Source organism: Aminobacter sp. MET-1, from assembly GCF_026521175.1.
Taxonomy (GTDB): Bacteria; Pseudomonadota; Alphaproteobacteria; order Rhizobiales; family Rhizobiaceae; genus Aminobacter.
In genome coordinates this window covers 1-224,996 of record NZ_JAMSHL010000008.1, presented here as the reverse complement: position 1 = coordinate 224,996, position 224,996 = coordinate 1, and the positions used below count along the sequence as shown (strand labels likewise).

Genomic DNA, 224,996 nt, shown 5'->3' with positions numbered 1-224,996 from the left:
GAGAAGCTGCGCTTCGCTATCCGTGAAGGCGGCCGCACCGTCGGCGCCGGCATCGTCGCTTCGATCAAAGAATAATCCGAATTAACGATCTGTCGCGGGCGGGAATACGCCCGCGCCGCGCCAGAACAAGGAAGTGACCATGAACGGACAGAATATCCGCATTCGCCTCAAGGCGTTTGACCACCGGGTTCTCGACGCTTCGACGCGTGAGATCGTGTCGACCGCGAAGCGCACCGGCGCCAATGTTCGCGGCCCGATTCCGCTGCCGACGCGGATCGAGAAGTTCACGGTGAACCGCTCGCCGCACGTCGACAAGAAGAGCCGCGAGCAGTTCGAGATGCGCACCCACAAGCGTCTTCTCGACATCGTCGATCCGACCCCGCAGACCGTCGACGCTCTTATGAAGCTCGACCTCGCGGCGGGTGTCGACGTCGAAATCAAGCTCTAAGAGCTAACATGAGCCGGAAGGGTTAAACCGAACGGCTCCTCTGAAGGAAAACGAACCGATGCGTTCAGGTGTTATTGCACAGAAGGTGGGAATGACCCGCGTCTACAACGACGCTGGCGAACACGTTCCCGTCACCGTTCTCCGCATGGAGAGCTGCCAGGTCGTGGCCCAGCGCACGCAGGAGAAGAATGGCTACACCGCCGTTCAGCTCGGCGTCGGGCTTGCCAAGGTGAAGAATACGTCGAAGGCCATGCGCGGTCATTTTGCTGCCGCCTCGGTCGAGCCCAAGGCGAAGCTCGCGGAGTTCCGCGTTTCCGCCGACAACATGCTCGACATTGGCGCCGAGATCACCGTCGATCACTTCGTCGCCGGCCAGAAGGTCGACGTCACCGGTACTTCGACCGGTAAGGGTTTCCAGGGCGTCATGAAGCGGCACAACTTCGGTGGCGGCCGCGCTACCCACGGTAACTCGGTATCGCACCGTAGCCATGGTTCGACTGGTCAGCGCCAGGATCCGGGCAAGGTGTTCAAGGGCAAGAAGATGGCCGGCCACATGGGCGACGTTCGCGTCACCACCCAGAACGTCGAGATCGTCTCGACGGATGCCGACCGCGGCCTGATCCTGATCCGCGGTGCGGTTCCGGGCACGAAGGGCGCATGGATCCTGGTTCGCGATGCCGCCAAGGTTGCGCTGCCTGAGAACGCGCCGAAGCCGGCCGCGATCCGCGCAGCCAGCAAACAGGCTCCGGCCAACGAGGGAGCGGAATAATGGACCTCAAGATTACAACCCTCGCAGGCAAGGACGCCGGCAAGGTTGAGCTCTCGGAAGAGATCTTCGGCCTCGACCCGCGCGAAGACGTTCTCCAGCGCGTCGTGCGCTGGCAGCTCGCCAAGAAGCAGCAGGGCACGCACAAGGCCAAGGGTCGCGCGGAAATCGCGCGCACCGGCGCCAAGATGTACAAGCAGAAGGGTACGGGCCGCGCTCGTCACCACTCGGCACGCGCTCCGCAGTTCCGCGGCGGCGGCAAGGCCCATGGCCCGGTCGTTCGCAGCCACGAGCATGACCTTCCCAAGAAGGTCCGTGCTCTCGGCCTGAAGCACGCCCTGTCGGCCAAGCTGAAGGCATCGAACCTGATCATCGTCGACGAGCTGACGCTCGCCGAGGGCAAGACCAAGGCGCTGCTCGCGAACTTCGCGACGCTGGGCCTGACCAACGCCCTGGTGATCGGCGGCGCCGAGCTTGACGTCAACTTCAAGCGCGCAGCGACCAACATCCCGAACATCGATGTCCTGCCGATCCAGGGTATCAACGTTTACGACATTCTGCGCCGCGGCACGCTGGTCCTTTCGAAGGCCGCCGTCGAGGCTCTCGAGGAGCGCTTCAAATGACGGATCTCCGCCACTACGACGTGATCGTGAGCCCCGCGATCACCGAAAAGTCGACCATGGCTTCGGAGCAGAACCAGGTCGTCTTCAATGTCGCCAAGAAGGCGAGCAAGCCTGAGATCAAGGCTGCCGTCGAAGCGCTGTTCGGCGTGAAGGTGACTGCTGTGAACACCCTGGTCCGCAAGGGCAAGGTGAAGCGCTTCCGCGGCACGATCGGCCGCCAGAGCGACGTCAAGAAGGCGGTAGTGACGCTGGCCGACGGCCAGTCGATCGACGTCGCGACGGGTCTCTGAGCAAGGCCGCGAGGACAGGACAATGGCACTTAAGAAATTCAAGCCAGTAACGCCGAGCACCCGCCAGCTGGTCATCGTTGACCGCTCGGGCCTCTACAAGGGCAAGCCCGTCAAGGGTCTGACCGAAGGCCTGACCAAGTCGGGTGGCCGTAACAACTACGGTCGTATCACGGCTCGCTTCATCGGCGGCGGTCACAAGCGTTCGTACCGCATCATCGACTTCAAGCGTCGCAAGTTCGACGTGGTCGGTACGGTCGAGCGTCTGGAATACGATCCGAACCGCACCGCCTTCATCGCGCTGATCAAGTACGACGATGGCGAGCTGAGCTACATCATTGCTCCGCAGCGTCTGCAGGCTGGCGACAAGATCATCGCCGGCGAGCAGGTCGACGTGAAGCCCGGCAACGCGATGCCGCTCGGCTCGATGCCGGTCGGCACGATCGTCCACAACATCGAGCTGAAGCCCGGCAAGGGCGGCCAGGTCGCTCGTTCGGCTGGTGCTTACGCCCAGCTCGTCGGTCGCGACCAGGGCATGGCGATCCTTCGCCTCAACTCGGGTGAGCAGCGCATTGTTCACGGCTCGTGCATGGCCACCGTTGGCGCCGTTTCCAATCCGGATCACGGCAACATCAACGACGGCAAGGCCGGTCGTACCGTATGGCGTGGCAAGCGTCCGCATAACCGCGGCGTCACCATGAACCCGGTCGACCATCCGCACGGCGGTGGTGAAGGCCGCACCTCTGGTGGTCGCCATCCGGTGACCCCGTGGGGCAAGCCCACCAAGGGCAAGAAGACGCGGTCCAACAAGGCGACCGACAAGTTCATCGTTCGCTCGCGTCATCTGCGCAAGAGCTAATAAGAGGTAAGCCCAGTGACTCGTTCAATCTGGAAAGGCCCGTTCATCGACGGCTATCTGCTCAAGAAGGCAGACAAGGTGCGTGAAGGCGGCCGTAATGAGGTGATCAAGATGTGGAGCCGCCGCTCCACCATCCTGCCGCAGTTCGTCGGCCTCACCTTCGGTGTCTACAACGGCCAGAAGCACGTCCCGGTCTCCGTGAACGAGGACATGGTCGGCCACAAGTTCGGTGAGTTCGCGCCCACCAGGACCTATTACGGTCATGGCGCGGACAAGAAGGCGAAGAGGAAGTAACATGGGCAAGGCCAAAGCTCCGCGCAGGCTTGCTGACAACGAGGCACGTGCCGTTCTGCGCACGATCCGTGTCAGCCCGCAGAAGCTCAATCTGGTTGCGGCATTGATCCGCGGCAAGAAGGTTGCTACCGCGCTCTCCGATCTCGAATTTTCGCGCAAGCGTATCGCCGGCACGGTCAAGAAGACCCTCGAATCGGCTATTGCCAACGCGGAAAACAACCACGACCTCGATGTCGATGCGCTGGTGGTGGCGGAAGCCTACGTCGGCAAGTCGATCGTCATGAAGCGTTTCCACGCTCGTGGCCGTGGCCGCGCCAGCCGCATCGAGAAGCCGTTTTCGCACCTCACGATCGTCGTTCGTGAAGTCGAAGAGAAAGGGGAGGCCGCATAATGGGCCAGAAAATCAATCCGATCGGTCTCCGCCTCGGCATCAACCGCACCTGGGACTCGCGCTGGTACGCGAACACCGGTGAGTACGGCCAGCTGCTGCACGAAGACATCAAGATCCGTAAGTATCTTGAGGCCGAACTGAAGCAGGCTGCGATCTCGAAGATCGTGATCGAGCGCCCGCACAAGAAGTGCCGCGTGACCATTCACGCTGCTCGTCCGGGTCTGATCATCGGCAAGAAGGGCGCCGACATCGAGAAGCTTCGCAAGAAGCTCACCGAGATGACGAAGTCCGAGACGCACCTCAACATCGTCGAGGTTCGCAAGCCTGAGACCGACGCAACGCTCGTCGCTCAGTCGATCGCTCAGCAGCTCGAGCGCCGCATCGCCTTCCGCCGCGCCATGAAGCGCGCTGTGCAGTCGGCCATGCGTCTCGGCGCCGAAGGCATCCGCATCAACTGCGCGGGCCGTCTCGGTGGCGCCGAAATCGCTCGTATGGAGTGGTACCGCGAAGGTCGCGTGCCGCTGCACACGCTGCGCGCCGACGTCGACTACGGCACGGCCGAAGCCCAGACCGCCTACGGCATCTGCGGCGTCAAGGTGTGGGTGTTCAAGGGCGAAATCCTCGAGCACGACCCGATGGCCTCCGAGCGTCGCGCAACCGAAGGCGAGCATTCGCATGCTGGCGAGCGCCCTGAGCGCCGCCGTCGCGAAAACGCCTGACACGCATAGGAATTTGGAGTTAGAACGATGCTGCAGCCAAAGCGCACAAAGTTCCGTAAGCAGTTCAAGGGCCGCATCCACGGTACCGCGAAGGGTGGCACCAACCTGGATTTCGGCGGCTTCGGACTGAAGGCGCTTGAGCCGAACCGCGTCACCGCACGTGAGATCGAGGCGGCCCGCCGCGCGATCACTCGCGAAATGAAGCGTCAGGGTCGCGTCTGGATCCGTATTTTCCCGGACCTGCCTGTCACCTCGAAGCCGACCGAAGTCCGCATGGGTAAGGGTAAGGGCGCCGTCGATTACTGGGCGTGCCGTATCAAGCCGGGTCGCGTGATGTTCGAGATCGACGGTGTCTCCGAAGAAGTGGCGCGTGAAGCGCTGCGTCTCGGCGCCGCCAAGCTCTCGGTCAGGACGCGCTTCGTTCAGCGCATCGCAGAATAGGGAAGGGCTGATTATGAAAGCCTCGGACATCAGGACGAAGACCCAGGACCAGCTCACCGACGAGCTCGCCAGCCTCAAGAAGGAGCAGTTCAACCTGCGCTTCCAGAAGGCGACCGGTCAGCTGGAAAAGACGGCACGCGTGAAACAGGTTCGTAAGGACATCGCGCGTATCAAGACCATCGCCGCCGAAAAGTCGGCCGGCAAGAAGGCTTAAGGACGAAAACCATGCCAAAGCGCATCCTGCAGGGTACGGTCGTCAGCGACAAGAACGAGAAGACGGTCGTCGTCAAGGTCGAGCGTCGCTTCACGCACCCGGTGATGAAGAAGACCGTGCGTATGTCGAAGAACTACAAGGCGCACGACGAAAACAACGCCCACAAGGTCGGCGACACCGTGTTCATCCAGGAGTCGAAGCCGATCTCCAAGGACAAGCGCTGGGTCGTTGTGTCTTCGGACCAGGCGTAACAACGAACGAATTTTGGACAAGCCGGGGAGGGCGGTAGCCCATCCCGTTAGAAAAGAAGAAGGCGGCCAGTCATGATTCAGATGCAAACAAACCTCGACGTCGCGGACAATTCCGGCGCCCGTCGTGTCATGTGCATCAAGGTGCTGGGCGGCTCGAAGCGGAAGTATGCTTCTGTCGGCGACATCATCGTGGTGTCGATCAAGGAAGCCATTCCGCGCGGCCGCGTAAAGAAGGGTGACGTGATGAAGGCGGTCGTGGTTCGCACGGCCAAGGACATCCGTCGTCCCGACGGCAGCGTGATCCGTTTCGACAAGAACGCGGCCGTTCTTGTCGACAACAAGAAAGAACCGATCGGCACGCGTATCTTCGGGCCGGTTCCGCGCGAGCTTCGCGCCAAGAACCACATGAAGATCATCTCGCTCGCGCCCGAAGTGCTGTAAGGAGCCGGTAAAATGCAGAAGATCCGTAAAGGCGACAAGGTTGTCGTTCTGACCGGCAAGGACAAGGGCCGCACCGGTGAGGTGCTGGCTGTCCAGCCGAAGGAAGACACCGCTCTCGTCCGCGGCGTGAACATGATCCGCCGCCACCAGAAGCAGTCCCAGACCCAAGAGGGCGGGATTATCACCAAGGAAGCGCCGATCCACCTGTCGAACATCGCGCTCGCCGACCCCAAGGATGGCAAGCCGACCCGCGTCGGTTTCCAGATCCAGAAGGACGGCAAGAAGGTGCGTGTCGCCAAGCGTTCGGGAGAAGTCATCAATGGCTAAGGCAAGCAACGAGCCACGCCTGAAGAAGGTCTACAACGAGACCATTCGCCAGGCGATGCTGGAGCAGTTCAAGTACGACAACGAGATGCAGATCCCGCGCATCGACAAGATCGTGCTCAACATGGGTGTTGGCGAAGCCACCGCGGATTCGAAGAAGCCGTCGGTCGCCGCCGAAGACCTCGCCATGATCGCCGGCCAGAAGCCGGTGGTGACTCGCGCCCGCAAGTCGATCGCCGGCTTCAAGGTGCGCGAGCAGATGCCGATCGGCGCCAAGGTGACGCTCCGCAAGGAGCGTATGTACGAGTTCCTGGACCGTCTCGTGAACATCGCGCTGCCGCGCGTTCGCGACTTCCGCGGCCTGAACCCGAAAAGCTTTGACGGCCGCGGAAATTACGCTATGGGCCTGAAGGAGCATATCGTGTTCCCCGAGATCAACTACGACAAGGTTGATCAGATGTGGGGTATGGACATCATCGTTTGCACGACCGCCAAGACGGACGAAGAGGCTCGGGCTCTGCTCAAGGCCTTCAACTTCCCCTTCCGGCAGTAACGGCAGCGAGAAAAGGAAAAATCTGAAATGGCAAAGACCAGCTCAGTCGAGAAGAATAACAGGCGCCGTAAGCTTGTGGACCAGTACGCTGCCAAGCGTAAGGCCCTCAAGGACATCATCATGGATCAGTCCAAGCCGATCGAGGAACGCTTCCGTGCGCAGCTCAAGCTCGCCGCGCTGCCGCGCAACTCGGCCAAGATCCGTATCCGCAATCGCTGCGAAGTCACCGGCCGTCCGCGCGCCTACTATCGCAAGCTGAAGATGTCGCGTATCGCACTTCGCGACCTTGGCTCCACGGGCAAGATCCCGGGCCTGGTCAAGTCGAGCTGGTAAGGAGCATTTGATATGTCTTTGAGTGATCCTCTCGGCGATATGCTGACCCGCATCCGCAATGCCTATGGCCGCAAGAAGTCGTCTGTTTCGACTCCGGCCTCCAGGCTGCGCGCCCGCGTCCTGGACGTGCTGAAGTCGGAAGGCTATATCCGCGACTACAGCCAGACCGACTTCGAGAACGGCAAGTCCGAAATCGAGATCGAGCTGAAGTATTTCGACGGCCAGCCGGTTATCCGCGAGATCGCGCGTGTGTCCAAGCCGGGCCGCCGCGTCTATGTCTCGTCCAAGTCGATTCCGCCTGTCGCCAACGGCCTGGGCATCTCGATCCTTTCGACTCCGAAGGGCGTGATGGCCGACCACGAAGCGCGTGAACAGAATGTTGGCGGGGAAATCCTCTGCCAGGTCTTCTGATCTGCGTAGGCTGAAAAAAGAAAGGCACGAGGACTATGTCTCGTATTGGCAAGAAACCCGTTCAGCTTCCGCAGGGCGTTAACGCCACCGTCAACGGTCAGACCGTGGTGGCGAAGGGCCCTAAGGGCGAGCTGAAGTTCGTGGTCAACGACGAAGTCCTGGTCAAGATGGAGAACGGCGAGATTTCCGTTCAGCCTCGCGACCAGTCGAAGGACGCACGCTCCAAGTGGGGCATGTCGCGCACCCAGATCGTCAACATTCTGACCGGCGTGAAGGACGGCTTCGAAAAGAAGCTCGAGATCACCGGCGTCGGTTACCGTGCGGCCCTGCAGGGCAAGAACCTGCAGCTGGCACTTGGCTTCAGCCATGACGTCGTCTATCAGACGCCGGAAGGCATCACCATCACGGTGCCGAAGCCCACGGAAATCGTGATCAACGGTATCGACAAGCAGCAGGTCGGCCAGGTCGCTGCCGAGATCCGCGAATACCGCGGTCCCGAGCCTTACAAGGGTAAGGGCGTCCGCTATGCAGGCGAGAAGATCGTCCGCAAAGAAGGCAAGAAGAAGTAATAACAACGCCGCGGTGCGCGGTCGCGGGAGGCCCTTTGGCCTACCGCAGATGGCCGCGCCCGTTTCAGAAGGCAAGGAACTGCTACTATGGCTTCGAAAGAAACCACCCTGCGTCGCTCGGCACGCGTCCGCCGCCAGATCAAGAAGGTCGCAAATGGCCGTCCGCGTCTGTCGGTTCACCGTACGTCGAAGAACATCTATGTTCAGGTTATCGACGATGCCAACGGCCACACCATCGCGGCCGCTTCGACCCTCGAGAAGGATCTCAAGGGCTCGCTGAAGACCGGCGCCGATACCGCAGCCGCAACTGCCGTCGGCAAGCTGATCGCAGAGCGCGCTTCGAAGGCTGGCGTCAAGGACGTCGTTTTCGACCGCGGCGCCTACATCTATCACGGTCGCGTCAAGGCTCTTGCCGAGGCTGCCCGTGAAGGTGGTCTGAACTTCTGATTGAGTCTTACGACGCAGCGCGTGGCGCTGCGTCGCATCACTGAACAGTTGCATTAAATCCGGCGACGCTATAGACGCCGGATTTGGTTTTTAACCCCCGTGCTTCCGGAAAAAAATAAGGATAGGAAAATGGCACAAGAACGTAGGGAAGGTGGTCGCGAGCGTAGCCGTGACCGCGAAGAGCGCGACAGCGAATTCGTCGATAAGCTCGTTCACATCAACCGCGTTGCCAAGGTCGTCAAGGGCGGCCGGCGTTTCGGTTTTGCAGCACTCGTCGTTGTCGGCGACCAGAAGGGCCGCGTTGGCTTTGGTCACGGCAAGGCGCGCGAAGTGCCGGAAGCGATCCGCAAGGCAACCGAATCGGCCAAGCGCGACATGATTTTCGTGCCGCTGCGCTCGGGCCGCACGCTGCATCACGACGTTGAAGGCCGTTGGGGCGCTGGTCGCGTTCTGCTGCGCTCTGCCAAGCAGGGTACCGGCATCATCGCAGGCGGCCCTATGCGCGCTGTCTTCGAGACGCTCGGCATGCACGACGTCGTCGCCAAGTCCATGGGTTCGTCGAACCCCTACAACATGGTTCGTGCGACTTTCGATGCGCTGAAGAGCCAGATGCATCCGAAGGATGTGGCTGCGCAGCGCGGCATCAAGTACTCGACGCTTCAGGCCCGCCGCGGTTCCGCGGTTGCGGCGGAAGAATAGTCGCTGGGACCAGGGACAACGACCATGGCCAAGAAAGAAACCAAGACCATCACCGTCGAGCAGATCGGCAGCCCGATCCGTCGTCCGAAGGAACAGCGTGCTACGCTGGTCGGCCTCGGCCTCAACAAGATGCACCGCAAGCGCACCCTGGAGGATACTCCGTCCGTGCGCGGCATGATCGCGGCTGTGCAGCACCTCGTCCGCGTCGTGGACGAGGCGTAAGCCGAGCGCAGGAGACAGAACATGAAACTCAATGATCTGCGTGACAACGCCGGCGCGACCCACTCCAAGAAGCGTCTTGGCCGTGGCATCGGTTCGGGCTCCGGCAAGACCGGCGGCCGCGGCGTCAAGGGCCAGAAGGCTCGTTCGGGTGTCGCCATCAACGGCTTCGAGGGTGGCCAGATGCCGCTCTACCGCCGTCTGCCCAAGCGCGGCTTCACCAACATCTTCGCCAAGAGCTACAACACCGTTTCGCTGGCCCGTATCCAGGTCGCGATCGATGCCAAGAAGCTCGATGCGAAGGAGACCGTGACTGCGGAATCTCTCGTCAAGGCCGGCGTGATTCGCCGCGTCAAGGACGGCGTCCGCATCCTCGGCGACGGCGAACTGAAGGCCAAGGTGGCCTTCGATGTAGCCGGCGCTTCCAAGCCTGCGATCGAGAAGATCGAGAAGGCCGGAGGATCGGTGAAGTTGCCCGAAGCGGCAGCCGCCGAATAAAGGCTGATCAAGTGGGCGGCGGTAGAGATACCGCCGCTTGCATGTTTGCCGTCCGGAGCCTATCTCGTGGCTTCGGTGACACGCGCCGCGCCCATCTGCGGCTTAGCGGCGTGACCAAGCGGAGAATCCTGAATGGCATCGGCTGCTGAACAACTAGCATCCAATCTTAATTTCGCAGCCTTCGCTAAGGCTGAAGACCTCAAGAAGCGCATCTGGTTCACGCTGGGCGCACTGCTGGTCTATCGTCTCGGCACCTACATTCCGCTTCCGGGAATCAATCCCGACGCGTTTGCGCAGGCTTTCACCCAGCAGAGCCGCGGCGTGCTCGGCATTTTCAACATGTTTGCCGGCGGCGCCGTGCAGCGCATGGCGATCTTTGCCCTGGGCATCATGCCCTACATCTCCGCCTCCATCATCATGCAGCTCATGACGTCGGTCATCCCGTCGCTTGAAGCGCTGAAGAAGGAAGGCGAGCAGGGCCGCAAAGTCATCAACCAGTACACCCGCTACGGCACTGTGCTGCTGGCGCTCGTCCAGGCCTACGGCATCTCTGTCGGCCTCGAAGGCGGCAACGGCATCGTCACGGATCCAGGCATGTTCTTCCGTGCCTCGACCGTCATCACGCTGGTCGGCGGCACCATGTTCCTGATGTGGCTCGGCGAGCAGATCACCGCCCGCGGCATCGGCAACGGTATCTCGCTGATCATCTTCGCCGGCATCGTCGCCGGCCTGCCGAGCGCCATCAGCGGCACGCTCGAACTCGGTCGTACCGGCGCGCTTTCGACCGGCCTGATTCTGGCGATCATCGTCCTGGCCGTCGTCGTCATCGCGCTCATCGTCTTCTTCGAGCGCGCCCAGCGTCGCCTTCTGATCCAGTATCCGAAGCGCCAGGTCGGCAACCGCATGTTCCAGGGCGACACCTCGCATCTGCCGCTGAAGCTGAACACCGCCGGCGTCATTCCTCCGATCTTCGGCTCGTCGCTTCTGCTGCTGCCGGCGACCGTCGCAGGCTTCTCGAACACGACCAACCTGCCGGGCTGGGTCAGCACGATGATGGCGGCACTCGGCCACGGCCAGCCGCTCTACATGCTGCTCTACGCCGCAATGATCGTGTTCTTTGCCTTCTTCTACACGGCGATTGTCTTCAATCCGAAGGACACGGCCGACCAGCTGAAGAAGCATTCGGGCTTCATCCCGGGTTATCGCCCCGGCGAGCGCACGGCTGAGTACATCGACTACGTGCTGACCCGCATTACGGTCATCGGCGCGGCCTATCTCGTCGTAATCTGCTTGATGCCGGAGTTCCTGATTTCGGCGACCGGCGTGCCTTTCTACCTTGGTGGTACTTCGCTTCTGATCGTCGTCAATGTAACCCTTGATACGGTGGCGCAGATTCAGGGTCACCTGATCGCCCACCAGTACGAAGGGCTGATCAAGAAGTCGAAGCTCCGTGGAGGTAAGAGGGGAAGATGAGGCTGATATTGCTTGGACCGCCCGGGGCGGGCAAGGGGACGCAGGCGCAGAGGCTGGTCGAGAAGCACGGCATACCTCAGCTTTCCACCGGTGACATGCTGCGTGCGGCGGTCAAGGCGGAGACGGAAGTAGGTAAGCGCGCCAAGGCGGTGATGGACGCAGGCGAACTGGTCTCGGACGAGATCGTCAATGCAATCGTCGCCGAACGCATCGACCAGGACGACTGCGCCCGCGGGTTCATTCTCGATGGTTACCCGCGTACCCTGGTTCAGGCGGACGCCGTCGCCGACATGCTGGCTGAGCGCGGCATGCCGCTCGACGTGGTGATCGAGCTCGTCGTTGACGACAAGGCGCTTGTTGGCCGAATCGTCAAGCGCGCCGAGGAAGCCAAGGCTGCCGGCCTGCCTGTTCGCAAGGATGACACCCCCGAAGTGTTCCCCGAGCGCCTGCGCGAGTACTACAAGAAGACGGCGCCGCTGATCGGCTACTACTACGCCAACGATCTGCTCAAGCAGGTTGACGGCATGGCCGAGATCGACGACGTGACCGCCCAGATCGAGGCCGTTCTGGCCGATACGCTGCGCAATTAACGCGTGCGGGCTTGACGGACGGGCTAGGCTGGAGTATGGCGGCCCGTCTTCCATTCAGGCATGATGTTGTTTGCCCGTAAGGGCATGCATAGGCATTGATACGGAAAACCCGCATGGGCCGGCCTCCACCGGACGCGGGGCAACTTGAAGCGCCGGCATGGTCCGGCCCACATGGAGTGAAGAAATGGCTCGTATAGCCGGCGTAAATATTCCGACCAACAAGCGCGTCGTCATTGCGCTTCAGTACATCCACGGCATTGGCAAGAAGTTCGCCCAGGAGATCATCGAAAAGGTGGGTATCCCGGCTGAGCGTCGTGTCAACCAGCTGACGGATGCCGAAGTTCTGGCGATCCGCGAGACGATCGACCGCGACTATCAGGTCGAAGGCGATCTGCGTCGCGAAGTTTCGATCAACATCAAGCGTCTGATGGACCTCGGCTGCTACCGCGGCCTGCGTCACCGTCGTTCGCTTCCGGTCCGTGGCCAGCGCACGCACACCAATGCGCGCACCCGCAAGGGTCCGGCCAAGGCAATTGCCGGCAAGAAGAAGTAATAATGCTTTTCCGGCGGGTTTCGGCCCGCCGGTTTCGCCTTTTGGGCGGGTGTTCGGCCTGACACCTTAAACGCAGGCTGGTGTAGCCGCTGGTATTACGGCGGTGAAGAGATCAACTGAAAGGACTGCTATGGCTAAGGAAGCCGCTCGCGTTCGTCGTCGCGAACGCAAGAACATCTCGTCGGGCGTTGCCCACGTGAATTCGACCTTCAACAACACCATGATCACCATCTCCGATGCACAGGGCAACGCGATTGCCTGGTCGTCGGCTGGCGCCCAGGGCTTCAAGGGTTCGCGTAAGTCGACCCCGTTCGCTGCCCAGATGGCTGCAGAAGATGCTGCCAAGAAGGCACAGGAACACGGCATGCGCACCCTCGAGGTCGAGGTTTGCGGTCCCGGTTCGGGTCGTGAGTCGGCTCTGCGCGCGCTCCAGGCTGCGGGTTTCACCATCACGTCGATCCGTGACGTGACGCCGATCCCGCACAATGGTTGCCGCCCGCGCAAGAAGCGTCGCGTCTAATTTCACCGCCGCGCGGGCGCCATAGGCGCTCGACCGCGGCTTCCAGGTCGCCCGTCACGATTGGATGGTGGCGGGGCAACGGAAGGAAGCGAACATGATTCAGAAAAACTGGCAGGAACTGATCAAGCCAAACAAGATCGAGTTCTCGTCAAAGAAAAAGACGCTGACCACGCTGGTCGCGGAGCCGCTGGAACGCGGTTTCGGCCTGACGCTCGGCAACGCGCTTCGTCGCGTTCTGCTGTCGTCGCTGCGCGGCGCTGCCGTCACCGCCGTCCAGATCGACGGCGTGCTGCATGAGTTCTCGTCGATCCCGGGCGTCCGCGAAGACGTCACCGATATCGTGCTCAACATCAAGGAAATCGCCATCCGTATGGAAGGCGATGGTCCGAAGCGCATGGTCGTTCGCAAGCAGGGCCCTGGTGCGGTTCTTGCCGGCGACATCCAGACCGTGGGCGACGTCGAGATCCTGAACCCCGATCACGTGATCTGCACCCTCGACGAGGGCGCTGAGATCCGCATGGAGTTCACGGTCGACACCGGCAAGGGCTATGTGCCTGCCGAGCGTAACCGCGCCGAAGATGCTCCGATCGGTCTCATCCCGGTCGACAGCCTCTACTCGCCGGTCAAGAAGGTTTCGTACAAGGTCGAGAACACCCGCCACGGCGAGGAGCTCGACAAGGACAAGCTGACGATGACCATCGAGACCGACGGCTCGGTTACCGGCGAGGACGCGGTGGCATTTGCTGCTCGCATCCTGCAGGACCAGCTGGCGCTGTTCGTCAACTTCGAGGAACCCCAGAAGGAAGCCGCGGCCGAGCAGGTCACGGAACTCGCCTTCAACCCGGCGCTGCTCAAGAAGGTCGACGAACTCGAGCTTTCGGTGCGTTCGGCCAACTGTCTCAAGAACGACAACATCGTTTACATCGGCGACCTGATCCAGAAGACGGAAGCCGAGATGTTGCGCACCCCGAACTTTGGTCGCAAGTCGCTCAACGAGATCAAGGAAGTTCTGGCTGCAATGGGCCTGCACCTCGGTATGGAAGTGCAGGACTGGCCGCCGGAAAACATCGAAGACCTCGCCAAGCGTTACGAAGATCAATACTGAGGCCCAGGCCTCTAGAACCAGACCAAAAGGAGAAGAACCATGCGCCATGGATTTGCCGGCCGCCGGTTCAGCCGCAGTGCAAGCCACCGCAAGGCGATGTTGGCGAACCTCGCCGTTTCGCTGCTCGAACACGAGCAGATCGTCACCACCCTGCCGAAGGCGAAGGACCTGCGTCCGATCGTCGAGAAGCTCATCACCCTCGGCAAGCGCGGCGACCTGCACGCTCGCCGTCAGGTCATCGCCCAGATCGGCAACGAGCACATCGTCAAGCGTCTGTTTGACACGATCGCTCCGCGCTACGCACAGCGTCACGGCGGCTACCTGCGCATCATGAAGGCAGGCTTCCGTCACGGCGACAACGCCGCGATGGCAGTCATCGAGTTTGTCGATCGCGACACCTCGGCCAAGGGTGCTGGCGACCGTATCCGCCTCGAAGCCGAGGCGGCCAACGAAGCCGAAGCTGCATAAGCTTTTGCTTTCTTGGAACGAAACGAAGGGGCCCTCGCGGCCCCTTTTGTTTTTCTGGATGACAACTCGCGGCTTCGTGTTTTCCGCTGCGTCGGCCAAATGGGCCGAAATAAGCGCTTCCAGCGGCTGTTAAGCCTTTCAATTTGCACAATCGTCGGGACAATGGCGCCAACTATGCGTTGGAGGATTCGCCATGCGCGCGAAACGTTTGTCCCTGCTCGTGCTGTGCGCCTGGATGGCGCTATCAGGTGCAGCGGTCGCCCAGGAGGCGGCGAAGCCCAGTACCGATGAGCCCGGCCTGTCGGATGTTCTGACCGACCTGCTGAACGGCGGCAAGAAGGACGGGGCAGCGACCCCGGCCGCACCCGATCGCCGCGTTCCATTCGGTCGCGAGGAAATGCAGCTGTCCTTTGCACCGCTGGTCAAGGACACGGCGGCGTCCGTGGTCAACGTCTATGCCTCGCAGCAAGTGCGCGTCCGTTCGCCCTTCGAGGGTGACCCCTTCTTCGAGCAGTTCTTCGGCCGTTCTGGCCCGAGGCAGCGCTCGTCGCTTGGCTCCGGCGTGCTGGTTGATCCCAGCGGCATCGTTGTCACCAACAATCACGTCGTCCAGGATGCCGACCAGGTGAAGGTCGCGCTCTCCGACGGACGTGAGTTCACCAGCAAGGTGCTGCTGAAGGACGAGACGCTGGATCTCGCGGTCCTCAAGATCGAGTCCGACAAGCCGTTCCCGACGATTGCCATAGGCGATTCCGACGCGCTGCAGGTTGGTGATCTCGTGCTTGCCATCGGCAATCCGTTCGGCGTCGGCCAGACGACTACGAGCGGCATCGTCTCGGCGCTGGCGCGTACCCATATCGGCGTGTCGGATTCCGGTTTCTTCATCCAGACAGATGCTGCCATCAACCCTGGTAATTCGGGCGGCGCGCTGATCAATATGGGCGGCCAGCTGGTCGGCATCAACACGGCGATCTTCAGCCGCAGCGGCGGCTCGATCGGCATCGGCTTCGCCATTCCGTCCAACATGGTTCGGGCCTTCACCGAGGCTGCCAAGAGCGGCGCCGAGTTCTTCGAAAAGCCGTTCATCGGCGCGTCCTTCGAACCGGTGACAGCCCAGATCGCCGAATCCCTCGGCATGGACCACCCGTCCGGCGCGCTGATCTCTTCGGTTGACGACAACGGCCCCGCTGCACGCGCCGGCCTCAAGCCGGGCGATGTCGTGCTGGCCTTCAATGGCGCCGCAATCGAGCACATGGAGGCACTCGACTATCGCCTCGCTACCCAGCCTATCGGTGGCAAGGCAACGCTTTCCGTGCTGAGCAAGGGCGAGGAACGCCATGTCGAGGTGGCACTCGAGCGTGCACCCGAAGGCACCAGTTCCAATGAAGTTGTGCTGCGCGGGCGCAGCCCGTTCGCCGGCGCCAAGGTGGCAGAGCTGTCGCCGCGCCTGGCCCAGCGCCTGCGCGTTGCTACCGACGCCAAGGGTGTGGCGATCGTAGGCATCGACAGCGGCTCGCCGGCGGCCGGTTTCGGCTTCCAGCGCGGCGACATCGTCCGCGAGGTCAACGGCGAGGTGATCGACAGTGCTGCGAAGCTGAAGCAGCTTGTCGAGATCGACACGCGCTGGTGGCGTTTCACCGTCGAGCGCGACGGTCGCCTCATGCGGCAGATGCTGCGTTACTGACCGGTTCGGCAGTCATGCTGAAAGCGGCCGCAAGCCTGCACGACAGCCAACATTCGGAAAGGGTGGCCTTATGAGCTCCCTTTTCGACGAGGCCGTGCCGCGCCCGCTTGCCGAAACACTTCGTCCGCAGCGCCTGTCCGAGGTCATCGGGCAGGATCATCTGCTCGCGCCGGACGGACCGATCGGCCGGATGATCAAGACGAGGAAGGTTTCGTCCTTCATCCTGTGGGGCCCCCCCGGCGTCGGCAAGACGACGATTGCGCGCCTGGTGGCCAAGGAGGTGGGGCTCGACTTCGTCCAGCTCTCGGCGGTGCTGTCGGGTGTTGCCGACCTGCGCAAGGTCGTCGAAGCCGCCAGGCAGCTGCGCGGCGGAGCAGGGCGGCAGACGGTGGTTTTCGTCGACGAGCTGCACCGCTTCAACCGCACGACGCAGGACGCGCTGTTGCCGCATGTCGAGGACGGCACGATCGTGCTGATTGGCGCGACGACCGAGAACCCGAGCTTTAGCCTCGTCGCGGCACTTCTGTCGCGCGCCAAGGTCTACACGCTTCGCCGCTTCGAAAAGGAAGATCTGGCGATCCTGGCAGAGCGAGCCGAGGCGCATTCGGGCAAAAAGCTGCCGCTCGACGATGCCGCCCGCGACACCCTGTTCACCATGGCCGACGGCGACGGCCGCTATCTCATCGGGCTGTGCGAGGAACTTTTCGCCCTGCCTGCTGGCACCATGCTCGATGTCGCCGGGCTGGCCGAGGCCGTGCAGAAGCGCGCGCCGATCTACGACAAGGGCCAGGAGGAGCACTACAACCTCCTGAGCTGCTTCCATAAGAGCCTGCGCGGTTCGGATGTGCAGGCGGCGCTCTATTGGGGCGCGCGCATGATGGTCGGTGGCGAAGACCCCGGCACGATCTTCCGCCGGCTCGCCTGCGCTGCCTCGGAGGATGTCGGCATGGCCGACCCCCAGGCGCTTCAGCAGGTCATCGCCGCCTGGACGGCGTTCGAGCGGGTCGGCTGGCCCGAAGGGCGCCTGTTCATGGCGCAGGCCATCACCTATGTGGCCACTGCGCCCAAGTCGAACGCCTCCTATATGGGCTTCAACCAGGCCATCGCCCTTGCCCAGCAGACTGGCTCGCTTGCGCCGCCCAAGCATATCCTCAATGCGCCGACCAAGCTGATGAAGGAATTGGGCTACCACGAAGGCTACCGCTACGATCACGACTATCCCGACGCTTTCTCGGGCCAGGAGTTCATGCCGGACGAGCTTGCCGGCCCCAACCGGCGCGATTTCTATGTACCGAACGAGCGCGGCTTCGAGCGTGATATCAAGAAGCGCCTCGACTATTGGAACAAGCGACGTCACGAACGCGACGAGTAGGCGTAATCCTTTTAATTGCAAAAAAACTATTGCATAAAAATGCAATCATGCATATCTAGTCGTTGAGGCTGATGCCTGGAACGATTTTGAGAGGATGTGTGATGAAGCAGCTGACGGACAAGCTTTGGATTTCGGGGCAACCGACCGACGCGGACGTGATTGCGGCTGGAGAGGCTGGCATCCGCAGGATCATCAACAATCGCCCCGAGCATGAAGACCCGAGCCAGCCGAGCATGGCGGACGCCGCCGATCGGGCAGGGCAGTCGGGCATGGATTTCGTCAACATCCCGGTTGCGCCGGGCCGCTACACGCGGGAAGCCGTGCGCGCCTTCCAGAAGGCGGTTGCCGAGGCAGAGGGGCCAGTGCTTGCGCACTGCAAGGGCGGCACGCGCTCGGCCACGCTCTGGGCGATCGGCGAAGTGCTCGACGGCCGGCTGGCGCTGACCGATCTCGACGCACTCGGCCAGCGGTTGGACGTCAATTTCGCCGGCGCCAAGGACTGGCTGAGCAACAATTCCTGACGACCTTCGACATGACGATGGGGCTGACCATGACTTTGAAACCCGAAGTGACCGCATTTTACGATCCCCGGACGTTCTCGGTGCAGTATGTCGTCGCCGATCCGGCCACGAAGAAGTGCGCGATCGTCGACCCGGTGCTCGATTTCGATGAGAAGTCGGGGTCGACCGCAACTGTAAGCGCCGACCGCATTCTCGATTTCATCGAGGAGCAGGGGCTGACGGTCGAGTGGATCCTCGACACTCACCCCCATGCCGACCACTTCTCCGCGGCGCGCTATCTCAAATCGAAGACCGGTGCGTCCACCGCCATCGGCGAACGCGTGGTCGACGTCCAGAAACTCTGGAAGGCCATCTACAATTGGCCCAGCCTCGCCACCGACGGCTCGCAGTGGGACAAGCTCTTCGCCGAGGGCGAGACTTTTACGATCGGCGAACTCGAGGCAAAGGTGCTGTTTTCACCCGGACACACGCTGGCCTCGATCACCTATGTGGTCGGTGATGCAGCCTTCATCCACGACACCCTGTTCATGCCCGACAGTGGTACCGCTCGTGCCGACTTCCCCGGCGGCAGCGCCAAGCGGCTGTGGCAGTCGATCCAGGAGATCCTGGCTCTGCCGGCGGAAACCAGGTTGTTCACCGGCCACGATTATCAGCCGGGCGGTCGCGAGCCGAGATGGGAAAGCACCGTTGCCGAGCAGAAAGCCCGCAATACCCATATCTCGAAGCTACCGACCGAGGCCGAGTTCGTCGAGGTACGCGAAGCGCGTGACCGCACCTTGCCGATGCCGAAGCTGATCCTGCACGCGCTGCAGATCAACATCAATGGCGGCCGCCTGCCCGAGCCCGAAGCCGACGGCAAGCGCTATCTGAAGTTCCCGCTCGACGCGCTGCAGGGCGCAAACTGGGGGTAGAGGACCATGGCCCAGGAACCGAATATGCCGGTTTCCGATCTGCTCGAACGGGCAGGGGAGGCATCGGAATTCCTGAAGAAACTCGCCAATCCCAACCGGCTGATGATCGCCTGCGCGCTCGTCGACGGCGAGCGCTCCGTGCGTGAACTGGAGGATGGTCTCGGCATCAGGCAGCCGGGGCTGTCGCAGCAGATTGCCGAATTGCGCGATGCCGGACTGATCGTCGGACGCAAGGAATCGAAATCCGTCTTCTACCGGCTCGCCGATGATCGGGTGAGGGCGGTCGTCACCCTGCTCTACCAGATGTTCTGTGCCCCTGACGCGGGCGCCAGCAACGAAAGCTGAAAGAAATGACTGAGTTCACTCCGATCGCCTCCACTCTTGGCGGCGTGCTCATTGGCTTGTCCGCGGTTCTGCTGATGGCCTGGGAAGGGCGCATCGCCGGCATCAGTGGCATCGCCGGCCGCCTGTTGCCGCCCTATCTCGACGGCGCCTTCTTGTCCCGGCTCGGCTTCGTGCTCGGGCTGGTCGCGGCTCCCCTGATCTATTCCGTCGCCTCGGGCCAGGCTGTGTTGCAGTCGGTCTCATCCAACCTGCCGTTGATGGCAGTCGCCGGCCTGCTCGTCGGCTTCGGTTCGGTCTATGGCAATGGCTGTACCAGCGGTCATGGCGTCTGCGGACTATCGAGACTCTCGCTCCGCTCGCTCATGGCGACGCTGACCTTCATGGCGACTGCCTTCACCACCGTCTTCGTCGTCCGCCACCTCGTGGGAGCGTGACCATGTCATTCCTTGTCAATCTCGCGCTCGGCCTGCTGTTCGGCATCGGTCTTGTCGTCTCGGGCATGTCGGATCCGGCCAAGGTGCTGAATTTCCTCGACGTATTCGGTACATGGGATCCGTCGCTTGCTTTCGTCATGGGCGGCGCGGTCGTCACCGCCTTCTTCGGCTACCGCATCGTCCTCAAGCGCCCCAAACCCGTGGCCGCCAACAGTTTCCATCTGCCGGCGACGACCGGCATAGACCGAAAAGTGCTGGTCGGACCCGCCGTCTTCGGAATCGGCTGGGGTCTTGGCGGCTTTTGCCCGGGGCCGGCGCTCACGGCCACAACGCTCGGCGCCGCCGGCGCCTATGTGTTCCTGCCGATGATGTTCCTCGGCATGTGGTTGGCCCGCATGGCCGCCAGCAGGAAGCTCGCCGCCGCTACGGTATGATCTTCCCGGCCGGACTGCGGCAGCGGATCCGGCCATCCACTTCGACAATTCAGTTTGGAAAGGGCCGGGGCCATGTTGCTGGAACCCGTTCAATATTTGTTGGGCGCCCTCTCGGGCGGGGTCGTCGGCCTCACTCTCGGGCTGTTCGGTGGCGGAGGCTCGATCCTCGCCGTACCACTGATGGTCTATCTCGTGGGCGTACCCAACGCCCATCTCGCCATCGGCACCAGTGCGGTTTCAGTGGCGGCCAACGCTGTGACCGGCCTCGCTAGCCATGCCCGCAACGGCACGGTCAATTGGCGCTGCGCGGCCGTCTACAGCGCCTCAGGCGTGCTCGGCGCATTCTTCGGCTCGTCGCTCGGCAAGGCCATCGATGGCCGCCACCTGCTGCTTCTGTTTGCCGGCCTGATGCTGGTCGTCGGCGCGTTGATGTTCCGGAGCCGTAGTATCGTCGGTGACCCAGCTGCCGTCTGCACGCGTGAAAACGCGCCCAAGGTCATGGGCTTTGGCGGCGGCACAGGGCTGCTGTCGGGTTTCTTTGGCATTGGCGGCGGCTTCCTCATCGTGCCCGGCCTGGTCGCTTCGACCGGCATGCCGATGATCAACGCCATCGGCTCGTCGCTGGTGGCGGTTGCTGCCTTCGGCATGACGACAGCAATTTCCTACGCCCTGTCGGGCATGGTCGACTGGCCGCTGGCCCTGGTCTTCGTCGCCGGAGGTGTTGTCGGCGGGCTCGGTGGTTCGCGCGCAGCCATGATGCTGCAGACGCGCAAGGGCGCGCTCAACGTGTTGTTTGCACTGATGATTATGGTCGTTGCCGTCTACATGGCCTGGCGCAATCTGCTCGGCGGCTAACACGCGGGCAGGGCGTGCCTCAGTGCCTCCTGCGGAATGTGCTGAACTGAAATTGCTGGACGCTGTCCCATGGCGTGCGGTGGTCGTGTCGCCTGCTGTCGACCAGTTCGAAGCCGTCGCCCAAGATCTTGCCGATGCTGGAGGCATCGTGCCTGACGATCGGCAGGCCGCTGCATTTCTCCGGCCCATCGGGCGCAAACGTGCCAATGATGACGTGCCCGCCTATCGCCAGCCCTTGGACCAGCGCTGCGGAATAGAGCGCCTGATCGGCGGGGTCGGTCAGGAAATGAAATGCAGCGCGGTCATGCCAGACGTCGTAGCGTCGTCCAGGCCGCCATTCGGTCACATCGGCACAAATCCACTTGGCATCGCCGGCCGCAGCGCCCAGCCGGGCTTTGTCGGCGTCCAGTGCCGTCTGTGACAGGTCGAGCACGGTGACATCGACGAAACCAAGATCGAGCAGTGCGTCGACCAGATGCGAAGCGCCGCCGCCGATATCGATGATCGCTGAGGTCGGCATGGCGCCCACAAGCTTGAGCAGCGACAGCGACGGCTCCGGCGTGTCCTGAAACCAGCTGACGCTGTCCTCGGCCTTGGTGCCGTAGATGTTGTCCCAGTGGGCGGTGCGTTCGTCGCTCAACGCCGTGTCTCCGGTTGTTCAAAAGCGAGGCTAATGCCGGAACACGACGACAGCCAAGGTCTTGAATGGCAGAGGGCGCCGAGCACCGCCGATTTTTCAGGCGGCACGAAAGATACCAGGCATTAACCCTGTTGGCAGCCAGCTGAATTGCGGCCCAATCTGGACATCATCGCCAGGTACCGAGGATACGACTTCTCTGGGGACGGACCATGGACGACGGGCGCAGGAAAACCGAGCGGTGGAGCACGCTGCTGTGCCTCGCACATGTGGCGATGCTGTTTGCGCCCATCGCGCTCGGCCTGGGCATGTTGGTGGTATTGTCGACCGAGACCGAGCGCCGTGCATCTGCGCCGGATCCCTTTGTGACAAGCACAATCGGGCCGAGATAGCCAAGCCGACAGCCCGAAAACAAGACAACGGCGCCGGGTTCCCCCGACGCCGTGTTGGCAAATATGATGAAGGCTGATCAGGCAGCGCGGGCCTGGCCGATCACCTGTGCCTTTTCGGCCATCGCCTTGGTGGCGTCGACGGTGTCCTGGGCCGCATACCAGTAGCGCTGCTTGAGTTCGATGTTGAACAGCACGCCCTCGGGGAAGCTGCATTCGGCCATCAGCGCATCCCACGGAATGTCGCCCCAGCCGACCGGCAGGTGCAGGTCGCCATGGCCATAGGCCAGGCGCTCGCCGTCGGTGAACATCCAGATATCGTCCTGGCGGCCGAAGCTGTCGTGGATGTGCAGATGGCGGGCATAAGGCGCCAGCGCCTTGATCTCCTCGACGAAGTCGCCACGGCGGCCGTCGAAGTCGAGCTTCAGATAGGCGTGACTAAAGTCGATGGTAGCCACGACGTTGGGGTGGCCGATGGCTTCGAGTTCCCTGGCCAGGCGCGAAGGGGAGGCGGTGTGGATGCGGCCGTCATAACCCGCAAACAACGTCTCGACGCAGAGGAACTGGCCGTGCTGGAGGGCGATCTCGCCGGCCTTGGCCAGCCACTCGCGCTGGCGGCCATAGGCTGCCTCGAGACCGTTGCCCTGCTGAAGCGGCGCCAAGCCGGAATGGACGACATAGTTCTCGGCGCCGACTTCGGCGGCCACTTCGAGCGAGGCTTCGAGAATTTCGAGATGGCGCGGCAGGCGGAAGGCCTCGTCCATGAAGTTGATGGCGAGCGGGCCATGTACGGAGAAGCCGACGTCGCGGCCGGCGGTTGCGCGCTTCAACGCTTCGAGCTGTGGCTTGCGGATCTTGCCGCCGACCACGATGTCCATGTCGTAGGTGGGCAACTCGATCGATTCGACGCCCAACGCCTCGATCATGTCGAGTTCGTCAGCGAAATCGGAAAGGTCGTCGGCGCGCTTGTGCGCTGATATGCCGGTGCCGGCGGTGCCATTGGCAAGCATTGTCTGTTCCTCGTGGAGATTGGCGGGGCGTTCGGCCCCTCGGGTGAAAACCCCGGCCAGACTGATGCCGCTTCGTGTCAGCCGTTTTGCGCGTGCGTGACGCTTTGTTGACAGCGCACAGGCCGTGTCCGCCCATGGACATTGGCCGGCAAATGTCATTGAATCGTCATCGCAATGTCATGAACGGATTTGCGGCAATGGGACGCTTCCTGCAGGTGCTCTTGATCGGGTCGGCGAGCCTGGCCGCGCCTGCCGCCGCATATGCCGGCGAGATGAGTTCTGGCGAGATCCGCAACGAACTCGTCGGTCGCTCGATCTCCTGGTGGGAACAGGGCGGCTGGTTCAGCGGCCAGTTGATGCTTCTGCCCGACGGCCGCGCCGAGATATCGGTCGATGCGCCGAAACGTGCCGGCGACACCGGCCGCTGGTCTGTGCGCGGCGACCAACTCTGCACCGAATGGGGCGATTTCCGCTCCGGCGAGGAGAAATGCTATTCGCTCCAGCGCGGTGCTGCCGGCCGTTTCGAGACCAGCGGCGGCAATGTTTTCGAGATCAGAGAGACCGGCGTCTGATCGCTTGTCTTGTTGCAGAGAGCACCGTGCGGAGGCCTTGTCTGCGCGCCAGTTGATTGTCGTCGTTCTGTCACTGGATCAAAACGTGCCTGTCATCCCGGCGGGGTAGGGGCTGCTGCGAGCGTAGTGCTCACCAGCTTCCCGAGGGAGACGACGGATGAAACGATTGATCCTGCTTGCGACTGCGGCAAGCGCCATTGCAACGGCCGCGGGCGCGGCCGAGCGCACCAAGTTCGAATTCTGGTATGGCCTGACCGGCGACCTCGGAGAGGTCGTTGCCAAGCAGTGCCAGCTGTTCAATGAATCGCAGGACAAGTACGAGGCCGTCTGCACCGGCCAGGGCGGCTACGACAAGGCCGAGCAGAACACGATTGCCGCCTACCGCGCCAAGCAGCAGCCGACGATCGTCCAGATTTATGACGCCGGTACGGTCAACTTCATGCTGTCGGGCGCCATCTACCCGGCCAACAAGTTCGCCGAAGACCACAAGATGGACATCGACTGGAAGGGCTACTTCCCAGGCATCGCCAACTATTACGCCACCAACAGCGGCGACATGTGGTCGTTCCCCTACAACTCGTCGTCGGCCGTGTTCTACTGGAACAAGGATGCCTGGGCGAAGATCAACAAGACCAGCGCTCCCAAGACCTGGGCCGAGTTCGGCGAAGACCTGAAGGCCATGAAGGCCGCCGGCGTCGAATGCGGTTTCGCCTTCGATTTCGACACCTGGATGAACCTCGAGCAGTTCTCCGCCACCAACAACATTCCCGTCGCCTCGATGGACAATGGTTATGGTGGCCTCGGCGCCGAACTGGTCTTCAACAAGACCGCCTTCGTCGACCACATGAAGGACTTCAAGGGCTGGCTCGACGCCGGCTACGCCAAGATCCAGACCACCCAGGTCGGCAAGAACCTGATCCAGTCCTTCGCCGACGGCAGCTGCGCTTCGACGATCAGCTCGATCGCCAACCACGGCACTGTCAAGAACACCCAGGTCGCCGATCTCAAGTGGGACGTGGCGATGCTGCCGGTGATCGACGCCGCCAAGCGCACCAACTCGCTGGTCGGCGGCGCCTCGCTGTGGTTGATGCAGGGCAAGTCGGAGAAGGAATATGAGGCTGCGGCCGCGTTCCTGAAATACGTGACTGCCGCAGATACCGGCGAGAAGTACATCGCCGAAAACACTGGTTACATCCCGGTCACCACCAAGGGCTTCGACCTGCTCAAGCAGGAAGGCTTCTATGCCGACCCTAAGCATGCCGGCCGTGAGGTCGCCATCGCCTCGCTGACCGCCTCCGATGTCGGCCCGCTGTCGCGTGGCATCCGCCTCGGTAACTTCACCTCGATCCGCGCCGAAGTCCGCGCCGAACTCGAGGCGGCCTTCACCGGCCAGAAGGACATGCAGACGGCCCTCGATGCTGCCGTCGAACGCGGCAACCAGATCCTTCGTCGTTACGAGCAGACCTACAAGGGCGCTGCTCTGCCTTGAGCCTTCTGAAGCTCAGGAAGTAATCGGGCGCCGCCTTGTGCGGCGCCCATCTCAGCATGCGAAACCGGGAGACGTCGCTTGGAAAAGCGCTCCACTTTTTCCAATCTGTGGCTGGCGGCGGCATTCATTGCGCCGCAGATGCTGCTCATCTTCGTCTTCTTCTACTGGCCCTCGGGCGAGGCGCTCTATTGGGCACTGACCCTCGAGCCGCCCTTCGGCGGCAACAATGACTGGGTCGGGCTGCTCAATTTCCAGACTGTCTTCGCCGACCCAAAGTACTGGAGTTCAGTGCGGATCTCGCTGGCCTTCGCCGGCATGGCAACGATTTTGTCGCTGGTGATCGCGGTCATCCTTGCGCTGTTCGTCGACCGCCGGCTGCCTGGGCACCAGGTCTACAAATTCACCTTCTTCCTGCCTTATGCGCTGGCAGCCCCCGCCGTCGGCCTGGCCTTTCGCTTCATCTTTTCGCCGGATGCCGGCTTCGTCTCGGTCATCAACCGCGTATTCCCCGACATCTGGAACCCCGCGCTCGACGGCTATGACGCCTTTGCCCTGATCGTCTTCGCTCAGAGCTGGAAGATGGTTGGCTACAACTTCATCTTCTTCCTCGCAGCACTTCAGTCGATCCCGCGATCGGTGATCGAGGCCTGCGCCATGGATGGCGCCAGCGTGCTGCGGCGGATGCGCGACGTCCAGCTGCCGCTGATCGCACCGACGCTGTTCTTCCTCATCGTCATCAACATCACCGACAGCTTCGTCGATAGCTTCGGCATCGTCGACATCACCACCGGCGGCGGACCGGCGCGCGCGACCGACCTGATGGTCTACAAGATCTATGCCGACGGTTTCCAGGGCAAGGACTACTCGCTCGCCGCTGCCCAATCGATCGTGCTGATGCTCTTGGTCATCGCACTCACCGTCATCCAGTTCCGCTATGTCGAGCGGCGCATCCATTACAGCTGATCGGAGCGCCAGCCATGATCGAACGCACCCCCATCCTCGATTTCGCCACCCATGCGCTGCTGATCGTCAGCCTGATCGCGCTGCTCATTCCGCTCTGGATCGTGTTCGTGGCCGCCAGCCACGACTTCCACACCGTCAACCAGGTGCCGATGCCGCTATGGCCCGGCAGCCATCTGTTCGAGAACCTGTCCGCCGCCTGGGAACGGGGGAACTTCGACCGTGTGATGGTCAACTCGCTGATCGTCGCCGGCGGCGTTACCATCGGCAAGATCGGCATTTCGGCGATCTCGGCCTTCTCGATCGTCTACTTCAACTATCGCCTGCGCATGGTGATGTTCTGGCTGATCTTCATCACCCTGATGCTACCGCTGGAAGTGCGCATCGTGCCGACCTATGCGGTCGCAGCCGATGCGTTGAGGCCATTCCAGTCGATGCTCGATTTCGTTGGAATCAGCATCAACCTGCCGGAGTGGAACCTGCTCAATTCCTATTCGGGGCTGATCCTGCCGCTGATCGCGACCGCCACCGGCACCTTCCTCTACCGCCAGTTCTTTCTCACCGTGCCCGACGAGTTGACGGAAGCCGCCAAGATGGATGGGGCAGGGCCGGTACGCTTTTTCCTCGAGGTGCTGCTGCCGCTGTCCAAGACCAACATGGCCGCACTCGCCACCATCATGTTCGTGTGGTCGTGGAACCAGTATCTGTGGCCGCTGCTCGTCGTCACCGACCACCAGAACTACGCCACCGCCACCATGCAGCTGCAGAAGGTCGTTCCCGGACCGTTGTTCGGCGAGCCGCCGGTCTGGAACATCGCCATGGCGGCCAACCTGATCGTCCTGGCCCCGCCGGTGCTGGTGACCATGCTTCTGCAGCGCTGGTTCGTGCGCGGCCTCATCCAGACCGACAAGTAAGGAGTTCGAAAATGGCCGAAATCGCCATTCGCGCGGTGCGCAAGACCTACGGCAAGAGCGAGGTCGTCCATGGCATCGACCTCGATGTCACCAGCGGCGAGCTCGTCGTCATCCTGGGGCCTTCGGGTTGCGGGAAATCGACGCTGCTGCGCATGGTCGCCGGGCTTGAGACGATCTCCGACGGCGAGATCTCCATCGAAGGCAAGGTCGTCAACAAGCTCGAGCCGCGAGAGCGCGGCTGCGCCATGGTGTTCCAGAATTATGCGCTCTATCCGCATATGACGGTCGCCGACAATATCGGCTATGCGCTGAAGATCGCCGGCATATCGAAGGCCGAGCGTCGCGAGCGTGTGCAAGCCGTGGCGACGTCGCTCGGCCTCGCCGAGTTCCTCGACCGCAAGCCGGGCCAGCTGTCCGGCGGCCAGCGCCAACGTGTGGCGATGGGTCGGGCGATGATCCGCGAGCCCAAGGTGTTCCTCTATGACGAGCCGCTGTCCAACCTAGACGCCAGGCTGCGCGTGGCGATGCGCGTCGAAATCCGCAAACTGCACCAGCGGCTGGGTGCGACGACGCTGTTCGTCACACACGACCAGATTGAGGCGATGACGCTGGCCGACCGGATCGTGGTCATGAACAAGGGCGGTATCGAACAGGTCGGCTCGCCGGCCGAAATCTATCAACGCCCGGCGACGACCTATGTCGCGGGCTTCATCGGCACGCCGGGCCTGAACCTTCTGCCTGGCATCATCGATCCGGAGAAGGGCACGGTAACGCTCGAAGACGGGCAGGCAGTGGCCTATGACCGCAGCCGCTGGCCGGCCGCCGCTCCAGGGCCGATCACGATCGGCTTCCGTGCCGAGGCAGTGGAGCTCGGCTCGGGCGGCCTGTCCGGACAGTACGATTTCTCCGAAGAACTCGGCGCCGCACAGCTCGTTCATGGCACGGTGGCGAAGTCGAGCGTGATCGCTCATGTCGTCGGCAGTTCGGTGCGCAAGGCTGGCGAGCCGCTGTCGTTCCGCATTGCGCCCGAACATGTGCAACTGTTTGATCAAAGCGGACGTCGGCTGTCAGGTGAAAAGAGGCCGACCGTCTCGCTGGACGCTGCATCCGACATCGTTCAGGAGCGCCCGGTGCTGCTGCCGGCCTGAAACTGAAGACATTTCTGGTTGCAAGAACGTCGTCTCCAACCACGAACCGACGTGCAAAAGAAGCGCGCGCCGGTTCTTGCGGCCCGAACGCCGACAAATGGTGAGGTATAAGCGGCGATCAGCCTCGCCGTTTTCGGGCCATCAGAAGCACCGCCAGTACGCAACACAGCAGGCCCAGCGATAACGGCAGGCCATGATGCCCGATCAGTTGCATCGCGAGGCCCGTCGCAGGCGAGCCGACGATGCCGCCGATACCCCAAGCGAGGGCGAAGGCCGCATTGCCCGCGATCAAGGCCTGGCCGCCGAAACGCTCGCCGAGCTGGATCAGCGATATCGTGTAGATCCCGAACGAGACCCCACCCCAGACGAAGACGAGCGGCCAGATGAGCCAGGCGTTGAAGGCCAACGGCAGCAACAGGCAGCCGGCCAGCGAGGACAGGACGCAGAACACCATAGCCTGCGTCGAGCCAAATTGCTCGGCCATGCGCCCGAGTACGATCTGCAGCGTGGCATTGCCTGCGACGAAACAGGTGATGAGCGCAGCGATGCGTCCCTCGACGCTGCCGAGAGCTGCGCCATAGACCGCAAACAGCGAAAGCAAGGTCTGCTCGAAGGCGGCGGCCGTGAAAACCGCAAGCAACAGCAGCGGTGCCAGCGAAAAGAAGCCACCGACCGATATTGCTTGGCCTTCATGCGGCATGTCGGGCAGGCGGGATGCGACGGCAAGCACGACGAGGCCGCAGAGAAGGAAGGCCGCTATGCCGATCATGAAGGGCGGCCACCCTTGTGCGCCGAACAGGCCGAGCGACAGCGGGCCGATGGCAAAGCCACCCGAAACAACAGACGAATAGAGGCCCATGATGCGGCCCCGGCGTCGTGCGGGCGTGATCGAGATTAGCCAGGTTTCGCTGATCACGTAGAGCGGGTTGGCGAAGAATCCGAGCAGGAACCGCAACGGCATCCATCCCCAGGCGTCCTGCATCAGGGCGATCGTCACGAGAGTGGCTGCTGCGAGCGTCGAACACAGCATCGCAAGCCGTGCCGCGCCCACGCGCAGCGCCAGGGCAGGTATCAAGGGAGCGGATACGATGAATCCCAACGGCGTCATCGCCGCCGACAGGCCGATCAGGCTTGATGTCGTCCCTTGCCGTTCGAGGATGAAGCTGAGCAGCGGATAGGTCAGCCCCTGTGCCATGGCGAAAACCGAAACCGTCGCCATGATGCCTGTCATCGCGACCCATGGGAGACGATCCTCTCGCGATGGCTGGTGCGGGCGAACCGCTGCCGCCGCCGTAAACTCTCGATCCTGTGCCATTCGCCTCATGCCTGCCAGAAGTGCTTGGCGATTTCAGCCTCGACTTGCCGTCTCGTCAGGCCGATGTCGTCGATCAGATGAGGTTCGTCCCTCGACTTCTGTGCAAGGTCCCAGCGAAAGCGGGACCGCCAGCTCCAGGTCGCGACCATGTTTCGCAAAGTCGCCAGGCGCGGCATATCAGCCGCTGCAACAGGCACCCCAGGCCGCGTTGTCTTATGTCGGGTCGGCAAAAGGGTGAAAGCATCGTTCATCTCAACCTCCGTAGATCTGAAGGGGCGGGGCCTTCGACCTGAAAGAGGATGATTACTGAAGGATACGAGCAGCGCCGTCGTTAAGCTCGGCCAAATAGTTCCAAAAACTTCCAAACGAGCTATAGATGCGCCGCATGCAGGGATCGCGCTTTGCCTTTGGTCCGTTCGTGCTTGATCCGGATGCGGGAACGCTCCTCCGGAACGATGATCCTGTTGCTGTCAGCCATCGTGGAGTGAAGCTGCTTGCGGCGCTCGCCGGACGCCCGGGCGAAATCCTCCGCAAGGCCGAGCTGATGGACGCGGCGTGGCCGGGCAGGGCGGTCGAGGAGGGCAACCTCACCGTCCAGATCGCACAGCTCAGGAAGCTGCTTGGCCCGACCGGCGACGACGGCGAATGGATATCGACGGTTCCACGCGTCGGCTACCGCTTCACCGGTGCTGTCCAAAAGCTTGGTAACACCAAGCGAAAATCCTTGCCGCTGCCCGACAAGCCGTCGATCGCCGTGCTGCCCTTTGTAAATGTTGGCAACGATGTCGAGCAGGAAGCCTTCGCCGACGGATTGACCGAAGACCTGATCACCGACCTGTCCAGGCATGCCGGCCTGTTCGTCATCGCGCGCAACTCGGCCTTTGCATATAAGGGAAGGGCGATGGACGTGCGCATGATCGCCGAGGACCTCGGCGTACGCTACTTGCTGGAAGGCAGCGCCAGGCGTGCCGCTGGGCGCGTGCGCATCAATGCCCAGCTGGTCGACGCGGCAAGTGGCGAGCATCTGTGGGCGGAACGTTTCGACCGCAGCCTGGACAATATCTTTGCTGTCCAGGACGAAGTCACAGCCAAGATCGTCGATGCGTTGCTCGGCCGGCTGCGTACTTCGCTGCCACCACGCAATCGGCCCAGGAGCCTCGAAGCCTATGATCTCTGCGTGCGGGCGCGCAAACTGATGGATGATGAGCCGCGAACGGCGCGGCAAGCGCATCTGATGCTGACGCGCGCGGTCTCGCTCGATCCTGAATACGCCGAGGCCTATCGTTGGTTAGCCCTGAATCACTGGATGGGATCAGTTCACAGCGGCGGGCCGACCGAACATGCCCGCAAGGTCGCGCTGGATCTCGCTTGCAAGGCTGTTGCAATCGATCCCAACGACGCCGGCTGCCGCTGGGTGCTGGCTTATCTGCTGGCCTATGAGCGCAGATTTGCCGAGGCGGATGCCGAGTTCGCCAAGGCGATAGAGCTCGACCCGAACGAGGCGGACACCTGGGCGGCATTGTCCGACATCGCAGTGTTGGCTGGGCGGGTAGAGGAGGGCCTTGAGCACATTCGCAAGGCGTTCCGGCTCAACCCATATCCGGCGAACTGGTACTATCTGACGCTCGGCCAGGCGCAGTATGCTACCGGCGACTACGAAGCCGCCGTCGAGACGATGCGCCGGGACGAGACCTACTGGACAAGTTCGCGCCGTTTCCTGGCGGCCAGCCTTGCGCAGCTCGGCCGGCTTGATGAGGCGCGGGCGGAGGTCGAATTGTTCCTTGTCGGCAATCCTGACTTCACCACGAGCCACTGGGCAGCGACCGAACCGTTCCGAGACACCACCACGCTCGGGCATTTCGTCGACGGCTTCCGCAAGGCCGGCCTTCCGGAGTGAGACGCCGGCTTCGGCGCGACCTCGTTGCGAGCCATAGTCCTATCCTGGAGAGAGTCCGTCCAGCAGGAAACCAAGGCCTTTTTCGAAAGCACCGTCCCAATCATTGTCCAACAGCAGCCGGGAGCGTTCTATTGTCGGGTATGGTTCGCTGAGACCTGCAAGGCGCAGTTGCGCGGCTGCTCTGTCTTCCTCCGAGACATCGAAGCTCGCACGGGTGAGGGTGGCGCCCATCACATAGTTCCAGAGTGACCATATCGCCGCATTCATATCCGCGTCGGCGACCCCGGCTCTGGACAAGGTCCTGCCCAGTCGCTCCAGGCGACCGAGCATGTTCTGGCCGAGCACGCGGCGCGGCAGCAGCGATGCCGACCACGGATGGCGCAGCATGATGGCGCGCCATTCCTCGAGCATGAAGACGACTTCGCCACGCCAGTCCTGTGACGCGCAGACATGCGGCAATCCGCTTTTTTCGAGCACCTTGTCGAGGGCCAGGTCCAGGACGACCTCCTTGTTGTCGACGTGCCAGTACAGGCTCATCACACCCGAGCCGAGGCGTTCGGCGAGCCTGCGCATCGACAAGCCGTCGATCCCCTGGTCGTCGAGCAGTTGTACTGCGACCGCCACGATACGCTCCCTGGACAGCGGCGGTTCGCTACCCGGTTCCGGCGACGTCTGTTCGCCAGCCCTTCGGGATCGTTTGCGGCCACTGGCTTTGGCTGTCATGCGCATTTCCTTGCAGTTCGGTGCATCGGCACCAGCAATGCCATGAAAAGCGGCCTTGAACAATCATCTCGTACGCCATACCATGAATCGACTCGTACGGCGTATGAGCATTTGCGCAAGATAGGTTGAAACGGACAGAGAGGCATGCCGCCTGCAGTCCGCGAGCCCGAGAGAAATCATGTCACACCCAATTATGAAACTGCTTGTTGGAGGCTTGGTCACAATGGCCATCGGAGTTACCACCGCAACGACAGCCAACGCGAATGACCGCAAGCTGACCGTCGTCAACCCGAACAACCTCTACGACCCGACACCGAACGGCTACAGCACGGCCGTCATCGTGCCGGTTGGGGCACGAGTGGCCTACATCTCCGGACAAGGCGGCCAGGACGCCACGGGAGCCTTGTCGCCGGACTTTGCCGTTCAGGTCAAACAGGCTTACGCAAACCTCGGCGCTGCGCTCGACGGTATCGGCGCCAAACCGGATCAGGTCGCCAAGCTGACGGTCTTCGTTGTCGACCACGATATGTCCAAGCTTGGGGTGCTGACCCAGAACGTCAAGGAAATGTTCGGCGAGACGCTGCCGGCACAGACTCTGGTGCCGGTTCCCAAGCTCGCCGTTGATCCCATGCTGTTCGAGGTGGAGGCCGTGGTCGTGCTTGACTGACGGGGCGGGCGGAGCCGGACCGATTGTGCGAACCGAAAGAGGTATGCAATCGGGTCAGATGCTTCGCCCATCCGGCATTGCCGGAAGGTCGCATAAGATAGATTATGGAACTTATTGATGCGATTGCGGCAGCAGAGATGCGGGCTTTAAGCGCAGCACCTGGCTTTGTCTTCGCCTAGCTCAATCGCTGGGCCAACGCTCGCAGCGGACATTCACGCCAGCGGCTACGGTGCTGGAATCAAAGGCACATCGATGACCATGCCGTCATATGCCGGCACGACGTTGTCAGGCGTCTCTGCCAGAACCGTGTCGTAATCCAGCGGCACATGCATGTGCGTGAGCACCGCTTGCCTGGGCTTCAGGCGCTCGATCCAATCAAGCGCTTCCGACAGCGACAAATGGCTCACATGTGGCCTGTATTGCAGCGCATCGACCACCAGCAGTTCCAGGCCGTCCATCAGCGCAGCCGTAGTCTTCGGGAAGTCGCTGACGTCGGAGCAATAGGCAATCGGGCCGATGCGGAAGCCGAGCGAAATGATGTCGCCGTGGATCTGCGGCAGCGGCAAAAAGGTGAGGGGACCGCCCTCTCCTTCCACTGAAAACGCCTTGTCGTGCTCGATAATGCTCGGCCGCACGATCGGCGGATACGAGCTTCCGGGTGGCGTTTCGAGGCAATATCCGAACGCCTGTTTGAGCCGGCCGAGCGTGAAGTCGTCGGCCCAGATGTCGATCAGGCTGCCGCGCTCGAGCACATAGCCTCTGATGTCGTCGATGCCATGGATATGGTCGGCATGCGGATGCGTGTAGACCACCGCATCGATGTGCCTGACATCGGCAGCCAGCATCTGGGCGCGGAAATCCGGGCCGGTATCGATGACGACGCGTGTCGTGCCACTGGCCGAAATACGCTCGACCATGGCGGCCGCGCGCGTGCGCCTGTTCCTGGGATTGGCAGGGTCGCATGCGCCCCAGTCACCGGTGATGCGCGGCGTGCCCGGCGAAGAGCCGCAACCTAAAATCGTGAGGCGCAGCGTATCCGCCATGGCGTCAGGCCGGCCTTGGCATCTTGGTAAACAGCCGGAAGAAGTTGGCCGTGGTGATGTCGGCGATCTCTTGGGCGCTGACACCGATGGTTTCGCCCAGCACGGCGGCCGTGTTGGCGACATAGGCCGGCTCGTTGCGCTTTCCCCTGAACGGGATGGGCGCAAGGTAAGGCGCGTCCGTCTCGACCAGGAGACGATCGTGCGGAACCTGCCTGGCGATGTCGCGCAACTCGGCCGAGTTCTTGAAGGTCACGATGCCAGAGAAGGACACATAGCCTCCAAGCTCGACGCCGACACGCGCCAGATCCGCCCCCGAGGAGAAGCAGTGCAGGATGAAGGGGAAGGCGCCCTTCCCCGTCTCTTCGGTCAGGATCGCAGCCATGTCCTCGTCGGCGCTACGGGCATGGATCACCAGCGGCAATCCCGTCTCGCGGGCAGCCGCGATGTGCGTGCGCAGGCCCCTGGCCTGGGCCTCGCGAGGCGCCTTGTCGTAGAAATAGTCGAGCCCCGCCTCGCCGATCGCCACCACCTTCGGGTGCTGCGACAGACGAACGAGTTCGTCCGAAGTCACGTCGAGTTCTTCATCGGCATTGTGCGGATGGGTGCCGACCGAGCAAAAGACTTCGTCGAATTCTTCAGCGATAGCAATGATTTGCGCAAAGCGCTTCACCCGCGTCGAGATGGTGACCATGCGCTCGACACCTGCTGCCTTGGCGCGCGCGACAATGGCCGCGCGCTCCTCGGCGAAGTCGGGAAAATCGAGGTGGCAATGACTGTCGACAAGCATCTTTCGACTGCCTCAGCCTTCGGTAGCCTGTTCGACATAGCGCGGGAACACCGGCTGTGGCGCCGGCAGAGCCGCCCCCGGAACCAGCGCATGCTTCTCGTCGACATGGACGAAGTCGCGTTCGTTCACATCAAGCAGGTCGAGCAGCTTGGACGCCGATGCCGGGATGAAGGGCTGGCACATGATGCCGACGCGGCGGATCACCTCGGCGGTGGTCCACAACACTGTCTCCATGCGCGCCGGATCGGTCTTCTTCAGCGCCCACGGCTCCTGTGCCGCGAAGTAGCGGTTGGCCTCGGCCACCACGGCGAAGATCGCAGCGAGGGCATGATGGATCCCCTGCTCCGCCATCGCCTTGCGCGCCGTCGCCAGCGCCGCAGTGGCCTGGTCGAGGATCGCCTTGTCGGCGTCGGTCAGCTCGCCGCGCTGCGGCACCACGCCGTTGCAGTTCTTGCCGATCATCGACAGCGAGCGCTGCGCCAAATTGCCGAGATCGTTGGCGAGATCGGCATTGGTGCGGTTGACGATCGCCTCATGGCTGTAGCTGCCGTCCTGGCCGAACGGAACCTCGCGCAGCAGGAAGTAGCGCACCTGGTCGAGGCCGTAATGCTCGACCATGCTGAACGGATCGACGACATTGCCAAGCGACTTCGACATCTTCTCGCCGCGGTTGAACAGGAAGCCGTGGCCGAACACCCGCTTGGGCAACTCGATGCCCGCCGACATCAGGAAAGCCGGCCAGTAGACGGCATGGAAGCGCACGATGTCCTTGCCGATAATGTGCACGGCAGGCCAGTAGGCCCACTTCTCGGCGCTGGTGTCGGGATAGCCAAGAGCGGTGATGTAGTTGGTGAGCGCGTCGACCCAGACATACATGACATGCTTGTCGTCACCGGGCACCGGCACGCCCCAGTCGAATGTCGTGCGCGAGATCGACAGGTCCTTCAGGCCGGAGCGGACAAAGCTAGCCACCTCGTTACGGCGCTCGTTGGGGCCGATGAAGTCGGGCTGGCTGTCATAGAGCGCCAGCAGCTTGTCCTGGTAGGCCGACAAACGGAAAAAGTAGCTCTCCTCCTCGACCCATTCGACCGGCGTGCCCTGCGGCCCGTAGCGAACATTGTCGGGACGGAGTTCGGTCTCTTCCTCGCCGTAATAGGCTTCGTCGCGCACCGAGTACCAGCCGGCATAGCTGCTCTTGTAGATGTCGCCCCTGTCGGCCATCGCCTTCCAGATCGCCTGGGAGGCGGCGTAGTGGCGCTCTTCCGTGGTGCGGATGAAATCATCGTTCGACGCATTGAGAAGCGTCGCCATCTTCTTGAATTCATTCGAGTTACGATCAGCCAGTTCGCGAGCGGTGATGCCCTCGCGATTGGCCGTCTGCAGCATCTTGATGCCGTGCTCGTCGGTGCCCGTCAGGAAGAAGACGTCCTTGCCGTCATGGCGCTGGAAGCGGGCGAGTGCGTCGGTGGCGATCAACTCATAGGCATGGCCGATATGGGGCTTGCCGTTCGGATAAGAGATTGCGGTCGTGATGTAGAATTTTTCGCGGGACATGGGAGGCCGTCCTGAATGCAGAATGAAATGGTCGCGGGTCAGATAACGCATCGGGCGGCCGATTGCCACCCGGCGGACGAGCGTCACATTCGCATTGCGGCATTCAAGCGGTCGATCATGGCCAGTACGTGCTGCTTCTTGTCGAGATTGTAGGTCTCGGTCTCAGATATCGCGTTCTGCGCGTCCTGCCAAGCGTCAGCCAGAGCATTGGCCCGGGCCAACTCGGAGCTGCGCGCAGCATCCGCCGCGCTTTCGGCGAGCAGGTCCAGCGCCCGGCGGTTGAAGATCTCGAACTGGATGGCGCTGTCGCGTCCGGCAACCACGTCGGCGAGCTTGTGTGCGTCGGCTATCCCGGTGCGCCCGCCCGACACCGCCTTGTCGAGCGCATCGGCGATATCAAGGCCGCCATACTGGGTCAGCAGGATCGCGCCGCGCACGCTCCCCCCTGCCCGTTCGACAAGTGCTGCCCGCGCTTGCGGCTCGTCGGGCGCTGGCTGATCGGTGCCGGCCAAAGCCGACAAAAGGCTCGCATCGTCGAGCGGCGTCAGCCGGATCGTCTGGCAACGCGATCGGATGGTGGGCAAAAGGTTGCCCGGCGCATGCACGATCAGGATGAACAGCGTGCGCGCCGGCGGCTCTTCAAGGTTCTTCAGCAAGGCATTGGCGGCATTGACGTTCATGTCGTCGGCCGGGTCGACGATCACGACCCTGTAGCTGCCGTCATGCGAGGTCATCGACAGGAAACGCGAGACCTTGCGGATCTCATCGACGGTCACAACCGTCTTGAAACCCTTGGTCTTGTCGTTCTGCGGCCGCGTCAGGTGCAGCACACCAGGATGGGCGCCCGATGCGACCTGACGGAACTGCGCCGAGCCCGGATCCGGCGCGACGAACGCCTCGGGCGCGTTGCGATGGTCAGGATGGCGCAGCAGGTAGCTGGCGAGATGAAAGGCGAGCGTCGCCTTGCCGATGCCGACCGGTCCGGCGAAGATCAGCGCATGCGGCAGCTTGCCGGCGCGATAGGCTGCAGTCAGCATCGAGACAGCCTGTTCGTGACCATAGAGATGCGGGTTCTCTGCTGGCTCCGGTACGCCGTCGAGGGTGTCGTGCTGTTCGGGTGCGATGCGTTCGAACATCAGGCGTCCGCCCTCGCCCGGTCGCTGCTTGCCGCACGCTGCTCCAGTCCGGCAAACACCGCCGCTGTGATGGCGTTCTCCACATTCTCGGGCGTCTGCGCCGCATCGATCACCACGCAGCGCTCTGGTTCGCTTGCGGCGATGGCCAGATAGGCATCGCGCCGCCGTTGGTGGATTTCGAGTGTTTCCTTCTCGAACCGGTCGGCGATGTCTGCGCCGCGACGCGCCGTGGCCCGCCTCAGCCCTTCCGCCGGGTCGAGATCGAGGATCAGCGTCATGTCGGGCATCATGCCGTTGATCGCTACGCGCTCGACGGCCGCCATGAAATCGGGATCGAGATTGCCCGTTACGCCCTGGTAGACGCGCGAGGAATCGAGGAAGCGGTCGCACAGCACGATGGCGCCGCGTTCGACCGCAGGGCGGATGACCTGCTCGACATGATCAGAGCGGGCGGCGGCAAAAAGCAGCGCCTCCATTTCGGGGCCGAAGGGTTCGGCAGCGCCCGACAACAGCACATGACGCACAGCTTCGGCGCCGGGCGATCCACCGGGCTCGCGGGTGACGATGATGTCGTAGCGCTTGTCGCGCAGCTTGGCGGCCAGACGCTCGATCTGGGTCGACTTGCCTGCCCCCTCGCCGCCCTCGAATGTGATGAAGAAGCCGCGCGCCACTCCGATGCCTTTCCATCTGCGGCATCCGGTCGAAACGACCGGCTCGCCGCAGCTTATGTGTCTGCCGATGATCTAGCGTCGTGAGGTCTAAAGGTCCACCCGCACTATCGCAGCCAGCCTATGGCGAGTTCCTTGACCGCATCGAATGCCCTGCTCTGCAACGAACCGACGCCGACGGATTCGGCGGCGTAGAGCGGCGTCTCCTGGCTGAGCGTGTCGCCAATCCACACCTTCAGCTTGCCGACGGGCGTGCCCTTGTCGATCGGCGCCGATATCGGCCCGTCATAGACGACGCGCGCCACCAGCCGCTCCCTGTTGGTGATGGGCAGGAAGATGGCGATGGGCTTCTGCGCCACAAGCTGCACATGCGACTTGGTGCCGCCGAACACCTGCGCCTCGCCGACCGTCTCGTCCTGGGCAAAAATCTGGGTCTTCTCGAAGGCGCGCATGCCCCAGTCGAGCAGCTTGCGCGCTTCTTCCGAGCGTTCGCGGTCGCTGGCCATGCCCGACATCGCCGCAAACAGCCGTCGGCCGCCGCTGTTGGTCGAGCCGACGATGGCGAATCCCTCTCCCTCGGTGAAGCCGGTGGCCAGGCCGTCGGCGCCGAAGCCCATGGCAATCAGCGGGTTGCGGTTGCGCTGCAGGATCTTGTTCCAGGTAAACTCCGGCAGCGAATAATACTGGTAGAAATCGGGATAGGTGCGCCAGAGGTGCAGGCCGAGTTCGGCAAGCTCGCGCACCGAAGTCGTCTGGCCCGGTGCCGGCAGGCCGGTCGAATTGACGAAGGTCGATTTTTCCAACCCGATCTCGCGCGCCCGCTCCGTCATCTGCTGGGCGAAATTGGCCTCCGACCCGGCCATGCCCTCGGCCAGGATGATGCAGCCGTCATTGGCGAGCTGCACCGTCACGCCCTTGATCAGGTCCTCGATGCGGATTTGCGAGCGCACCGCGGCAAACATGGTCGAGGCACGGGAGGCAGCACCACCTGTGCGCCAGGCGTTCTCGCTGACGGCAAAGGTGTCATCGAGGCTGTAGCGGCCTGACTTCACCGCGTTGAACACCACTTCCATCGTCATCAGCTTGGCCAGCGACGCGGGCGAGATCGGTTTGTCGGGATCCTTGGAGAACAGCACGGTGCCGGTCTCGGCATCGATCATGTAGGCTTGGGGCGCTTTGGTCTCAAACAGCTGCGCGCCTGCCGGAGCCGACATGGCGATGGCTGCAAACAGGCCGGCCAAAAGAGCAAGCGGCACTGAAATTCTTGAAGTCATGGAGGAAACTGCCCCGTTCGAACCCGTCTTCCGGTCGAGCTAAGCGAGCCTATCAGGCTTCAACTGATCGGATCAACTGTGGCCGGGCAGATAGCCACAGTTGCCGAGCCGCTTGGCACATCGGCCCGAAAACCACCGACGATTTTCGGCAAATGCGATGTGCCGAGCGAGTAATTTGGAGCGTCCACGCGGGCGCCCTATTCTAATCGTGAACGGCGAAGGCGTCGGGCGCGCCATGCGACCATGCCGCCTTCAGCGCCGCGTCAAGCGAGGTCGCCTTGTTCGGATAGAGGTCGACCGAATACCAGGTCTTGCCATCGAATTCGGTGTGGTCGACGGCGATCCGGCCATAGGCTGAAAGCGCCTTGGCGACGCGCCGGGCCTCTTCATCGCTCTCGAAGGTGCCTGCAGAGACGTAAGGCTCGGCGTTTTCATTCATGGCGCGCGGGCCGGGGTTCAGGCGCTTCCACGAATCGACGATGTCATTGGACGACATGCCCTTGCCTTCGAGCGCCGAAAAGGCACGCGAGGCTGTCGCGACGCGCTCGCTGGCGTAGCCAAGGGTTGCGAGTGCCATGCGGGTCGGCTGGCCGTGAATGCCCTCTGGCCGCTCCGGTGCGATCGGGCCGAACTCCGGCAGTACGATGTTGACGACGCCCTGCCCTTGCGGCGCCATGTCAGCGGCCGGCTCCTCGAACTGGGCTGCCTGTGCCGCAAGCGTGTTGACGGGAGCGCTTGTGGGCAGCGGAACAACCGATGCCATCGCCACCGGGAATGCCGGCGCGTTGCCGACGGCAGCGCTCGGGGTCGGGCCGTTCATCGCCACCATCACGCCCGCAGGCAGGCCGATATTGGTCGGATCGTTCGCGCCCTTGCCCGGCCTGTAGGAAGCCAGCAGATAGCGGTCGTCCTGGCCGTCGAGCGGCGCCCGGCCGACATATTCCACCTTCACGTCGGCAGTGCCGCTATGGGCATAGTCGAGCATTTCGGCGGCGCGCTTGGAAAGATCTATCACCCGGTCGTTCGAGTAAGGGCCGCGGTCGTTGACACGTACGATCACCGACGAGCCGTTCTTGGTGTTGGTGACGCGCGCATAGCTCGGCAGCGGCATGGTCGGGTGCGCCGCGGTCAGGTGCGTCATGTCGTAGATTTCGCCATTGGCGGTCAGGCGGCCGTGGAAGGCATCACCGTACCAGGATGCCGGACCCATGGCGGCATAGTTCCGGTCTTCCTTGGGATAGTACCACTTGCCGCGCACTTTGTAGGGCTTGCCGGTCTGGTCGCGACCACCGCCGCGCGGCAGGTTCGACATAGCAGTTGTGACGCGCGGACTTGCCTTCACGCCATATTCGGACTCGGCAAAATACTCCTTCGGGCGCTTCTTGCCGGCGGTCACTGTCGGCTTTGAGGCGCATCCGGCAACGAATGCCGCAGTCGCAGCAAGGAGCGTGATCGTGGCTGCGCGACCGAGGCGCTTCCGCGTCGAATGCTGCATGTTCCTGAAGTCCCCTGCCAACGCTACTCGGGCAAGACCGGCGAATCAGCTGACCGTTGCGCCGAAGATGCAAAAACTCTTACGCACATCTTCCCCATCCCCCATGTGCGCAGGAAATGCTTGCCAGCGTATTAATCGAATGCGGTCCGAAGCGGGCGGGATTGTGGCGCAAATGTGGTCGGGCGGAATGGCATCGCCTGCCCTTTTGGATTGCATCGAACACGTTGACGGCAAGCGCATGCGAGCGCTACAAGCGCGCCACCAAGGTTCGGGCGCCGCATATGCGCCCTGCACCGTGGAGGGATGGCCGAGTGGTTTAAGGCAACGGTCTTGAAAACCGTCGAGGGCGCAAGTTCTCCGTGGGTTCGAATCCCACTCCCTCCGCCAGGTGCCTTTTAGCTCCCCACTCCGTCCTGGCCTCGCGCAGTCGCTGCAGCAATGCCTTGAGCATGTGCCACGAAGCGAACCTCGCTTGCCGTCGCACAAATCCGGATTTCGTCGCCGAGCGACCATTCGGCAGCACGCGCAGCCATGGCGGCGGGGACCCTGTCCGACCCAGGCCCGGCAGGGACGTCGTAGGTGGCATGCGCATCGTGCGGCAGGAGCACGCCATAGCCGCGTTCGATTGCGGACCTGGCCGTCGCCGCCACGCACATTTCAGACAGCACGCCCGAGATCGCGACATCGCGCACACCTGCGCGGGTCAGGATGTCCTCGAGATCGGTATGCTCGAAGCCGTCGTCCATTGTCTTGCGCACGACCGCCTCTCCAGGTCTTGGCTCGAAGTAGAGGGCCCAGCCCGGCTGATGTGGCTCGTCGACCATTCCGTCGGCGCCGTCATTCTGGAGAAAGATCACCGGCGCCCCGGCCGACCGTGCCTTTTCGACAAGAACCGCGATCGTAGGCAGCAGCCGGGCGTGGTCGGGCACCGCATCCGCACCGGTCACGAAGGCCCTCTGAACGTCGATCACGATTAGGGCATCGACTGTGGTTTGAAGAGCCGCCTGCTTTTTCGCCATTGGTGTAGTCGATCCATTTGCCGAGAAATGTCCGCAGCATATGGATACGCTACAGACGGGAATCAAAGCCTGCAGCTGGAGATAAAGATTGCTCGAAACGGCGCTATATGCCCCGGTCAAACGCTTCCTCGAGGACCTTGGCTTTTCGGTCAAGGGCGAGATCGGCGGCTGCGACCTGCTGGCCTTGAGCGCGGAGGCGCCACCCATCGTCGTGGTCTGCGAGCTCAAGCTGCAGTTCAATCTCGAGCTCATCCTCCAGGGCGTCGACCGTGCCGCGGCAGCCGACGAGGTCTGGCTGGCGGCCCGCATGTCGCCGCGCGGCAAGGGCCGCGAAGGTGACAGGCGCTTCCGCAATCTCTGCCGCAGGCTCGGCTTCGGCCTGCTCGGCGTCTTCGACGACGGGCGCGTCGAGGTGCTGATAAGCCCCGATGCTCCAGCCCCCAGGCGCGACCCGAAGCGGCGTTCGCGGCTGGTCAACGAACATCGTCGCCGTCAAGGCGACCCGGTGCGAGGCGGCAGCACGCGCGCGCCGATCATGACGGCCTATCGCCAGGACGCGCTGAAATGCGCGGCTGCCCTTTCCGACGGGCCAAAACGTCCGCGTGACCTGACGCCTGATGTCGGACGTGCGCCCAAGATCCTGCTCGACAATGTCTACGGCTGGTTCGCACGCGTCGACCGGGGCATCTACGACCTGACCGATGTCGGGCGCGAAGCCCTTTTGCGCTGGCCGCAGGCCGCTCCGGCAGTTGCTGCCGAGAGCTAGCAGGCGGGTCGTCAGCTGGCCTCTACGGCCTCCCCTGCCTCGGCGTGTTTCGAATGGTCGGCGGCGATCAGCATATAGACCGCCGGCACCACGAACAGCGTGAACAGCGTGCCGATGGAGAGCCCACTTGCGATCACCAGCCCCATGTTGAAGCGCGACACGGCTCCGGCGCCCGTGGCGATGATCAGCGGGATCACGCCCAGCACCATGGCGGCCGTGGTCATCAGGATAGGCCGCAACCGGATGCCGCAGGCCTGTTCGATCGCCTCGCGCTTGGTCTTGCCCTCCTGCTGCAGCGCATTGGCGAACTCGACGATCAGTATGCCGTGCTTGCTGATCAGCCCCATCAGCGTCACCAGCCCGACCTCGGTGTAGATGTTGAGACTGGCGCCGCCGATGCCGACGCTGATGAAGATGAGCGCGCCGGCAATCGACATCGGCACCGACACCAGGATGATGATGGGGTCGCGGAAGCTCTCGAACAGTGCCGCAAGCGCGAGATAGATGATGATGAGGGCAAATCCGAACGTCGTGATAAACCCGGACGATTCCTGAATGTATTGCCGCGACAGGCCGCCATAATCGACCGAATAGCCCTGCGGCAGCGTGCGCTTGGCCAAATCCTGCAGGAATTTCAGGGCGTCCGCCTGGGCAACGCCGGGCATGGCCACGCCCTGTATGACGGCGCTGTTCAGCTGCTGGAAATGGTTGATCGATTCCGGAATGGTCTTGGTGGTGATGGTCGCGACCGACGACAGCGGGATCGGAACGCCGTTCACCGTGCCGACATAGTAGTTCATCAGTTGCTCGGTGTTGAGCCGGCTGCGCTGCTGGACCTGCGGGATGACCTTGTAGGAGCGGTTGTCGAGGCTGAAATAATTGACATAGCCGCCGCCCAGCATCGAGCCGAGCGCTGCACCAACGTCGCTCATCTTCAGGCCAAGCTGGGCAGCCTTGTCGCGATCGATCTGCACGACCGACTGCGGATTATCGATCTTAAGGTCGGTGTCGAGGAAGATGAACATGCCGCTCTTCAGCGCGTCCTGGAGAAAAGTCTGTGCGACCTCATTGAGGCGGCTGAACGGCTCGGTGGTGGCCAGCACGAACTGAATGGGCAACCCCTGCCCGCCCGGCAGCGGCGGCAGCTGGAACGCCGCCACCCGGGCGCCGGCAATCTTGTTGAGTTCGTTCTGCACCACCGGCTGCAGCTGGTTCGTCGTCTGGGTGCGCTGATCCCAGGGCGTGAACACCATGCCGCCAATGGCGACGCCCGGCGCGTCGATCTGAAACACATGCGCAGTCTCAGGGTGTTGCGCGAATGTCTGGTAGACCTGTCGGGTGTAGAGCAGCTTCTGCTGTAGCGTGGCGTTCGGCGCCGCCGTCGACGAGGCGATGATGACGCCCTGGTCTTCCTGTGGAGCCAATTCGCTCTTGGCCCCGGCATAGAGGAAATAGATGCTGCCGAGCACTATGAACGCAAAGGTCATGGTGACGGAAAGATAGTTCAGGCTGCCGCCCAGCCAGCGCTCGTATCTGTTGCAGACGCGTTCGAAACTGCGGTCGATGAAATCCGACAGGCGCTGCTGCACCCCCGGATTTTTGCGGTTGCGTGGCTTGAGGATGCGCGAACACATCATCGGAGACAGCGTCAGTGCGACAATGGCCGACACGGTCACCGCGCCGACCAGCGTGAAGGCGAATTCGGTGAACAGTGCACCGGTCAGGCCGCCCTGGAAGCCGATCGGCACATAGACAGCGATCAGCACGACCGTCATGGCGATGATCGGTCCGCCCAGCTCCCGTGCCGCCATGATCGCAGCCGGCATGGGCTGCAACCCCTCATCCAGATGTCGGTTGACGTTTTCGACCACGATGATGGCGTCGTCGACGACCAGGCCGATGGCCAGCACCAGGGCGAGCAGCGTCAGCAGGTTGATGGAAAACCCGAGCGCCAGCATCAGCACGAAGGCGCCGATCAGCGACAGCGGTATGGCGACAGTCGGAATCAGCACCGAACGCAGCGATCCCAGGAACGCAAAAATGACCAGCGTGACGATGATCAGTGCCTCGCCGAGCGTCCAGATCACCTCGCTGATCGAGCTGTTCACGAAATCGGTGGAATCATAGACGATCTGGCCGCGCAGGCCTTCCGGCTGCTGCTCCTGGATGCCGGGAAACTCCTTGCGGACGCCGGCGATGACATCGAGCAGGTTGGCCCCCGGCGCAACCTGGATGCCGATATAGACCGCCTGCTTGCCGTCGAACCCCACCTGCGATTCATAATCGTCGGCCCCGAGCGTGACATTGGCCACGTCCTTCAGCCGCACCACCGCGCCATTCACCTGCTTGATCACCAGGTCGGCGAATTGTTCAGCCGTATGCAGGCTGGTGGAGGCGGTCAGGTTGACCTGCACCATCTGGCCCTTGGTGGCGCCAAGGCCGGCAATATAGTCGTTCTGCATGAGCGCGTTGGAAACGTCGGTTGCCGTAAGGCCGAAGGCGGCAAGCTTTGCCGGATCGAGCCAGGCGCGCAGCGCGAAATTCTGGCCGCCGAGGATTTCCGCCGTCTGCACCCCCGGCACCGCCTGCAGCTTTGGCTGCACCACGCGGGCCAGATAGTCGGTGATCTTGTTGCGCGGCAGCACCTCGCTGTCGAAGCCCATATACATGGCGTCGATGGTCTGGCCGACCTTGACGCTCAGCACCGGCTGCTGCGTGCCTGACGGCAGCTGGTTGATGACGGATGCGACCTTGGTGCTGATTTCGGTCAGCGCCTTGTCGGCATCGTAGTTGAGGCGGAGATAGATGGTGATGATGTTGACGCCGGATTGGCTGGTCGAGCTCATGTAGTCGATGCCGTTCGCCTGGGCGATGGCGTTCTCCAGCGGTGTGGCGATGAAGCCGGCGATCACATCGGGGTCGGCGCCGTAATAGGTCGTGGTGACGGTGACGACGGTGTTCTCCGTGCGGGGATATTGCAGGACCGGCAGCGAGCCTATGGCCCTCAGGCCCAGCACCAGGATGGCCAGGCTGACGACCATCGCCAGGACCGGACGGCGGATGAAGATGTCGGTGAAGTTCATCGCGACCTGCTGCGCTCTTGCTTGCTAACGCTTTGTCGGAACGATCATTTGTCCGTAGGGGCCGGCTGTGGGTTGTCTGTCGGCTGAACCGAGTTGTCGACTTCGACAGGCACGCCGTTATGAAGCTTCATCTGGCCTGACGTGACCACGACATCGCCGTCCTTGACGCCGCTGAGCACCGCCACCTGATCGCCGCGGGTCGCTCCCGTCGTGGCGAACACCTGTCGGGCGATGAGCTGGGGATGGCCGGCGGCATCCTTGCCCTTGTCGTCGATGAGATAGACGACGTTGCCATAGGAATTGTAGGTGACGGCCGTCTGCGGCAGCGTCACATATTTCTGCGGCTCGGCGACTTCGATGTCGATGGTCGCAAACATCCCCGGAAGCAGAACAAGGTCCTTGTTATCAAGGGTGGCGCGCATCTGCACGTTGCGCGTGGTGGTATCGACCTGCGCGTTGATCGCCGCGATCGTGCCGGCAAAGGTCTTGTCCGGGAATGTGTCGACCTTGGCCGAGATGGCCTGCCCGACCTTGATCTCCGCCAATGCCTGCTGCGGCACGTAGAAATCGATGTAGATCGGATCGAGCTGCTGCAGGCTGACGATCGTCGTGCCGGCTGCCAGATATTGGCCGATGTCGACCTGGCGAATGCCGAGACGGCCGGCAAATGGTGCCTTGATCGACTTGTAGTCGACCAGCGCCTGCTGCTGGGCGGCAAGCGCCTGGGCGTTGAGCATGTTGCCGCGGTCCGTGTCGACGACTTCCTTGCTCACGGCACCGGTCTGGCCGAGCTTGCTGTCGCGATCATAGGTGACCTTGTTCAGCGCTGCAGTGGCCTTCAGTGCCTCCAGATGCGCGACATCGTCGGCAGAGGCCAGTTCGAGCAACAGGTCGTCTTTCTTGACGTCCGCGCCGGAATCGAAATGCACCGCCGAGACGATGCCCGAAACCTCGGCGCTCAGATTGGCCCCGTTGACAGCCCTCAGGCTGCCGACGGCTTCAAGCTGGGACTGCCATTGCTGCGTGCCCGCCACCACCGTCGACACGGTCTGTGGCGGATTGGCCATGGAGGCCATCACCTTCTGGATCATCGAGGCCTTGAAGGCCTGGAAGCCGAAGACGCCGCCCAGAACAAGCGCCGTCAGCACAAGCATGACAAACATACGCTTCAGCATCGCCAACCCATTCGAAAGGTAACGATTGCTCTTGCGAAGCCTGCCCTACATCAATACCCCGGGCGCAACATTGATGTTGCGCAATCGCTGGTCGGGATGGAGTTCGCGCGGCAATAAACAGGCACGTTCCACGCTTAGCTAGGGCTGGCCTCTCGCGGCGGCAACCGACGCTGGTGCGAATTTTGCCGGAGCGCTCCATGGCGTCGGTTGAAATACGTCACGTGACCTGCGACAAAATCTTCTGCAACATGCTGGAAATGCGATCTTTCTTGCCACGGCGTCGCAGGTTATAGAGGAAGCATCATGACCTTGCAGCGCTTGGCCCTCGCACTTCCGATCTGTCTGTCGACCACGCTGGTCGCCGGCTGCAGCCGATCGTCGGATGGCACGGTCATCATCCCAAGGCACATGGACTCGCGCCGATTCTGGCAGGATGACGAGGCGAAGCGCACCGCCATCGAGCAGGCGCAGGCGGGCAACTTCCCGGCCGGCAGCGAAGAAATTCGCTTTGTCGATCCGCAGTCGGCTCCCACAAGGCGCTCGCCGCGTGCCCGGCCGGCCAATCCGGCACAGGCAAGCGATGCGACGCCGCTGGCCTGCCGTGCCGTCACCGGTCCGTCAGGCCGTGTGCGCTACGCCTGCGAATGATGCCTTGGCCGGCGTGAACACTCGCCGTCCGATTTCGACAGTTTTCACCACATTTCGTCAGCTTGGCGTCAGCAAAACCCTGGTTTTGCGCTATTTCAAACAAACGCGACCCTAGTCGGTTGACGCGCCGCCCGCGCACGTTATAGCCCGTTTCCCGACGCCGAACGGGAGAGGGTCACACCACATGGAAATTTTCACAGCCGCCGGCTTGACGGCCCTGCTGCAAGTCATCGCCATCGACCTTGTTCTGGCCGGTGACAACGCCATCGTCATCGGTCTTGCCGCCGCCGGCCTGCCCGCCGACCAGCGCAAGAAGGCCATCCTCGTCGGCATCATGGCTGCGACCGTGCTGCGCATCGGTTTCGCGCTTATCACCCAGTGGCTCCTGGCAATTGGTCCGATGCTCCTCATCGCCGGCGGCCTGCTGCTTCTGTGGGTATGCTGGAAGATGTGGCGCGAGCTGCGCGTCAGCCATGAGGAGGAACACGAGGCGACCGAGGCGCTCTCCGACGCCGACTACGACAAGGATGGCAAGATCGCCGGCAAGGGACCGCGCAAGACCTTTGCGCAGGCCGCCTGGCAGATCGTCATTGCCGACGTGTCGATGTCGCTCGACAACGTGCTCGCCGTGGCCGGCGCCGCCATGGATCATCCGACGGTTCTGATCATCGGCTTGGCGCTGTCGATTGCACTGATGGGCTTTGCCGCATCCTTTGTCGCTCGCCTGCTGCACCGCTATCGCTGGATCGCCTATATCGGCCTGCTGATCATTCTCTATGTCGCCATCAAGATGCTGCTCGACGGTGCGGTTGACCAGTTCCCGGACCAGTTCGGCTTCCTCAGCCAGTGGTTCGGCGGACACCGAGCCCCCGCCCACTGAGGCTGGAGCAACAGACCAAAGGGGGCCGGAGCAATCCGGCCCTTTCCGCATGTGGCGATCAGCCGGTTTGCTTGCGCTGCGATCTGTGCTATTGCGCCGCCCGAATTGAGCTCTCTTCAGAGCCGCCAGATCGACACATCAACAGATTTCCGGGCCGGACCTCATGGGTAACCGGCCCGCGTCCATTGGAAACCTGCCTATGTCAGCAGCACCCCGCGTCAGCTTCGTCAGCCTCGGATGCCCGAAGGCGCTTGTCGATTCCGAACGCATCCTCACTCAGCTCCGCGCCGAAGGTTACGAGATCGCCCGCAAGCATGACGGCGCCGACCTCGTCGTGGTCAACACCTGCGGTTTCCTCGATTCCGCCCGCACAGAGTCGCTGGATGCCATCGGCACGGCGATGAAGGAGAACGGCAAGGTCATCGTCACCGGCTGCATGGGCGCCACGCCCGAGCTGATCCGAGAGAAGCACCCCAACGTCTTCGCCATCACCGGCCCGCAGGCCTATGAAAGCGTCATGGCCGCCGTCCACGAGGCCGCGCCGCCGGCGCATGACCCGTTCACCGATCTTGTGCCGCCGCAGGGCGTCAAGCTTACCCCGCGCCACTATGCCTATCTCAAGATTTCCGAGGGCTGCAACAACCGCTGCACCTTCTGCATCATCCCCGACCTGCGCGGTGACCTCGTCTCGCGTCCGGCGGCCGACGTGCTGCGCGAGGCCGAGAAGCTGGCGAACGCAGGCGTCAAGGAACTGCTGGTCATCTCTCAGGACACCAGCGCCTACGGCATCGACGTCAAATATGCCACCAGCGTCTGGAAAGAGCGCGAGGTCCGCGCCAAATTCCTCGACCTGTCGCAGGAGCTCGGCGAACTCGGCATCTGGGTGCGCATGCACTATGTCTACCCCTACCCGCATGTCGCCGACGTCATCCCGCTGATGGCCGAGGGCAAGATCCTTCCCTATCTTGACATTCCCTTCCAGCATGCCTCGCCGCAGGTGCTCAAGAACATGCGCCGTCCCGCCCATGGCGAAAAGGCACTCGAGCGCATCCGCGGCTGGCGCGATGTCTGCCCTGACCTCGCCATCCGCTCGACCTTCATCGTCGGATTCCCTGGTGAAACAGAGGAAGACTTCGAGATGCTGCTCGACTGGATCGACGAGGCCAAGATCGATCGCGCCGGCTGTTTCAAATACGAGCCGGTCAAGGGCGCGCGTTCCAACGACCTCGGCCTCGAGCAGGTGCCTGAAGAGGTCAAGGAAGCCCGCTGGCACCGGTTCATGCAGCGCCAGCAGAAGATCTCGGCCGCCGCACAGGCCAAGAAGGTCGGCAAGCGCCTGCCCGTCATCATCGACGAAGCCAATGGTACGTCAGCCAAGGGCCGCACCAAGTACGATGCGCCCGAGATCGACGGTTCGGTCCACATCCAGTCGCGCCGCCCGCTGCGCGTCGGCGACATCGTCACCGTCAAGGTCGAACGTTCCGATCCCTACGATCTCTACGGCTCCGCCGTCTGAGCTTTCCGACACGAAGGGCCGCCAACAGCGGCCCTTTTCTTTTGAGCGACGCGCAACCGATTAATCCCGGCGCTAGTCCGTATGACGGATGACCTTTGCCGGGTCTGGTTCGATCTGGAGACAGGCACTCTGCCGCACAGGCGCCTGCCATCCTTCCAGCTGGGACCAGCGCCATGACATCAGACCAGGAAGACCGCCCGATCATGAGCGAGCGGCGCGTCACCATCGTCGGTGCCGTTCTTGCCGGCCTCGGCCCTGCCTCGCTGTCTCTGTTCACGCCGGCAATGCCCGAAATCGTCCACGCCTTCGGCACGACCGAAGAGGCGGTCAAGATGACGCTGGGGCTCTATTTCGCAGGCTTCGCACTCACCCAACTGGTCTGCGGCCCGTTGTCGGACGGCTATGGCCGCAAGCCGGTGACGCTGGTCTTTCTGGGCATCTACCTCATCGGCAGCCTGGGGGCTCTGGTGGCCCCCTCCATCGACGTGCTGATCCTGTCACGGCTGCTGCAGGGCGCGGGTGCGGCGGTCGGGCTGTCGCTGTCGCGCGCCATCGTGCGGGACCTTTTTGCCCACGAGCAGTCGGCGCGCATCCTCAACCTGATCACGCTGATACTGGCGCTGGCTCCCGCCCTTGCCCCGACCGTCGGCGGGTTGGTGATGGAGTTCGCCGGCTGGCACGCGATCTTTTCGATCATGTTTCTGATGGGTGTCGCGGCACTTCTGACGGTTCGCTTTGCGCTCGTCGAGACCGTCGAGCGCGACCCGAGTCGCGTGCGGCCGCGGGTTGTAGTTCAAACGTACGGAAAGCTGCTCGGGAGCGGCTATTTCCTGTATTCGAGCCTGGTCATCGCTGGCACGCTGGGTGCCTATTATACCCAGGCAACGGTCCTGCCCTTCATCCTGATGGACCGGCTGGGGCTCACCCCAGCGCAGTTCGGTCTGGCCATGCTGTTCCAGTCCGCCAGCTTCATCTCGGGCTCGCTGGTCATGCGCAACCTCATTCCGCGCTATGGCGCCTATCGCATGGTGCCGGTCGGACTGGCGATCAGCGGCCTGGGGGCGGCGGCCATGGCTGTTTTCCTCGGCCTCTATCAGCCCACTTTTGCCTCGGTGATGATCCCCATGGCGATGTTCGTCTTCGGCAACTCCTTCGTCATGCCGGCCATGTCTGCCGCGACTGTCGCTGCCTTTCCCGACAACGCAGGAGCGGCCGCCTCGCTGAGCGGGTTCCTGCAGATGGGCAGCGGGCTGCTGGGCACCGTCGTTGCCGGATTGCTCGGAGACGCTATGCTCGGCATGTCCGTCGTCGTCCCGTTGATGGGGCTCGGCGCGGTGCTGGCGTGGCTCGCCTGGCGCAGGCTGCCGGAGCCCGCCCTCGCCCGCGCCGTCGTGTCCAGGAAAGCGCCGCCACGCTGACGTGGTGCAACCTGAGCATTTGTTAGCGCCAACTGATACGAATTCACCTCCGCCACCCGCTCCATCGTCCAAGCGGACGATGCTTCGAACACATGGCCGTGACTGCTTATCGGTCGAAGTAAGCGGAGGAGATACGCATGCACTTCCAATGGAATAGTTCCATTTCCCGTCGCACAGCCATCGGAATGGTTTCGGTGGCCGCCCTTGCCCTGTCGGCAGGCATTTCGCAGGCACAGGAGGTCGTCAAGATCGGCGGCATCATGTCGATGACCGGCGGCGGTGCCTCGATCGGCAAGACGGCAGAGGTGGGCTGGAGGCTGGCCATCGAGGACATCAATGCCGCTGGCGGCATTCTCGGCAAGAAGGCTGAACTGGTCCTCGGCGACACCATGACCGACCCGACACATGCGGTCGCAGAAGTGCGTCGCCTGATTGAGAACGAAAAGGTCCAGGCTCTTGTCGGTCCGGCCACCAGCCAGGAGACCATCCCGGTCGTTCCGGTTGCCAGCGAAAAGAAGATCGCCCAGGTATCTTCGGCGGCCTCGACCCAGTTGACGCCTGAGGCCGGTCCGTTCCACTTCTCGGGTTCGGTCACCGGCCTGAACCAGATGAAGCCGAACATCGACTTCGCCATCGACGTGTTGAAGCTCAAGAAGCTGGCGCTGATTTCCGACAATGGCGGCATGTCGAAGGCTGCCGTGGTCGAGATCGTCGACTACCTCAAGTCCAAGGGCGTCGAACCGACCGCGGTGCAGGAATTCGCCTTCCGCACCGAGGACATGACCCCGCAGCTGTTCCAGATGCGCAGCTCGGGCGCCGAGGCGATCCTTCTGATCAACTCGATCGGCGACGATTCGCGCAAGCTGCTCGAAAACCGCGCCGACATCGGTTGGGACGTGCCGGTTCTCGCCAATCAGACGATGACCAACTACGCCGTCGGCAACGTCGCCGTGGTCGGCGAAGAGGCCTTCAAGGACGTCTACAGCGTGCAGTTCGTCGGCATGACCTACTGCCCGAGCGACCCTGTCGGCGAAAATGCCTTCGCCAAGTTTGCCAAGCGCGCCAAGGAGCAGGTCGCCGACGTCGATCGCATGGGCGGCGCCTCCGCGCTGATCCCCTACTACATCCAGCCGATCGTACTCGCTGCTGCCATCAATGGCTCGGGCAAGACCGACGGCGAGTCGATCGCTGCCTGGCTGCAGGCGAATGCTTCGACGGTCAAGATGCTGACCGGTCCGATCCAGGCCAGCGACAAGAGCCACTTCCTGCCGGCACCTGAGTCAATCAAGGTGGTGAAGAACCCCTACAAGCCGCGTGAAGACGGTCTAGTCGAGCGCGCCGACTGCGGCGCCTGATCCTTTCAGCCATTCCTGATCGAGCGGGCCGGGTCGCAAGACCCGGCCCGTTTTGTTTGCAGGGTGCTCAAGACATATCCACTGCTGACACCGTGTCAAAAATTTCACGCAGGCCATTTCAGATTTGACGAGGTGTCAATTTAGTGACATAACTGTCGACGTTAAGCATTTCGCATTCGGGAGGAAGCGCGATGGCCGGTTCAAGCATCATCAGCATGACAACTGCGTCGTCGTCGGTCCGGTATGTTGCCCGACGAGGTTTCCTCCCTCCGTCCTGATACGCCGGCGCCTGGGCCTAAGGCCCTAGCCATGAAAATCCAACTTATGACCTCCTGGCGTGCACTCGCCGCCGGGCACTGGTTCCGCACGCCCTTCGCGCCGTGCGGCGGATATTGGGAGCTCCTGCCTTGACCTTTCACGCCAGATCGATCGTCGAATTCGGCCAATTCCTCAATCGCGTTTCCGACAGCCTCATGAACGGCAAGCCGCTGCGCAGCTCGCTTGAGCTGGTCCGCGAGCAGTTCGACGCTTATGCCGCGGTCCTGGTGATTGAGGACCGTCTGCGCACCGGTGAAACCTACTACGCCTTCACCGAGATCGACGAGCAGATGACCGACAGCGCCGGTGCTGCCCTCACGCGACCGGCGCAGCTCGCCTATCTGTCCGAGCGTTGCCAACCGATGTCGGCCACCTATGTCCCTGTTGACGACACCGCCCGCTACACGCTCTGGCTCTTCCGCGACCGTTCAGGCGCCAAGTTCGACGACGATGCAGCCTCGGTCTGTGAAATCCTTGTGTCCCAGCTCGCTCGCGGCGTCGAAACGTCCTGGCGCATGGGCGCTACCGAGGTCGAGCGCCGGCTCTATTCCGACGTCATGGACAAGCTCTATGTCGGTGTCGTCATCCTCGACCATTCCGGCAAGATCATCCGCGCTTCCGATGCCGCGAGCCGCCTGCTCGAGGCGCGCGACGGCCTGCAGATCCAGGGCAACAAGCTGCGCGCCACCTCGGCCAAGGAGGACCGCGACTTTCAGACCGTGGTCAACGCCGCCATGCAGTTGGCGGCCGACGACGAGGGCACGATGTCGCGCGGCCTCTCGCTGACCAAGCAGTCGGGTTCGCGCAATCTCGGCGTCATCGTGCGACCGATCCGCGGCAGCAAGGACAATGCCGCGGCGGCGAATTCGGCTGTAGCGGTCTACATCCGCGACCCCGAGGCAAACCCCGAGGTTGAAGGCGACCTGGTCCGCCAGCTGTTCGACCTGACGCCGGCCGAAGCCGCCGTCGCCCGCCGCCTCACCGCTGGTCTGTCGCTCGAAGACGCCGCCACCTCGCTCGACATCTCCCGCAACACCGCGCGCGCCCATCTGCGCTCGATCTTCTCCAAGAGCGGCATCACGCGCCAGACCGAACTGGTGCGGCTGGTGCTGAACAGCGCCGTCATCCTCGGCCACGGGCCGCGCCAGGCGGCCTGACAGGTATCCTCCCAGCTTCCTGTCGACCCAAACTGAAAGCGCCGGCGGACAAAGTCCCCGGCGCTTCCTTTTTGTCTGGAAAAGGCTGATGTCGAGTGCCGCCACAAACAAAAAAGCGCCGAAGCCGGCGCCTTTCTGTCAGAACAGCGACTTCAGCTGTTCCTTCGTGTAGCCGACACCCTCATCGGTCCGGCCCTGCTTGACCTTCACCGCCCAGGCCGGATCGGCCAGCAGCGCTCGCCCGACTGCAAGGATGTCGAACTCGTCCCGCGCCAGTGGCTTCTCGATCACGTCAAGTGGCGCGACCTCGGCAACATTGAGGCCCGGCCGGTCGAGACCGACGCCACCGACTGCAATCACCGGAAGCCCGGTGATTTTCTTCGTCCAACCGGCAAGCGTCATGTCGTTTTCGGCCGCAAAGCCCGGTTCCCACATGCGGCGCGTCGAGCAGTGCAGGATGCTGACGCCGGCATCGACCAGTGGCTCCAGAACTTCGGCAAGCTCGGCTGGCGTCTCGCCCAGCATCGCCTTGTAGTCCTGCTGCTTCCACTGTGAATAACGGAAGGAGATCGGGAAGTCGGGACCGACCCTGCCACGCATCGCCTCAATCACCTCGACCGCGAACCGTGTGCGCTCGCGCCGGTTGCCGCCATAGCGGTCGGTACGGCGGTTGGATGTCGCCCAGAAGAATTCGTCGATCAGATAGCCATGCGCGCCGTGGATCTCGACGCCGTCGAAGCCCAGTCGCTGCGCCGCTTGCGCAGCTTCGGCATAGGCTTCGATGACCTCGAAGATTTCCGTCTCGGTCATCGCCTTGGTAGGCTCGGCATGACCGGTGAAGGCATTGAGGTTCTCCGACGGCCCCACACCGGGCACGCCCGGTTGCGGCGCCATGGCGGAGTTGCGGAAGCTGCCGGTGTGCCACAGCTGCGGGAAGATCTTGCCGCCGGCGGCATGCACGGCCGCCCGGACCTTGGCCCAGCCGGCCAACGCCGCCTCGCCATGGAAGTTTGGCACGCCTTCATAGCTCGGCGCGGTCGGATGGCCGATATAGGTCGCCTCGGTGATGATCAGCCCGACCTGGTTCAGCGCCCGGCGTGAATAATAGGCCTGCACCTTCTCGTGCGGCACGCCATCGGCGCAGAAATAGCGCGACATCGGCGCCATCGCGATGCGGTTGGAAAGCTCCAGGCCGCCGAGCTTGATGGGCTGGAACAGCTTCTCGGCGATCAGCCCGTCAGAGGTCAGATTGTCAGCGCACACGGTTGCCACGGATTTCATTGCCTTTGCGCATGGTTTCGATGAAGGCTTCGAGCGGTGCCGGCTCGGGCAGCGCTTCGTCGGGGCCGGAACGGGCCCAGAACTCCTTCCAGGACGGAAACAGCTCATGGAATGAGCCCTCATAGGGCTCACGGCCAGGCCAACGCATCTTGCGCGAGCCGACCGGTGGCTTGTTGAGGTCGGTGGCATACCAATAGAGTGGCTGGCGGCGGCGGAAGAACCAGCGGCCGTCGATGCGCTCGTAGCGGTCGTAATACATCATCTGCATGATGACCCACTCGGCGCCGCATTCGTGCTCGTTCTTCGAGTAGACGACCCCCACCGCATTGTCGGCGTCGACGAACTCGATGATGGTCGAGCCGACGTGATGCGAGGTGCCGTCGAACTGCTTGCGCATCGTCTCGTCGAGCCAGTCGCGCAGGGCCGCCCTGCCCGACTTGCCGCCGCCGACCTTGACGTCGGGCGCAAACAGCGAGGCCATCGCGTTCATGTCGCGCATGTCTAGCGCCAGCGAATATTTGGAAATCAGCTGGCGGATCTCGTCGCGCGACTCGAGCCTGTCCAGCCGCGCCAGGATCTCCGCCTGCGCGTCACCAGTCTTGTCCATTGTCACCTCCGGTGGCTGAAGCGCTCGGCGCTTCAGAAGTAGTAGCGGCCGACCATGTCGGCGACGCAGCCCGGCTTGACCGAGCCTTCGATCTCGATGGTTACGCGCACCGTCGTCTGCACGGCATTGCCCGGCAGGAACTCCGCATTGACGAGCTCGCCCGTCGCCCGGACCCTGGAATTGACCGGCACAGGGGCAGGAAAGCGCAGCCGGTCGCAGCCATAGTTGATGCCCATCTTCATGCCCTCGGCCTTGAACAGGTCCGGCAGGAAGCCGTTGATCAGCGAAAACGTCAGGCAGCCATGCGCAACGGTGCCGCCGAACGGGCCGTCCTTGGCGCGCGCCGGGTCGACATGGATCCACTGGTGGTCACCGGTCGCCTCAGCGAACATGTCGATGCGCGCCTGGTCGATGGTTATCCAGTCGGTCGCGCCGAGGTTCTGGCCGATCGCTGCCACCGCCTCGTCGGGCGAGGAGAAGACGAGGCCCATCGTCAGGCCCTCTGGCTGGAGACGGAAACGATCTCGCCAACCATGTAGCCGGCATAATCGCTAGCGAGGAACATCATGACATTGGCGATTTCCCACACTTCCGCCGCGCGGCCGAAAGCCTCGAGGCTGGTAAGCGCATCGAGTTGCTCCTGCGGCGCTGACTTCTTGAGGAAGTCGTGCATGGCAATCGACGGCGACACTGCGTTGATGCGGATGCCGTATTCGGCAGCTTCAACCGCCGAGCAGCGGGTGAAGGCCATGACGCCTGCCTTGGCCGCGGCATAATGCGATTGGCCTTTCTGGGCGCGCCAGCCAAGCACGGAGGCGTTGTTGACGATGGCGCCCTTGCCGCGCGGCTGCATCTTCTTGAGTGCTGCGCGGGTCATGCGCATCGTGCCGGTCAGGGTCACGTCGAGCACCAGGTTCCATTCCTGGTCAGTCATCTCGACCACAGGCTTGAGGCCGCCGAGACCGGCATTGTTGATCAGCACGTCGATGCCGCCGAGCTTGTCTTCTGCAGCGTCCACCAGCGCCTGCACCTGCCCCTCGTCGGTGACGTTGCAGAGCTGGCTGTAGATCTCGACGGTTGGCGAGAATTCGCGCAGCTTCGCCGCAGCTTCCGCCAGGCGACGCTCGTGAACGTCGGAGATCATGATGGCGCGGCAGCCTTCCTCGATCGCCTTGCGGGCGGCGGCAAAACCGATGCCGACACCGGCGGCCGCGGTGATGAGCACCGAGCGGCCCTTGAGCAGGCCATGGCCTTCGACATAGGGCGGGGCGGGAAGGATCTTGGTGGCAGTCATGTCGGGGCGTCCTGGTCTGGTTATTTCTTGAAGTCGGCGTCGCGCTTGCCGACGAAGGCGTCGCGCGCCTCCTGCGATTCCTGGGTGAGATAGGCCTGGGCAGTGAACCCCTGCTCCCAGCGGTATTTCTTTTCGAGATCGCCATCTTCGATGCCGTTCAGCGCCTCTTTGGCGAGACGGATCATGATCGCGCTCTTGGCGGCGATGGTCTTGGCGAGCTTGATGGCAGCGTCGCGCAGTTCCTCACGCGGCACCACCTTCTCGACCGCGCCAAGGCGATAGGCTTCCGCCGCATCGATCGGCTCGCCGGTGAAATACATCTGGCGAACCTTCTGCACCGGGAACAGGCGCTGCAGGTGGGCACCTGCTCCGAGCGCGCCGCGATCTACCTCGGGCACACCGAAAGTCGCGTCAGGCGAGCACAGGATGATGTCGGCCGACCCGCAGATACCGATGCCGCCGCCGAGAATGTAGCCATGGGCTGCCACGATCACCGGCTTCAGGCCGCGATGGATGGCGCGGAAGGTTTCCCAGTTGCCGGCGTTCACCTCAGGGATGCGCTCAGGGTACTTCTGCAACTCCTTGATATCCACGCCGGCGCAAAAGCCCCTGCCCTCGGCGCGGATGACGATCACGCGAACGTCGGCATTGGCGTTGAGCGCGTCGATCTCCTGCGAAAGCGTGCGCCAGCCGACGCTGTCGAGCGCATTCACAGGCGCATTCTCGATCACGAGCTCGGCAATGCCGTCCTCGATCTTGGTCCAAAATTGGTCGCTCATCGAAAATCTCTCCAATCAGTTGGCGGCGACGAGCGCCGAGACGGCCTTGAGCCGCGCTTCCGCCTCGCTGACGATGCGGGCGATCAGCTCTTCGCAGCTTTCGAGCTTGTCGATCATGGCTGCGGCCTGGCCGGATGGCAGCAGGCCGGTTTCGGTGTTGCCCTCGACCACGCCGCGCTGCACCAACGTCGGCAGGTTCGGCGCCATCACGGTCTGGGCGAAGCTGTTCTCGCCGCTCGACAGCACCTTGAGACCAAGCTTGGCCATGGCGATGGGCCCCAGCCCGCTCTCCTTGCCCCATTGGCGGGCGTATTTCATGCTCATGGCTAGCCGCGCCGGCAGGCCCATGCTTTCGAGCCGCTTGATCTCGGCGTTCTCGATGAAGCGCTGCGGCAGGCCGTCGACGGCGGTGGTGGTGCGGATCAGCGTCGGATCCTTGGTGGCGAGGTAGCGGTCAAGCGCGGAACGGGGAACTGGCGATTCCTTGGTCATCAGGAAGCGCGTGCCCATGGCGATGCCCGCAGCACCATAGCCGAGCGCCGCTGCAAGGCCGCGCCCGTCAAAGAAGCCGCCGGCGGCAACGACAGGAACCTTCACCGCGTCGAGCACCTGCGGCAACAGGATGGTCGTCGGCACGGCACCTGTATGGCCACCGCCCTCGCCGCCCTGGACGGTGATGATGTCGGCACCGAGTTCGACCGCCTTGACCGCGTGCTTGACCGCACCCACCGTCGGCATGCAGACGACGCCGGCATCCTTCAGCCGCTTGATCGTCTTGGCGTCGGGCCCACGGCCGTAGCTGACGGCGCGCACCTTGTGCTTGATGACCACCGAGATGACTTCCTCGGCGTTGGGCTGGAACATGTGGAAATTGACACCGAACGGACGGTCGGTCTTCGACTTGATGGCGAGGATCTGGTTCTCGACGTCGCCTGGCTCGGTGGTCGCACCGGCAAAGAAGCCGAAGCCGCCGGCATTGCAGGTCGCAGCGGTGAGATTGGCGTCGGCGACCCAGCCCATGGCCGTCTGCACCACCGGATAGCGGCTGCCGAGGCGTTCGCACAGGACGGTATGCAGGTTCATGGGCATTCTCTCTGGCTGAAGTTCCGGCGACCGCCCGCTTCTCTTGGGCGATCGCACTGTCTTGTTTCAAATGATGCGCCGCACAAACTGGAACATCGTCTGAATGAACTAACGAAAACGATCAGTAGAAGACGCGTCCGCCATTGACCATCAGCGTCTGGCCGGTGATGAAACGCGACTTCTCGCTCGATAGGAAAATCACTGCGTTTGCAATGTCTTCCGGCTCGCTGAGCTCGCCGAGCGGGATCATGTTCTTGGCGCGTTCATAGGCATCCTTGGGGATGCGCTGCATGGCGCGCGTGTTGGTCGGACCGGGGCACACGGCGTTGACGTTGACCTTGAAGGGCCCGAGCTCGCGGGCAAGCGCACGGGTGAAACCGAGCACGCCTGCCTTGGCCGAGGCGTAGTCGACGGTGCCGATGTCGCCGTTCATCGCCGAATCCGACGAGATCGACACGATCTTGCCCGAGCGCCGCTCGCGCATGTCCTCGACCACCTGGCGCGTGCACATCAGCGTCGTCATCAGCGACACGCCAACGACGAACTGCAGCGTCTCGGGCTTGGCCTGCCAGAACTCCGAATAGTTCTCGCGGGCGGTCTGGCCGATGTTGTTGAGCAGCATGTCGATCGGCCCGAGCTCGCGCTTGATCCGGGCAAAGCTGTCTGTCACCACCTCCTGGCTTGTCATGTCGCCGACCAAGGCCAGCGCCTTGACCTTGTGGGCGCGCACCAGTTCGGCGGTTTCGGCCAGTGCTTCGGCCTCGCGGTCGAGGATCGCGACATCGGCGCCTTCCTGGGCATAAGCGATCGCTGCGGCCCGGCCGATGCCGTTGCCGGCGCCGGTGACGACGGCAATCTTGCCGGCGAATTGTCTCTGGTCAGTCATGCTTTCCCTCCCTGCGGAAATGCTGGTCTGTGAACTGATTGGGCGTCAGCCGTGGCGGCCGAAAAGCGTCAGGGCTCGATAGGACAGGTCGTCGGGCCCTGGCAGGCCGGGCGGGCTGCCGGCGGCGAAATCCTTGTAGGCGTCTGCGTCGACGGCCCGCCTTGTCGACCAGTCGAGCGTGATCGAGCGGCCGAGGAAGCGCCACTCGCCATCGTCGCGCCTGTAGCGGTCGAGGCTGCGGCTGCCTGTTATGACCTCATGGGCGTCGGGGCCGTGAGTGCGGTGATAATTGATCTTGTAGACCTCGCCCTCGGCGCGGTCGCCATCGATCTCGAAGCTGGTGTTGACCACGTAGTGTGCGGTCGCAGCGTAGTTGGACAGGGCCTTCTCGACGAAGACCATGTATTCGTCTGGCCCACCCACGAACATATCGCCATGCTCCTCGAAGGCGTCGTCGTGATAGAGGCTACGCAAGAGCTTGAAGTCGCGCCGGTCGACTGCGCGCGAATAGGCCGTCACCAGCCGCCGCAGCGCCTCGCGCACCGCGATTTCCTGAAGATCTGCCTCCCGTATGCCCATGCCAAATTTCCTCCCTGGCCCAGGCGCGTCCTTGCCTCTTACAGCTTGCCGCGCGGCTCCCTGGGCATGCCGAGGCCTTGCTCGGCAATGATGTTGAGCTGGATTTCGTTGGTGCCGCCGTAAATCGTGTCGGCGCGCGCAAACAGGAACATCTGCTGCAGGCGTTCGCGGCGCGGATCGTCCGCTACAATGTTGGCGTCCATCTTCAGCACGTCCATGGCGAGGCGACCGAGATCGCGATGCCAGTTCGACCACTGGTACTTGTAGGTCAGCGCCTCGCGCCGCGTTTCCGCCGACTGGTCGTCGCTGAGTACGCGCATGGCGAGGTAGCGCATGGCGCGCAAGCCGGTCCAGGCATAGGCGACGCGCTGGCGTATTGCGGGCGACCGGTCGGAGCCATTCTCCTTTGATACTTCGACGATCAGGTCGAGTTCCTGCTGGAAGCTCATCTGCTGGCCGAGCGTCGAGATGCCGCGCTCGAAACCGAGCAGGGCCATGGCGATCTTCCAGCCATCGCCGGGCTGTCCCAGAACATCATCGGCCTTGGCGCGCGCGTCGTCGAAGAACACCGAATTGAACTCGGCGCCGCCGCCGATCTGCTTGATCGGGTGGATGTCGACGCCCGGCTGGTCTAGCGGCATGAGCAGGAAGATCAGGCCGTTGCGGCCGACCGAGCCTTCTTCGCAGCGCGCCACGACAAAAATCCAGTCGGACAGATGCGCGAGCGAGGTCCACACCTTCTGGCCCGAAACGATCCAGTCGCCGGTCTCGGGATCGAGTTTCGCACGGGTCTTGATGTTGCCGAAGTCTGACCCGGCGCTCGGTTCGGAATAGCCCTGGGCCCAGAACTCCGTGCCACTGCGGATGCCAGGCAGGAAGCGCTTCTTCTGTTCCTCCGTGCCGAAGGCGATCAGCGTCGGTCCCATCAGCCCCTCGCCGATATGGCCCATGCGGCCGGGACCGCCGGCGCGGCTGTATTCTTCCTGGAATGCCACCTGTTCGGCGACCGACAGTCCGCGTCCGCCGTGCTCGGCCGGCCAACCCGGGCAGGTCCAGCGGCCAGCGGCAAGCTCGCGTTCCCATTCCTTGCGCAGTTCCGGCAGGGCATCACCTTCGCCCGAGCCGCCACGATACTTCAGCGCAGCGAACTTGCCGGTCAGATGGCCAGCCATCCACTCGCGCACCTCGGTGCGGAAAGCGTTCAGTTCGCTCATTTCAAGCCTCCGTCGGCGAAGACAGATGCGGCAATTCGGTCGAGTTGCGCCTCGCGTGCCCCAAGCAGCGCCGCACTCGCCTGCGCGCGCTTGAAATAGAGATGCGGGTCATATTCCCAGGTAAAGCCGACGCCGCCATGCAGCTGGATCGCTTCCTCGGCGGCACGGAACTGGAGATCGGAGGCGAGCACACGGGCTCCGGCGATCTCCAGCGCGCTTTCAACTGCGCCGGAGGTGCCCACACCCTGCGCCGCTCCGAACACCAGCGACCGCGTCTCAGCAACGTCGACCACCAGCTTGGCGCAGCGGTGCTTGATCGCCTGGAAAGACGCGATGGTGCGCCCGAACTGGACGCGCTCGGCGATGTAGGCGAGCGTCACGTCGAGTGCCCCCTGCGCCGCGCCTAACTGTTCGGCGGCAAGGCCAAGATTGGCGAAGGTCAGCGCCCGCTGGAATTGTTCGGCGCTGACGCCTGCGTCATCGATGCGGCTTTCGGCGGAAACCTCCAGCGTCAGTTCGAGCGCAGCGACCGAACGCGTCGCGTCGAGCACCTTGAGTGGCGTGACCACCTGGCCAGAATCACGCGTCAGCGCAAACAGCGCCGTCGTTCCATCTTCCAGCCCGGCCGGCACCAGAACGACATCGGCAACCTCGAAGTCGATAACCTGCGCAACCTTGCCAGCCAGCCTGTACCCGCCGCCGGCACGGATGGCTTTGACCGCAACCGTCGCCGCCGGATCGGCCACAGAAAGATCGGCATAAGCGACGGTCACGGCCATTTCGCCCGCGGCGATGGCGCCTAGGTATCTTACCTTGGCTTCCTCGCTTCCGGCCGACTGCAGAAGCGGTGCCGCCAGGCACACCGTCGACCAGAATGGCACGCAGGCAAGTCGCGCACCGGTAAGTTCCATCAGGATCGCCACCTCGGTGGCACCGAGCCCCAGCCCGCCGAATTCCTCCGGGATCGCCATGGCGCACCAGCCGAGCTCGCGCGAAATGCTGTTCCACAGCACAGCGTCATGGCTGGTGCCGGTGTCGACCACGCGTCGGATCGCTTCGGATGATGACTGTTCGCGCAGGAAGCGCTGTGCCTCCTCGCGGATCATCTGCTGGTCTGGTGTGAATTCGAGCATGCGGTCCCGTCAGGCAAGGAATGGAGCAGCGGTGTCGCGCCACGCGGCAACGAATGCGCTTCATGCCGGATGCCACCGGCCAGCGCCAGCAACATCGTCCAAATGTGGGATGCCGGTGCTTGGTCCGGACTGGTCTGTTCGCAGCAGACTGCCGGCGCGAAACGGTCGCGCATTGCACTGGAGGCGACTATGGGACTCAAGCGTTTCGACAACAAGGTGGTGCTGGTCACTGGCGCCGCATCCGGCATCGGCCGCGCCACAGCACTGCGCCTGGGCTCTGAAGGGGCAACGCTGATCCTCGCCGACCGCAATGTCGACGGCGCACGACAGGTCTGCACCACGGCCAGCGAGCAATATGGCGTCCGCGCCGACGCGCTTGCCTATGACGCAGCCGACAGGGCCTCGGCGCGCCGGATGGTCGACGAAGCGCTGGCGCTGCACGGCCGCCTCGACAGCCTGATCAACAATGCCGGCATCTACCGTCGTGATCATTTCGCCAACCAGACGGGCGACGACTGGTCGCTCGTGTTCGGCATCAACCTCGAAAGCGTCTTCCACATCGTGCACCAGGCGTTGCCGGCACTTATCGCCTCACGCGGCAATGTCGTGTCGACGGCATCGACCGCCGGTCTGCAGGGCATCGCCTATGCCGCCGCCTACGCCGCCTCCAAGGCGGGTATCATCGCCATGACCAAGTCGCTGGCGACGGAATACGCTCCCAAGGGTGTGCGCTTCAATGCCATCTGCCCCGGCCGCGTCCGCACCGAGATCGGCATAGGACTGCAGCCGATCGAGGACCAGAACCCCGACATCATGGTCAAGCCTCCAAAACTCGACGGCAAGGAAAGCGGCGAGCCCGAGGACATCGCCAGCGCCTTCGCCTATCTCGCCTCCGACGAGGCCTGCTTCGTCACCGGCGCCGTGCTGGTGGTCGACGGCGCCCAGACTGTTGGTTGAGTTTTTCTGAGAGAAGCGCCGGCCGTTGAGCCGGCGCACCTGTCCTCAACCTTTGTGGGCGTGGGCCGTGATGACAGGACGGTTGGTCCACGTGCCATCGGCCGTCTGGCGCCATCCGCCGGCAGCCAGCGCGCCGCCGTCGAGATTGATCGTCGTGCCGGTGATCCAGCTCGACAGTGGCGACGCCAGGAACAGTGCGGCACCGGCCGCATCGTCAGGCTGGCCATAACGGCCCAGCGGCATCCAGCGCTTGACCATGTGCTGATGTTCTTCGGGAATCCATTTCAGGATCTGGATCTGCTCGGTTTCGGTCGTCTCCGGCGCGATCGCGTTGACCCTGATGTTTTCAGGCGCGAGTTCGAGCGCCAGGCTCTTGGTGAAGCCGGTGATCGCGGTCTTGAAGGCACTGTAGACGGCGAAGTTGGGAATGCCGCGGAAGGCTTCGATGGTCGAGATGTTGATAATGCTGGCGTTCTCGCCCTGGCGCAGCAGGGGCAGTGCGGCATGCGTCATCAGGAAGATGTGCTCGAGGTTGACGCCGTAGAGCGCGTTCCACTCGGCCCGCGTCGTCTCGGCGAACGGCTTGTGGACCCCGAGGAAGTCGCCGACATTATTGACCAGCACGTCGAGACGGCCGAAACCGTCCTTGACCCGTGCGATCACTTCGTCGACGGCGGCAGCGTCGGTGACGTCGGCGCAGACGACGACGTTGCAGACGTCGGCGGCATCAAGTTCGGCCCGCACCTTGTCGGCGCGACACTGGTCCTTCTCCGCCACCACGACGACGGCCCCGCAACGCCCGAAAGCCAGCGCGATGGCGCGTCCGATGCCGGCCCCGCCACCGCTGATCAGGGTGATTTTGCCCAGCAGTGCGTCTGCCATACCAGCGAGTGAGGTTTCAGCCATGATAGTCCCGTGAAAACAGATAATTGATGTTGATTGTTCAGCCGGCGCGGAAGGTCATGTCGGTACGCCGGTGGGCAAACCGCCAGCCATTGGCGGTGCGGACGAAGCGGTCGAAATAGCGTCCGACGACGCGCGGCAGGGTCGCCGTCGGATCGTCGCGGCTGGTGCCGTGATAGGTGAAGGTCGCAACCCCGCTTGCGCTGTCGGCATCAGTCACGTCGATGACGATGTTGTGCGCCATGTGGATGGTGGTGTCGGTCCGCGCCTTGGCATCGAGATAGGCGCGCATCTCGGAATGGCCTCTGAGCGGCCCCTTCCAGGTTTCCCACAAGCCGTCAGGCGCCCATAGCGCGACCAGTTCCTCATGCCTGTAGTCGTCGACAAGGACGCAGTAGCGCTGCACCAGCTTGGCGCATTCATGTTCGGCGGCCATCCGATCCAAAAGATTCATCCCATCCTCCCCTGATGTCGGTCCACCGTCGCGTCAGATGAAAGCGCCTTCATCCTCCAAACGAACGATGGCGGACGAGCTCGACGCGTCAGCTATGGGCCGACAGCAGATAGCGGAGGAGGAACAGATGTCAGAGCTCGAAGCGAGATTTGCCGCGCTCGAAGCGCGTATTGCAGGATTGGAGGACCAACTTGCCATCTACCAGCTGATCGCCACCTACGGCCCTTCGGTCGACAGCCGCACCGGCAGCGTCACCGCCTCGCTCTGGAGCGAGGACGGCGCCTATGACTTTGGCGGCGACCCGCTCGTCGGCGCCGAAAAGGTCGGTTCGCTGGTCAATATCGAACCGCATATCCACTACGTGGCCGACGGCTGCGCCCATGTGCTCAGCATGCCCCATATCACCGTCAACGGAGACAAGGCCGTGGCGACGGGCTACTCGCGCGTTTACCTCAATCAGGGCGATCACTGGCGTGTCGAGCGCGCTAGCGCGAACCGCTGGGAGCTTGTTCGCACCTCCAACGGCTGGCGCGTCCAGAATCGCGTCAATCGGCTGCTCAACGGCCAGGTCGAAGCGCGCGACCTGCTGTCGAGCGGCGTGAAAAGCGACGACTGACCGCATTCCGTCGATCCTCAGGCCCAAGGAGGTACCCTCGGCTGGCATCGTCCGAACGTGGGATGCCTTCTGGGGCCGGTTCATCGAGTCTGGCCGGCCGGGAGGACACGAAATGAATACACTTCAGGGCAAATCGGTGGTCATCACCGGAGCCGGATCAGGGCTGGGCGCAGCTTATGCACGCCATGCAGCAAGCCTGGGCGCTGCGGTCGTCGTCAACGACATCAGCACTGAGGCCGCGCAGTCGACGGTCGAATCGATCATGGCCGCAGGCGGCAAGGCCGTCGCGCATGCCGGCGACATCTCGTCCTGGAGTTATGCGCAGTCACTCGTCGACGCCTGCATAGACGCTTTCGGCACCATTTCAGGCGTCGTCAACAATGCCGGTATCCTGCGCATCGGCAAGATTCTAGACCTCACCGAGGCGGACATGCGCCGCATGGTCGAGATCAATCTGATAGGCACCGCCGCCTGCGCCAGCCATGCTGCGCGGCGTATGCTCGCCGCCGGCAAGGGCGGCTCGATCATCAATGTCGCCTCAGGTTCCCAGGCTGGTGACGTAGCCCTCGGCGGCTATGGTGCGACCAAGGGCGGCGTGGCGTCCCTCACCTACAGCTGGGCCATGGAGCTGCGTGGCACCGGCGTCCGCGTCAACGCATTGTCGCCGCTGGCGGAAACCGCCATGGCCGCCCAGAACAAGGCGCTGATGGCCGAGCAGGCAGCCAGCCGCGAAGTGCATTATGCTGCCCTGCCCGACGCCGGCGTCAACGCGCCCGTCGTCAGCTTCCTGCTCTCCGACGCTGCCGAAAAGATCAATGGCCAGGTCGTCCGCATCGCCGGCAAGCAGCTGTCCTTCGTCACCCATCCGCTGATCGCCGATCCTGTACTGGAGGGCGAATGGTCCTACGAGGCGGTTGCCGCGGCCTTCGCTGGCCCTCTGGCCGGCAGCCAGCAGCCGCTTGGCCTCGGCTACCAGAGGAAGCCCAAGTGAGCAGCACCGAACACAGGCGGGTCGCCGTCGTCACCGGCGCCAGCCGCGGCCTCGGCCGCGGCATTGCGATTGCACTCGGTGAGGCAGGCTTCACCGTCTATTGTACGGGCCGCAGCGACCGCAAGGCCATCGGCCCATGGGGTGGCACCGTCCGCGACACCGCCGAGGCCATAGATCAGGCCGGCGGCAAGGGTGTCGTTGCCATCTGCGATCATCTCGATGACAGCCAGACCGAAGCTCTTTTTAAACGGGTCGACGCCGAACAAGGCCGTCTCGACCTGCTGGTCAACAACGCCTTTGCCATGCCCGACTGGGCTGTGCCCGACGGCAAATTCTGGGAGCGCCCTTTGTCCTTGTGGCGCGACATGATCGATGTCGGCCTGCGCTCGAGCTATGCGGCCAGCCATTTCGCCGCGCCTATCATGGTGCGCCAGCGTTCCGGCCTGATCGCCAACACCTCCGGCCCGGGCGGCAAGGTCTACCGCCACAGCCTGCCCTATGGCGTCGGCAAGGCCGGCCAGGACAAGCTGGCCCACGACATGGCCCATGAGCTGCACCCCTTCGACGTTGCAGCGATCTCGCTGTGGCCGGGGCTGATCGGCACAGAGCGTACCCTCGCGGGCATCGCTGCTGGCGGCGTGGTCGGCGACAACGCCGGCAACCTGCCGCACATCGAGACACCGTTCTTCATCGGCCGCATCCTGGCGGCAGTCCATGCTGCCGGTGACGCCATGGCCCTCAGCGGCGGCACCTTCTATTCGACCGAGCTTGCCGACCGCTATGGCGTCACAGACGCCGATGGTCGCCGGCCGACATCGCGCCGGCCCCTGTTTGGCGCACCGCTTTACCAGCCCCTGACGGGCGAGGTCGTTCAAGGAACAGCATGATGCCGGACGAACGCCTTAAGAAACCTGCATCGTTGCGGGCTTACAGCGGCGCAATCAGTATTATAATCGATTTGGCTAGACATTCCGGCACCGGACGATTCGACCCTTGGTTGACGACTGTCCAACACAGGGCTTTTCGAAGCGCCGCCAGCCGGGAGGCCGTGCAATGAGCAGGATGGTGCGCATGGTACAGACGGACGCGGGCAGCATCGCCACCGACACCTACGATCGCGACGCCTCGGCGCGTGCGTCGACCAACCCCCGCAAGGAGTTGGTGCGCGAGCAGCTGATCGACATCGCTGCCGAGCTGTTCGACAGCAAGGGTTACGTCCAGACCAGCATCAACGATATCGCCCAGGCGCTGGGGCTCGGCCGTTCGGCCGTCTACCACTACTTCCGCAACAAGGAAGAGATGCTGGCCGCACTGGTCGAATCCGAGGCGCTGACGCCGTCCCACCGGCTGCAGGAACTAATGGCGGAGCCCAGCCTTTCGCCCACCGAGCGGCTGCGCCGCGCCGTGGTTGACGGCATCGTCCGCCGCCTGTCTTCCGGCGCCCGCTTCATTCTGCTGTCGCGGCTTGAAACACAGATCCCGGAGGCGCTCGGCCCGCTTTACAACCAGGGTCGCCGCCACATTTACGACTTCTATGTGCGCTGCATCTCCGACGGCATGGCCTCGGGCGAGTTCCGTACCGTCGATCCCAAGGTCACGGCCTTTGCCGTGATCGGCATGGCCAACTGGACGTCGCGCTGGTACTCGCCTTCAGGCTCCCGCACGCCGACTGAAATCGGCGAGATCATCGCCGACATGGCGCTTGCCGGCCTGCGCGCCCATCACGACCAGCCGCGCGACACTGAGGCGGTGCGCCAGACCATTTCGGGCCTGCGTCAGCAGATCGATGAGCTGGAAAAGCTGGTCAAATAGAAACGGCCGCCGGTTTCCAGACGGCCGCATCATCTCGCAATCTGTTGGAAATCAGTCGAACTTCACGCCGGCATGCTGGATGAAAGCGCTGTAGGTGTCGAAACGGATGATCGGATCCGTGCCGGCGTAAGCGCGGATATGGTCCAGCACCGCCTGGCGCGAGCGTCGCCACATCGGCGGCACGATCTCCAGCATCGGCCCGTAGAGGTCGGGCGAGCGATAATAGAGGATCGACTGGTCCTGGCCGGCGACTCGGATTTCATAGTCGCGCTCGTAGCCAGCGGCTTCGACGCGAGCGGTTGCCTCGGCATGATCATGCACCCAGAAACCCAGATGCTGCAGGCCCTCACGGCCGGCCGCCAAAAAATCCGTGTAGGGCGACGAGGCGTCGTTGGTCTGTTCGATCAGCTCGATCTGCACGTCGCCCATATAGCCGAAGGCGAGCTTGAGCTCGACTTCGACCGGCTGGCCGCGATGCCAGGTGGTGCTGACCGGCTGGCTGACGCCACGCTCCATGAAGATGAACGGGCCGACGCCGAAGACGTCGATCCAGTGGCGCATCGTCTTTTCAACGTCACGGACGACGAAGCCGAGTTGGGTTGCCGGCCCAAGGATAGGTTTCAAACCCTGTGCAAGTCCGAGATCGGCTACGGTCATCATCCCCTCCCCAAGGAACGCCGCCTGCGGAGGCAGGCGGTTCAACGTCTTGAAACTCTGCGTCAGTTGAAGATTTCGAACAGGCCGGCAGCGCCCATGCCGCCGCCGACGCACATGGTGACCACGCCGTATTTCACGCCACGGCGACGGCCTTCGATCAGCACATGGCCGGCCGTGCGCGCGCCGGTCATGCCGAACGGATGACCGACCGCGATGGCGCCGCCATTGACGTTGACCTTGTCCGGGTCGATGCCGAGCGTGTCGCGGCAATAGACCGCCTGGCTGGCGAAGGCCTCGTTGAGTTCCCAAAGACCGATGTCATCGACCTTGAGGCCGTGCTTCTGCAACAGCTTCGGCACCGCGAAGATCGGGCCGATGCCCATCTCCTCGGGTGCGCAACCGGCGACAGCCATGCCGCGATAGGCGCCCAGCGGCTTGAGGCCGAGCTGTTCGGCGCGCCTGGCCTCCATCACGACCAGCGCAGCCGCGCCGTCCGACAGCTGCGACGAGTTGCCAGCGGTCACATATTCGCCAAGCTTTATCACTTCGCCGTCGGCAAAGACCGGCTTCAGCTTGGCCAGTCCCTCGAGATTGGTGTCGGCGCGGAAACCTTCGTCCTGCATCAGGGTCACGTCCTGGAAGCTGGTCTCGTTGGTTTCCTTGTTGACCACCATCTTTCGCGAGGCCATCGGGGCGATCTCGTCTTCAAAGCGGCCCGCCTGGTGGGCGGCAGCCGTGCGCAGCTGGCTGGTCAGCGAGAACTCGTCCTGTGCCTCCCGGCTGATGCCATACTTCTTCGCGACGATCTCGGCTGTCTCGATCATCGTCATGTACATGTGCGGCCACTGCGAGGTCACCGCCTGCGAGCGCGAGCGGTAGCTGTTCTTGTGCTTGTTCTGGGTCAGGCTGATCGACTCGACGCCGCCGGCGACGATCGTCTCCATGCCATCGACGATGATCTGCTTGGCGGCGATCGACACCGCCATCAGGCCCGACGAGCACATACGGTCGATGGTCATGCCCGGCACGCTGTCGGGCAGGCCGGCGGAGGCGGCGCTCAGGCGGCCGATATTGTAGCCCTGCGTGCCCTGCTGGGCCGAGCAGCCCATGATCACGTCTTCAACTGTATCGAGGGCGATGCCGGCGCGCTTGACCGCCTCGCGAACGGCGTGACCCGACAACGCCGGCGCCTCGGTGTCGTTGAAGGCGCCACGGAAGGCCTTGCCGATGGGGGTGCGGGCGACGGAAACGATGACGGCTTCGCGCAAAGGATTGCTCCAGAACAGTTGTTTTAAGCAGGGAACCAGGCAGGCAACGCGCAGGACATTTTCTGCTGCGCAGCGCCCGGAACCGAAGTTTTCCAAATACTTGCTAGGAGCGACGGGGCGGCCGAACATCGTCTGAAAAGACTAACGGCAATTCCGCGTCACGCATCGATGGCAAAAGCCCGGTGCGGAAGGGGCAACGGCGCAGGCAATGCAGCCCGCGCCGAAGAAGGGGTCAGACGTGGTAGCCGCCATCGACATTGATGACCTCGCCGGAAATGAAGCCGGCGCGGCTGGAGGCGAGGAACGACACAGCCTCGGCAATGTCGATCGCCTTGCCGTTGCGGCGCAGCGGCGTGTTCATGGCCGCCGCCTGCATGTATTTGTCGTCGATGTAGCCGAGCTTGCTGAGCTCGGTGTGCTGGCCGGTCTCGATGATGCCGAGCGCCACGCCATTGGAGCGGATGCCGTAGCGGCCCTCTTCCTTGGCGACCCCTTTCATCAGCGCATGGACCGCCGATTTCGGCACGACCGAAAGGCCGTCGGCAGAGGCGAAGCGATACTGCGCCGAACTCTGGCAGGCGACGACAGAGCCGCGCGTCTTGCGCAGATGCGGGATGGCGTAGTGGATCACGTTGAAGAAACCGAAGGCGTCCTGCATCAAATGCTTGCGCATCTGCTCGGGCTCGATCTTGCTGAGATGGATCAGCGGCACCAGCGGCCCGGCAGCGTAGATAACGGTGTGGATCCCGCCAGAGGCTTCGGCGACGCCGTCAATGAAGGCGCGGGTCGCCTCGACATCCTCGATGTTGAGCTTGTGGGTCGAGGCTTTGCGCCCCTCGCTGCGTACGGACTCTGCCGCAGCTTCCGCCTTGGCCTGATTGCTGTGATAGGTCAGCGCCACGTCGCAGCCGTCGCGTGCCAGCACCCGGCAAATCTCAGCGCCGACGCCGCCGCTGCCACCGATGACGATGGCCGCTCCCTCGGCCGGATACAGTCCGCTCATGTCCATCCTCCCTTATGATTTCATCGCCAGCTCGGCATAGTGCCAGCCGAATTCGGCCACCGGCCGTGCCAAAGCACCGGCCTCGCGGGCATGCGCGCTCGCAGCATTGCCATCGACCACACGCTTCATGATGCCCTGGCGAATGCCGGCGACGCGGAACAGGCTGTAGGCCAGATAGGCGTACCAGTGGCGGTCCGACACGCCTTCCTGACGCGTGCCCTTGAGATAGGCGTCGCGATAGCTGCGTTCGTCAGGAATGCCGAGTGCGCCGATGTCGAGGTCGCCGAGGCCGCGATAAGGCTGGTTGGGCAGGCGCCAAGTCAGCATGTGATAGGCGAAATCGGCCATGGGCTCGCCCAGCGTCGACAGCTCCCAGTCGACCACAGCCAACACCCGCGCCTCGGTCGGGTGGAAGATCATGTTGTCGATCCGGAAGTCGCCATGGATCAGCGACGTGCGTGTTTCCGGCGGAATATTGCCGGGCAGCCATTCGATCAGCCGGTCCATCGCCTCGATGATTTCGGTCTCGGAGGCGCGATACTGCTTGGACCACCGGGCCACCTGACGGGCGACATAGTCTCCCGGCTTGCCGAAATCCTCGAGGCCGACAGCCTTGTAGTCGGTGGTGTGGAGAGCGGCTGCGACGCGGTTCATCTCCATGTAGATCGCCTTGCGCTCCGCAGGCGACTGCTCTGGCAAGGCAGGTGCCCAGAACGAACGCCCCTCGACGAAATCCATGACGTAGAACATCGCGCCAACAATGCTCTCGTCGTCGCAGAGCAACCGCGCACCCGCGACCGGCACGTCGCTATCGCGCAAGGCGCTGATGACGCGGAACTCGCGGTCTACTGCATGGGCCGACGGCAGCAACTTCCCGTCAGGCTTCTTGCGCAGCACCAGTTTGCGCACGCCATCAAAAGACAGCAACATCGTCGGGTTGGACTGGCCACCGCGGAAGCGCTCGACCGAAAGCTCACCCTCGCAACCCTCAATGTTGGCCTTGAGATAGCCATGCAGCCGCGCGACGTCGATCTTGCTGTCGGCGGCGAGCGGCTCGGTGCCGACAAAACGGCTGGCATCCATGGCGCGCCTCCCCGCTCAATCCACGTATTTGGCGAGTTCGATGCGCCCGATCTGGTTGCGGTGCACCTCGTCGGGGCCGTCGGCGAAGCGCAGCTTGCGGGCATGCGCATAATAGTTGGCGAGCACGAAGTCCTGTGAAACGCCAGCAGCGCCATGCGCCTGGATCGCCCAGTCGATGACCTTGCAGGCCATGTTCGGCGCGGCCACCTTGATCATGCCGATCTCGGCGCGCGCCGCCTTGTTGCCGACAGTGTCCATCATGTAGGCGGCCTTCAGCGTCAGCAGCCGGGCCTGGTCGATGAGGATGCGGGATTCGGCAATGCGCTCGAGCGTCACCGACTGTTCGGCGATCGGTCGGCCGAAGGCGACGCGGCTCTTCACCCGCCGGCACATCAGCTCCAGGCAACGTTCGGCAAGGCCGATCAGACGCATGCAGTGGTGGATACGCCCCGGTCCGAGGCGCCCCTGTGCGATCTCGAAGCCGCGGCCTTCGCCGAGCAGCATGCTGGATACCGGCACACGCACATTCTCGAACAGCATGTCCATGTGGCCATGCGGGGCATCGTCGTAGCCGAACACCGTCATCGGCCGCAGCACCTTGATGCCTGGCGTGTCCATCGGCACCAGGATCATCGACTGCTGCTGGTGCTTGGCCGCATTGGGGTCGGTCTTGCCCATGAAGATCAGCAGCTCGCAATGGCGGTCGCCCACACCCGAAATCCACCATTTGCGGCCGTTGATGACATAGTCATCGCCGTCGCGGACAATCGAGCTCTGGATGTTGGTCGCGTCACTGGAAGCGACGTCAGGCTCGGTCATGGCGAAGGCCGAGCGGATCGAACCGTCGAGCATGCCGGGCAGCCAGCGCGCCTTCTGCTCCTCGGTGCCGTAGCGCTCGATGGTCTCGATGTTGCCGGTGTCGGGCGCTGAACAGTTGAAGATCTGCGACGAGAAATGCACCCGGCCCATGACTTCGCAGAGCGGTGCGTATTCGGTGTTGGTCAGGCCCGCACCATGAGAAGAATCCGGCAGGAACAGGTTCCACAGTCCGGCGGCCTTGGCCTTGGTCTTCAGTTCTTCAAGAACAGCCGGATGCCCCCAGCGGTCTGCTTCCACTTCCTCGTGATAGCGGCGTTCATTGGGATAGACATGCTCGTCCATAAAGGCATTGAGCCGTTCGAGCAGGTTTTTCGTCTTGTCGCTGTATTCGAAGTCCATCTTGCGTCCGCCAATGCCATTCCAAGGAAGAACCGCCGGCAGATGACTGCCGGCGGCGATGTCGTCACGCGGCGCGGACGCCTGAAGGATTGCCCTTCAGCACGGTGGCGCGGACATTGTATGGGTCGAGCTTGGCGATGATGGCCAGCTGTTCCTCGGTCGGGGCTGCCGTGGTGGTCATGCCTTCGGCGCGCAGCAGTGGGAAGCCGGTGGCATCCTGTACCTGCTCGAAGGTGACGCCAGGATGCAGCGACAGCACCTGGGCTGCATGATCGGGACCGTTGAAGTCGAACACGCACAGGTCGGTGATGACCACGCCGAGCTTGACGTCGGCGGGCTTGGCGCCCTCCGGCCAGTTCTTGGCGTTATAGCCGACGCTTGCCACCACATCGACCTCACCCTCGACGAAGGTGCGCTTCGAATGGTTGGGCAGGAACATCGAGTTCTTGTGGCAGATCGAGTTGCCCGGGAAGCCGCGGACGCCCAGCATCGCAACCTTCGGCTTCTGGAACTCGCCGCCCAGTGCGGAGATGTTGCCCTGGCCGTAGCGGTCGACCTGCACGGGCGTCACCATGGCGTGGCGGCGACCGCTCCAGACGCTGTCAAAGACGCGGCTGTAAGGCATCCAGCCTGACAGCTTCGGCTTGTAGTCGCCGCGCGGTCCAAGCGGGATCGGGTCTTCGACGAGGTAGGCCTCGCCGTCGGTCATCATGATGCCGGGGGCGCAGGTCAGCTTGGCAAGGCCAGCCGCAAGCCTCGGCAGCGGGCCGATGCCGGTGGCGAGAACTTCACCATCGGCAGCCCATGCCTGCGCGCCGGCGGCGATGATCAGTTCGGCAAGAGTGAATTCTTTTGCAGTCGTCATGTCGTGTCCGATCAGAAAATGGGGAGCGGCAGGGCGCGGATCTTGGCTTCGCCGCCAACGCTCGCGGCGTAGCTGGCCTCGTCGCCCTTCACATATTGGTCGAAATAGCGCTGCCAGCCGCCCTCTTCGGTCGCCGATGCGGCGTAGTCCTTGAGGTGCCCCATGTCCCAGCCATAGGCGTCGTGTGCCGCCGTCGGGTGGGCGCCGAGCGGTGCCTTGACCACGCCGGTTACCAGGCAGCGCTCGAACAGCTGGCTCTTGGCCTTGTCGGAATACTCGGCGTCGATGCGGTCGACCAGCACCTCGGTGGTGACGAACACCTTGTTGGCGGCGCGCGCAAACAGGCCGTCGAAGAACGGGTCCGGACCGTCGGTCTGGGTGTTGCCCAGGCGGTCGGCGCGGCTGGTGTGGATCAGCGCCACGTCGAGCTTGATTGCCGGCATCGCCAGCAACACTTCGCCGTCGTGGTAAGGCGACTTCACCGTCTTGAAGTGCGGATTGTACTTCATGACGTCGGAGCCGAGGCCGACGCGCGTCGCGGCGAAGGGAAGGTTGTGGCCAGCAGCCTGCAGGCCGAGCAGCAGAAGGCCCTCGTCGAGTTCCGCGACCTCGACAGCACCTGCTTCGCGCGCCTTGCGGAAGTAGGGCTCGATCGGCATCGCATCGAGCGAGACGAAGCCATACATCAGCTTCTTGACCTTGCCCGCAGCACACAGCATGCCGATTTCCGGCCCGCCATAAGCGACGAGCGTCAGGTCCTTGAGGTCCGAGCGCAGGATCTCGCGCACCAGCGCCATCGGCTTGCGACGGGGACCCCAACCGCCAAATCCGATCGTCATGCCGTCGCGCAGCTGGGCGACGACCGATTTCAGGTCCATTTCCTTGTTCATAGATACCTAATCCGTTTGTTCTTCGTATTGTTTCGACAAGGATCCACGGCTCAGCCGTAGAAACCCCTGCCCTCGGCTACCAGCCGCTCTATGAGCGCGGCCGGCTTGAAATATTGATCGCCCACGAGCCCGGCGTACTTGTCGAGCGCCGCCTTGACCGCTGGCAGGCCGACCTGGTCGGCGTAGAACATCGGGCCGCCCAGATAGGTCGGAAAGCCGAAGCCATTGGTCCAGATGACGTCGATATCGCCGGGCCGCGCCGCCGCACTCTCGTCGAGGATCTTGGCTGCCTCGTTGACCATGGCAAACAGGCAGCGTTCGAGGATTTCCTCGTCGGTGATGGTGCGCGCGGTGAAGCCGCGCTCCTTGCGATGCGCGTCGAGCAGTTCGTCTACGAGGGGATCGTGCGAAGCCTTGCGGTTCTCGTCATAGACATAGTAGCCCGCGCCCGACTTCTGGCCGAGCCGGCCGGCAGCAACCAGCCTGTCGACGATGTTGCACTGCTGCTCCCGCGGCGACATACGGGCGACGCGTGCCGCCCGTGCTGCGGCCATGATGTCCATGCCGGCGAGATCGGCCAGCGCGAACGGGCCGATCGGGAAGCCGAAAGCGGTTAGCACGCGGTCGACCTGTTGCGGCGTCGCACCGTCCTCGAGCAGGAACTGAGCCTCGCGCGTGCGCTTGGAAAGCATGCGGTTGGCAACGAAACCTTCGGAGCGTCCGACCATGACCGGCACCTTGCCGAGGCGCTTGCCCAGCGCCGTGGTGGTCGCCAGAACGTCCGGAGCCGTCTTCGCTGCCCGCACGTTTTCAAGCAGCTTCATGACATTGGCGGGGTTGAAGAAATGCATGCCGGCGACGCGCGCCGGGTTCTTCGACGACGCGGCCAGTTCCTCGATGTCGAGGAACGAGGTGTTGGTGGCGATGATGGCATCGTCGCGCAGGACTGCATCGAGCTTGGCGAATACGTCCTTCTTGACGTCGAGCTGTTCGGTCACCGCCTCGATCACCAAATCGACATCGCCAAGGCCGTCATAAGCAGTCGTGGCGCTCAGCAACGCCATGCGGCGCTGCATCTCATCGGTCGACAGGCTTCCGCGCTTGACACTGCCTTCATAGATCTTGCCGATCGCCTTGGTTGCAGAAGCAAGCCCCTCGTCGGTCAGGCCGATCAGGGTTACCGGAATGCCGATGCTGAGGAAGCAGGCGGCAATGCCGCGGCCCATGGTGCCGGGACCGACAATGGCTACCTTCTTGACCTCTCGCGGCTTCACCTCGGCATCGACGCCGTCGATCTTCAGCGCCTCTCGTTCCGCCGCGAAGATATGGCGCAGCGCCTTGGACTGCGGCGAAACCAACAGCTCCTTGCAGGTCTTGTATTCGAGCGCGATGGCCTCGCCGACTGGTGTTTCGGTGACCATCTTGATCAGATCAACCGCGACAAGAGGCGCCTTGAAGCCTTTGTATTTCTTGGCCAATGCCGCACGGCTGGTTTCAAGGACGGCAGGATCGAACGCCGGCACCGGCAGGTCGCTGGTTCGGCGCAATTTTGCACCGTCAGCAATCACCCTTGCGGCGAATGCGACTGCAGCTACCTTCAGGTCCCCCGAGACGACCTCGTCGACAATGCCCTTTTCGCGGGCGTCGCGTGCCGAGATCTGGCCACCCTCGCTGATCATCGCCAGTGCCTGCTCGACACCGGCGAGACGCGGCAGGCGAACCGTGCCGCCCGACCCCGGCAGGATGCCGAGTTTGACTTCCGGCAGACCGACCTTCGAGCCTTCGAGCGCGATGCGATAGCTACAGGCGAGCGCCACTTCGAGGCCGCCGCCAAGCGCCGTGCCGTGGATAGCGGCCACGATCGGCTTGGTCGCTGCGTCGAGCGTGTCGATCACTTCGCCCAAAAGCGGCGCCACCATCGGCTTCTTGAATTCGTGGATGTCGGCGCCGGCGATGAAGGTGCGGCCGTCGCACAGAATGACCATGGCACGTGCTTCGGTATCGCTTTCCAGCGCTTTCACGGCCTCGATCAGCCCAACGCGCACCGAATGAGACAGCGCATTGACCGGCGCATTGTCGACGGTCGCGACCAGAATGTTGCCTTGCTTGACGACCGAGACGGTCTTGACGAGTTGCTCGGTCATGCCGGCACTCCTTCCCTGCTATGTCCTGAATTGCCTGTCACCAGAACGACCTTGCCCTTGACGGCACGCTCCATAACGACGTCGAGCGCCTCGGCGAAGCGGTCGAGCGGATATTCGGCCGAGATATGCGGCCTGAGCGCGCCCTTGGCGAACCAGTCCATCAACTCGGCAATGTTCTCGGCATTCTTATCGGGCGACGAGCGCGCATAGGCACCCCAGAACACGCCGATCAGTGCAGACTGCTTGAGCAGCAACAGGTTGAGCGCGATCTTGGGGATGTCGCCGGCGGCAAAGCCGATCACCAGCAGCCGACCGAAAAGCGCCAACCCGCGCACCGCCGTCTCTGTCATGCTACCGCCGACCGGATCATAGACCACGTCGACGCCCTGGCCGTTGGTCAGATCCTTGAGCCGCTGGCGAAGGTCCTCGGTCGAATAGTTGATCGTCTCGTCGGCACCGTATTCGCGGCACAGCGCCAGCTTCTCGTCGCTGGAGGCGGCAGCGATGACGCGTGCCCCCATCTGCTTGCCGAGCTCGACGGCAGTCAGGCCGACGCCACCGGCTGCACCGAGAACCAGAAGGGTCTCGCCCGGCTTGATCTGCGCGCGATCCTTGAGTGCATGGTGCGAGGTCGCATAGGTGATCAGGAAACCGGCTGCCTCGACGAAGCTCATCTCGGCGGGGATCGGAAACACCTTCCAGGCATCGACCGCGACCTGCTCGCCATAGCCACCGATACCGGAAAAGGCCAGGACGCGCATCCCAGCCGTCAGGCGTTCGACGCCCTCGCCGACCGAAATGATCGTGCCGGCGGCCTCACTGCCCGGCGTGAACGGCAGTTCGGGTTTGGTCTGGTACTTGCCCTCGACCATCAGACCGTCGAAGAAGTTGATGCCGCATGCCTCGATGCGGATCACCACCTGACCCGGCTTTGCCACCGGGTCCGATACCTCTTCAATCCTGAGTTCCGCCCTCGGGGCGAACTCCTTGCAGATCACTGCCTTCATTTTCCTACGCCGCTTGTTGCTGCCATTTCGGCACTGCCAAATTCTTCAATCGAGGCAAGGAATGGGACAGGGGCAGACCGCTAACATCGTCTGATGGGACTAGTCGCTGAACAGCAGGCATTTTGGCCGCCAAACCGCTGATATGCCGAACAATCTTAGTCCCTTCGGACGATGTTGCCGGCGCCTGCGCGCGCAGGTTCGCGGGTACCGTTTCGAGGAGATCATCATGGCCCGTTTGGCAGGCAAAGTAGCATTCATCACCGGCGCGACCGGCGGCATCGGCGAGGCGGCAGCGCGGCTGTTTGCGCAGGAAGGCGCCAAGGTCGCCGTTGCCGGCCGCAGCCGTGAAAAAGGCGAGGCTATCGCCTCCTCCATCAAGGCATCAGGCGGCACGGCACTCTATGTCGAGACCGACGTCACCGAGCCCGACAGCGTCGGGGCATCCTTCAAGACCGTTATGGATGCCTGGGGCCGGCTCGACGTGCTCTACAACAATGCCGGCGGCTCGAGCTCGGCCGACGGTCCGGTGACGGTGGCGCCGTTCGAGGAGTTCTGGCGTTGCATCAAGCTCGACCTGTTCGGCACCTGGGTCTGCTGCCGCAACGCCATCCCGCTGATGCAGCAGTCGGGCGGCGGCTCGATCGTCAATTGCTCGTCCATTGTCGGCGCCATGGGCATTCCCAATCGCGACGCCTATTCGGCGGCCAAGGGCGGGATCATCTCGCTGACCCGCTCGATGGCGGTCGAATTCGCCAAGGACAACATCCGCGTCAACGTGCTGGTGCCGGGAGCGGTTGCCACCGACCGCGTGCTCGGCTTCTTCGAGCGCGAACCGCATCTCAAGGCGCAGTTCGACGCCTATCTGCTCGGCATCGCCGAACCCATCGACGTGGCCAATGCAGCCCTTTACCTGGCCTCCGACGAATCGCGGAAGATGACCGGCCATCAATTGCCCATCGACGGCGGTATTCTGATTTCGTGACCGCCGCGCCTGGCCTGGCTTAGTCTGTGCAGACGATGCCTGCCCCTTCGGGCAGGTTTTCAAGTCGGCACAGAATCCCAATTTCGACTGCAGGAAATACGAGCATGGAAATCCTGAGCCAGGTGCTGGCGCGGAACGCGAGGCTGATCGGCGAGCGTAACTTCATCGTCACCGACAAGGAGACGATCACCTATGCGCGCTTTGCCGAGCTGACGGCACAGCTTGCCAACGTGCTCAAAGCGCGCGGCGTGGCCAAGGGCGACCGCGTCGGGCTCTATCTGCCAAGCACGCCGATGATGGCCATCGGCTTCTGGGCTTGTCAGCGTCTCGGCGCGATCCCTGCCCCGCTCAGCGCCATGTTCCGCCATGCCGAGCTGCGCAAGATCGTCAGCCAGACCGGCATGAAGGCGCTCATCGCCGACGGCTCGACTTGGCCGTACCTCTCCGAGATCAGGGCCGAATTTGCCGATCTCGCTCATTGCCTGGTCGTGTCGGGCGACGGCAGCGCCGACGACCTCACCTCTCTTATGGCCGCAGCGCCCAAGACGTTCGAAGATGTTGCCTGCCATATTGACGACATCTGCGCCTTGTTCTTCACCTCGGGCACGACAGGCGCCCCCAAGGGTGCGGCGCAATCGCAGTTCAACCAGTGTTCGACCCTGCGCGACATGATGGTGTCCCACCGCACGCGCTTTGCCGAGGAAGTCTATCTCTGCGCTGTGCCGCTGTTTACCAATTTTGGCCTGACGGTGACGCTGAACCTGTGCCTCTACACCGGCGGCACCATCGTGCTGCACGAGCGCTGGGACACCCTGCGTGTCCTTGCCGACATTGGTCGTTACAAGGCCACCTATTTCGGTGGCACGCCGACAATGTATGTCTACATGGTCAACGAGGTCGATCCAGCGAAACACGACCTGTCGTCGCTGCGCATCTGCACCACGGGCGGCTCGCCGGTGCCCCAGCCGGTCATCCGCCGTTTCGAGGAGTTGTCGGGCGCCCGCGTCACGCAAGTTTACGGCTCGACCGAAACCAGCGGCCAGAACGTCATGGAACCGACTGCGGGTATTCGCAAGCCTGGCTCGGCCGGCCTTCCGGTCGGCAGCTCGCGCATCTCTATCGTCGACGACGAAGGCAGTGTCGTGCCGCAGGGCGAAATCGGCGAGGTCATCATTTCAGGCGATTGCGTCGCCCAGGGCTACTGGATGGATGAGAAGGCATCGGCCGAGGCCTTCGGCAATGGCGGCTGGAAGTCGGGCGACCTCGGTTATGTCGACGAGGACGGCTACCTGTTCATCGTCGACCGCAAGAAGGACGTCATCATCGCCGGCGGCCACAATGTCTATCCGCTGGAAATCGAGGCCCTGCTCTACAAGCATCCGGCGGTCGCCATGTGCGCGGTGGTCGGCGCGCCCGACGAGAGCAAGGGCGAAATCCCGGTCGCGGTCATCGTCAAGGCCGATGGACAGGACGCGACCGCGGAAGAACTGATCCGCTATTGCCGCGAGAGCCTCGCCGCCTACAAGGCCCCGCGCGCCGTCCACTTCATCGACACGATGCCGGTCGAGGCGGCCAAAATCCGCAAGCGCGCACTGGTACTGGCGCTGCGCGAGAACCGCCTGGACGATTTCCGGAACAAGTGAACCCGCGACGTTGGCGAAGCAAAAGAACGGCCGCGCATGACGCGGCCGCTCTGTTATAAATCAGTTGGTTGCCAGCACTTGCTGAACTGAATTGTCGGCCTTCTCAGGCTGTCGCGACGTCGCCCGCACCACCAAAGGCGCTCCAGCCGCCGTCGACCGGCAGAACCGTCCCAGTGATGTAGGATGCCCAGTCTGACAGCAGGAACATCGCCGCCTTCGCCATCTCCTCCGGCGTCGCAAGCCGCCCGAGCGGCGTGCGGCGTTCCAGGATCGTTGGGTCGAATGCCTTGCGCTCGAGCAGCGCCTGGACCATCGGCGTCAGCGTATAGGCTGGCGCGATCGCATTGACGCGGATGCCCGAGGGCCCCCATTCGCAGGCCAGCGTCTGCGTCAGGTGGTTGATGCCTGCCTTGGCGGCCGCATAGGCCGAACGTCTGGGGAAGCCGCCGAGCCCTACGATGGACGACACATTGACGATGGCGCCTTGCTTCTGCCGGAGCATCGGCCGCGACGCCGCGCGGCACATCAGGTAGGTGCCCTTGAGGTTGACGTCGATCACACGCTGCCAGCGCTCCACCGACTGCTCATGAACAGGCACGAGATCGTCGCCGATGCCGGCTGAGTTGAAGACGAGGTCGAGCCCGCCGAGGGCCGCTATCGCCTCCCCGACCATGCGCTCGGCATCCGCTTCGCTTGCAACATCGCCCTGGGTGATGCCGGCCGCAGCAGTGCGCTGCGCCGCCGGATCGAGATGATCGCGGTTGAGGTCGGCAATGACCACGCGAGCGCCGAGTTCGCCCAGAAGCCTTGCTGCTGTTTCACCGATGCCACTGCCACCGCCTGTGACCAGCGCGCGTTTGCCGTCGAAGCGGATTATGCTCATGCGTCGGGATCCCCGCCGTCTTCCGCATCCTGCTTGAAATGGAAATCAGGTTGCCACTGGTCGCGCGGCTGGACATGCAGTTTCCAGTAGGCTTGGGCGACCAGGTCGTGATCGTAGGGCGTTCCGGCCTGCATCGTGCCGTGGATGGCAACCGTCGAGACATGAATACCCGCAGGCGAAAGCTCTTTCTCCAGCGAATGTCCGAGGCTGCGCAGCGCCGCCTTGCCAAGCGAGGTCACGCCCCACTCGATCCACGGCCCGAAGGCGAGCACCCCGCCGGTGAGCAGGATCGTGCCGCGGCCGCGCTCGATCATTTTGGACGCAACCGCCTGCGCCGCATGCAGCGCACCAGCGACATTGGTCCTGAAGGCCTCGACGACATAGTCGACGCTTGCTGCCTCGCCGTGTGACTTCCAGCCTTCGGCGGTACCGTACTTCACCTCGCCCAGCCGCGATGGCGTGACGAACCGTGCCGGCTCTATGATGGCGGCATTGTAGATCAGCGCTTCGGCATCACCATGCTGCTCGCGGATCGCCGCATGGACGCGGTCCATCTCCTCAGGCTTGCCGGCGTCACCGACAAACCCGGAGACGTCGAGCCCTTCGGCCCTGAAGTCCTGCTCGTAGCGCGCGATCGCCTCGGCCCGGCGGCCGACGAAGGCAACGCGATGGCCCTCGCGCGCGAACTTCTTCACCAGGGCCTGGCCAAGTCCGGGCCCCATGCCGATGACGATTGTCGATGGTCCACTCATTGCGCCACCTTCGCCTTGGTCGCGACTCCGGTGCGGTCTGCCGTCCGCTGCGCCTTGCGCTCGGCGCGGTTTGCCAGAAACTCTTCCAGCGTGCCGACGATGCCCTTGCGCAGGAACAGCACGCAGAGAACGAAGATGATGCCCTGAACGACCACCACCCAGGCACCGAGCGTCGCCAGCTCGCGCTGCAACGTCACCAGCACCGCTGCACCGACCACTGGTCCGAGCAACGTGCCGACGCCACCTATCAGCGTCATCAACAGCACGTCGGCCGAAGTCATGAAGAACACGTCAGCCAGCGACGCCAGCTGGAAGATGATCGCCTTGAGGCCGCCTGCCACGCCCGACAGCATGGCCGACAGCGTGAACGCGATCAGCTTGAAACGGTCGGTCGAATAGCCGAGCGAAATGGCCCTCGGCTCGTTCTCGCGGATAGATTTGAGCGTCTGGCCGAAGGGTGAGTGGATGATGCGATAGACGAAGGCGAAGCCGACCAGGAACACTGCAAGCGTCACGTAATACATGTTCAGCGTGTTCGAGAGATCAATCAGGCCGAACAGAGTGCCGCGTGGCACTGACTGGATACCATCCTCGCCATTGGTCCATGGCGCCTGCACCGCGTAGAAATAGATGATCTGCGCCATCGCCATGGTGATCATGGCGAAATAAAGCCCCTGTCGGCGGATCGCCAGCCAACCGAACAGCGCGCCGATGGCGGTCGCCACAGCCACGCCCATCAGGATGCTCAGTTCAGGCGGCAGACCCCAGGCGGCCGCGGCGTGTGCGGTGACATAGGCAGACGAGCCGTAGAAGGCGGCATGGCCGAAGGCGAGCAGGCCGACGTAGCCAAAGATCAGATTGTAGGCGAGCGCGAACAGCGCCAGCACCAGGATCTTCATGCCCATGACCGGGTAAACCAGGAACGGCAGCGCCACGCCACCGACCGTAAAGATCGCCAGCCACAGGCGGCCGTTCTCGAGGAAGCTGCCGGAGCGACCTGACGACACGTCAGCGACAGAGTGGCTTGATGTCTCCTTGCCGAACAGGCCGGCCGGGCGGAAGATCAGCACCAGAGCCATGATGATGAAGATCACGGTCGCCGAAGCCTGCGGGTAAAAAACCTTTGTCAGGCCTTCGATCACGCCGAGCATCAGACCGGAGACGATGGCGCCAAAGATCGAGCCCATGCCGCCGATGACGACCACCGCGAAGATGGTGATGATGATGCCCTGTCCCATCTGTGGGCTGACCTGGTAGATCGGTGCTGCCATCACGCCTGCGAAGCCGGCGAGGCCGACGCCGAAAGCATAGGTCAGCATCAGCAGCCTGGGCACGTTGATGCCGAAGGCGCGGACAAGATCGGGATTTTCTGTCGCCGCACGCAGATATGAACCGAGCTTGGTGCGCTCGACGACGTACCAGGTGCCGAAGCAAACGACGATGGCGGCCGCAATCACCCAGGCGCGATAGATTGGCAGGAACATGAAGCCGAGATTCAGGCCACCCTTCAACGAGTCCGGAACGCCGTACATCTGGCCGGCAGCGCCGTAATAGACGTTGAAAGCGCCCTCGATCGCCATGGCGAGACCGACGGTCAGGAGCAGGCCGTAGGCATGGTCGAGGTCGTAGACCCGGCGGATGAAGATGCGCTCCATCAGCGCGCCGATGACCGCCACCACCAGCGGTACGATGACCAGCGCCCACCAGTAGCCGATGGATGGCAGGCCGAGCCCGGGGAACAGTTCGGGTAGGCGCATCAGATACCACGCGCCGAATGCGCCCAGCATGTATTGCGCACCATGGACGAAGTTGCCGATGCGCAGCATGCCGAAGATGATCGCCACGCCCAGGCTCATCATGGCGTAGAACGAACCGTTGATGAGGCCGACGAGCAGCTGGCCGAAAAGAAGGGTTGGCGGAACGCCAATCAGGTCCATCATGGCCATCACACCCCGAGATAAGCTTGGATTTTGGCTTCGTTGCCGGCGAGTTCGTCACGGCTGAAGCGCTCGACCACCTTGCCGTGGTCGACCACGAAATGCCGGTCGGCGAGCTTCGAGGCGAAGCGGAAGTTCTGTTCGACCAAAAGGATGGTGAAGCCCCTCGCCTTCAGCTTTTCAAGCACGACGGCAATCTGCTTGACGATGACAGGCGCAAGGCCCTCTGTCGGCTCGTCGAAGATCAGGAGCTTGGCGCTCGTGCGCAGGATGCGGCCGATGGCCAGCATCTGCTGCTCGCCGCCCGACAGCTTGGTGCCGGGGCTCTGCCAGCGCGCCTTGAGGTTGGGAAACAGCTCCAGGATTTCGTCCACCGTCATGCCGCCCTTGGCGATGACGGGCGGCAGTTCCAGGTTTTCGGCCACCGACAGGCTCGAGAAAATGCCACGCTCCTCCGGGCAATAGGCGATGCCGCGCCGGGCGATGAACTCGGGCGCCCTCGCCGCGACATTCTCGCCGCGATAGGCAATAGTGCCCGTCTTCTTGCGCACCAGGCCCATGATGCAGCGCAACGCCGTTGTCTTGCCGGCACCGTTGCGGCCCAGGAGCGTGACGAGCTCGCCCTCGCGGATGTCGAAATTCATGCCGTGGAGCGCCTTGCTCTCGCCGTACCAGGCATGGAGGTCGGCGATGTCGAGCACCACCTTGGAAATCTCAGTCATCTGCGCCACCGATGTAGGCTTCGATCACGCGCGGGTCGCGCGACACGGTCTCGTAGTTGCCCTCGGCCAGCACCCGTCCCTGCGCCAGCACGGTGATGGTGTCGGAAAGGGCCGCGACAACAGACAGATTGTGCTCGACCATCAGGATGGTGCGCTCGCTTGAGACCTTGCGGATCAGCTCGGCGATGCGGTCGACGTCCTCGTGGCCCATGCCCGAAGTCGGCTCGTCAAGAAGCAGCATCTCGGGATCGAGGGCCAGCGTGGTGGCAATCTCCAGCGCGCGCTTGCGCCCGTAAGGCAGGTTGACCGCCACATGGTTGCGATAGGACAGCATGCCGACGGCATCGAGCAGCTCGTCGATGCGGTCGTTGAGCACGCCGAGCGTGCGTTCGCTCTGCCAGAAGCGGTAAGAGCTACCCGTCGGACGCTGCAGCGCCATGCGCACGTTCTCGCGCACGCTCATGCGCGGGAACACAGCCGATATCTGGAACGAGCGGACAATGCCCTTGCGCGCCACCTCCTCCGGCTTCAGAGCGGTGATGTCCTCGCCATTGTAGCGGATCGAACCTTCGCTGGGCTGCAGGAACTTGGTGATCAGATTGAATGTGGTCGTCTTGCCGGCGCCATTGGGGCCGATCAGGGCGTGGATGGTATTGCGCCGGACCTTGAGGTCGACGTCCTTTACGGCAGCAAAGCCGTAGAAATACCGGCTCAGCCCGGACGCCTCGATAATGTAGTCGTCCGCAGTGCCTTGTCGCACCTTGTCCTCCACGTATTCTAGAAAATGCGCGGGCCCGGGCCGTCCCGTCATGCTTCGACGAGTATGCCCTTGCCACGTGATGCCAGCTGCCTGAGCGCCACCACCTTCTGGTAGTCTTCCGAATGGTAGAAACGCCGCGCAGCGTCAGCACTCGGGAACTCGACCACCGAGATGGAGGCCGGCTGCCAGCCGCCTTCGAGGCTCTCCACGCGATCGCTCGACAGAACGAAGCGCCCACCGCCGGCGGCCATAATCGGCCCGGCGACCTCGCGATAATGCTGCCAGGCCGCCTCGTCGGTGATTTGGATCTCGAAGATCAGATAGCCGGGCAAGTGGTCACTCCTATCGGGTGAATGCGCCGGATGACTTGATCGCCACCCGGCGCTGTCGGCTCAGCCCTTGGCCAGCTTGCAGGCGCTCTTGTCGATCGAGCGGAAGGCGACGTCAGCCGGTACGGTGGTCACGACCTTGAACACGTCCTGCGGGTCGGATGCCTCGCCGGGCGCGCGCACTTCGAGCAACTGCATGTCGTGCACGAGACGGCCGTTGGGCAGCAGCGTCGCGTTGTGCGCGAACAGGTCGTTGATCTTGCCTTCGCGCAGCTTGGCCAGCACGGCGGTCGGCTCGTCGGTGCCGGCGGCCTTTACGGCGTTCAGATAGTTGGTGGCTGCCGAATAGGCGCCCGCGGCTACCCAACCCGGTGCGTTGCCGGTCTTCTTCTGCATCTCTTCCTTGAAATGCTTGGACGCATCGTCGGTGTTCCAGTACCAGGCGGCTGCAAACTGGATGCCCTTCAGCGCGTCGAGGCCGATGGCGCGCGCATCCGACTGGTGGAGCACGGTCAGCGCCACGCGCATGCCCTGGTCGATCAGACCGAATTCCTGGACCTGCTTGAGCGCATTGACCAGTTCCGGACCGTTGACGGTCAGCGCCAGAACCTTTGCGCCCGATGCCTGCGCCTGCAGGATGTAGGACGAGAAATCGGTGGTGCCGAGCGGTGCGCGCACCGAACCGAGGATCTTGCCGCCTTCTTCCTCGACGGCGGTCTTCACGCCGGCTTCCAGGACCTTGCCGGCCTCATAGTCGGGCGACAGAATGAACCAGGTCTCGCCGCCAGCCTTGAGCTGGGCACTGACCGACGAACGCACCTGCGAATAGGCATCGTAGGCCCAGGCGAGGCCATAGCCGTTGCAGTCGGCTTCGGTCATCTTGTCGGTCATCGGCGACACGAAGAAGCCGAGCTTCTTCTGTTCGCCCAACAGGTTGTTGACCGAAAGCGCGATGGCCGAATTGGCGACGTCGAACAGCGCGTCGACATTGTCGCGTTCCAGCCATTCGCGAGCGATGGACAGCGCGATCTCGGGCTTGTTCTGGTGATCTGCCGACACCAGCTCAATCGGCTTGCCAAGCACCTGGCCGCCGAAATCGGAAATGGCGAGCTTGACCGCCTCGGTCACCTCGGTACCGCCGAGCGCGGAGAAGGACGAACTCTGGTCGTTGAGCACGCCAAGCTTGACGCTGGCATCCTGTGCGGCTGCGGTCAGCGCGGTCGACAGCAGCAGCGCTGCCGCGAGAATGGATTTCTTCATGTCATTCCTCCCCAGGAACGTAGGCTTTGGTGCCGGTCTGGATGCGCGCCGGCATGGATGTGCGCGCAAGGCCGCCACGCATGATGGCGTGTCGACTCCTCAAGGAGAAATCACAGGATGCGGGACAGCCGAACATCGTCCATGCGGACTAGCGCATATGCCGGTCTGGACCGGAGCGACCTTCGCCTGAGCTAGTTCGTTTGCAGGATGCGAGCCGGCATCCGAGAGCAAGACATCACGACATGAGTGAATTCGATACGATCATCGTCGGGGCCGGCTCTGCCGGCTGTGTTCTGGCCAACAGGCTGAGCGAGAACCCTGGGCACAGGGTACTTGTGCTCGAGGCCGGCCCTTCAGACCTTCATCCCTTCGTCCGCATGCCCCGGGGATGGGTCAAATTGACCAAACACCCCAAGCGCTCCTGGAATTTCCCGGTCCAGCACGAGGAGGGCCGGCCGCAAGCCGAGACATGGGCGCGTGGGCGCGGGCTTGGCGGCTCGAGCTCGATCAACGGCATGCTCTATTGCCGCGGCGCGCCGGAGGATTACGACGGCTGGGCGAATTTCGGCGTCAAGGGCTGGGACTGGTCCGACATGGCGTCAATCTTCCGCAAGATCGAGAACCATCAGCTTGGCGGCGATGCCGTCAGGGGAAGCAATGGCCCCTTGCAGGTGAGCGTTCGTCCTCTTCCCGCCCCTCTCGGCCAGGCGGTCCTCGACGCCGGTGCCTCGCTCGGTCTCGACCATCTCGACGACCTCAACGGCATCAGGCGCGATGGGGTCGGCACCTATGCCCATACCGTCGACCACAAGGGACGACGGATGAGTGCTGCACGTGCCTTCCTGCGCCCGGCGATGCCGCGCAAGAACCTTGTTGTCCAAACCGGCGCGCAGGTCCTGCGTATTCTGTTCGACGGGCGCCGGGCGGTCGGCGTCGAATACATCGAGGGCGGTCGCCAACGCACCGCGCGCGCGGCACGTGAGGTCATCGTCGCCTGCGGCGCGATCCAGTCGCCGCAACTGCTCCAGGTTTCCGGCATCGGCCGATCCGATGTGCTGTCGGCCGCAGGCGCCCAGACGGTGGCGGAATTGCCGGGCGTCGGCCGCAACTTCGCCGAACACCTTGTCGTGGCGCTCCCATATCGTCTTGCCGGTCTGTATGGACACAACCGCCGGCTCAGCGGCTTGCGTCTGGTCGGCGAGGTGCTGCGCTACTATCTCGCCGGCACCGGGCTGATGAGCTTCGGCGCATCCGAAATGGGCGGCTTTGTCAGCTCATCGCCTGATGTCGCCTATCCCGACCTGCAGCTGTCGCTGTCGCCCTACACCTTCGCCCGCGGGCTGCTCCAGGGCCGGCTGAAGCTCGAGAACAAGCCCGGCATCACCATCATCGGCTATGCCCTGCGGCCGGAAAGCCGCGGCGAGATCACGATCCGCTCCGCCGACATGCGCGACATGCCGTCTATTCGACCGAACTGGCTGGCGACCGAGAGCGACCGGCGTACCGCAGTCTCAATGATGCGCATCATGCGTGACTTCGTCGCCCAGCCGGCCTTGCAGCCCTACGTCAAAGAAGAACTATGGCCGGGCCGGACTGTGCAATCGGACGCCGACATGCTCGCTGCCTTCCGTTCGACCTTCGTGTCGGGACTGCACGCGGTCGGCACCTGCAGGATGGGCGACGACGCCGATGCGGTCGTCGACGAGCGGCTGCGGGTCCGAGGCGTCGAGGGTCTGCGTGTCGTCGATGCCTCGGTCATTCCTGCGCCGATCTCGGGCAACACCAACGGCCCCGTCATGGCACTCGCCTGGCGTGCGGCTGATCTGATACTTCAGGAAAGGCGCTGAACCTTCAGAAATCGAAGAATTCACTGCGCGCGCTGGTGAACGCCTTTTCCAAGCGGTGGACCATGCGCCAGCCCTCTTCGGTCCTGCGATAGCGCACATCGTACTGCCCGCAGGCGGTGCGGCTCATGGTGTGGTTCTGGGCGAGCCTGCCGATAGCGACGAACTGGAAATGCAGGTGCCCAATGGCCTCGTCGCCGTCGATTTCGAGCAACGGCAGTCCCGGAACGTGAACGCCTGAAAACTTCGACGTGAAGTCGAGGCAGAAAGCCGACAGTTGCTCCCTGCCCTCCACCTTGAGTGCCGGACGATCGCCGACGGCCGCAATCTCGAACACGCCGTCGACGGTGAACACATCGGCCCATGCATTGCCGTCGCCGCTGTCCCAGGCGCGGGCATAGCGCGCCTCCAGCGCAATGATGTCGAGCATGGCCTCGGCGCGCGCAAGCCTTGCCTCCAGCATCTCAGGCACTCCTGGCAAACGCATCGCGCAGCCTGGCGCCGCCATGGTCGATCGCCAGCCGCGCCTTGCCGATCAGGCCGACCATGCTGGCAAAGCCATGCGAGACGCCGTCATAGCGACGAGCCTCCAAATCGACACCGGCCTCGGCCAGCGCCGCACAGAAGGCCTCGACCTCGCTGCGCAAGGGATCGAACTCGGCGACGGCCACCGTCGTCTGCGGCAGCCCGGCAAGATCAGCCGACCGCAGCAACGCGACTCGCGGATCAGCCAGGTCAGCCGGTTGGCGGACATATTGCCGCCAATACCAGTGCATCATTTCAGCACTGAGGAATGGCGTTCGTGGAAAGGTTTCGTAGCTCGCGCCGGAGGCCGTCGGATCCGCAGCCGGATAAAACAGCAGCAAGTGCCGCAGCATCTGGCGCACCTCTGGCGATGCGTGGAGCGCAGCGGCTGCCGCCAGATTGCCCCCGGCACTATCTCCGGCAAGCGCCAGCCTGCTAGGATCGCAACCCAGCGCGGTAGCGTTGGCAGCGGCCCACTCCAGCGCCGCCTGCGCATCCTCATAGGCCGCCGGGAATTTGTGTTCCGGAGCCAACCGATAGTCGACCGACAGCACGGCGCAGTCGCCCGCCTTTGCCAGCGCCCGGCAGAAATTGTCATGCGTATCCAGAGAACACAGCACGAAACCACCGCCATGCAGGAACACCAGCAGCGGCAGCGCCTCGCCGTGCCGGGGCCTGTAAAGCCGCGCCGGAATACCGCCAGCGCCGCCAGCGACAAAAATGTCCTCGACCGAGGCCATCTCTGCGCACTCGGTCGGCCATCCTGCCGCGTTCACGGCTGCCCGCAATGCAGGAACATCGACGTTGGAGAGATCGAGCGGCGGCCGCCGAGCGATGATCTCCGCCATCGCGGCAATATCCGCATCGAGCACCATTTCCATCGCCACCTCCCAGCATGCTTCGGCTGAAATGAAGGCCAACCCTAAGGTTCGCCGCATCGTTCGATCGGGTGAACCAACGAAAAGGCGCCGTCGGAAACCGGCGACGCCTCGGCTCGGTTTCAGCCCTGGCGCCCGCAGTCCGCTCTTTCGACCAGCCCGCCTTCGCGGGGCCGGTCGGGGTTCTTGACGATTTTCAGGCTGGTTGCCGGCGGCAGAAAATGGTTGCCGGCACTGGCCGACAGTTTGCCGACAATGGTGTCCACCGTCTGGACATTGTTTTCCAGCCAGGCCGTCACCGATGGCCCGTCGGTCTTGCCTGATCCGTTCATCGCGGCCGCCAGCAGATAAGGCTGGATGTAGTAGAGCTGCAGCGATGCCGGTCCGCCAATACGCTCCAGATCGGGGACGGCTGATTCGGCACGCTTGGCGTACTTGGAAAACAACGACTGGCCAAGTGGATCCCCGTCGCAATAGGTCAGCCCTTCGAATTGCAGGCTGTAGACGCCGTTGAAAGGTTCGTGCCCGACGACGGCTGCATTGCCTACGGCAGTCGTCGTCATCGCCGGGCTGGCCAAAACCGGCACGTCCCAACCGATATCCATCCGGTTCTCAAGAAACTTGCGTGCATCGTCGCCGGTCGAATTCATCAACACCACGACCTCGGCACCGGAACTGCGCAGTCCCAGCAATTGCGGTGTCATGTCTTCAGTGCGGAAGGTGAATTCCTGCACGCTCGACGGTTCAACGCCCTTTTCTTTCATGTAGGGAACGATGTCGGCGATGGCCGACTTCGCTGCCCCGCCATTGTCGGAGATAAGCCCGATCCTGGTCACCTTCAGGCTGTCGAGGGCGTAGTCGATGCTTGGGATGAGCTGGTTTGCTCCCCGCGGCGACGTGGTGAAATGATATGGCGCCGTTTCCACCGTGATCTGTGTCGAGGCCGCGGTTGAAAGCTGTGTCACCCTGGCAGCCGTGGTCACAGCAAGGGTCGGCACCGTCTCCTGGCTTGTCGCAGGGCCAAGGATTGCCACCACTTTTTCGCTGTCGACCAGACGCCGTGCTTCATTCAGCGCATGCGTCGGATCCGTCGTGGTATCGGCCATGACAAGTTCGATCTTCTTGCCCAGGACGCCACCTGATGCGTTGATCTCGTCAATCGCCAGTTTCCATGCCGTTCCGGCGATCTTGCCGATCGATGCAGCACCTCCTGTGATCGACACCAGGCCGCCGACCTTGATCGTTTCGTCCGCCTTTGCACTTCCGCCCCCCATTATCGTCGCTGTCAGCAGCGCGAGTGCGAGCGGATGCAACACGCGGTTCCCAATAACTGTTCCAGACATTGCAACTCCTCCAACTTGCATGATTGCGGATACGACTTCCCTGCCCGGCAGGCCAAAACCTGCCAGTTGATTCCGTTGTTCTTGTCGAGTGACGGTGCCGTTCAGCGGGCCAGGAAGCCGCCATCGACCGGCAGGCAGACGCCGTTGACATAGGCGGCAGCTAGCGAGCACAGCCATACCACGGCCTCCGCCAGATCAGTCGGCTGCCCGAAGCGCGACTGGGGGATCGTTGCCAGGGCTGCCTTGCCAATGTCAGGATTTTCGAAGAAGCGCTTGGTCATCGGCGTCTCGACGACCCCCGGAGCCACCGCATTGCAGCGGATGTTGCGCGCTCCATATTCATCGCAAACCACCTTGGTGAGCCCGAGCACCCCGTGCTTGGCAGCGACATAGGCTGCGATGTTGGGGCTGCTGCGGAACCCCATTATCGAACTCGTATTGACGATCGCCCCGCCTCCGCTTTCAAGCATCAGCGGCAGCTCGTATTTCGTGCAGTAGAAAACGCCAGACAAATTGATGTCGATGACCTTGCGCCAGACTTGGAGGTCGTAATCGGCAATATCGGCGCGATCCGGCCCACCGCCCGAGATTCCGGCATTGTTGAAAGCCATGTCGAGCCGGCCAAAACGCGTGCGCGTGGCCGCGATCATTTCCCGACACTGGTCGGGATCGCCAACATCGGCGATGACAGCAAGAGCTTCCCCACCATCCTCTCCGATCAGGCTGGCGAGCGCCCGAACACCGGCTTCATCCGTGTCGGCAAGAACCACCGACGCACCGCGCCTCGCGAAAGCAAGAGCAGTGGCACGACCGATCCCGTTAGCGGCGCCGGTCACCAGCGCCACTTTGCCTGTCATTTCGGCCATCAACGCCTCCCTTGATACCTGGCTTCGATTGAAGCCGGCCGGGGGCGCTGCTGCATCGTTCGATCGGGTGAGCCAACAAAAAACGCGCCGCCGGGGCCGGCGGCGCGTTTTGCAAGTGTAACCGTCCTGAGGGCCTACTGGGCGCAGTCGGCGCGCTCGACGAGACCGTCCTCGCGCAGTTGGTAAGGGTTCTTGACGACCTTGAGGCTTTCCACCGACGGCAGGAAGTGGTTGTCGGCACTGGCCGCCAGCTTGCCGGTCAGCGTCTTGATCTCGCCTGCATTGGCTTCGATCCAGGCGGCAACGGACTTGCCGTCGGTCTTGCCCGAGCCGTTCATGGCCGCCGCCAGAATGAAGGGCTGGATGTAATAGGGCACCAGTGCCGAGGGGCCGCCCATACGGTCGAGGTCGGCGATGTCGGCCTTGGCTTTCTCGGCGAACTTGGCGAAAGCCTTTTCACCCAGCGCCTCGCCCGGGCAATAGGTCATGCCCTCGAACTGCACCGAATAGACGCCCTCGAACGGTTCGGTGCCGATGGTGGCCGCGTTGCCGACAGCGTAGTTGGTCATGGTCAGGCTTGCCAGAACAGGTACGTCCCAGCCGATGTCATAGCGGTTTTCCAGCATCTTGCGGGCGTCGTCGCCGATCGAATTGATCAGCAGCACCGCCTGTGCCTCGGAGCTGCGCAGCGAAAACAGCTGCGGGGTCATGTCTTCGGTGCGGAAGGCAAATTCCTGAACGGCTACGGGCTCCACGCCCTTGCCCTTCATGTAGTTGACGATGTCGGCCACCGCCGCCTTCGACATGCCGCCATTGTCCGATATCAGCGCCAGCTTTGTCAGCTTCAGCGTGTCGAGTGCATAGCTGATGTTAGGGATCATCTGGTTCTCGCCGATCGGCGAGGTCGAGAAGTGGTAGGGACCGACCTGCGGTGTCAGCTGCGTCGAGGCGGCGCTCGAAACCTGGGCGATGTTGGCTTCGGTGGCAATCGGAACGACCGGCATTGTCTCCTGGCTGGTGGCGGGGCCGACAACGGCGGCAACCTTCTCGCTCTCCACCAGGCGACGCATCTCGCTGACGCCATGCGTCGGGTCGGTCATCGTGTCGGCCAGAACCAGCTCGACCTTCTTGCCGAGGATACCGCCCGAGGCGTTGATGTCGTCGACGGCGCGCTGCCAGGCGACCTGCGCCACCTTGCCGATCGAGGCACCGGCACCGGTCAACGACATGATACCGCCGATCTTGATCGTCTCCTCTGCCCGGGCCGTGCCGGCACCGGCCAGGGCGGTGAACGACATCAGGGCGGCGGCGAGCGCGCGCCGGCTGCGATTGCTGGAAATCATGGTCTCTCTCCTCGGAAATCGGATGCCGCCGTTTCGGCCTAACGTGATTGGCCGGCATCGTCCATAAGGACCATTGAATTGAGCCAGCAGCCAACTGGCCTGGCCCAATGCCATCAGCGCAAAACGGCTCTCACCCAATCGAACGATGAATTTCCAGGCCTGCAGCCAGACACTCCAGCTCATGCCGAAAGGGCAATCGTCTCAAGCGGAGGAGCCTGCCAATGAAATTTTCCATGATCTACGAGGCGCAGATCGCCGAAACCCACAGGGAAGCCGAACAGCAGGTGTTCCGCGAAATGGCGGAGCAATGCGTGTTGCTCGACAGGAGTGGATTCGATGGCGTCTGGTGCGTCGAGCACCACGGCCTGACCCAATATTCGCACATGTCGGCACCGGAAACCTTCCTCGCCTTCGTCGCCGGCCAGACGAAGACCCTCGAGATCGGCCACGGTGTCGTCTGCCTGCCGCCGGCGATGAACCATCCCATCAAGGTCGCCGAACGTGTCGCCATGCTCGATATCCTGTCGAATGGCCGCGTCAATTTCGGCGTCGGCAAGGGCGGCAGCCAGCAGGAAGCCGGAGCCTTCGGCTATCAGTTGTCCGAGCTGCAGCCGCTGATCGACGAGAGCATGTATCTGATCCCGCGCCTCTTCACCGAAGAGATGGTGGAGCATGACGGCCAGTACATCAAGTTCCCTGCCCGCCCGGTCCATCCCAAGCCGCTGCAGAATCCGCACCCGCGCATGTACATGGCCTGCACGCGCTGGGAGGCCGTGGTGACGGCTGGTTCGCGCGGCCTCGGCGCGCTGGTCATGGGTTTCGGCGGCCCCGACGAGATCAAGACCAAGAGCGATGCCTATCGCAAGGCTTTCGCCGAACGCAAACTGGAAGACCAGGTCGGTTTCCGCCCGACCGAACATCTCTCGGCCCTGTGCCCGGCCATCGTCCTGCGCGACCGCGACAAGGCCCGCCGCATCGGGCTGCGTGGCCAGCGCTTCTTCGCCGAGGCGCTGTCGCACTGGTACCAAGGCGGCCCCAAGCCCAAGGTCGACGACATGAGCCCGCAGGAACATTTGGCAGCCCTCGACAAGGTGCGCGAGCACAAGTTCGCCAAGCTCGGCGAGGACAAGATCGCCTACAATCCGCAAGCCTATGGCTATCTCGACGACATCAACGACGCCTACGGCACGCCTGAGGACTGCATCCGCTATGTCGAGCGCCTGTTCGAGGCCGGCGCCGACGAGATCATGTTCCTGTCGCAAATGGGCACCGTGCCGCATGAAGCGATCATGGAGACGATCGAGTTGATCGGCAGCGAGGTCATCCCCCATTTCCGCGGCAAGAAGCTGCGCATCGCTGCGGCCGAATAGAAGGGCCGGCGGCCAGGTACCGGCCGCCTTTCCCACATTCGAAAGAAAAAAGGCCGGCATCGCGATGCCGGCCTTTCTGCCATGTGGCAGAGACTTGCGTCCGTATCACATCGCCAGATGCGCCCCGACATAACGGGCATCGGCGTAGATCAGCGGCTCGATGTTGCCGAACAGCGCGACAGCGGTCACCCGCCCGACGAACACGCCATGGGTGCCGTAATAGAACTCGCCGTCATTGGCGCAGAAGATGTTGGCCTGGGCATCGCCGAGATAGGGAATGCCATGGCGCGCGTGCCAGTCGCCCTCGGCAAAGCGCGCCTCGCCCTTCACCAGCCCACCACAACGTTGAGCCAATGCTTCATGATTGCGCGCCAATATATTGACACAGAAAGGGGATTTTGCCTGAAAAGCTGCAAAGATCGAAGCGCTCCGGTTGACGCAGGCGAGCAGCGACGGCGGCTCCATGCTGAGGCTGTCGACGGCGGTCGCCGCCATCGCCAGCCGTTGGCCCTCATGGCTGGTGGTCAGGATGACCACAGACTTCGCCAGACGGCGCATCGCCGCTCGCGTGTCCGCCACCAGCTCGTTGATTTCAATGGACATTCCGCGCTCCTCCACATCCGCAACAATCGCAGCATCGCGCGGTCGAGGGCCTGGAGCATCGTTCGAACGGGCGAGCCGCCTGCAATCGCGGAGAAACGGCCTCTAGCTCAACTCGTCGACCGAGCGCAGCAGCAGGCGCACGAGCTCGCTCTGCCTGTTGACGCCGGTCTTGGAAAATACCATGCGCAGATGCGCCTTGGCCGTGTTCTTGGTGATGCCGAGCGTTGCGCTCGCATCATCGAGATCGAGACCCTGTCCCATGAGCGCCGCAAGCTCGGCTTCCGCCGGCGTCAGGCCGAACAGCCTGACCAGCACTGCCGGCTGCGGCGCAACGCTGCTGCCGGCGTCGGCGATGATGACGAGTGCTGCTCCACGCAGTGGTGCATGCAGCTTGGCCGAATGCGGTGCCGGCCTGACGACGAGCCCGAGCGCCTCGCCGCTGGAGCGGTGGATCGAAAACGCGCGCGAGCCGGCAAAGGAAGCGTCGCTGGTCTCGGCAATCTCGGCCACCGCCGCCGCAAACGCGCCACTCGGCCCGGCTTCGTCGAGCAAGCGCAGTCGGCCTCGGTCGTTCTTCAGCACATCTTTTTCCCCCAGGATTGCCTCGGCCTGCGGTGTCGTCTGCATGATGCGGCAGTCGCGGTCGACAATGATCGCCCCCACCGCAAGCCGCCCCAGCGCGCCGGCAAAAAGCTCGCGTTCGGCCTCCAGCCCGTTCAGCCTGAGGAACAGGCCCATCGCCTGGATCAGATGCGGCAGAAGGCGCTGGAATGTCTCCCGCTCGGCGGCACCGAAATTGTCCCGGCCCAGCACACGTGTCGCCCGCATCCTGACCCGGGCGCCTGACGGCTCGACGATGTCGGCGCCGACCACATGCATCCAGCCCGAGCCGGTCATGAAGCTCAGCATGAATTCCGAGCGCGAGAACCCGTCATCGCCAACAAGCTCTGCCAGCGTCGTCACCTTGCCGAGCGGCAGATCGATGAAGGGGTCTTGCGTGTAAAGGTCGTTGTAGCGGGCGATGCGCTCTTCCGATGCGGCACCCGAGTAGATCGCGCCTGGCCGGTCGCGGCGCTGGCGCTCGATGATCAGCGTGCTGCTTTCAGCATCAACCGACGACCGTAACCCTTTGAGAAAACTGTCGAAGGGTTTTACTTCACTAATTCCGGCATAAAGCAGTTCGACCAGCTGGTCGTGGTCGGGCGCGGCACTTGGTACTTCCGCCCGATCAGCCACTGTCACTTCGCGTCCGGTGCGTAGCGCCTGATGAGATCGAGGAACAGCGGGGTTTCGCCTCCGCCATGCACCTCGAGCTGTGCGCCGGTAACGAAGGTGGCGGTCGGGCTTGCGAGGTAGAGAGCAGCGCGCGCAATGTCGTCGCCACGTCCCATGCGCTTCATTGGCACCGATGCGGCAATCGCCTGCTGGGCTTCGCGCGAGCCATAGGTTTCATCGGCTTTTTCGGTCTCGATGAGGCCGACGATGATGGCGTTGACGCGCACCTTGGGTGCCCATTCCTGCGCCAGGCTGGTGGTCAGGCTGAGCAGGCCCGCCTTGGCCGCGCCATAGACCGAGGTGCCCGGAGATGGCCGGCGGCCGGACACGCTGGCGATGTTGATGATGCTGCCGCCTTCCGGAAGCCTGGCCATCCAGTGGTAGACCGCCTGCGACAGGTAGACGGGCGCCATCAGGTTGAGATTGACGATGGCGTCGGAGAAACGCGGCGATACGGTCGCCGCATCGACATGGGGCGAGCCGCCGGCGTTGTTGACCAGCACGTCGATGCGGCCATGTTCCTCGCCGACACGGTCAACCAGCTCCTTGCAGGCCTGCGCGGTGCGCACGTCGCATTGCATGAAGATCGCCCTGTTGCCGTTAGAATGCGGCAGGCTGTCAGGCTCGGTGCGCGCGCAAACGACGACGGTCGCGCCGACGCCAAGAAAACCTTCGGCAATCGCCCGGCCAATGCCCTTGGTGCCGCCGGTCACGATGACGACCCTGCCCTCGAAGGTCGAGCCAACAGGTTGCGGGGCATTGCTCATGTCATAACTCCGGGCGTGGTCCGTCGCGCGTGCATCTGCACGCAGTCCTACAGCCTTTATGTCGGTCGCCGTAAGGTTTATTCGTCTCTTCGGACGATGCTGGCCGCCCGCCGACGCCTATGTTCCCGCCAAACTAGCCCGGTGACCGCCTGCGGCCGCCATACCGTCGAACAGGCCCAGTGCCTCCAGGTAGACAGATGATCTCAGAAGACGCCGACTGGAAGTTCACCACCATTCCTGCCCTCTGCGCGCGAGCCGCCGAGGTTTATGGCACCCGCACCGCAGTTGACGACAACGGCGTCGTGCTGAACTTCGTCGAGCTCGACGCGATGCGCAAGCGCGTCGCCAAGGCGATGATTGCCGCCGGCGTCCAGAAGGGCGACCGCATCATGGTCTGGGCGCCCAACACCTGGAAATGGTTTGCCACGGCCCTTGGCCTCGTCACCGCAGGCGCCATACTCATCCCCGCAAGCACCCGCTTCAAGGGCGCCGAAATCGCTGAACTGGTCAAGCGCAGCGGCACCTCGGTGCTGTTTTCGGTCGGCACCTTTCTCAACACCTACTATCCAGACCAACTCCGTGCCGAGACGCGCGAACTGCTGCGCGAAGTGGTCGTCATCGGCGACAGCAGCAACGGCGACCGCAGCTGGGACGATTTCGTCGCCGCCGGTGACACGATCAGCGACGCCGAACTTGCTGTACGCGAGGCCAGCGTCGGCCCCGACGATCTCTGTGACATGCTCTTCACCTCAGGCACCACGGGCTATCCCAAGGGCGTCATGTATGGCCACCAGCAGTGCCTGCAGGCGATCGACGCCTGGGCGACGCGCGTCGGCATCCGCGAGCACGACCGCATCCTGGTCATCCCGCCCTTTTTCCACGCCTTCGGTTATCGATCCGGCGCCATCGTTTCGTTGATGCGCGGCGCGGTGCTGTTGCCGCATCTCACTTATGACGCCGGCGAAATCCTGAAGCGCGTCGCCGAGGAGAAGATCAGCGTCATTCCCGGCCCGCCCGCCATCTTCCAGGGCATGCTCCAGCATCCGGAACTGGCGAAATTCGACACCTCCAGCCTGCGCCTCGGCGTCACCGGCGGCGCGGTCGTGCCCTCGATCTTGATCCGCCGCATGCGCGAGGAGCTTGGTTTCGCCGGCGTCGTCAACGGCTATGGCCTGACCGAATGCGGCGGCTATGGCACGATGTGCCTGGCAACCGACCCGGATGACGTGATCGCCAACACAGCCGGCAAGGCGGCTCCCGGCGTAGAGGTCCGCATCATGGGCGACGACGGCCACTTCCTGCCCGACGGCAAGCCCGGCGAAGTCGTCATCCGCGGCTACATCGTCATGAAGGGCTATTTCAACGACCCCAAGGCGACGTCCAAGACCATCGACCCCGAGGGCTGGCTGCACACCGGCGACATCGGTTACTTCGACACGGACGGCAATCTGCGCATCGAGGACCGTCTCAAGGACATGTACATCACCGGCGGCTTCAACTGCTATCCGGCCGAGATCGAACGCATCCTGAGCCAGCACCCTGCCATCGGTATCGTCGCCGTCATTGGTGTTGCAGACGACCGCCTCGGCGAAGTCGGCAAGGCCTATGTCGTGCTGCGTCCAGGCACCAGCGCCACCGACAAGGACATCATCGACTGGTCGCGCGCCAACATGGCCAATTACAAGTGCCCGCGCAGCGTCGAGATCCGTCCTTCCCTGCCCACCAGCCCGCAAGGCAAGGTGCTCAAGAACATTCTGCGCGAAGAGGTCCCCCAAGACGCCTGACCGCGCCGCCTGCCCTCCGACGCGGGGTCCGGAGCGGCAGGCATAGAATTTTTTCCCAAAGGGGCGGTACGCCAAGCGCCGCCCCTTTTTCTTGGCCGTCGCTGCTGTTTCTTGGTCGCCGGTGCTATTTGCCGACGTCATCACGGAAAAAGGAAAAGGCGCCGGTTACCCGACGCCCTTCCAAAATCCTGGACAGGTATAGCTGGCCTACGCGCCGTAGACGGCCTTCGACGCCGGACGCGTTGCCACCAGATCCTTGATCCGGTCGCCGAGCTCGGCCGCGTCCCAGCGGCTGCCCTTGTCGAACTCCGGCCCGTCGTTCCAGCCGAGGCAGACGCGGATCTTGCCGCCGATCAGCTCGAAAATCTGGCCGGTGACATCGGCCGACGCCGAACTGCACAGCCAGGCGACCAGCGGTGCGGTGTTCTCCGGCGCGAAGATGTCGAACTCGCCGTCCTTTGCCTGCATGGCCTCGGCAAAGGCCGTCTCGGTCATGCGCGTGCGGGCGTTGGGCGCGAGGCCATTGGCGGTGATGCCATAGCGGCGAAGCTCGGCCGCCTGCACAAGCGTCAGCGACGCGATGCCGCCCTTGGCCGCCGAGTAGGCGCTCTGGCCGACGCTGCCCTGCAGGCCGGCGCCTGACGAGGTGTTGATGATGCGGGCGTCGACCGGCTTGCCAGCCTTCTGCTGCGCGCGCCAGTAGTCCACCGCATGGCGGCTGACGCAGAAATGGCCGCGCAGATGTACGCGCAGCACAGCGTCCCATTCGTCCGGCGTGCACGACACGAACATGCGGTCGCGGACGAAGCCGGCATTGTTGACCACGGCATGCAGGTCGCCGAAGGCGTCGAGTGCTGCCTTGACGATGCGGCCGCCAGCCTCGAAATCCGTCACGTCGTCATAATTGGCCACAGCCTGGCCGCCCATCGCCTTGATTTCGTCCACCACCTGCTGCGCCGGCGTCTCCGTCGTCGCATCGCCATGGGTGCCGACGCCGAGATCGTTGACCACGACCTTGGCGCCTTCGGCCGCGAGGCCCAGTGCATAGGCACGGCCGAGGCCGCGTCCGGCGCCGGTGACGATCACAACCCTATTTTCGCAGATCCCTGCCATCTCAGTCCTTCTCACTTTGTCTTGGTCGACAGCCGCACGGCGCGCGCCTTGCCGGCATTGCGCTTGCGGTCGGGCTCCGCCACGCGGAGCGGTTCGCATTCCACGAGATCGGCAAGCGACCGGTCGGCCAGCCGCTGGTATTCGCCGTCGCCATTGTTGCGCCAGATGATCGCCTGCTCGGGCATTTCCTTGATCACCTTGGCCGGATTGCCAGCGATCAGGCTGCGCTCAGGCGTCACAACCTCGTTTTTCACCAGGCTGAGTGCCGCCACCAGGCTGTCGTCGCCGATGACGGCACCATCGAGCACCACGGCATTCATGCCGATCAACGCATTCTCGCCCACCGTGCAGCCATGGAGGATGGCGCCATGGCCGACAGTCGCGCCGCGTCCGACGATGCAGTCCGAGCCCGAGCCCGTGTGCAAGGTGCAATTGTCCTGGACACTGGCGTCGCCAACAACGGTGATGCGGCCGAAATCGCCCCGCAGCGAGGCACCCGGGCCGATGTAGCAGCGCGGGCCGATGGTCACGTCGCCGATCAGCACCGCCGTCGGGTGCAGGTAGGTCGACGGGTCGACCACCGGCACGATGCCCTCGAAGGCATAGCACGGCATGGTCAGAGCCTTTCGATGATGGTCACGTTTGCCTGGCCACCGCCTTCGCACATGGTCTGCAGCGCGTAGCGGCCGTTGCGGCGCTCGAGTTCGTTCAGCATCGTCGTCATGATGCGCGCGCCCGTCGCACCGAGTGGGTGACCCAGCGCGATCGCGCCGCCATTGACGTTGACCCTGTCACGCGGAATACCAAGATCCTTGATCCAGGCGAGCGGGATCGAGGCAAAGGCCTCGTTGCACTCGAACAGATCGATGTCCTCGACCTTGAGACCGGTCCTTGCAAGCGCATGGCGCGTCGCCGGGATTGGTGCCGTCAGCATCCACACCGGGTCGTCGCCACGCACGCTGATGTGATGGATGCGAGCACGCGGCTTGAGATTATGGTCCTTCACCGCCTGTTCTGAAGCGAGCAGCAACGCAGCGGAGGCATCGGCGTTCTGGCTGGCCACGCCGGCGTGAACGCGGCCGCCTTCGATCAGCGTCTTCAGCGTCGCCATCTTGTCGAGCGAGGTGTCACGGCGGGGCGTCTCGTCGACGGCGAAGTCGCCGACAGGAACGATCTCATCAGTGAACCGGCCTGCATCGATGGCGGCAATCGCGCGCTGATGGCTTTCGAGCGCGAACTGCTCCATCTCATCGCGGCTGCACTGCCATTTCTCGGCGATCATCTCGGCCGAGCGGAACTGGCTGACCTCCTGGTCGCCATAACGGGCAATCCAGCCCGGCGAGGTGCTGAACGGATCGGGAATGCCGAACTGCGGCCCGACCAGCATGGCGGACGCCATCGGGATCATGTTCATGTTCTGCACGCCGCCGGCAATCACCAGGTCCTGCGTGCCGCTCATCACGGCCTGCGCCGCGAAATGCACCGCCTGCTGGGCCGAGCCGCACTGGCGGTCGACGGTCACGCCGGGCACATGGTCCGGCAGGCCCGCCACCAGCCAGCAGGTGCGGGCAATGTCGCCGGCCTGCGAGGCAATCGTGTCGGTGCAGCCATAGATGACGTCATCGACCGCATTCGGATCGATGCCGGTGCGGGCGATCAGCGCCTTGATCGGCTGGGCCCCGAGATCCGCCGAATGGAAGCCGGCGAGCGAGCCCTTCTTGCGTCCGACCGGCGTGCGGATGGCGTCGACGATATAGGCTTCAGGCATATCAGGCCTCTCTGGCAAAGGTGTGTTCGGGTCCGAGCGGACGCGCAAAAACGCGGGCGGCGACGCGCTCGCGATGGAAGGCGGTCCCGCCCCACCAGTTGGTCAAGGCGATGCCGCGCTTGAGGAAGAAATGGACGTCCACCTCCCAGGAATAGCCCATGGCGCCATGCACCTGGATCGAGGTGCGGGCAGCGACATCGGCGGCATCAGTGCAAGCGAGCTTGGCCTGCGAGATGCGCGCGCGGCTGTAGAGATCGCCCTGTTCCAACTGCGCGGCAGCCGCATGCAACACCGGGCGGGCGAACTCGATCTTCACCTGGGCTGTCGCCAGATGGTGCTTGACCGCCTGGTAGGAGCCGATCGGCTTGCCGAACTGCTGGCGTTCCTTGGCATAGGCGACGCCGAGGTCTACACAGCGCTGGGCGATGCCCTGCATCTGGGCGGCGGCAAACAGCGCGCCACGGTCGAGCGCGGCTGCAAGAGGGACGCCAGCCTCATCGGCACCGGCGACCAGCGTTGCGTCGCTCGGCTCGAACTCGACCGTGAACAGTCGGCGGAACGGATCGACGCTCGCCTGCGCCACGAGCGTTGCCTTGGCGGTTTCGACCAGATGCATGGCACCGTCGCGCACGACCAGCACTGCCTCGGCCGTATCGCCATCGGCGACGAACGGATTGGCCGGATGCGCCACCGTCACCGTCACTTCGCCAGCCAGCGCACGTTCAAGCAATGCGGCCACGCGGGCGTTTTCAGAGAAGGCAGCAAGCAGCGGCAGTGCCACGCCTGCATTCTCGACCAGCGGTTCCGGCAGCCCGGCGTAGCCACAGGCTTCAGCGATCTGCACGAAGTCGATCGCCGACAGGCCGAGCCCGCCCTTGCCTTCAGCCACCAGCGCGCCGGCGAGGCCCATCTCCACGATCTTGGCCCAACGCTCCTCATCGCGCGCAGCGCCGTCGCCCATCAGGCGTCGCAGATCGGCCGGCTGGCAGACGTCATTGAGCAGTTCGCGGACAACGTCAGCCGTCATCGTCTGTTCTTCGGAGAAACGGAAATCCATCTTTTCGCCTCCCCTTACGCCCGCGGCAGCCCGAGCATGCGCTCGGCGATGATGTTGCGCTGGATCTCATTCGAGCCGGCATAGATCGGCCCGGCCAACGAGAAGAAATAGCCGTCCAGCCAGCGGCCGATGTCGCCTGCCTCGGGTGCGCTGCGCAGCAGTTCCGCGCGCGCGCCCAGGATCGACAATGCCGCCTTGTGCATGGCGATGTCCATTTCCGACCAGAAGATCTTGTTGGTGCTGGCCTCGGCGCCGATATGGCCGCCAGCGGCGAGCCGCGACGCAGTGGCGTAGATCGACAACGCGTAGGCTTCCGCGTCCATCCAGGACTGCAGCACGGCTGCCTTGACTGTCGGCTCGACCTCGGCCTCGTGTGCCTTGTAGAGTTCGACCAGCTTGCGCGCCGCCACCTGGAAGCGCGCCGGGCTGCGCAGCATCAAGCCACGCTCAAAGCCGGCCGTTGCCATGCAGATGTTCCAGCCCTCGCCCTCGCCGCCAAGGCGGTTGAAGGCGGGAACGCGGACGTCATCGAGGAAGATTTCGGCAAAACCGGTCTCGCCGTCGATCTGCGGGATCGCCTGCACCCGCACACCGGAAGCGTTGAGCGGGAAGAAGATCAGCGACAGGCCCTTGTGGCGCTGCGAGGCCGGATCGGTGCGGAACAGGCCGAAAGCCCAGTCGGCGAACACAGCGCGCGACGACCAGATCTTGTGGCCCTTGAGCACATATTCGTCACCTTCCAGCACCGCCGTCGCGCGCACCGAAGCAAGATCGGAACCGGCCTGCGGCTCGGACCAGGCCTGCGCCCAGATCTCGTCGCCTGAGGCCATCGAGGTCAGGAAGCGCGCCTTCTGCTCATCCGTGCCATATTCCATCAGCGTTGGGCCGAGCAGGAAGATGCCGTTCTGGTTGACGCGCAGCGGCGCGCCGGCGCGATAATACTCTTCCTCGAAGATCAACCACTGGATCAGGTCGAGCCCGCGTCCGCCATAGCTCTCCGGCCAGGTCACCATGCCCCAGCGGCCTTCTGCCAGGACGCGTTCCCAGGCGCGATGCGCCTCAAAACCCTCGCGGCTGGCGTCGAAGGACGGCAGCGGCTTGCCGGGCACATGCTTCTCGAGCCAGGAGCGCACTTCCTGGCGGAAGGCCTGCTGCTCGTCGGTGTAATCAAGATCCACGCTTGGAAATTCCCGTTGGTCAGCGGGCGGGCTCAGGCCTCGCCGGCCTGCTTCTTGTTGGCGGCGGCCATGCTCTTTGCGTCCTGCCCGCCCAGCGTGTTGCCGGTGGTCAGGTCGTTCTGGGCATGGGCGAAATGATGCATATGGTAATGCGCGTCCATGGCGGTGCGCTTGCCGCGCAGGTCTTCGACATGATTGATCGCCTGCTTCGATAGCCAGAGGCCGAGGCGCGGGTACTGCGCCAGCTTTTCGGCCATGGCCCGGCCGGCGCCTTCCAGTTCGTCGCGGCTCACCACCTTGTTGACCATGCCGAACTGTTCGGCGCGTACCGCCGGCATACGTTCGCCCATCATCAGAAATTCCTTGGCGACGCGCGGCGGCAGTTCGAAGGCATGCGCAAAATACTCGACGCCGGGAATGCCCATGCGCACCACCGGATCCTGGAAGAAGGCATCGTCGGTGGCAACGATGAAGTCGCAGACCCAGGCAAGCATCAGCCCGCCGGCGATGCAGGCGCCCTGCACCAGCGCGATCGTCGGCTTGGGGATGTCGCGCCAGCGCCGGCACATGCCGAGATAGACCTCATGCTCCCTGGTGTAGAGCATTTCGGCCGCCGGCTTGTTGGTGTGGTCGGACCACATCAGGCGGCGGTCAAAGGTCTTGTTGACGTCCCGTCCCGGCGTGCCGATGTCGTGGCCGGCCGAAAAATGCTTGCCCGCGCCGCGCAGGATGATGACCTTCACCGCGTCATCGTCGACGGCGCGCTTGAAGGCGTCGTCGAGTGCATAGGTCATCTGCGAGTTCTGGGCATTGTTGAACGTCGGGCGGTTCATCGTCACCCAGGCGATGGGCCCCTCGGTTTCGTAGAGAACCGGCTCGCCCGTCTCATAGGTGATGTCTGCCGTACGCGGCTCAACCAGATCGCTCATATCAAGGGTTTCCGCTGACAATTCAACTTGGTAGCTGACGGGAAACTACGTTCCCCGCCAAGGGGCGCAATCGTCCAAAGAGACTAACGCGTGGCCAACTTTGTGCGCCGCACAATCATTTGCCGCACGATCACTGGCAGATCGTGTCGATCTCGGCGAGCTCAACCGCAGTCAGCTTCCACGATGCCGCTGCCGCATTGGCCACAACCTGCTCCGCACGGGTGGCGCCTGCAATCACGCTGGACACGATCGGCTGGCAGGCCAACCAGGAGAACGCCAGCTCGAGGATGGTGCGCCCGCGGGCCTCGCTGAAGCCGATCAGCTTCTCCACCTTGTCGAGATTGGCATCGGTCAGGCCGGCCTTGAAATAAGCCATGTTCATGCGCGTGTCCTCTGGCAGCGCCTGGCCCTTGCGGTACTTGCCGGTCAAAAGGCCGCTCGCCAGCGGGAAATAGGGCAACAGCGTCATGCCGGTGCGGCGCATTGCCGGGAACAGTTCGGTTTCTGCCTTGCGCGAGATCAGGTTGTACTCGGCCTGGGTGGACTGCAGGCCGTGCAGATTGTGGTGGCGCGAGGTCCAGCTGGCATCGACCAGCATCCAAGCCGGCAGGTTCGAGCAACCGAGATAACGCACCTTGCCCTGTTTCACGAGATCGTCCAACGCTCTCAGCGTCTCTTCGATCGGCGTCTGCGGATCCGGGAAATGATACTGGTAGAGGTCGATGTAATCGGTCTTGAGCCGGCGCAGGCTGTCCTCGACAGCGCCCATGATGTAACCGCGCGAGCCGTTGTAGCGATTGCTCTTTTCACGATTGAGCGGCGAGGCAAACTTGGTCGCCAGCACCACATCCTTGCGCCGGTCGCCCAGCACTTCGCCCAGCGTGATCTCCGATCCGCCATTGACGCCGTAGGAATCCGAGGTGTCGAGCAGCGTGATGCCGGCATCGAGCGCCGCATGCACCACCTTGCGGGCCCCCTCGGTGTCGAGGCTCTTGATCATGCCGCCGAAGTTGTTGCAGCCGAGACCGACAACTGAAACTTCAAGGCCCGTACGGCCGAGAACGCGCTTTTCCATCTCGTCTACTCCATCATGTCCATTCGATAAATATCGTAATTCGTTGGCAAACTGCCTAGGCCGTCATCTTGATCATGTCGGCAGCCTTCTCAGCGATCATCACGGTCGCAGCATAAGTGTTGCCATTGACCAGAACGGGCATGATCGACGCATCGGCCACGCGCAGCCTTTCGACCCCACGCACCCGCAACTGCGGATCGACCACCGAGTCGGCATCCGCGCCCATCCGGCAGGTGCCGGCGGCATGGTAGTGCGTCACCGCCGTCGCCAGTATGTCCTCGGCGATGTCGTCGAGCGAGCGGATCGGCCGCACCGGCAGCAACTCCTTGTCCAGCACATTGCGCAATGCCGGCTGGTTGACGATCGCACGGGTCCGGTCGGCTCCTTCTGCAAGGATCCTGAGGTCGCGCGGATCGGAGAAATAGTTCGGCGAGATCGCCGCATGCGCCATCGGATCGGCCGACTTCAGCGTCACCTCCCCACGGCTGTAAGGCGAACCGTGGTTCAGCAGCAGCGTGAAACCATGCTCCCGTGGCAGGATGCCAAGCACGCCCGGCCCTCGACGGATCACGGTTGCCGGCGCCATGCAGACCTGGATCTCGCTGCCAGGATCGCCTTCGATGGCGTGGAAATAGCCTGATGTCGGGAACAGTCCCCGGCTCAACACGCCTCGTCGCTGCAACACATATTGAGCGCCAGCCTTCAGCGCGCCCCACGGTTTGACGTGATTGTAGGCGCTGACCGGCTTGGTCGTCGTGTACATCAGCCGGTACATCGGGTGGTTCTGCAGGTTCTGACCGACCTCGGGCCTGTCCGCGTTTACCTTGATGCCGAGACGCTGCAGGCTGCCCGCCTCGCCCACGCCCGAAAGCATCAGCAATTGCGGCGAATTGACCGCGCCGCCGCTGAGGATCACCTCCTTGACCGCGCGCGCCACGCGTGACCGCCCCTCATGGGCGAACACCACGCCAGTCGCGCCCCCTGCCTCGATCACCACCCGCTTTACTGGCGCATTGACGATCAGCGTCAAGTTCGGACGCTTCAACGCCGGATGCAGGAAGGCCGCAGCCGTGCTTGAGCGCTTGCCCTTGCCGATCGTCAGGTCGACATGACCGAAGGCCTCAGCCGCATCCTTGTTGAGGTCATCGGTCAACGGCAGGCATTCCCCGGCCGCCGCGTCGAGGAACATGTCGCAGACGGGTGCCGTGCCCTGCCCCTTCGACACCTGCATAGGCCCGCTGCCGCCATGAATGTCGTTGGCGCCGCGCTCGTTGGTCTCCGATTTCTTGAAATAGGGCAGGACATCGTCATAGCCCCAGCCATCGTTGCCGAGCGCCTTCCAGTTGTCATAGTCGCGGCGGTGGCCGCGCATATACATCATGCCATTGATCGAGCTCGAGCCGCCGACAAGCTTGCCCTGCGCCCAGTAGAGCTTGCGTCCACCCAATGCCTCCACCGGTTCGCTCTCGTAGCTCCAGTTGTAGGCCGGATGCGTGCCGGTCACGACATTGGCGCCGGGGATGCGGATGAGCATGCCCTTGTCCAGCCCGCCGGCCTCGATGACGGCAACCCGCACATTGGGGTTCTCTGAAAGCCGGGCGGCAAGCACGCAGCCGGCGGCGCCCGCGCCGACGACCACATAGTCGAACTCGAGGTCGCTGAAGGTCACGTCCGTTTCCTGAAATCGCGTCGCGCTACGCCAACAGGCCAAGGCAGGCGCGCATGCTCCTGGGCGAGCCTCGTCAGAGGGTCGGCGACGGCAGCCTCGACGATCCTGGCCGCCTTGCGCAGGCGCAGGTCGACATGGATCGACAGGCCTTCCACCGTTGCCGCGCGGTAGTTCTGGTCGATGTTCCACAACTCGTGAAAATGGTGGACGCGCTTTAGGTCGGTCCACAGAACGAGGCTGCGGGCTTCCAGCTTTGCATCAGGCATCAGTTCGCGTTCGTAACGAACGCTCTTTTCAAGCCGGAAGAAGCTGTAGCTGGTGCGTCTGATATAGTCGTCATGGATGCCGAAGACCTCGAACAGATCGCTTTCGGCGATGTCGAAGACGCGGTCGTACCAGGAGACGTTCATGTGCCGGTTGACGTCGAGCCAGTGCGGCTCGACCTGCCCTCGGTAGCTGATATAGGGGCGCGGCCCGCTGTCGGGGTCTCCGGCATTCGCGCCCAAAACCGCGTCCCTGACCGCGCCTTCGTCGTTCATCAACTCTTACTCCGCGGCCACCGGAGCGTTCAGCTTCTCGTCCAGTTCGGACGCGAGGCAGGAGAACTTCACCTGGCCGCGCTCGATGATCATGGCACGATCGGCATAGGGAGCGGTCACAGCGAGATGCTGCTCGACGATGACCACTGCCGTGCCCGTTTGCGCCCATCGGCGCAGGAAGGCGAGGATCGGCGGCAGCAGCGCCTGGGCAAGGCCCATCGACGGCTCGTCGCAGAGCAGCACCTTGGGCTGGGCGATGAAGGCCTGCCCCAGCGCCAGCATCTGCTGCTGGCCGCCCGAGAGATCGCGGGCGTAGAGCTTCTGCTTTTCCTTCAGGATCGGGAAGACAGAATAGATCTCCTCGACCGCGTTGTTGAAGCCGGCGCGGTCGCCGCGGCGTGCCGCAGCCCCCATGCGCAGATTGTCGAAGACGCTGAGCTCTGGAAATACGCGGTGCCCGTCAAGCACCAGGCGCAGGCCCGACTGCGCGATTTTTTCTGGGGCCTGACCGCCGATCGCTTTGCCGTCGAGCAGGATCTCGCCGCTGTCAGGCTTGTTGAAGCCTGCGATCGCGCGCATCAGCGTCGACTTGCCAGCGCCGTTCTCTCCGCCGATGAGCAAGATTTCGCCGGCCTTGGCCGTCAGCGACACCTCACGCAGCACCGGGATGGTGCCATAGCCTGCAACCAGATTCTTGACCTCAAGCATGGCGCGACCCCACGAACATATGCTGCACCGCCGGGTCCTTGGCGACCACGTCCGGCTTGCCAGATGAAACCACCCGGCCCTGCTCCAGCACCGTGATGGTGTCGGCAATGCCCCAAACCAGGTCGAGATCGTGCTCGACCAGGATGACGGTCTTCCCCATCTGGCGGCTCAGGAATTTGACGAGATTGGCGAAGTTGGTGCGCTCGCTTTGCGACAGGCCGGCGGCCGGCTCGTCGAACAGCACGATGGTCGCCTCCTTCAGCACCGTGCGCATTACCTCCACCAGGCGGCGCTGGCCGTGCGAGAGCAGGTTGGCGCTGTCCTGGCCGAAGCTTTCCTCCATCGCCTTGGCGAGTGCGGTGACATCGGCGCTGGCCGGACCGACGCGGGCGTCCATGCCGATCTTCAGATTGTCCCACAAGGACAGTTGGCTGAAGATGCGCGGCGCCTGGAAGGTGCGGCCGAGGCTCATATTGGCGATGCGGTCGGCGGCCATGTTGGTGGCGTCGACGCCATTGATCATGAACGAGCCGGTGTTCAGGCGCGACAGGCCGCTCAGCACGTTGAGCAGGCTGGTCTTGCCGGAGCCGTTGGCGCCGATCAGGCCGTGCACCTCGCCCTTGCGGACCTTGAGGTCGACGGCACTGACAGCCACCACCTCACCGAACTTCTTGGTGCCGTTGCGCACTTCGACCGCGATCTCCTCGCTTGGCTCGCGCACCGTCTTGCCGGCCTGCAGGTCGGCAAGAAAGCCGTCGATGCGGAAGGCCTGCTCGCCACCACCTGATTGTTTGCGCTTGGCGCGCAGCCGCTCGACGGAGCCGACGATGCCATCTGGGAAGGCCATGACGGCGAGAAGCGTCAGGCAGCCATACATCAAGAGACGATATTCGACGAAACCGGCCAGCAGGATGTTCGGCAGGATGTAGACGATCCAGATGCCGATGATGGGACCGAGCATCTGGCCGCGTCCGCCGACGACGACGGCGAAGAAGAAGACGAAGGATAGCTCGATGTTGAAGCCTTGCGGGCTGACGAAGGCAACAGTCGGCAAGTAGAGGATGCCGCAGATGCCGGTGCCGATAGAGGCGATGATGAAGGCCGTGAAGCGCATCACGCCCGGCTTGATGCCGAGAGAACGCGCCGCCTCCGGGCTGAGTGCTGCCACGAACATGCTGCGGCCGAGCTTCGAGCGGCGGATCAGGTAATGCGAGGCAAGCGCGATCATCGGGAACACGGCGACCGCAATCGCCAGCGGCGACATGCCGAAGACCAGAGGGTTGGTGAGCGCCGGAACCGTGACGCTGATGCCGTTGATGCCGTTGGTCCACTTGTCGAGCGTCACCAGAAGCTGCGGGAAGACGATTGCCGCGCTCATGGTGACGAAGCCGAGATGGAAGCCCTGCACGCGCAGCGCCGGCAAGGCAAACAGCAGGCCGCCGAGAATGGCGGCGACGATGCCGCCCATCGAGGCGCCGCCAAACGACCAGCCATGCAGGCCGTAGAGGATCGCCGCGACATAGGCGGCAAGGCCGAGGATTGCGCCCTGGCCGAACGACTTCTGGCCGGCATCGACGAACAGCATGTTCTGGAAGATGGCCGCGGCGATGTAGATGTTCACCAGCTGGAACGTGTGAATCCAGTAGGAATTGCCGGCGATGACGGGCCCGAACCCGGTGATGGCGATCAGCGCCACGCCGATCCAGACCTGCGTCAGGTCGGAGTTGAAGCGGCCTTTCGGCTTGGTCTCGGCCATGGAAACGGGTCCGGTTTGTATGCTTGTGGCTATCTGCATGGTCACACCCGCCTTGCGCCGACGCGCCCGAACAGGCCCTGCGGCCGGAACATCAGGATCAGCACCAGAACCAGCAGCGACGCCAGGTCCTGATAGGCACCGCCGACCTTGTAGGCCGTCAGCATCGCTACCACACCCACAAGCGGGCCGCCGATCAGCGTGCCGGCATTGGAGCCGATACCGCCGACAACGGCAGCAACGAAGCCGTTGAGCACATATTTCAAGCCGGCGTCGGGGCTGACCGAAATGACGGGTGCAACAAGGAAGCCGACCGTGCCGACCATCAGGCCGCTGATTGCAAACGAGATGAGCTGAAGCCGGCGCACCGGAAGACCGGCCGCGCGGGCAGCGTCAAAATCCTGCGACAATGCACTGATGGCGAGGCCGATGAAGGTCTTGCGCAGGAAAAAGCGCAACGCGAAGAACCAGAAGATCATTGCCGCGATCGCCAGAGCATAGGCGCCCGGCGTGCGCGTTCCCAAGATGCGGAAGCTCGGCACGACGCTCTGGACGGAATAGGCGAACGGCCCCTGCGTGATCATCAGAAGCGCTGCAACGATGACGGAGACCGAAACGGTGGAAATCAGCCAACTGTCCTGCTCGACCGACGAGCGCAGCGGCAAAAGCGTGATGTAGCCCTGGAAGGCTACGACGGCGGCAATGCCAAGCCCCGTCAGCAGCAGCATCAGGCTCCACTGGCCGAGACCGACCTGATTGGCCAGGAAATATGCCGCGAAACCGCCCAGTATGAACATGTTGCCCTGGGCGAAGTTGAAGATGTTCGTCGCCCCATGGACGATGTTGAAGCTCATCGCGATGGTGGCAAAGATCGACCCGATGGCGATCCCGCGTATCACGATGATCAGTATTTCGCTGAGCATAAGCTCGCCTCCCTGACCTCACTTATGAACCTGCCTTGCCTGCACCGCGGGCAAGCCCGGAACGCTGACGAGGAAGGGGTATTTTGAGGTCAGCTTATGCGTGCCATCGGCAGTCGCAACATCGTTCGAACGGACTAACGACAATTGCATGCAAACGCAGCGTTTGGCTGTCCTGCGCAAGGGGCTGGAGATGGTCGACCGGCAACGTCCTTGCCACCGCCATCGCCCCCCGAATTGGTGATGCCGGCAAGTCAGCAAAAGCAGTCCCGAGCCGTATCCAACGAAACATTCGCCGCTTCATTGAGACCAAGGGCCGCGAGATTGGGCGAGATGACCTCGACACTGAAAGGCACGGAAACGCCCATTGCGTCCAGCGTCGCAGCGAAAGCGGTGAGATCGAAACCACCCTGCCCGCACAGCCTGCGGTTCATGGTCTCCACTGCTGGCAGTCCAACAGGTACGCTGTCTGCGTCATTGACCTGCACGCACAGGACCTTGTTGGCAGATATCCGCCTGAGATCGGCGAGCGGCACTCCGGCGCGGAAGAGGTGCCACGAATCGATGACGAGCCCGGCATTGGGAATGTCGCCGATGATATCAAGCGCCGTATCGACGTCACGGACATTGCCCCAGGCCACCAGCTCCAGCGCGATCGTCACCTCGTGTTCCGCTGCCCGACTACAGAGTTCATGGAATTTCTGCTGCATGGTCTCCAGCGAAATGCCGCGCTCGCCGAGATCGGGTCCGACATTGACCACCTTGGCGCCGAAGGCCGTCGCCGCCCGAAAGGCGGTCTCCTCGTTGCGTCGCGAAACCGCTCCCTCCTCGCCGTCCATGAACCAGTCGGTCAGGAACTCGACCGACACATGCTTCATGCCATGGGCATCGAGGATGGCGCGCAACTCGCCGTCGCCGAAACCCTTGGCGCGTTGCTCCGCGTAGTCGCGGAAATGCAGGCACATGCCAGTGTAGCCGACCGCAGCACAGGCCTCGACGCGCTCGGCAAAGCCATGGCGCGAAGCGACCGGGCCGCCCGGAATCACACCGCTGATGGTGTGCGAACTGCAGACGAATTCATGTGTCTTCATGGTCATCCCGGGGGCTGGCTGCGATAGGCCCAAAATGTCTCTGCGCCGTCAGGCATACAGGTCCATTTGGACTAGGCGCCAGCTGCACGACGCCGGAAACGAAAAGCCCCCGGCAAAACCGGGGGCTTTCCTTGACCTGCGAGATGTCTCGCAGCCGATATCGATCCGCTTACTGCGGCAGCTTGTCGTCCACGCCCTTGACGTAGAAGTTCAGGCCGAGCAGCACCGAATCCTGCGCCACTTCGCCGGCCTTCAGCCACTCGGTGCCGTCCTGCTTGGTCACAGGGCCGGTGAACGGGTTGAAGGCGCCAGACTTGATCTTGGCTTCGGTTTCCTCGGCCAGCTTCTTGGTCTCGTCCGACATGTTGGCGTAAGGCGCCATCACGACGTGGCCTTCCTTCATGCCGCCCCAGACGTCGCTCTGCTTCCAGGTGCCGTCGATGACTTCCTGGATGCGCTCGATGTAGTACGGACCCCAGTCGTCGACGATCGAGGTCAGCTGGGTCTTCGGGCCGAACTTGATCATGTCCGAAGCCTGGCCGAAGGCCTTGATGCCGCGCTCGGTCGCAACCTGCATCGGGGCCGTCGAGTCGGTGTGCTGGGTGATGATGTCGACGCCCTGGTCGATCAGCGCCTTCGCGGCGTCGGCTTCCTTGCCGGCGTCGAACCAGGTGTTGGCCCACACGACCTTGACCTTGAAGTCAGGGTTGACCGACTGCGCGCCCAGCATGAAGGCGTTGATGCCCATCACGACCTCAGGGATCGGGAAGGAAGCGATGTAGCCGGCGACGCCAGCCTTCGATTCCTTGGCGGCGATCACGCCCTGCACATAGCGGCCTTCATGGAACTTCGAGTTGTAGGTCGAGACGTTTGGATGCTCGCGCTTGTAGCCGGTGGCGTGCTCGAACTTCACATCCGGGAACTTGCCGGCAACCTTGTTCAGCGGATCCATGTAGCCGAATGAGGTCGCGAAGATGATGTTGCAGCCCGAACGAGCAAAACGCTCGATGGCACGTTCGGCGTCCGCACCTTCCGGCACGCTTTCGAGATAGGCGGTCTCGAGCTGGTCGCCGAACTTCTCCTTGGCCTGCAGCAGGCCCTGGTGGTGCTGGTAGGAATAACCGAAGTCACCGATCGGCCCGACATAGATCCAGCAGGCCTTGACCTTGGCTTCGGCGGCAATGGTGCCGAACGACATCACGGCGGCGGCCGCGGCCAGCGACAGAATTGTCTTCTTCATGCTTTTGTTCCTCTTAGTGGTTGCCCGGGGCACTATCCCATCCTTTTTATAGTCCCAGAGACAGGGTCGTCCTCGAAATCCGCCTGACAGATTCGAGATGGCGACCATGCCCTTAGCGATCTGGCACAAACGGCCGCCCCAATGAAGCCGGAGTGTTCACCATCGTCAGTCGCCTGTTGCGCGAAATGAGCACAAGCACCACGACGGTTGCCAGATAGGGTAGAGAAGAAAGCAGTTGCGACGGCACGCCGATGCCCAAAGCCTGGGCATGCAGCTGGCCGATCGAAACCGCTCCGAACAGATAGGCGCCCGCAAGCACCCGCCATGGCCGCCAGGACGCGAACACGACCAGCGCCAGCGCGATCCAGCCGCGCCCGGCAGTCATGTTTTCGTTCCATTGCGGCGTGTAGACCAGCGACAGATAGGCGCCTGCCAAGCCGGCACAGGCACCGCCGAACATCACCGCCATATAGCGGATGGCGATGACCTTGATGCCGAGCGCATGTGCCGAGGTGTGATTGTCGCCAATCGAGCGCAGGGTAAGGCCGGCGCGCGTCTTGAACAGGAAGTATCCGACGCCGGCGGTCAGCAGGATCGAGACGTAGAACAGCGGATCCTGGCCGAAGAACAGCCTGCCCACCATCGGCAGGTCGGTGAGCACGGGTATGTATACGTAATCCATCTTCACGCCCGGCAGCCCGACGAAGCTCTCGCCCAGCATGCCTGCCAGGCCAAGGCCAAGCAGCGTCAGCGCAAGGCCGGTCGCCACTTGGTTGGTCACCAGCGTGAGCGTCAGGAAGCCGAACAGCAGCGAAAACAGCGCCCCGACGATGATGGCGGCGAGCACGCCGAGCCATGGACACTCAGTGGCGAGCGCCACGCCGAAGCCGGTCACGGCCCCCATCACCATCATGCCCTCGACGCCGAGGTTGAGAACGCCGGAGCGTTCGACCACCAGTTCGCCGACGGCTGCGATCAGAAGCGGGGTTGCCGCCGTCGCAATCGTTATCAGGATACCTTCAAACATTTTGCGTGACCTCCACGGTCTTTGCAGCGGAGGAGCCGACAAAGCGGATGCGGTAGAGAATGAGCGTGTCGCAGGCGAGCACGAAGAACAAAAGCATGCCTTGGAAAGCGCGCACCACCTTATCGGAGACGCCGATCGAAATCTGGGCCGCCTCGCCGCCGAGATAGGACAGCGCCAGCACCAGGCCGGCGGCAACGATGCCGAGCGGGTTGAGACGCCCAAGGAAGGCTACGATGATCGCGGCAAAACCATAGCCGGGCGAAATCGTCGGCCTCAGCTGGCCGATGGCGCCCGACACTTCCGAGATGCCGGCGAGGCCAGCAAGGCCACCGGACAGAAGGAATGCGAAGAACACCATCTTGGATGACGAGAAGCCCGCAAACTTGCCGGCACGCGGGCTCTGTCCCAGCACCTGCACCTCAAAGCCCCTGAGCGTGCGCGACAGCATGAACCAGACGGCCACGGCTGCCACGATGGCGAAGACAAAACCCCAGTTGGCACGGCCCGAGGCCGACCAGATCTCAGGCAGCGTTGCCGCGGCGCTGAAGGTCCGCGTCTCCGGGAAGTTCATGCCGGCCGGGTTGCGCCAGGGACCGCGCACCATCCAGTCGAGGAACAGCTGCGCCACATAGACCAGCATCAGGCTGGTCAGGATCTCGTTGGTGTTGAACCGCACCTTGAGATAGGCCGGAATGGCGCCATAGGCAGCACCGCCGGCAATGCCCATGAGCAGCATCAGCGGCAGAACGACCCACGACTGGAAGTCGGGGAACATGACGGGAAAGATCGAGCCGACGATGGCGCCGACGATGAATTGGCCTTCGGCGCCGATGTTCCAGTTGTTGGAAAGGTAGCAGATCGACAGGCCGACCGCGATCAGGATCAGCGGCGCAGCCTTCACTGCAAGCTCATGGAGCGACCAGACCTCACGCAGCGGATCGATGAAATAATAATAAAGCGCCTCGACCGGGTCCTTGCCGAGCACCGAAAACATGATCGCGCCGGCAATCAGCGTCAGCGCAAGCGCAAGGAACGGCGAGAGTGCCGCAAAGAGCGCAGATCGCTCCGGACGTTTGACGAGTTCGATCCGCATCACGCGACCTCCTTCGAATGGTCGAGGTGACCGGGTTCGGCACCGCCCATCAAGAGGCCAATGCGTTCGAGCGTCGCGTCCGCAATCGGGATCGGCTTCGACAGCTCGCCATTGTGCATGACGGCGATCGAGTCCGAGATTTCAAACAACTCGTCGAGATCCTGACTGATGACCAGCACGGCTGAGCCCTTGCGGGCGAGTTCGATTAGCGCCTGGCGGATGCGCGCGGCAGCACCCGCGTCGACACCCCAGGTCGGCTGGTTGACCACCATGACCGATGGATTGCGATCGAGCTCGCGGCCGATGATGAACTTCTGCAGATTGCCGCCCGAAAGCGCTGCAGCTTCGGGGTCCGGCGCGCTCTTGCGCACGTCCATCACCTCGATGATGCGCTGAGCCGCCTTCTGGATCGCGCCCGACTTTACCATGCCGGCCGCGCCGACAAAGGCCTTGCCGTCGGTGCTGTGCCGCGACAGCAAGAGATTGTCAGACAGGCGCATGCGCGGGGCAGCACCATGGCCGAGCCGCTCCTCAGGAACGAAGGCAGCACCCAAGAGACGGCGTGCCGAAATCCCCATCCGGCCGGCCGACTTGCCGCGAATGCGGATGGCATCGGCACTGTCCTGCAGCGCCTCGCCCGAAATCGCCTCGAACAATTCGCCCTGGCCGTTGCCGGCAACACCGGCGATGCCGATGACTTCGCCGCCGGCGACGCTCAGCCAGATGTTCTTGAGCGGCGTCGAGAACGGTCCGGCAGGCTTGCGGCTCATGCCGCAGATGCTGAGCAGTTCCTCGCCACGTGTCGCAGCCGTTGTCCGCTCGGCGTTCTTGACGTCGCTGCCCACCATCATTCGGGCGAGCGACGCCGGCGTCTCCTGGCGCGGGTCGCAATGGCCGACCACCTTGCCGTGGCGCATGATCGTGGCGCGGTCGCACAGGCGGCGGACCTCGTCGAGGCGGTGCGAGATGTAAAGGATCGACTTACCTTCGGAACGCAACCGCTCAAGCGTCTCGAACAGCTTGTCGGCCTCCTGCGGTGTCAGCACCGAGGTAGGTTCGTCGAGGATAATGAGTTCGGGTGTCTGCAGCAGACAGCGGATGATCTCGATGCGCTGGCGCTCGCCGACCGACAGGTCGCCCACCAGCGACTCCGGATCCAGCGGCAGCCCATAGCTGTAGGACAGCGCGCGCGCCTTGGCGGCAATGGTGGCGATGGGCGTGTCGTCGGCAAGCGAGAGCGCGATGTTTTCCGCCGCGGTCAGCGCCTCGAACAGAGAAAAATGCTGGAAAACCATGCCGATGCCGAGTTTCTTGGCAACGCCCGGGCTGGTGATCCGCACCTGTTGGCCGTTCCACAGGATCTCACCGGCATTGGGCTCGAGCGAACCGAACAGCATCTTCACAAGCGTCGACTTGCCGGCGCCGTTCTCGCCGAGAAGCGCGTGTATTTCACCCTTTGCGATGGTCAGGTCGACCTGATTGCACGCCTTCAGCGTGCCAAATATCTTCGTCAGGCCTCGAACCTCCAGAAGGTTCGGACCATTGGCTAAAGGGGTTGTGTCCACAACGCCTCCCATTGTCTTACTTTTTTATGTTCCCAAGAGCATGGTAGGCGCGTCCTGCTCTCGGAGCAAAGCATGTCACAAGTTGAAAGAGCTTCAAGAAATAAAGTGAAAACTCACGGGATAAGTATGGTTGTCCCCGTGGTCTTGCGGCCTTCCAGATCGGCATGCGCCTGGCCCGCGTCACTCAGAGCATAACGCTGGTTGATCCTGATCTTGACCGCCCCTTTCAGCACCACGTCGAACAGCGCGTCTGCCGAACGCACAAGGTCGTCGCGCAGCGCATTGTAGGCAAACAGTGTCGGCCGTGTCGCATAGAGCGCGCCTTTCTGCGCCAGCAGCGAAATGTTGAACGGCGGGATCGGACCAGACGACTGGCCGAAACTCACGAACATGCCCATCGGCTTAAGGCAGTCGAGCGAACCGGGGAAGGTGTCGGCACCGACGGAATCGTAGACCACGGCGCATTTCTTGCCACCGGTGATCGCTGCCACTTCGGCGACGAAATCCTTGTCGCGATAGTTGATGACGTGGTCGAAGCCATGCGCCCTGGCCAGTTCGCCCTTGTCGTCCGAGCCCACCGTACCGATAACGGTCGCGCCGAGATGCTTGGCCCACTGGCCAAGGATCAGGCCGACGCCGCCGGCCGCAGCATGATAGAGGATCGTGTCGCCGGCCTTCACCTTGAAGGTCCGCTGCAACAGATATTCGGCAGTCATGCCCTTGAGCATCATGGCCGCCGCCTGCTCATCGGAAATGCCGTCTGGCACCTTCACCAGCCTGTCGGCTGCGATCAACCGCTCTTCGCAATAAGCGCCCGTCGGCACGGCATAGGCGACGCGGTCGCCGACCTTCAGCCAGTCGACGCCTTCACCGAGTTCGAGCACCACTCCAGCAGCCTCGCCACCCGGCGTCACCGGCATTCCGGCAGGCGCCGGATAGAGCCCGGTGCGGAAATAGACGTCGAGGAAATTGAGCCCGATCGCCTTGTGCCTGATCAGGGCCTGGCCCGGACCGGGGCTGCCGGCGTCCACATCCTCGTAGACAAGCGCTTCCGGCCCGCCATGGGTATGAACTCGCAGAGCTTTCGGCAACGCCTCAGTCCTTCTTTCCGAGATTGGGCTTTCCGAGATTGGGGAAGAGCTGCATCACGCCACCGATGAAGAATAGGTAGATGCCGCTGATCGCGATACCGATCTTGACCCATTCGCTGGCTTCCATGCCCTGCCACAGCGCCAATCCGCCGAAGGCGCACCAGATCAGCGTCATCGGCAGGTTGATGTTCCTGAGCCTGACGACGCGCACCGGATGCAGGAAGTTCATCGGCACGAAGGTCAGGATGCCGGCGACGAGGACGACCGCAAACGACACCCATTGCCCGGGCTGAATGACGAACAAGGTGAAGACAACCATGTTCCAGACGACGGGGAACCCCTTGAAGAAGTTCTCCTTCGTCTTCATGCCCGTATCGGCATAATAGATCGCGCTCGACACGACGATGATGGCGCCCGACAGGAACGACAGTCCCTCGCCCATGAAACCACCCTGATAGAGCGCAAAGGCCGGGATCAACACGTAGGTGACGTAGTCGATGATGTTGTCGAGCAGTTCGCCCGACCATGTCGGCAGGATTTCCTTGACCTCGAGCTTGCGCGCGATCGGCCCGTCGATTCCGTCGACGAACAGCGCGAGCCCCAGCCACCAGAACATAGCGGTCCAACGCTCCTCGCTCGCGGCGACCAGCGACACGAAGGCCAGGAATGAGCCCGATGCTGTGAGGAGGTGGACCGAAAAGGCGCGTGCCTGCGGCCATGTGACTTTTTTAGGCTTCACGGTCCTCGCCAATCAAGTTTGCCGCCCAGTTCCGTCCGTCGTCTCGAAAGACATCGCAGGCGGCTATTTGCGCACGACAAGGGTCATGCAAGAGAAATGCAAGGTCCCTATTGCTCGATACGGCCAGCACCATGCAATCCCCTTTCGTCGGCAATTAATAGCAGGGCCGCAGTTCATACAAGCCGAAAGCCATTTGTGCCCAACGAACGTTGCGTAAGCCCTGCGCGATTTGTGCCAGCCGCCGGCGCATGAGCCCAATCGCCACGTTGATCAATGGCTTGGCCCTGCCATATATCGGAGAACCAAACTATCGATGACGCAGCCGGCGACGGTCCGGCGGATTTGGACTGCACATGGCGAACGAGAAATCAGCGAACCGTATCCTGGTGGCCGGCACCGGCCCCGTCGGGCTGATCTCGGCGCTGGCTTTCGCCGATGCCGGCTTCGGCGTTCTGCTCGCCGGCCCGCCCGCGCGAGCCGACGACGGCCGCACCACGGCCCTGATGGTGCCCGCGCTGAAGGTCCTGGAGCGGATTGGCGTGCTGGGTGCGCTGTCGGCAGATGCCGCACCACTCAAGGTCATGCGCATCGTCGATGGCACCGCACGCCTGATCCGCAGCCCCATCGTCACCTTCCGTGCCGGCGAGATCGGCGAGGATCACTTCGGCTACAATTTCCAGAATCGCGTCCTCAACGCCGTGCTCGAACAGGCAGTTGCCCACCATCCCGATATCGAATGGCGCCGGGCGCTGGTTGAAGGCTGGACGCTTGAGGGCGATCATGTCACCGCTGCCCTTTCGGACGGCACGACTGTCGTTTCGCCGCTGGCGGTTGCCGCCGACGGCCGCAATTCGCCGGCGCGCATGGCTGCCGGCATTTCCGCCAGCGCGCGCGCTTTGCCGCAATCGGCGCTGGTGCTGAATTTTGCCCATACGCGCGACCACGGTTTCACGTCGACGGAGTTCCACACCGAAACCGGCCCGTTCACGGTGGTGCCGCTGCCTGGCCGCCGATCGAGCCTCGTCTGGGTGCTGCGTCCGGAAACGGCGCGCGAATTCGCCGGGCTCGACAACGATGCGCTTGCCCAGCGCGTCGAACGGCAGATGCAATCGATGCTCGGGCGCGTCACCATCGACAGCGGCCGCCAGATCTACCCGCTGTCGACCTCGCTGCCCGCTCGCTTCGCCCAGAACCGCGTCGCACTGGTCGGCGAGGCTGCCCATGTCTTCCCGCCCATCGGTGCCCAGGGGCTCAATCTCGGCATCCGCGACGTCGACCAGCTCGTTGAGACTGCCCTGCACCATGCGGCCGATCCGGGCGCGCCGACGGCGCTCAAGGCTTATGACGCGGCACGCCGGCCCGACATCCTGGCCCGCACCAGTGCCGTCAACCTGCTCAACATGTCGCTGCTTTCGGACATGCTGCCCGCCCAGCTCGCCCGCGGCCTTGGCCTCAACGTTCTGGGTGGCTTCTCCCCCATCCGCGCCTTCTTCATGCGTGAAGGCCTGCGCCCGGGCAGCGGCTTTTCGGCCATCGCCTCATCGCTGCGAGCGACGCGCCGCATCGGTGTATCGAGCGAATAAGGTCGGAGGTCATCCGAAAAATCGGCCCGTCCGACAGGACCTGGCTGGGGGGCTCAAGGGAAAAGATCGGGCGGCAGAACGCCGTGCTGGATCAGGTAGAGCAGCCCGGTAACGGTCAGAACCGACAGACAGGTGGTGACGAGCACACTGGCCGAAGCACGCTCGACCCAGACGCCGTATTGCTGGGCGATGACGAACACGTTCGTCGCCGTCGGCAAGGCGGCCATCAGCATGGCAGAGTAAACCCAGACCGGTGAGAAATTGCCAATCCAGCTCAGCACGACATAGCAAAGCAGCGGGTGCACGATGAGCTTGAGCAGCGCGATCGGCACCATCTCGTGTGGAACGCGTTTCAAAGGCCTGAGCGCCAGCGTCACGCCCATGGCAAACAGCGCGCAAGGGGCTGCCGCCCGCGACAGATATTCGAGGAAGCGCTCGACCGGCACCGGCGCGCGGAACTCGAAGTAGGCAGCGAGAACGCCCACCGCCGTCGCGATGATGAAGGGATGGAGGGCGATCTTCCTGACGACATCGGCCGCCACGCCCAAAGGTGGGCGCGGTTCGTCGCCGGCCAGCGCCATCATCATCGGCGCTATGGTGAAATGCATGATGTTTTCGAAACAGAAGATCAGCGCCACCGGCACCGCCGCTTCCTCGCCGAAGGCCAGCAGCGCCAGGCCGGGGCCCATATAGCCGATGTTGCCATAGGCCGAGGCCAGCCCCTTGATGGTCGATTCGGCAATCTCGCCGCGCCCCTTGATGAAAGAAGCGGTAAACATGATCGCGAAGATGACGAAGGTCGAAAACACTGCGCCTGATATGTAGGCCCACTCGGTCAGGCGCTCGAACGGCGTCTTGGCCAGCAGCTGGAAGAACAGCGCCGGCAGCGCGACATAAACGATGAAGGTCGTCATCCAGCCGAGCGCTTCGAGCGGCTGGCGGGTGATGCGCGCCACCACGAAGCCCATGAAGATCAGCCCGAAGAACGGCAGGACCAGACCGATCACGTCCGACATCAGCGCTTTCCCGATCGAGATTGGTTGGGCCGCAGCAAAAAAAGCGACGCGAAGGGCAAATATGCCCTCGGCCGTATCGCGTCGCTTTGCCGCCCGTCAAGCGCCACACCATTGAATTGCTTGCCTTGCTGCTCCAAATAGGAGCCGACGAAGCGTGTTGTGCCGGAAACCTCCCGCTCCGGATCTGAAATACGTCTTAAGTATCTGATTTCGCGTAGTGCTCTAAGAGCATGCGCGACCATGGTGACCAGCATGAAGACGGCGAAATTCTCGATCGGCCAGGTGGTGCGCCACCGTGTGTTTCCGTTTCGCGGCGTTATTTTCGACGTCGACCCAGAATTCGCCAACACCGAGGAATGGTACGAGGCGATTCCGGCGGCGGTGCGCCCACGCCGCGACCAGCCCTTCTACCACCTGCTCGCCGAGAACGCCGAGACCGAATATGTCGCCTATGTCTCGGAACAGAACCTGCTCGAGGACAGCTCAGGCGAGCCGGTCCGCCATCCGCAGGTGAAGGACTATTTCGACAAGATGCCCGACGGACGTTACGCGCTCAAGTCGACCATCAGCCACTGAACCAGCCATGACGGGCGACGGGCCGAGTTCGGATTCCCGCCAACAGCGGCTGCGCAACAAAAAAGCGGGGTCAAAGCCCCGCTTTTTCAATTCCGGTCTTCGCCCGGGATCAGTTGGCCGTCTTGGCCTTGTCCTGCTCTTCCTTGAGCTTCTTGGCGAAGTCCTGATTGTTCTTGGAGACGAACTCCTGGAGCTTCTTCTGGCGATCTTCCAGGTCCGACTGCTTCATCGGCTCGCCATCATAGGCGCCAGTGAAGCCAGCGAGCGAAACCTTAATCGGGTTCTGCTGGTTCTGGAAATTGACCGAGGTCAGAGTCAGGTCGGTGCCCTTCTTGAAGGAGCCTACGAGCTGGTCGGTGAGCGCGATCTCGGCAACGCAGCGATCCGGGAAGCAGATCACGTAGTCGAGCTTCTGGGCCTTGCCGGCGTCGACCTGCAGTCCGATCCCCGGAGGAATGAGACGGCCGCTCGGCACGGTGACCTGGAACACCTTACGATTGACCTTGCCCTTGAGCTCGATCATCGAAATGCCGGTGACCAACTGGCCGTTGGAAGCGGTAAGGATGTTCTGCACGTTGCAGATGTCCACGTCAGCCTGCTTGGAGCAGGCCTTGAACCAACCCTGCGGGACCTGCTGCTGCTGCGCGGCCGCGGGCGACAGCGTCGACGCCACCAAACCGGCGACACCTGCCGCCAGGATGGAAAGACGGAAACCGTCGAAGTTCTGGTTCGTGATCTTCATGAAATCCTCTCAAACAATCCCGGAACCGGCCCCGGAGCCGTGTGTCGACGCTACCTGTTGGGCAAATGAGGCAACAGCATGACTTCGCCGCGCGTGTTACACTGCCGCGCGGCCTGAATCCAGCCCGCAACAACGCATTTCTTGTGTTCTGAGCCGGCGATGGACTGCCCGCATCAGGCTGCGCTACGCTTCGAATCATCAAGCTACCCTGAATTCGTGGAGAATCGTCGTGAGACGCACTCTTTCGCTGCTGGCAGCCGTTGCCGCGACCGCCCTTTTTGCCCCGCACACGGCATATGCCGAGCCCGTCCACGGCATTTCCATGCATGGCCAGCCGGCCCTGCCCCAGGATTTCAAGAACTTCCCTTATGCCAATCCCGATGCGCCCAAGGGCGGCAAGATCACCTATTGCGTCATCGGCAGCTTCGACAATCTCAATCCGTTCATCATAAAGAGCTTGCGCACCACCGCGCGCGGCATGATCGACACGATCTACGGCAATCTGGTCTTCGAATCGCTGATGCAGCGCAGCGCCGATGAGGCCTTCAGTATCTATGGCCTCATCGCCAAGTCGGTCGACATCGACCCGGAGCGCAAATGGATCGAGTTCAACATCGATCCGAATGCCAAATGGTCCGACGGTCAGCCGATCACGCCCGACGACGTCATCTTCACCTATGAGGTCTATACGGAGAAGGGCCGCCCGCCCTATTCCGACCGAATGTCCAAGATCGAGAAGATCGAAAAGACAGGCGATCTCAGTGTCCGCTTCACCTTCAACGACCAGGCCGACCGCGAATTTCCGCTGATCATCGCGCTCACGCCGATCGTGCCGAAGCACTTCTTCAACAAGGAGACGTTCGACCAGACGACACTGAAGCCGATCATCGGCTCCGGCCCCTACATGGTCGGCGAGATCAAGCCCGGCGAGCGCATCGTTTTCAAGCGCAACCCCGAATATTGGGGCCGCGACGTGCCGGCCAAGCGCGGCTTCGACAATTACGACCAGATCACCATCGAATATTTCCTCAACACGAACGCCCTGTTCGAAGCCTTCAAGAAGGGCATTTGCGACACCTACACCGAGGCCGATCCGGTCAAGCGCGAGCGCGGTTTCGATTTCCCCGCCTACAAGAACGGCGACATCGTCGCTGAAACCTTCAAGAGCGGGCTGCCACCCGTCGTCACCGGCTTCATGTTCAACACCCGCCTGCCGAAATTCGCCGACCCCGTCGTGCGCCAGGCCCTGGGCATGCTCTATGACTTCGAATGGGCCAACCGCAACCTGTTCGCCGGCAAGTATGAGCGCACCGTCAGCTTCTGGCAGGGAACCGAACTTTCCGCCTATGACAGGCCTGCCAGTGACAAGGAAAAGGCGCTGCTCGCGCCGTTCCCTGGTGCCGTTCGTCCCGACGTCATGGACGGCACATGGAGGCCGCCGGTTACCGATGGCTCCGGCCAGGACCGCGCTGCGCTGAAGGCCGCCTTCGACCTGCTCAAGGGCGTCGGCTACAAGCTGCAGGGTGGCAAGATGCTCGACAAGCAGGGCCAGCCGCTCGCCTTCGAGATCCTGACCTCGTCGGACGCCGAGCAGAAGCTGGCGGCCATCTATCAACGCACCCTTGAAAAGCTTGGCATCGCCGTGACCATCCGCGCGCTCGAGGCCGACCAGATCCAGTCGCGCAAGCAGAACTTTGACTTCGATGTGCTGATCGGCGTGACCGGCTTCACCGGCACCTTGTCGCCGGGCATCGAGCAGATCGGCCGCTGGGGTTCGTCTTCGGCCAACAAGGAAGGCTCGTTCAATCTCGCCGGCGTTGCCAATCCAGCGATCGACGCCATGATCGAGACCATGCTCAAGGCGCGCGAGAAGGAGGATTTCGTCGCCGCCGTGCGCGCACTCGACCGCCTGCTGATCTCTGGCAACTACATGGTGCCCATGCAGCACAACTCCGATCAGTGGCTCGCTTTTGCCAAAAGGCTGAAACATCCGGAAAAGACCCCCATATTCGGTTATCAGTTGCCGGTCTGGTGGAGCCAGGGCGGCTAGTTCCGCAAATTTCTGGGATCAGCGGGCCATGGCCGTCATGCCGCGCCCGCGAGCCTACACAAGGACCGTCTCATGACCGAACAGAACAAGCTCACCATCGATGTGGTTTCGGATGTCGTCTGCCCGTGGTGTTTCCTGGGCATGCGCCGCCTGCAAAGCGCGCTTGCGGCAGTGCCCGACACCGACGTCGAGGTGCGCTGGCGCCCCTTCCAGCTCGACCCGACGATCCCGCCCGAAGGCAAGGAGCGCAAGGCCTACATGCTGGCCAAGTTCAATGACGAGAACCGGCTCAGGCAGGCCCACGCCAATCTGGTGACGCTCGGCGCGGTCGAAGGCATCTCGTTCGACTTCGAGGCAATATCAGTCGCTCCCAACACGCTCGACGCCCACCGGCTGATCCGCTGGGCCGCAGCATCCGGCGAAGGCGTCCAGAACAAGCTGGTGAGCACGCTGTTCAGCTACTATTTCGAGCAGGGCAAGAACATCGGCGACCACGGCACCCTCGTCGAGGCCGCTCGCGAAGCCGGCATGGACACCGCGGTCGTCGAAGCGCTGCTTTCAACCGACGCCGATCGCGACGAGGTTTCCACCGAGATCGTCACCGCCTCGCGCATGGGCATCACGGGCGTGCCGTGCTTCCTGCTCGAAGGCAAGTACGCCGTCATGGGCGCCCAGGACACAGCCACCCTCGCCGACGCCATCCGCCAGGTCGCAGCCGAAAAAGCCGGCGAGCTGCCGAACTAAATATGATCACCGAAGGGGGTGATTGGACCGCCGGCTGAGCCTGCTGCCGGCTCAGCCCGTTTGCCCCCGGGCCAGATCAGCAGTTGGCCTGTCCCGCGTCCTTCGACAAACTCAGGACAACCGCCGGCGGCTCTGCTGCCAGTCTCGTCCGACAAATGGCAACCAGTAGCGCCTTGCCCCCCGTCATCTCGGCCTCGTAGCGAGCAAAGCGAGTGCAGAGTGTCGGGAGCCATGTCGTGACATCAACGAAGGCGAAACCGACCCCGAATGACATGCCAACGCTGTGGCAAGCCACGCGACCGGGAGGCCCCAGGTTCTGGGGATGCGCAGGCGCGCTGCCCCCTTAATGAAGCCGAAAGCGCTCAGAGATTGGCGGCAGCACCGCCGCTCCTCATCCTGAGCCTGTCGAAGGATGCATGACCGCCGATCAGGCCACAGCCAGCTTCGCCAGCTGCGTCATGATCACGGCGGAACCCGCCAGACGCTTCTCGGCATTCGGCCAGTCGCGCGCAAACACCACCGAGTGGTCCGGCCTGATCTTGGCCAGCGATCCCTGCTCGGCGATGTAGCGCACGAGGCCCGCCGGGTTGGCGAACTCGCGCTTGCGGAACTGCACCACCACGCCCTTCGGCCCGGCGTCCAGCTTCTCGACATTGGCCTTGCGGCACAGCGCCTTGATGAAGACGATCTTGAGCAGATGCTTGACCTCGTCGGGCAGTGGCCCGAAACGGTCGATGAGCTCGGCGCCGAAACCGTCGATCTCCTCGGTGTTTTCGAGGTCGCCGAGACGACGGTAGAGCGCCAGCCTGAGCTGCAGGTCGGGCACATAGCTTTCCGGGATCATGACCGCGGTGCCGACGGCAATCAGCGGCGACCAGCCCGTATCGATCTCCTCGCCGCTGCCGCGCAGTTCCGCCACCGCCTCTTCCAGCATCTGCTGGTAGAGCTCGAAGCCGACCTCCTTGATATGGCCCGACTGCTCCTCGCCAAGCAGATTGCCGGCGCCGCGGATGTCGAGGTCGTGACTGGCGAGCTGGAAGCCCGCGCCCAGCGTGTCGAGCGATTGCAGCACCTTCAGCCTGCGGTCGGCGGTGTCCGTCAGCTTGCGGTTGGCCGGCAGCGTGAACAGCGCATAAGCACGCACCTTGGAACGGCCGACACGCCCGCGCAACTGGTAGAGCTGGGCGAGGCCGAACATGTCGGCGCGATGCACGATCAGCGTGTTGGCGGTGGGAATGTCCAGGCCCGATTCGACGATGGTCGTCGACAACAGCACGTCATACTGGCCGTCGTAGAAGGCGTTCATGATGTCGTCGAGTTCGCCGGGAGGCATCTGGCCGTGCGCAACGGCCACCTTCAGCTCCGGCACCGATTCCTGCAGGAACTGGTGGATCTCGCCGAGATCGGCGATACGCGGCACGACATAGAAGCTGTGGCCGCCGCGATAGCGCTCGCGCAGCAACGTCTCGCGGATGACTAGCGGGTCGAAGGGCGAAATGAAGCTGCGCACCGCCATGCGATCCACCGGCGGCGTGGCGATCAACGACAGCTCGCGCACGCCGGTCAGCGCCAGTTGCAGCGTGCGTGGGATCGGTGTCGCCGACAGCGTCAGCACATGCACGTCACTCTTGAGCTCCTTCAGGCGCTCCTTGTGCTTGACGCCGAAATGCTGCTCCTCGTCGATGATCAGAAGTCCCAGGTTCTTGAACTCGATCGACGAGCCGAGCAGCGCATGCGTACCGACGACGATGTCGACAGTGCCCTCCGCGATGCCCTTCTTGGTCTCCGCCAGCTCCTTGGTGCCGACCAGGCGCGAAGCCTGGCGCACATTGATCGGAAGGCCGGCAAAGCGCTGCGAGAACGTCTTGAAATGCTGGCGCGACAGCAGCGTCGTCGGCACCACCACCGCCACCTGGAAACCTTCCATGGCGGCAATGAAGGCCGCGCGCAGCGCAACTTCCGTCTTGCCGAAGCCGACGTCGCCGCAGATCAGGCGGTCCATCGGCTTGCCGGCGCCAAGATCTTCCATCACCGCATCGATGGCGCCCTGCTGGTCGTCGGTCTCCTCGTAAGGGAAGCGCGCCGCGAACTCACCATAGACGCCGTCGGGCGGATTCATCGCAGGCGCCTCGCGCATCTGCCGCTCGGCCGCGAGCTTGATCAGCTGGCCGGCCATTTCGAGCAGGCGGCGCTTGAGCTTGGCCTTGCGCGACTGCCAGGCACCACCGCCCAGCTTGTCGAGCGTTGCTTCCGCCGAATCCGAGCCGTAGCGCGACAGAAGCTCGATGTTCTCGACCGGCAGGAACAGCCGGCCATCGCTGGCATAGTGGATTTCAAGACAATCATGTGGCGCGCCCACCGCCTCGATGGTCTTCAGCCCGACGAAACGGCCGATACCATGGTCGGCGTGAACGACTATGTCGCCCGCCGACAAGGCCGAAGCCTCGGCGATGAAGTCGGCGGCGCGCTTGCGCTTCTTCGAACGACGGATCAGGCGGTCGCCAAGGATGTCCTGCTCGGCAACGAACACCAGGTCGCCGGCCTCAAAGCCGGACTCGATCGGCAGGACAGCAAGGCCCGCCTCGCCCGGCTTCAGCGCCTCGACGCCAGCAAGGCTTTCGACCCGCTTGAGATTGCCGAGATTATGCTCCTCGAGAATCTGCGTCAGACGGTCGAGCGAGCCTTCCGTCCAGCCGGCCACGACCACGCGCCGCTTGGCCGCGCGCTGATCGGCGATGTGACGCGCCACCACGTCGAACACGTTGGCGTTGGGGTCGGCCCGCTCCTCGGCAAAGCTGCGGCCGGCATGCGAACCGGCATGCAGCACCCTGCGCCCACTCGAAAAGGGTGTATCGAACGGTGTCAGCTCCGCATTGGCCTGGTCTGCCAGCGCTGCCGCCACCTCGTCCGGCGACAGATACATCAACCCGGGCGCGACCGGCTTGTAGGGCACCGCATCCTTGATGCCGCTGCCTTCTGCCTGCTTGCGACGCGCCTCGTAGTGGTCGAGGATCAGCGCATGGCGCTCGCTCATCGCCTCGCGTGCCAGATGGTCGAAGACCACGGGCGCATCAGGCAGATACTCGATCACCGTCTCCATGTGCGGATAGAAAAACGGCAGCCAGTGCTCCATGCCGGCGAAGCGCCGGCCCTCGGAGACCGCGGCATAGAGCGCATCGTCGCGCGATGGCGCGCCGAAGGCATCGATATAGCTGCGGCGGAACTTGCTGATCGTTTCCGGCGTCAGCGCCACCTCGCTCATCGCCTGGAGCACGACCGAATTGCGGCTGCCGGTTGTGCGTTGCGTCGCCACGTCGAAGGCGCGGATCGTCTCCAGCGTGTCGCCGAAGAAGTCGAGGCGCAACGCATCGGCAGCGCCCGGCGCGTAGAGATCGAGAATACCGCCGCGCACGGCGAACTCGCCGACGCCGCGAACCGTAGGCACGCGCTCGAAGCCGGCACGCTCCAGCCGCGCCACCAGCGCATTCATCTCCACCTGGTTGCCCGGTTTGGCGCGGAACTCCTGCGCCTCGATCGCCGCGGCCGGCGGCACCCGCTGCAGCAGTGCATTTGCGGTGGTCAGCACGATGGCCCGGTGCGGGGTCTTTCTGAGCGTGATCATTGCCGCCAGCGCATCAAGCCTGAGAGCAGCGGCATCCGCCCCAGGCGACACACGGTCGTAAGGCAGGCAGTCCCACGCGGGCAGTTCCAGCACGGGCAGTTCAGGGGCTACGAAGTTGAGCGCTTCAACGATCTGCGGCAGCCGCTGCCCGTCGCGAGCGACAAACAGCATCGGGCCATCGGGCGCCATTTCGGCCGCCGCGGTGGCAATCGCAAAGGCTTCGTAGCCGTCGGCGACGCCATCGACGATGAACTGTCCGGCGCGACCTTTGGGCAGGCCGATCGATTTCAGCAAGCTCATGATCTCGCTCAGACGGTGATGGCGTCGCGCGACGCGACGATCTGCCTGTAGACCGGGGTGTCGACCGCTGTCGGCACCGGCGCTTCGCCGATGATCCAGGACAGCAGTTCCCTGTCCGTGATGTCGAGCAGCACCTCGTAGAGGTCCAGCTCCTCGTCGCTCAGCTTATCGATCCGGGTGTCGGCGAAATGGCCAAGGATCAGATCCATCTCGCGCATGCCGCGATGCCACGACCGGAACAGAAGCTTACGCCTGCGCGTATCAAGGCCTTCGCTCGAGCGTGTCGTTCCGGTCATTTCGGCAATTCCTCTCGTGTCGGGGCGCATATAGCGTGGATAGCCGCCCCTGTCAGCCTTTGCCCGGGCAAGTCGAACGCATAAGCTGACATGATGCGGCCTTCCCTTCTCGATCCCCTGTTCTCCCCGATCACCACGCTTGCCGGCATCGGACCGAAGGTCGCCGTGCTGGTCGAGAAGGTCGTACCTGCAGATCTCGGCGACCGGGTGGCACGAACAGGCGACCTGTTGTTCGTGCTGCCCAACAGCGTCATCGATCGGCGCAACCGGCCCGGCATCGCTTATGCTGCCGAAGGCGCCATCGTCACTCTTGAGGTGCGCATTGACCGCCACCAGCCGGCGCCGCGCGGCAATCGCTCGGTGCCCTACCGCGTCTTCGCCCATGACGACACCGGCGAGATCACGCTGACATTCTTCCATGCTCACGCCGCCTATCTCGAAAAGGCCATGCCCGAGGGCGAACTTGTCATCGTCTCGGGCCGCATGGAATGGTTCAACGGCCGCCCGTCCATGGTCCATCCCGACCACATCGCGCTCGCCAGCGAAGCCGACAAGCTGCCCTTGGTCGAACCAGTCTATCCTCTGACGGCGGGCCTGTCGGCCAAGGCGTTGCGCCGCGCCATCGGCCAGGCCATCGAGCGCGTGCCGCCATTGCCCGAATGGCTCGACGCCGATGTCATGCGCCGGCAGAGCTTTCCCAGCTTCGCGGCAGCGCTGCAACGCGTCCACAATCCTGCCGATCCGCTCGATGCCTCGCCGGAGAATGCCGCCTGGCGTCGCCTTGGCTATGACGAATTCCTCGCTGGTCAGGTGTCGCTGGCGCTGGTTCGCGCCCGTGTGCGCAAGCTGCATGGCCGCCCGCTCATAGGCGACGGCCGCCTCGTCGATGCGCTGCGCAAGGCCCTGCCCTATGCGCTGACCGGCTCGCAGGAACAGGCGCTTGTCGAGATCAACGAAGACCTGGCCAAGCCCGAACGCATGCTGCGCCTGCTCCAGGGCGATGTCGGCTCGGGCAAGACGGTGGTGGCACTTCTTGCCATGGCGCGCGCCGTCGAGGCCGGTGGCCAGGCCGCGCTCATGGCGCCGACAGAAATCCTCGCCCGCCAGCATTTCGCCGGCATTTCACCCCTGGCCGAACGTGTCGGCCTCAAGGTCGCCGTACTCACCGGCCGCGAGAAGGGCCGCGAGCGGACCCAGATCCTCGCCGATCTCGCGGGCGGCGAAATCGACATCATTATCGGCACGCACGCGCTGTTCCAGGAGGCCGTCGTCTTCCATGACCTGGCTCTCGCCGTCATCGACGAGCAGCATCGCTTCGGCGTGCACCAGCGCCTCGCCATGAATGCAAAGGGCCAGGCGCCCGACATGCTGGTCATGACCGCCACCCCCATCCCACGTACCCTGGTGCTGACAGCCTTCGGCGACATGGACGTGTCGCGCCTCACGGAAAAGCCGGCCGGCCGCCAGCCGATCAAGACCGTCACCCTGCCGCTCGAGCGCATCGACGAACTCGTCGGCCGCATCCGCGACGCGGTCGCAGACGGCCAGAAAATCTACTGGATCTGCCCGCTGGTCGAGGAATCCGAAGAGATCAAGCTGATGTCCGCCGAGGACCGCTTCTCCTCTCTGCAGCCCGTCTTCGGGCAGCGTATCGGGCTGGTCCATGGCCGCATGAAGGGGGCGGAGAAGGATGAGGCGATGCGCGCCTTCAAGGAAGGCGAAACGCGCGTGCTCATCGCCACCACCGTGATCGAGGTCGGCGTCGACGTGCCCGACGCGACCATCATCGTCATCGAGCATGCCGAGCGCTTCGGCCTCGCCCAGCTCCACCAGCTGCGCGGCCGCGTTGGCCGCGGCTCGAAGCCGTCATCCTGCGTGCTGCTCTACAAGGACCCGCTTGGTGAAACGGCCAAGCGCCGCCTGTCGGTCATGCGCGACACCGAGGATGGCTTCCTCATCGCCGAGGAAGACCTCAAATTGCGCGGCGAAGGTGAACTTCTGGGCACCCGCCAGTCCGGCACACCTGGCTTCCAGGTCGCCCGCCTAGAAGCCCACGCCGACCTGCTCGAAATCGCCCGCGACGACGCCCGCCTGATCCTTGCCCGCGACCCGGAGCTACAATCCCCGCGCGGCGAAGCCGTACGGCTGCTGCTCTACTTGTTCGGCCGCGACGAGGCGGTAAGACTGCTGAGGGCGGGCTGAGGCATCGTCCCAACTGGCGGATTACCGACAGGCCCTTCGATCACCTTCGCCTTGCCTCCGGTCGCGGGCTTCACCTCGGGCACCACCAGTCCCGCCGAGACGATCAGCTTGGCCCCGTCCTCGATACTCATATCGAGCAGCACGACCTCGGAGCGATGCACATACATCAGAAAGCCGGTGGTCGGGTTCGGCGTACATGGCATGAAGACGGCGATCAGCGGGTCGCCTTCCTTGTCTAGCTTCTCATTGATCTCGGTCTGCTTCTCGTTGCCGACGAAGACGATCGACCACACGCCCTTGCGCGGGTACTCGACCATGCCGACGGTGCGGAACATGTCGCTCTTGTTGGAGAGTGCGGTCTCGAAAAGCTGCTTCAACGTCTTGTAGAGGCCACGCACCAGAGGCGTGCGGGCGAGCAGGCGCTCGCCAAAGCCAACGATGGCGCGGCCGATGAAATTGGCGGTGAGGAAGCCGATCAGCGTGATCAGCACCAGCGCCACGATCAGCCCGAAGCCCGGCACCCGGATGGTCAAATAGGTGTCGGGATTGTAGGTTGCCGGAATGTAGGGCTTCACCCAGGAATCGGCCCAGCCGATGAACGACCAGACGATGTAGATGGTCAGCACCAGCGGCGCGCAGACGACGAAGCCGGTGAGGAAATAGTTCCTCAACCTGGTCATCGCGGATGTTCTGGGCAGATCCGACATGTATCACCGCTTGCGTGTTTGCAGCGCAACATTAGCCGCACGCACAGCGGTTTGGAACTAGCCAGTTGGTAGAAGCAGCCCCGCTACTCCACCGTCACCGATTTCGCCAAGTTGCGCGGCTGGTCGACGTCGGTGCCCATGAACACAGCGGTGAAATAGGCCAGCATCTGGATCGGCAGCGCATAGATGATTGGCGCGATGAACTCGGGCACGTCGGGCAAAACGATGGTCTCCAGCGTCTTCACCGTTGCCTGCGCCGCACCCTTCTGGTCGGTGATCAGGATGATCTTGCCGCCGCGGGCCGCCACTTCCTGCATGTTCGACACCGTCTTTTCGAAGATGCGGTCATGCGGGGCGATGACGATGACCGGCATGTTCTCGTCGATCAGTGCGATCGGACCGTGCTTGAGCTCACCGGCGGCATAGCCTTCGGCGTGGATGTAGGAGATTTCCTTGAGCTTGAGCGCACCTTCCATGGCGAGCGGAAAATTGGTGTCGCGACCGAGATAAAGCACGTGCTTGTAGGAGGCGAGCTCGCGCGCCACCTTCTCGATCTGCTTGTCGAGCTTCAGCACCTGGGCGGCATAGCGCGGCGTCTCCGAGAGACTGCGCACCAGCGCCTTTTCTTCATCCGCTGATATTGTGCCGCGTTCCGAGGCGGCCCGGATGGCGAGCGAGGCGAGCACCGACAGCTGGCAGGTGAAGGCCTTGGTCGAAGCGACGCCGATCTCGGGCCCGGCCAGGGTCGGCATGGTCACGTCGGCTTCGCGCGCGATGGTCGATTCACGCACGTTGACGATGGCGCCGATCGGCACGCCCTGCTTGCGGCAGTAGCGCAGCGAGGCCAGCGTGTCGGCGGTCTCGCCCGACTGCGACACGAAGAAGGCAGCGCTGTTCTTGGAGATCGGCATTTCGCGATAGCGGAATTCCGAGGCGACGTCGATGTCGACTGGCAGGCGCGCATGGCGCTCGAACCAGTATTTTCCGACCAGTCCTGCGAGATAGGCGGTGCCGCAGGCCGAAACGGCGATGCGGTCGATGTCGGCGAAGCTGAACGGCAGGTCGAGCGGCTTCGAGGTGCCTTGCGTGAAGTCGAGGTAATGCGCCAACGTGTGCGAGATCACCTCGGGCTGTTCATGGATTTCCTTTTCCATGAAGTGCCGATGATTGCCCTTGTCGACCAGATAGCTGGTGCCGACCGACTGGCGGCGCGGACGCTCCACCGGCCTGGCATCCATGTCGTAGATCTGAAACTGCGTGCGACGCACCACCGCCCAGTCGCCATCCTCGAGATAGGTGATCGAGTTGGTGAACGGCGCCAGCGCAATGGCGTCCGATCCAAGGAACATCTCGCCTTCGCCGTGTCCGACGGCGAGCGGTGGGCCGTTGCGGGCGCCGACGATGAGGTCCTCGTCGCCCTTGAACATGATGGCGAGCGCAAAGGCGCCGTTGAGACGCTTCAGCGCGGCGTACGCCGCATCGACCGGATCCGCGCCTTTCGCCAACTCGCGTGCAATCAGATGCGCCACCACCTCGGTGTCGGTCTGCGACGTGAACTCGTAACCGTCGGCTGTAAGTTCCTGGCGCAGCTCGGCAAAATTCTCGATGATGCCGTTGTGGACGATCGCCACGCCTTCGGAGAAATGCGGGTGCGCATTGGTCTCGTTGGGAACGCCATGGGTGGCCCAGCGCGTGTGGCCGATGCCGATATTGCCGTCCAGCGGCACCGCCTTCAGCAGGCGTTCGAGATTGACGAGCTTGCCTTCGGCGCGACGGCGGGCGAGCTCACCATGTTCGATGGTGGCGACACCAGCGGAATCATAGCCGCGATACTCGAGACGCTTCAACGCGTCGACGATCAGCGGCGCAACCGGTGTCTGGCCGACAATACCAACGATTCCGCACATGGTGCGCCCCTCCTGTCCCACAAAACCCTGGCCGCCTTTTAGGCAGCCACAGGGTTCAGCGAAAATCACATTCCGTTTCGCTGCGTATCAGCCTTTCGGGCCGACAAGCGATGACAGGATTGCACGGCAGGATTGAAGCGAAGTTACTCTGCCGCCGATTTTTTCTTCGCGGCCGCCGCATCGGCAAAACGCTCGCGCAGCTCCTTGCCTTTGCCGGGCAGAGTCTTCTGCCGCGCGCGGCCAAAGGCCAACGAATCCTCCGGCACTTCGTCTGTTATGACGCTGCCCGAGGCGATGTAGGAGCGTGCACCGATGACGATCGGCGCCACCAGCGATGTGTTCGAGCCGACAAAGGCCCCCTCGCCGATGTCGGTAAAGAACTTTGAAAACCCGTCATAGTTGCAGGTGATCGTGCCGGCACCGATGTTGGCACCGGCACCGACGCGCGCATCGCCGATATAGGTCAGGTGGTTGACCTTGGCGCCCTTCTCGACCGTTGCCTTCTTCACCTCGCAGAAATTGCCCACCTTGGCCTTTTCGCGCAGATCCGCACCGGGCCTCAACCTGGCAAACGGCCCGACCTCGGCGCGTGGGCCGACGTCAGCGCCTTCGAGGTGGCTGAACGCATGGATCACGGCACCGTCGGCGACCTTGACGCCTGGGCCGAACCACACGCTCGGCTCGACCGTCACATCCGCGCCGATCTGCGTATCATGGGAGAAATAGACGGTTTCGGGCGCGATCAGCGTCGCACCTTCAAGCATCGCCCGGTGCCGGCGGCGCTTCTGCCAGACAGCCTCGCCCTCGGCCAGTTCCGCCCGGTTGTTGATGCCCAGCACGCTTTCAAAGCTCGCCTCGGTCGCAACGACCTTGAGGCCGGTTTTGTCGGCGATCTCGACGATGTCGGTGAGATAGAACTCACCCTTGGCATTGGCATTGCCGACCTGGTCGAGCAGCTTCAGCGCATCCTTGCCTGAAATCGCCATCAGCCCGGCATTGCAGAAGCCGATCTTTCGCTCCTCGTCGGTGCAGTCCTTGTCCTCGCGGATAGCGACCAGCCGGCCGTCCCTTTCGATCAGTCGGCCATAGCCGGCCGGGCTCGGCGGCCTGAAGCCGATGACCACGACGGCCGCACCATCGGCCAGCATGCCGCGCGCCCTGGCCAGCGATTCGGCCTCGACCAGCGGCGTGTCTCCGAACATGACCAGCAGGTCGTCATAGCCGCGCGCGATTGCCTGGCGCGCCGCCAGCACGGCGTGCGCCGTTCCCAGCCGCTCCTTCTGTTCGACCACTTCCGCTTTCGGCGCAAAACCCTCGGCGGCCTTCCGGACCTCGTCGCCGCCATGGCCGACGACCAGCGCGACTGCGTCCGAACCGGCAGCTTCCGCTGCCTTTGCCACATGCGCTACCAGCGGCAGACCGGCAATCTTGTGCAGCACCTTGGCCTGACTGCTCTTCATGCGCGTGCCTTCGCCGGCAGCAAGAATGATCGACAGGCAGGTTCTCGAGGTCATGGCGTCGTCCCGGTTGCAAACAAGCGGCTGGATTCGGCCACCTTTCTAGCATTGCCGGCTATCAGCTCCAATGCGGGCGCAATTTCGGCGCGATGTCAGCCGAGCTGGCCAAGAACGGGAAAGCGCTCGAGCAGCCAGTAAGAAGCGGTCTGGATGCCTCCGGTCAGGAACAGCACGCCAGCAACGACCAGAAGCCCGCCGATCGCCTTCTCGACCTTGCCGAGATGGACACGGAATTTGGAAAGGAACCGCATGAAGGCGCCGGAGAACATCGCAGCGATCAGGAACGGAATGCCGAGCCCGAGCGAATAGACGGCGAGCAGAAGCGCACCCTCACCCACCGTTTCGCGGCCGCCTGCCAAAGTCAGAATCGGTCCTAGCACGGGGCCGATGCAGGGCGTCCAGCCAAAGGCGAAAGCAAGCCCCATCAGATAGGCCGCAAGGTTGCTCGCCGGCTTGCCCTGCGACTGGAAACGCGCCTCGCGCGACAGCATGGGAATGCGCAACACACCGAGGAAATTGAGGCCCATCAGGATGATCAGCACACCTGCAGCCATGGCCAGCGGCTCCTGCCAGGTGCGCAGCAGCTGGCCGATGGTCGAAGCGCCGGCGCCTAACGATACGAACACGGTGGTGAAGCCGAGCACGAAGGAGACGGAGGCTGCAAGCAGCGCGCCGCGCGCCCGCGAAACCGTGGCCACGCCGCCGTCGGCCTTGAAATCATCGACCGAGACGCCAGCCATGTAGCAGAGATAGGGCGGCACCAGCGGCAAGACGCAAGGCGACAGGAACGACAGGGCGCCCGCCCCCAATGCGCTGAGATAGCCGATATCCAATGCCATGCTGTGCTGCTCCGTGGTCTTGCACGCGCCGTCATAGCGGCACGCACAGCAGTGCACCAATCACCATTGCGTGGCATTTCGGCGCGCTATCAACCCGGCAATGCCGGCGAAAGGCCGTTTGTCGTGCGGGCCGGCATCGCGGCCCGAACACGTTTTCGTTAGCGGCGCGCCGCCGGCCGCGAATCCCCGGCCCGGAATTACTCGTGGATCGTGTATTCGCCCAGCTCGCAGAGGTTCTGCTTGTCGGTCGTGGTGTCGAGCGACGAGCCTTCCTCGAATTCGAAACGCATGTCGTATTCGCAGACACTGCGGCCGTCGGCGATGGTAATCTGCATGCTCTCGCCTGCTCCCAGCGTGTCGCGGCCGAAAATGTCGTCTTCCCACTGGTCGACGCCAACAGGCGAGGCATAGAAATTCGTCAGGACCGAGCTGGTGCCGTTCTTGAGCGTAAAGACGAGGTCTTCCGCTTGTGCCACGGCAGGAAGAGCCGATACCGCCAGAACCGAAGCAACGGCGAGTTTCAAAACAATATGCATTTATGAATTTCCATATCGATGCGGGCCCGATATTGGGCACCACGATTTAGCAGCGGCCCATGACGCCAGCAATATCATCCACAGGTAATATTGCCTGCATCCCGGGCTCCTGCACGCCCCACACGATAGACGACCTATGGAGAGCGCTTTTTTCCGGTTGACCGGCCGGGGCACTCTCCCTATGTTCCGCCGCAATTTCGGGGTCGCCGCGCGGCCTACGGGAGCGCGTAGCTCAGCCGGTAGAGCAACTGACTTTTAATCAGTAGGTCCAGGGTTCGAATCCCTGCGCGCTCACCACCTGTTCTCTCATTCTTATGTGCAGGCGACGGTTCACGACACCGCGAGCGCCGTACCGTTCAGGAACAATCGCAGCTCCACTGACGTTTATTAGCATATGCTAACTTAATCTCATGAGGAGGCGATCATGAGCAAGGTCACATCAGGTTTGATGGCATTGGCCATCTTGGCTTCATTTGGCATGGCGACAGCTGCCCCAGCCGCCGCTGCGCATTTCTCCGGCATGTCGCATTTTTCCGGTGGAGGTCCGATGTGGATCCCGCATGGCCACCCGATGGCTATGCACATGGATCGAGGAATGCGATTCGAACCACGCGGCTTGCGCGATCGTGACGTCTTCATGCGCCACGATTTCGTGCGGCATGACGACCGTTTCGCTGGCCGTCGCTTTGTCCAGGACCGCGATTTCTTCTTCCGTCATCATCGTCACTTCCGCGACGACGACTTCTTCTTCCCCGGCGCCTTTTTGGCCGGAGCAGTGATCGGAAGCTCCCTCTATGACGAAGGCCCGACCTATACCTACGCCACGCCCGCCTATGGCGACGCCCATACGCAGTGGTGCTACGACCACTACCGGTCGTATCGGGCCTACGACAATACTTACCAGCCTTATGGCGGCCCGCGTCAGCAGTGCTATTCGCCCTTTGGCTAAGCCAGCAGCATCAAGCCCCGCGTTTCCACAAGCGCGGGGCTTTGCCTGTCTCTGCACTATCCGCCCGTTCCGCACGACTTCATCGATACTGCACTTGGCAGTGCTCATTCAGCCTGAATACGGAACATTCCTTCGCGAAGATCGTTTGACTCCTCAGCCCGGACATCAACCCATCAGGAGACGATCATGAACAAGGTGCTTTCTGGATTCGTGGCGACGGCACTTGCCGCGTCATTTGCGTTCGGCGCAGCACTGCCTGCTGCGGCGGCTCCGGCATTCGTTCCCAAGGCGCCCCAAGCTTCGGCTGACATTCAGCAGATTCAGTATGACAACAACTGGCGCCGCCATCGGCCAATGCGCATGGAGCGTCCCGGTATAAACCCGCGCTTTGTCCGCCGCGGCGACGCCTATTATTTCAATGGGCATCGCGGCTATCGCGACTACCGCCCGGGCTATCGCCGCTACAATGACTGGTGGTTCCCTGCCGGCGCCTTCATAGCCGGCGCCATCATCGGCGGCGCGCTCAACCAGCCTCCGCCCCCGCGCTACGTGACGCCAGCCTACGGCAATTCACATGTGCAGTGGTGCTACAACCGCTACCGTTCGTACCGGGCGTCCGACAATACTTTCCAGCCCTACAACGGCCCGCGTCAGCAGTGCTATTCGCCCTATTGAGCCGTCTCAGCCAGGCTGACGACAAAAGCCCGCGTTCACCTACGCGGGCTTTTTTGTTTCGATGAGCTGGACGTCCGATTCGGCGCAGATCTTGCGGATACTGGGGATGTCGCAGTGATCGGTGATGAAAGTGTCCATCTGTGACAGATGGGCAATGCGCACCGGCGCTGTGCGTTCGAACTTCGTCCGGTCCGACACCAGGATCACATGCCGCGCATTGGCGATGATCGCCTGCGCCACCTTGACCTCGCGGAAGTCGAAATCGAGCAGCGCCCCGTCATGATCGATAGCCGATGCGCCGATGACCGCATAGTCGACTTTGAACTGGCGGATGAAATCGACGGCCGCCTCGCCGACGATGCCACCGTCCGAGCCACGCACCACGCCACCCGCGATCACCACCTCCATGTCGGGATAGACCCTCATCCGGTTGGCGACGTTGATGTTGTTGGTGATGACCATCAGCCCCTTGTGGTCGAGCAGCGCCTTACCCACGGCTTCTGTCGTGGTGCCGATGTTGACGAACAGCGACGCGTTGTCGGGGATGATACGTGCCGCCGCCTGGCCGATCGCGTCCTTCTCGTCGGCCGCGATCTTGCGCCGTGCCTCATATTCGAGGTTCTCGATACCGGAGGGAAACAGCGCGCCCCCATGGATGCGGCTCAATAGGCGCTGGTCGCAGAGATCGTTGAGGTCCTTGCGGATGGTCTGCGGCGTCACCTGAAAATGCGCGGCCAAATCGTCGACAAGCACCCGCCCATTGTCCTTGGCCAATTGGACGATTTCCGACTGGCGCGGCGAAAGATACATTTCAACGTTCCCCTGAGTTCGTTTTTACAAACGATAGGGGAATACGAAAGCAGTGAAAAGCCATTTCGAAAGCGGCACCGAAAGCACGCGCCCTTCAACGCGAGCCTAGTCCGGAAAGTCCGGCAGGCTCTGGAACGCGACCTTGAGCGCGTTCGACCAACCGTCCGAGATCGTCTTGTAATAGGGATCATCGGCGCCGATGCGCTTCTTCAGGCCCGCCTTCAGCGCATCCTTCTCATAGAACTGCAGATCGAGCGGCAGGCCGACCGACAGGTTCGATTTCAGCGTCGAATCGAAAGACACCATCAGAAGCTTCACTGTCTCGGCAAAGCTCATCTCACGGTCATAGGCGCGCACGATGATCGGCTTGCCATACTTGGTCTCGCCGATCTGGAAGAACGGCGTGTCGTCGGTCGATTCGATGAAATTGCCTTCGGGGTAGATCATGAACAGCCTGGGTTCGCTGCCCTTGATCTGGCCACCGAGGATGAAGGAGGCATTGAAGCTCGAGTCCGCCGTCTGGCCCGCAGGCGCCGAATGCGCAATGACCTCCTTGACCACGCTGCCCACCAGACAGGCGGTCTGATACATCGAGGGCGTCTCGAACAGCGTCGGCGCGCGCTCGGAAACTGCCTTCGTGCGCTCGTCAAGCAGGCTGACCACGGCCTGCGTGGTGGCGAGATTGCCCGCCGACATAAGCACGATCACGCGCTCGCCCGGCTTTTCCCACACCTTCATCTTGCGGAACGTCGAGATGCTGTCGATGCCGGCATTGGTGCGGGTGTCCGACATGAACACCAATCCGCGATCAATCTTGAGGCCGACGCAATAAGTCATCTGTTCCAGTCCAAAGGCGAGCTTTTCCCGGGGATTACTGCTCTACCGTGATGTGGACTGCAAGCCGTTCCTGCGCCTGACCGACGAGAATGCCCGAAATCGGCATCGCCTCGCGGTAGTCGCGGCCCACCGCCACGCGCACATAGCGCTGGTCCGGCGAAATGCCGTTGGCCGCATCGAAGCCGACCCAGCCGAGGCCGTTGACATAGGCCTCTGCCCAGGCATGTGTCGCCGCCTGCTCGACCCGGTCGTTCATCATCAAATAGCCGCTGACATAGCGCGCCGGAAAGCCGAACAGCCGGGCTGCGGCCGCAAATATGTGGGCATGGTCCTGGCAGACGCCGGTGCCCTTGTTCAGCGCTTGCTCGGCGGTCGTGCCTGTGTCGGTCGTACCGGGCACATAGGCGACGCGTTTGCGGATCTCGGCCATAAGCCGATGCAGCCGCTCGAGCTCGCCGCCCTCGCCCGGATCAGCAGCCAGCGCCTTGATCGCTGGCCCCGGCGCTGTCAGCGGCGTCTCGTGTTGGAACAGCCAAAGCGGCGCAAAGCCTCGGTGCGGACCTGAGACGCCTGATACCTCATTGGTCTCCACCTCACCCACGACCACGACACTGATCGTATGCGGATCCCCGTCGATGGACAAAAGCCGCGTGTCGTTGCCGAACTGGTCGAGGAAGCGCACCTCTTCGCGGGCACCTTCCACCTGCAGGGTCCAGGTCAGTATGGTCTGCGCCGGCCCACTAGCCGGCCAAAGCCTGATGCGCTGCAGGCCGTAGCGGATCGGCTGGTCGTAGTTGTATTCCGTGCGATGCGAAACCTTGAGCCGCATGGCCATACCCGCTCAATAGAAGCCGAAATCCTGGGCTACCTGGTCGCCCAGTCTGTTGTTGTCGCGGATGAAGTCAGCCAGGAACTCGTGCAGCCCGCCCTCGAACACATCCTTGATCTCGGTTCCGCGCAGCCGCGCATAGATTCGGTCGGCAAGATCGTTGCTTTCGTGCCTTGCGCTGTAGTCCTCGGAGAGGAATTTCAGGTGTTCGGCGATGAAGCGGTAGCTGAAGGTCAGTGAGCGCGGCATGCGCACATTGAGGATCAGGTACTCGGCGATGTTGGTCGGCTTGTATTCGGCTTCGTAGACCCAGCGATAGGAGCGGTGTGCCGCCACCGAGCGCAGGATCGATTCCCACTGATAGTTGTCGAGCGACGACCCCACCCACGAGATCGACGGCAGCAGCACGTAATATTTGACGTCGAGGATGCGCGCCGTGTTGTCGGCTCGTTCGACATAGGTTCCGAGCTGGGCGAAGTCGAAAATCTCGTTGCGCAGCATGGTGCCGTAGAACGAGCCGCGGATCAGCGCCGTCTCACGCTTGATGGCATCGAGGACGCTGGGCAGCTCGCGCTGGTCGATCGGGGTGGCCAGCATGCGCTTCAGCGACATCCAGGCCTCGTTGATACTCTCCCACGTCTCGCGCGTCAGCGCCGTGCGCACCATGCGGGCGTTGTTGCGGGCCGTCTCGATCGCCGCCACCGCGCTCGAAGGGTTGGACATGTCGCGCAGCAGGAAATCGGCGACATTTTCGGCCGTGTAGTCGCTGTGCTTGGCAGAAAACGAATCGGCCGCTCCCGCCGACAGCAGCACCGAGTTCCATTCCTCCGATGCATCCTGGCTGCGCGTCAGCGCCATACGCAGCCCGGCATCGATCAGCCGGGCCATGTTCTCAGTCCGCTCGATGTAGCGGTTCATCCAGTAGAGGCCGTTGGCGGTGCGTCCCAGAAGCATGAAGTCTCTGCGTCCCCCTAGTCGTCCAAAACCCAGGTGTCTTTGGTTCCACCGCCTTGAGATGAATTCACCACAAGCGAACCTTCCTTGAGCGCAACCCGTGTCAGGCCGCCCGGCACAATGCGGATGCGATCTGACACCAGCACGAACGGCCTGAGGTCAACGTGGCGTGGCGCCAGCCCCTTCTCGGTCATCACAGGGCATGTCGACAGCGACAGCGTCGGCTGGGCGATGTAGTTCGATGGCCGAGCTGCGAGCTTCTTTGAAAACTCCTCGCGCTCCTTCTTGGACGCGGCGGGCCCGACCAGCATGCCGTAGCCGCCCGAGCCATGCACCTCCTTTACCACCAGTTCGGCGAGGTGCTCCTGCACATATTTCAGGCTGTCCGGTTCAGAGCAGCGCCATGTCGGGATGTTGCCGAGGATCGGCTTGCGACCGGTGTAGAACTCGATGATCTCGGGCATGTAGGAATAGATCGCCTTGTCGTCGGCAATGCCGGTGCCCGGCGCGTTGGCGATGGTGATGTTGCCGGCGCGGTAGACGTCCATGATGCCGGGCACGCCGAGTGCTGAATCCGGCTTGAAGGTCAGCGGATCGAGATAGGCGTCGTCGACACGGCGATAGAGCACGTCGATCTGCTTGTAGCCTTCGGTCGTGCGCATCGCTACACGCCCGTCGATCACGCGCAAATCCTGCCCCTCGACAAGCTGCACACCCATCTGGTCGGCCAAAAACGCGTGTTCGAAGTAGGCCGAATTGAAACTTCCCGGCGTCAGCACCGCTATTGTCGGCGCGCCGCTCACCCCGTTCGGCCACACGGCCGACAGCGACTGCCTGAGCAGTTGCGGATAGTTCTCGACCGGCTGCACCTTGATGCGCTGGAACAGCTCGGGAAACAGCTGCAGCATCGTCTCGCGGTTCTCCAGCATGTAGGAGACCCCAGACGGGGTGCGCGCATTGTCCTCGAGCACATAGAACTCGTTTTCGGAAATGCGCACGATATCGACGCCGATGATATGGGTGTAGACGCCGGCGGGCGGCCTCACCCCGATCATCTCGGGCAGGAATGCCTCGTTGGTGGCGATCAGCTCGCGCGGCACGCGCCCGGCTCGAAGAATTTCCTGGCGGTGGTAAATGTCGTCGAGAAAGGCGTTGAGCGCCTGGACGCGCTGCTCAATGCCTTGCGTCAGCCTGCGCCATTCATTGCCCGAGATGATGCGCGGCACGATGTCGAACGGGATCAGTCGTTCGGAGGCCTCCTGCTCGCCATAGACGGCGAAGGTGATGCCGGTCTTGCGGAACACCCGTTCGGCATCATGCATCTTTTCGGTAAGTCGAGCGGGGTCCTGGTTTTTCAGCCAGCCGTCATACGCTTCGTAGGGCCGTCTCAACCCGGCATCGGCCGGGAGCATTTCGTCGAATGCAACCACAGATGAACTCCCCTCTGAGGTCAGTGAAATGACCTGAAGGGAGAAAATCAAGCGCAATCGCCCATTTGGCGCGCAGCCGGCTCAATTTCAGCGAAAATGCCCGCCGCTTCGGCAGCAAGCCGGCTTTTTGGGCGTATTGCTGCCCGTATCCGGCTCAGTAAGCCGGGCCCGCCTTTAGAGGCGCGCCCTAGAATGCCCGGAATGTGACCGTGGTGAACGTGTCCTTGATGTTGCCGATGGCATGGACTCGCTCGTTGACGAAATGGCCGACATCGGTTTCGTCGTCGACGTAGAACTTCGCCAAGAGATCGTAGTTGCCGGCAGTCGAATAAATCTCCGAGGCGATCTCGGCGTCGGCGAGCGCGCTCGCCACCTCATAGGCCTTGCCGAGTTCGCATTTGATCTGCACGAAAAAGGTCTTCATCGCACCGTCCCGTCCGGGCTTGTCGTTATCTGCGGCCTTGTCGCAGAACGCGCCCGCGCTTTCAAGCCGGCCCGGCCCTTCCGGCACAAACGCACAAGGCCTGAAACCGCTGGGGTCTCGGCTGCGTATGTTACAATGGAAACGGGGACGGTCCCATGCCGTCACCAGGGGAGACTTGCAGATGCACCGCGCAGCAGCCCTTCTCGTGAGCCTGGTCCTGACCTTTCCGGCCTTTGCCGGCGATGCCGACGTCAAGTCTGCACAGGACAGCATTTCGGCCCAGCTCCAGGCCTTTCGCGCCGGCGACAATGCAGCTGCCTATGGCTACGCCGCCCCCAATGTGAAGCGAATCTTTCCCACGCTCGACATCTTCATGGGCATGGTATCGGGCGGCTACAAACCCGTCTACCGCGCGCAAAGCTTTGCTTTCGGCGAGTCGAAAGAAATGAGCCCGACCTCGATCGTCCAGCAGGTCATGATTGTCGGTCCCGACGGCAAGGATTACGAGGCCGTATACACGCTCGAACTCCAGCCCGACGGCGTCTGGCGAATCACAGGCGTCAGCCTGCGCGCGTCTAACTCGCTCAGCACCTGACTTGGGCAATCCGAACCGAACAACCGAAATTGTGTACCGCTAGAGGCGCGCCTCGATCAGGAACGGCCCGCGGCGCTTGAGCGCCGCATCGAACAGTTTCATGAACTCTTCGCATGTCGTGGCGAGCGCCGCCTCCACGCCCATGCCGCGCGCCAGCGCAACCCAATCGAGCGCCGGTCCTTCGAGGTCCAGCATCCGTGTCGCGTTCCGGCCCACGTTTTTCACACCGACATTGCGCATCTCGGCATGCAGGATGGCGTAGGTCCGGTTCGAGAAGATGATCGTCGTCACGTCGAGATTCTCACGCGCCTGCGTCCACAGCCCCTGGACCGTGTACATGGCGCTGCCGTCGGCCTGCAGGTTGATCACCTTGCGGTCGGGACAGGCCACGGCTGCCCCTGTCGCCAGCGGAATGCCCTCGCCGATGGAACCACCAGTGGTCATGATGAAATCGTGCTGCGCCGAGAAGGCCGACAGCGGAAAGAAGCGGCGCCCCGATGTGACGGCTTCTTCCACAATGATCGCATTATCGGGCAGTTTCGCCGCAACGATCACCGCCACCGCATCGTCGGTCAGCGGCCCACTGGGCACGCCTTCGTCCATCGGCAGCGCCAGCGGCACGATCCCGCCCCGCTTCACCCCCAGTTCGTCGCGCAGCGCATCCAGCGCCGCCAGCAGATCGTCGCCATGCCGAGCAAGCTTCAGCACGCTGCAATCCGCGCGCACCAGTCGGCCCGGCTTGCCCGGATAGGCAAAGAAGGCGACAGGCTCCGGCGCACCGACCAGCACCAGCACGTCGATGTCGCGCAGGAAATCCAGCGCCATGTCGATCGGATATGGAATGCGCCCCGGCGCTGTCCGTCCGCGGCCGCGCTGTGTGTGGGCGACAAGCACCTCGTTGAACAGCTGGACATTGCAGTCGCTGGCGATCCGTCCGGCAAGCTCGAGCCCGTCGGCCAACACGGCAGATCCGCTCAACACCATGCCGACCCTACCGGGATTGGCGCGAATAGCCTTCGCGACTTCACGAATGGCATCGGGATCCGGCGGGCGCGGCGGGTCGAGAACCACTTTCGCGACCTGCCTCGCGCCTGTCGGCTCGCCCCAGGCCGCATCGGCCGGCAGGATCAGCGTCGCCACGCCGGCAGGCGAAAGCGAAGCGCGATAGGCCGCCTCCGCCGCTGGCCCGACGTCATCCGGGCCGCGCACCCGCCTTACCCAGTTCGACATCGGCCGCGCCAGGGCGTCGATGTCGCTGGTCAACGGCGCATCGAGCGGCAGATGGTAGGAGGCGTGGTCGCCGACGATGTTGATCATAGGCGTGCGGGCGCGCCTTGCGTTGTGCATGTTGGCAAGGCCATTGGCCAGCCCCGGCCCCGTATGCAAAAGCGTGGCCGCCGGCCTGCCCGTCATCCGGGCGTAGCCGTCGGCCGCACCGGTGACGACATTCTCGTGCAGCCCGAGGATGCAGCGCAACTGCGGCTTGCGGTCGAGTGCCGCCACGAAATGCATCTCCGACGTGCCGGGATTGGCAAAGCAGACATCGACACCGTTGAGCAGAAGCACGTCAGTCAGCACGTCGGCTCCATTCACGTGCGTCGTTCGCCCGGCTTCGCTCATCGTCTCATCCCCAATATTCGGCCCCATCTTCGCCAGATAGCGACACGGCACAAGCCGGCTCCGCTCACCTCATGTTGGTGCAGGCTTAATCTCGACCCGCCTGGTGATGCCGATCGCGTCGAGGAACGCCTGGTCGTGGCTTACCACCAGCAACGCCCCGTCATAAGCTCGCAATCCCGCCTCCACGGCCTCGACTGACTCGATATCCAGATGGTTGGTCGGCTCGTCGAGGATCAGCAATGGCGGCGGCGACTTGCCGCCGAGCACGCAGGCAAGCCCTGACCGCAGCATTTGCCCGCCGCTCAGACTGCCCACGATCTGCAGCGCCGCATCGGCACGGAACATGAAGCGAGCCAGCGCCGCCCGGCAGGCATTTTCGTCCGCCTTGGGGTTGATGCGCCGAAAGTTGTCACAGATCGAAGCCTTGGCATCGAGCAGCCCGACCTGCTGGTCGAGCATGGCATAACTGGTCAGCACGGAGACGCTGCCTGCCCACGGCTCGAGCTTTTCCGAGATCGCCCTGAGCAGCGTGGTCTTGCCCGATCCATTGCCGCCGCTGACGGCAACACGCTCCGGCCCGGTCAGATCAAGCGAGAAGTCGCTGATGACCGGTTTTCCCGGTTCGTAGCCTGCCGACAGCCCGCCGATCCGCAGCACGGCCTTGCTCGACGGCAGGCCCGTCGAAGGCAGCTTCAGCGAGATCTGCTGCAGCACCTCGATCCGCTCTCGGGCGGCCGCTGCATCCGCCTCCGCCTGGACACGCCGGCGCTCCGTCAGGCGGATGTTTTCACCCGAAGTGTTCTCGGCGCGGTTCTTTAGCCCGTTCATCAGGATGCGCGGCATGTCGCCCTTAGCGGCCTTGCGTTTGCCGGTGCCGTCCTTGCGCGCCTTGCGTTCCGCCGTCGCCTGGGCCTTCTGGGCAATCTCCGATACCCGCCTTTCGGCATCGACCAGATCGTGCTCAGCTGTGACCAGCTCTATCGCCTTGCATTCGCGATAATGGCTCCAGTTGCCGCCATAGCGTGTCGTCCCCAGCGACGTCAGCTCGACGATGGCGTCCATCGTGTCGAGCAACTCGCGGTCGTGGCTGACGACAATGGCGCCGCCGCGCCAGCCGGCCAGCAGGTCGATCACCGCCGCCCGCCCGTCGCGGTCGAGATTGTTGGTCGGCTCGTCGAGCAGGATGAAGTCGGGCTCGCCGAAGATCAGCGCCGCAAGCCCGGCGCGTGTGCGCTGCCCGCCTGAAAGTGCTGAAAGCCCGGTGTCGGGTTCGGCGCTCAGCCCGACGCGGGCCAGTGCCGCCCCAATGCGCGCCTCCAGCGTCCAGTCCGCATCGGCGAGTTCATCGACATCTGCAAGTCCGGCCTCGGCCCGGCGCAGCAGGTCCAGCCCTGTCGAAACGCCGAAGAGGTCGGCCACGGTTTCGCCAGCAGATACCTGCGCCGCCTGGCGCAGCAGTCCCAGCGTCCCGCTGACCGACACCTTGCCGGCCTGCGGTTGCAGGGAGCCAGATATCAGATGCAGCAACGTCGACTTGCCGACGCCGTTGCGTCCGACAAGCCCCGAGCGGCCGGCCTCGAAATTCAGCGATAGATCAGAAAGAAGTATCCGGCCGTCAGGCGTGGACCAGGAAATATTCGACAGAGAGATTGATGCAGGCATGGAATTCCCCAATGGCAAAGCGGTTCGGCGTTGCTGTCGGGTCAAAATCCATTGATGCACACATCCTGTTGAAATTGCTGATGGCCGCTAAATAGTCGAGCTGCCGCAAAGGTTCAAGCCACTGAATTCATTCCGGCCGGCCCGCCTCGAAGCTGATCGTGTCACAGCCCTTGGCCGGCGCCTGCCCGTAGCGATAGTCACCCGAGGCAACGACATCGACGAAACCCGCCTCGCGCAGAGCCATGGCGAACTCCTCGACGCCCCACCAGCGCAGGCTGAACAGCTCGAGCTCGGTGTCGACGAGCTTGATGTCCTTCCATAGCTCGTAGCGCAAATGCGTCACCGTCGTCTGCGCGACGTAGTCGGTCGAAACACGCGTGTCGGTCAGCGTCAGCAGGTCGCCTTTCCCCGTGTTCCAGCTACGCACCCGGCCGCCCTCACCCAGGAAGCCGCCGATGGCATCGAGGTCGATCATCAGCCTGCCACCGGGCACCAGATGATCGAAGAACCGCCGCAATGTAGCCTTCGCCGCAGCCACATCGGTGATCAGTTGGAACGAGCCCAGCGGCACGACGATCACCGCGAACCTGCGCTCGCAGCTGAAGTTCTCGAACGTCCCGCGGCTCAGCCGCGCCTCATCGAGCGAACGCTCCGCGCAAGCCGTGCGGCAATGGCCGAGCATTTCCTCCGACGGATCAAAGCCCCAGATATCCAGGCCGGCCTCCAGCATCGGCACGAAGAACCGGCCATTGCCGACGGCAGGCTCCAGCAGCGGGCCCGTGCATTCAGAAAGACGTTCGCGATAATATTCGATATCGCCGAAAGAGCGGCCGACAGGCTTGTCGAGATTGTAGACCCAGGAAGCAAGCGTTCCGTATCTGTTGTTCATCCACGATTGTCCCTGGCAATTTTCGCCGACCTTCACGAGGCCGAGCACAGCTGCGCCATAGGCTTGACTTGCTTGCCGCGTCCAGCCACGAAATCTTCAGAGCGGAGCTTTGCGCTTTGGCTGTGGCCTGGACACCACGTCTTGCGACATGAGAAATTACAGGCTCCGGCCGGATATCAGGCCTGTGCGAAAAACCCACTCAGCGCCTTCAGGTCGACATTGCCGCCGCTGAGCACGATGCCGACGCGCTTGCCTGCGCAGTCGATGACACCGTTGAGCGCTGCAGCCGCCCCCAGGCAGCCGGTCGGCTCGACGATCACCTTCATGCGTTCGGCAAAGAAGCGCATCGTCGACACAAGCTGCGCATCGCTGACGGTGACAATATCGTCGACCTTGGCCTGCAGGATCGGGAAATTGTTGTCGCCGACAAAAGTGGTCAGCGCCCCGTCGGCGATCGACTTGGGCGGCGCGATGCGCACCACCTCGCCCTTGCGCAACGATTGCTGGCCATCATTGCCTGCCTCCGGCTCGACGCCGATGACGCGGCAGCTTGGAGCCAGCGCCTTGGCACTCAGCGCGCAGCCGGCAAGCAGGCCACCACCGCCGAGCGGGGCGATGAGGATGTCGAGTTGCCCGACTTCGTCGATCAGTTCCAGTGCCGCCGTGCCCTGGCCAGCAATGATGTCTGGGTGATCGAAGGGTGGAATCATGGTCATACCGCGCGCCTCCGAGATGCCCCGCGCGATCGCCTCGCGATCGTCAGTGTAACGGTCGAAGAACACCACCTCCGCGCCATAGCCCCTGGTTGCTGCGACCTTGATCTCTGGTGCATCCTTGGGCATCACGATGACCGACGGCGCGCCGAGGAGCGTTGCTGCATATGCGAGCGCTTGCGCATGATTGCCGGAGGAATAGGCGACGACACCCTTTTGCCTGGCTTCTGATGACAGCGCCGAAACCGCATTGTAGGCGCCGCGAAACTTGAAGGCGCCAGCCCGTTGCAAATTCTCCGCCTTGAAGAACAGCTCGCCGCCAACCTTGGCATTGGCTGTACGCGAACTCAGCACCGGCGTCCGATGCGCGTGGCCGGCAATGCGCGAAGCCGCAACCTTGACGTCTTCGAAAGTCGGAACGCGCGGCGAGACGGTCATGAGATTCTCCTTGGATCGCGCAGCACCATAGTCGAGACCAACTGTTTCTATAAGCCCGCACCAGGCGTCACCGCTTGCGCCAGCGCTTGACTTTTCGTGCGCGCGTTCTCTTTATGTTCCAATTCATTTTCACCAGAGCGCCCCCATGGAAAGCGCAGCCACCATCCTGCATGCCGACCTCGACGCCTTCTATGCGTCGGTCGAGCAGCTGCTCGACCCGAGCTTGCTGGGCAAACCCGTTGCCGTCGGCGGTGGGGTGGTGCTCGCCGCGTCTTACGAGGCCAAGGCCTTCGGCGTCCGTGGCGGCATGCCGGGCCGCCGCGCCCGTGAACTGTGCCCCGGGCTGATCTTCGTCGGCGGCAATTTCAGGGAATACCAGCGGCTGGGAGACGCAGCGATTGCGGTGCTTGGCGATTTCACGCCTGTCGTCGAGCGCATCTCCATCGACGAAGCCTTCGCCGATGTCGCCGGCTGCACCCATCTCTTCGGTTCGCCAGAGGAGATTGCGCAAGAGATCCGACACAGGGTTCGCACCGAGCTCGGCCTGCCGATCTCGGTCGGCGTCGCCCGCACCAAACATCTCGCCAAGATCGCCTCGCAGGTCGCCAAACCCGACGGCCTTGTCCTGGTCGGTGAAGGCACCGAAATCGCCTTCCTGCACGGACTGCCCGTCGGCCTGATGTGGGGCGTCGGTCCGGCGACCGAAAAGCGCCTGGCTGATGCCGGCATCACCACCATCGGCCAGTTGGCCAATTCCAACCGGCAGGTGTTGGAACGCCTGCTCGGCCCTGCCGCGGGCGAAAAACTATCGGCACTTGCCTGGAACCGCGATCCGCGCCGTCTCCAGCCGCATCGCCGCGCCCATTCCGCCGGCGCCCAGTCGGCGCTCGGCATGAAGCTGGCACGACCCGAAATCTACATCCCCGCCCTGCGCCATCTCGCCGACCGCGTCGCCTCGCGCCTCCGCGCCAAGTCGCGCCCAGGGCGCACCGTTACCGCCCGCGTCCGCTTTGCGGATCTGCGTTCGGTGACGCGGTCGATCACCTTGGACGCACCGATTTCCGCCACCGCGATGATCTCCGAAATCGCGGAGGAACTGGTGCGCGGCGTACTTGCCCAATATCCCGGCGAACGCACCATCTCGCTCTTGGCAATCTCGGTCTCGCATCTGGAGGAACATTCGGGCCTGCAGCTCGAACTGCCGCTGGGCCTCGCCGACGACAAGCACCGGCCGGGCACGCAAAAGGGCCAGGCGCGCTGGGGCGCCGACCGCGCCATGGACGCCATCCGCGAACGTTTCGGCTGGGGAGCAGTCGGATACGCCTCGGTGGCACTCGGACGCGCAGGCTCGGTGCCCGATGCCTTCCGCGAACTCGCCGAAAAGGAGCTTTAGCTCAGCCTTTGCGCAGCGGTACATCGCCCCGCGCCCAGCCTTCGCTGATCTCGGCGGTCCGATCGGCAAAGCGCCCGGCCTCGATCGAGGCGCGGATTTCGCTCATCAGATGCTGGTAATAGGACAGGTTGTTCCAGGTCAGAAGCATCGCGCCCAACGACTCGCCCGACTTCACCAAGTGGTGCAGGTAGGCACGGCTATAGTCGCGCGCGGCCGGGCAATCGCTCTCTTCGTCCAGCGGACGCGGATCGTCGGCGTGGCGGGCGTTGCGCAAATTCACCTTGCCGCGACGGGTGTAGGCAAGGCCGTGACGCCCGGCACGGGTCGGCATCACGCAGTCGAACATGTCGATGCCGCGCGCCACCGATTTGATGATGTCGTCAGGGGTGCCGACGCCCATCAGATAGCGCGGCTTCTCGGCCGGCAGTTCCGGACAGGTGATGTCGAGCATGTCGAGCATCACCTCCTGCGGTTCGCCGACCGCCAAGCCGCCGACGGCATATCCCTTGAGGTCGAGCGCCTTCAGTGCCTGCGCCGAGCGCACGCGCATGTCGGGAATGTCGCCGCCCTGAACGATGCCGAACATCGCCTTGCCGGGCTGGTCGCCGAAAGCCGTCTTGCAGCGTTCGGCCCAGCGCAGCGACAGCTCCATGGCGCGCTGGATTTCCTTGGGCGTCGACGGCAATGCGGTGCATTCGTCGAGTTGCATCTGGATGTCGGAATCGAGCAGGCCCTGAATCTCGATCGAGCGCTCCGGCGACATCTCATAAGGCGCACCATCGATATGCGAGCGGAAGGTCACGCCCTTTTCGCTGATCTTGCGCAGCTTCGACAGCGACATCACCTGAAAACCGCCGGAATCGGTCAGGATCGGATGCGGCCAGAGTGCAAAATCATGCAGGCCGCCGAGTTTGGCCACGCGTTCCGCGCCGGGGCGCAGCATCAGATGATAGGTGTTGCCCAGGATGATATCGGCGCCAACGCCGCGCACCTGGTCCATATACATCGCTTTGACAGTGCCGCCGGTGCCCACAGGCATGAAAGCCGGAGTACGGATGGTGCCGCGCGGCATGGTGATTTCGCCACGCCGCGCCTTGCTGTCGGTCGCGAGCAGCTTGAAGGTGAACTCAGAACTCATCGGTCGTCCCTGAACAGCAGGCTGGAGTCGCCGTAGGAATAGAAGCGGTAGCCGTTCGAAATGGCATGTGCATAGACTTCGTGCATGCGCTCCAGCCCGGCAAAGGCCGAGACCAGCATGAACAGCGTCGAGCGCGGCAGATGGAAATTGGTCATCAGCGCATCGACGAATTTGAAGCGGTAACCGGGCGTGATGAAGATGTCTGTCGGGCCTGACCAGGCGGCCAGCGTGCCGTCGGCGCGCGCCGCACTCTCCATCAGGCGCAGCGAGGTGGTGCCGACGGCGACCACCTTGTTGCCCCGCGCCCGCGCCGCATTCAATGCGGCCGCGGTCTCGGCCGAGACATGGCCGATCTCGGCATGCATCTTGTGCTCGGCGGTATCGTCGGCCTTCACGGGCAAAAAGGTGCCGGCGCCGACATGCAGCGTCACGAACTGCTTTTCGATACCGAGTGCCTCGAGCGCCGCAAACAGCTCGGGTGTGAAATGCAGGCCGGCAGTGGGCGCTGCGACCGCGCCCTCTTCGCGGGCATAGACGGTCTGATAATCCTTGCGGTCGCGCTCGTCATCATCGCGCTTGGAGGCGATATAGGGCGGCAGCGGAATGTGGCCGACGGCATGCAGCGCCTCGTCCAGCGCTGGTCCGGCGAGATCGAAGGCCAGAAGCGCCTCGCCTCCCTCGCCTTTTTCGATCACGCTGGCGTCCAGCTGCCCGAGCATGCAAGCCTCGGCGTCGTGACCGAACTGGATGCGGTCGCCGACCGCCACCCGCTTGCCCGGCCGCATGAACGCCAACCAGCGGTCAGGCGCAGTGCGCATGTGCAGCGTCGCGTCGACATGGGCGACAGCCTCGCCGCGCACCCGACGGCCCTTGAGCTGAGCCGGGATGACGCGCGTGTCGTTGAGAACAAGCACGTCGCCGGGCTCGAGTAACGACGGCAGGTCGCGCACCGACAGATCAGCCAGCGCTTCGCCTGGGCGCACGCTGAGCAGCCGCGCCGTGTCGCGCGGTTCGGCAGGACGCAGCGCGATGCACTCTTCCGGCAGTTCGAAATCGAAAAGGTCTACACGCATCAGTAGATACGGATCATCAGTGCGCCTGCGAGCAGCAGCATGGCGCCGACGATGCGACCCATGGAAATCTCACGTACGGCAACACCCAGCAGGCCGGCCTTGTCGACCAGCATGCCGGCCAGCAACTGTCCCGCCACAAGGAAAGCCATCAGTGCTGCAGCACCGATACGCGGGGTCAGAAGCACCGAGCTCGTCACATAAACAGCGCCCAGCGCGCCACCGGCCACGAACAGCCAGGGCGCCGGTGCTTTCCAGTCAATGACCAGACCTTGCGTGCGGGTGGTGAGAACGGTGATCACGCCAAGCACGATCGCGCCGGACAAGAACGAAATCGCAGCCGCCGCGACGGGCACACCCAGCCCGCGCGCCAGCTGCGCATTGATTGGAGCCTGAATGGCAATGAAGGCGCCCGCCAGAACGCCGAGAAGCGACCAGAGAGCGCCAGCCATTTCTTACTCCGCGACGTCCGCTGCAACCTTCAGCGACACGATCTTGTCGGGATCCTGCACCGGCTCGCCGCGCTTGATCTTGTCGACATTTTCCATGCCTTCGATAACCTGGCCCCAGACCGTGTACTGGCGGTTCAGGAAGCCGGCATCCTCGAAGCAGATGAAGAACTGCGAGTTGGCCGAGTTCGGGTTCTGCGAACGTGCCATCGAGCAGGTGCCGCGGCTGTGGTTCATGTTGTTGAACTCGGCCTTCAGGTCCGGCTTGTCCGAGCCGCCCATGCCAGCGCGCGACGGGTTGAACGACGACTTGGTCGAGTTGCCGTACTGCACGTCGCCGGTCTGAGCCATGAAGCCCTCGATGACGCGGTGGAACACGACGCCGTCATAGGCGCCCTCGCGAGCCAGTTCCTTGATGCGGCCGACATGGCCGGGGGCGAGGTCTGGCAGCAGTTCGATGACCACCTTGCCCTTGGTGGTTTCCATGATCAGCGCGTTTTCGCGATCCTTGATCTCGGCCATTGTGAAAGTCCTTCCTTGCTTCAGGTTATTTCTTGTCCGCGGCGATGCGGACCTTGATCATGCTGTCTGGGTCGCTGACGACGCCGTTCTGCGCCGCGTCGCCCTTCTTGATGCCGTCGACCAGATCCATGCCGCTCTCGACATCGCCGACGATGGTGTACTGACCGTCGAGCGAGGGCGCTGCGTCGAACATGATGAAGAACTGCGAATTCGCAGAATTCGGGTCCTGCGACCGGGCCATGCCGACAACGCCGCGCTTGTAATGCTCCTGCGAAAACTCGGCCGGCAGGTCCGGCAGCTTCGAGCCGCCCATGCCGGCACGCGCCGGATTGTAGTTGTTGTTCTGGTTGCCGAACTCGACGTCGCCGGTCTGGGCCATGAAGCCGCCGATGACGCGGTGGAACACGACATTGTCATAGGCGCCTTCGCGCACCAGCGTCTTGATCTGCGCCACATGCTTGGGCGCGAGGTCGGGCCGCAGCGCAATCGTCACATCGCCGCTCTTCAGCGTGATGATCATGGTGTTTTCGGGATCGGCAGCGAAGGCCGCCACCGAACCGGCCAAAAGGCCTGCAAGAACAACGAATGACGAGGCAAGCTTCTTGAGCTGCATGATCGGAAACTCCGGGATTATTTCGCGAATTTTGCCGTGAGCGCGCCGGCGACCGCCGCCGGCACGAACGGGCGGATGTCGCCGCCCATAGAAGCTATCTGGCGCACAAGTGTGGCGGTAATCGTGCGGACCGAGGGGCTCGCCGGCAGGAACACCGTCTGCAGTTCGGGCGCCATGGTCTCGTTCATGCCGGCCATCTGCATCTCGTAATCGAGGTCGGTGCCGTCGCGCAGGCCGCGGATCATGATCGAGGCGCCCTGCTTGCGCGCCGCGTCGATCACCAGCCCGTCGAAAGCCACCACCTTGATGCGTCCGCCATCGGCACCAAACTCGGCCTTCGTCGCTTCCTCGATCAGCGCCACGCGCTCCTCGAAGGAAAACAGCGGCTTCTTGCCGGGATGGATGCCGATTGCGGCGTAGACGATGTCGGCCACGGCCAACGACGCCTTGAGGACGTCGAGATGGCCGTTGGTGAGGGGGTCGAAGGACCCGGCATAGATGGCGATGCGATCTGTCATGGGCTGCTTCTAGAACATCGGCGCCGAAGGTGGAAGCGCACTTTACCGCCAAGTTGGGCAACGCCGCCGTACGCTTGGTTTACAAAATGAATGCGGGATGAACGGCAATCTCAGGATCGGTTCAAGCGGACGTGAATAAATCATCTCTACGATAGATGAAACCAAATAGCGGTTCGTCCGTTGTTTCAAGCAGGAGAACAGCGCCATGATGATCTATATGCTCGCCGCGGCCATGACTCTGGCCATGCTTGTCGCCACCGCTTTCGCGCTCCACCAGGAGGCGCACCGCGTCCGCACCAAGGTGCAGACGGCCCACGTGCAGCTGCCGGGCTGGCGCAACCAGCGCCTTCCGCGCTGACCGATTTCTGCCCCTCCAGGCAAAAGCGGCGCCTCATAGGCGCCGCTCTTTTCTCTTCAACAAACCGGCTCAAACACTTGACCCAGCACTGTTAACGGCGCTGGATCAGCATATCAGCCTTCCTCGTTGACCGGATCTTCGCCGTTAGGCGCCTCGTCGCCCTCTTCCTCGCCCTGCGGCTCGGAGATGCGCTCGACCGAAACCACCTTCTCGCCTTCAGCGGTATTGAAGATGGTCACGCCCTTGGTGGCGCGGCTGGCGACGCGGATGCCGTCGACCGGCACGCGGATCACCTGGCCGCCATCCGACACCAGCATGATCTGGTCGTCGCCGCCGACAGGGAAGGTCGCGATCAGCTTGCCGATCTCGCCCACCTTCGAAACGTCGGTGGCGCGGATACCCTTGCCGCCGCGGTTGGTCAGGCGGAAGTCGTAGGACGACGAACGCTTGCCATAACCATATTCGCTGACAGTCAGGACCATCTGCTCATGCGCCTTGAGCTCTTCATAACGCTCAGCGGAGAGGTCAGTCGTCTCGCCCACATCCTCGTTCGTCAGCGCGATATCGTCCTCTTCGGCACCTGACATCTTGCGCTCGGCCACCGCCTGCTTGAGGTAGGCCGCACGTTCGGCCGGGCTTGCCTCGACATGCTCGATGATCGCCATCGAGATGACGCGGTCGCCGTCCGCCATGCTGATGCCGCGCACGCCGACCGAATTGCGGCTCTGGAACACACGCACGTCGTCGACGCGGAAGCGGATGCACTGGCCGGAATCGGCGGTCAGAAGCACGTCGTCATTGTCGGTGCAGGTCTCAACGCCGAGGATCTCGTCGCCTTCCTCCTCCAGTTTCATGGCGATCTTGCCGTTGCGGTTGACCTGAACGAAGTCGCTGAGCTTGTTGCGGCGCACGGTGCCGCGCGTGGTGGCGAACATCACGTCAAGCTCGGCCCAGCTGGCCTCGTCCTCCGGCAGCGGCATGATCGTGGTGATGCGTTCGCCCTGTTCGAGCGGCAGCAGGTTGATCAAGGCCTTGCCGCGCGACTGCGGATTGCCGATCGGCAGGCGCCAGACCTTTTCCTTGTAGACGATGCCGCGCGACGAGAAGAACAGCACCGGCGTGTGCGTGTTGACCACGAACAGCCGGGTGACGAAATCCTCGTCCTTGGTCGACATGCCCGAGCGGCCCTTGCCGCCGCGCCGCTGCGCCCGGTAGAGCGAAAGCGGCACGCGCTTGATGTAGCCGGAATGGCTGACCGTGACGACCATGTCCTCGCGCGGGATAAGGTCCTCGTCTTCCATGTCGGAGCCGGCATCGGTGATCTCGGTACGACGCGGCACGCCGAACTCGTCGCGCACGACGACCAGCTCGTCCTTGACGATCTGCTGGATGCGGGCCCGCGACGACAGAATGTCGAGATAGTCTGATATCTCGGCGCCAATCTTGTTGAGTTCGTCGGCGATTTCGTCGCGACCCAGTGCCGTCAGGCGCTGCAGGCGCAGTTCCAGGATGGCCCGGGCCTGGTCTTCCGACAGGTTGTAGGTGCCGTCATCGTTGATGCGATGGCGCGGATCGTCGATCAACCGGATCAGCGACTCGACGTCGGACGCCGGCCAGCGGCGCGTCATCAGCTGGTCGCGCGCCGTCTGCGGATCGGGCGCGGTGCGGATCAGCTTGATGACCTCGTCGATGTTGGCAACCGCAATGGCCAAGCCGACCAAGATATGCGCGCGGTCGCGCACCTTCTTGAGCAGGAATTTGGTGCGGCGGCTGATCACCTCTTCGCGGAAGGCGACAAACGCCTTCAGCATGTCGAGCAGCGTCAGCACCTCCGGCTTGCCGCCATTGAGCGCCACCATGTTGGCGCCGAACGACGTCTGCAGCGGTGTGAAACGATAGAGCTGGTTGAGGATCACCTCGGCATTGGCATCGCGCTTGAGCTCGATGACGACGCGATAACCCTGACGGTCGGACTCGTCGCGGATGTCGGAAATGCCCTCGATGCGCTTGTCGCGCACCAGTTCGGCCATCTTCTCGATCATCGAGGCCTTGTTCACCTGATAGGGAACTTCGGTGATGATGATCGCTTCGCGGTCGCCGCGGCTCTGTTCGATATTGACCTTGCCGCGCATGACGACAGAGCCACGCCCGGTCGAATAGGCATTGTAGATGCCCGAGCGGCCAAGGATCAGGCCACCGGTCGGGAAATCCGGACCGGGGATGATCTCCATCAGGTCGGGCAGGTCGATACCAGGGTTCTCCATGACGGCGATGGCGCCGTTGCAGACCTCGACCAGATTGTGCGGCGGGATGTTGGTCGCCATGCCGACGGCGATGCCGCCGGCACCATTGACCAGCAGCGCCGGGAAGCGTGCCGGCAGCACGCGCGGTTCCTGCCCCGAAGCGTCGTAGGTGTCCTGGAAATCGACCGTATCCTTGTCGATGTCCTCGAGCAGTTCGTGGGCGACCTTGGTCAGGCGCGCTTCGGTGTAGCGCATCGCTGCAGGCGGATCGCCGTCGATCGAGCCGAAATTGCCCTGCCCGTCGATGAGCGTGACGCTCATCGACCAGTCCTGGGCCATGCGCACCAACGCATCATAGATCGAGGCGTCGCCGTGCGGATGGTATTTACCCATCACGTCGGCAACGGGGCGCGCCGACTTCACATATTTGCGGTTCCAGTGGTAACCGCTCTCATGCGAAGCGTAGAGGATGCGCCGATGCACCGGCTTCATGCCGTCGCGCACGTCGGGCAGCGCACGGCTCACGATCACGCTCATGGCGTAATCGAGGTAGGAGCGCTGCATCTCCTCGATGATGGAAATTGGCTCGATGCCGGAGGGACCGTCAGGTCCACGCGGTGATTTCTGGTCGGTCAACTTTGATCACGCATGTTGGGAATCATTTACCCCTTATATAGGATCGCGCCCGTGAAGACCAACTTCGGCGGCGCTTTTCCAACGCTGATTTTCCACGTCATTTCAAATGGATAGCTTAGGCTTCCAACATTGCGGCGACATGTCCGTCATATTCTCGCCGCCATTGTGCCCGGTTGCCACGAAATGCCGTTGGGGAAGCTGGCGAAACCGGCAAAAATGGCCGCTGCATGACCGATTTTGCCACTGGCGCGGCAACTGCGGCCGGGTTAGCCTGCGTGCGACGGGGAGGTGCCGAATGACGCTTTTCGACACTGTTTTCAATGCCTTCGTGACAATCCTCGTGACCATCGACCCCCCGGGTCTGGCGCCGCTCTTCCTGGCGGTGACACGCGGCATGAACCGCGAGCAGCGCGTTCAGGTGTCAATCCGCGCCAGCGTCATTGCCTTCGCCGTGCTCGCCCTGTTCGCCATTGCCGGCGCCGCCATCCTCAAGGTTTTCGGCATCACCCTGCCCGCCTTCCGCGTCGCGGGCGGCTTCCTGCTGTTCTTCATCGCCTTCGAAATGGTCTTCGAAAAGCGGCAGGACCGAAAGGAGAAGATTTCGGATGTCGCCATCACCCGCGACCACATCCACAACATCGCCGCCTTCCCGCTCGCCATCCCGCTGATCGCCGGTCCGGGCGCGATTTCGGCCACCGTGCTGCTGTCAGGCTCCTTCAGCGGCTGGACCGGCCAGCTGGCGCTGGTCCTCATCATCCTCGCCTGCCTGGCTCTGACCTATCTGGTCTTCATCCTTGCGGAGCGCATCGACCGCTTCCTCGGCCAGACCGGCCGCTCGATCCTGACGCGACTGCTCGGCGTCATCCTCGCAGCCCTTGCCGTCCAGTTCGTCGCCGACGGCATCAAGGAACTGGTGGCGATGTAGACCCTGGCTGCGCGACGGGCCGCGATGCCCTGCGCCGTTTTCTTGAGCAGCAGGTTAGCCCAGGTCAGACCGCGACCGCAGCGCGTTTCAGCGCGGCGATGTCAGGCTTCACCCCTCGCCTTTTGCCATTTGCGCAGGCGGCCACGTGCATTGGCATAGGGCGACGAGGCGTTGAACTGGATCATCCGACCCATCGTGTATTTTTCATACCAGGGTGCGCCATAAAGCTCGGCATCCGGATATTCTTCGACCAGCGCCACGATCCGCATCTTCGCATCCGCCAGGCGCTCAAGCAGGGCCGGCCAAGTCAGTCCCGCATGGTCTGCATAGAATTTCCCGGCAAGCCTGCCGAGTTCGTTCCACTTGAAGCCTGTGTCGGGGAAATCGACAGCGAGGCCGGCGCGGCGGCGTTCATGCCATTTCAGCACCAACTCGTTCCAGCCGATCAGATAGGCGACGAGGTCGCGCACGCTCATGATGGTGCCCTTCGCATGACCTTCCAGCGAAACCTCGCCGGCCAGCGCTTCCGGCACCGTTGCCAGGTCGCGCCACAACTTGCCGAGGCTGCTGTCGATCGCCTCAAGCAACTCGGCCTTGTTATCTGGAACACTCATCTTTCAACTTTGCCTGCCCGCGCGATTCGAAGTTGCCGTCCAAGACATACCACCTGCTGCATCGCCCTTGGCCGACCGCAAGCTTTAGCACTTGCGCGCTGGCGCAGACTGATGGTCCGCGAAGTGTACCGGCGGCTGGAGCGCCGCCAGCTGACGAGCCGTGGCCATTCGAAGCGTTCGAAGCCGAGAAGCATGCTATCCGAAAATCGATTCCGATTTGCGGATCTATGGGCTAGGTCATCGGCTCAAAGGATCCGCTGCCATGAAACACCCAGAAGCTCCCGACCACGATGCCTGGTGCACCTGGCATCCCCGAGAGCTGGCGGCGCGGCTGACCGGGGTCGACAGGCCCTGGTGCGTGGTCGGCGGCTGGGCCCTCGACCTCTGGCACGGACACCAGACCCGCGATCACGAGGATCTCGAATTCACCGTCCTGCGCGAGGACTTGCCGATCTTTCGCAGCGCGCTGAAGGGCGTCGTCTTTTTCACCGCTGGCGGCGGCATTGTCGAATACCTGCCCGAAGGCAGCACCATCCCGGCGTCGATTTCGCAGGTGTGGTGCCTGGACGTTGCCGATAACTGCTGGCGCGTCGACATGATGGTCGAACCGGGCACGCCGGAAAGCTGGGTCTGCAAGCGCAACCAGTCGATTGTCCGCCCCCGCGCCGAGATGGTCGGCGTCACCGACACCGGCATCCCCTATCTCAAGGCTGCGGCGATCCTCTTGCTCAAGGCCAAGCACCAGCGTGACAAGGATGAGTTCGACTTCCGTACCGCCTTGCCAAAACTGGAGAAGGCCGAACGCGACTGGCTGGGAGCCAGCCTCGGGGCAACGCACCCCGGTCATGACTGGATAAAGCTGCTCTAGACAGGCACCGGCCGGGTCTGATCAAGCTGCGCCCGAAACGCCACGGCCCGGCCGCGATCCATCCGGCAATCGCTCAGTTCGAGGTGTCGATGACCTCGAAATCATGGGTGATTTCGGCCGTCTTGGCCATCATCGCCGAAGCCGAGCAGTACTTCTCGACCGACAGCTCGATGGCGCGCTTGACCTTGTCGGACGACAGCTTCTTGCCCTTGACGATGTAGTGCATGTGGATCTTGGTGAAGACCTTGGGCTCGGTCTCGGCGCGGTCGGCATCCATTTCCACCACCACGTCCTCGACCGCCTCGCGGCCTTTTTCAAGGATATGGACGACGTCATAGGCCGAGCAGCCGCCAGTGCCGAGCAGCACCAGTTCCATCGGGCTCGGGCCCGGCGTCCGGCCTTCCGTGCCATGCGAGGTGCCGAGAACCAGCTTATGTCCGCTGCCGGACTCGCCGACGAAGGTGCGATCCTCGACCCATTTCACACGTGCTTTCACGAAGACGTCCTTCCCAATCAAAAAATGCCAGCAGGCAACAACCACAGACTCTATCGTCAGCTAGCGCGGCGGATATCGATGCGCAAGGCACAGAGCGGTTACTCGTACGCTCAGTGCTTGAAGCAGTTTTCTCTGTGCCATCGCAGAAAGTGCGGATGAGGCCGATCCGACCCGCGCATCGGCACAAGCGCTCGCCCGGTACGATTGATAATCCCGCGAATGCCATCGGCGTCGTTCGCTTGTCGGGAAATCAGGATCTCAAGCTCATCCGACAGGCTGATGAGCCCTCTGTCAAACATCCAGTGCGCAGTGCCGGATAGCGCAATGCCATTGCTCACGACATCGGGACCGCTGGCTTCCACCGGTCGGATATGCGCAGCTTCGACCTCAGCGCGTCCCCCGCCGTTGATGAGTTTTAGTCCGGTGACCGCACAGCGCTCGTCATAGGCGCGCAACACCACCTGCCGGAAAACGCGATCGCGCACGATGCGCGAACTGAGAAATGACGTCCGCTCCCGGGCTTCTTCGAAAACGAACGGCGTCTGCTCCTCCGCGAAGCCGTCGACAGGCAATTCGGGGTCATTGCGCGGAAGTAGTGGCTCCGCCTGATCCAATCCGAGGCTGACGATCCGACCGAAGTCGCTCGGTGACAGTGCTCGAACAGCAGATTGCGCTCGCCCCGAGATAGCGCCGGCATCGTTCAAGAGACCGCGCTCAATCACGCCCGCGTCATTGGAGAACGGCACCGGTCTCGCGAAATCGAGATAGCTGCCAGGCTCGATGATCGCCAAGAACATACCTGGAACACTTGGATCGTTTATGACCTGCTGGACCCTGGCAACAGCAAAATACCCTTTGGTGTCAGCCACCTTGCGAGGTTCATAATAAATGATCCAGTCACCGACGCAGGCTTGAACTCTGCCGAAGTACTGCGAAGGAAATTGATAGCGCTCCGCCGGACTATCGTCGTAGATCGAATCCGACCTGTGAATGAAGACCCCATACCCCATAGGCCTTCCGTAGCGCGAACATCCGGGAATTGCGATCTGAAAATCTTCGAATTGTCGCAGGTTTTCTCAAAGATCAGCCAGAGGGGCATCTCGATTTCGCCGCTCGGAACTACCCGATAACAGGCGCATCGGGGCCCTGCAGCGAGGTCAACGCATAGGGGCGTCGTGCATACCTTTAGCTGCAGCCTCTTCACAACACCCCAAACATCACAGATGACAGCGCCGATTCATGGCTCCTGTTCAACAGAGTAGCCGGGCAAGCGATCGACAAAGAGGTCGCGCCAGTTGCCCCGTGGGGGCCTGCTTGTCCAGCTCAATGGACGTTTCTCGGTCCAGATGGACATTGCGTTGAGCATCATCCACGAATTCCTCAGCACCCACATATTGACCATCCCCGTTATTTGACCACTAAATATACAAGTCGTGGTTCTTCCGAGTCGATTTCGGCCCGGGAGCTAAGAGGGAAGTCGGTGCCTCGAAAGGGAATGCCGACGCTGCCCCCGCAACTGTAAGCAGTGAGCTTGCGTCGAATAACGCCACTGATGCGATCGCATCGGGAAGGCCGACGTAAGTAATGACCTGCGAGCCAGGAGACCTGCCGTGACGGATTGATCGAACCTCGGGCGGGGTGTCCCGGCGGTGCGCTTGCAGTCGCATGGCCGATGGCATTTTGCGTCCAGCAGCGTTCCCGGCAAGCCCCGTCCGCAACGCCACGGGGATAGAGATGCCGGCGACTTCGACACAGACCTCCAACGGGATCGCTGCGATCCCTGTTTCCAATCCTAGAAAAGACACGACGGTGGCAGAACCTGCCTATCGCGTCATCCGCCGCAATGGCGGAGTCACGCCCTTCGATCCGACCAAGATCACCGTGGCGCTGACCAAGGCCTTTCTTGCAGTCGAAGGCTCGGTTGCCGCCGGATCGCGCCGTGTCCATGACGTGGTAGAGGAACTCACCGAGCAGGTGTCGACTGCGCTGGCGCGCCGGGTCGGCGAAGGCCGCACCTTCCACATCGAGGACGTGCAGGATCAGGTAGAGCTCGCATTGATGCGCGGCGGTCATCACAAGGTGGCCCGCGCCTATGTGCTCTATCGAGAAGAGCGCGCCAAGGAGCGGCAGGCCGAGAAGGAGATCGCGGCGCTGCCCTCTCCCTCGCTTCAGGTCCGGCTCGACGACGGAACTCTTACCCCGCTCGACGATATCAGGCTGTCGCACATCGTCGAGGACGCCTGCCAGGGACTGGAGGCGGTAGCGGCAGCGCCCATTCTCACCGAGGCTCGGCGCAATCTCTATGATGGCATCACGCTGGACGAACTGTCGCTGGCACCGATCCTCGCAGCGCGCACTCTGGTCGAGCAGGAACCGAACTACGCCTTCGTCTCGGCGCGGCTGCTGCTGGATCGCCTGCGGCGCGAGGCGCTGAGCTTCGTGTCCGGCCGCCCCGAGCAGGCTACGCAGGACCAGATGGCCGAGCGCTATCCCTCCTACTTCGGTGAGTTCGTGGCCGCCGGCATCGAGGCCCATCTGATCGACCCTGAGCTCGGCCGTTTCGATCTCGTCCGGCTGGGCGCAGCCCTCAAGCCCGAGCGTGACCTGCTGTTCCAGTACCTGGGCCTGCAGACGCTTTACGACCGCTACTTCCTGTACACCAGGGGCAAGCGTATCGAGCTGCCGCAGGCTTTCTTCATGCGCGTCGCCATGGGGCTGGCGATCAGGGAGATCGACCGCGATGCCAAGGCAATCGAATTCTACGACCTTCTGTCCTCCTTCGACTTCATGGCCTCGACCCCTACCCTGTTCAACTCGGGCACGCTCAGGCCTCAGCTGTCGTCCTGCTTCCTCACCACCATCGGCGACGATCTCGACGCGATTTTCAAGGGCATCAAGGACAACGCCCTGCTCGCCAAATATTCCGGCGGACTCGGCAATGACTGGACCCCGGTGCGCGGCCTCGGCGCCCACATCAAAGGCACCAATGGCGAGAGCCAGGGCGTCGTGCCCTTCCTCAAGGTTGCCAACGACACGGCCATCGCCGTCAACCAGGGCGGCAAGCGCAAGGGTGCGGTCTGCGCCTATCTGGAGACCTGGCACATCGACATCGAGGAGTTCCTCGACCTCAGGAAGAACACAGGCGACGACCGTCGCCGCACCCATGACATGAACACCGCCAAGTGGGTGCCCGACCTGTTCATGGAGCGCGTCGAGGCGGATGCGGAATGGACGCTGTTCTCGCCGGACGAGACCGCCGACCTGCACGACCTCTACGGCAAACCGTTCCGCACGGCCTACGAAGCCTATGAGGCCAAGGCGGCAAGCGGCGGCATCAAGGTTCACCGCAAGGTTCGTGCCGTCGATCTGTGGCGCAGGATCCTGACCATGCTGTTCGAGACAGGGCATCCCTGGGTGACGTTCAAGGATCCCTGCAACATCCGCTCGCCACAGGGCCATGTCGGCGTGGTGCATTCGTCGAACCTCTGCACCGAAATCACGCTCAACACGTCGAAGGACGAGGTCGCGGTCTGCAATCTCGGCTCGGTCAACCTCGCCAACCACGTGACAGACAAGGGCCTTGACCTCGAACGCCTGGCCAAGACCGTCAGCACGGCCATGCGCATGCTCGACAATGTCATCGACATCAACTTCTACACCATCCCCGAGGCGCGCCGCTCGAACCTCCGGCATCGCCCCGTGGGCCTCGGCCTGATGGGCTTCCAGGATGCCTTGCAGGCGCTGCGCATCCCATACGCTTCCAATGCTGCCATCGCCTTCGCCGACCAGAGCATGGAAGCGATCAGCTACCACGCCATCTCGGCCTCGGTGGATCTTGCCGCCGAGCGAGGCAGCTATCCGACTTTCGAAGGTTCGCTGTGGTCGAAGGGCATCCTGCCCGTCGATTCCATCCGTCTGCTGGAGGAGGCACGCCCAAGCGTGGAGATGGATGCATCCTGCACACTCGACTGGGAGGCCCTGCGCAAGCGCGTCAAGAAGACCGGGATGCGCAACTCGAACACCATGGCGATCGCGCCGACTGCGACGATCTCCAACATCTGTGGCGTGTCGCAGTCGATCGAGCCGGGTTACCAGAACCTGTTCGTCAAATCGAACATGTCCGGTGACTTCACCGTCGTGAACGCCCAGCTCTTCCACGACCTCAAGGTCCGAGGTCTGTGGGACGAAGTCATGGTGTCCGATCTCAAATATTTTGACGGCTCGGTCGGCCAGATCGACCGCGTGCCCGACGATCTCAAGGCACTTTATGCCACCGCCTTCGAGATCGAGCCAAGCTGGTTGATCGAGGCAGCCTCCCGCCGCCAGAAGTGGATCGACCAGGCTCAGTCGCTGAACCTCTACATCGCCAATCCCAGCGGCAAGAAGCTTGATGATCTCTATCGCCTGGCTTGGCGCAAGGGGCTGAAGACGACCTACTATCTGCGCTCGCGTTCGGCCACGCATGTCGAGAAGTCGACGCTCAAGGGCACCGACGGCAAGCTCAATGCCGTCTCGGCCAGCGTCGCTGCCACGCCTATCGAGATCGATACGAATGCGGCTTGGGGCAAGGCCTGCCCAATCGACGACCCCACCTGCGAAGCCTGCCAGTGATCGGCCCGGACAAACGAGAGGATAGAAGAATGCTTGACTGGTCCGAACCAAAGGCAACCACAAAGGCCGCCCTCCTGCCACAGCAACCCGACGCGGCTCCATCGGCCGAAGCCACTGGGCTTGGCGTGATCGAACGTGGCGGCGCGCGCGTGTCGGTCGACGACAAGCGCATGATCAATGCCCGTGCGGATGTGAACCAGCTGCTGCCGCTGAAATATCGCTGGGCCTGGGAAAAATACCTCTCAGGCTGCAACAATCACTGGATGCCGACCGAAGTGTCGATGCAGGCCGATATCGCCTTGTGGAAGTCCAAGGACGGACTGACCGAGGACGAGCGGCGCATGATCAAGCGCAATCTGGGCTTCTTCGCCGCATCGGAGTCACTGGTCGCCAACAACATCGTCCTGGCGATCTACCGCCACCTCACCAACCCCGAATGCCGCCAGTACCTGCTGCGCCAGGCCTTCGAGGAAGCGATCCACACCCACACCTTCCAGTACATCGTCGAAAGCCTCTCCCTGGATGAGGGCGAGCTGTTCAACATGTACCGCGAGGTAACGTCGATCACCGACAAGGCCGCATGGGCCCTGAAACACACGCAGTCGCTTGATGATCCCGAGTTCAGGACCGGCACGCCGGAATCCGACCAGGCATTCCTACGCGATCTCGTCGCCTTCTACGTCATCTTCGAGGGCATGTGGTTCTACACGGGCTTCGCCCAGATCCTGTCGCTCGGCCGCCGCAACAAGATGGTCGGCATCGCCGAACAGTACCAGTACATACTGCGCGACGAGAGCATCCACCTCAACTTCGGCATCGACGTGATCAACCAGATCAAGCTGGAGAACCCGCATCTGTGGACCCGCGCCTTCCAGGAGGAAGTCCGCAGCATGGTCAAGGATGCGGCAGACCTCGAGGCAGCCTATGGGCGAGACACGATGCCTCGCGGCTTCCTTGGGCTCAATGCTGCGCTCTGCGAGCAGTACATGCACTTCATCGCCAACCGCCGCTGCGCCCAGCTCGGTCTCGCGCCGGTCTTCGCTGAAACCGACAATCCGTTCCCGTGGATGTCGGAGGCCATGGATCTCAAGAAGGAAAAGAACTTCTTCGAGACCCGCGTCATCGAATACCAGAACGGCGGAGCGCTGGCATGGGACTGACGCTCGGACGCCGGCAAACGGCACGGACCGCAAAACCGCTTCCGCAACCCGAGGAGGTCCTGATAGCCTGGTTGATGGCGCAGCCTGACGGCAGCGACCTGACAGCTGCGGTCAACATGGAGATCCGTCGTCTTGACGGCTATCGCGGCCCGCATCCCGGCCCCAACCGCTTGAAAGAGCTGTTTATCGAACTCGGTCGGGAACTGGCGGTCTCCCACATTTCCGGGAGGCTCCAATGAGAAGGAAGGTGCTGATCATCGGCATCGGTGCGGGCAATCCCGACTTCGTCACCGTTCAGGCGGTGAACGCCATGAACAAGGTCGATGTGTTTTTCATCCCGAACAAGGGCATCGGCAAGCAGGAGCTTGCCCGTGTCCGGCGTGAGATCCTTGAGCGTCACGTGCGGGACCGCCCCTTCCGAACCGTAGAGTTCAAGACACCCGAACGGCGCGCCGGCGACGACTACGAGCAGCTGGTGTCCGACTGGCATGAAGAGGTCGAGGCGACATACGGCAAGCTGGTCATGGAGGAACTGGACGCGTCGCAGACCGGGGCATTCCTGGTCTGGGGCGATCCGACCCTCTACGACAGCACCATGCGCATCCTCGATCGCCTCAAGGACCGCGGTGATTTCGAACTCGACTATGAGGTCCTTCCCGGCATCAGCAGCATTCAGGCGCTGGCGGCCCAGCACAAAGTCGCCTTGTGCGACATCGGGCGCTCGATCCTGATCTCGACCGGGCGTAGCATGGGCGAAGGTTTTCCCAACAATGCCGACAGCGTGGTCATCATGCTCAATGCCGAGAAGACGTTGCGGCAAGCCGACGGCGATCTCGATGTCTATTGGGGCGCCTATGTCGGCATGCCGGAAGAGGTTCTCATCTCGGGCAAGCTCAAAGAGGTGATCGACGACATCGAGCGTGTCCGCAACGAAGCGCGTCGCGCCAACGGATGGATCATGGACGCAGTGCTTGTGAAGCCAGCAAGCACCTGACGGCAACATGGCCGCTGTCGTCTTTGCATTCCGCCGATGTCGCTTTCGCGGCTTTGTCAGCGATGCTTCCGTGATCTGATCAAGATGTTCAAGGTGCCCGCCGGCGAAGTGGTCTGCGGGATAATTGGGAAGCCGGTTAGATCCCGGCGCTGCCCCCGCAACGGTAGCGAAGCTTGACGTCTCGACGGGAGAACCACTGGGCAAATGCCTGGGAAGGTGTCGGGACAGTCCTCAACAAAGGACAGCTTCGGAGCCCGGAAACCAGCCTCGAATTCTTTCAACCGACTGATCGCGGTGGGCGGTCAAGAGGCAGAGCGTCCGGGCATTTGAACCCGCGCGATCTTCCCCTCCATACCACCAGTTCAGTCCTTGTACCGCTAGCGAGGACGGACATGGACACGCGCAATGAAATGCTGAAACTCATCCGCGAACGGCGCGATGGCTTCAGCCTGCAGCAACCCTTCTACATCGACCCGGAGTTCTACAAGCTCGACCTCGAACTGATCTGGTATCGAGACTGGCTGTTCGTCGGCCACGACTGCGAGGTCGCCAAAGCCGGAAGCTTCTTCACCGTCCAGATAGGCGACTATCCAGTCGTCATCGTACGCGGACGCGATGGTCAAATCCGCGCCTTCCACAACTCCTGCCGCCATCGCGGCAGCCGCGTCTGCACCACGGAAAAAGGAACGTCGGCGCGACTGGTCTGCCCTTACCACCAATGGACCTACGACCTCGACGGCAAGCTGGTCTTCGCCCGCCAGATGGCAGAGAACTTCAACAAGGAGGACTTCGGGTTGAAGCCCGTCGCCTGCGAAAGCGTCGGTGGCTACATCTTCATCTGCCTGGCCAAGGAGCCGGCCGACTTCCGCCCGTTCCGGTCACTGATGGAGCCGTACTTCGCTCCCCACAATCTGGTCGATGCCAAGGTCGCTTTCGAAGCCACCATCGTCGAGAAGGGCAACTGGAAGCTGGTCTGGGAGAACAACAGGGAGTGCTATCACTGCGCGGCCAACCATCCTGAGCTGTGCAAGACCTTCCCCGAAGCTCCAACCGTCACCGGGGTTAACGGCGCCGAAAGCGATCCCGACATGCTTGCGCATTGGTCGCACTGCGAGGCGGCAGGGCTGCCCTCGCGCTTTCGAATAGACGACGAAGGACAATACCGCGCCACCCGCGCCCCGCTTCTCGGCAAGGCCGTCAGCTACACGACTACGGGCAGGCGTGCCGTGCGCAAGAACCTGTCCGACCAGGTCGCGGCCGACCGCATCGGCACGCTGTTGCTCTACCACTATCCGACGACCTGGAACCATGTTCTAGGCGATCATGCCGTCACCTTCCGCGTATTGCCGATCAGCACAACGGAAACGGCAGTCACCACCAAATGGCTGGTGCATAAGGACGCGGTCGAAGGTGTCGATTACGACTTGAAGGAGTTGACCCATGTCTGGACCGAGACCAACGACGAGGACCGCCGCATCGTCGAGGAGAACGCCTTCGGCATCAGGTCGCCGGCCTATGAGCCCGGGCCATATTCCGAACATCACGAAGGCGGCGTGATCCAGTTCGTCGACTGGTATGCGCGCTTCATCGAACCACGGCTCGCCGACGGGCAAAAGCCCGCCCTGCGCAGCGTCGCCAGAGGGAGTAGGTCATGAATGCCATGAGCGACCCCGCCCTCTATCGCCACCTCGACGAGATGACCCCGTGGAATGATCGCCTCCAGGTGCTGGAGGTGATCGGTGTGGTGGATGAAGCACCTGATGTGAAGACTTTCGCCTTCCGTTCGGATGCACAGACCTGGTTTCGCTACAAGCCGGGCCAGTTCGTGACGCTGGAACTGCCGACACCGGACGGTCCGCTCTTGCGGACCTACACGCTGTCGTCGTCGCCATCGCGACCGTTCTCCATCGCCGTCACCGTCAAGGCGCAGGCAGGCAGTACAGGCACGCGCTGGATGTTCGACAACCTCGTCCCGGGCTCGCGCCTCAAGGCGTTTGGTCCGGTCGGGAACTTCTCTCACCACAACCATCCGGCGGCAAAATACCTGTTCATCTCGGCCGGCTCCGGCATCACGCCGATGATGTCGATGCTGCGCTGGCTCAACGACTGCGCCCCATGGACCGACGTTGCCTTCGTCAACTGCGCCCGCTCGCCCGACGAGATCATCTTCCGCAAGGAACTCGAACTCCTGGGCAGCCGCATGCCGGGCCTGTCGCTCGGATTCATGATCGAAGAGCGGTCGAGCCGCGAGAGCTGGTTCGGCCATATGGGGCGGATCGATGCCATCAGGCTACCGCTGCTCGCGCCAGACTTCCGCGATCGCGAGATCTTCTGCTGCGGACCCGACCCGTTCATGCGTGCAGTGCGCGACATGTTGCAAGCGGCGGGCTTCGACATGGCGCACTATCACCAGGAAAGCTTCGGCACGCCTGTCGCCGAAGTGTCGCCGATCACCACCGCCCCGGGAAATGAAGACGCAGAAGGCAGCACCGCGTTTGCCATCAGCTTCGTCGGTTCTAATGTGGACGGCCGCTGCGCCGCCGACCAGACGGTGCTGCAAGCTGCACGTGCCAACGGCGTTCGCATTTCTGCTGCTTGTGAGTTCGGTCTGTGCGGCACGTGCCGCGTCAGGAAGATCTCCGGCGAAGTCGCCATGAGCCACAATGGCGGCATCCTAGACGACGAGATCGCCGAGGGTTACATCCTCGCCTGCTGTTCCAGACCGCTGTCAGCACTGGAATTGGAAGCATGAGCGCGAGCGACGAACGGGCAAAAGTCACCGCGCCACGCAAGAAGATAGACGGCCAGTTGATGGCCGCCATATCGCCGCTGCCGCCGCCGGAGGAGGTGTTCGTGGACTGGCTGTTGTCGGTGCCCCACGGCATCAGCATCGAGGCGGCAGCGCGACGGCAGCTTGCCGTGATGGATCGGCGAGCGCTTCCCAACTCCGATGTCCAGGTACTTCGTACGCTTCTCGCCGCAGTCGCAGGTCGTAGCCACTGCCGACCGATGTTCAATCCTTGAAGCTTCCGCCACTGTTTCGGCTGGCGAAGGTTTTGTTTTGGCCTAGCCGAGCGAAGGCATATCCGCGGCAGGCCGAAGTTCCGTATCCACCGCGATCTGACAAAAGTAGCCCGCGTTCACGCAGCGTTTGCACACAGTTAAGATGTACCGCCCCGACTGAAAGAGGGCGGAACTCGCTTCGCGAAACACGCAAAGAAAAAGGCGTTGAGAAACAACGCCTTATCTCAAAGAATATTGATGTTAAGTGGAGTATTCCGGATCAGAACGGAATCTCGTCGTCGAGGTCACGCGAACCGCCGCCGCCCTGGCCACCGCGATTGCCGCCGCCGCCACCGCCAAAGCCACCACGATTGCCGCCGCCATAGCTGTCGGTCGGGCTCGACTGACCGAAGTCGGAACGGCCACCGCCGCCGCCACCGTAACCACCGCCCTGGCCGCCACCATAGCCGACCTGGCCACCGCCGTAGCCGGCGTCACCACCCTGGCCGCGTGCGTCGAGCATCTGCAACTCACCACGGAACTTCTGCAGCACGATTTCGGTGGTGTAGCGCTCGACACCGTCCTTTTCCCATTTACGGGTCTGGAGCTGGCCTTCGATGTAAACCTTCATGCCCTTCTTCAGGTACTGCTCGGCGACCTTGGCGAGATTGTCATTGAAGATGACGACCTGGTGCCACTCGGTCTTTTCCTTGCGCTCGCCCGAATTCTTGTCGCGCCAGCTTTCCGAGGTCGCGATCCTCAGGTTGACGACCGGCTCGCCTGAATTGAGACGGCGGATTTCAGGGTCGGCACCCAGATTACCGACCAGAATGACCTTGTTGACACTACCTGCCATGACACCGCTCCGCGCTTATCCGAAACCAAAATTCCAAGAAAATGTGAGGGCGCACACTAGCCCAAAGCACGCTCCGCCCGCGCCCCCTGCCGACGGAAAACCACATACCGTCCACAAGTCATTTTTGTTCTTATTTTGTTCTATCGCTAATGGCGGTAAATGGCAAGAGCCAGTCGCACCAAATGCAAGCGGGCCGCCCTTTCGGACGACCCGCCAGCATTCTGACGTCAGGAGCAGGGCTTATGCCTCGCCCTGCATGCGGTCCTTGAAGAAATCAAGATGCTTGCGCTGCGCCTCGATCATCTTCTCGCGATAGATGCCGTAGATCACGTCGGTGTCGTGCAGCGTTACACCCTCGATTGTCGGCGAGGCGAAGGTCGGCAGTTCGATGCCGCGGTCGGCGAGCTTTTGCGCAGTACGCGCGATCAGCTCATGCGTCATGATCATGGCAAGCACCGTCGACGAGCCGGCCACCGGGCGGCTCCAGCCCTTCACCGGCACGATCGCGTCCTCGATCGGCGAGGTCGTGTCGATGACGACGTCGGCGGCATCGGCCAGGCGCTTGCCTGAGGAATGGCTTGCCGGCTTGTCCAGATTGTTCTTGCTGGTGATGGCGACGACAAACAGTCCGCGTTTCTTGGCGTAGAGCGCCGTGTCGATGCCGGAAGCGTTGCGGCCGCTATGGCCGTAGATGATGATGGAGTCGCCGGGGTTGAGCGGCTGGTGGTCGAGGAATTTTTCGGCGTATTTCTCGGTGCGCTCCAGCCACAGAAGCTCACGCACGCCGCCCGAGCCCAGCACGTTGTGCCACATGACGCGCGGGTCGGTCAGCGGATTGAAGCCGACATAGGAGCCATAGCGCGGAAACGCCTCCTGGCATGGCAGCACCGAATGGCCTGAGCCGTAGAGATGCACCAGCCCCTTATTGGCAAGCGTCTCGGCGAGCCTTGCCGAGACGGTTTCGAATGCCGCCTCGTTGGCGCTCGCTGCCCCGTCTATGAGCTTGGCCAGCCGGCTGATGTAGGAAGTCGTCATGGGAAAAACCTTTCAGATGGTCAGAGATGGAGAACGGAACGGATTTCGTAGCGGTCGCCGCGCATGGTTGAGACCGTGAACTCGAACGGGCCGGAGCGGTCGAAGGCGATGCGCTCGACCATGAAAGCGGGACTGCCGGCGGCAAGCTGGATCAGCTCGGCATCCTCGGGCTTGACCTCGCCGATGCGGTAGATCTCGCGCGCTTCCTGGGGCACGATGCCGTAGCTCGCCTTCAGCGTCTCATAGAGTGATGAGACGCCAGCCGCAGTCTCGAGCAGGCCCGGAACGCGCGCCGCGGGCAGATGCGCCGTCTGGATGCCGATGGGCTGGTCGTTGCCGAGCCGGAGGCGGCGCAGCTGCAGAACAGGCGTGCCCTCCTCGATCTCCAGCGCGCCAGCCACCTGGGCATCAGCAGAAATGATCCGAGCGTCGAGCAGCCTAGTGCCAAGGTTGAGGCCGAGATTGGCCATCTCTTCGGTGAAACTGGTCAGCCCGCGCACGCCGGCAATGACGGTCGGGCTGCGCACGAAGGTGCCACGCCCGTGCTCGCGGCTGAGCAGACCGGAATCCTCAAGGTTGCGCAGCGCGTGGCGCACGGTGATGCGACTGACACCAAGCAGGTCGCACAGCCGCTCCTCATTGGGGATCTGCGCGCCCGTCGCCCATTCGCCCGACGAAATCAGCGTCCGCATCGCTTGTTCGGCCTGATGCCACAGCGGTTCCGGCCGACTGCGGTTGGGTTTCGCGAAATTTCCACTCATCGGACTTCGTCCCATTGTTGACCCCGCGCCCCGGCGAATGCCGCACCGACAAGGCTCGCGTCCTTGCCGAAATCGCCCATCTCGATGCGCACGTCCTGCAGATGCGGTGGCAATTGCCTCTCCATCGCGGTCCTCACCATCGGCACCAACACATCGGCGGCTTCGGCCACGCCGCCGGCGAAGATCACCGCCTGCGGGTCGAGCAGCGCCACCGCTGTCGCCAGGCTCACGCCCAGTGCCTGCGCCGGCCGCGCCAATGCGCCGAGCGCATCCGCATTTGCCGCACGTGCCGCTGCCACTAGCCCGCGCCCGTCGCCAAACCCGGCCTTTTCGCCGATGGCAGCGAGCGCCCTGCCCGATGCCTGCCGCTCCAGCCAGCCGTCGCGATCGTCGCCGTCGTCGTCGAGGTCGGCGCAGGCCCAGCCGAAAGAACAGGCCGCGCCCTGCCCGCCCCTGACGATGCGCGAGCCCGACAGCACCGCCGAGCCGATGCCGGTGCCGATCGCCACCAGGATGGCGTCCGAAAGCCCCTTGGCAGCACCGGCAGACGCCTCGGCCAGCAGCGCCAGCTGCGCATCCTGCCCAAGGCCAATTGCAAGACCTGGAAACAGCTCTTGCAGATCGACATCGTCGAGCCAGGGCAGATTGGGAATCCACAGGCAGCGCGTGCCGCGTGCTGTGCCCGGCACCGAGATTCCGAGCCGCTCGGCGCCATGTTCCCGCGTCAGCCCGGTTATCTTGTCGCGGAAGCCGTCGAGCCACTGGGGCGCCGGCCAAGCGCCAATATGCACGACGCCAGCAGGCGCGGCGGCGTCGCAAATCCCTGCCCGAAGCTGCGTGCCGCCGAGGTCAATGGCCAGAACCTTGCTCATCCCTTCACTCCGGAGCTGACGATGGAGTCGACGAAGAAGCGCTGCAGGAACACGAACAGCACCAGCGGCGGCAGCACGGCGAGCGTCGCCCCGGCCATGACGAGGTTGGTGTTCATCGCGCCACGGTTGTAGCTCAACAGCCGGCTGAGGCTGATGACGATCGGATACTGGTCGGCATTGCCCTGCAGTACCGTCAGCGGCCAGAGATAGCTGTTCCAGTGATAGACGAAGGCAAACAACGCCAGCGCCGCCACCGCCGGCGTCACCAGCGGCGCCACGATCACGAACAGGATGCGCATTTCGGACGCGCCATCCATGCGCGCCGCATCGATCAGGTCGTCGGGCACGCCAGCAATGAACTGCCGCATCAGGAAAATGCCGAAGGCATTGGCGAGGTTGGGCAGGATCACGCCGGCAAGGCTGCCATCGAGCCCGATGGTGCCGATGATCCGGTAGAGCGGGATCAGCGTCACGATCGGCGGCAAGAACATGGTTGCGATCATAAGCGCAAACAGCACGTTGCGGCCACGGAAGCGATGCTTGGCGAATGCATAACCCGCCATCAGGCTGGTGACGATGATTCCGGCCGTGGTGATGGTGGCGATCACGGCCGAGTTCAGCATCGAGCGGCCGACGTTGATGACGCCGGAGACCTTTTCGAACGCCTCGAGGCTCGGGCTCGCGGGAAGCCACACCGGCGGCACCTGCATGGTCTCGGCCGGCGTTTTCAGGCTCGACAGCACCATCCACACCAGCGGAAAGGCCGAGGCTACCGCCACCACAAGCATCAGCACGGCAACCATGTAGTCGCCGACGCCCGGCCTGGGTCGGTAGAAAAGAAGCCCGCGGCGCGGCCGCCATTCGCTTGCGGCGCTCATTCGTCGTCTCCCTTCCGGGCAAAGGCGAACAAAGCGAAGATCACCACGATCAGCGACAGCATCAGCGTCACCGCCATGGCCGAGCCCAGGCCGCCCTGGGCGCGTTCGATACCGACGCGCCTGATGTGATAGGTCAGCACATTGGTCGAGCCCACCGGCCCGCCTTGCGTGATCAGCGCCACCGGCTCGAACACCTGCACCGCATTGATGATGGCAATGACCGCGCTGAACAGAAGTGTCCGCTTCAGCAAGGGCAGCGTGATCGCGGTGAACTGCTGGCGCACGTTCGCTCCATCGATGGTCGCTGCCTCGTAGAGACTGGTCGGGATCTGTGTCAGCCCGGCCACCACAAGCACGGTGAAATAGCCGACCTGCTGCCAGACATTGAGGAACACGATTGATACCAGCGCCGTGCTGGGCGACGACAGCCAAGGCTGCGGCCCAACGCCCAGCCAGCCGAGCATCTGGTTGATCGGCCCCTCGCTCGGCGAATAGAGCTTTGACCACACCAGCGCCACTGCGATCATCGGCACCATGTAGGTCGAAAACAGTATCGTTCGCAGCGCGTTTCCGCCGGCGACGTTGCGCTGGTAGACCAGCAGCCCGAGCCCGACCGAAACAGGCAGGATCAGCGCCACCGACATCAGCGTGTAGAGCGCGGTGTTGACCAGCGCGCCCTTGAAATCGCGCCCCACCGATGTTGCGCCAAAAATCTCGCGGAAATTGTCGAACCCGACGAATTCGGCCGTCTGGAAACCGGTCTGCGTCGACCAGTCCTGCAGCGACAGCCACACCGTCAGCACCATCGGCACGACGATGAAGGCGCCGATGAGCGAGACGGCCGGCGTCAGCATCATCCAGACGGAATGTTGGTGGGTTCTTGTCATGAAATGGATCAGGTGCAGTCGAGGGTGCGCGAAACGGTGGTGACACTGCGTGGCTTCTCCCCGTTCACGGGAAGGTGAGAGGCGGTCCGCATGGTGGACGAAAAGGCAATTGCTTGGCTTTTCGAGCATCGAACACCGGCAGGCAGATGAGGGGCAGCGCCCAGCTCTCCGAATTTGGAGCTGCCCCTCATCCGACCCTTCGGGCCACCTTCTCCCCGCCAACGGGGAGAAGGAAAAAGGCCTACTTCGCAGCCTTCTCCAGGATCGAGGCCGCGTCGGCCTGCGCGTTCGCCTGCGCCTCGGCAGCCGAAACCTTGCCATATTGCAGCGCCTCGATGGCCTGCTGCAGCGACTCCGAGAACTCCTGGCCGCCGAGCACGACCGGGAACGGCTTGGCGTCGGCCAGCACGCTGACATAACCCGACAGGAACTCGGAACCGAGCTTGTCCTTGAAGGCTTCAACGTCAGAGGTCCGCGACGGCAGGATACCCATCGACATCAGGATGTTGGCCATGGCGGAGGCGCCGTTCGGGCCCGATTTCGGGCTGTTCAGCCAGGCAAGGAAGTCCCACGCCGCCTTCTGCTCGGCTTCCGCCGCGCTAGCATTCACCACCGTCATCCACGAATAGGAGATCGAGCGCGGCTTGTCGCCCGAAGGCCCGACCGGGATTGGTGCGGTGGCGATGTCGGCGAACTTGTCGGTCATGCCCGCCTTGAGAGCACTCTCCCACCAGTTGGCCATGATGATCATGCCGGTCTTGCCGGAGACGAAGTTGTCGAGGAACGGCCCGGTGGTGTTGGCGTCGGCCGTGCCCATGGCCGGGTCGCTGGAGCCGGCCTTGATCAGCTCCTCATAGAGCTGGAAGGTTTCGCCGGCGTTCTTGCTGTCCAGCACCGGCTTGCCGTCGGTCACCAGCTCGCCGCCATTGGACACCAAAAGCGACGAGAATGGATGCACCACACCAGCCGCCCAGCTGTTGATCATGCCAAAGCCCTGCTGTCCCGCATCCTTCTTGGTCAGCTTGGCAGCTGCGTCCTTCAGCTCGTCCCAGGTCTTTGGGGCCGCTGCGATTCCCGCCTCCTTGAACAGTGCCTTGTTGTAGTTCAGCGCATAGACGTCGATCTCGTTGGGCACGCCATAGAGCACCCCGCCGACGCTTGCGGCAGACACCACGCCTGCCGGCCAGCCGCCCTTGACCTCGCCGGCAACAGCCTCGGGCGCCGGAGCGACCAGCTTGTCGCGCGCCAGCTCCGGCAGCCACAGGTCGTAGATGCCGGCAATCGTGGCACCCTGCCCGCCGCCCTGGGAGCGTAGCGTCGTCAGAAGGTCACCGAACGGCACCGCGCGCACCGTCACCGACACGTCGGGATGGTCCTTGGAAAAATCCTTGGCCGCCTGCTCCAGCAGCGCCACCGTCTCCGGCGACCAGTGGGTCAGGTAGGAAATATTAACTGACTGCGCCCACACGGCGCTCGGCAACAGCGCGATGCCGACGGCCAGCGCACCCTTGATCCACGCGAGTTTCATGAAATCGTCCTCCACATGCGGGGCCATGTTCCCGGCCTGATCCGCGCCAAGAGGTTATAACGTCATACTGACCTGTCAAGCAGCCAAATGAAATTTGCTGTGCCGTGAGATACCCAGCGGATCCGCAGACAGCCACCACGCATTTGGCAGGAGGCCGCCGGCGCCCGCTTGCAGTCGAACACGCCCTCCGCGACAACTGCGCTGCAGCAAAATCCGATCTGGCTTTGGGGGAGCGCCGCCTACATCGACGAGTTCATCATGCTCTGCGCCGGCGCCTGGATGACGGCTGTCGGCTTTGGCTATGTCGACCTGCCGACACCAGCCAACCAGCCTTGGCTTGGCGACCTCGTGCGTCAGTTCAAATGGATGGGACCGTTGCTGATCTTGATCGCCATCGTTCTCGGTGTCGCCGCGCCATCCTGACGACCAGCCGGGGATGTGCAGAGAGTTCCCAGCCGCAGCGTTGACAAGGCAGAGCGGCTGCGGGCATGCTCCGCTTGCTGCGTAGGGCGCATCGGCGCGAGCCGAAAGGGCAATGCCCGCCTGCGATAGACAGACACCCCAGTTGCGCCCATGTCGAACCTCGAAAACCTCAGGAAGCAGGCCAAGCAGGTCCTGCGCTGGCATCGCGAAGGCTATTTTCCCGTTGCGGCACAAATCCGGGACACGTTGCCCCGTTTCAGCCGGCTCAGCGACAGCGAGATCATGCGTACCGCCTTCAAGCTCAGCGACGCCCAGGAATTCGTCGCGCGCCGGCAGGGTTTTGACGATTGGCGGGCGCTCAGATCAGGAGCACACGCAGTGACAGCTTCCAACCACGCCCGCCAACCAGCTCTCAGCTCGGTCTCGGCGCAACTCTTCGTCGCCGACATCGCGGCATCCTGCGCATTCTTCACCGAAAAGCTCGGCTTCACCGTCGACTTCGTCTATGGCGAGCCGCCTTTCTACGGCCAGGTCGTCCGCGACCGGGCCGCACTCGCCCTCAGGCTCGTCTGCGAACCGGTCTTCGTCGGCGACATCAGGACGCGCGAGCACTTGCTGTCGGCCTCGATCGCCGTCGACACGGCAGCCGAGATCAAGCAACTCTTCCTCGATTTCCAGGCCGCCGGCGTGACGTTCCACCAGACCTTGCGAAAGGAGCCATGGGGAGCCCGCAACTTCATCGTGCTCGACCCTGATGGCAATCTGATCCTGTTCGCCGGGCCGGCCGACTGAAATCGATCGCACCGGAGCGCGCCTTTGCCTGGCACACCCCCGGAAAATGCGGTCAATCTGGCGTGAACTCAAAGGTCGCGATCGTTTCTGACACGGTTTGTCGGCTGCTCCGCAAGCCTCGAAACACCGCAAGATCGTCCACCCGGTCGACAAGCGCGAGATGCTCTTCGATGACGTGATAATGCGGGCGGGAAAAATAGTCGTGCACCAGGATCGGACCCGACGTGTTGAGCGCACTCGTCAGCGCGCAGGCGACCCTGAACCTGCCGTCGACGAGCACCATCGCCTCGCCCGTCACCGGCCACGGCGCACGCGCATAGCCCGGCCATCTCGGCCGGGCGGCATCATCTTTGGGAAAGCCCCATTCCTTGACCGGGCCGATATCGGCGTGGACAAGGGTAACCCGTGCGCGGACCAGTTCAGGATCATCGCGCAGCCTCGCCAGCCACAGCGGATCGCTCTCCACTGAGATGATCCGGCGCACGCCGTTGGCCAGCGCAAACAAGGTGCTGGCGCCTGCTCCGTACTCGACCACCAGTCTGCGTTTCCTGAGGTGACGGCGCAGAAGCTCGGTCTCCGCCTGCGTCATCAGCGGCAGTCGCTCGGCGCGCCGCCTCCACCGGCGAACGAAGGGGATCAGGTCCAGCATGGCCTCACGCTAGAAAGAAGCGGACCGTGAAGCAACTGGCAGCTGAGACAGGCTCCCGGGACATCGCGAGCCAAAAGAACTCCTAGCTCGCGCTGTAGACCGGCGCCGATTGAAGGTAGCGCCCGAAGGCATCGGCGTTCGGAGGCGCGAACCGTTCGGCCAGCGGATTGCGTTTCTTGACGGTTGCGCCGATGTCTTCGAGCAGTTCATCGAAATGCCTGAAGTGATAGGGCGCTACACAGAGCCCGCCATAGACGCTTGCCGCCGGCCGCTCGTTGCGTTTCCAGTCGAGCATCATGTCGATGTTCTCACGCATCTCGCGCGCCGATGGCTGCTTCGCCAGCATGCCATCGGCATAACGCACCAGCCAGTTGGCGGCGAGATCGGCACACAGCACCGTGCAGAACGACGAGTTGAAACCGACGAAGCCGAGATCGGGAACATCAGGATTGGCGATCACCCGGTACAGCCGGTACTGGCCGTCATCGTCGATCAGCTTACGGCGCACGTCCTCGGGCAGGAACGGAATGCCCATCTTCCAGCCCGTTGCCAGCACGGCGAGATCGGCCTTCACCATTTCGCCCCCGGTCAGCGCCACCGAACCATTTTCATAATGGTCGAATGTGCCCTGCACCGCCTTGATCCTGCCCGACCGGATCATCTCGAAGAAGCCGGGCGTCACGATCGGTACCGAGCAGTTGATCTCCTGTTCGATCGGCACCTTCGGGCGCATGCCCGCCTTGTTGAGCTTGAGCTGCATGGTCAGCAGGCTTTCCAGCGCCCGCCAGTTCGCCCAGACGAACGGCTTTGCAATTGCATGCTTCAGCCGCCCGAAGGCGCTCAGCCCCCAGCCGGGGAACATGTTCTCCTGGGCGCGGGTGTAGAGGATGCGCTTGAAGTTGATCAGGCCGCCGATGAAATAGGGAATGCGCCAGATCGGCTCGCGATAGACGATGGTGACGTTGCGCGCACCCTTCTGCGCCGCGTTGACGGCAATGTCGGTGGCTGACTTGGAGAAGCCGAGCACCACCACGTCCTTGTCCTTCACGACAGCCGGATCAGTGTATTCGCTCGAATGCATGACCGCGCCACCGGCAGCAGCAAACACATCCTTGCCCGGAAACTCAGGGATGTTCTTGTCGCTGAAATTGCCTGTGCAGACGACGACGAAGTCGAAATGCTCGCGGGAAGTGCCACCCTTTTCGTCCTCGAGCGTCAGCGTCCAGCCGCCTTCGCCGCCCCGCTCCATGCCGGCGACCGCGCAGGTGTAGCGAATGATGCCGGGCAGCCCGTGCTTGCGCGCATAGTCGGCAAGATAGGCATGCACCTGCACGCCCTTCGGCCACTCCGGAAACTCATCCGGCATCGCCATGTCGGTGTAGCGATAGAGCTCCTTGGGACTCTGCGTCTGCACGTCGGGATAGGAGCGCGCCGGCTCCCATACGCCTCCGAGATCGCCGCTGCGCTCGACGATGGTCACGTCATGCCCATGCTGCCTGAACGTCTTGGCCGCCACCAGCCCGCTGACGCCGGCGCCGATCACGCACACTTTCTTCTTGCTGACCATGTGCTCCTCCTGATTTTTGGCAGCGGCCCGCTGCCCCGCCCGCACCATGGTTCGGGAGGTTCTCGCCGACGGGCAGCCGGCATTCACTGTTGAACGATGGGCGCATCAGCCCGAACGCAGGCCGGTCCGGCCTGCGTTCAAGCGATCGTTTTCCGGAACTGCGGCTTGGTGCGCCTAGTCGTTGGCTTCCGGCGGTAGGAAGTTGACCTCGTGCTCAGCCGAGACCTTCACCACCTCGGCCACGTCGGTCATGTTGTCGAGCTTGATGAACAGGTCTTCCAGCATTCGGGCCGGCGACACCCAGAACAGCGCCCGCGTCGGCTTGTCCGACTTGTTGAAGTAGCCGTGTGGAATGCCCCTGGGCATGCGCACGAGATCGCCGGCCTTGGCCTTAACCCATTCACCATCGAGCTTGAGGTCGAGTTCGCCCTCCTGCACCAGGATGAACTCGTCCTGGGTCGGATGGATATGCACGGGCACGAACTGGCCGGGCGCGCTGTTGGTCTCGAAGGCGAAGGTCGAGTCGCACACGGCCTTCGGAAAATAGACCTGGCCCAGGATGTTCCAGCTCTTGCCGGCAAAGCCCTTGCCGTCCTCGGTGATGCCCTTGGCGAGATTGTCAGACATGAATTTCCTCCCTTTGCCGGACCGCCTTTTCTTGGAAAGGTCCCGGTCCTCCACGGCAGAGAATGCCCGCATCCCGGCAAAACGCTATCCGGCAAACGTTCGGACTATCCAGAAAACGAAATAATCGTTTTCCCCGCCTGCGGCATTTCAGGCTCCGGTTGGCGGCCGTCCGAACTGTGTTACCATCCCTGGATGGAAACGGACGTGGCAACGCGCGCGGCCCCGCTTTCACGGCATGTCCTGTTTCAGTCCGACGACCTCGACTGCGCCAGGGAGCGGGTAGCCCAGAAGTTCTGCAACCACCGGCTCGACATCATCGGCGACCGGCGTCCCTTCCGCGCTGCCCATCATCATGTCCGCGGCGACATGATCTCGCTCAACTACATCAGCTATGGTGCCGACGTTCTGATCGACCCAGGCGAACTCGGCCATTTCTACCTGATCCAGATCCCGCTCGCCGGCGCCGCCACCATTCGCAACGGCCGCAAGGAATTCGTCTCCCATGGCGGCGCCGCCTCCGTGCTCAACCCGCATTGGGCCACCCGCATGCGCTGGTGGCAGGACTGCGCGCAGCTGCTTGTTCAGGTTCGGAGGACGCCGTTCCAGGCTTTTGCCGAGCGCGTGCTCGACCGCGAGTTGCCTGACGCCGTCAGCTTCGATCCGGAAATCGATATGACGCGGCCCGAGATGATCGCCTGGCGCGGCTTCATCGACGCCCTTGTCCATGATGCCGAACGGGAGCCCTCGCCCGCGGCCGATCTCAGCCGCGCCTTCCGCGAACAGCAATTGCTCGAGTTTTTCATCCGGGCGCAGCCGGGCAATCTCGCGCCCTTCATGGACGGGCGTAGCCAGGCCACAGCACCTCGCCATGTCAGACGTGCCGAAGAGTTCATCCGCACCCATGCCGAGGCACCCATCGCCCTGCTCGACATCGCCGAGGCATCGGGCGTCAATTGCCGCACGCTCCAGCTCGCCTACAAGTCGACCTACGGCTTCTCGCCCATGCACGCGCTGCACAAGGAGCGCATGCGCCGCGTGCGCTACGACCTGCTGCAGGGCGACGCGGCAACCTCGGTCGCCGACATTGCCCTCAAATGGGGCTTTTCCCATTTGGGCCGCTTCTCGGCCGCCTACCGCCAGGAATTCGGCGAACTGCCGCGCCAGACCTTGCGCAACCGGGCTGGCTGACCTTCTGACCCACGCCGCTTGACGGGCAGCGGCCCGCAGTCGCCTCATGGACGCAAGCCAGCTCCCTTGCGTTGATGATAGGTCAGCGCCGCCCGCAGGCAGAATGCCAGTGCAGCCTCTGGAATGGCCGCGTCTGCGGGAACGATCACCGCCCTGTTGCCCTCGAACTCCAGCTCGCCGCCAAGATGAGATCGGAAGGTCTCTACCAGCGTCGTGTTGCAGTTGAAGAACACCGCGCACCTGCCGGGCAAGGACCTGGTTGCGCCCAGCCGGACCGTCGATCCGCTGCCGCTTGCTTGCGTCAGATAGGCAGGCTCGCCCCATTTGAGCGTTTCGGTCAGCGTCCCCACGCCTTCGGTTTCCGCCGCGACCTCGAAGATCAGGTCACGGATGTCGAGCAACCGGGTCCGCACTGTCTCGGGATGACGCGAGAGCGCTTCGAGGATCGGTTTAGGTGCCGGCGGCGCGGGCGCCTTTGCAACCTCATGCATGCTGCACCTCGTCGGCCAGCGCCAGCTCGACCGCGGCCTCGGCATGGATCTTGACCATGTCATAAGCTGGCATCGGATAGTCCTCCATGGCCAGCACCAACGGCAGCTCCGTACAGGCCACGACGACCGCTTCTGCCCCCTGCGCCTGCAGGCCCTGCGCCACGCGCAGCAGCAGCGATTTGGATTCCGGCTTGACGATGCCAAGCGTCAGTTCGTCGATGATCATCCTGTGCACGGCCAGGCGTTCGTCCTCCGGCGGCACAAGCGCTCCGATGCCGAACTGCCGGTTGAGTCTCTCAGCGAGAAAACCAAGTTCCATCGTGTAGCGTGTGCCCAGCAGCCCGACCCGCTTGTGTCCGGCCGCCTGCAACAGCTTGCCGGTCGGATCGGCGATATGCAGCAGCGGGATGCTGATGGCGTCGGCGACCTTGTCGGCGACGTAATGCGGCGTCACCGCCGTCAGCATGGCGAAAGCGGCACCGCCCGCCTCCAGATGCCGCGCCGCCTTGGTGATCACCTCGGCAATCCGATCCCAATCGCCCTTGGCGGCAAGGTCGTTCAGTTCGTCGAAGTCGAGCGAATACATCAGCGACCGCGCATTGTGATGCCCACCCAGCCTGCCATGTGCCGCCTGATTGATCAGACGATAATAGAGCGCGCTGGATTCCCAGCTCATGCCCCCAAGCAAACCGATCAGTTCAGTCTGGCGTCCGGTCATCATCTTCCCCCCCCAAGCGCCCGGAACAGACATCGGACGACAGACATCAGTTCGGGATCAACAGGAAGTTATTCAAGTCCGACAGCAAGCTGAACCCGTTCCATGTGAACGGTACTTGACGATAGGCGTCCGGCGGACTTGAAGCCAGCGTCCTGTCTATGTCACCGCACAAATTCCGCTAGCTGTGGAAGGACCCAGGCCACGAGTGTGTATTCTCGCAGACATTCTGACGAGATCTAGGCTGACCTCTGCGCAATAATCGGGATTCTTGCTGCCGCCAGAAATCTTGAAGCCAGTCGCCTAGTTCTTGAATCCTATCCCAAAAACATGGCCCCGCCGCTCCGGGGAGCGCACGGGGCCTTTTATCGGGTTGTGCCCTTGATTGCCGGGAGTGGTTTACCGGCTTGCTATCTCGGATGCGTAGTGGCGCTCGGCCACAGATCCGACCATGGTCTCAAATTGTAAGGGGATCAACAGATCACGGTTTGCCAGGCTTTTCACAAGGAATTGCCGCACCTGTGCCTGCTGCGGTTCCGTCTGCTTAGCGGAACCTTTTGGGACTGTCCGGTGGAGTCATGCCTAGCTCCTACGTCAGTTGTGCCAATTGTGCGCCCGCTGCTCAACTCGCGTGTCTGCGGCGTCTCGCAGACCGACCGTAGCATGGTGAGGAGCCCTCAAGGGAGGCTCGGCCTCAGGCGACATCAGCAGTCTGCATCCCTGATTCGGTCACGTCAACTACAACATTGTTAGAGGGAAAAAATGTGATCGAAGGTCGGGTTCAGCCGCTCCGATCCAGCCAACACTCCTGCCATACCGTTGTCAGCATGGCGTTCGGCCTTTGTTCTTTTCACTTGCCCGCCGGCGCCAAAGGCGCTTAAACGCAATGCGGAGTGAACGGCCGCCTCTCGACCGGGCGGCAAAAATACCTACATGAGGGGATGGTCGGGCAAACCCGCCACTCCGAGCAATTCCAGATTTGAGGCGGCGGCGCGGCAATGGCCGATCATAAGTACATTTCCATTCGCGGTGCGCGCGAACACAATCTCAAGAATGTCGACCTCGACCTGCCGCGTGACCGGCTGATCGTGATGACCGGCCTGTCCGGCTCGGGCAAGTCGTCGCTCGCCTTCGACACCATCTATGCCGAGGGTCAGCGCCGTTATGTCGAGAGCCTCTCGGCCTATGCCCGCCAGTTCCTCGAGATGATGCAAAAGCCCGACGTCGACCAGATCGACGGCCTGTCGCCGGCAATCTCGATCGAGCAGAAGACGACGTCGCGCAACCCGCGCTCGACGGTCGGCACCGTCACCGAGATCTACGACTACATGCGCCTTCTGTTTGCGCGCGTCGGTGTCCCCTATTCGCCGGCCACCGGCCTGCCGATCGAGAGTCAGACTATCTCGCAGATGGTCGACCGCGTGCTGGCGCTGGACGAAGGCACCCGCCTGTTCATCCTTGCCCCCATCGTCCGTGGCCGCAAGGGCGAGTACAAGAAGGAGTTGGCCGAGCTTCAGAAGAAGGGCTTCCAGCGCGTCAAGATCGACGGCGCTTTCTACGAAATCGGCGAAGCACCTGTTCTCGACAAGAAGTACAAGCATGACATCGACGTCGTCGTCGACCGCATCGTCGTCCGCCCCGATCTCGCCACCCGCCTGGCGGATTCGATGGAAACGGCGCTGAAGCTCGCCGATGGCCTTGCCGTCGCCGAGTTCGCCGACAAGCCGCTCGACGCCAGCCAGACCGGCGAAGACTCGGTCAACAAGTCCGCCAACGAAACCCACGAGCGCATTCTTTTCTCGGAAAAATTCGCCTGTCCCGTCTCGGGCTTCACCATTCCCGAGATCGAGCCGCGGCTGTTTTCGTTCAACAATCCGTTCGGCGCCTGCCCGGCCTGCGACGGTCTCGGCAACCAGCGCGCCATCGACCCGGCCCTAATTGTGCCCGAGGATCATGTCTCGCTGCGCGAGGGTGCTGTCGCGCCCTGGGCCAAGTCGACCTCGCCCTATTACGCCCAGACGCTGGAAGCGCTCGGCAAGGTCTATGGCTTCAAGCTCGGCGATCGCTGGCGCGACCTCTCGTCGGAAGCCCAGGAAGCCATCCTGCGCGGCACGGGTGCTAAGGAAATCACCTTCAACTATGACGACGGCCTGCGTTCCTACAAGACGACCAAGACCTTCGAGGGCGTGATCCCCAACCTCGAACGCCGCTGGAAGGAAACCGAATCCGCCTGGATGCGCGAGGAGATCGAGCGCTTCATGTCGGCGACGCCCTGCCCGGCTTGCGCTGGCTATCGCCTCAAGCCCGAGGCGCTCGCCGTCAAGGTTGGCGGCAAGCACATCGGCGAGGTCACCGGCCAGTCGATCCGCAAGGCCAACGCCTGGTTCGAAGAGCTTCCGGCCCTCCTCAACGACAAGCAGAACGAGATCGCCGTCCGCGTCCTCAAGGAGATCCGCGAGCGCCTGCGCTTCCTCAACGACGTCGGCCTCGACTATCTGACGCTGTCGCGCAACTCCGGCACGCTGTCGGGTGGCGAAAGCCAGCGCATCCGTCTCGCCTCGCAGATCGGCTCGGGCCTGACAGGCGTGCTCTACGTGCTCGACGAGCCGTCGATCGGCCTGCACCAGCGCGACAACGACCGTCTGCTCGACACGCTGCGCCATCTCAGGGACCTCGGCAACACGGTCATCGTCGTCGAGCATGACGAGGATGCAATCCTGACCGCCGACTATGTCGTCGACATCGGCCCCGCCGCCGGCATCCATGGCGGCAATATCATCGCCGAAGGCACGCCGCAGCAGGTCATGGCCAATCCGAACTCGATCACCGGCAAATATCTGTCGGGCGAGCTTGAGATCGCCACGCCGGCGACGCGCCGCGAGCTGAAAAAGAACAAGCGCATCAAGGTGGTCGGCGCGCGCGGCAACAATCTGAAGAACGTCAGCGCCGAGATCCCGCTGAGCACCTTCACCGCCGTCACAGGCGTGTCGGGCGGCGGCAAGTCGACCTTCCTGATCGAGACTCTGTTCAAGGCGGCGTCGCGCCGCATCATGGGGTCGCGCGAGCACCCGGCCGAGCACGACCGCATCGAGGGTCTCGAATTCCTCGACAAGGTCATCGACATCGACCAGTCGCCCATCGGCCGCACGCCGCGCTCCAACCCGGCCACCTACACCGGCGCGTTCACGCCGATCCGCGACTGGTTCGCCGGCCTGCCGGAGGCCAAGGCGCGCGGCTACCAGCCGGGACGCTTCTCCTTCAACGTCAAGGGCGGCCGCTGCGAGGCCTGCCAGGGTGACGGCGTCATCAAGATCGAGATGCACTTCCTGCCCGACGTCTACGTCACCTGCGACGTCTGCCACGGCAAACGCTACAACCGCGAGACCCTCGACGTGTTGTTCAAGGGCAAGTCGATCGCCGACGTGCTCGACATGACGGTCGAGGAAGGCGTCGAGTTCTTCGCCGCGGTTCCGGCGGTGCGCGACAAGCTGACGACGCTCAACCAGGTCGGCCTGGGGTACATCCACATCGGCCAGCAGGCCAACACGCTGTCGGGCGGCGAAGCCCAGCGCATCAAGCTCGCCAAGGAGTTGTCGCGCAAAGCGACGGGCAAGACGCTCTACATCCTGGACGAGCCGACCACCGGCCTGCATTTCCACGACGTGGCCAAGCTGCTCGAGGTGCTGCACGAACTCGTCGACCAGGGCAACACGGTCGTCGTCATCGAGCACAATCTCGAGGTCATCAAGACCGCCGACTGGGTGCTCGACCTTGGCCCCGAGGGCGGCGACGGCGGCGGCGAGTTGGTGGCGGCAGGCCGTCCCGAGGACATCGTCGCCGAACCGCGCAGCTACACCGGCCGGTTCCTCAAGGACCTGCTGGAACGCCGACCCAAGGGCAAGAGAGAGGCGGCGGAGTAGTCGCCTTTTGCCCCGAAACCGGGTTTTCAGGCTGTACAGCAACGTCCCGCACCACATCTTTGAGTGGCTGGGGATTTACGCCGGCCCTCACGTTGTTCGCCAGTCTGGGCGAAGGATAGGGTCGAGCGATTGGTATGATGTAACCATTGTGGTCGAAGAATCGCCTGCAGTACGATGTTTTGAAGATTGGCTCTCCGTTCGAGGCGATCGCGGACGTCTCGAAATCGAGGTCCTTTATCAGTCTCGAACTGAAATATTGTCGTTCGAAGAGGCTGTCTGGGTTGCTGCAATCAGGGCAGATGCGGAAAAGGGCCCGACCTGAGCGCTTCCGCAACAGACCACCAGGTCATTGCCTGGCAGCAAAGCCCTCGCTGAGGACTTTCCAAGGAAAGCACGAGGCAGCCGGATACGCTCTGCCTCGTTTCACGACTGTAGATTTCAGCCCTTACCGGCGGTCTTGGCGCCTGGCTTCAGCATCTTCCAGTTACCGTAGAAGATCGCGTTGACCTTCTCGACCAGCACCGAAATCACCGAGACGAGGGATGAAATCAGACGCGGGAATGGCGTCGGCCTGACGATGTCCATGAACACGCAGTAGCGCCGGGCGTCATACTGGTTGACCGAGCGATGGATCAGCGTGTCGTCGAAAATGTAGAGCGGATCGTCGTGCCAGTAGTGCTTTTGGTCGCCGCATTCGATGAATATCTGGTCTGTCTTCACCGGCGACAGATTGTAGAGCACGCGCAGCGTCAGGCGGATCGGGCCGTAGTGGAACGACGTCGATTCGCGTCCCGAGAACACCGAAACGGCGATCGTCTTGATGAAGCGGAACTCGCGCTTGAACTCCTGGATGTTGTGCGCGTTCTCCTTGCCGTACCACCTGTACACATACATGCCGCGCCGGCCGGCCTCGAACACCTTGTCGATGTCGCCGACGACCTCGTCCTTGCGCGCCCTAAACGTGTCGAGCACGAAGTCGACCTCCTCCTGCCATTCGGGCGGCAGGTCCTGCAGCTTGTAGATGCCCTTGTTGCGATAGCTCAAAAGGTCGATCAGCAGGTTGAACGGCGACAGAAGCCATGTCGGGATGCCGTTGCCGAGGAAATAGCGCTCGAACACCATGGCGTCGCGGCGCGTGTTGCGCATGACGTCGATCAAGCCGGTGGCGAGGAAAAACAACGTGACCACGGGAATGAAATAAAGCCCCGCGGCAAGGACCACCGCCGCGATGGCCAGCTTGCGGATGGTACGGTTAGACATGCTCATGGTCGGCCCCAGATTGGTGGAAGTCGCTCGAAAAGCCCCGGCACACTCATAGGCGCGGCAAACGCATTTGAACAGCCGGGGGCGACTCTCGGAAAACAGGGTTGAGCACGCCTACATTGCGACAACCTGTACAAATTCACCGAACATACAGGTCAGGCGGCCTTCACTGCCCCAGCTTCGCTGCGCAGCAGCCACCAGCCATAGATGCCGATGGGGCGGGCAATCAGGAATTCCCTGATTTCCGAGAGCTCATAGCCATCTGCGATGCGGCAACGATGTCAGGAGGGTTCGCCGCACGCCTCATCGCGGCTTTGCCGCGGCAGCCTGTTCGGCTAGAAATGGCCGCACAAACGCATGCGCTGAGGGGGTCGTCGATGAGTGGAAAAATCCGTGCCGGCATGGGCGGCTGGACCTTCGAGCCGTGGGAAGGCACGTTCTATCCGGAGAAGCTGTCCAAGGCCAAGCAGCTCCAGTTCGCCGGCAGCCAGGTGCCATCGATCGAGGTCAACGGCACCTATTATTCCGGTTTCAAGGAACCGACCTTCCTGAAATGGGCCTCCGAGACACCTGACGGTTTCGTCTTCTCGCTCAAGGGCAACCGCTTCGTCACCAACCGCCGCGTGCTGGCCGAGGCAGGCGAATCGATCGAGCGTTTCGTCACCCAGGGCATTGCTGCCCTCGGCGAAAAGCTCGGCCCGATCCTGTGGCAGTTCGCCCCCACCAAGAAGTTCGACGCCGACGATTTCGAGGGCTTTCTCAAGCTGCTGCCCGAAAAGCTGGATGGCATCACCCTTCGCCATGCGCTCGAAGTGCGCAATGCGAGCTTCGTCGTGCCCGAATTCGTCCAACTGGCTCGCAAGTACAACGCAGCCATCGTTTATGCCGACCACGCCACCTATCCGGCAATTGCCGACGTGACAGGCGATTTCGTCTATCTCCGGCTGCAGACCGGCAGCGATGACAATCACGACTGCTACACGCCAAAAGCACTCGACGAATGGGTCGAACGTGCAAAGACCTTCGCTGCAGGCGGCGTCCCGGCCGACCTCGACCGCGCCGATCCTTCGACCGAGGCTCCGGTCAAGCCGCGCGACGTGTTCGTCTACTTCATCACCGAGGGCAAGGTCCGCGCCCCGTTCGGCGCCATGGCCTTCATGAAGCGGATCAACGGATAGAGCAATTCCAGAGATCTGTGCGGCGGTTTCCCGCCCGCACCTGCGTCACGACAAAGGACGTTTCCACGGTTCGAAGCGACGCGGAAATGCTCTGATCTCTTGACGCGTCAGACTCCGGCGGCGCGCCCGGAACCAGCCGTCAACGCGTCCCAGCCAGCCATCGCGCCATCGGCCACCGCCAACAGCGTCTCGCGCGTCGCACCGTCGCGCGCCTGTACCGACATGCCCTGCTGTACGGCTATGATGAAGGCAGCCAGCCCGGCGCAGTCGGTCGTTGACGGCAGGTCGCCCTGCTCCACGGCAAGCCGCAGCCGCTCGTTCAGCTGCCGCGTGCTCGACAGCCGGCGCTCACTGAGATCGTTGAACACCTCACGATTGCTTTCGCTGACATTGAGCGCGCCCAGCACGATCAGGCAGCCCCTGGGATCATCGGGTTCGCTGAACGCCCTGGCCGAAGCGCAAAGGAAACTCGCAATCGCCTCCCTGATGCTGCCGGGGCGCTCGAAGGCACCCCAAACCGCGACGCCTTCGGTCGCGCCATAGAGATCGACAGCTTCGCGAAACAACGTCTCCTTGCTGCCGAATGCAGCGTAAAGGCTGGGCGAGTTGATGCCCATCGCTGTCGTCAAATCCGCCAGGGACGACCCGTCATAACCCTTCTTCCAGAATACCCGCATCGCCTGCCGCAAGGCTGCATCGCGATCGAAGCTGCGCGGACGACCCTTCTGAGACATCGAAAGCCTTTCTGTTATGATCGATACATAAATCCCTTGACCACTCGGGGCAAGAGTGCCACCTATTTTGTATTGTTCATTACAGAAAGATGGATCATGCCCACCTCACCCAACGCCACCGACCTCCACGGCAAGGTCGCCCTCGTCACCGGCGGCAGCCGCGGCATCGGTGCGGCCATCGCCCGGCAACTGGCAGCCGCCGGCGCTGATGTCGCCTTGACCTATGCCCGCTCGGCCGAAAAGGCACAGGGCGTCGTCGCTGATATCGAAGCCAAAGGTCGCCGCGCGATGGCGATCCAAGCCGACAATCTCGATGCGAAGGCTGTCGAGGCAGCCGTCACCAAAACTGTCTCCTCGTTCGGCCGCCTGGACATCCTCGTCAACAGCGCCGGCATCTGGCATGCCGGTACCATCGACACAGTCACGCTGGCCGAGCTCGACGCGGTGATGTCGGTCAATTTCCGTGCCCCCTTTATCGCCTCCCGCGCGGCTTCAGGAGTCATGCCCGAGGGCGGTCGCATCATTTCCATCGGCAGCAATCTCGCCGACCGTGTTCCCTTCGAGGGCATCGGTCTCTATTCGGCCAGCAAGGCAGCACTGGTCGGTCTGACCAAGGGACTGGCGCGCGACCTTGGCCCGCGCGGCATCACCGTCAATATCGTCCATCCCGGCTCCACCGACACCGACATGAACCCGGCCGAAGGTGACGGCGCCGACCACCAGCGCAATCTCATGGCCATCCCGCGCTTCGGCTCCCCCGACGACGTCGCCGGCCTCGTCACCTGGCTCGCCGGCCCCCAGGGCCGCTTCGTCACCGGTGCCGCACTCACCATCGACGGTGGAACCAACGCCTGAGTTACAGGAGCTTTTCCGGCAGGAGCGGTGGAGAACCGTTTTCCATCCTCTTGCGCGCTGCAGTGGCCTGTTTGGCCTGGGCAGATGGCCGTCATCCCGGCTCCGGACCGGCAATGCTGCGCCGTCACAACGCTTCGCCATCGCGGTGTCGGAAATGGGCACCGTGATAGCGCGACGGATCCAGAGCCTCAATCCGAGTGGGTCTCGCTTCGCTCGCCCGGCATGACGGTCTCACAGGTCAGCGCGCCCGAACCGTCCTCGGGGCGCCCTCGCCCCCTCACCCAACCAACCCAGCAGTCACCTCTCTCAGCGCCAGCGGCAGGTCCTCTGCAATCAGCCCTGGCCCGAAACGTCGAGCCGCGTCGGCATGCATCCACACAGCCGCACAGGCAGCCTCGAAATGCGGCATGCCCTGCGCCACCAGAGCTGCGACAATTCCCGACAAGACATCGCCGGAGCCGGCAGTGGCCAGCAGCGGCGTGCCGTTGCTGTTGATTGCGGCCCGCCCGTCAGGCGCGGCGATGACCGTGTCGGGGCCTTTGTAGACGACGACGGCATGCGCCTTCACGGCCGCCGCACGAGCCCGCTCCAGTTTGGACAACGACGCATCGGCAGTTATCTCAGGAAACAGCCGTCCGAACTCGCCATGATGAGGCGTCAGCACCAGCGCCGGCCCGGGTCGTTTTCGCGCTTCGAAAAAGGCTGCCCTCTGTCGCGAAAGCGAGGTGATGCCGTCGGCATCGAGCACCAGCGTGCCAAAACGGCCTGGCGCATGCCCCATCAGTTCAAGCGCGAAGCGGCCCACCTCGGGCTCGGGGCTGAGGCCGGGCCCATAGACCAGCACTGCCGGCCTGCGGGCATCGAGAAAGGCAATGGCGTCCTCGAAACTGTCCGAGCGCCTGAGAATGATCGAGGTCAGATGCGCCGCATTTGCCGACAACGCCGATCCCGGTGACAGCACCGTAACAGCCCCAGCACCCGCGCGCGCAGCAGCCATGGCCGACAGCCGCGCCGCGCCGGTCGCCGCAACCCCGCCGGAGAAGACGCCGACATGGCCGCGGCTGTATTTGTGGTCATTTTCGGCAGGCACCGGAAACTGCCCGCGCCACCAGCCCGGATCGCTCTCCAGGCAGCGCGTTCCGGTGGCAACGATTGTGGCATCGGAAATGCCGATGTCGGCAACCACAACTTCACCGCACAGCGCCCGCCCCGGATAGAGCAGATGGCCGGGCTTCTTGCGCGCGAAGGTCACGGTTACAGTTGCAGCGAAGGCGCCGCCAAGGACATCGCCGCTCGCACCCGAGACGCCCGAAGGCAGGTCGACGGCAACGACGGCGACGTCGGCCGCATTGGCTCGCTCGATGGCCGCAAGCACTTCGCCGCCGAGTGGCTTCGCAAGCCCGGCGCCAAATAGCGCATCGACAACGACATCGTTGCCGCCGGGTGCAAAGGCCGCCAGCGGTTCGGGCGCAACGGCACAGTCGGCTGCCGCCAGGGCGGCGTCGCTCCCGGCCCTTGGCGTACCCAGTGCAAACAGCCTGACGGAATGCCCAGCTTCACTGACCAGACGCGCCACCACATAGCCGTCGCCGCCGTTGTTGCCCGGGCCGCAAAGGACATGGACCGTCTGCGACGACGGAAACCGCTCCAGGATCAGATCGGCGATGGCACCTCCTGCCCGGCGCATGAGGCAATATCCGTCGACCGGGCCGCCAGCAATCGTCAGCCGGTCGGCTTCGGCCATTTCAGTCGGGGTCAGAAGCTCGAATGCCATGGCAACAATCCGGAAAATGCGCTTGTTTGATCCAGAGTTAGCATACCGCAACCATCGATCGGAACAGCGCCGGCACACCCCATCGCACCAGCATACGCCCAAATTTTAGGCAGGCTGCCACCCTTTTGCCCAACGACCATCTTGCCGCAGCGATGAAAATTTGTGCGGCCGCTGGAAAACCCGTAGAGATTGAAGTCGAATCCCCGCCTTTCCAGCGGCTTGCCGTCGACACCGATCAAACTTGCCGCAGATCCGGCAACTGGCATGCTTCGTGCTTGAGATGCGCGTGTGGGTTCGTCGCCCCGATGAAGTTCCCGGCAGTGGAGGCCAGTATTCGCATGAAAAAGATCGAAGCGATCATCAAGCCGTTCAAGCTCGACGAAGTGAAGGAAGCGCTCCAGGAAGCTGGCCTGCAGGGCATCACGGTTACCGAGGCCAAGGGCTTCGGCCGCCAGAAGGGCCACACCGAACTCTACCGCGGCGCCGAATATGTCGTCGACTTCCTGCCCAAGGTGAAGATCGAGGTCGTGCTCGGCGACGAGGCCGTCGAAGGGGCCATCGAAGCAATCCGCAAGGCCGCCCAGACCGGCCGCATCGGCGACGGCAAGATTTTCGTCTCCAACATCGAGGAAGTGGTGCGCATCCGCACCGGCGAGACAGGCATCGACGCCATCTGATCCTGCCTCTCGCAGCAATCAGCGTTCAAACGTCATCACAAGGGAAAATTGATATGACGACAGCCAAAGACGTAATGAAGCAGATCAAGGACAACGACGTTAAGTTCGTTGACCTGCGCTTCACCGATCCGAAGGGCAAGCTCCAGCACGTCACCATGGACATCGCCGAGGTCGAGGAAGAGATGTTCGCCGACGGCGTCATGTTCGACGGCTCGTCGATCGCCGGCTGGAAGGCCATCAACGAATCCGACATGGTCCTGATGCCCGACCTGGACACGGTCCATATGGACCCGTTCTTCGCCCAGTCGACCATGGTCATCCTGTGCGACATCCTCGATCCGGTTTCGGGCGAAGCCTACAACCGCGACCCGCGCGGCATCGCCAAGAAGGCCGAGGCCTATCTGAAGTCGGAAGGCTTCGGCGACACCGTCTATGTCGGCCCGGAAGCCGAATTCTTCGTCTTCGACGACGTCAAGTACAAGGCCGATCCCTACAATACCGGCTTCAAGCTCGACTCGACCGAACTGCCGTCGAACGACGACACCGACTACGAGACCGGCAACCTCGGCCACCGTCCGCGCGTCAAGGGCGGCTATTTCCCGGTTCCTCCGATCGACAGCTGCCAGGACATGCGCTCCGAGATGCTGACGGTGCTGTCCGAGATGGGCGTGCGCGTCGAAAAGCACCACCACGAGGTGGCAGCCGCCCAGCACGAGCTCGGCATCAAGTTCGACACGCTGGTCCGCAACGCCGACAAGATGCTGATCTACAAGTATGTCGTGCACCAGGTCGCCAACGCCTATGGCAAGACGGCCACCTTCATGCCGAAGCCGATCTTCGGCGACAACGGCTCGGGCATGCACGTCCACATCTCGATCTGGAAGAACGGCAAGCCGACCTTCGCCGGCAACGAATATGCCGGCCTGTCGGAAAGCTGCCTCTATTTCATCGGCGGCGTCATCAAGCACGCCAAGGCGATCAACGCCTTCACCAACCCGCTGACCAACTCCTACAAGCGCCTGGTCCCCGGTTACGAGGCTCCGGTCCTGCTCGCCTACTCGGCGCGCAACCGTTCGGCTTCCTGCCGCATCCCGTTCGGCTCGTCGCCGAAGTCGAAGCGCGTCGAGGTTCGTTTCCCCGATCCGGGCGCGAACCCCTATCTCGGTTTCGCCGCCCTGCTAATGGCCGGCCTCGACGGCATCAAGAACAAGATCCACCCCGGTCAGCCGATGGACAAGGATCTGTACGACCTGCCGGCCAAGGAGCTCAAGAAGATCCCGACCGTCTGCGGCTCGCTGCGTGAAGCTCTCCAAAGCCTCGACAAGGACCGCGGCTTCCTCAAGGCCGGCGGCGTCTTCGACGATGACCAGATCGACTCGTTCATCGAGCTGAAGATGGCAGAGGTCATGCGCTTCGAAATGACCCCGCACCCGGTCGAATACGACATGTACTATTCGATCTAAGCATCGAAAAAGACAGAGAAAAGCCCCGGATCACTCCGGGGCTTTTTTGTTTGGCGAGACGGCGATCGACAAATCTCGACGCCGTGGAGGATGCGCTGCCAAACGATGCGTCAGATGCTCTTCGCGCCCATCTGCTCGGCGATGTAGTCGGCCTGGCGGATGGCCAGGGTAACGATCGTCAGCGTCGGGTTCTCGGCAGCTCCGGTGGTGAACTGGCTGCCGTCGGAGACAAACAGGTTCTTGATATCATGCGTCTGGCCCCATTTGTTGACCACGCCGTCGGACGCCTTCTCGCTCATGCGGTTGGTGCCGAGATTGTGGGTCGAGGGGTATGGCGGCGTCGGGAACGTCCTGGTGGCGCCGACCGCGTCATACATCGCCATGCCCTGCTTGTAGGCGTGGTTGCGCATGGCGACGTCATTGGGATGGTCGGTGAACCACACGTCGGGGATCGGCATGCCATATTTGTCCTTCAGCTCGCCATGCAGCTTCACCGCATTCTGCTCCTGCGGCATGTCCTCGCCGACGATCCACATGCCGGCCATGCGGTCGTAGTGATCGAGCGCCGAAGTGAAAGACCGGCCCCAGCCGCCGGGGTCGAGGAACGCCGCCATGAACGGCAGTCCGAGCGACAGCGTCTCGAGTTCGTAACCGCCGACGAAACCGCGCGACGGATCGTGCCTCGCCTCGTCCCGGACGATGCCCGCCATGATCGTGCCGCGCCAGAAATGCACCGGCTTCTCGAATACGGCGTAGACCGAGCCCGTGGTGTGGCGCATGTAGTTCTTGCCCACCTGCCCCGACGAATTGGCAAGCCCGTCGGGATACTTCGACGACGCCGAGTTGAGCAGGATGCGCGGGCTTTCGATCGAGTTGCCGGCGACGCAGACGATGCGCGCTTTCTGGCTCTGCGTCTTGCCTTCCTTGTCGGCATAAACGACTGACGTCACCTTGCCGCTGTCGTCATGCTCAATCTTGAGCACATGGCTGTTGGGCCTGACCTCCAGCTTGCCCGTCGCCTCACCCTTGGGAATTTCGGTGTAGAGCGTCGACCACTTGGCGCCCCATTTGCAGCCCTGGAAGCAGAACCCCGTCTGTTGGCAGCCCATGCGACCGTCGCGTTCGGCCGAGTTGATAGCCATGCGACCAGTGTGGCACTCCTTGTAGCCGAGCTTGTCGGCTCCGGCCTTGAACACCTTGAAATTGTTGTTGCCGGGCAGGCCTTCGATGCCGTTGGTGCGGGTCACGCCCATCTTGTCCTCGGCCTTGGCGTAGTAGGGCTCGAGGTCGGCGAGCGTGATCGGCCAGTCGAGAAGATTGGCGCCCTCTACCTTGCCGTAGTTTGTCAGTGCCTTGAACTCATGCTCCTGGAAGCGCAGCGACGCGCCCGCCCAATGTGTGGTCGTGCCGCCGACCGCCTTGACGATCCAGGCTGGCAGATTGGGAAAGTCCTTGTGCACGCGCCAGCCGCCGCCTGTGGTTCGATTGTCGAGCCAGGCGAGTTGGGCGAAGGAGTCCCATTCGTCGTTGACGAAGTCCTCATATTCGATGCGCGGGCCGGCTTCGAGAATGACGACGTCGATGCCCTTTTGGGCGAGTTCGTTGCCAAGCGTGCCGCCGCCGGCTCCGGAGCCGATGATGACGACGACGCTATCGTCGTTGAGACCATAAGGTGCAGGCATGATTTCCTCCCGGGAATGCTGAAAAGCTGGGTTCGCGACCGGGCCGGTCAGAGCCACTCGATGTCGTCGAAGCCGCGCGCGATGTATCCGCCCTTGGAGTAGGACTCGCCTTCGTAGCCAAAGATCGGCCACAGCTCCTTCTGATTGTAGAGCCCGACGACGAGCCCGCCCCTGACAGCCTGGAAGAACGGGGTGCTTTCGATCTGCCGGAGGACGGCGACGCGCTGGTCTTCCCAGCCAAGGCCCGTGTACCCGCCGGCGCCGGCCTTCTGATCGAGATCGGCGATGCCTTTCTCGATCAGCTCCTTGTGGGCCGGGTCCTTACCGGCGAGCTCGTCATGGCTCTTGATCGCGATGGCGTAGAACTTGTCCGGCACCTGGTCGTGCGGATAGACATCGCGCGCCATCTGGATCAGCGTCGCCACGGTTTCGGGTTTGAGCGCAGTGCTTTCGAGCCCCCAGGCCTCGCTGGCGCTGAGTACGGCAGAGCCACTGATGATGAGCAGCGCGCCAGCGGCCGTGCCCCGCTTGAGCAGCTCACGCCGCGACAGGCCAGGCCTGCCTTGATAGATCGTCACCATGATTTCCTCCCTTGCTTGCTATGCGCGCTGGGCGCTTGGCTGGCGCGGCGCTCCTCCGCCGCGGCATGTCACTTGAAGCGGCCGCTCCTCTGCAAAACCTCGATCTTGTAGCCGTCAGGATCTTCAATGAAGAAGAAGCGGGCCAATGGCGTACCGCCCGGCGCGAAGTCGACGATGTCCTTGGGGCTGAGCCCGGCGGCAACCATGCGGGCGCGCTCGGCGTCAAGATCGGCCACCGACACGGCGAGATGGCCGTAGCCGTCGCCGAGGGCATAGGGCTCGGCCCTGCCCTTGTTGACCGTCAGTTCGACTTCGAACTCGGTCTCGAGATTGCTGAGATAGACCAGCGTGAAGGTCTCGAAGTCCAGCCTGTCGGCGATTTCGAGGCCGAAAGCCGCGCGATAGAATGACAGCGAGCGCGCTTCATCGAGCACACGCACCATGGAATGGATTGCCTTGGCCATTCGCCCTCCTGGCAGTTGGAACAGGACGATTATGAATCCGTGCAAAGCCAAGTGGTGGCAGCCCGTTACCACGCTTGCCGGAGCATAGTTTGCTACCCAGGAACGAATGCATGGTTGCGATGGCATGCCGTTGGGTCGATGATGGCATTCAAGAGCCAGCACCGGCACAATCAGCCGGAGCAAGCCATCGGGAGGATTGATATGTGCAAGGTGTTTGCCGGACAGGATCCGAAGGGCTATCGCCAGATCAACCGGTCGATCCGGATCGCCGGACATTCGACCAGTATCCAGCTGGAGGCGACGTTCTGGGACCTGCTCGACGAGATCGCATCCTCGCAGGGGCTGACGACGCCGAAATTCATCTCGAAGCTCTATGACGAGGCGATCGAGATCAACGGCGAGATCCCCAATTTCGCTTCGATGCTGCGCACCACCTGTGCGCTCTATCTACGCGGCCACAAGCCGGGCACCGACGAGATCGATGCCTTGAAGCGCCAGGCAGCCTAGCGCCGCATCCTGGCAGGCCGGAAACAAAAAAAGCCCCGGGAATCCCGGGGCTTTTTTTGTGGCGACCTGCTCGATTGTTAGGCAGCAGCCCGGGTCTCGACGTCGGTCGGAACCGTGGAGATCGTCTTCAGGATTTGCGAGGCGATCTGGTAAGGGTCGCCCTGCGAGTTCGGGCGGCGATCCTCGAGATAACCGCGGTAGTCGTCGCGCACGAAACTGTGCGGCACGCGGACCGAGGCGCCGCGGTCGGCCACGCCCCAGGTGAAGACGTTGATCGAGGCCGTCTCGTGCTTGCCGGTCAGGCGCAGGTGATTGTCAGGGCCGTAGACGGCAATGTGATCGGCGCGAGCCTCGCCGAAGGCTGCCATGAGCGCTTCGAAATAGGCCTTGCCACCAGTCTCGCGCATATAGGCGGTCGAGAAGTTGGCGTGCATGCCCGAACCGTTCCAGTCGGTGTCTCCGAGCGGCTTGCAGTGGTACTCGATGTCGATCTCGTACTTCTCGGTCAGGCGCTGAAGCAGATAGCGGGCCAGCCAGATCTCGTCGGCCGCCTTCTTCGAACCCTTGCCGAAAATCTGGAACTCCCACTGGCCCTTGGCCACCTCGGCATTGATACCTTCGTGGTTGATGCCGGCCTCGAGGCACAGGTCGAGATGCTCCTCGACGATCTGGCGGGCGATGCTGCCGACATTCTTGTAGCCGACGCCGGTGTAGTATTCGCCCTGCGGAGCCGGGAAACCGCTCTCGGGGAACCCGAGCGGACGGCCGTCCTTGTAGAAGAAGTATTCCTGTTCAAAGCCGAACCAGGCGCCGTCGTCCTCAAGCACGGTAGCGCGGGTGTTCGAGGCGTGCGGGGTGACACCATCGGGCATCATCACTTCGCACATGACGAGCACGCCGTTCTTGCGTGCGGGATCGGGATAGACGGCGACGGGCTTCAGGACACAATCCGAGCTTTTGCCTTCGGCCTGCATGGTCGAGCTGCCGTCGAAGCCCCAGTAAGGGAGTTGCTCGAGCTTCGGGAATTCAGCGAACTCCTTGACCTGCGTCTTGCCGCGAAGGTTCGGGGTCGGCTTGTATCCGTCCAGCCAAATGTACTCGAGCTTGTACTTCGTCATGCTAAACCTCTCATAGTCGCGCAGGCCATCCGCGGCCTTGTCGACATATGCGAAGCAAGCCCTGTGCCAGTTTGGATTCCGGCGCATTTGCGCGGTTGGCGGCAGGCAGCAAAAACGCTCCTGCACAAATATTAGGCACCAAGATTGTTATCCGGCGCAAAACTGCCCAACCATCGGGCTGGGCTTCCGACAGGCACGCGTCAGCTGCCGCGCAACGCTTCGAGCAGCGCCACCGATGCCAGCATGTCACGCTTGCGGTTGGAGCGGCGGGCGATGGCCTCGGAATCCTGGCCCCAGTGCTCGATCTGCCAGTCTTCGTCGACATGGGCGGCCGACCAGGCTTCTTCGGCACTGAGTTCGCCCATATCCACCGCGAGCGCCAGCAGCGCCGAGCCCGTCAGTGTCGTCATCAGATGCAGTGCTGCAAGGCGCATAGGCTCCTTGCGCTGGGACAGATGCACGCCAAGTGCGGCGATCGCCTCGCGCGGCTGCTCGACATGCACGATGCCTTCGGCGAGCACGAAGCGCGCACCGAGCGAGGCATGTGCCCAGTCAAGTACCGGATCCCAGGCTTCCGACTGGCGCTCGACCAGCTTTTCGGGGCCGTCTGCGCGGTAGCAGAGCAGGTCCGACGAAGAGAAGCGCAGGATATCCTCAAGCACGGCCTGCGGGTCGGTGGCGACACCGTCGATTGCCGTGTTGGCCAAGCGCAGTACCGGCATGGTGAAAGGATCGATACTCTCGACCTGGGCCGCGAACTCGTCGGCGACGAGCTGTGCGGCAGCTGCCGTCGGCAAGGCCAGCAGTGCCTTGCCAGGCGTGCGTACCGGCTTGCCATCGAGTTGGACGGCGTGGCCGCCCTCGACCGGCGCGACCGACACTTCCTTGTAGAAGCGCTTGGGCAGCGGCGTCCGCATCTGAATCTGCGCCCGGCGCATCGGGTTCGGATCCGACAGCATGTCCCCGGCTTCGAGGTCGCTCAGTATGTCTCGCATCTCTACTCCGTTACGTCAGCGCGTTTTCGCTGCGGCCGGTTCACCAGGCTCAGCCCGGCGCCAATCAGGCCGAGCGCCAGAAAAATCTTCCAGGTCAGGGGCTCGTCAAGCACCAGCCAGCCGCAAATGACGCTGAATGCCGGCGACAGGAAGGCAAAGCTCGACAGGCCCGCCGCCGGATATCGCCGCATCAGCCAGAACCACAGAATATAGGTGAAGGCAACGACATAAACAGCCTGGAACAGCAACGCGCCAACGGCCACCGGTGTCACATCACGGATTGCTGGGCCAGAAAGCGGCACCAGCGGTATCGCCATCAGCGACGAGACGACCAGCTGATAGAGCAGGACCTTCTCCGCTCCCGCAGCCGACAGTCGAGATCCCTTCACCACCAAGGTGGTTACCGCCCAGAGGAAGCCGGCGGTCAGGCCGAGCATGTCACCGAACAGGGTCGAAGCGCCCTCGCCGCCAAGCCTGTCGGAAAAGACCACCGCCACGCCGCAGAAGGCCAGCACAAGGCCGCTGAACTTCAGCATCGTCATGCGCTCGCCGAGCCAGAAATGTGCACCGACAAGCACCCAGAACGGCATCGTGTTGATCAGCAGCGAGCTGCGGCCGACCGTGGTGAATTCGAGCGCCATGAACACAAGGATGAACTCGCCGCCGAAGAGCAGCCCGGCGAGGATGCCGCTCCACAGCGTGCCGTCCTTGTTGAACAGCGGAACACCGCGCCAGAAGCACCACAGGAACACTACCGCCGCCGCGATGCCCGAGCGGGCGACATTAAGGAAGATCGGGTTGAACCCGAGGGTGGCGAGCTTGGCGGCAACACCGTTCATGCCCCAGGAGAAGGTGAGCAGAAGCATGAAGGCGACCGCAGCAGAGTCGATGCTGTCGCGGCGATCAAGAGGCTGGGCTGCTGCTGTCATGAATGTCCCCCGCGCCCGACGCGCGATCTGCGTGTCGAATACCGATAACACGACTCTTCTTGTCCGCCGGTTGCATGCACGTACAGGCCAAGGGCGCGCAGCGGGGAACATATCCCACGTCGCCGCCGGCCCGTTGGGCCAGCTAGTCGATAAGGGTGAGCAGTTCGGCCGGCGCAGCGAGCACCTGGTGCGCGCCCGACGCAATCAGGCCCTCGCGGGGATGATAGCCCCATGCGACGCCGATGGCGCGAGCGCCTGCGTTCCGTGCCATCTGCATGTCGTAGATGGCGTCGCCGACGACGAAGGTCACGGCCGGATCGATGCCCATTTCCGCACAGCATTCCAGCACCATGGCCGGGTGCGGCTTGGACGGACAGTCGTCGGCAGTGCGGATGGTCAGGAAATGACGGCCGAAGCCGTGTGTTTCCATCACCCGATCGACACCGCGGCGCGACTTGCCGGTGACCATGCCGATGAGCACGTCGTCGCGCCGAGCAAGCGTCCCGATCAGTTCAGCAATGCCGTCATAGAGCGGCTCCTCGAAGTTCGGCAGTTGCCGCGAGGCGATGAAGTGTTCCTTGTAACGTCCTGCGAGCCTTGTGCTTTCGGCATCGGGGGCGCGATTGAGCAAGGTCGCAATGGCGATATCAAGCGTGAGGCCAATGATGCTTTTGGTGGCCGCCATGTCGGGCTCCGGCAAACCGGCCTCGCGGAACGTCGTCACCATCGAGGCGTGGATGACGCCCACGCTATCGACGAGCGTGCCGTCGCAATCGAACAGAACCAGTTTCATCCCGCTTCAGCCCTTGGTCGCCGTGACGCTCAAGCGTCCGGCTCACCGCTCTCATCGTCGAAACCGATCAGGTTCCAGCTCTGGCGCATATGCGGCGGCATCGGCGCGGTGACGTCGATAACGCCATGATCGGGATGCGGAATGACGATGCGGCGCGCATGCAGATGCAGCTTGTTCTGCAAACCGCCGGGGAATTCCCAGTTGGTATCGTGCTCAAAATATTTCGGATCGCCGATGATCGGGCAGCCGATATAGGCGGCATGGACACGCAACTGGTGCGTACGACCCGTATAGGGCTCCATCTCCAGCCAGGTCAGCGCCTGCGCAGCCTGCTCGAGGATGCGGTAGTAGGAAACGGCGTGATCGGCGCCCTTTTCGCCATGCTTGGCAACGCGCATGCGGTCGCCATCGGGCGTCTGCTCCTTGATCAGCCACGTCGAGATCTTGTCTTCGCGCTTGGGCGGCACGCCCTTGACCAGGGCCCAATAGGTCTTCTTGGTTTCGCGGGCGCGGAACGCCTCGGAAAGCTTCATCGCCGCAAGACGCGTGCGTGCCACGACCAGCACGCCAGAGGTGTCGCGGTCGAGCCGGTGCACCAGGCGCGGCTTCTCGCCCTTCTTGTTGCGCCAGGCTTCCAGCATGTCGTCGAGGTGGCGCACGACGCCCGAACCGCCCTGCACGGCAAGGCCGGCCGGCTTGTTGAAGACGAAGACCTTGGAATCTTCATAGATCAGCATCTTGGCCAGGACATCGCCATCGTCCTGGTCGCGCATGGTGCGCGCCGTCAGCGGGCCGTCGTTCTTCTTGTCGACTTCGAGCGGCGGAATGCGGATCACATGCCCCGGCTCGACGCGCGTATCGGCCTTGGCGCGGCCGCCATTGACGCGGATCTGCCCGGACCGCAACAGCTTCTGCAGATGGCCGAAGCCGAGCCCCGGATAATGGGACTTGAACCAGCGATCGAGCCTCATGCCCGTTTCGCCGGCTTCCACCGTGATCTGTTCAACGCCAGCCATTTTTCAAATCGTCCTTTTCGAAGCGGCCCAATAGCATCAGCCGATGCTTCTTGCGAGCCACAATCCCAGGAACAGGGCCAGAATGGCTGATATGACGCTGGCAAACGCATAGCCGAAGGCCGAAATCGTCGCTCCCCGCTCCCAGAGGGTGACAAAATCCAGCGAGAATGCCGAAAAGGTCGTGAAGCCGCCGAATATCCCGGTGGCGACGAACAGCCGAAGCTCGTTCGACGTACCGGCTCGTCGGGCAAGCCAGCCGACGAACAGACCCATTGCGAAAGAGCCGACAATGTTGATCAGCATCGTGCCCCATGGGAAATTGGGACCGAACAGGCGCAGCGAGACCAGATTGACGAGATGGCGCAGCGACGCGCCGATGGCACCGCCGAATGCAACGAGCGATAGATGAAGCATGGGCATTTCCTGCCTGCGCGTGACCATCCGGTCAATAGCACGAAGCCGCCGGCATCGGGCGCAACCGCAAGCCGCGGCCACCAATTGGCTGTGGACAAGGGCGGTGTGCGGCAGGCCATTGTTGGGATGCCGCACACCGGGCTATAGAATCTGCCCCATGCAACCTTCCAAAGACATCGCCCGCCTGATCGAGATCATGGCTGCCCTGCGCGAGCCGAAAACCGGCTGCCCCTGGGATATCGAGCAAAACTTCCAAACGATCGCGCCCTACACGATCGAAGAGGCCTATGAGGTCGCCGACGCGATTTCGCGCAACGACATCGACCACCTGAAGGAAGAACTTGGCGACCTGCTTCTTCAGGTCGTCTACCACGCCCAGATGGCGGAGGAGGTCGGCGAATTCGCTTTCGGCGACGTTGTGCAGGCTATCACCACCAAGATGATCCGCCGCCACCCCCATGTCTTTGGCGACGCCGAGGCGCGCGAGGCCCGTTCCGCCAAGGGCATGTGGGAAAAGATCAAGGCGGAGGAGAAGGCTGAGAAGCGCGCGGCCCGCCTCGCCCGCGGGTTAGACCCCGAAGATCACGGCAACGGCTTTTTGGACTCCGTACCCGTCGCCTTGCCGGCGCTGACGCGCGCGCTGAAGCTGCAGGAAAAAGCAGCCCGCGTCGGCTTCGACTGGAGCGAAGCCGCACCCATACTCGACAAGATCGAGGAAGAAATCGGCGAATTGCGCGAGGCCATGGCCAAGGGCGACCAGGCGGCGGTCAAGGACGAGTTCGGCGACATGCTGTTTGCGCTGGTCAATCTCGGCCGCCACCTCCAGCTGGATTCGGAGGCGGCGCTCGGCGGGACAAACGACAAGTTCCGCAAGCGCTTCCATTATGTCGAGAAGTCGCTCGACGAGGCAGGCAGCAGCCTTGAAGCGGCAACGCTCGACGAGATGGAAACACTCTGGCAGCAGGCCAAGACGGCGAAGTAGGTAATTCGCCTTCGCGAACCACCTCTCCACGTGGGGGAGAGGAAACGCCGATCGCCGCCGCCTGCCCCATCACCATCACCTGCCCCATCGCGGCATGTGGACGATCGAGATGGGCCATCGACGCAAAACGTCTTCCCCCCACCGGGGAGAAGGGTGGCCCGAAGGGCCAGATGAGGGCGAGCCGACCTGCCCGCTTGAGCTCAGTGCTCAGTGCTTGCCGTGCCTCAGGATGCGCGCCGCGATCTCGTCGCGGGCGGAGGCTGTCGCCTGAAGCGTCATCGACACGCTGCCGTCGTCATTGTCAGTGCGCTTGACCACGTCGCCATTGCGGTAGAGCCAGTCGATCTGGCCGAGCTGGCTTGGCGCCAGCGTGACGTCGATGGTCTCCAGCTCGCCGGAAACGCGCTGCTCAATGAGCCCGGTGAGAACGGCAATCCCCTCGCCCGTAATCGCCGAGATGGCAATCGGCGGGGCCTTGCGGCCATCGGCACTGTCGGACAGCAGCCGCTCGCGGTTGCCCTCGTCGAGCTGGTCGATCTTGTTCCACACCTCGATGACACGGTCGGTGTCGGCAGCATCGACGCCGAGATCGGCAAGGATGCGTTCGACATCGTCGGCCTGCGCCGCCGTATCGGGGTCGGAGATGTCGCGCAAATGGATGACGAGATCGGCTTCGACCACCTCTTCAAGCGTGGCGCGGAAGGCTGCGATCAGATGTGTCGGCAGGTCGGAGATGAAGCCCACCGTGTCGGACAGGATGATCGGCGTGCCATGCGGCAGCCGCACGCGCCTGAGCGTCGGGTCGAGCGTGGCAAACAACATGTCCTCGGCGAGAACGCCGGCGCCAGTCAGGCGGTTGAACAGCGTCGATTTGCCCGCATTGGTGTAACCGACGATGGCGACCACCGGGAACGGCACCTTGCGGCGCTTGGCGCGATGCAGGTCGCGGGTGCGGCGCACCGTCTCGAGCTCGCGCTTGAGCTTGAGAATCTTTTCCTGGAGCGCGCGCCGGTCGGCCTCGATCTGGGTTTCGCCGGGGCCGCCAAGGAAGCCGGCGCCGCCGCGCTGACGCTCCAGGTGGGTCCAGCTGCGAACCAGCCGGCCCTTCTGGTAATTCAGATGAGCAAGCTCGACCTGCAGCGTGCCCTCCTTGGTGCGCGCGCGCCGGCCGAAGATCTCGAGGATCAGGCCGGTGCGGTCGAGCACCTTGGCATTCAGCTCTTTTTCAAGATTGCGCTGTTGGACCGGCGTCAGCGGATGGTCGACGATGACCAGCTCCGCCTTGCGCTCCTTCACGATCTCGGCGAATTCCTCGACCTTGCCGCTGCCGAGCAGCGTCGAAGGTCGCGGGTCGTTGATCGTGACGACTGCCGTATGCACGGGTTCGAGATCGATGGCACGCGCCAGCCCGACCGCTTCATCGTGGCGGGCTTCTGATGACCGCGCCAGGCGCGGACGTGCGCTGTCGTCGTCATTCCTGGGCTGGCGCGTAAGCACCGGCACAATGACGACAGCACGCGTGGGGGCCTTGTCGCCCCCTATCGATTCGGGTCCGTTGCTGGCACCGGCCTTGTCGCCGGCGTTCCTGTCGCGCGCCAATCAGCCGCCCTGGCTTTCCTCGCCATCGAACATCTGAACCGGCTGGCTCGGCATGATCGTGGAGATGGCATGCTTGTAGACGAGCTGAGAGTGCCCGTCACGGCGCAACAAAACACAGAAATTGTCGAAGGAAGTTACTACCCCGGTCAATTTCACGCCGTTAATGAGGAAAATGGTGAGTGGATTTTTGCTCTTACGAACTGAATTCAGGAACAGGTCCTGAAGATTCTGCGATCGTTCCGCCATTGTTCTTTTCTTTCGCCGATCCCTGTCTGCTGCCAATGCGCCAAATTCCCGGGCTCATGTCAAGCGAGCAGACACCCCTTGCCACAACGCGCGGCAAGCTGAACGAGATGAATTTAACCATTTACGCCCAAGCGGTTATCAGGCTTGGATTTTTTCCGCAACGTCAAAAAATGCCTCGCGCAGTGAAAGTGCCACCGAGCCCGGATGACCGTTTGCGACGGGCTGGTCGTCAATCGCGACGATCGGCATGATCACGGTGGTGGCTGCGGTGATGAAAGCCTCACGCGCGCCCTTGGCTTCCTCGACGGTGAAGCCACGCTCCTCGACCTTCAGGCCGAGTTTCCTGGCCACATCCATCAGCGTGGTGCGGGTGATGCCGCGGAGGATGCCATGGTCGGCCGGACGCGTGACCAGCACGCCGTCCTTGGTGACGATCCAGGCGTTGGTGGCGGCCCCTTCCTTGACGGTGCCGTCAGGATCGACGAACCACGCCTCCTGTGCACCTGCCTCCTTGGCCTGCTGGCGCGCCAGCACATTGGGCAGCAGGCCGACCGACTTGATGTCGACGCGATCCCAGCGATTCTCCGGCACGGTAATGACCTTGAGGCCGGCAGCCGCCTTTTTGGCGGACGCAACCGGGTCGGTGCGCTTGGCCGTCACGACCAGGGCCGAAGGCGTACCTTCGGCCGGGAAGAAATGGTCGCGGGGGGCGACGCCGCGCGTCACCTGCAGATAGACAAGGCCGTTGACGACGCGGTTGCGGCGGATGACCTCGCGCATGATGTGCACCAGCACGGCGCGGTTCACCGGCCAGCCGATCCTGAGTTCCGACAGCGAACGGTCGAGGCGGTTGAGATGGCCGACGCTGTCGACGATGAAGCCACGCGCCACCTCGCAGACCTCGTAGACGCCGTCGGCAAACTGGTAGCCGCGGTCCTCGATATGCACGCCGGCGTGGGAATGCGGGAGATAGCGTCCGTTGACATAGGCAATGCGCGGCATGGCTGTTTGATCCCTCGAAATTTGTCGTTCTACCCGATTTGCATAGCCCGGCAACGCAAGATCGGATGGTCCAACTCAGAAGAATGCAGCGTCAGAAGAATTCGAGGCTGACGCGGAACATCTGCTCCACCTGCTTGACCGCATGGGCGAGCGCGAAGATGACCACCCTATCCTTAGGCTTGATCTTCACGTTACCGCCCGGCTTGATCACCTGGCCGTCGCGGTAGATCGCGCCGATGCGCATACCGTCGGGCAGTTCGAGATCGCGCAGATGCGCACCGACCAGCGGCGACGTCTCCAGCGCCTCGGCCTCGATGATCTCGGCAGCCCCCCGCTGGAGCGAATGGACCTGACGGATGCGGCCGCGCCGGACGTGCTGAAGCACGCGCGAAATGGTCACGGCACTCGGATTGACGTGGGCGTCGATGCCCAGCGGCTTGGTCAGGTCGTGATAGGTCGGGCTGTTGATCAGCGCCAGATTGGCCTTGCACCCAAGCCGCTTGGCCATGACCGACGACAGGATGTTGACCTGGTCGTTGTTGGTCAGCGCCACCATCAAGTCGGCGTCCTGGATGTCCGCCTCCATCAGGAGCTTCTGGTCGAGCGCGCTACCATTGAGCACGACAGTGCGGCGCAACTGGTCGGCGGCCTTGACCGCCCTCTCCTTGCTCGACTCGATAATCTTGATCTTGGTGCGGCTCTGGCGCTGTTCGAGCGTGCGGGCGACGAACAGGCCAATATTGCCGCCGCCAGCGACGACGATGCGCGTCGCCTCCTGCTCGTCATGGCCGAACAGGCCGAGCGTGCGGCGCACCTGGTCCTTGGTGGTTACTACATAAGCGAGATCGCCGGCCACAAGCTGGTCGCCGGAATGCGGGATGAACAGCCGCCCGTTGCGGCTGACGCCGACCACCGTCGACGGCAGGTCCGGGAACAGCTCGGTGAGTTGCGCCAGCGGCGTGTTGATGACGGGGCAATCCTCGAGACACTCGATCGCCACCATGATGATGCGGTTTTCGCCGAAGCGAACAACATCGGTCGCGCCCGGCAGCGTGATGCGCCGGAGCACCATTTCGCCGACTTCGAGTTCGGGGGAGATGATGACATCGATCGGCAGGTGCTCGCGCGAGAACAGGTCCTGATAGTGTGGCTGCAGATAGGACTGGGCGCGGATGCGGGCGATCTTCATCGGCACGTTGAAGAGTGCGTGCGCGACCTCGCAGGCGACGATGTTGACCTCGTCGAACAGGGTCACGGCGATGATCATGTCGGCGTTCTGGGCGCCGGCCGCTTCCAGCACCTCGGGATGCGAGCCGTGGCCGACAAAACCGCGCACATCGAGCGAATCCCGCACCGACTGGATCAGCTCGGGAGCCGTGTCAATGATCGAGACATCGTTTTTTTCAGCCGCGAGGCGCTCGGCAATACCGTAGCCGACCTGGCCGGCGCCGCAGATGATCACGCGCATATGGAACCCCTACCCCGTCGGCAGCCGACCAGCCCCTATACGCCCAGCGACTTGAGCTTGCGGTGCAGCGCCGAGCGCTCCATGCCGATGAACTCGGCGGTCTTGGAGATGTTGCCGCCGAAACGGTTGATCTGCGCGATGAGATATTCCTTCTCGAACATCTCCCGGGCCTCGCGCAGCGGCAGCGCCATGATGTGCTGGTCCGACTGGTTCGGCGCGCGCGGCATCACGTCGCCGATCTCGGATGGCAGCAGGTCGGCAGTGATCGGCGCTTCGGGATTGTCGCCACGGGCAAGGATCAGCAGGCGCTCGACATTGTTGCGCAACTGGCGGACGTTGCCCGGCCAGTTGTGCGCCTGCAGGACGGCAAGCGCATCGTCGCCGATGCGACGCGGCTTGATGCCGGCCTGCTTGGCCATCTGCTTCATGAAATTGTCGACGAGATAGGGAATGTCTTCGCGGCGTTCGGCAAGCCCCGGAACCATGACGGGGACGACCGCCAGGCGATGGTATAGATCCTCGCGGAAACGCCCCTCGGCGATCATCCCTTCAAGGTTCTGCGCCGTCGACGAGATGATACGGACATCGACCTTGACCCGCTTGGTGCCGCCGACACGCTCGAACTGCTGGTCGACCAGAACACGCAGAATCTTGTTCTGCGTCTCGCGCGGCATGTCGGCGATCTCATCGAGATAGAGAATACCCTGATGGGCTTCCTCGAGCGCACCGACCTTGCGCTCGCCGCCGTTGGATTCGGTGCCGAACAGCTCGATCTCCATGCGCTCAGGCGTGATCGTCGCTGCGTTCAGCGTGACGAACGGGCCTGCCTTGCGGCTCGAATGCGAATGGATCGAGCGGGCCACCAGTTCCTTGCCCGAACCGGAGGGACCGATGATCATGATGCGGCTGTTGGTAGGGGCAACGCGATCGATGGTCTGGCGCAGCTGGCTCATCGCCGACGACATGCCGATCAGGTCATGCGTCTCGCCGCTGCGCATCTTGAGTTCGGACACCTCGCGCTTGAGCTTGGAGGTTTCGAGCGCGCGCTCGGCGATCAGGATCAGCCGGTCGGCCTTGAACGGCTTTTCGATGAAGTCGTAGGCGCCGCGACGAATGGCGGAGACCGCCGTCTCGATATTGCCGTGACCAGAGATCATCACCACAGGCAGGCTGGGATGCAGCGTCTTGATCTCGTCAAGCAGCGCCAGCCCGTCAAGGCGTGACCCCTGGAGCCAGATGTCGAGGAAGACAAGGCGCGGCGCGCGATCGGCGATCGCGGCTAGTGCGCTGTCCGCGTCGAATGCGGTGCGGGTTTCGTGGCCCTCGTCGCTGAGAATGCCAGCAACCAGTTCGCGGATGTCTTCTTCGTCGTCGACGATAAGGATATCAGACGCCATTTCCGACCTTTTCTGTTTCCTTTTCCTGCGCTGCGTCGCCGGCACCCTTGGGCGCCGCGGCCTCTTCGGCCACCGCAGGCAGGATCATGCTGATCATTGCGCCACGCCCGCCGTGGAATTCGGCAGGTGCGTCGTGCAGTTCCAATCGTCCGCCGTGGTCCTCGATGATCTTCTTGACGATAGCGAGGCCGAGGCCGGTGCCTTTCTCGCGTGTCGTCATGTAAGGCTCGAGCAGGCGTTGCCGGTTTTCGCGCGGCAGGCCCTTGCCATTGTCGACCACGTCGACGCGGATCGAATTTCCGTCCCGCTTCGCCTGGATGCGGATCACACCCGGCTCGCCGGTCTGGCGTTCCGCCGCCTCGATGGCCTCGGCGGCATTCTTGATGACGTTGCCGAAGGCCTGGGCCATCAGGCGGCTGTCGAAAGTTCCCTTGAGCGGACCCGCCGTGATATCGCGCTCGAAGGCGATGTCGGAGCGGCTGACCTCGACAAGGAACGAAGCCTCGCGCAACGGCTCGCGAATGTCGATGACCCTCATCTCCGGCTTCGGCATGCGGGCGAAGGCCGAAAACTCGTCGACCATGCGGCCGATGTCGCCAACCTGGCGGATGATGGTTTCGGTACACTGGTCGAAGACCTCACGGTCTTCGGTGATGACCTTGCCATAACGGCGACGGATGCGCTCGGCCGACAGCTGGATCGGCGTCAGCGGGTTCTTGATCTCGTGGGCGATACGTCGCGCCACGTCCGCCCAAGCCGAGGTGCGCTGGGCCGATACGAGGTCGGTGATGTCGTCGACCGTCACGACATAGGACTTGTCGCCATCGTCGCTGCCGCTTTCTTCGACCGTCACCTGAACGTTGAAGGTGCGTTCCGCGCCGGCGCGATAGAAGGTCACCTGCTCGCGATAGACGGGCTTGCCCGAACGGCGGCCGATCTCGAACACGCGCCCGACATGCGGCAACAGGATCGACAGGTTCTGGCCGAGCGATTCCGCTGCCGAAAGCCCGAGCATGGTTTCGGCCGAGCGGTTGACGATGGTGATGCTGCCAAAGGGATCGACGCCGATGACACCGGCGGTGACGCCAGAAAGCACCGCCTCGGAGAAACGGCGCCTCTCGTCGATGACGTCCTTGGTGGCGAGGATCTCGTTACGCTGGGACTTGAGCTCCTGCAGCATGTTGTTGAACGTGTCGCTGAGGGCGCCAACGTCGCCGTCCGACAGACGCACCGGCACCGAAACATCGAGATTGCCGGTCGCCACCTCGTCGGCAGCGCCGATGAGCTGGCGGATAGGGCGCACAAGCCTGTCGGCAACGGCGATACCCGTCCAGATGGCGGACAGGACCACGATCAGCGTCAGGCCGAGATAAAGCAGCCCGAACGCAATCTGCGTCACGCGCCGATTGGCGCCGAGATCGCGGTACTCGTCGGCATTGGCGGTGACGATCTGGCGCGCCCTGATGACCTCGGGATCAACCAGGCGGATCGTATAGAGATAGAGCCCTTCGATCTCGCGCAGCTTGACGATGGCGCCGACGATGTTGCGCGTCCTCGGCTCGATCAGCACCGGCTTGCCGTCGGCTGCAGTTTCGACCGCAACCGGCGGCGGCTCGGGCATGGCAAAGTCGGCGCCGGTCTTGGCGCTCATGACGAAGGAGCCGTCGGCGCGGATCAGCGCCGCATGCGTGAGTGCGCGGAAGCCCGCCTGCCTGCTCATGAAGTCGAGGAAGCCGCTGCGGTCCAGGCCATAGAGCTGGCGGGCGTTGTCGAGATCGTTGGCCATCGACAGCGTCGTGCCCTGCAGGTTGCGGGCGTTCTCCTGCACATAGGCTTCGGCAATCGACAGCGATTGGCTGACAATCGTCTTGGTGCGGATTTCGAACCAGCGGTCGAGGCCGATGTCGAGGGTGATCGACGCAACGATGGCGACCAGCAATGCCGGAATGGCAGCCACCAGTGCAAACATCGTGACGATGCGAACGTGAAGCCGAGAAGCCGCCTTGCCATGTCGGCGCGCGTTGACGATGCGGCTGATCTCGAAGCCGATCAGGCCGACCAGAAGGAAGATGAAGGCGGCATTGATGCCGATCAGGACCAGCGTCGTGGTCGAATCAGGGATGATCGGCGTGACGCCGACAAGGATGGCGAAGGACACGGCAGCCGTGACCAGCGCGGCGACAATTGCCACCACGCCCGGTAGCGCCAATATGCGCCGGCCGTCCTGCCGCCCCTTGTTGGGGAAAAGCGGTTCGTTCAGAGGTTGTGCCTGAATAGCCATTCCTGCCGTGTTGAGACATCAATTGCGTCGGATGTATGCAACGCATTGTGGCGATTATGCAACATTTCCGCTCCCAGCGAAAATGTTTCGTCAGACTTTCGACAGGTAAGCGTTTCAGCGTGAGGGTTTCAGGCCGGCCGGGCGCCCTTGTAAACGTTGACGCCGAGCTCGCGGATCTTCTTGCGCAGCGTGTTGCGGTTGAGGCCGAGCAGCTCCGCCGCCTTGATCTGGTTGCCGCGCGTGGCGGTCATCGAAGCGAGCACCAACGGATATTCGACCTCGGCAAGGATACGTTGGTAAAGCCCAGGCGGTGGCAGGTCCCCAGCGAACATGGCGAAGTAGCGCTGGAGGAAATGCTCGACCGCCTGGCCGACCGACAGGTCGTCGGGGATCAGATTGCCGCCGGGCACCACCGGCTGCTCACCGGTCTTGAGTTCCTGCTCGATGATTTCGGCCGAAATCTCATCCTGCGGGTAGAGCGCCGCAAGCCGCCGCACCAGGTTTTCGAGTTCACGCACATTGCCCGGCCAGGGATAGCGCTTCATCAGCTCGACACCGCCCGACGAGATGCGCTTGGCCTGCAAGCCTTCGCTCACGCCCTGCTTGAAGAAATGCCGGACAAGATCGGGAATATCCTCGGATCGTTCGCGCAACGCCGGCAGGCGCAGCGGCACGACGTTGAGACGGTAGAACAGATCTTCGCGGAACAGGCCCTGGTTGATCAGCGCCCTGAGATCCTTGTTGGTGGCGGCGACTATGCGCACATCGGTCTTGATCGGGGTGCGACCGCCGACCGTGGTGTATTCGCCCTGCTGGAGAACGCGCAGCAACCGGGTCTGAGCTTCCATCGGCATGTCGCCGATCTCGTCGAGGAACAGCGTACCGCCCTCGGCCTGCTCGAAGCGGCCGGTTGAACGGTTCTGCGCCCCGGTGAAGGCGCCCTTTTCGTGGCCGAAGAGTTCGGATTCGATCAGGTCGCGCGGGATGGCGGCCATGTTGATCGCCACGAACGGCCCGTTGCGGCGGCGGCCATATTCGTGGAGCGCGCGCGCCACCAGTTCCTTGCCGGTACCCGATTCGCCCGAGATCATGACCGTAAGGTCGGTCTGCATCATGCGCGCCAGCATGCGGTAGATGTCCTGCATCGCCGCAGAACGGCCGACCAGCGGCATGGCGTCGGGCTGCTCCTCATGGCGCGCGTCGATCTTGGGCCGGCGCGGCTCGGCCAGGGCCCGGTTGACGATCGAGAGCAATTCGGTGAGATCAAACGGCTTGGGCAGGTATTCGTAGGCGCCGGTCTCGGATGCCCGGATCGCCGTCATGAAGGTGTTCTGGGCGCTCATGACGATGACCGGCAGTTCCGGCCGGGCCTTCTTGATACGCGGCAGCATATCGAAGGCGTTCTCGTCGGGCATGACCACGTCGGTGATGACGAGATCGCCCTCGCCGGCCGCCACCCAGCGCCACAGGGTCGCCGCGTTGGAGGTGACGCGGACATCGTGCCCCATGCGCGACAATGCCTGGTTGAGCACCGTGCGGATGGCGGCGTCGTCGTCGGCGACGAGGATATGTCCGCGCACGCTCATCGGTGGTCTCCTTCGCGTTCGCCCTGCTGGTGCACGGGCAGTTCCTTCCAGGCAGGCATCAGCACGCGAAAGGTGGTGCCGCGCGGAGACGAGTCGCATTCGATCATCCCGCCATGGTCTCCGACGATCTTGGCGACGAGCGCCAGGCCCAGGCCCGAGCCGTTCGGCTTGGTGGTGATGAACGGGTCGAACAGGATCGGCAGGATGTCTTCGGACACGCCGGGGCCGTTGTCGTGAACACAGAATTCGAGTGGCAGCGATACGCGGTCCTGCGTGCCGGGAATCGACATGCGGATGCCCGGGCGGAAAGCTGTCGACAGCGTGATCTCGCCGCCGGGAACGTGGCCGATCGCCTCGGCTGCGTTCTTGACCAGGTTGAGGAACACCTGGATCAGCTGGTCGCGATTGGCGTACACTGGAGGCAATGAAGGATCATAGTCCTCCAAAATCTTGATTCCGTTTGCAAAGCCATTTCTGGCGATCGCCTTCACATGGTCGAGGACGACATGGATATTGACCGGATAGCGGTCGATCGGCCGCTCGTCGGAGAACACCTCCATGCGGTCGACAAGCGAGACGATACGGTCGGTTTCGTCGGTGATCAGCCGCGTCAGCGCGCGGTCTTCGTCGGATGCCGAGAGTTCGAGCAGCTGTGCGGCGCCACGAATGCCTGAGAGTGGGTTCTTGATTTCGTGGGCGAGCATGGCGGCAAGGCCGGTGACGGAGCGCGCAGCCCCCCTGTGGGTCATCTGGCGGTCGATCTTGTCGGCCACCGAGCGCTCCTGGAACATCAGCACGACAGAACCGGGCAACTCCGGCACCGGCGAGACATAGATGTCGACCATCTTCTCGATGCCGAGCCGCGGCGACGAGACGTCGACGCGGTATTCGTTGACCTGCGTGTCGCGCTCGCGCACCTGCTCGACCAGGGTCAGGATCGGGCTGCCGAACGGCAACAGCTTGGACAGCTCGCTGCGTGCAAGCACCGTGGCGCTTGAGCGGAAGAAGTCCTCGGCCTCGGCATTGGCGAAGGTGATGAAGTTGCCGGGTCCGATCATGATGACCGGGCGGCGGATCGTGTTGAGTACGATCTGGGCGGCATCGTCGCCCTTCACGGAAGCCGGCACAAAGCTGGAGCTCATGCCGCATTCCTTTCGCGGAGACTTTCGCCAAATGATGTAAGTGCCTTACGCAGCGACGAAATCACTTGCGCGGGCTCGAAGGAGGTGAGCACGCCGCGGCGCAGGTCATCGGAGACACCGCTGGTGTGGCGGTCGAGATACCAGCCGAGATGCTTGCGTGCCTGGCGCAGGCCGCTTTCGGTGCCATAGAGCGCCAGCATGTCTTCATAGTGGGCCACGGCATAGTCGGCCATATCTGCAACAGATGTTGGCACGCCGGCAGTCTCGGCCCCTTGAGCGGCAGCGGCGATTGCGCCGGCGGTCCACGGAGCGCCGTAATGCGAGCGGCCGGCCATGACGGCATCGGCACCCGATTGTGCAAGAATTTCGGCGGCATCTTCGGGCGTCGCCACGTCGCCATTGGCAACCACGGGGATGCCAACCGCCTGCTTGACACGGGCGATCGCCCGCCAGTCGGCCTTGCCCTGGTAGAATTGGCAGCGGGTGCGACCATGGACAGTGACCATGCGCACGCCGGCCTGCTCTGCGCGGCGGGCCAATTCGGGCGCGTTGAGCACGTCGTCGTCCCAACCGAGCCGCATCTTGACCGTTACCGGCACCTCGACAGCCTCGACCACCGCGTCGATCAACGTCAGTGCAAAGTCGAGATCGCGCATCAGAGCCGAGCCGGCATAACCGCCGGTGACCTTCTTGGCCGGGCAACCCATGTTGATATCGATTACATCGGCACCTTCGCCGACGGCGATGCGGGCGGCTTCGGCCATGTGGGCAGCCTCGCGACCGGCAAGCTGGACCATATGAACAGGCAGGCCGGAATGGCGGATGCGGAAGCCGCTCGAGCCCCGGCCCTTGGCGAGTTCGCCGCTGGCGACCATCTCCGACACGACCAGGCCTGCACCATGCGCATAGGCGCGCGTGCGGAACGCCTCGTCGGTCACCCCCGACATCGGCGCGAGGAAGACACGATTGCGGATCGTCACGCCGCCGATTGCCAGCGGTTCCCCGAGTTTCGCAAGATCATTCATGCACAAAAACAAAGCACCATCCGTCTCTGCACAATGAGTAGACAGGTTCAGGCCATTGTGCAACTGCGAAATGACAGGTGAATGAGGCCCTTTCGGGATTTCTCTGGCCTTCTCCGATGCGCGCGACTAAGCCTCTCCGGATGAATTCGAAGCCTTTGCCGACCCGTATTGATTCAACCGTCGCCGCCGTGATCGTCGCGGCAGGACGGGGCGAACGTGCTGGTCAGGCGGACGGGCCAAAGCAATATCGCAAGATCGGCGGCAAGGCCGTGATCTGGCACACGCTGAAGGCGTTCCTCGAACATCCCCGCGTTGGCCCGGTGGCGGTCGCCATCCATGCCGATGATGGCGATCTGTTCACGGCCGCGGCCGGCGAATTCGCCTCGCGCGTCACCACTGTCGTCGGCGGCGCGACACGGCAGGACTCGACGCGTTTTGCGCTGCTTGCCTTGCAGGAGGCCAAGCCGGCGGCCGTGCTCATCCATGACGGCGTGCGGCCATTCATTGGCCCAGAGGTCATCGACCGGACCATATCGGGCATCGACGAAAAGCACGGCTCGCTGCCGTCCCTACCCGTCTCCGATACGCTGAAGAAAGAGGCCTTCGACCGGACGGTGGCGGAAACCGTGCCGCGCGGTGGCCTGCATTCGGCGCAGACCCCACAGGGCTTTCCCTTCGAGCAGATCTTTTCCGCGCATCAGCGCGCCTTTGACGCGGGCCGCACCGATTTCACCGACGACTCGGCTATTGCCGAATGGGCCGGTATTCCCGTCCGGCTGGTGCTCGGCTCGCCTGACAACGTCAAACTTACCTGGGCACGAGACATCACCATGGCCGACCAGCGCCTTTCCGGCCAGATGCCGCATTTCCCCGACGTCCGCACCGGCAACGGCTACGACGTGCATTCCTTCGAGGCCGGCGACCACGTCACGCTGTGCGGCGTGAACATCCCGCATACGAAAAAGCTGAACGGCCATTCGGATGCCGACGTCTGCCTGCATGCACTGACCGATGCGCTTCTGGCCACCTGCGGCGCCGGCGACATCGGCACGCATTTCCCGCCTTCGGACCCACAGTGGAAAGGTGCCGCATCGCGCATCTTCGTCGAGCATGCGGCCGCAATCGTGCGCTCGCGCGGTGGCCGCATCGCCAATGCCGACATCACGCTGATCTGCGAGGCACCACGCGTCGGACCGCATCGCGCCGCCATGACAGCCGAGCTCGCCGACATGCTGCGCATCGCGCCTGAGCGCATCTCGATCAAGGCTACGACCAACGAAAAGCTGGGTTTCGTGGGGCGCGAGGAAGGCATCGCGGCGATCGCTACGGCCAGCGTGGTCTATCCGGGCGAATTGCCGGAATGAGCGACACGTCCGCCCTCGCCTCGGCCCTGCTCGACGCCTGCCTCGCCGAGGGCATGATGATCGCGACGGCCGAAAGCTGTACCGGTGGCATGATCATCGCGGCCCTGACCGATATCGCCGGCTCATCTGCCGTCGTCGACCGCGGCTTCATCACCTATTCCAACGAAGCCAAAATGGACATGCTCGGGGTTTCCCAGGAGACGCTGAAGGCGCATGGCGCGGTATCCCGCGAAACGGCGCTTGAAATGGCAGCCGGTGCCCTCGCCCATTCGCGCGCCAGCCTGGCGCTCGCCGTGACCGGCGTTGCCGGGCCGGGAGGCGGATCGCCGGAAAAGCCCGTCGGGCTCGTCTGGTTCGGCGTGGCGCGGAACGGAGTTCCTGCCGAAGCCGAATTTCGCCTGTTCGAGAACAAGGGCCGCGATTTCATCCGCCACGAGACGGTCAGAACGGCCCTGGGGCTCGGGCTGCGGGCGATCTAAGATCGGGAGGCCACGATTGGCTGTTGCCGACGGTCCATTGGCTCGCGGTACTCGTTGGTGGTTGGCGCTGCTTCTTGGCAGTCTTCTAGCTCAGCTTAATCCCACGCTTGCAGAGTCGCCCGCCATCGACAAAAGCGACCAGGACGAGCTGGAAACTACGCAGGGCAAACAAGGCCACATCGACGCACCGATTCAGGCCACGTGCGACCTGCCAACACGTCCGCCAAAAGGAACGGTAGTCGACATATACTGGACCCAAGGCCCCGAGAACAAACGTGTGGTCGTGAGCGAAGTCGACCACTACGTCGACCTGAACCTGGTCATCGAAACGTCGGGCTATGCGCAGGGCGACTGCGTCGAGGCGAAAATTCGGGCCGACGATGGCCAGGAGATCGTGGACGGCCTCAAGGAAATCGTCCTTCGAGGAACGGTGGACGACGCAGGAATTGCCTACTTCAGGGAGCCGTTCAGGGGATACACGCTCAACCTTTCCGGCCAGAGCCCGGATGATCCTTCCGACGCCTCGCGGTCCGCACCCAACTAGCCGATCCCGATCAATGAGCGACCATCAGGCCGACTTCACCGGCCCGTAAATCGCGTCGGCGCGCTTTTCGAAGGCTTCGGCGAACATGCGGAAGGCGCGGTCGAACATCGTGCCCATCAGAGCGCCGAGGATGCGGCTCTTGAATTCGTAGTCGATGAAGAATTCTACCTTTGCCCCCCCATCGGGCGAAGCCAGAAACTTCCATTCATTGGTCAGGTAGCGAAACGGGCCGTCGAGATATTTGACGTCGATGGTGTGTTCGGCAGGCGTGAGCAGCACCTGCGTGGTGAACGTCTCCCGGATCGCCTTGTAGCCGACGGTCATGTCGGCGACGAGAATCTCGCGGCCGTCGCGCTCGCGCCGCGAGCGCACGTTGAGCCCCTCGCACAGCGGCAAGAACTCCGGATACTTCTCGACGTCGGCAACCAGCGCGAACATCTCTTCCGGCGAGTGGCTGACGTGCCGCGTGGTCTCGAACTTCGGCATCGGAAGCGAACGTCAGGCCTTCCTGGCCAGCATGGCCTCGCGCGCGGCGCGCAACTTGGCGAAATCGTCGCCGGCATGGTGCGACGAGCGCGTCAGCGGGCTGGACGCGACGAGCAGGAAGCCCTTGGTCTTGCCAACGGTGGCGTAGGAGGCGAACTCCTCAGGCGTCACGAACTTCTTGACCGGATGGTGCTTCTTCGACGGCTGCAGATACTGGCCGATGGTCATGAAGTCGACATTGGCCGTGCGCAGGTCGTCCATCAGCTGGAGGATTTCGTTCCGTTCCTCGCCGAGGCCGACCATGATGCCGGACTTGGTGAAGATCGAGGGATCAAGCTCCTTGACCCGCTGCAGCAGGCGGATCGAGTGGAAATAGCGCGCGCCAGGACGAACGGTCAGATAGTTCGACGGCACGGTCTCAAGATTGTGGTTGAAGACGTCGGGACGAGCGGCAACGACGATCTCGAGCGCGCCTTCCTTACGCAGGAAGTCCGGCGTCAGGATTTCGATGGTGGTGGTCGGCGTCAGCCGGCGGATGGCATGGATCACGTCGGCGAAATGCTGGGCACCGCCGTCGGCCAGGTCGTCGCGGTCGACCGAAGTGATGACGACGTGAGTCAGGCCCATCTGGGCGACGGCCTTTGCCACGCTCTCCGGCTCATTCGGGTCGAGCGGCGTCGGGATGCCAGTGGCGACATTGCAGAACGCGCAGGCGCGGGTGCAGATCTCGCCCATGATCATGAAGGTGGCGTGCTTCTTTTCCCAGCACTCGCCGATGTTGGGGCAGCCGGCCTCTTCGCAGACGGTGACCAGCTTGTGCGACTTCACGATTTCGCGCGTTTCCTGGTAGCCGCGCGACACCGGCGCCTTGACGCGGATCCAGTCGGGCTTGCGCAGGACCTCCTGGTCGGGCCGGTGGGCCTTTTCCGGGTGCCGCGTGCGCGGACGGTCTTTGAGATCAAGCACGGTGACCATCGGTTCTTCCTATCGTGGCCGCGCCGGTTGCGAGCGGCCGAAAATCCAGAGCAGGATCACTGCGCCACCGACGGCGACCAGCAGATTGCCTGCAAACCCGTAATAATGGATGCCGAGCAGACCCGCCAGAGTGCCGCCGACGAAGGATCCGGCAATCCCGACGAGAATGTTGGTCAGGAAGCCATGATCGCGGTTCATCGTGCGTTCGGCGATGTAGCCGGCAAGGAAACCGACGAGCAGCATGCCGAAGAAACCGACACCCGGCATGCCGAGAATTCCGCTGCTCTCTTCCATCGCTCCACTCCGGCGTCGCCGGCCATTCCACTTGGTTCAGGGCATATAGTGGCAACGGGCGCGTCGCGAAAGACGAGCCCGCGCGCGGCACTTATGCATTCAGCGCACGCCCATAGGCGTCGAGCACGCTTTCTTTCATCGTTTCCGAGATCGTCGGATGCGGGAAGATGGTGTGCATCAGCTCTTCTTCGGTCGTCTCCAGGTTCATCGC

At 63.1% G+C, this 224,996-nt stretch carries 226 protein-coding genes, 2 tRNA genes, 3 pseudogenes and 2 riboswitches; of the genes and pseudogenes, 94 read left to right on the top strand and 137 right to left on the bottom strand.

Annotated elements, in window-relative coordinates; all coding sequences use genetic code 11:
* From NDO48_RS14305 to NDO48_RS14135, 35 genes and pseudogenes are all read left to right on the top strand, one after another.
* Positions 1-75 (top strand): annotated as a pseudogene (locus tag NDO48_RS14305) (elongation factor Tu); the annotation flags it as partial.
* 64 nt (positions 76-139) lie between these two features.
* Complete coding sequence (gene rpsJ, locus NDO48_RS14300) at positions 140-448, top strand: 30S ribosomal protein S10 (RefSeq protein WP_006205468.1); 309 nt, start codon at positions 140-142, stop codon at positions 446-448.
* 58 nt (positions 449-506) lie between these two features.
* Positions 507-1,217: a 50S ribosomal protein L3 gene (rplC, locus tag NDO48_RS14295; RefSeq protein WP_018427841.1), complete on the top strand. Its 711-nt coding sequence runs from the start codon at positions 507-509 to the stop codon at positions 1,215-1,217.
* The gene (gene rplD, locus NDO48_RS14290) at positions 1,217-1,837 is read left to right on the top strand and encodes a 50S ribosomal protein L4 (RefSeq protein ID WP_018427842.1); all 621 of its coding nucleotides are present in this window, start codon (positions 1,217-1,219) and stop codon (positions 1,835-1,837) included. Before rplC ends, rplD begins: the two co-directional genes overlap by 1 nt.
* Positions 1,834-2,127, top strand: coding sequence for a 50S ribosomal protein L23 (locus NDO48_RS14285; protein ID WP_018427843.1), 294 nt, complete (start codon positions 1,834-1,836; stop codon positions 2,125-2,127). The genes rplD and NDO48_RS14285 overlap by 4 nt, the downstream gene beginning before the upstream one ends.
* Before the next feature lie 22 nt (positions 2,128-2,149).
* Positions 2,150-2,983: a 50S ribosomal protein L2 gene (gene rplB / locus NDO48_RS14280; RefSeq protein WP_018427844.1), complete on the top strand. Its 834-nt coding sequence runs from the start codon at positions 2,150-2,152 to the stop codon at positions 2,981-2,983.
* Positions 2,984-2,998: 15 nt separating this feature from the next.
* On the top strand, positions 2,999-3,277 hold the full coding sequence (gene rpsS, locus NDO48_RS14275; RefSeq protein ID WP_018427845.1) for a 30S ribosomal protein S19: 279 nt from the start codon (positions 2,999-3,001) through the stop codon (positions 3,275-3,277).
* A gap of 1 nt (position 3,278) precedes the next feature.
* Complete coding sequence (gene rplV, locus NDO48_RS14270; RefSeq protein WP_018427846.1) at positions 3,279-3,668, top strand: 50S ribosomal protein L22; 390 nt, start codon at positions 3,279-3,281, stop codon at positions 3,666-3,668.
* The gene (gene rpsC / locus NDO48_RS14265) at positions 3,668-4,387 is read left to right on the top strand and encodes a 30S ribosomal protein S3 (protein WP_018427847.1); all 720 of its coding nucleotides are present in this window, start codon (positions 3,668-3,670) and stop codon (positions 4,385-4,387) included. Before rplV ends, rpsC begins: the two co-directional genes overlap by 1 nt.
* Positions 4,388-4,414: 27 nt before the next feature.
* Positions 4,415-4,828 carry a 50S ribosomal protein L16 gene (gene rplP, locus NDO48_RS14260; RefSeq protein ID WP_018427848.1) on the top strand — a complete coding sequence of 138 codons (414 nt, stop codon included), beginning with the start codon at positions 4,415-4,417 and terminating at the stop codon, positions 4,826-4,828.
* Positions 4,829-4,841: 13 nt separating this feature from the next.
* Positions 4,842-5,042, top strand: coding sequence for a 50S ribosomal protein L29 (gene rpmC, locus NDO48_RS14255; RefSeq protein ID WP_018427849.1), 201 nt, complete (start codon positions 4,842-4,844; stop codon positions 5,040-5,042).
* Positions 5,043-5,053: 11 nt separating this feature from the next.
* Positions 5,054-5,293, top strand: coding sequence for a 30S ribosomal protein S17 (gene rpsQ / locus NDO48_RS14250; RefSeq protein WP_018427850.1), 240 nt, complete (start codon positions 5,054-5,056; stop codon positions 5,291-5,293).
* Between the two features lie 72 nt (positions 5,294-5,365).
* On the top strand, positions 5,366-5,734 hold the full coding sequence (rplN, locus tag NDO48_RS14245; RefSeq protein WP_006205457.1) for a 50S ribosomal protein L14: 369 nt from the start codon (positions 5,366-5,368) through the stop codon (positions 5,732-5,734).
* 12 nt (positions 5,735-5,746) lie between these two features.
* Positions 5,747-6,061 (top strand): 50S ribosomal protein L24, encoded by a 315-nt coding sequence (rplX, locus tag NDO48_RS14240; protein WP_018427851.1) that lies wholly within the window; start codon positions 5,747-5,749, stop codon positions 6,059-6,061.
* Positions 6,054-6,611, top strand: coding sequence for a 50S ribosomal protein L5 (gene rplE / locus NDO48_RS14235; RefSeq protein ID WP_018427852.1), 558 nt, complete (start codon positions 6,054-6,056; stop codon positions 6,609-6,611). The genes rplX and rplE overlap by 8 nt, the downstream gene beginning before the upstream one ends.
* A gap of 27 nt (positions 6,612-6,638) precedes the next feature.
* A complete protein-coding gene (gene rpsN / locus NDO48_RS14230) occupies positions 6,639-6,944 on the top strand; it encodes a 30S ribosomal protein S14 (RefSeq protein ID WP_018427853.1) in 306 nt (101 codons plus the stop codon).
* A gap of 12 nt (positions 6,945-6,956) precedes the next feature.
* On the top strand, positions 6,957-7,355 hold the full coding sequence (gene rpsH / locus NDO48_RS14225) for a 30S ribosomal protein S8 (RefSeq protein WP_018427854.1): 399 nt from the start codon (positions 6,957-6,959) through the stop codon (positions 7,353-7,355).
* Positions 7,356-7,390: 35 nt separating this feature from the next.
* Positions 7,391-7,924, top strand: a complete 534-nt coding sequence (rplF, locus tag NDO48_RS14220; RefSeq protein WP_018427855.1) for a 50S ribosomal protein L6 — start codon at positions 7,391-7,393, stop codon at positions 7,922-7,924.
* A gap of 87 nt (positions 7,925-8,011) precedes the next feature.
* The gene (gene rplR, locus NDO48_RS14215) at positions 8,012-8,371 is read left to right on the top strand and encodes a 50S ribosomal protein L18 (RefSeq protein ID WP_018427856.1); all 360 of its coding nucleotides are present in this window, start codon (positions 8,012-8,014) and stop codon (positions 8,369-8,371) included.
* A gap of 129 nt (positions 8,372-8,500) precedes the next feature.
* Positions 8,501-9,070, top strand: a complete 570-nt coding sequence (rpsE, locus tag NDO48_RS14210; RefSeq protein WP_026227171.1) for a 30S ribosomal protein S5 — start codon at positions 8,501-8,503, stop codon at positions 9,068-9,070.
* Between the two features lie 24 nt (positions 9,071-9,094).
* Positions 9,095-9,292 carry a 50S ribosomal protein L30 gene (gene rpmD / locus NDO48_RS14205; protein ID WP_018427858.1) on the top strand — a complete coding sequence of 66 codons (198 nt, stop codon included), beginning with the start codon at positions 9,095-9,097 and terminating at the stop codon, positions 9,290-9,292.
* Between the two features lie 21 nt (positions 9,293-9,313).
* The gene (rplO, locus tag NDO48_RS14200) at positions 9,314-9,787 is read left to right on the top strand and encodes a 50S ribosomal protein L15 (protein WP_018427859.1); all 474 of its coding nucleotides are present in this window, start codon (positions 9,314-9,316) and stop codon (positions 9,785-9,787) included.
* Between the two features lie 132 nt (positions 9,788-9,919).
* Entirely contained in the window at positions 9,920-11,260 is a 1,341-nt protein-coding gene (gene secY, locus NDO48_RS14195) for a preprotein translocase subunit SecY (RefSeq protein ID WP_018427860.1), read from the top strand.
* Positions 11,257-11,850, top strand: a complete 594-nt coding sequence (locus tag NDO48_RS14190; protein WP_026227172.1) for an adenylate kinase — start codon at positions 11,257-11,259, stop codon at positions 11,848-11,850. The genes secY and NDO48_RS14190 overlap by 4 nt, the downstream gene beginning before the upstream one ends.
* A 184-nt stretch (positions 11,851-12,034) precedes the next feature.
* Positions 12,035-12,403 (top strand): 30S ribosomal protein S13, encoded by a 369-nt coding sequence (gene rpsM / locus NDO48_RS14185; RefSeq protein ID WP_018427862.1) that lies wholly within the window; start codon positions 12,035-12,037, stop codon positions 12,401-12,403.
* Between the two features lie 130 nt (positions 12,404-12,533).
* Positions 12,534-12,923, top strand: coding sequence for a 30S ribosomal protein S11 (gene rpsK / locus NDO48_RS14180; RefSeq protein ID WP_018427863.1), 390 nt, complete (start codon positions 12,534-12,536; stop codon positions 12,921-12,923).
* Positions 12,924-13,017: 94 nt separating this feature from the next.
* Positions 13,018-14,028: a DNA-directed RNA polymerase subunit alpha gene (locus NDO48_RS14175; protein ID WP_026227173.1), complete on the top strand. Its 1,011-nt coding sequence runs from the start codon at positions 13,018-13,020 to the stop codon at positions 14,026-14,028.
* A 39-nt stretch (positions 14,029-14,067) separates the two neighbouring features.
* Positions 14,068-14,496 (top strand): 50S ribosomal protein L17, encoded by a 429-nt coding sequence (rplQ, locus tag NDO48_RS14170; protein ID WP_018427865.1) that lies wholly within the window; start codon positions 14,068-14,070, stop codon positions 14,494-14,496.
* A 193-nt stretch (positions 14,497-14,689) separates the two neighbouring features.
* Complete coding sequence (locus NDO48_RS14165; RefSeq protein ID WP_018427866.1) at positions 14,690-16,180, top strand: DegQ family serine endoprotease; 1,491 nt, start codon at positions 14,690-14,692, stop codon at positions 16,178-16,180.
* Positions 16,181-16,250: 70 nt separating this feature from the next.
* Positions 16,251-17,552 (top strand): replication-associated recombination protein A, encoded by a 1,302-nt coding sequence (locus NDO48_RS14160; RefSeq protein ID WP_267321670.1) that lies wholly within the window; start codon positions 16,251-16,253, stop codon positions 17,550-17,552.
* Between the two features lie 101 nt (positions 17,553-17,653).
* Positions 17,654-18,984 (top strand): annotated as a pseudogene (gene blh, locus NDO48_RS14155) (bifunctional sulfur transferase/dioxygenase Blh).
* A gap of 24 nt (positions 18,985-19,008) precedes the next feature.
* Positions 19,009-19,329, top strand: a complete 321-nt coding sequence (locus tag NDO48_RS14150) for an ArsR/SmtB family transcription factor (protein ID WP_267321669.1) — start codon at positions 19,009-19,011, stop codon at positions 19,327-19,329.
* A 5-nt stretch (positions 19,330-19,334) separates the two neighbouring features.
* Positions 19,335-19,763, top strand: coding sequence for a YeeE/YedE family protein (locus tag NDO48_RS14145; protein WP_267321668.1), 429 nt, complete (start codon positions 19,335-19,337; stop codon positions 19,761-19,763).
* A gap of 2 nt (positions 19,764-19,765) precedes the next feature.
* Complete coding sequence (locus NDO48_RS14140) at positions 19,766-20,197, top strand: DUF6691 family protein (RefSeq protein ID WP_267321667.1); 432 nt, start codon at positions 19,766-19,768, stop codon at positions 20,195-20,197.
* 72 nt (positions 20,198-20,269) lie between these two features.
* Positions 20,270-21,052, top strand: coding sequence for a sulfite exporter TauE/SafE family protein (locus NDO48_RS14135; protein ID WP_267321666.1), 783 nt, complete (start codon positions 20,270-20,272; stop codon positions 21,050-21,052).
* Positions 21,053-21,071: 19 nt separating this feature from the next.
* Here the strand turns inward: NDO48_RS14135 and NDO48_RS14130 are convergent, their stop codons facing one another.
* Positions 21,072-21,692 carry a class I SAM-dependent methyltransferase gene (locus NDO48_RS14130; protein ID WP_267321665.1) on the bottom strand — a complete coding sequence of 207 codons (621 nt, stop codon included), beginning with the start codon at positions 21,690-21,692 and terminating at the stop codon, positions 21,072-21,074.
* 209 nt (positions 21,693-21,901) lie between these two features.
* Here NDO48_RS14130 and NDO48_RS14125 point away from each other — a divergent pair, with 209 nt between their 5' ends.
* Entirely contained in the window at positions 21,902-22,081 is a 180-nt protein-coding gene (locus tag NDO48_RS14125; RefSeq protein ID WP_018427875.1) for a hypothetical protein, read from the top strand.
* A gap of 77 nt (positions 22,082-22,158) precedes the next feature.
* Here NDO48_RS14125 and NDO48_RS14120 read toward each other — a convergent pair whose 3' ends face one another.
* Positions 22,159-23,088, bottom strand: a complete 930-nt coding sequence (locus tag NDO48_RS14120; RefSeq protein WP_267321664.1) for a sugar phosphate isomerase/epimerase family protein — start codon at positions 23,086-23,088, stop codon at positions 22,159-22,161.
* Between the two features lie 152 nt (positions 23,089-23,240).
* Here NDO48_RS14120 and NDO48_RS14115 point away from each other — a divergent pair, with 152 nt between their 5' ends.
* The 5 genes from NDO48_RS14115 to ugpC all read left to right on the top strand — a co-directional run bounded on the left by NDO48_RS14115 (position 23,241) and on the right by ugpC (position 28,171).
* Complete coding sequence (locus NDO48_RS14115) at positions 23,241-23,660, top strand: hypothetical protein (protein ID WP_157632715.1); 420 nt, start codon at positions 23,241-23,243, stop codon at positions 23,658-23,660.
* A gap of 157 nt (positions 23,661-23,817) precedes the next feature.
* Positions 23,818-25,149 carry an extracellular solute-binding protein gene (locus tag NDO48_RS14110; RefSeq protein ID WP_026227177.1) on the top strand — a complete coding sequence of 444 codons (1,332 nt, stop codon included), beginning with the start codon at positions 23,818-23,820 and terminating at the stop codon, positions 25,147-25,149.
* A 78-nt stretch (positions 25,150-25,227) separates the two neighbouring features.
* Positions 25,228-26,112: a carbohydrate ABC transporter permease gene (locus NDO48_RS14105; RefSeq protein WP_018427879.1), complete on the top strand. Its 885-nt coding sequence runs from the start codon at positions 25,228-25,230 to the stop codon at positions 26,110-26,112.
* A gap of 14 nt (positions 26,113-26,126) precedes the next feature.
* On the top strand, positions 26,127-27,023 hold the full coding sequence (locus NDO48_RS14100; RefSeq protein WP_018427880.1) for an ABC transporter permease subunit: 897 nt from the start codon (positions 26,127-26,129) through the stop codon (positions 27,021-27,023).
* Positions 27,024-27,034: 11 nt separating this feature from the next.
* On the top strand, positions 27,035-28,171 hold the full coding sequence (ugpC, locus tag NDO48_RS14095; protein ID WP_267321663.1) for a sn-glycerol-3-phosphate ABC transporter ATP-binding protein UgpC: 1,137 nt from the start codon (positions 27,035-27,037) through the stop codon (positions 28,169-28,171).
* A gap of 118 nt (positions 28,172-28,289) precedes the next feature.
* Here ugpC and NDO48_RS14090 read toward each other — a convergent pair whose 3' ends face one another.
* Both NDO48_RS14090 and NDO48_RS14085 read right to left on the bottom strand, forming a co-directional pair.
* Positions 28,290-29,486 carry an MFS transporter gene (locus tag NDO48_RS14090; protein WP_416377202.1) on the bottom strand — a complete coding sequence of 399 codons (1,197 nt, stop codon included), beginning with the start codon at positions 29,484-29,486 and terminating at the stop codon, positions 28,290-28,292.
* Between the two features lie 5 nt (positions 29,487-29,491).
* Positions 29,492-29,737 carry a DUF1127 domain-containing protein gene (locus tag NDO48_RS14085; protein WP_416377201.1) on the bottom strand — a complete coding sequence of 82 codons (246 nt, stop codon included), beginning with the start codon at positions 29,735-29,737 and terminating at the stop codon, positions 29,492-29,494.
* Positions 29,738-29,862: 125 nt separating this feature from the next.
* On the opposite strand from NDO48_RS14085, the gene NDO48_RS14080 reads away from it, so the two are divergent.
* On the top strand, positions 29,863-31,383 hold the full coding sequence (locus NDO48_RS14080; protein ID WP_018427884.1) for a winged helix-turn-helix domain-containing tetratricopeptide repeat protein: 1,521 nt from the start codon (positions 29,863-29,865) through the stop codon (positions 31,381-31,383).
* A gap of 39 nt (positions 31,384-31,422) precedes the next feature.
* Here NDO48_RS14080 and NDO48_RS14075 read toward each other — a convergent pair whose 3' ends face one another.
* Positions 31,423-32,106: a TetR/AcrR family transcriptional regulator C-terminal domain-containing protein gene (locus NDO48_RS14075; protein ID WP_026227180.1), complete on the bottom strand. Its 684-nt coding sequence runs from the start codon at positions 32,104-32,106 to the stop codon at positions 31,423-31,425.
* A gap of 178 nt (positions 32,107-32,284) precedes the next feature.
* Here NDO48_RS14075 and NDO48_RS14070 point away from each other — a divergent pair, with 178 nt between their 5' ends.
* Positions 32,285-32,773, top strand: coding sequence for a RidA family protein (locus NDO48_RS14070; protein WP_026227181.1), 489 nt, complete (start codon positions 32,285-32,287; stop codon positions 32,771-32,773).
* Positions 32,774-32,997: 224 nt separating this feature from the next.
* Here NDO48_RS14070 and NDO48_RS14065 read toward each other — a convergent pair whose 3' ends face one another.
* From NDO48_RS14065 to NDO48_RS14035, 7 genes are all read right to left on the bottom strand, one after another.
* On the bottom strand, positions 32,998-33,816 hold the full coding sequence (locus NDO48_RS14065; protein ID WP_026227182.1) for an MBL fold metallo-hydrolase: 819 nt from the start codon (positions 33,814-33,816) through the stop codon (positions 32,998-33,000).
* Between the two features lie 4 nt (positions 33,817-33,820).
* Entirely contained in the window at positions 33,821-34,603 is a 783-nt protein-coding gene (locus NDO48_RS14060) for a TatD family hydrolase (protein WP_018427888.1), read from the bottom strand.
* Positions 34,604-34,615: 12 nt separating this feature from the next.
* A complete protein-coding gene (gene metG, locus NDO48_RS14055; protein WP_026227183.1) occupies positions 34,616-36,157 on the bottom strand; it encodes a methionine--tRNA ligase in 1,542 nt (513 codons plus the stop codon).
* 83 nt (positions 36,158-36,240) lie between these two features.
* Positions 36,241-37,296: a DNA polymerase III subunit delta' gene (locus NDO48_RS14050; protein ID WP_267321675.1), complete on the bottom strand. Its 1,056-nt coding sequence runs from the start codon at positions 37,294-37,296 to the stop codon at positions 36,241-36,243.
* Entirely contained in the window at positions 37,293-37,964 is a 672-nt protein-coding gene (gene tmk / locus NDO48_RS14045; protein ID WP_018427891.1) for a dTMP kinase, read from the bottom strand. Before tmk ends, NDO48_RS14050 begins: the two co-directional genes overlap by 4 nt.
* 104 nt (positions 37,965-38,068) lie before the next feature.
* Entirely contained in the window at positions 38,069-39,235 is a 1,167-nt protein-coding gene (locus NDO48_RS14040; RefSeq protein ID WP_026227184.1) for a D-alanyl-D-alanine carboxypeptidase family protein, read from the bottom strand.
* Between the two features lie 202 nt (positions 39,236-39,437).
* Positions 39,438-40,730, bottom strand: coding sequence for a septal ring lytic transglycosylase RlpA family protein (locus tag NDO48_RS14035; RefSeq protein ID WP_018427894.1), 1,293 nt, complete (start codon positions 40,728-40,730; stop codon positions 39,438-39,440).
* A 297-nt stretch (positions 40,731-41,027) separates the two neighbouring features.
* On the opposite strand from NDO48_RS14035, the gene NDO48_RS14030 reads away from it, so the two are divergent.
* Positions 41,028-41,117, top strand: a tRNA-Ser gene (locus tag NDO48_RS14030).
* 8 nt (positions 41,118-41,125) lie between these two features.
* Here NDO48_RS14030 and NDO48_RS14025 read toward each other — a convergent pair.
* Positions 41,126-41,701: an isochorismatase family protein gene (locus tag NDO48_RS14025; protein WP_245262160.1), complete on the bottom strand. Its 576-nt coding sequence runs from the start codon at positions 41,699-41,701 to the stop codon at positions 41,126-41,128.
* A gap of 136 nt (positions 41,702-41,837) precedes the next feature.
* Here NDO48_RS14025 and NDO48_RS14020 point away from each other — a divergent pair, with 136 nt between their 5' ends.
* The gene (locus NDO48_RS14020) at positions 41,838-42,515 is read left to right on the top strand and encodes a DUF2161 domain-containing phosphodiesterase (RefSeq protein ID WP_018427896.1); all 678 of its coding nucleotides are present in this window, start codon (positions 41,838-41,840) and stop codon (positions 42,513-42,515) included.
* Between the two features lie 11 nt (positions 42,516-42,526).
* Here the strand turns inward: NDO48_RS14020 and NDO48_RS14015 are convergent, their stop codons facing one another.
* Positions 42,527-45,598, bottom strand: a complete 3,072-nt coding sequence (locus NDO48_RS14015; protein ID WP_018427897.1) for an efflux RND transporter permease subunit — start codon at positions 45,596-45,598, stop codon at positions 42,527-42,529.
* 44 nt (positions 45,599-45,642) lie between these two features.
* Positions 45,643-46,773, bottom strand: a complete 1,131-nt coding sequence (locus NDO48_RS14010; protein WP_018427898.1) for an efflux RND transporter periplasmic adaptor subunit — start codon at positions 46,771-46,773, stop codon at positions 45,643-45,645.
* 303 nt (positions 46,774-47,076) lie between these two features.
* On the opposite strand from NDO48_RS14010, the gene NDO48_RS14005 reads away from it, so the two are divergent.
* The 6 genes from NDO48_RS14005 (at position 47,077) to NDO48_RS13980 (ending at position 54,065) form a co-directional block, all read left to right on the top strand.
* Entirely contained in the window at positions 47,077-47,421 is a 345-nt protein-coding gene (locus NDO48_RS14005) for a hypothetical protein (protein WP_018427899.1), read from the top strand.
* A 184-nt stretch (positions 47,422-47,605) separates the two neighbouring features.
* On the top strand, positions 47,606-48,301 hold the full coding sequence (locus NDO48_RS14000) for a TerC family protein (protein WP_018427900.1): 696 nt from the start codon (positions 47,606-47,608) through the stop codon (positions 48,299-48,301).
* A gap of 199 nt (positions 48,302-48,500) precedes the next feature.
* Positions 48,501-49,817 (top strand): 30S ribosomal protein S12 methylthiotransferase RimO, encoded by a 1,317-nt coding sequence (gene rimO / locus NDO48_RS13995; RefSeq protein WP_018427901.1) that lies wholly within the window; start codon positions 48,501-48,503, stop codon positions 49,815-49,817.
* A 173-nt stretch (positions 49,818-49,990) separates the two neighbouring features.
* Positions 49,991-51,235: a multidrug effflux MFS transporter gene (locus tag NDO48_RS13990; RefSeq protein ID WP_018427902.1), complete on the top strand. Its 1,245-nt coding sequence runs from the start codon at positions 49,991-49,993 to the stop codon at positions 51,233-51,235.
* 185 nt (positions 51,236-51,420) lie between these two features.
* Positions 51,421-52,590: an ABC transporter substrate-binding protein gene (locus NDO48_RS13985; RefSeq protein WP_018427903.1), complete on the top strand. Its 1,170-nt coding sequence runs from the start codon at positions 51,421-51,423 to the stop codon at positions 52,588-52,590.
* Positions 52,591-52,997: 407 nt separating this feature from the next.
* Entirely contained in the window at positions 52,998-54,065 is a 1,068-nt protein-coding gene (locus NDO48_RS13980) for a helix-turn-helix transcriptional regulator (RefSeq protein WP_267321662.1), read from the top strand.
* A 138-nt stretch (positions 54,066-54,203) separates the two neighbouring features.
* Here NDO48_RS13980 and NDO48_RS13975 read toward each other — a convergent pair whose 3' ends face one another.
* The 10 genes from NDO48_RS13975 to NDO48_RS13930 form a co-directional block, all read right to left on the bottom strand.
* Positions 54,204-55,337: an NADH:flavin oxidoreductase gene (locus tag NDO48_RS13975; RefSeq protein WP_267321674.1), complete on the bottom strand. Its 1,134-nt coding sequence runs from the start codon at positions 55,335-55,337 to the stop codon at positions 54,204-54,206.
* Positions 55,318-55,953 (bottom strand): nuclear transport factor 2 family protein, encoded by a 636-nt coding sequence (locus NDO48_RS13970; RefSeq protein WP_267321661.1) that lies wholly within the window; start codon positions 55,951-55,953, stop codon positions 55,318-55,320. The genes NDO48_RS13975 and NDO48_RS13970 overlap by 20 nt, the downstream gene beginning before the upstream one ends.
* 32 nt (positions 55,954-55,985) lie before the next feature.
* Entirely contained in the window at positions 55,986-56,444 is a 459-nt protein-coding gene (locus NDO48_RS13965) for a MaoC family dehydratase (protein WP_018427907.1), read from the bottom strand.
* A gap of 2 nt (positions 56,445-56,446) precedes the next feature.
* Complete coding sequence (locus tag NDO48_RS13960; RefSeq protein WP_018427908.1) at positions 56,447-57,247, bottom strand: SDR family oxidoreductase; 801 nt, start codon at positions 57,245-57,247, stop codon at positions 56,447-56,449.
* A 20-nt stretch (positions 57,248-57,267) separates the two neighbouring features.
* On the bottom strand, positions 57,268-58,026 hold the full coding sequence (locus NDO48_RS13955) for an enoyl-CoA hydratase family protein (protein ID WP_267321660.1): 759 nt from the start codon (positions 58,024-58,026) through the stop codon (positions 57,268-57,270).
* 15 nt (positions 58,027-58,041) lie between these two features.
* Positions 58,042-59,109 carry an NAD(P)H-dependent flavin oxidoreductase gene (locus NDO48_RS13950; protein ID WP_018427910.1) on the bottom strand — a complete coding sequence of 356 codons (1,068 nt, stop codon included), beginning with the start codon at positions 59,107-59,109 and terminating at the stop codon, positions 58,042-58,044.
* A 121-nt stretch (positions 59,110-59,230) separates the two neighbouring features.
* Positions 59,231-59,995, bottom strand: coding sequence for an SDR family NAD(P)-dependent oxidoreductase (locus NDO48_RS13945; RefSeq protein WP_018427911.1), 765 nt, complete (start codon positions 59,993-59,995; stop codon positions 59,231-59,233).
* A gap of 45 nt (positions 59,996-60,040) precedes the next feature.
* Positions 60,041-60,574: a nuclear transport factor 2 family protein gene (locus NDO48_RS13940; protein ID WP_018427912.1), complete on the bottom strand. Its 534-nt coding sequence runs from the start codon at positions 60,572-60,574 to the stop codon at positions 60,041-60,043.
* A 38-nt stretch (positions 60,575-60,612) separates the two neighbouring features.
* Positions 60,613-61,788, bottom strand: coding sequence for an acyl-CoA dehydrogenase family protein (locus NDO48_RS13935; RefSeq protein WP_018427913.1), 1,176 nt, complete (start codon positions 61,786-61,788; stop codon positions 60,613-60,615).
* Positions 61,785-62,921 carry an acyl-CoA dehydrogenase family protein gene (locus NDO48_RS13930; RefSeq protein WP_267321659.1) on the bottom strand — a complete coding sequence of 379 codons (1,137 nt, stop codon included), beginning with the start codon at positions 62,919-62,921 and terminating at the stop codon, positions 61,785-61,787. Before NDO48_RS13930 ends, NDO48_RS13935 begins: the two co-directional genes overlap by 4 nt.
* 189 nt (positions 62,922-63,110) lie before the next feature.
* Here NDO48_RS13930 and NDO48_RS13925 point away from each other — a divergent pair, with 189 nt between their 5' ends.
* Positions 63,111-63,878: an SDR family NAD(P)-dependent oxidoreductase gene (locus NDO48_RS13925; protein ID WP_026227188.1), complete on the top strand. Its 768-nt coding sequence runs from the start codon at positions 63,111-63,113 to the stop codon at positions 63,876-63,878.
* Between the two features lie 45 nt (positions 63,879-63,923).
* On the opposite strand, the gene NDO48_RS13920 is transcribed toward NDO48_RS13925, so the two are convergent.
* On the bottom strand, positions 63,924-64,784 hold the full coding sequence (locus NDO48_RS13920; protein ID WP_198292856.1) for an SDR family NAD(P)-dependent oxidoreductase: 861 nt from the start codon (positions 64,782-64,784) through the stop codon (positions 63,924-63,926).
* A 37-nt stretch (positions 64,785-64,821) separates the two neighbouring features.
* Complete coding sequence (locus NDO48_RS13915; protein WP_081623467.1) at positions 64,822-65,235, bottom strand: nuclear transport factor 2 family protein; 414 nt, start codon at positions 65,233-65,235, stop codon at positions 64,822-64,824.
* A gap of 127 nt (positions 65,236-65,362) precedes the next feature.
* On the opposite strand from NDO48_RS13915, the gene NDO48_RS13910 reads away from it, so the two are divergent.
* The 4 genes from NDO48_RS13910 to NDO48_RS13895 all read left to right on the top strand — a co-directional run bounded on the left by NDO48_RS13910 (position 65,363) and on the right by NDO48_RS13895 (position 68,654).
* The gene (locus NDO48_RS13910; RefSeq protein ID WP_026227189.1) at positions 65,363-65,851 is read left to right on the top strand and encodes a nuclear transport factor 2 family protein; all 489 of its coding nucleotides are present in this window, start codon (positions 65,363-65,365) and stop codon (positions 65,849-65,851) included.
* Positions 65,852-65,963: 112 nt separating this feature from the next.
* Positions 65,964-66,842 (top strand): SDR family NAD(P)-dependent oxidoreductase, encoded by an 879-nt coding sequence (locus NDO48_RS13905; RefSeq protein ID WP_018427919.1) that lies wholly within the window; start codon positions 65,964-65,966, stop codon positions 66,840-66,842.
* Complete coding sequence (locus NDO48_RS13900) at positions 66,839-67,729, top strand: SDR family NAD(P)-dependent oxidoreductase (protein ID WP_018427920.1); 891 nt, start codon at positions 66,839-66,841, stop codon at positions 67,727-67,729. Before NDO48_RS13905 ends, NDO48_RS13900 begins: the two co-directional genes overlap by 4 nt.
* A 166-nt stretch (positions 67,730-67,895) precedes the next feature.
* The gene (locus NDO48_RS13895) at positions 67,896-68,654 is read left to right on the top strand and encodes a TetR/AcrR family transcriptional regulator (protein WP_018427921.1); all 759 of its coding nucleotides are present in this window, start codon (positions 67,896-67,898) and stop codon (positions 68,652-68,654) included.
* A gap of 51 nt (positions 68,655-68,705) precedes the next feature.
* On the opposite strand, the gene NDO48_RS13890 is transcribed toward NDO48_RS13895, so the two are convergent.
* The 9 genes from NDO48_RS13890 to NDO48_RS13850 form a co-directional block, all read right to left on the bottom strand.
* A complete protein-coding gene (locus tag NDO48_RS13890) occupies positions 68,706-69,311 on the bottom strand; it encodes a VOC family protein (RefSeq protein ID WP_267321658.1) in 606 nt (201 codons plus the stop codon).
* Positions 69,312-69,373: 62 nt separating this feature from the next.
* Positions 69,374-70,579 carry an acetyl-CoA C-acyltransferase gene (locus NDO48_RS13885; RefSeq protein ID WP_018427923.1) on the bottom strand — a complete coding sequence of 402 codons (1,206 nt, stop codon included), beginning with the start codon at positions 70,577-70,579 and terminating at the stop codon, positions 69,374-69,376.
* 232 nt (positions 70,580-70,811) lie between these two features.
* Positions 70,812-71,582, bottom strand: coding sequence for an SDR family NAD(P)-dependent oxidoreductase (locus tag NDO48_RS13880; RefSeq protein ID WP_026227190.1), 771 nt, complete (start codon positions 71,580-71,582; stop codon positions 70,812-70,814).
* A 12-nt stretch (positions 71,583-71,594) separates the two neighbouring features.
* On the bottom strand, positions 71,595-72,665 hold the full coding sequence (locus NDO48_RS13875; RefSeq protein WP_018427925.1) for a phosphotransferase family protein: 1,071 nt from the start codon (positions 72,663-72,665) through the stop codon (positions 71,595-71,597).
* A gap of 15 nt (positions 72,666-72,680) precedes the next feature.
* On the bottom strand, positions 72,681-73,883 hold the full coding sequence (locus tag NDO48_RS13870; RefSeq protein WP_018427926.1) for an acyl-CoA dehydrogenase family protein: 1,203 nt from the start codon (positions 73,881-73,883) through the stop codon (positions 72,681-72,683).
* A gap of 64 nt (positions 73,884-73,947) precedes the next feature.
* The gene (locus tag NDO48_RS13865; protein ID WP_018427927.1) at positions 73,948-74,748 is read right to left on the bottom strand and encodes a CoA-transferase subunit beta; all 801 of its coding nucleotides are present in this window, start codon (positions 74,746-74,748) and stop codon (positions 73,948-73,950) included.
* An 11-nt stretch (positions 74,749-74,759) separates the two neighbouring features.
* Positions 74,760-75,638, bottom strand: a complete 879-nt coding sequence (locus tag NDO48_RS13860) for a CoA transferase subunit A (protein ID WP_018427928.1) — start codon at positions 75,636-75,638, stop codon at positions 74,760-74,762.
* A gap of 50 nt (positions 75,639-75,688) precedes the next feature.
* Positions 75,689-77,782, bottom strand: coding sequence for a 3-hydroxyacyl-CoA dehydrogenase NAD-binding domain-containing protein (locus NDO48_RS13855; protein ID WP_018427929.1), 2,094 nt, complete (start codon positions 77,780-77,782; stop codon positions 75,689-75,691).
* A complete protein-coding gene (locus NDO48_RS13850) occupies positions 77,779-78,789 on the bottom strand; it encodes an NADPH:quinone oxidoreductase family protein (protein WP_018427930.1) in 1,011 nt (336 codons plus the stop codon). The genes NDO48_RS13855 and NDO48_RS13850 overlap by 4 nt, the downstream gene beginning before the upstream one ends.
* Before the next feature lie 226 nt (positions 78,790-79,015).
* On the opposite strand from NDO48_RS13850, the gene NDO48_RS13845 reads away from it, so the two are divergent.
* A complete protein-coding gene (locus tag NDO48_RS13845; protein WP_018427931.1) occupies positions 79,016-79,771 on the top strand; it encodes an SDR family NAD(P)-dependent oxidoreductase in 756 nt (251 codons plus the stop codon).
* Positions 79,772-79,875: 104 nt separating this feature from the next.
* On the top strand, positions 79,876-81,414 hold the full coding sequence (locus NDO48_RS13840; RefSeq protein ID WP_018427932.1) for a class I adenylate-forming enzyme family protein: 1,539 nt from the start codon (positions 79,876-79,878) through the stop codon (positions 81,412-81,414).
* 103 nt (positions 81,415-81,517) lie between these two features.
* Here the strand turns inward: NDO48_RS13840 and NDO48_RS13835 are convergent, their stop codons facing one another.
* The 8 genes and pseudogenes from NDO48_RS13835 to NDO48_RS13800 all read right to left on the bottom strand — a co-directional run bounded on the left by NDO48_RS13835 (position 81,518) and on the right by NDO48_RS13800 (position 88,057).
* The gene (locus NDO48_RS13835) at positions 81,518-82,297 is read right to left on the bottom strand and encodes an SDR family NAD(P)-dependent oxidoreductase (RefSeq protein ID WP_018427933.1); all 780 of its coding nucleotides are present in this window, start codon (positions 82,295-82,297) and stop codon (positions 81,518-81,520) included.
* Positions 82,294-83,049 (bottom strand): SDR family NAD(P)-dependent oxidoreductase, encoded by a 756-nt coding sequence (locus NDO48_RS13830; protein ID WP_267321657.1) that lies wholly within the window; start codon positions 83,047-83,049, stop codon positions 82,294-82,296. Before NDO48_RS13830 ends, NDO48_RS13835 begins: the two co-directional genes overlap by 4 nt.
* Positions 83,046-83,948, bottom strand: coding sequence for a branched-chain amino acid ABC transporter permease (locus NDO48_RS13825; RefSeq protein ID WP_245262316.1), 903 nt, complete (start codon positions 83,946-83,948; stop codon positions 83,046-83,048). Before NDO48_RS13825 ends, NDO48_RS13830 begins: the two co-directional genes overlap by 4 nt.
* Positions 83,949-84,080: 132 nt before the next feature.
* Positions 84,081-84,989: pseudogene (locus NDO48_RS13820) on the bottom strand (branched-chain amino acid ABC transporter permease); the annotation flags it as partial.
* A 5-nt stretch (positions 84,990-84,994) separates the two neighbouring features.
* The gene (locus tag NDO48_RS13815; protein WP_267321656.1) at positions 84,995-85,708 is read right to left on the bottom strand and encodes an ABC transporter ATP-binding protein; all 714 of its coding nucleotides are present in this window, start codon (positions 85,706-85,708) and stop codon (positions 84,995-84,997) included.
* Entirely contained in the window at positions 85,701-86,480 is a 780-nt protein-coding gene (locus NDO48_RS13810; protein ID WP_018427937.1) for an ABC transporter ATP-binding protein, read from the bottom strand. The genes NDO48_RS13815 and NDO48_RS13810 overlap by 8 nt, the downstream gene beginning before the upstream one ends.
* 35 nt (positions 86,481-86,515) lie before the next feature.
* The gene (locus tag NDO48_RS13805) at positions 86,516-86,800 is read right to left on the bottom strand and encodes a DUF1330 domain-containing protein (protein WP_018427938.1); all 285 of its coding nucleotides are present in this window, start codon (positions 86,798-86,800) and stop codon (positions 86,516-86,518) included.
* 60 nt (positions 86,801-86,860) lie between these two features.
* Positions 86,861-88,057 carry an ABC transporter substrate-binding protein gene (locus tag NDO48_RS13800; RefSeq protein WP_018427939.1) on the bottom strand — a complete coding sequence of 399 codons (1,197 nt, stop codon included), beginning with the start codon at positions 88,055-88,057 and terminating at the stop codon, positions 86,861-86,863.
* Between the two features lie 242 nt (positions 88,058-88,299).
* Here NDO48_RS13800 and NDO48_RS13795 point away from each other — a divergent pair, with 242 nt between their 5' ends.
* On the top strand, positions 88,300-89,904 hold the full coding sequence (locus tag NDO48_RS13795) for a GMC family oxidoreductase (RefSeq protein ID WP_267321655.1): 1,605 nt from the start codon (positions 88,300-88,302) through the stop codon (positions 89,902-89,904).
* A 4-nt stretch (positions 89,905-89,908) separates the two neighbouring features.
* Here NDO48_RS13795 and NDO48_RS13790 read toward each other — a convergent pair whose 3' ends face one another.
* From NDO48_RS13790 to NDO48_RS13770, 5 genes are all read right to left on the bottom strand, one after another.
* Positions 89,909-90,364 carry a nuclear transport factor 2 family protein gene (locus NDO48_RS13790; protein ID WP_018427941.1) on the bottom strand — a complete coding sequence of 152 codons (456 nt, stop codon included), beginning with the start codon at positions 90,362-90,364 and terminating at the stop codon, positions 89,909-89,911.
* 1 nt (position 90,365) lies between these two features.
* Positions 90,366-91,307, bottom strand: coding sequence for an alpha/beta hydrolase (locus NDO48_RS13785; protein ID WP_018427942.1), 942 nt, complete (start codon positions 91,305-91,307; stop codon positions 90,366-90,368).
* Between the two features lie 119 nt (positions 91,308-91,426).
* Entirely contained in the window at positions 91,427-92,824 is a 1,398-nt protein-coding gene (locus NDO48_RS13780) for an ABC transporter substrate-binding protein (protein ID WP_245262162.1), read from the bottom strand.
* Positions 92,749-93,513 (bottom strand): SDR family NAD(P)-dependent oxidoreductase, encoded by a 765-nt coding sequence (locus NDO48_RS13775; protein ID WP_018427944.1) that lies wholly within the window; start codon positions 93,511-93,513, stop codon positions 92,749-92,751. Before NDO48_RS13775 ends, NDO48_RS13780 begins: the two co-directional genes overlap by 76 nt.
* A 134-nt stretch (positions 93,514-93,647) precedes the next feature.
* On the bottom strand, positions 93,648-94,856 hold the full coding sequence (locus NDO48_RS13770) for an ABC transporter substrate-binding protein (RefSeq protein ID WP_018427945.1): 1,209 nt from the start codon (positions 94,854-94,856) through the stop codon (positions 93,648-93,650).
* Positions 94,857-95,077: 221 nt separating this feature from the next.
* On the opposite strand from NDO48_RS13770, the gene NDO48_RS13765 reads away from it, so the two are divergent.
* Entirely contained in the window at positions 95,078-96,226 is a 1,149-nt protein-coding gene (locus tag NDO48_RS13765) for an LLM class flavin-dependent oxidoreductase (RefSeq protein WP_018427946.1), read from the top strand.
* Positions 96,227-96,331: 105 nt separating this feature from the next.
* Here the strand turns inward: NDO48_RS13765 and NDO48_RS13760 are convergent, their stop codons facing one another.
* The 3 genes from NDO48_RS13760 to NDO48_RS13750 all read right to left on the bottom strand — a co-directional run bounded on the left by NDO48_RS13760 (position 96,332) and on the right by NDO48_RS13750 (position 98,871).
* Positions 96,332-96,829: a flavin reductase family protein gene (locus NDO48_RS13760; RefSeq protein WP_018427947.1), complete on the bottom strand. Its 498-nt coding sequence runs from the start codon at positions 96,827-96,829 to the stop codon at positions 96,332-96,334.
* 102 nt (positions 96,830-96,931) lie between these two features.
* A complete protein-coding gene (locus NDO48_RS13755) occupies positions 96,932-98,065 on the bottom strand; it encodes a helix-turn-helix transcriptional regulator (protein ID WP_040456178.1) in 1,134 nt (377 codons plus the stop codon).
* 2 nt (positions 98,066-98,067) lie between these two features.
* Complete coding sequence (locus NDO48_RS13750) at positions 98,068-98,871, bottom strand: SDR family oxidoreductase (protein ID WP_018427949.1); 804 nt, start codon at positions 98,869-98,871, stop codon at positions 98,068-98,070.
* A gap of 197 nt (positions 98,872-99,068) precedes the next feature.
* Here NDO48_RS13750 and NDO48_RS13745 point away from each other — a divergent pair, with 197 nt between their 5' ends.
* Positions 99,069-100,655, top strand: coding sequence for a FadD3 family acyl-CoA ligase (locus NDO48_RS13745; RefSeq protein WP_018427950.1), 1,587 nt, complete (start codon positions 99,069-99,071; stop codon positions 100,653-100,655).
* A 207-nt stretch (positions 100,656-100,862) separates the two neighbouring features.
* Here NDO48_RS13745 and NDO48_RS13740 read toward each other — a convergent pair whose 3' ends face one another.
* The 19 genes from NDO48_RS13740 to pcsA form a co-directional block, all read right to left on the bottom strand.
* On the bottom strand, positions 100,863-101,768 hold the full coding sequence (locus NDO48_RS13740; protein ID WP_026227193.1) for an SDR family oxidoreductase: 906 nt from the start codon (positions 101,766-101,768) through the stop codon (positions 100,863-100,865).
* An 11-nt stretch (positions 101,769-101,779) separates the two neighbouring features.
* Positions 101,780-102,382, bottom strand: coding sequence for a gamma carbonic anhydrase family protein (locus NDO48_RS13735; protein ID WP_018427952.1), 603 nt, complete (start codon positions 102,380-102,382; stop codon positions 101,780-101,782).
* Positions 102,383-102,384: 2 nt separating this feature from the next.
* Positions 102,385-103,536 (bottom strand): acetyl-CoA C-acetyltransferase, encoded by a 1,152-nt coding sequence (locus NDO48_RS13730; RefSeq protein ID WP_267321654.1) that lies wholly within the window; start codon positions 103,534-103,536, stop codon positions 102,385-102,387.
* A gap of 1 nt (position 103,537) precedes the next feature.
* Positions 103,538-104,593, bottom strand: a complete 1,056-nt coding sequence (locus tag NDO48_RS13725) for an acyl-CoA dehydrogenase family protein (protein ID WP_018427954.1) — start codon at positions 104,591-104,593, stop codon at positions 103,538-103,540.
* Positions 104,594-104,607: 14 nt separating this feature from the next.
* Positions 104,608-105,771, bottom strand: a complete 1,164-nt coding sequence (locus NDO48_RS13720) for an acyl-CoA dehydrogenase family protein (protein ID WP_018427955.1) — start codon at positions 105,769-105,771, stop codon at positions 104,608-104,610.
* Between the two features lie 32 nt (positions 105,772-105,803).
* The gene (locus tag NDO48_RS13715) at positions 105,804-106,700 is read right to left on the bottom strand and encodes an enoyl-CoA hydratase (RefSeq protein ID WP_018427956.1); all 897 of its coding nucleotides are present in this window, start codon (positions 106,698-106,700) and stop codon (positions 105,804-105,806) included.
* A 130-nt stretch (positions 106,701-106,830) separates the two neighbouring features.
* Entirely contained in the window at positions 106,831-107,775 is a 945-nt protein-coding gene (locus NDO48_RS13710; RefSeq protein ID WP_018427957.1) for an aldo/keto reductase, read from the bottom strand.
* A 55-nt stretch (positions 107,776-107,830) separates the two neighbouring features.
* Entirely contained in the window at positions 107,831-109,444 is a 1,614-nt protein-coding gene (locus NDO48_RS13705; protein ID WP_018427958.1) for a GMC family oxidoreductase, read from the bottom strand.
* On the bottom strand, positions 109,441-109,983 hold the full coding sequence (locus NDO48_RS13700; protein ID WP_018427959.1) for a thioesterase family protein: 543 nt from the start codon (positions 109,981-109,983) through the stop codon (positions 109,441-109,443). Before NDO48_RS13700 ends, NDO48_RS13705 begins: the two co-directional genes overlap by 4 nt.
* A 6-nt stretch (positions 109,984-109,989) precedes the next feature.
* Positions 109,990-110,691, bottom strand: a complete 702-nt coding sequence (locus tag NDO48_RS13695; protein WP_018427960.1) for an ABC transporter ATP-binding protein — start codon at positions 110,689-110,691, stop codon at positions 109,990-109,992.
* Positions 110,684-112,447 (bottom strand): ABC transporter permease subunit, encoded by a 1,764-nt coding sequence (locus NDO48_RS13690; RefSeq protein ID WP_018427961.1) that lies wholly within the window; start codon positions 112,445-112,447, stop codon positions 110,684-110,686. The genes NDO48_RS13695 and NDO48_RS13690 overlap by 8 nt, the downstream gene beginning before the upstream one ends.
* Positions 112,448-112,488: 41 nt before the next feature.
* Positions 112,489-113,367 carry a branched-chain amino acid ABC transporter permease gene (locus NDO48_RS13685; RefSeq protein ID WP_018427962.1) on the bottom strand — a complete coding sequence of 293 codons (879 nt, stop codon included), beginning with the start codon at positions 113,365-113,367 and terminating at the stop codon, positions 112,489-112,491.
* A 251-nt stretch (positions 113,368-113,618) separates the two neighbouring features.
* Positions 113,619-114,455 (bottom strand): sugar phosphate isomerase/epimerase family protein, encoded by an 837-nt coding sequence (locus tag NDO48_RS13680; RefSeq protein ID WP_157632718.1) that lies wholly within the window; start codon positions 114,453-114,455, stop codon positions 113,619-113,621.
* A gap of 169 nt (positions 114,456-114,624) precedes the next feature.
* Entirely contained in the window at positions 114,625-115,695 is a 1,071-nt protein-coding gene (locus NDO48_RS13675) for a BMP family ABC transporter substrate-binding protein (protein ID WP_018427964.1), read from the bottom strand.
* 112 nt (positions 115,696-115,807) lie between these two features.
* Positions 115,808-116,722 carry an ABC transporter permease gene (locus NDO48_RS13670; RefSeq protein WP_018427965.1) on the bottom strand — a complete coding sequence of 305 codons (915 nt, stop codon included), beginning with the start codon at positions 116,720-116,722 and terminating at the stop codon, positions 115,808-115,810.
* On the bottom strand, positions 116,715-117,815 hold the full coding sequence (locus tag NDO48_RS13665; RefSeq protein WP_267321653.1) for an ABC transporter permease: 1,101 nt from the start codon (positions 117,813-117,815) through the stop codon (positions 116,715-116,717). The genes NDO48_RS13670 and NDO48_RS13665 overlap by 8 nt, the downstream gene beginning before the upstream one ends.
* Positions 117,815-119,392 carry an ABC transporter ATP-binding protein gene (locus tag NDO48_RS13660; RefSeq protein ID WP_018427967.1) on the bottom strand — a complete coding sequence of 526 codons (1,578 nt, stop codon included), beginning with the start codon at positions 119,390-119,392 and terminating at the stop codon, positions 117,815-117,817. Before NDO48_RS13660 ends, NDO48_RS13665 begins: the two co-directional genes overlap by 1 nt.
* A gap of 101 nt (positions 119,393-119,493) precedes the next feature.
* The gene (locus NDO48_RS13655) at positions 119,494-120,471 is read right to left on the bottom strand and encodes a quinone oxidoreductase family protein (RefSeq protein WP_026227194.1); all 978 of its coding nucleotides are present in this window, start codon (positions 120,469-120,471) and stop codon (positions 119,494-119,496) included.
* A gap of 4 nt (positions 120,472-120,475) precedes the next feature.
* Positions 120,476-121,210, bottom strand: coding sequence for a phosphatidylcholine synthase (gene pcsA, locus NDO48_RS13650; protein WP_018427969.1), 735 nt, complete (start codon positions 121,208-121,210; stop codon positions 120,476-120,478).
* Between the two features lie 353 nt (positions 121,211-121,563).
* Between pcsA and NDO48_RS13645 the strand changes: the two genes are divergently transcribed.
* A complete protein-coding gene (locus tag NDO48_RS13645) occupies positions 121,564-122,793 on the top strand; it encodes a UbiH/UbiF family hydroxylase (protein ID WP_018427970.1) in 1,230 nt (409 codons plus the stop codon).
* Between the two features lie 53 nt (positions 122,794-122,846).
* Here NDO48_RS13645 and NDO48_RS13640 read toward each other — a convergent pair whose 3' ends face one another.
* On the bottom strand, positions 122,847-123,809 hold the full coding sequence (locus NDO48_RS13640; RefSeq protein ID WP_267321652.1) for an AEC family transporter: 963 nt from the start codon (positions 123,807-123,809) through the stop codon (positions 122,847-122,849).
* A gap of 252 nt (positions 123,810-124,061) precedes the next feature.
* On the opposite strand from NDO48_RS13640, the gene hspQ reads away from it, so the two are divergent.
* A complete protein-coding gene (gene hspQ / locus NDO48_RS13635; RefSeq protein WP_026227196.1) occupies positions 124,062-124,385 on the top strand; it encodes a heat shock protein HspQ in 324 nt (107 codons plus the stop codon).
* Positions 124,386-124,494: 109 nt separating this feature from the next.
* Here the strand turns inward: hspQ and NDO48_RS13630 are convergent, their stop codons facing one another.
* A complete protein-coding gene (locus NDO48_RS13630) occupies positions 124,495-125,127 on the bottom strand; it encodes an invasion associated locus B family protein (protein WP_018427973.1) in 633 nt (210 codons plus the stop codon).
* Between the two features lie 322 nt (positions 125,128-125,449).
* On the opposite strand from NDO48_RS13630, the gene NDO48_RS13625 reads away from it, so the two are divergent.
* Both NDO48_RS13625 and NDO48_RS13620 read left to right on the top strand, forming a co-directional pair.
* Positions 125,450-127,177 carry an extracellular solute-binding protein gene (locus NDO48_RS13625; protein WP_245262317.1) on the top strand — a complete coding sequence of 576 codons (1,728 nt, stop codon included), beginning with the start codon at positions 125,450-125,452 and terminating at the stop codon, positions 127,175-127,177.
* A gap of 72 nt (positions 127,178-127,249) precedes the next feature.
* Positions 127,250-127,921, top strand: a complete 672-nt coding sequence (locus NDO48_RS13620; protein ID WP_018427975.1) for a DsbA family oxidoreductase — start codon at positions 127,250-127,252, stop codon at positions 127,919-127,921.
* A gap of 427 nt (positions 127,922-128,348) precedes the next feature.
* On the opposite strand, the gene mfd is transcribed toward NDO48_RS13620, so the two are convergent.
* Together mfd and NDO48_RS13610 are read right to left on the bottom strand one after the other, a co-directional pair.
* The gene (gene mfd, locus NDO48_RS13615) at positions 128,349-131,843 is read right to left on the bottom strand and encodes a transcription-repair coupling factor (RefSeq protein WP_018427977.1); all 3,495 of its coding nucleotides are present in this window, start codon (positions 131,841-131,843) and stop codon (positions 128,349-128,351) included.
* 8 nt (positions 131,844-131,851) lie between these two features.
* Positions 131,852-132,139: a succinate dehydrogenase assembly factor 2 gene (locus NDO48_RS13610; protein WP_018427978.1), complete on the bottom strand. Its 288-nt coding sequence runs from the start codon at positions 132,137-132,139 to the stop codon at positions 131,852-131,854.
* A 93-nt stretch (positions 132,140-132,232) separates the two neighbouring features.
* On the opposite strand from NDO48_RS13610, the gene recG reads away from it, so the two are divergent.
* On the top strand, positions 132,233-134,341 hold the full coding sequence (gene recG, locus NDO48_RS13605; RefSeq protein WP_267321673.1) for an ATP-dependent DNA helicase RecG: 2,109 nt from the start codon (positions 132,233-132,235) through the stop codon (positions 134,339-134,341).
* Here the strand turns inward: recG and NDO48_RS13600 are convergent.
* The 5 genes from NDO48_RS13600 to NDO48_RS13580 form a co-directional block, all read right to left on the bottom strand.
* Positions 134,293-135,048, bottom strand: coding sequence for a DUF502 domain-containing protein (locus NDO48_RS13600; RefSeq protein WP_026227199.1), 756 nt, complete (start codon positions 135,046-135,048; stop codon positions 134,293-134,295). The genes recG and NDO48_RS13600 overlap by 49 nt on opposite strands.
* Positions 135,049-135,131: 83 nt before the next feature.
* Positions 135,132-136,955 (bottom strand): glutamine--fructose-6-phosphate transaminase (isomerizing), encoded by a 1,824-nt coding sequence (gene glmS, locus NDO48_RS13595; protein WP_018427981.1) that lies wholly within the window; start codon positions 136,953-136,955, stop codon positions 135,132-135,134.
* Between the two features lie 143 nt (positions 136,956-137,098).
* Entirely contained in the window at positions 137,099-138,469 is a 1,371-nt protein-coding gene (gene glmU / locus NDO48_RS13590; RefSeq protein WP_018427982.1) for a bifunctional UDP-N-acetylglucosamine diphosphorylase/glucosamine-1-phosphate N-acetyltransferase GlmU, read from the bottom strand.
* A 95-nt stretch (positions 138,470-138,564) separates the two neighbouring features.
* Positions 138,565-139,311, bottom strand: coding sequence for a cytochrome c biogenesis CcdA family protein (locus NDO48_RS13585; RefSeq protein ID WP_267321651.1), 747 nt, complete (start codon positions 139,309-139,311; stop codon positions 138,565-138,567).
* Positions 139,312-139,508: 197 nt separating this feature from the next.
* On the bottom strand, positions 139,509-139,847 hold the full coding sequence (locus NDO48_RS13580) for a hypothetical protein (RefSeq protein WP_267321650.1): 339 nt from the start codon (positions 139,845-139,847) through the stop codon (positions 139,509-139,511).
* A 221-nt stretch (positions 139,848-140,068) separates the two neighbouring features.
* Between NDO48_RS13580 and NDO48_RS13575 the strand changes: the two genes are divergently transcribed.
* The 3 genes from NDO48_RS13575 (at position 140,069) to NDO48_RS13565 (ending at position 141,471) form a co-directional block, all read left to right on the top strand.
* A tRNA-Lys gene (locus tag NDO48_RS13575) sits at positions 140,069-140,144 on the top strand.
* 127 nt (positions 140,145-140,271) lie between these two features.
* Positions 140,272-140,796, top strand: coding sequence for a BA14K family protein (locus NDO48_RS13570; protein ID WP_267321649.1), 525 nt, complete (start codon positions 140,272-140,274; stop codon positions 140,794-140,796).
* Positions 140,797-140,982: 186 nt separating this feature from the next.
* A complete protein-coding gene (locus NDO48_RS13565; protein WP_267321648.1) occupies positions 140,983-141,471 on the top strand; it encodes a BA14K family protein in 489 nt (162 codons plus the stop codon).
* Between the two features lie 39 nt (positions 141,472-141,510).
* On the opposite strand, the gene NDO48_RS13560 is transcribed toward NDO48_RS13565, so the two are convergent.
* The 6 genes from NDO48_RS13560 to NDO48_RS13535 form a co-directional block, all read right to left on the bottom strand.
* Positions 141,511-142,281: a DeoR/GlpR family DNA-binding transcription regulator gene (locus NDO48_RS13560; protein ID WP_018427988.1), complete on the bottom strand. Its 771-nt coding sequence runs from the start codon at positions 142,279-142,281 to the stop codon at positions 141,511-141,513.
* Positions 142,282-142,386: 105 nt separating this feature from the next.
* Positions 142,387-143,118: a proteasome-type protease gene (locus NDO48_RS13555; protein WP_018427989.1), complete on the bottom strand. Its 732-nt coding sequence runs from the start codon at positions 143,116-143,118 to the stop codon at positions 142,387-142,389.
* A 34-nt stretch (positions 143,119-143,152) separates the two neighbouring features.
* Complete coding sequence (locus NDO48_RS13550) at positions 143,153-143,947, bottom strand: transglutaminase family protein (protein WP_267321647.1); 795 nt, start codon at positions 143,945-143,947, stop codon at positions 143,153-143,155.
* Between the two features lie 12 nt (positions 143,948-143,959).
* Positions 143,960-144,901 (bottom strand): alpha-E domain-containing protein, encoded by a 942-nt coding sequence (locus tag NDO48_RS13545; RefSeq protein WP_267321646.1) that lies wholly within the window; start codon positions 144,899-144,901, stop codon positions 143,960-143,962.
* A 17-nt stretch (positions 144,902-144,918) separates the two neighbouring features.
* Complete coding sequence (locus NDO48_RS13540; RefSeq protein WP_267321645.1) at positions 144,919-146,331, bottom strand: circularly permuted type 2 ATP-grasp protein; 1,413 nt, start codon at positions 146,329-146,331, stop codon at positions 144,919-144,921.
* A 187-nt stretch (positions 146,332-146,518) separates the two neighbouring features.
* Positions 146,519-146,755, bottom strand: a complete 237-nt coding sequence (locus NDO48_RS13535) for an Lrp/AsnC family transcriptional regulator (protein WP_026227201.1) — start codon at positions 146,753-146,755, stop codon at positions 146,519-146,521.
* Positions 146,756-146,936: 181 nt separating this feature from the next.
* Here NDO48_RS13535 and NDO48_RS13530 point away from each other — a divergent pair, with 181 nt between their 5' ends.
* Entirely contained in the window at positions 146,937-147,350 is a 414-nt protein-coding gene (locus NDO48_RS13530) for a DUF4864 domain-containing protein (RefSeq protein WP_267321644.1), read from the top strand.
* Between the two features lie 39 nt (positions 147,351-147,389).
* Here NDO48_RS13530 and NDO48_RS13525 read toward each other — a convergent pair whose 3' ends face one another.
* From NDO48_RS13525 to NDO48_RS13510, 4 genes are all read right to left on the bottom strand, one after another.
* Positions 147,390-148,943: an acetolactate synthase large subunit gene (locus tag NDO48_RS13525; RefSeq protein WP_267321672.1), complete on the bottom strand. Its 1,554-nt coding sequence runs from the start codon at positions 148,941-148,943 to the stop codon at positions 147,390-147,392.
* 96 nt (positions 148,944-149,039) lie between these two features.
* Complete coding sequence (locus tag NDO48_RS13520) at positions 149,040-150,632, bottom strand: ABC-F family ATP-binding cassette domain-containing protein (protein ID WP_267321643.1); 1,593 nt, start codon at positions 150,630-150,632, stop codon at positions 149,040-149,042.
* Between the two features lie 127 nt (positions 150,633-150,759).
* On the bottom strand, positions 150,760-151,521 hold the full coding sequence (locus tag NDO48_RS13515) for a class I SAM-dependent methyltransferase (RefSeq protein WP_018427997.1): 762 nt from the start codon (positions 151,519-151,521) through the stop codon (positions 150,760-150,762).
* 176 nt (positions 151,522-151,697) lie between these two features.
* Positions 151,698-152,672 carry a threo-3-hydroxy-L-aspartate ammonia-lyase gene (locus NDO48_RS13510; protein WP_267321642.1) on the bottom strand — a complete coding sequence of 325 codons (975 nt, stop codon included), beginning with the start codon at positions 152,670-152,672 and terminating at the stop codon, positions 151,698-151,700.
* Between the two features lie 145 nt (positions 152,673-152,817).
* Here NDO48_RS13510 and dinB point away from each other — a divergent pair, with 145 nt between their 5' ends.
* Entirely contained in the window at positions 152,818-154,065 is a 1,248-nt protein-coding gene (gene dinB, locus NDO48_RS13505) for a DNA polymerase IV (protein ID WP_267321641.1), read from the top strand.
* A 1-nt stretch (position 154,066) separates the two neighbouring features.
* Here the strand turns inward: dinB and tgt are convergent, their stop codons facing one another.
* Genes tgt through coaD form a run of 6 tightly spaced genes read right to left on the bottom strand, consistent with a single transcriptional unit; the run spans position 154,067 to position 158,375 of the window.
* On the bottom strand, positions 154,067-155,203 hold the full coding sequence (gene tgt, locus NDO48_RS13500; RefSeq protein ID WP_267321640.1) for a tRNA guanosine(34) transglycosylase Tgt: 1,137 nt from the start codon (positions 155,201-155,203) through the stop codon (positions 154,067-154,069).
* Positions 155,200-156,276, bottom strand: coding sequence for a tRNA preQ1(34) S-adenosylmethionine ribosyltransferase-isomerase QueA (queA, locus tag NDO48_RS13495; protein ID WP_267321639.1), 1,077 nt, complete (start codon positions 156,274-156,276; stop codon positions 155,200-155,202). Before queA ends, tgt begins: the two co-directional genes overlap by 4 nt.
* Positions 156,276-156,725 (bottom strand): DMT family transporter, encoded by a 450-nt coding sequence (locus NDO48_RS13490; RefSeq protein ID WP_018428002.1) that lies wholly within the window; start codon positions 156,723-156,725, stop codon positions 156,276-156,278. The genes queA and NDO48_RS13490 overlap by 1 nt, the downstream gene beginning before the upstream one ends.
* 3 nt (positions 156,726-156,728) lie before the next feature.
* Positions 156,729-157,244 carry a peptidylprolyl isomerase gene (locus tag NDO48_RS13485; protein WP_018428003.1) on the bottom strand — a complete coding sequence of 172 codons (516 nt, stop codon included), beginning with the start codon at positions 157,242-157,244 and terminating at the stop codon, positions 156,729-156,731.
* 25 nt (positions 157,245-157,269) lie between these two features.
* Positions 157,270-157,857 carry a peptidylprolyl isomerase gene (locus NDO48_RS13480; RefSeq protein WP_018428004.1) on the bottom strand — a complete coding sequence of 196 codons (588 nt, stop codon included), beginning with the start codon at positions 157,855-157,857 and terminating at the stop codon, positions 157,270-157,272.
* 17 nt (positions 157,858-157,874) lie between these two features.
* Positions 157,875-158,375, bottom strand: coding sequence for a pantetheine-phosphate adenylyltransferase (coaD, locus tag NDO48_RS13475; RefSeq protein WP_018428005.1), 501 nt, complete (start codon positions 158,373-158,375; stop codon positions 157,875-157,877).
* Positions 158,376-158,580: 205 nt separating this feature from the next.
* On the opposite strand from coaD, the gene NDO48_RS13470 reads away from it, so the two are divergent.
* Positions 158,581-158,733, top strand: a complete 153-nt coding sequence (locus NDO48_RS13470) for a hypothetical protein (protein ID WP_267321638.1) — start codon at positions 158,581-158,583, stop codon at positions 158,731-158,733.
* Between the two features lie 113 nt (positions 158,734-158,846).
* Here the strand turns inward: NDO48_RS13470 and gyrA are convergent, their stop codons facing one another.
* The gene (gene gyrA, locus NDO48_RS13465) at positions 158,847-161,612 is read right to left on the bottom strand and encodes a DNA gyrase subunit A (protein WP_267321637.1); all 2,766 of its coding nucleotides are present in this window, start codon (positions 161,610-161,612) and stop codon (positions 158,847-158,849) included.
* 295 nt (positions 161,613-161,907) lie between these two features.
* Here gyrA and NDO48_RS13460 point away from each other — a divergent pair, with 295 nt between their 5' ends.
* A complete protein-coding gene (locus NDO48_RS13460; protein ID WP_018428008.1) occupies positions 161,908-162,537 on the top strand; it encodes a MarC family protein in 630 nt (209 codons plus the stop codon).
* Between the two features lie 101 nt (positions 162,538-162,638).
* On the opposite strand, the gene NDO48_RS13455 is transcribed toward NDO48_RS13460, so the two are convergent.
* Positions 162,639-163,151, bottom strand: coding sequence for a ClbS/DfsB family four-helix bundle protein (locus NDO48_RS13455; protein ID WP_267321636.1), 513 nt, complete (start codon positions 163,149-163,151; stop codon positions 162,639-162,641).
* A gap of 262 nt (positions 163,152-163,413) precedes the next feature.
* Between NDO48_RS13455 and NDO48_RS13450 the strand changes: the two genes are divergently transcribed.
* The gene (locus tag NDO48_RS13450) at positions 163,414-164,019 is read left to right on the top strand and encodes a nucleotidyltransferase domain-containing protein (RefSeq protein WP_267321635.1); all 606 of its coding nucleotides are present in this window, start codon (positions 163,414-163,416) and stop codon (positions 164,017-164,019) included.
* 73 nt (positions 164,020-164,092) lie between these two features.
* Here NDO48_RS13450 and NDO48_RS13445 read toward each other — a convergent pair whose 3' ends face one another.
* Both NDO48_RS13445 and NDO48_RS13440 read right to left on the bottom strand, forming a co-directional pair.
* Positions 164,093-164,515 (bottom strand): OsmC family protein, encoded by a 423-nt coding sequence (locus NDO48_RS13445; protein ID WP_267321634.1) that lies wholly within the window; start codon positions 164,513-164,515, stop codon positions 164,093-164,095.
* A 110-nt stretch (positions 164,516-164,625) separates the two neighbouring features.
* A complete protein-coding gene (locus NDO48_RS13440) occupies positions 164,626-165,525 on the bottom strand; it encodes an HNH endonuclease (RefSeq protein WP_267321633.1) in 900 nt (299 codons plus the stop codon).
* A gap of 407 nt (positions 165,526-165,932) precedes the next feature.
* A riboswitch (cobalamin riboswitch) is annotated at positions 165,933-166,143 on the top strand.
* A 106-nt stretch (positions 166,144-166,249) separates the two neighbouring features.
* Here NDO48_RS13440 and NDO48_RS13435 point away from each other — a divergent pair.
* From NDO48_RS13435 to NDO48_RS13405, 7 genes are all read left to right on the top strand, one after another.
* Positions 166,250-169,126, top strand: coding sequence for a ribonucleoside-diphosphate reductase subunit alpha (locus NDO48_RS13435; RefSeq protein WP_267321632.1), 2,877 nt, complete (start codon positions 166,250-166,252; stop codon positions 169,124-169,126).
* 29 nt (positions 169,127-169,155) lie between these two features.
* Entirely contained in the window at positions 169,156-170,286 is a 1,131-nt protein-coding gene (locus NDO48_RS13430) for a ribonucleotide-diphosphate reductase subunit beta (protein ID WP_018428014.1), read from the top strand.
* Positions 170,277-170,525: a hypothetical protein gene (locus NDO48_RS13425; protein WP_018428015.1), complete on the top strand. Its 249-nt coding sequence runs from the start codon at positions 170,277-170,279 to the stop codon at positions 170,523-170,525. The genes NDO48_RS13430 and NDO48_RS13425 overlap by 10 nt, the downstream gene beginning before the upstream one ends.
* Positions 170,522-171,280 carry a precorrin-6A synthase (deacetylating) gene (gene cobF, locus NDO48_RS13420; RefSeq protein WP_018428016.1) on the top strand — a complete coding sequence of 253 codons (759 nt, stop codon included), beginning with the start codon at positions 170,522-170,524 and terminating at the stop codon, positions 171,278-171,280. Before NDO48_RS13425 ends, cobF begins: the two co-directional genes overlap by 4 nt.
* Before the next feature lie 74 nt (positions 171,281-171,354).
* Positions 171,355-171,565: riboswitch (cobalamin riboswitch) on the top strand.
* Between the two features lie 107 nt (positions 171,566-171,672).
* Positions 171,673-172,935: an aromatic ring-hydroxylating oxygenase subunit alpha gene (locus NDO48_RS13415; protein ID WP_018428017.1), complete on the top strand. Its 1,263-nt coding sequence runs from the start codon at positions 171,673-171,675 to the stop codon at positions 172,933-172,935.
* Between the two features lie 5 nt (positions 172,936-172,940).
* Positions 172,941-174,032 (top strand): 2Fe-2S iron-sulfur cluster-binding protein, encoded by a 1,092-nt coding sequence (locus NDO48_RS13410; protein WP_416377203.1) that lies wholly within the window; start codon positions 172,941-172,943, stop codon positions 174,030-174,032.
* Positions 174,029-174,304 carry a hypothetical protein gene (locus tag NDO48_RS13405; RefSeq protein ID WP_018428019.1) on the top strand — a complete coding sequence of 92 codons (276 nt, stop codon included), beginning with the start codon at positions 174,029-174,031 and terminating at the stop codon, positions 174,302-174,304. The genes NDO48_RS13410 and NDO48_RS13405 overlap by 4 nt, the downstream gene beginning before the upstream one ends.
* 259 nt (positions 174,305-174,563) lie before the next feature.
* On the opposite strand, the gene ssb is transcribed toward NDO48_RS13405, so the two are convergent.
* From ssb to NDO48_RS13370, 7 genes are all read right to left on the bottom strand, one after another.
* Positions 174,564-175,139, bottom strand: a complete 576-nt coding sequence (gene ssb, locus NDO48_RS13400) for a single-stranded DNA-binding protein (RefSeq protein WP_018428020.1) — start codon at positions 175,137-175,139, stop codon at positions 174,564-174,566.
* 240 nt (positions 175,140-175,379) lie between these two features.
* The gene (locus tag NDO48_RS13395) at positions 175,380-176,174 is read right to left on the bottom strand and encodes a sugar isomerase domain-containing protein (protein ID WP_018428021.1); all 795 of its coding nucleotides are present in this window, start codon (positions 176,172-176,174) and stop codon (positions 175,380-175,382) included.
* 20 nt (positions 176,175-176,194) lie between these two features.
* On the bottom strand, positions 176,195-176,935 hold the full coding sequence (locus NDO48_RS13390) for a GntR family transcriptional regulator (RefSeq protein ID WP_267321630.1): 741 nt from the start codon (positions 176,933-176,935) through the stop codon (positions 176,195-176,197).
* Positions 176,932-177,807 (bottom strand): ROK family protein, encoded by an 876-nt coding sequence (locus NDO48_RS13385; protein ID WP_267321629.1) that lies wholly within the window; start codon positions 177,805-177,807, stop codon positions 176,932-176,934. Before NDO48_RS13385 ends, NDO48_RS13390 begins: the two co-directional genes overlap by 4 nt.
* Complete coding sequence (locus NDO48_RS13380) at positions 177,804-178,685, bottom strand: carbohydrate ABC transporter permease (RefSeq protein ID WP_267321628.1); 882 nt, start codon at positions 178,683-178,685, stop codon at positions 177,804-177,806. The genes NDO48_RS13385 and NDO48_RS13380 overlap by 4 nt, the downstream gene beginning before the upstream one ends.
* Positions 178,682-179,572 carry a carbohydrate ABC transporter permease gene (locus NDO48_RS13375; protein ID WP_026227208.1) on the bottom strand — a complete coding sequence of 297 codons (891 nt, stop codon included), beginning with the start codon at positions 179,570-179,572 and terminating at the stop codon, positions 178,682-178,684. Before NDO48_RS13375 ends, NDO48_RS13380 begins: the two co-directional genes overlap by 4 nt.
* A 241-nt stretch (positions 179,573-179,813) precedes the next feature.
* Complete coding sequence (locus tag NDO48_RS13370) at positions 179,814-181,100, bottom strand: ABC transporter substrate-binding protein (protein ID WP_267321627.1); 1,287 nt, start codon at positions 181,098-181,100, stop codon at positions 179,814-179,816.
* 168 nt (positions 181,101-181,268) lie between these two features.
* Here NDO48_RS13370 and NDO48_RS13365 point away from each other — a divergent pair, with 168 nt between their 5' ends.
* Positions 181,269-181,523, top strand: a complete 255-nt coding sequence (locus NDO48_RS13365; protein ID WP_267321677.1) for a hypothetical protein — start codon at positions 181,269-181,271, stop codon at positions 181,521-181,523.
* A 150-nt stretch (positions 181,524-181,673) separates the two neighbouring features.
* Positions 181,674-182,315, top strand: a complete 642-nt coding sequence (locus NDO48_RS13360) for a VOC family protein (protein WP_018428028.1) — start codon at positions 181,674-181,676, stop codon at positions 182,313-182,315.
* A 52-nt stretch (positions 182,316-182,367) separates the two neighbouring features.
* On the opposite strand, the gene NDO48_RS13355 is transcribed toward NDO48_RS13360, so the two are convergent.
* The 3 genes from NDO48_RS13355 to NDO48_RS13345 form a co-directional block, all read right to left on the bottom strand.
* Entirely contained in the window at positions 182,368-182,964 is a 597-nt protein-coding gene (locus NDO48_RS13355; protein ID WP_018428029.1) for a hypothetical protein, read from the bottom strand.
* A gap of 82 nt (positions 182,965-183,046) precedes the next feature.
* Positions 183,047-184,531, bottom strand: coding sequence for a flavin-containing monooxygenase (locus tag NDO48_RS13350; protein ID WP_267321626.1), 1,485 nt, complete (start codon positions 184,529-184,531; stop codon positions 183,047-183,049).
* A gap of 174 nt (positions 184,532-184,705) precedes the next feature.
* Positions 184,706-185,158 carry a cupin domain-containing protein gene (locus NDO48_RS13345; protein ID WP_018428031.1) on the bottom strand — a complete coding sequence of 151 codons (453 nt, stop codon included), beginning with the start codon at positions 185,156-185,158 and terminating at the stop codon, positions 184,706-184,708.
* A 204-nt stretch (positions 185,159-185,362) separates the two neighbouring features.
* On the opposite strand from NDO48_RS13345, the gene NDO48_RS13340 reads away from it, so the two are divergent.
* Positions 185,363-186,346, top strand: a complete 984-nt coding sequence (locus NDO48_RS13340; RefSeq protein WP_245262167.1) for an AraC family transcriptional regulator — start codon at positions 185,363-185,365, stop codon at positions 186,344-186,346.
* 44 nt (positions 186,347-186,390) lie between these two features.
* Here NDO48_RS13340 and NDO48_RS13335 read toward each other — a convergent pair whose 3' ends face one another.
* The gene (locus NDO48_RS13335; protein ID WP_081623472.1) at positions 186,391-186,837 is read right to left on the bottom strand and encodes a DUF1801 domain-containing protein; all 447 of its coding nucleotides are present in this window, start codon (positions 186,835-186,837) and stop codon (positions 186,391-186,393) included.
* Positions 186,830-187,555 carry an aspartate/glutamate racemase family protein gene (locus NDO48_RS13330; RefSeq protein WP_157632876.1) on the bottom strand — a complete coding sequence of 242 codons (726 nt, stop codon included), beginning with the start codon at positions 187,553-187,555 and terminating at the stop codon, positions 186,830-186,832. The genes NDO48_RS13335 and NDO48_RS13330 overlap by 8 nt, the downstream gene beginning before the upstream one ends.
* A 995-nt stretch (positions 187,556-188,550) precedes the next feature.
* On the opposite strand from NDO48_RS13330, the gene uvrA reads away from it, so the two are divergent.
* Entirely contained in the window at positions 188,551-191,472 is a 2,922-nt protein-coding gene (uvrA, locus tag NDO48_RS13325) for an excinuclease ABC subunit UvrA (RefSeq protein WP_267321625.1), read from the top strand.
* 438 nt (positions 191,473-191,910) lie between these two features.
* Here uvrA and NDO48_RS13320 read toward each other — a convergent pair whose 3' ends face one another.
* Positions 191,911-192,738, bottom strand: coding sequence for an aspartyl/asparaginyl beta-hydroxylase domain-containing protein (locus NDO48_RS13320; protein ID WP_018428036.1), 828 nt, complete (start codon positions 192,736-192,738; stop codon positions 191,911-191,913).
* 374 nt (positions 192,739-193,112) lie between these two features.
* Between NDO48_RS13320 and NDO48_RS13315 the strand changes: the two genes are divergently transcribed.
* The gene (locus tag NDO48_RS13315) at positions 193,113-193,913 is read left to right on the top strand and encodes a DUF72 domain-containing protein (RefSeq protein WP_040456194.1); all 801 of its coding nucleotides are present in this window, start codon (positions 193,113-193,115) and stop codon (positions 193,911-193,913) included.
* Between the two features lie 107 nt (positions 193,914-194,020).
* Here NDO48_RS13315 and NDO48_RS13310 read toward each other — a convergent pair whose 3' ends face one another.
* Complete coding sequence (locus tag NDO48_RS13310) at positions 194,021-194,647, bottom strand: TetR/AcrR family transcriptional regulator (protein ID WP_018428038.1); 627 nt, start codon at positions 194,645-194,647, stop codon at positions 194,021-194,023.
* Positions 194,648-194,743: 96 nt separating this feature from the next.
* Here NDO48_RS13310 and NDO48_RS13305 point away from each other — a divergent pair, with 96 nt between their 5' ends.
* On the top strand, positions 194,744-195,502 hold the full coding sequence (locus NDO48_RS13305; RefSeq protein WP_018428039.1) for an SDR family NAD(P)-dependent oxidoreductase: 759 nt from the start codon (positions 194,744-194,746) through the stop codon (positions 195,500-195,502).
* A 277-nt stretch (positions 195,503-195,779) separates the two neighbouring features.
* Here NDO48_RS13305 and NDO48_RS13300 read toward each other — a convergent pair whose 3' ends face one another.
* Together NDO48_RS13300 and NDO48_RS13295 are read right to left on the bottom strand one after the other, a co-directional pair.
* Positions 195,780-197,276 carry an NAD(P)H-hydrate dehydratase gene (locus NDO48_RS13300; protein ID WP_267321624.1) on the bottom strand — a complete coding sequence of 499 codons (1,497 nt, stop codon included), beginning with the start codon at positions 197,274-197,276 and terminating at the stop codon, positions 195,780-195,782.
* A complete protein-coding gene (locus tag NDO48_RS13295) occupies positions 197,258-197,542 on the bottom strand; it encodes a hypothetical protein (RefSeq protein WP_267321623.1) in 285 nt (94 codons plus the stop codon). Before NDO48_RS13295 ends, NDO48_RS13300 begins: the two co-directional genes overlap by 19 nt.
* 72 nt (positions 197,543-197,614) lie before the next feature.
* On the opposite strand from NDO48_RS13295, the gene NDO48_RS13290 reads away from it, so the two are divergent.
* The gene (locus NDO48_RS13290; protein ID WP_018428041.1) at positions 197,615-197,953 is read left to right on the top strand and encodes a P-II family nitrogen regulator; all 339 of its coding nucleotides are present in this window, start codon (positions 197,615-197,617) and stop codon (positions 197,951-197,953) included.
* Between the two features lie 53 nt (positions 197,954-198,006).
* The gene (gene glnA / locus NDO48_RS13285) at positions 198,007-199,416 is read left to right on the top strand and encodes a type I glutamate--ammonia ligase (protein ID WP_026227210.1); all 1,410 of its coding nucleotides are present in this window, start codon (positions 198,007-198,009) and stop codon (positions 199,414-199,416) included.
* A 110-nt stretch (positions 199,417-199,526) separates the two neighbouring features.
* Here glnA and NDO48_RS13280 read toward each other — a convergent pair whose 3' ends face one another.
* From NDO48_RS13280 to NDO48_RS13270, 3 genes are all read right to left on the bottom strand, one after another.
* Positions 199,527-201,098 carry a GMC family oxidoreductase gene (locus NDO48_RS13280; protein ID WP_018428043.1) on the bottom strand — a complete coding sequence of 524 codons (1,572 nt, stop codon included), beginning with the start codon at positions 201,096-201,098 and terminating at the stop codon, positions 199,527-199,529.
* A 47-nt stretch (positions 201,099-201,145) separates the two neighbouring features.
* Positions 201,146-201,679 carry a twin-arginine translocation signal domain-containing protein gene (locus NDO48_RS13275; protein WP_267321622.1) on the bottom strand — a complete coding sequence of 178 codons (534 nt, stop codon included), beginning with the start codon at positions 201,677-201,679 and terminating at the stop codon, positions 201,146-201,148.
* A 68-nt stretch (positions 201,680-201,747) separates the two neighbouring features.
* Entirely contained in the window at positions 201,748-202,143 is a 396-nt protein-coding gene (locus NDO48_RS13270) for a VOC family protein (RefSeq protein WP_267321621.1), read from the bottom strand.
* A 201-nt stretch (positions 202,144-202,344) separates the two neighbouring features.
* Between NDO48_RS13270 and NDO48_RS13265 the strand changes: the two genes are divergently transcribed.
* Complete coding sequence (locus NDO48_RS13265) at positions 202,345-202,650, top strand: ribbon-helix-helix domain-containing protein (protein WP_267321620.1); 306 nt, start codon at positions 202,345-202,347, stop codon at positions 202,648-202,650.
* 77 nt (positions 202,651-202,727) lie between these two features.
* On the opposite strand, the gene NDO48_RS13260 is transcribed toward NDO48_RS13265, so the two are convergent.
* The 6 genes from NDO48_RS13260 to crcB all read right to left on the bottom strand — a co-directional run bounded on the left by NDO48_RS13260 (position 202,728) and on the right by crcB (position 207,915).
* Positions 202,728-203,768, bottom strand: coding sequence for a glutamine synthetase beta-grasp domain-containing protein (locus tag NDO48_RS13260; protein ID WP_026227211.1), 1,041 nt, complete (start codon positions 203,766-203,768; stop codon positions 202,728-202,730).
* A 200-nt stretch (positions 203,769-203,968) separates the two neighbouring features.
* The gene (locus NDO48_RS13255) at positions 203,969-204,763 is read right to left on the bottom strand and encodes an ATP12 family chaperone protein (RefSeq protein ID WP_267321619.1); all 795 of its coding nucleotides are present in this window, start codon (positions 204,761-204,763) and stop codon (positions 203,969-203,971) included.
* 2 nt (positions 204,764-204,765) lie between these two features.
* Positions 204,766-205,692 carry a DMT family transporter gene (locus NDO48_RS13250; RefSeq protein WP_267321618.1) on the bottom strand — a complete coding sequence of 309 codons (927 nt, stop codon included), beginning with the start codon at positions 205,690-205,692 and terminating at the stop codon, positions 204,766-204,768.
* 142 nt (positions 205,693-205,834) lie between these two features.
* Positions 205,835-206,485: an HAD family hydrolase gene (locus tag NDO48_RS13245; RefSeq protein WP_267321617.1), complete on the bottom strand. Its 651-nt coding sequence runs from the start codon at positions 206,483-206,485 to the stop codon at positions 205,835-205,837.
* Between the two features lie 29 nt (positions 206,486-206,514).
* Complete coding sequence (locus NDO48_RS13240) at positions 206,515-207,501, bottom strand: RluA family pseudouridine synthase (protein ID WP_018428051.1); 987 nt, start codon at positions 207,499-207,501, stop codon at positions 206,515-206,517.
* A 36-nt stretch (positions 207,502-207,537) separates the two neighbouring features.
* On the bottom strand, positions 207,538-207,915 hold the full coding sequence (gene crcB / locus NDO48_RS13235) for a fluoride efflux transporter CrcB (protein ID WP_026227212.1): 378 nt from the start codon (positions 207,913-207,915) through the stop codon (positions 207,538-207,540).
* Between the two features lie 157 nt (positions 207,916-208,072).
* On the opposite strand from crcB, the gene mazG reads away from it, so the two are divergent.
* Positions 208,073-208,897 carry a nucleoside triphosphate pyrophosphohydrolase gene (gene mazG / locus NDO48_RS13230; protein ID WP_267321616.1) on the top strand — a complete coding sequence of 275 codons (825 nt, stop codon included), beginning with the start codon at positions 208,073-208,075 and terminating at the stop codon, positions 208,895-208,897.
* 207 nt (positions 208,898-209,104) lie between these two features.
* Here the strand turns inward: mazG and hflX are convergent, their stop codons facing one another.
* The 9 genes from hflX to dusB all read right to left on the bottom strand — a co-directional run bounded on the left by hflX (position 209,105) and on the right by dusB (position 220,643).
* Complete coding sequence (gene hflX / locus NDO48_RS13225) at positions 209,105-210,439, bottom strand: GTPase HflX (RefSeq protein WP_267321671.1); 1,335 nt, start codon at positions 210,437-210,439, stop codon at positions 209,105-209,107.
* Positions 210,440-210,496: 57 nt separating this feature from the next.
* Complete coding sequence (gene hfq, locus NDO48_RS13220) at positions 210,497-210,742, bottom strand: RNA chaperone Hfq (protein ID WP_018428055.1); 246 nt, start codon at positions 210,740-210,742, stop codon at positions 210,497-210,499.
* A gap of 138 nt (positions 210,743-210,880) precedes the next feature.
* Entirely contained in the window at positions 210,881-211,744 is an 864-nt protein-coding gene (locus NDO48_RS13215) for a D-amino-acid transaminase (protein WP_018428056.1), read from the bottom strand.
* 91 nt (positions 211,745-211,835) lie between these two features.
* Positions 211,836-213,212: a Trk system potassium transporter TrkA gene (trkA, locus tag NDO48_RS13210; RefSeq protein WP_018428057.1), complete on the bottom strand. Its 1,377-nt coding sequence runs from the start codon at positions 213,210-213,212 to the stop codon at positions 211,836-211,838.
* 35 nt (positions 213,213-213,247) lie between these two features.
* Positions 213,248-214,609 carry a sigma-54-dependent transcriptional regulator gene (locus NDO48_RS13205; RefSeq protein ID WP_018428058.1) on the bottom strand — a complete coding sequence of 454 codons (1,362 nt, stop codon included), beginning with the start codon at positions 214,607-214,609 and terminating at the stop codon, positions 213,248-213,250.
* Positions 214,599-216,890 (bottom strand): sensor histidine kinase NtrY-like, encoded by a 2,292-nt coding sequence (locus NDO48_RS13200; protein ID WP_267321615.1) that lies wholly within the window; start codon positions 216,888-216,890, stop codon positions 214,599-214,601. Before NDO48_RS13200 ends, NDO48_RS13205 begins: the two co-directional genes overlap by 11 nt.
* Before the next feature lie 128 nt (positions 216,891-217,018).
* Positions 217,019-218,476: a nitrogen regulation protein NR(I) gene (gene ntrC / locus NDO48_RS13195; RefSeq protein ID WP_267321614.1), complete on the bottom strand. Its 1,458-nt coding sequence runs from the start codon at positions 218,474-218,476 to the stop codon at positions 217,019-217,021.
* Positions 218,473-219,618 carry a two-component system sensor histidine kinase NtrB gene (locus tag NDO48_RS13190; protein ID WP_018428061.1) on the bottom strand — a complete coding sequence of 382 codons (1,146 nt, stop codon included), beginning with the start codon at positions 219,616-219,618 and terminating at the stop codon, positions 218,473-218,475. Before NDO48_RS13190 ends, ntrC begins: the two co-directional genes overlap by 4 nt.
* Entirely contained in the window at positions 219,615-220,643 is a 1,029-nt protein-coding gene (gene dusB / locus NDO48_RS13185; RefSeq protein ID WP_267321613.1) for a tRNA dihydrouridine synthase DusB, read from the bottom strand. Before dusB ends, NDO48_RS13190 begins: the two co-directional genes overlap by 4 nt.
* A gap of 140 nt (positions 220,644-220,783) precedes the next feature.
* On the opposite strand from dusB, the gene NDO48_RS13180 reads away from it, so the two are divergent.
* From NDO48_RS13180 to NDO48_RS13170, 3 genes are read left to right on the top strand one after another with little or no spacing between them, the layout of a single operon-like run.
* Positions 220,784-222,007: a bifunctional 2-C-methyl-D-erythritol 4-phosphate cytidylyltransferase/2-C-methyl-D-erythritol 2,4-cyclodiphosphate synthase gene (locus NDO48_RS13180; RefSeq protein WP_018428063.1), complete on the top strand. Its 1,224-nt coding sequence runs from the start codon at positions 220,784-220,786 to the stop codon at positions 222,005-222,007.
* Entirely contained in the window at positions 222,004-222,486 is a 483-nt protein-coding gene (locus tag NDO48_RS13175) for a CinA family protein (RefSeq protein WP_267321612.1), read from the top strand. Before NDO48_RS13180 ends, NDO48_RS13175 begins: the two co-directional genes overlap by 4 nt.
* A gap of 16 nt (positions 222,487-222,502) precedes the next feature.
* The gene (locus NDO48_RS13170; RefSeq protein WP_267321611.1) at positions 222,503-223,030 is read left to right on the top strand and encodes a hypothetical protein; all 528 of its coding nucleotides are present in this window, start codon (positions 222,503-222,505) and stop codon (positions 223,028-223,030) included.
* Positions 223,031-223,054: 24 nt separating this feature from the next.
* Here the strand turns inward: NDO48_RS13170 and NDO48_RS13165 are convergent, their stop codons facing one another.
* The 3 genes from NDO48_RS13165 to NDO48_RS13155 are packed head-to-tail and all read right to left on the bottom strand — an operon-like array spanning position 223,055 to position 224,785.
* Entirely contained in the window at positions 223,055-223,516 is a 462-nt protein-coding gene (locus NDO48_RS13165) for a type II toxin-antitoxin system RatA family toxin (protein WP_018428066.1), read from the bottom strand.
* 12 nt (positions 223,517-223,528) lie between these two features.
* The gene (lipA, locus tag NDO48_RS13160) at positions 223,529-224,491 is read right to left on the bottom strand and encodes a lipoyl synthase (protein WP_018428067.1); all 963 of its coding nucleotides are present in this window, start codon (positions 224,489-224,491) and stop codon (positions 223,529-223,531) included.
* A 9-nt stretch (positions 224,492-224,500) separates the two neighbouring features.
* Complete coding sequence (locus NDO48_RS13155; RefSeq protein WP_018428068.1) at positions 224,501-224,785, bottom strand: GlsB/YeaQ/YmgE family stress response membrane protein; 285 nt, start codon at positions 224,783-224,785, stop codon at positions 224,501-224,503.
* Positions 224,786-224,996 lie beyond the last annotated feature (211 nt).

Coding starts and splice junctions, on each gene's coding strand:
- rpsJ (WP_006205468.1), top strand. CDS start 140: ATGAACGGACAGAATATCCGCATTCGCCTCAAGGCGTTTGACCACCGG.
- rplC (WP_018427841.1), top strand. CDS start 507: ATGCGTTCAGGTGTTATTGCACAGAAGGTGGGAATGACCCGCGTCTAC.
- rplD (WP_018427842.1), top strand. CDS start 1,217: ATGGACCTCAAGATTACAACCCTCGCAGGCAAGGACGCCGGCAAGGTT.
- NDO48_RS14285 (WP_018427843.1), top strand. CDS start 1,834: ATGACGGATCTCCGCCACTACGACGTGATCGTGAGCCCCGCGATCACC.
- rplB (WP_018427844.1), top strand. CDS start 2,150: ATGGCACTTAAGAAATTCAAGCCAGTAACGCCGAGCACCCGCCAGCTG.
- rplV (WP_018427846.1), top strand. CDS start 3,279: ATGGGCAAGGCCAAAGCTCCGCGCAGGCTTGCTGACAACGAGGCACGT.
- rpsC (WP_018427847.1), top strand. CDS start 3,668: ATGGGCCAGAAAATCAATCCGATCGGTCTCCGCCTCGGCATCAACCGC.
- rplP (WP_018427848.1), top strand. CDS start 4,415: ATGCTGCAGCCAAAGCGCACAAAGTTCCGTAAGCAGTTCAAGGGCCGC.
- rpmC (WP_018427849.1), top strand. CDS start 4,842: ATGAAAGCCTCGGACATCAGGACGAAGACCCAGGACCAGCTCACCGAC.
- rpsQ (WP_018427850.1), top strand. CDS start 5,054: ATGCCAAAGCGCATCCTGCAGGGTACGGTCGTCAGCGACAAGAACGAG.
- rplN (WP_006205457.1), top strand. CDS start 5,366: ATGATTCAGATGCAAACAAACCTCGACGTCGCGGACAATTCCGGCGCC.
- rplX (WP_018427851.1), top strand. CDS start 5,747: ATGCAGAAGATCCGTAAAGGCGACAAGGTTGTCGTTCTGACCGGCAAG.
- rplE (WP_018427852.1), top strand. CDS start 6,054: ATGGCTAAGGCAAGCAACGAGCCACGCCTGAAGAAGGTCTACAACGAG.
- rpsN (WP_018427853.1), top strand. CDS start 6,639: ATGGCAAAGACCAGCTCAGTCGAGAAGAATAACAGGCGCCGTAAGCTT.
- rpsH (WP_018427854.1), top strand. CDS start 6,957: ATGTCTTTGAGTGATCCTCTCGGCGATATGCTGACCCGCATCCGCAAT.
- rplF (WP_018427855.1), top strand. CDS start 7,391: ATGTCTCGTATTGGCAAGAAACCCGTTCAGCTTCCGCAGGGCGTTAAC.
- rplR (WP_018427856.1), top strand. CDS start 8,012: ATGGCTTCGAAAGAAACCACCCTGCGTCGCTCGGCACGCGTCCGCCGC.
- rpsE (WP_026227171.1), top strand. CDS start 8,501: ATGGCACAAGAACGTAGGGAAGGTGGTCGCGAGCGTAGCCGTGACCGC.
- rpmD (WP_018427858.1), top strand. CDS start 9,095: ATGGCCAAGAAAGAAACCAAGACCATCACCGTCGAGCAGATCGGCAGC.
- rplO (WP_018427859.1), top strand. CDS start 9,314: ATGAAACTCAATGATCTGCGTGACAACGCCGGCGCGACCCACTCCAAG.
- secY (WP_018427860.1), top strand. CDS start 9,920: ATGGCATCGGCTGCTGAACAACTAGCATCCAATCTTAATTTCGCAGCC.
- NDO48_RS14190 (WP_026227172.1), top strand. CDS start 11,257: ATGAGGCTGATATTGCTTGGACCGCCCGGGGCGGGCAAGGGGACGCAG.
- rpsM (WP_018427862.1), top strand. CDS start 12,035: ATGGCTCGTATAGCCGGCGTAAATATTCCGACCAACAAGCGCGTCGTC.
- rpsK (WP_018427863.1), top strand. CDS start 12,534: ATGGCTAAGGAAGCCGCTCGCGTTCGTCGTCGCGAACGCAAGAACATC.
- NDO48_RS14175 (WP_026227173.1), top strand. CDS start 13,018: ATGATTCAGAAAAACTGGCAGGAACTGATCAAGCCAAACAAGATCGAG.
- rplQ (WP_018427865.1), top strand. CDS start 14,068: ATGCGCCATGGATTTGCCGGCCGCCGGTTCAGCCGCAGTGCAAGCCAC.
- NDO48_RS14165 (WP_018427866.1), top strand. CDS start 14,690: ATGCGCGCGAAACGTTTGTCCCTGCTCGTGCTGTGCGCCTGGATGGCG.
- NDO48_RS14160 (WP_267321670.1), top strand. CDS start 16,251: ATGAGCTCCCTTTTCGACGAGGCCGTGCCGCGCCCGCTTGCCGAAACA.
- NDO48_RS14150 (WP_267321669.1), top strand. CDS start 19,009: ATGCCGGTTTCCGATCTGCTCGAACGGGCAGGGGAGGCATCGGAATTC.
- NDO48_RS14145 (WP_267321668.1), top strand. CDS start 19,335: ATGACTGAGTTCACTCCGATCGCCTCCACTCTTGGCGGCGTGCTCATT.
- NDO48_RS14140 (WP_267321667.1), top strand. CDS start 19,766: ATGTCATTCCTTGTCAATCTCGCGCTCGGCCTGCTGTTCGGCATCGGT.
- NDO48_RS14135 (WP_267321666.1), top strand. CDS start 20,270: ATGTTGCTGGAACCCGTTCAATATTTGTTGGGCGCCCTCTCGGGCGGG.
- NDO48_RS14125 (WP_018427875.1), top strand. CDS start 21,902: ATGGACGACGGGCGCAGGAAAACCGAGCGGTGGAGCACGCTGCTGTGC.
- NDO48_RS14120 (WP_267321664.1), bottom strand. CDS start 23,088: ATGCTTGCCAATGGCACCGCCGGCACCGGCATATCAGCGCACAAGCGC.
- NDO48_RS14115 (WP_157632715.1), top strand. CDS start 23,241: ATGTCATTGAATCGTCATCGCAATGTCATGAACGGATTTGCGGCAATG.
- NDO48_RS14110 (WP_026227177.1), top strand. CDS start 23,818: ATGAAACGATTGATCCTGCTTGCGACTGCGGCAAGCGCCATTGCAACG.
- NDO48_RS14100 (WP_018427880.1), top strand. CDS start 26,127: ATGATCGAACGCACCCCCATCCTCGATTTCGCCACCCATGCGCTGCTG.
- ugpC (WP_267321663.1), top strand. CDS start 27,035: ATGGCCGAAATCGCCATTCGCGCGGTGCGCAAGACCTACGGCAAGAGC.
- NDO48_RS14090 (WP_416377202.1), bottom strand. CDS start 29,486: ATGGCACAGGATCGAGAGTTTACGGCGGCGGCAGCGGTTCGCCCGCAC.
- NDO48_RS14085 (WP_416377201.1), bottom strand. CDS start 29,737: ATGAACGATGCTTTCACCCTTTTGCCGACCCGACATAAGACAACGCGG.
- NDO48_RS14080 (WP_018427884.1), top strand. CDS start 29,863: ATGCGCCGCATGCAGGGATCGCGCTTTGCCTTTGGTCCGTTCGTGCTT.
- NDO48_RS14075 (WP_026227180.1), bottom strand. CDS start 32,106: ATGACAGCCAAAGCCAGTGGCCGCAAACGATCCCGAAGGGCTGGCGAA.
- NDO48_RS14070 (WP_026227181.1), top strand. CDS start 32,285: ATGTCACACCCAATTATGAAACTGCTTGTTGGAGGCTTGGTCACAATG.
- NDO48_RS14065 (WP_026227182.1), bottom strand. CDS start 33,816: ATGGCGGATACGCTGCGCCTCACGATTTTAGGTTGCGGCTCTTCGCCG.
- NDO48_RS14060 (WP_018427888.1), bottom strand. CDS start 34,603: ATGCTTGTCGACAGTCATTGCCACCTCGATTTTCCCGACTTCGCCGAG.
- metG (WP_026227183.1), bottom strand. CDS start 36,157: ATGTCCCGCGAAAAATTCTACATCACGACCGCAATCTCTTATCCGAAC.
- NDO48_RS14040 (WP_026227184.1), bottom strand. CDS start 39,235: ATGACTTCAAGAATTTCAGTGCCGCTTGCTCTTTTGGCCGGCCTGTTT.
- NDO48_RS14035 (WP_018427894.1), bottom strand. CDS start 40,730: ATGCAGCATTCGACGCGGAAGCGCCTCGGTCGCGCAGCCACGATCACG.
- NDO48_RS14015 (WP_018427897.1), bottom strand. CDS start 45,598: ATGAACTTCACCGACATCTTCATCCGCCGTCCGGTCCTGGCGATGGTC.
- NDO48_RS14010 (WP_018427898.1), bottom strand. CDS start 46,773: ATGCTGAAGCGTATGTTTGTCATGCTTGTGCTGACGGCGCTTGTTCTG.
- NDO48_RS14005 (WP_018427899.1), top strand. CDS start 47,077: ATGACCTTGCAGCGCTTGGCCCTCGCACTTCCGATCTGTCTGTCGACC.
- NDO48_RS14000 (WP_018427900.1), top strand. CDS start 47,606: ATGGAAATTTTCACAGCCGCCGGCTTGACGGCCCTGCTGCAAGTCATC.
- rimO (WP_018427901.1), top strand. CDS start 48,501: ATGTCAGCAGCACCCCGCGTCAGCTTCGTCAGCCTCGGATGCCCGAAG.
- NDO48_RS13990 (WP_018427902.1), top strand. CDS start 49,991: ATGACATCAGACCAGGAAGACCGCCCGATCATGAGCGAGCGGCGCGTC.
- NDO48_RS13985 (WP_018427903.1), top strand. CDS start 51,421: ATGGTTTCGGTGGCCGCCCTTGCCCTGTCGGCAGGCATTTCGCAGGCA.
- NDO48_RS13970 (WP_267321661.1), bottom strand. CDS start 55,953: ATGGACAAGACTGGTGACGCGCAGGCGGAGATCCTGGCGCGGCTGGAC.
- NDO48_RS13965 (WP_018427907.1), bottom strand. CDS start 56,444: ATGGGCCTCGTCTTCTCCTCGCCCGACGAGGCGGTGGCAGCGATCGGC.
- NDO48_RS13960 (WP_018427908.1), bottom strand. CDS start 57,247: ATGACTGCCACCAAGATCCTTCCCGCCCCGCCCTATGTCGAAGGCCAT.
- NDO48_RS13955 (WP_267321660.1), bottom strand. CDS start 58,026: ATGAGCGACCAATTTTGGACCAAGATCGAGGACGGCATTGCCGAGCTC.
- NDO48_RS13950 (WP_018427910.1), bottom strand. CDS start 59,109: ATGAACCTGCATACCGTCCTGTGCGAACGCCTCGGCAGCCGCTATCCG.
- NDO48_RS13945 (WP_018427911.1), bottom strand. CDS start 59,995: ATGACTGACCAGAGACAATTCGCCGGCAAGATTGCCGTCGTCACCGGC.
- NDO48_RS13940 (WP_018427912.1), bottom strand. CDS start 60,574: ATGGGCATACGGGAGGCAGATCTTCAGGAAATCGCGGTGCGCGAGGCG.
- NDO48_RS13935 (WP_018427913.1), bottom strand. CDS start 61,788: ATGAGCGAACTGAACGCTTTCCGCACCGAGGTGCGCGAGTGGATGGCT.
- NDO48_RS13930 (WP_267321659.1), bottom strand. CDS start 62,921: ATGCTCGAATTCACACCAGACCAGCAGATGATCCGCGAGGAGGCACAG.
- NDO48_RS13925 (WP_026227188.1), top strand. CDS start 63,111: ATGGGACTCAAGCGTTTCGACAACAAGGTGGTGCTGGTCACTGGCGCC.
- NDO48_RS13920 (WP_198292856.1), bottom strand. CDS start 64,784: ATGGCTGAAACCTCACTCGCTGGTATGGCAGACGCACTGCTGGGCAAA.
- NDO48_RS13915 (WP_081623467.1), bottom strand. CDS start 65,235: ATGAATCTTTTGGATCGGATGGCCGCCGAACATGAATGCGCCAAGCTG.
- NDO48_RS13910 (WP_026227189.1), top strand. CDS start 65,363: ATGTCAGAGCTCGAAGCGAGATTTGCCGCGCTCGAAGCGCGTATTGCA.
- NDO48_RS13905 (WP_018427919.1), top strand. CDS start 65,964: ATGAATACACTTCAGGGCAAATCGGTGGTCATCACCGGAGCCGGATCA.
- NDO48_RS13895 (WP_018427921.1), top strand. CDS start 67,896: ATGAGCAGGATGGTGCGCATGGTACAGACGGACGCGGGCAGCATCGCC.
- NDO48_RS13890 (WP_267321658.1), bottom strand. CDS start 69,311: ATGACCGTAGCCGATCTCGGACTTGCACAGGGTTTGAAACCTATCCTT.
- NDO48_RS13880 (WP_026227190.1), bottom strand. CDS start 71,582: ATGAGCGGACTGTATCCGGCCGAGGGAGCGGCCATCGTCATCGGTGGC.
- NDO48_RS13875 (WP_018427925.1), bottom strand. CDS start 72,665: ATGGATGCCAGCCGTTTTGTCGGCACCGAGCCGCTCGCCGCCGACAGC.
- NDO48_RS13870 (WP_018427926.1), bottom strand. CDS start 73,883: ATGGACTTCGAATACAGCGACAAGACGAAAAACCTGCTCGAACGGCTC.
- NDO48_RS13865 (WP_018427927.1), bottom strand. CDS start 74,748: ATGACGACTGCAAAAGAATTCACTCTTGCCGAACTGATCATCGCCGCC.
- NDO48_RS13860 (WP_018427928.1), bottom strand. CDS start 75,638: ATGAACAAGGAAATGGACCTGAAATCGGTCGTCGCCCAGCTGCGCGAC.
- NDO48_RS13855 (WP_018427929.1), bottom strand. CDS start 77,782: ATGACCGAGCAACTCGTCAAGACCGTCTCGGTCGTCAAGCAAGGCAAC.
- NDO48_RS13850 (WP_018427930.1), bottom strand. CDS start 78,789: ATGAAGGCAGTGATCTGCAAGGAGTTCGCCCCGAGGGCGGAACTCAGG.
- NDO48_RS13845 (WP_018427931.1), top strand. CDS start 79,016: ATGGCCCGTTTGGCAGGCAAAGTAGCATTCATCACCGGCGCGACCGGC.
- NDO48_RS13840 (WP_018427932.1), top strand. CDS start 79,876: ATGGAAATCCTGAGCCAGGTGCTGGCGCGGAACGCGAGGCTGATCGGC.
- NDO48_RS13835 (WP_018427933.1), bottom strand. CDS start 82,297: ATGAGCATAATCCGCTTCGACGGCAAACGCGCGCTGGTCACAGGCGGT.
- NDO48_RS13830 (WP_267321657.1), bottom strand. CDS start 83,049: ATGAGTGGACCATCGACAATCGTCATCGGCATGGGGCCCGGACTTGGC.
- NDO48_RS13825 (WP_245262316.1), bottom strand. CDS start 83,948: ATGAAGATCCTGGTGCTGGCGCTGTTCGCGCTCGCCTACAATCTGATC.
- NDO48_RS13815 (WP_267321656.1), bottom strand. CDS start 85,708: ATGACTGAGATTTCCAAGGTGGTGCTCGACATCGCCGACCTCCATGCC.
- NDO48_RS13800 (WP_018427939.1), bottom strand. CDS start 88,057: ATGAAGAAATCCATTCTCGCGGCAGCGCTGCTGCTGTCGACCGCGCTG.
- NDO48_RS13795 (WP_267321655.1), top strand. CDS start 88,300: ATGAGTGAATTCGATACGATCATCGTCGGGGCCGGCTCTGCCGGCTGT.
- NDO48_RS13790 (WP_018427941.1), bottom strand. CDS start 90,364: ATGCTGGAGGCAAGGCTTGCGCGCGCCGAGGCCATGCTCGACATCATT.
- NDO48_RS13785 (WP_018427942.1), bottom strand. CDS start 91,307: ATGGAAATGGTGCTCGATGCGGATATTGCCGCGATGGCGGAGATCATC.
- NDO48_RS13780 (WP_245262162.1), bottom strand. CDS start 92,824: ATGGCTGTGCTCGCTAGCTGCCGCCTATGTCAACGGCGTCTGCCTGCC.
- NDO48_RS13775 (WP_018427944.1), bottom strand. CDS start 93,513: ATGGCCGAAATGACAGGCAAAGTGGCGCTGGTGACCGGCGCCGCTAAC.
- NDO48_RS13770 (WP_018427945.1), bottom strand. CDS start 94,856: ATGATTTCCAGCAATCGCAGCCGGCGCGCGCTCGCCGCCGCCCTGATG.
- NDO48_RS13765 (WP_018427946.1), top strand. CDS start 95,078: ATGAAATTTTCCATGATCTACGAGGCGCAGATCGCCGAAACCCACAGG.
- NDO48_RS13760 (WP_018427947.1), bottom strand. CDS start 96,829: ATGTCCATTGAAATCAACGAGCTGGTGGCGGACACGCGAGCGGCGATG.
- NDO48_RS13750 (WP_018427949.1), bottom strand. CDS start 98,871: ATGAGCAATGCCCCGCAACCTGTTGGCTCGACCTTCGAGGGCAGGGTC.
- NDO48_RS13745 (WP_018427950.1), top strand. CDS start 99,069: ATGATCTCAGAAGACGCCGACTGGAAGTTCACCACCATTCCTGCCCTC.
- NDO48_RS13740 (WP_026227193.1), bottom strand. CDS start 101,768: ATGGCAGGGATCTGCGAAAATAGGGTTGTGATCGTCACCGGCGCCGGA.
- NDO48_RS13735 (WP_018427952.1), bottom strand. CDS start 102,382: ATGCCGTGCTATGCCTTCGAGGGCATCGTGCCGGTGGTCGACCCGTCG.
- NDO48_RS13730 (WP_267321654.1), bottom strand. CDS start 103,536: ATGCCTGAAGCCTATATCGTCGACGCCATCCGCACGCCGGTCGGACGC.
- NDO48_RS13725 (WP_018427954.1), bottom strand. CDS start 104,593: ATGGATTTCCGTTTCTCCGAAGAACAGACGATGACGGCTGACGTTGTC.
- NDO48_RS13715 (WP_018427956.1), bottom strand. CDS start 106,700: ATGAGCGATCTGGTTGAGCCGCGTACGGCAGACATCACCTATGAGACG.
- NDO48_RS13710 (WP_018427957.1), bottom strand. CDS start 107,775: ATGGAAAAGCGCGTTCTCGGCCGTACGGGCCTTGAAGTTTCAGTTGTC.
- NDO48_RS13700 (WP_018427959.1), bottom strand. CDS start 109,983: ATGAACGACGAAGGCGCGGTCAGGGACGCGGTTTTGGGCGCGAATGCC.
- NDO48_RS13695 (WP_018427960.1), bottom strand. CDS start 110,691: ATGCTTGAGGTCAAGAATCTGGTTGCAGGCTATGGCACCATCCCGGTG.
- NDO48_RS13690 (WP_018427961.1), bottom strand. CDS start 112,447: ATGGCCGAGACCAAGCCGAAAGGCCGCTTCAACTCCGACCTGACGCAG.
- NDO48_RS13685 (WP_018427962.1), bottom strand. CDS start 113,367: ATGCTCAGCGAAATACTGATCATCGTGATACGCGGGATCGCCATCGGG.
- NDO48_RS13680 (WP_157632718.1), bottom strand. CDS start 114,455: ATGAAGACACATGAATTCGTCTGCAGTTCGCACACCATCAGCGGTGTG.
- NDO48_RS13675 (WP_018427964.1), bottom strand. CDS start 115,695: ATGAAGAAGACAATTCTGTCGCTGGCCGCGGCCGCCGCCGTGATGTCG.
- NDO48_RS13670 (WP_018427965.1), bottom strand. CDS start 116,722: ATGTTTGAAGGTATCCTGATAACGATTGCGACGGCGGCAACCCCGCTT.
- NDO48_RS13665 (WP_267321653.1), bottom strand. CDS start 117,815: ATGCGGATCGAACTCGTCAAACGTCCGGAGCGATCTGCGCTCTTTGCG.
- NDO48_RS13660 (WP_018427967.1), bottom strand. CDS start 119,392: ATGGGAGGCGTTGTGGACACAACCCCTTTAGCCAATGGTCCGAACCTT.
- NDO48_RS13645 (WP_018427970.1), top strand. CDS start 121,564: ATGGCGAACGAGAAATCAGCGAACCGTATCCTGGTGGCCGGCACCGGC.
- NDO48_RS13640 (WP_267321652.1), bottom strand. CDS start 123,809: ATGTCGGACGTGATCGGTCTGGTCCTGCCGTTCTTCGGGCTGATCTTC.
- hspQ (WP_026227196.1), top strand. CDS start 124,062: ATGAAGACGGCGAAATTCTCGATCGGCCAGGTGGTGCGCCACCGTGTG.
- NDO48_RS13630 (WP_018427973.1), bottom strand. CDS start 125,127: ATGAAGATCACGAACCAGAACTTCGACGGTTTCCGTCTTTCCATCCTG.
- NDO48_RS13625 (WP_245262317.1), top strand. CDS start 125,450: ATGCATGGCCAGCCGGCCCTGCCCCAGGATTTCAAGAACTTCCCTTAT.
- NDO48_RS13620 (WP_018427975.1), top strand. CDS start 127,250: ATGACCGAACAGAACAAGCTCACCATCGATGTGGTTTCGGATGTCGTC.
- mfd (WP_018427977.1), bottom strand. CDS start 131,843: ATGAGCTTGCTGAAATCGATCGGCCTGCCCAAAGGTCGCGCCGGACAG.
- NDO48_RS13610 (WP_018427978.1), bottom strand. CDS start 132,139: ATGACCGGAACGACACGCTCGAGCGAAGGCCTTGATACGCGCAGGCGT.
- recG (WP_267321673.1), top strand. CDS start 132,233: ATGCGGCCTTCCCTTCTCGATCCCCTGTTCTCCCCGATCACCACGCTT.
- NDO48_RS13600 (WP_026227199.1), bottom strand. CDS start 135,048: ATGTCGGATCTGCCCAGAACATCCGCGATGACCAGGTTGAGGAACTAT.
- glmS (WP_018427981.1), bottom strand. CDS start 136,955: ATGTGCGGAATCGTTGGTATTGTCGGCCAGACACCGGTTGCGCCGCTG.
- glmU (WP_018427982.1), bottom strand. CDS start 138,469: ATGACCTCGAGAACCTGCCTGTCGATCATTCTTGCTGCCGGCGAAGGC.
- NDO48_RS13585 (WP_267321651.1), bottom strand. CDS start 139,311: ATGGCATTGGATATCGGCTATCTCAGCGCATTGGGGGCGGGCGCCCTG.
- NDO48_RS13580 (WP_267321650.1), bottom strand. CDS start 139,847: ATGCATATTGTTTTGAAACTCGCCGTTGCTTCGGTTCTGGCGGTATCG.
- NDO48_RS13570 (WP_267321649.1), top strand. CDS start 140,272: ATGAGCAAGGTCACATCAGGTTTGATGGCATTGGCCATCTTGGCTTCA.
- NDO48_RS13565 (WP_267321648.1), top strand. CDS start 140,983: ATGAACAAGGTGCTTTCTGGATTCGTGGCGACGGCACTTGCCGCGTCA.
- NDO48_RS13560 (WP_018427988.1), bottom strand. CDS start 142,281: ATGTATCTTTCGCCGCGCCAGTCGGAAATCGTCCAATTGGCCAAGGAC.
- NDO48_RS13555 (WP_018427989.1), bottom strand. CDS start 143,118: ATGACTTATTGCGTCGGCCTCAAGATTGATCGCGGATTGGTGTTCATG.
- NDO48_RS13550 (WP_267321647.1), bottom strand. CDS start 143,947: ATGCGGCTCAAGGTTTCGCATCGCACGGAATACAACTACGACCAGCCG.
- NDO48_RS13545 (WP_267321646.1), bottom strand. CDS start 144,901: ATGCTTCTGGGACGCACCGCCAACGGCCTCTACTGGATGAACCGCTAC.
- NDO48_RS13535 (WP_026227201.1), bottom strand. CDS start 146,755: ATGAAGACCTTTTTCGTGCAGATCAAATGCGAACTCGGCAAGGCCTAT.
- NDO48_RS13530 (WP_267321644.1), top strand. CDS start 146,937: ATGCACCGCGCAGCAGCCCTTCTCGTGAGCCTGGTCCTGACCTTTCCG.
- NDO48_RS13520 (WP_267321643.1), bottom strand. CDS start 150,632: ATGCCTGCATCAATCTCTCTGTCGAATATTTCCTGGTCCACGCCTGAC.
- NDO48_RS13515 (WP_018427997.1), bottom strand. CDS start 151,521: ATGAACAACAGATACGGAACGCTTGCTTCCTGGGTCTACAATCTCGAC.
- NDO48_RS13510 (WP_267321642.1), bottom strand. CDS start 152,672: ATGACCGTCTCGCCGCGCGTTCCGACTTTCGAAGACGTCAAGGTTGCG.
- dinB (WP_267321641.1), top strand. CDS start 152,818: ATGGAAAGCGCAGCCACCATCCTGCATGCCGACCTCGACGCCTTCTAT.
- tgt (WP_267321640.1), bottom strand. CDS start 155,203: ATGAGTTCTGAGTTCACCTTCAAGCTGCTCGCGACCGACAGCAAGGCG.
- queA (WP_267321639.1), bottom strand. CDS start 156,276: ATGCGTGTAGACCTTTTCGATTTCGAACTGCCGGAAGAGTGCATCGCG.
- NDO48_RS13490 (WP_018428002.1), bottom strand. CDS start 156,725: ATGGCTGGCGCTCTCTGGTCGCTTCTCGGCGTTCTGGCGGGCGCCTTC.
- NDO48_RS13485 (WP_018428003.1), bottom strand. CDS start 157,244: ATGGCCGAGATCAAGGATCGCGAAAACGCGCTGATCATGGAAACCACC.
- NDO48_RS13480 (WP_018428004.1), bottom strand. CDS start 157,857: ATGCAGCTCAAGAAGCTTGCCTCGTCATTCGTTGTTCTTGCAGGCCTT.
- coaD (WP_018428005.1), bottom strand. CDS start 158,375: ATGACAGATCGCATCGCCATCTATGCCGGGTCCTTCGACCCCCTCACC.
- NDO48_RS13470 (WP_267321638.1), top strand. CDS start 158,581: ATGATGATCTATATGCTCGCCGCGGCCATGACTCTGGCCATGCTTGTC.
- NDO48_RS13460 (WP_018428008.1), top strand. CDS start 161,908: ATGACGCTTTTCGACACTGTTTTCAATGCCTTCGTGACAATCCTCGTG.
- NDO48_RS13455 (WP_267321636.1), bottom strand. CDS start 163,151: ATGAGTGTTCCAGATAACAAGGCCGAGTTGCTTGAGGCGATCGACAGC.
- NDO48_RS13450 (WP_267321635.1), top strand. CDS start 163,414: ATGAAACACCCAGAAGCTCCCGACCACGATGCCTGGTGCACCTGGCAT.
- NDO48_RS13440 (WP_267321633.1), bottom strand. CDS start 165,525: ATGGGGTATGGGGTCTTCATTCACAGGTCGGATTCGATCTACGACGAT.
- NDO48_RS13435 (WP_267321632.1), top strand. CDS start 166,250: ATGCCGGCGACTTCGACACAGACCTCCAACGGGATCGCTGCGATCCCT.
- NDO48_RS13430 (WP_018428014.1), top strand. CDS start 169,156: ATGCTTGACTGGTCCGAACCAAAGGCAACCACAAAGGCCGCCCTCCTG.
- NDO48_RS13425 (WP_018428015.1), top strand. CDS start 170,277: ATGGGACTGACGCTCGGACGCCGGCAAACGGCACGGACCGCAAAACCG.
- cobF (WP_018428016.1), top strand. CDS start 170,522: ATGAGAAGGAAGGTGCTGATCATCGGCATCGGTGCGGGCAATCCCGAC.
- NDO48_RS13415 (WP_018428017.1), top strand. CDS start 171,673: ATGGACACGCGCAATGAAATGCTGAAACTCATCCGCGAACGGCGCGAT.
- NDO48_RS13410 (WP_416377203.1), top strand. CDS start 172,941: ATGAGCGACCCCGCCCTCTATCGCCACCTCGACGAGATGACCCCGTGG.
- NDO48_RS13405 (WP_018428019.1), top strand. CDS start 174,029: ATGAGCGCGAGCGACGAACGGGCAAAAGTCACCGCGCCACGCAAGAAG.
- ssb (WP_018428020.1), bottom strand. CDS start 175,139: ATGGCAGGTAGTGTCAACAAGGTCATTCTGGTCGGTAATCTGGGTGCC.
- NDO48_RS13395 (WP_018428021.1), bottom strand. CDS start 176,174: ATGACGACTTCCTACATCAGCCGGCTGGCCAAGCTCATAGACGGGGCA.
- NDO48_RS13390 (WP_267321630.1), bottom strand. CDS start 176,935: ATGAGTGGAAATTTCGCGAAACCCAACCGCAGTCGGCCGGAACCGCTG.
- NDO48_RS13385 (WP_267321629.1), bottom strand. CDS start 177,807: ATGAGCAAGGTTCTGGCCATTGACCTCGGCGGCACGCAGCTTCGGGCA.
- NDO48_RS13380 (WP_267321628.1), bottom strand. CDS start 178,685: ATGAGCGCCGCAAGCGAATGGCGGCCGCGCCGCGGGCTTCTTTTCTAC.
- NDO48_RS13375 (WP_026227208.1), bottom strand. CDS start 179,572: ATGACAAGAACCCACCAACATTCCGTCTGGATGATGCTGACGCCGGCC.
- NDO48_RS13370 (WP_267321627.1), bottom strand. CDS start 181,100: ATGAAACTCGCGTGGATCAAGGGTGCGCTGGCCGTCGGCATCGCGCTG.
- NDO48_RS13360 (WP_018428028.1), top strand. CDS start 181,674: ATGTCGAACCTCGAAAACCTCAGGAAGCAGGCCAAGCAGGTCCTGCGC.
- NDO48_RS13355 (WP_018428029.1), bottom strand. CDS start 182,964: ATGCTGGACCTGATCCCCTTCGTTCGCCGGTGGAGGCGGCGCGCCGAG.
- NDO48_RS13350 (WP_267321626.1), bottom strand. CDS start 184,531: ATGGTCAGCAAGAAGAAAGTGTGCGTGATCGGCGCCGGCGTCAGCGGG.
- NDO48_RS13345 (WP_018428031.1), bottom strand. CDS start 185,158: ATGTCTGACAATCTCGCCAAGGGCATCACCGAGGACGGCAAGGGCTTT.
- NDO48_RS13335 (WP_081623472.1), bottom strand. CDS start 186,837: ATGCATGAGGTTGCAAAGGCGCCCGCGCCGCCGGCACCTAAACCGATC.
- NDO48_RS13330 (WP_157632876.1), bottom strand. CDS start 187,555: ATGACCGGACGCCAGACTGAACTGATCGGTTTGCTTGGGGGCATGAGC.
- uvrA (WP_267321625.1), top strand. CDS start 188,551: ATGGCCGATCATAAGTACATTTCCATTCGCGGTGCGCGCGAACACAAT.
- NDO48_RS13320 (WP_018428036.1), bottom strand. CDS start 192,738: ATGAGCATGTCTAACCGTACCATCCGCAAGCTGGCCATCGCGGCGGTG.
- NDO48_RS13315 (WP_040456194.1), top strand. CDS start 193,113: ATGAGTGGAAAAATCCGTGCCGGCATGGGCGGCTGGACCTTCGAGCCG.
- NDO48_RS13310 (WP_018428038.1), bottom strand. CDS start 194,647: ATGTCTCAGAAGGGTCGTCCGCGCAGCTTCGATCGCGATGCAGCCTTG.
- NDO48_RS13305 (WP_018428039.1), top strand. CDS start 194,744: ATGCCCACCTCACCCAACGCCACCGACCTCCACGGCAAGGTCGCCCTC.
- NDO48_RS13300 (WP_267321624.1), bottom strand. CDS start 197,276: ATGGCATTCGAGCTTCTGACCCCGACTGAAATGGCCGAAGCCGACCGG.
- NDO48_RS13295 (WP_267321623.1), bottom strand. CDS start 197,542: ATGCCAGTTGCCGGATCTGCGGCAAGTTTGATCGGTGTCGACGGCAAG.
- NDO48_RS13290 (WP_018428041.1), top strand. CDS start 197,615: ATGAAAAAGATCGAAGCGATCATCAAGCCGTTCAAGCTCGACGAAGTG.
- glnA (WP_026227210.1), top strand. CDS start 198,007: ATGACGACAGCCAAAGACGTAATGAAGCAGATCAAGGACAACGACGTT.
- NDO48_RS13280 (WP_018428043.1), bottom strand. CDS start 201,098: ATGCCTGCACCTTATGGTCTCAACGACGATAGCGTCGTCGTCATCATC.
- NDO48_RS13275 (WP_267321622.1), bottom strand. CDS start 201,679: ATGGTGACGATCTATCAAGGCAGGCCTGGCCTGTCGCGGCGTGAGCTG.
- NDO48_RS13270 (WP_267321621.1), bottom strand. CDS start 202,143: ATGGCCAAGGCAATCCATTCCATGGTGCGTGTGCTCGATGAAGCGCGC.
- NDO48_RS13265 (WP_267321620.1), top strand. CDS start 202,345: ATGTGCAAGGTGTTTGCCGGACAGGATCCGAAGGGCTATCGCCAGATC.
- NDO48_RS13260 (WP_026227211.1), bottom strand. CDS start 203,768: ATGACGAAGTACAAGCTCGAGTACATTTGGCTGGACGGATACAAGCCG.
- NDO48_RS13255 (WP_267321619.1), bottom strand. CDS start 204,763: ATGCGAGACATACTGAGCGACCTCGAAGCCGGGGACATGCTGTCGGAT.
- NDO48_RS13250 (WP_267321618.1), bottom strand. CDS start 205,692: ATGACAGCAGCAGCCCAGCCTCTTGATCGCCGCGACAGCATCGACTCT.
- NDO48_RS13245 (WP_267321617.1), bottom strand. CDS start 206,485: ATGAAACTGGTTCTGTTCGATTGCGACGGCACGCTCGTCGATAGCGTG.
- NDO48_RS13240 (WP_018428051.1), bottom strand. CDS start 207,501: ATGGCTGGCGTTGAACAGATCACGGTGGAAGCCGGCGAAACGGGCATG.
- crcB (WP_026227212.1), bottom strand. CDS start 207,915: ATGCTTCATCTATCGCTCGTTGCATTCGGCGGTGCCATCGGCGCGTCG.
- mazG (WP_267321616.1), top strand. CDS start 208,073: ATGCAACCTTCCAAAGACATCGCCCGCCTGATCGAGATCATGGCTGCC.
- hfq (WP_018428055.1), bottom strand. CDS start 210,742: ATGGCGGAACGATCGCAGAATCTTCAGGACCTGTTCCTGAATTCAGTT.
- NDO48_RS13215 (WP_018428056.1), bottom strand. CDS start 211,744: ATGCCGCGCATTGCCTATGTCAACGGACGCTATCTCCCGCATTCCCAC.
- trkA (WP_018428057.1), bottom strand. CDS start 213,212: ATGCGCGTGATCATCTGCGGCGCCGGCCAGGTCGGCTACGGTATTGCC.
- NDO48_RS13205 (WP_018428058.1), bottom strand. CDS start 214,609: ATGGCGTCTGATATCCTTATCGTCGACGACGAAGAAGACATCCGCGAA.
- NDO48_RS13200 (WP_267321615.1), bottom strand. CDS start 216,890: ATGGCTATTCAGGCACAACCTCTGAACGAACCGCTTTTCCCCAACAAG.
- ntrC (WP_267321614.1), bottom strand. CDS start 218,476: ATGAGCGTGCGCGGACATATCCTCGTCGCCGACGACGACGCCGCCATC.
- NDO48_RS13190 (WP_018428061.1), bottom strand. CDS start 219,618: ATGAGCTCCAGCTTTGTGCCGGCTTCCGTGAAGGGCGACGATGCCGCC.
- dusB (WP_267321613.1), bottom strand. CDS start 220,643: ATGAATGATCTTGCGAAACTCGGGGAACCGCTGGCAATCGGCGGCGTG.
- NDO48_RS13180 (WP_018428063.1), top strand. CDS start 220,784: ATGAATTCGAAGCCTTTGCCGACCCGTATTGATTCAACCGTCGCCGCC.
- NDO48_RS13175 (WP_267321612.1), top strand. CDS start 222,004: ATGAGCGACACGTCCGCCCTCGCCTCGGCCCTGCTCGACGCCTGCCTC.
- NDO48_RS13165 (WP_018428066.1), bottom strand. CDS start 223,516: ATGCCGAAGTTCGAGACCACGCGGCACGTCAGCCACTCGCCGGAAGAG.
- lipA (WP_018428067.1), bottom strand. CDS start 224,491: ATGGTCACCGTGCTTGATCTCAAAGACCGTCCGCGCACGCGGCACCCG.
- NDO48_RS13155 (WP_018428068.1), bottom strand. CDS start 224,785: ATGGAAGAGAGCAGCGGAATTCTCGGCATGCCGGGTGTCGGTTTCTTC.